The organism is Streptomyces sp. MGP-P1 (genome assembly GCF_057766565.1).
Genome location: NZ_JBYMEM010000005.1, coordinates 1184474 through 1386622, shown reverse-complemented (window position 1 = coordinate 1386622; position 202149 = coordinate 1184474). Strand labels below are relative to the sequence as shown.

Below are 202149 nucleotides of genomic sequence, written 5' to 3'. Positions count from 1 at the left end.
GTGTTATGTCCTCTACTCGTTGGGGTTTGAGCCGCCGATATAACCTTCTCGCAAAGGCAGAAAGTAGTCGTTTTCGCATTTATAGTGAAACGCTTTCGCATTTTCGTGCGCCGCTTCAGCGGCGCGTACGGGGCACGGGGCCGGCCCTGACTACGGTCGAAGGGCCGGGGAGAGACGGGACGGCGCGAACGCCCCGCTCAGGAGGTGCGACAGAGCATGGCGGCGACGCGGCACAGGTCTACTGCCCGCCGCTTCGTGAGATCCGCCTGTCGCTTCATGGGTCCGATCGTAGGGAGGTACGGACGGAGATGTCACCGTCGTGTCGCATGATGAGACACGATCATCCGTGATGTGAGACGCGCACGGGGTGAACGGGCCGGGGATCCAGCGCCGGGCTCCCCCGAGCCTGCCCCGCATCTGCGGACCGGACACGGGCGTCTCACTATCCGGATCCGGGGTGCTTTCCGGGACGGCCGGGGAGCCCGGGGCGGTCGGTCAGCCCGTCAGGGAGACGTCCGAGCCGGTCACCGAGATCTCCAGGCCCTTCTCGGTCACCTTGACCTCCCGGAGCTCCAGGCCCTTCGGCAGCCCGTCGATGTCGCCCTGGAAGTCGGTCTTCTCGCGGACCAGTCGCTCGACGCCGGGAAGGCCCTCGCCCGGCACCTTGTCCGCGCGCACCTTGATCATGTGGCCGTCGACGCGGGTCACGGTGGACAGCACGCTGCGCGAGATCGGCCGGCCGAGGAGCTCGACGGTGCCGGTGACCTTCGCCTTGCCGTTGCCGCCGTACTCCACGACGACGCCGTCGCTGGCCGCCGCCGTGAGGTCCGCGTAGCTGACGAGCGCGGTGCCGGTGGCGCGGGCGGCCGTGGCGCTCCGGTAGCCGGAGCCGAGCTTCACGTCGTGCAGTCGGGCCCGGACCTCGCTGACCCGTATCGCGCGGCCGGCGGCGCTGGTCTCCATGCCGGTGAGGTCGACGTCGACCCGGTCGAGCCGCGAGGCGGCGAGCTGGGTGAGGAAGGGGAAACCCTTGATCGAGATCTCCGTGGTGGCGGGCCCGCCCCCGCTGATCGTGACCCGGTCCTCGGCCTCGGACTCGGCGAAGTAGAGGGCCGCGCGGTCGACGGCGAGGAAGAGGCCGCCGAGCACCACCACCAGGACCAGCAGTATTCGCAGTGCGCGCATGTGTCGTTCCCCCACCTGAGCCGATCGGTCCCCCTGGCGCCCGTGAGCCTACTGCCGCAGGAGGGGGACGCCTTGGATGATCGACGACCGACGGCCCCCGATCGGTTCCCGGGGGCCGGTCGGCGACGGGGCGGTTCGGCGACGGGGGCAGGTCGGCGACAGTGGCCGTGCGGCGGTCAGAGGACGGCGCGGCCGACCAGGTAGACGGCCGGGGCCGCCACGGTCAGCGGCAGCGCCACTCCGGCGGTCATGTGCACGAACCGGGACGGGTAGTCGTAGCTCGCCACCCGCAGCCCGATGAGCGCGCACCCGCCGACCGCGAGACCGAGCAGCACGCCCTTCGCCCCGAAGTCGGTCGTGTTGCCGAGGACGAGGCCCGCACCCGCGCCCGCGAGCAGGGCCACCCCGAGGGAGGCGATGTTGGGCAGCGGAAGGGCGCGGACGAGCGTGGCCGCCGCGACCGCCGCCCCGCCGACCGTCACCGCGTCCGGGGCCGCCGCGAGAAATCCGCCCGCGAGCACCGCGAGCGACGCCGAGACGACCGTGGCCATCAGGCCGTACATCCGCTCGTCGGCCCCCGCGTGGCTCCGGAGCTGGAGGACCACGGTGAGCAGCACCCAGACGCCCAGGGTGCCCAGCAGCGCGGCGGGGCCGTGCTCCCGGCCCGCGGCGAGCAGCGCGACGTCGGCGACCAGACCTCCGGCGAAGGCGAGCGCGATGCCCTGGCGGGCGGGCCACATGCCGTTGAGCCGGAACCATCCGGCGGCCGTCACCGCCTGGAGGAGCACCACCGGGACGAGCAGCGCGTACGGCCCGATCGCCGCGCCCCCCGCGAGCAGCAGGCCGAGCACGGCAGTGAGCGCGGCGGGCTGCATCCCCGGCGCGATGATCGGCGAACGCCCTTCCGCGCGGGCCCGCTGGGCGTCGGTGATCCGGGCGTTGCCCAGGGTCGTGGGCGCGCTGTAGCCCGTGTCGCCGGCCTCCGGCCGCGCGGTCATGGGCGCGGGCCCGGGCCCGGGCCCGGGCCCGGGTGCCGCGGGGGCAACGGGCGCGGCCGGGACCTCGGGTGGCAGGGGGAAGGACCCCGAGGCCCCCTGCGGCGGAAGATAGGCGGTGTCGGCCGCCGAAGCCGCCGAGGGCCGGTACGGCTGCTGCGGCTGTCCCTGCGCCTGCCCCTGCTGCTGCGGTTCCGGAAATTGCTGCTGGTGCTGCTGGTGCTGCTGGTGCTGCTGGTGCTGCTGGTGCTGCTGGTGCTGCTGGTGCTGCTGCTGCGGATCCTGGTACTGCTGCTCGTACGAAAGGTGCGGCTCCGGCGTCGCGTACGGGCCGGGCTGCTGCTGCTGTCCGTACGGATCGGGCCCCGGCGTCCCGTACGAGCCCGGCTGCTGCCGTCCGTACGGATCGGGCCCCGGCGTCGCGTACGGATCAGGCTGCGGCGTCCCGTACGGACCCGGTTGCTGCGGCTGCCCGTACCCCTGCCCCGGATCCCCCGCCCGTTGCTGTTCCCCGCCCGGGCGGATCGTCGGCTGGTACTGCGTGTCCCAGGTTGGCGCCTGCCACGTCTGCGTCCCGCCCTGGTCGAAGGAGGTCGGGTCCTGGGGCGCGGCGGACTGCCCGGCCGTCCCATCGGGCCAGTGCGGCGACGCCGGCTGCTGCTGCCGCTCGGGGTCGTACGGATACGGGTACTGCTGATCGCTGCTGCTCATGGCCTGCGGTTCACCCTCCTGCGAACGGCGGGAGCACCTCGACCGTGCCGCCCTCGGCAAGGCGTACGGTCTCATGCCCACGGGTCCCGACGGGGTTCCCGTCGATGAGGAACGAGCACCGCCGCAGCACCTGGCTCAGCTCGCCGGGATGCCTTTCGCGCACCGCGTCGAGCGCCTCGGCGAGGGTCTCCGCCGCGTACGGTTCCTCCGCGGTGCCCGCCGCGGCCTTGGCCGCGGCCCAGTAGCGGATCGTCCCCGCTGCCATGGCGCCACTCCTTCGGGTCGGTTCGTCGGACGCCTCGTGCGTCAGCTCTCCATGATGGGTCACGCGCGCGGCGCGGCCGTCGCCCAGTCGGCGATACGGGCGAGCAGGGCGTCGTCCGCCGCGTTCTCGGCGTGGCCCATCCCCCGCTCCAGCCACAGCTCCGCGCCACCGGGCCCGGCCGCCTCGGCCAGCATCCTCGGATGGTCCAGCGGGAAGTAGGGGTCCCGGTCGCCGTGCACGAGCAGCAGGGGGGCCGGGGCGATGAGCGGGACCGCGGCGACCGGGGAGAGCGGGACGGGATCCCAGTCCGCGGTCGCGATGCGGGTACGGAATCCGTAGCGCCCGACGAGGCGGCCCGAGGGGCGGGTGACCACCCAGTGCAGCCGGCGCATCGGGGCCGTCCCCCGGTAGTACCAGCGAGCGGGAGCGCTGACGGAGACCACCGCGTCCGCATGCGCCTCCGCACTCCCCGTGCGCCCCGCGCGCGCCGGCACACGAATGGCGGTACGCCCCGTCGAGGATTCCGTGGGCCCCGCCCGGTACAGGGCGCCGTGCCGGAGCACCACCGAGCCGCCCATCGAGAACCCGACCGTCACCACCCGGGAGTGCCCAAGTTCCCGCGCCCAGGCCACCGCGGCGGCCAGGTCCAGCACCTCGCGGTCGCCCACCGTGGAGCGCCCGCCGGAGCGCCCGTGGCCCCGGAACGAGAACGTGACCACGGCCGCACGGCGGGCGAAGACCCGTGCGGCGCGCCGCACGGCGGGGCGGTCGGCCGAGCCGGTGAACCCGTGCGCGACGACGATCGCGGGGGTCGCCGCCGGCCCCGCGAACGCTTCGCCCCCCGGCGTCCCGGCACCCGCCGTACACGGTTCGTACACCGCCTCGACCGATACGCCGTCATCCGTCGGCAACGTGGCGAATCGTGGGGGTCGCGTGAGCAAGGGAACAGAGGAACTCAGGAATCGGCCCTCGGACACGGAACTCATGTGGGCTATTCTGCTGCGAAGAGGATCCGGGCAAAGCAGCCCCCGGGTCCTTTTGTGCTTTACCCGCGTTGTTACGACGACGTTTCCACAAGCTCAGCGGCCCCAGGGCGCGGGACCGCACCGTGAAACCCGCATGACGCGGACCGTATGACCGCATGACCGTATGACCGCATGACGTACGAAGCAGTGCCGCATACTCCCCCGGGCCCGACCCGGGAGTGCCCCTCTCGCAGGGAACGAGGAGGACCGACGTAATGGGCGAGCGAACCGTGCAACATGATCGACCGAACCAGGCAGGTGGCCGGCGATGAGTTCACTGCTGCTTCTGACGAACGCACTCCAGCCGTCGACGGAGGTGCTCCCCGCCCTCGGGCTCCTGCTCCACAGCGTGCGGGTCGGCGCCCGCCGAGGGCCCGGCCCTCGTGGACACCCCGGGCGCCGACGTGATCCTCGTCGACGGGCGACGCGACCTTCCGCAGGTCCGCTCGCTCTGTCAGCTGCTGCGGTCCACGGGACCCGGCTGTCCGCTGATACTCGTCGTCACCGAGGGCGGTCTCGCGGCCGTCACCGCCGACTGGGGCGTCGACGACGTCCTGCTGGACACGGCGGGACCGGCCGAGGTCGAGGCCCGGCTGCGCCTCGCCATGGGCCGCCGGCAGATCACTTCCGACGACTCCCCGATGGAGATCCGCAACGGTGACCTCTCCGTCGACGAGGCGACGTACAGCGCGAAACTCAAGGGCCGGGTCCTGGACCTGACGTTCAAGGAATTCGAACTGCTGAAATACCTCGCCCAGCACCCGGGCCGGGTCTTCACCCGCGCCCAGCTCCTCCAGGAGGTCTGGGGCTACGACTACTTCGGCGGTACGCGGACGGTCGACGTCCACGTACGGCGACTGCGCGCCAAGCTCGGCCCCGAGCACGAGTCGCTGATCGGCACCGTGCGCAACGTCGGCTACCGCTTCGTCACGCCGGAGAAGGTCGAGCGCGCGGCGGAGGAGGCGAAGGACCGGGCCGCCGCCCGGCAGAGGGCGGCCGACCCCGTCGCCCGATCGGAGCAGTCCTCTTCGGCCACCGTGCCGGAAGAAGCCCCGGTAGAGGCTGCCACCCCCTAGGTCCATCCGCGTAGACTGCGGCGCGTGGCCAAGGTGACGCGGGACGATGTGGCGAGACTGGCGGGGACGTCGACCGCGGTCGTCAGCTACGTCATCAACAACGGACCCCGGCCGGTCGCCCCGGCCACGCGCGAGCGGGTGCTCGCCGCGATCAAGCAGTTGGGCTACCGGCCCGACCGGGTCGCCCAGGCCATGGCCTCGCGCCGCACGGACCTCATAGGAATGATCGTGCCGGACGCCCGGCAGCCGTTCTTCGCGGAGATGGCGCACGCGGTCGAACAGGCCGCCGCCGAGCGCGGGAAGATGGTGCTCGTCGGCAACTCCGACTACCGCGACGAGCGCGAGGTCCACTATCTGCGGGCCTTCCTCGGTATGCGCGTCTCCGGGCTGATCCTGGTCAGCCAGGGCCCCAGCGAGCGCGCCGCCGCCGAGATCGAGGCCTGGGACGCCCGGGTCGTCCTGCTGCACGAGCGCCCCGAGGCGATCGACGACGTCGCCGTCGTCACCGACGACGTGGGCGGCGCGCAGCTCGCCACCCGGCATCTGCTGGAGCACGGCAACGCCTACGTGGCCTGCCTCGGCGGCACGGAGGAGACCCCGGCGGTCGGCGACCCGGTCGCCGACCACGTCGAGGGCTGGCGACGGGCGATGCACGAGTCGGGCCGCTCCACGGAGGGCCGGCTCTTCCAGGCCCCGTACAACCGCTACGACGCCTATCAGGTGGCCCTCGGGCTGCTGGCGGGCCCGGACCGGCCCCCGGCGATCTTCTGCGCCACGGACGACCAGGCCTTCGGCGTGCTGCGGGCCGCCCGTGAGCTGCGCATCGACGTGCCGGGTGAGCTGGCGGTGGCGGGCTTCGACGACGTCAAGGAAGCCGGCCTCACCGATCCGCCGCTGACCACGGTCCACTCCGACCGCCCGGCGATGGCGCGGGCGGCGGTGGACCTGGTGCTCGACGACTCGCTCCGGGTCTCGGGGTCGCGGCGGGAGCGGCTGAAGCAGTTCCCCTCCGCGCTGGTGGTCCGGCGCTCGTGCGGCTGCGGGGAGCCCCCCGCGTCCGCCTGACCGCCCGCGCCCTCGGATCTTCGGTCCTTCTTCGGTCCTTCTTCGGATCTTCGGCCCTTACAGCGGGCATACGCGGTTCTTCCGGGCTTCTCAGGACGTATTCAGGCCCTTCTCATCTTCGCTGACCAGCCTGGTGGACATGACGGAGAACCTTCGCCCCAGCGGCGCGTACACCACGGACCAGGACCCGACCCCGTACGGCTACGGCACGGTGGACGACGGCGCCCCGGGCGGCTATCCGCCGCCGCCCCCGTACGCCCCCACCACCCGGCGCCGGGCCAAGCGACCGGTGGCTCTGCTCGCGGCGGTGGCGCTCGCGGCGGGCGTGATCGGCGGCGGCACCGCGACCCTAGTCGGCCAGCTGAACGACGGGGGCTCCGCAGCCACCGGCTCGGGCGGCGCGGTCAACGGCACCACCGTCTCGCAGTCCAGCAAGGGCACCGTCGCGGGCGTCGCGGAGGCGGTCTCGCCCGCGATCGTGGAGATCGGCGCGGCCTCGTCGGCGGGCGACTCCACCGGTTCGGGCGTGGTGATCACCGAGGACGGCGAGATCGTCACCAACAACCACGTCATCTCGGGCGCGCAGGAGATCCAGGTCACGCTCTCCACCGGAAAGACCTACACGGCCGACGTCGTGGGCACCGACCCCGACAAGGACCTCGCGCTCATCAAGCTCCGGGGCGCGAGCGGCCTGAAGACGGCGACGCTCGGCGACTCCTCGCAGGTCAAGGTCGGCGACCAGGTCGTGGCGATCGGCTCGCCCGAGGGCCTGACCGGCACCGTCACCAGCGGCATCGTCTCCGCGCTCGACCGGGACGTCACCGTCGCCAAGGACGACTCCGGCAGCTCGGGACAGGGACAGGGGCAGGGCCAGGGCCAGGGGCGGCAGGGCGGCGGTCAGCAGTGGCCGTTCGAGTTCGGGGGACAGCAGTTCAACGGCGACACGGGCGAGGAGACGACCACGTACAAGGCGCTACAGACCGACGCGTCGCTCAACCCCGGCAACTCCGGCGGTGCGCTGATCAACATGGACGGTGAGATCATCGGCATCAACTCCGCGATGTACGCGCCGAGTTCCTCGGCGGCGGGCAGCGGTTCCGCGGCGGGCAGCGTCGGGCTCGGCTTCGCGATCCCGGTGGACACCCTCAAGGCCGACCTGGACACCCTGCGCGCGGGCGGCAGCTCCTGATCCCGCACACCGCCTTGGCCGTGCGAGGCTGAGCACCCCCCGCAGACGGGTCGACACGAGAAGAGGACGAGACAGCGATGAGCCCCGCCGAGGACGATCCCCAGCGCATCCTGATCGTCGACGACGAGCCGGCCGTGCGCGAGGCGCTCCAGCGCAGCCTCGCCTTCGAGGGATACGGGACACGGGTCGCGGTCGACGGGTACGACGCCCTGGCGATGGCCGAGGCCTACGCCCCCGACCTCGTCGTCCTGGACATCCAGATGCCCCGGATGGACGGCCTCACCGCCGCCCGCCGCATCCGGGCCACCGGCTCCACCACGCCCATCCTCATGCTCACCGCCCGCGACACCGTCGGCGACCGGGTCACCGGGCTCGACGCGGGCGCGGACGACTACCTGGTCAAACCGTTCGAGCTTGACGAGCTGTTCGCCCGCATCCGGGCCCTGCTGCGCCGCAGCTCCTACGCCTCGGCGGCGGGTGCGGACGCACCCGACGACGACGTCCTCTCCTTCGCCGACCTGCGGATGGACCTGGCGACCCGCGAGGTCACCCGCGGCGAGCGGCGGGTCGAGCTGACCCGTACCGAGTTCACGCTGCTGGAGATGTTCCTGTCCCACCCGCGCCAGGTGCTGACCCGGGAACAGATCCTCAAGGCCGTCTGGGGCTTCGACTTCGAGCCCAGCTCCAACTCCCTGGACGTGTACGTGATGTATCTGCGCCGCAAGACGGAGGCGGGCGGCGAGCCGCGTCTCGTCCACACCGTGCGCGGGGTGGGCTACGCGCTGCGCGCCGGCGGGAGCGGAGAGGCGTGAGCGGTCCGGCGCCCACCGCGCGCGGGCGGGAGCGGGCCGGTGTGAGCCCGGTGCGCCGGTTCCGGGCGCTGCCGCTGCGCTCCCGGCTCGCGATGCTGGTCGCGACGGCGGTCGCGGTGGCGGTCGCCGCGGTGGCGGCGGCCTGCTGGTTCGTGACCCGGGAGCAGTTGGAGGGCCAGCTCGACGACTCGCTGCGCAACGCGAAGATGGACAACGCGCCGATGCGCGATCTGCTGAGCTCGTGCCTGAGCGGCGGGCAGTTGCCCGCGCAGGAGTTCCCCGGCCAGTACACCGTGCAGATCGTCGCGGCGAACGGCGACTACTGCACGGCCCCGAACACCACGCCCGTCCCCGCCCAGCCCAGCGACATCACCGTGGCGGCGGGGCGGGAGACCGACGCCCTGCACACGACGGAGAACGACGCCGGACAGGACATGCGGGTCTACACCCGCAAGCTGCCGCCGGTGGTCGGCTCCGGCCAGGCCAACGACCAGCTCGCGGTCTCGGTGGCCCGACCCCTCAGCGAGATCGACGCACCGCTGTCCGCGCTCGCCTGGGTGCTGGCCCTCGTCGGCGGCATCGGCGCCCTCGGCGCGGGTGCGGCCGGGCTGTGGATCGCGCGCGCCGGGCTCCGGCCGGTCGACGAGCTGACCGAGGCCGTCGAGCACGTGGCCCGTACCGAGGACCTGACCGTACGCATCCCGGTGGACGGCGAGGACGAGATCGCCCGGCTCTCCAGCTCGTTCAACTCGATGACGGCGCAGCTCGCCTCCTCCCGCGACCGCCAGGCCCAGCTGATCGCGGACGCGGGCCACGAGCTGCGCACCCCGCTGACCTCGCTCCGGACGAACGTGGAGCTGCTGGCCCGCAGCGACGAGACGGGCCGGATGATCCCGCCGGAGGACCGCAAGGCGCTGATGGCCTCGGTGAAGGCCCAGATGACGGAGTTGGCCGCGCTGATCGGCGACCTCCAGGAACTGGCCCGCCCCGACGCGGCGGAGCCCGGCCCGCTCCAGGTGGTGGCCCTGCACGAGACCACCCGCACCGCCCTGCGCCGCGCCCGCCTGCGCGGCCCGGAGCTGACGATCACGGAGGACCTGGCCCCCTGGTACGTACGCGCGGAGCCGGCCACCCTGGAACGGGCGATCGTCAACGTCCTGGACAACGCGGTGAAGTTCAGCCCGCCGGGCGGCACGGTCGACGTGCGGCTGCACCGGGGCGAGCTGACCGTCCGGGACCGGGGCCCCGGCATCCCCGCCGAGGATCTCCCGCACGTCTTCGAACGCTTCTGGCGCTCCCCGACCGCCCGTCAGCTCCCCGGCTCGGGCCTGGGCCTGTCCATCGTGGCCCGTACGGTGCACCAGGCGGGCGGCTCGATCGCCCTGCGCCCGGCCCCGGACGCCGGCCCCGGCACGGTGGCGGCGCTCACGCTGCCGGGGGCGCCGACGCCGCCGCCGGGAATGTGAGGCCGGGGACGGCGGGTGCCGCTCACCTCGTCGGGTTGTGCCGGATCAGCGACTCGACCAGGCCGGACCGCTGGTTCGGGTAGTCCAGCGGGACGATGCCGAGCCCCGTCCATCCGGCGGTCTCCGCGCGCTCCAGGAAGGAGTGCACCTGCGGGTTGAGCCGGTCGGCGTTCCAGCGGGGCGGCATCAGGGCGGCGGTGGACACGTAGTTCATGAAGAGCTTGCCCGGCTGCTGGGCCGCCCTGCGGAACTGGGACTCGATCTTGGGGTACTTGGCGAACGGCTCCGCCATGTAGTCGTCCTGGATGTCGAAGAGGGCCTGGTCCCCGTACCGCACCCCGGGCAGCCCTCCGTTGTCCGCGAGGAGCACCACCTTGCCCCGGGCCCCGCCGAGGTCGGGGAGGGTGGCGTCCAGGCGGAACAGCGACCGCCAGCCGCGTACGTCCAGGTAGTCGTCGAAGACCGCCCGGAACGCGGCGTCGTTCGCGGACGAGTGCTCCTGCTTGACCCGCATCAGCACGGTCTCGGACGGCCGCGTGGCGAGGAAGTCCCGGCAGGCGACGAGGACGTCCCCGAACATCAGGTTCTGGAACGAGGCCCCGTGGTGGATCGCGAACGAGCCGTCGATGAGCCGGCACCGTACGTCGAGGAAGCGGATGCCGCTGGTCAACTGCTGGGCGATCGTCGTGTTCTGGCACTCCGACCAGGGACCGCCGAACCGGGCCCCCGAGTCGTGCGTGCCCGGGATCGTGAGCTGCCGGAGCGCGGTGCCGTCGGGCAGGGCGGCCATCCAGTCATGCGCCCCCCGGACCGCCCGGCCGGCCTCCCGCGTGGCGGCGACGGCGGGGGCCACGCCGACGATCGCGGTGGCGGAGACGGCGAGGGCGCCGGCCAGGAAGCCCCTGCGGGAGGGCCGGGACGGGGGACCGGGCAGAGGCCCGGACGTGCGCGCGGGGCTGGGGCTGGACATGGGCGGGTGCCTCCAAGGGCCGTGGTGGGGGGCAGGGGGCCGCTGGCTCCCCGAGCCCTTGGATTCTGACGGGCGCACGTCACCTCTGGAAGAGGGCGGGCCCTCCGGCCGTGGGCCCGGCGTCCTCCGGAGATGACGCGCGCCCGCTTCCGGAGGCGGGCCCGGCCTCTTCCGGAGGCGGGCCCCGGCCGCGCTCGCCGGTTCAGCCCGCGTGCTGGTACGAGGGGTAGGTGACGTACCCCGTGTCGCCCCCCTGGAAGTACGTCGCCTCGTCCTCCGGGGCGATCGGCAGCCCGGCGCGCATCCGCTCGACCAGGTCCGGGTTGGCGATGAAGGCGCGGCCGAAGCTGATGAGATCGGCGCCAAGACCGAGCCAGCGGTCCCCGTCCGAACGCCCGGCGCGCTCGGCCCCCATCGGCAGCACCGGGTTCATGATCAGCGTGCCGGGCCACGCACGCCGCAGGGCGACCAGCACCTCGTCGTCGACCGTCGCCTCCAGGTGCACGTAGGCGGGCTCCAGACGCGCCAACTCCGCCAGCAGTACGGCGTAGAGCTCGGGGACGTCCCGCTCCTCGACGCCCCAGAACGTCCCGCCCGGCGAGAGCCGGATGCCGGTCCGGGCCGCGCCCACGGCGTCGACGGTCGCCGCCGTCGCGTCGACGGCGAACCGCACCCGGTTGGCGAGGGACCCGCCGTAGCGGTCGGTGCGGAGGTTGGCGTTCGAGGAGAGGAACTGGGAGATCAAGTAGCCGTTGGCGCCGTGGAGTTCCACGCCGTCGAACCCTGCGTCGACGGCCCTGCGGGCAGCCGACGCGTAGGACTCGGCGTGCTCGGGCACCTCGGCCGTCCCCAGCGCTCGCGGCACCGGCACGGGCTGCGGGCCCGTCGGGGTGAACACCTCGCCGGTCGCCGCGACGGCGGAGGGCCCGACCGGCCGCAGTCCGGTGGTGTCCGGGTGCGAGACCCGGCCGCCGTGCATGATCTGGGCGAAGATCCGGCCGCCGTTGGCGTGCACCGCGGCGGTCACCGGACGCCACGAGGCGACCTGCTCGTCGGTGTGGAGTCCCGGCGTACCGGGGTTGGACTGCCCGACCAGGCTCGGCTGCACCCCCTCGCTCACGATGAGCCCGGCGGACGCCCGCTGCGCGTAGTACGTGGCCATCGACGGTGTCGCCAGCCCTCCGGCGGCCGCCCGGACGCGGCTCATCGGCGCCATCACCACCCGGTTGGGCAGCCGCAGGTCACCGAGGCGGTAGCTGTCGAAAAGGCTCTGGTTCATGGCGCGGATCTCCTGGTTTCCATCAGCTCCGAAGCACCCGTGAACCGGGTACGGCGCTACGCTAAAACCTGACATCAATGTGAGGGGCAAGCCCGTACGGCGACCCTCTCGACGGGCAGCGGAGGGGCCACACCATGCGCATCGGAGAACTTTCGGCCGTCACGGGGGCCAGCGTCCGGTCCCTGCGCTACTACGAGGAGCAGCGGCTCCTGGCGAGCAGCCGCAGCCCCAGCGGCCAGCGGCACTACACGCACGCCGAGGTCGAGCGGGTCCACTTCATCCAGCGGCTCTACGCCGCCGGCCTGTCCAGCCGCACCATCATGGAGCTGCTGCCCTGCGTCGACGCGCCCAGCGAGGAGACCTCCGACGCGGCGATGGAGCGGATGGAGCAGGAGCGGGAGCGGCTCTCCGCGCACATCGACGACCTCCGCTCCACCCGGGACGCCCTGGACGCCCTGATGGCCGTCAACCGGGCCCACCGCAGCACGCTGCGGCCGGGGGCGCGAAGTGTCCGTGACAGAGACGGAGCAGGTCTTCTTTCTTAACGGAAAACAGCGGAAGAATATATTCAGCGCGACCGCACCCGGAGTTTCCGAGTCGCTCTGAAAACCTTTACCGGAGATCCTGAACTGGCCTTATTCTGAGGTCACTTCGGGGTCTCCGGCGCGCGATCGAGCGACGCCCGGACCTCTTTCTCTCCACCCTCCGCGCATACCGGATTCCGGAATGCGCGGCAATGAAAAGCGAGGAAGACCTGTGCGACGCACGACCTCCGCTCTCCTTTCCCTGAGCGCCCTGCTGACCGCCTCCGTCCTGGCGGCCCCGGCGGCCGGGGCCGCCCCGCACGACGCCCGCCCGGCCGACACCACCGCGAGCAAGGTCTCCGCAGGTGGCGCCCCCGCAGGCTGGGAGAAGGTGAACGGCGACGACCTGGCACACATCGCCGAGTCGACCGACAGACGGACGCCCCTGTCCGCCTCCGGCAGAAGCGCCGCCGCCCCGGCCGACGAGTCCGGCCCCATGGCCATCAAGTCGATGCGCAACGGTAAGTTCGCGGTCACCGAAATCAATTACGCCGAGCCCAACACCGGTGCTGTTCGCGCCCGTTCCACCCATGTCTTCGGCGCCTGGGAGAGCTTCGCGCTCGAGTGGGACGAGGCCAGTCAGACCATCGCCCTCAAGTCCCTCGCGAACAACCGCTACGTGGCGGTCGAAAAGAACTTCACCGGCCAGGCGCAGAACGTGCTGCGGGCCCGTTCGACGACCGCGGGCGGCTGGGAGCGGTTCGTGCTCTATTACAACGAGGACCTGAACCTCTACGCGCTCCAATCCACCCTGAACAACCTCTTCGTCGCGATGGAGAACAGCTACACGGGTTCACTCCAGTACACGCTGCGCGCCCGCTCCGCCGATGTCACCGGCTCCTGGGAGCAGTTCGACCTGTACGACATCGTCGGCTGACACCCCCCGCCCGCGACCCCGGCCTCCCTCAGCACCCGGGCGGAGGCCGGGTCGCGGCGCGCGCGCCTGCACCACACCGTGAGGGGACGGACCCTCCCTCATCGCCCTCAGGCGGTAGTCGTGAGCGCGGTGACCCCCGGCCCGCTCAGCTCCCCGACCGCCTGCCGCCGGCCGGACACCGCCAGGAGCAGGGACAGCGCGGGACCCGTCACCTCCGGCCCCTCCCCGATCGACAGGTCGGCGTCGGTCGCCGTCAGCCGTACGGACGCCACCATCTCCTTCGCCCCGCCGAAGGCCGCCGGCGTACGCGCCTGAAGGCGCAGCGCGCGGACCACGGCCTCCTGGGGGTAGGAGCGGACCAGGCCCACCGCACGGCGGATGTCCTCGCCGTGGACGACCTCCTCGACCAGCCGGGTGTCGAGCGGGGCGGGAGGAGTCGTCGTCCGCGACACCACCCGCCGCAGCCGCTCCAGCGTCTCCTGCGACGAGGCCCCGCGCTCGCGCTCCACGGCTGCCTCCACTCGAACCGGTGACCACATCTGCCGTAGGAGACCGGAGGCGCCACCGGAACTCATCGCATCCCGGACCACCGGAAATGGATCAAGAAAGGTGATCTTGTCCAACTGTGTCATGACTTCGTAACAGCACGCGGACAGCACAACTCCACCGCGTCACGGTCTATCCAACAGGACGTGACCCACGCCACTTCGAGGAGTGGGGATCCAGGCGCCGGACCAGGCGTCCCGCCATGACCGTTCGAGAAACCGGGGAACGACATGACCAACATCCGACGCGCGTCAGCCATCGGCGCCGCCGTCACCGCCACCGCCTGCGCCGCGATCGCCCTCGCCCCGGCCGCCGCCGCGGCGGAGCCGACGGCCCAGCGGGCCACCGCCGCACCCAAGGCCGCCGCGGCCGCGAAGTACAACGGCGCCTGCGGCGGGGGCTACTCCGTGGTGAACTCGGCTCAGATCGGCACCAAGGGCACCGTTTTCCTCACCTACAGCTCCGCCACCGGCAAGAACTGTGTAGTGACCGTCCGCACCACGCCCGGGAAGGCCGTGCACATGACGGCCTCGCTCGGGTTCGCCTCGCCCACCACGACCGTCTCGGACACGGGGTACTACACGACGTACGCGGGACCGGTCTATCTCGACGCACGCGGCCTGTGCGTGACGTGGCGCGGCGAGATCTCCGGTGAGGTCGCCGGCAAGAACGGCACCAACTGCGGCTCCCTGGCCGCGAAACGGGGCTGATCCCACGCCGAACGGGATCGGCCCGGTGGGTGGTGTGCGCACACCACCCACCGGGCCGATCCTGTTCGGCATCCGGTCGGCCCTAGCGTGACGCCCCGCACAGGCAGCACCCCGAGGGCAGGACGGGCAGCAGGTGCCGGGCCGCCACGGAGAACGCGAGGTACGGGCGTACGGTCCACTCCGTCCACCGGTCCCCGTGCCCGAGCGAGAACCCGCAGGTCCGCCCCCGATGCAGGGCGGCGATCGCGCGCACGCGACCACCCTCGTCGATCCGCTCCCGGGCCTCGCGACGCGCGTCGGGAGCCAGATTCGCCACGAGAGCCCGCGCCTCCGCCTGGAACAGCCGGATCGCCTCCGTCGCGGTGGGCACGGAGTACCGGACGAAGGTGTCGGGGGCGCTGCCGCGTAACAGGGGATACGTGGAGCGCTCGCACCAGTAGGCGCGCAGGGCTGAGCCTTCGGGCCGCGTCGGGTCGGGGTCGGGGTCGCACATGGCAAGGGCCTCCTGACGTGACACCGGAGGCGCCCCCAGGCCACGGCCGGCGTGACGAGCTGCGGCGAGGGGCGACCCCGGTTCGACGCTCCCCCAACGGGCGCAGACGGCAGGGGAGTTGGCCGCCACTGAGTGGGGCGGCACAGCAGGAAGCTAGCGTGTGAAGCCGACCCGTTTCAAGTGTTTGACGTCTAACGGGTGAGGTGCAAATCTGTGCGGCGCGACAGAAAGCACGGGCGGCCCCCACCTGCGCCGGTGGAGGCCGCCCGCTGCCAGAGCATGGAAGCTCAGGCCAAGTCGTCGAACTCGCCTTCCTTCGCCCCGCCCAGGAACGCCCGGAGCTTGGCGCGCGTGGTACGGACGATCACGTCGGGATTGTCGCTCTCGCGAAGCAAGATCTCACCGCCGTGCTCAGCGAGTTCCAGACAGTCGGAGCCCTCCGCATTTGAGGACTTCGATGACTTGCGCCACTGGATTTCCACCATTCTCACGCCTTCATACTTGTTTTGCGATTCGGCGAATGAAGTCTCGCGAGCTCTCCGGGTCGAGAGATCTCTCCTCAGTTCGGTCCAGCGCGACTCGCCAGTTCTCCAGACTCGTCTCCGAATCCAGAAAACCCGACCCGGTCGAGGTATCCGTCTGGACGGTGTCGAGCTGCGGAACGACACCGTAGACGTAGTGTGCCGAACTGCTGGCGTACGGGAAACCGCCCGCCGCGAAGGGGATCGCGCGGATGACGACGTTCTCCCGGTCCGACTGACGCAGCAGGTGCTCAAGTTGACTGCGGGCAACCGACGTACCGCCATAGGTCATCCGGAGAGCCGCCTCGTGGATCAAGAACGTACAAGAGGTCAGTTCGACCCGGTCGAGCACGTCGCGACGTCTCAGCCGATGCGACAGCTGGCGCCTCTGGCGGGCGGGGGTGGGCGGCGGCACACTCTCCGCGAAAACTGCGCGTGCGTAATCCTCGGTCTGGAGCAGGCCGGGCATATACATGATCTGTACCGATCTGATGCCGACCGCGTGATACTCCAGCTCGGCCAGATCGAGGGCATCACTGGCGAGGTGCCCCCGATAGTCCTCCCACCAGCCGTTTATGCGCTCCGTGGCCATTTCGGCGAGCGCCTCGACATAGGCATGGTCGGGACATCCATAGTGGCCGGCCCAGGCGCGGACACGTTCGGCGCTCACACCGAACCTTCCGGATTCGATGTTGCTGATGGTGGTGCGGTCCGTACCGAGCATCGCCGCCGCTCCGGTGAGCGACAGCCCAGTGTGCTCACGAACCCGACGCAGCTCGGTACCCAGTCGACGCTGACGCGCCGTGGGTGCCTTCCTCGATGGCATCGGTCCTCCTCTTGTCGGGTCCCAGTGTGGACCCCCACTCTCCAGGTATCCAACTGGTCGAGCCTTTTATAGGAAGACGTCTAACACGTTAGACAATGCGCTACGGTTCATCGCAGCACCGCGCTACACCTCGTACTCCGAAGTGCAGCCGCTCCGCCGCGCGTTGACACGTGCCGCGATGCGGCCATCGCCACGGGCCGGGCGCAGCGCACCCGTTCACCGAACCGGATCGCATGGGGAGACCGACATGACCGCCGCAACACCAACTCCCGTACAGCCCAACCCGATCGGTGGTGAGGTCTACCGGCTCACCCTGCCGAACACCGCGAGCGCACCGCGCCTCGCGCGGGACTTCGTCACCTCGCTGCTGGAGGTCAGCCGGCACCTCGGGCTGGTCGACGACGCCCGGATCTGCGTGACTGAGCTGGTCACCAACGCCCACCGCCACACCGGTACGCCACTGATCCGGGTCCACGCGGCCGTCAACCGGAAGCGGGTCACCGTCACCGTCACGGATGAGGGCAGCCCGCTCACCGGCGCGCTCGGCGCGCCGGGGGCAGGCCCGGAGGCGGAGGGCGGGCGGGGGCTCGTCCTGGTGGAGAGCCTGGCGCTGGCCTGGGGGACGCACGGTGACGATCGCCGGCACCCCGGGCGCAAGGCCGTCTGGTTCACGCTCGGGCGACCGGAGCCGACCCCGTGAGCCTCGTTCCCTGGGGCTTCGCGGTGTCGGCCCTCGCTCTCGGCGCGCTCGCCGCCGGGATCACCCTCGCACCGGGACCCACCGCGAGGGAAGCGCCGCCGATGGGCTCCGCCCCGTCCAACCGGCGGTGCTACGGAGATGGCGGGGAACATCCGAGGGGGGCCGGCCGGGGCTGCTCGGTCCAGGTGCCGCCAGAGGCTGAGCGGCAGGATGCCGTGTTCGGTACGGGCTTGACCTTGACGCTGGGTCAACCCCCCACCCTCGGGGAAGAGCTTCCGAGCAGTCGCTTGGAACAGATCCGCGGATCGTCGAGGTCGCCGACATCATGGAGCGCTTGATGATCCGTGCTGTGGAGGCCGGCGAGGTGGGTGCCGACGACGGCATCGACGACCAGTTCGTCGACCTGCTGGACTCCACGACGGCCGAGTCCTCACCGCACGCCGCGCGGCTGCTGGCGATCCTGGAGGAGCGGGGCTGGAGGGGCTGGACACGCATCGAGCGAGTGCCTGCCGACAGACTCAACACGGAGCTGCCGCCACCGTGAAGGCAGGTCGGGTCCCAGGAGTGACGCTGTCCGGGGGTGCCCGCCCGCCCGCACTCACGCGGTCGGGACGTTGCGCGAGGCAGCACGCTCGCAGAAGGGCTGCTCCGACCGGGTCGTGCGCCGCCGCGACCCGGTGCGTGCCGGGCGACCGCCGACCGGATCGTTCTCGGCCGCGACCCGGTGAAGCGCGACATCAACTACCTAAAGCAACAAGGGAAAGAACCCCACCCGACCCACCCCGGCGACCACCTGACGCATCCCAGGGGCTCGTCACCCACACGGGTGAGGTTTGCCAACTCAGCTCGCTTTCGGGCGGGTTGTCCGGCATATGCTCACGCCAGCAACACCCCACCCGACCTACGTCGGCCCCCGACCGGGACTGCAATCCCAACCGAGGGCCTGACCACCAAGGAAGCGACACCTTCCCGATGGATACCCAGCAGAATACTGCGCTCACGCGCGCCCTGGCAGAGATTCCCGGGCCCCTCCCGGCCCGAGGCGTGATCCACATCGCGATCCCGCACACCGACCGCTTCACCGTCGTCGGCAACCACCTCGCCCAGCACCCCGATCTCAGCTGCACCGCAGTCGGCATCGCCGTACGCATCCAGTCGCTGCCCCAGGGGGTGGAGATCGGCATCAAGGCGCTCGCCGCCCGCTGCCGGGAGGGTGAGAAACGCATCGCGGCCGCCCTGCGCGAACTGGAAGCCTTCGGCTACCTGCAACGCGTCCGGGACCGCTTGCCCAGCGGCCGGACCATCACCCGCACGGTCTTCTGCAACCAGCCCACAGCGCTGTTACGCCCCGCCCGGCGGCGATCCCGCGACAACCCTCCGCAACAGCCACGCCCCAGGAAGCGGCGCCCGCACCGGCTCCCGCACCCGCACCGCCACCGCCACCGCCACCGCCACCGCCACCGCCACCGGCCGAACCGTCCACGGCCGCCCCGGCCCCGGCCCCAGCTCCGGCGCCCTCGCCCTCGCCGTCGCCCTCGCAAGACATGCCCGAGCCCCCGCCCGTACCGCCGTCGCCCTCGCTCGCAACGGCCCCGCCCCCGCCCCCACTCTTCGTACCGCTGGTCCCGAACCCGACCGCGCCCAAGCCGCCACCCCCGCCTCTCCCCCAGCCGGAAGAACTGACCCCGGAACTCGACCGCGCCGCCACCGCGCTCCTCAGCGACCTACGCCGTCACACACCGGAGTTGACCCTCTCCGAAGCCGACATCCGTCAACTGGCCCCCGGTGTCGCGGCCTGGCTCGAACGGGCCGCCCACCCGGACGCCATCCGCCGCACCCTGACCACCGACCTGCCCCACCCCCTCAGGCGTCCCGCCCTGCTCCTCAAACACCGTCTCACCGCCCTCCTTCCCCCACCGCTCCCCGGCGTCCGCGACCTGGCCGCCCCCACCCGCCCCCGCGTCACCGTCACCCCCTTCCAGACCTGCGACGACTGCGACCGCGCCTTCCGCTCCCCCACCCCCGGCCACTGCCGCGACTGCCGCGAACACCGCACGCACCGGAGCGACGACACACGAACTGCCGCCGCCTGACCGGGCGGAGCGCACCGGCACGGACGGCACTGCCGCATGGCTTTCGTCACAGCGAAAAAACGGAATCCGAGGGCAACTGCGCGCTTTGGTGGCGTCTGTCCTCTCCAGGTGACGCCCTCCCGCCCCGGGGCCCGGAATAATGCCCCGGCTCCCCTCACAGGATCCCCATACGATCGGCACAGGTCGCCCGCGTGATCCTTCCGCCGTGGCAGCCGCCCCACAACGTTTTCCGCCGTTCGGACCCGACCCAAGGGATCATGTGAAGATTCGCCGCGCTCTCGCCACCGCCGTCGCCGCCGCCGTGACCGCCCCCGTCGTCCTGCTCTCCGTCACCCCCGCGTTCGCCGACACCAAGCCGGTGACGCAGACGCAGAACAAGCAGAGCAAGCCGACCATCAAGGAACTGGAAGCGGCCGCCGCCGCGGCGCAGAAGGCGTACGAAGAGGCCGTCAAGGCTCGCGACGAGGCCCAGATCACGGTGCGGAAGGCCCTCGATGAACTGTCCAAGGACAGCCACCCCCTCGTAGCCGCCGCCAACGCCGCCAAGGAGGCCGCGAAGCTCGCCGCCGACGCGAAGGACGCCGCCGACAAGGCGGTGACCGAAGCGAAGACGGCCATCACCGAGCTGCCGACCGACGCCACCGAGGAGCAGAAGACCGCCGCGGCGACCGCTCTCTCCGAGGCCGAGGCGACCGCGGCGGCGGCTGCCATCGCCAAGACCGCCGCCGACACAAAGGCCGCCGAGGCCGGCGAGGCGGTCGACGACGCACGGGTCGCGGCTGTCCGCGCGGCCGGCGTGGCCGACAAGGCCAAGGACGACGCGCTCGCAGCGAAGATCGCCGCCGACGCGGCGCTGGCCCAGGCCAAGAAGGAGGCCGAGGAGGAGGGCGAGGACTGCGAGCCCGAGAACGACCTCACCGCCAAGGTGACCGGCCTGCCGACCAAGCTCGTCGCCGGGACGACCACCGCCTTCTCGCTCCGGGTGACCAACGGCTCCGACCGGCACATGGACGAGATCATCACGTACGTCGGAGTCCACGCGACCGACAAGACCGGTCTCAAGGACACGGGCAAGTTCTTCCGCCTCCAGTGGTCCTCCGAGTCGTCCCCGAAGTGGAAGAACGTCAAGGACGACTACATCGACGCCGTCGGCGCGCTGAAGCCCGGCGCCCGGACCGACCTGAAGATGCGCCTCACCCTCGACAAGGCCACCCCGGCCGGCAACGGCGTCGCCTTCATCGCGGCCGACTTCTACAACAAGGACGGCTCCTGCGGCGGGACGCCCGGCGCGGACATGTACGAGTTCGACGTCAAGGCCGCGGGCAGCAAGCCCGGCAAGACCGAGGACGCCAAGCCCAAGCCCGCCAACACCACGAAGCCCGGTGGCAACGGCTCCGGCCACCAGCCGCAGGGATCGACGTCGGGCACCCCGGCGAAGACCGGCACGGACGGCAGCCTCGCCGCCACCGGTTCGTCGTCCGCCACCACCTCGATCGCTCTCGCGGGCGGTGCGGCCGTGGTGCTCGGCGCGGCGGCGGTGTTCGTCGTCCGTCGCCGGAAGGCCGGTTCGGACGCCTGACGGCGAAGCGGAAGTCGCTGAACCACTGCACCACTGAAGCGGTGAAGCGGTGAGAGGGCGGAGACCTTTACGGGTCTCCGCCCTCTCCCGTCCTCTCAGGGCGTCGTCGCGCTCAACTCCGCTACAGCCGACCGCGCTTCGAGCCGTTCCACCGCGCCGCCCCCCGCCGGCGCAGCGACCGGACCGGACACGGTCTGGGTCTCGCCATCGCCGACGCGGTGGTCCGCGCCCACCACGGCACGATCACCGCGACGGCCGGACCCGGCGGGGGCCTGACCGTGCGGGCGGAGTTCCCCGGGGACGCCTGAGCCGGGCGTCGTCGTCCACCGGCCCCCGGCGGCCCCGGCGGCCCCGGCACCCGGCACCCGGCGCTACCGTCCCCGGCCATCAGCCGGTGCAGCAGGTGCACCAGGCCGCGCTGGCCACCATCGGCGACCTGTACGGGGTGGTCGTCCCGACGCAGGAGTCCCTGAAGTAGCCGGGGAGCGGGCGGCCCCGGGCCGGAAAATCCACGCGCGCCCCCTCCGTACCGCGTGATACACCTCCCTGTCATGACCGACCTGATGACGCCGCCATGACCGACCTGGTGACCGAGCGGCTCGTCCTGCACCCGATATCCGTGGCCGAGGCCGAAGGGACGGTGGCGGGACGGCCGGCCGCCGGCACGGCCTGGGAGCCCGGGTTCCCGACCGAGGACGACGTGTCCGTGGCCAAGCGCTTCCTGGAACGCTGCTCGGCCACGGGCGATCCCCGCCCCTTCGGCCCGTACGCGATCCGCCGCCGCTCCGACCACCGGGTGATCGGCGGCGTGGACTTCCACAGCCCCCCGGACGAACACGGCCACGTCACGATCGGCTACGGCGTCGTACCGTCGGCCCAGGGCCGGGGCTACGCCTCCGAAGCTCTCCGCGCCCTGCTGTCGTTCGCCCGGGCCGGCGGGGTCGTCTCGGTGAAGGGGGACGCCGACCATGACAACATCGCGTCCCAGCGCGTGATGACGGCGGCGGGAATGCTTCCGGTCGGGGAGGACGAGCGCGTCACGTACTTCGCCGTCACCTGGACCGGTACGGCGAGGTGAACCCGGCCCGCCCGAGGCACCGCCGTACCGCCGTACCGCGTCAGCCGGCGGCCCCGGGTGGTTGCCGCGTGGTGCCGTGTGGTGCCGCGTGGTGCCGCAGCACGGCCACGGACCGGTCGAAGGCCGAGTCGCTCGCGTGACGTCAGATCACCGGGCGTCCGTCATGTCCGGTCGCCAGCACCGAGCGCAGATGGGCCCGCAAAGTCCGGCGCACACGTGCGTCGCCGAGTGATCCGTGCGGTGTCACCGCGTCGAGGATCAGTCCGCCCAGCAGCGCGATGAGCCCCTCCGCCTCCTCGGCCGGCTCGGGCACTTCGAGAACGTCCAGGGCCTGCGTGATCACCTGCCGCATGTCCGCGGCCATCCGCTCGGTCACGGGGCGGAAGATCGGGTTCACCCGTGCCGCGACGATGAACTCCAGGAGCACGATCGACTCGACGCGCCGTTCGTCGTCGAGCGGCAGCAACTCCTCGACGAGGGCCTGCAACGCGTCCACGGCAGGCTCGCCGTCGAGTCCGACCAGGGTGTCGGTCGCACAGCGGGTAAGCCTCTTCCCCATACGGTCGCCGACTTCGGTCACGGCCGCGACGAGAAGATTGCGGTGATCGTCGAAATAATGCCGCACCGACCCGATGTTCAGCCCCGACTCGGCGGCGACCTTCCGCAGCGAAAGACCGGTGAAGCCTTCAGCGACCAAGAGGCGAAAAGCCGCCTCGATGACATCCTTGCGACGCTGTTCGAGATCGATCCGAGCTGGCATTTCGCAAAAATATCACAGCCGTGACAACACCGAACGGCTCTGCCGCGCCCGCCCGTTCCGGGTCGGGCGGAGGCAGCGCTCAGCCACGTCGCCGCACGACACGCTTCTCGTCCCACACCGGATCGGGCGACTCGTAGACGGCGCCGTCGGAGCCGAAGACCAGGAACCGGTCGAAGTCCCGGGCGAACCACCGGTCGTGCGTCACCGCGAGCACCGTGCCCTCGAAGCCGCGGAGCGCGTGCTGCAACGCCTCGGCGGAGACGAGGTCGAGGTTGTCGGTGGGCTCGTCCAGCAGGAGCAGCGTCGTACCGCCGAGTTCGAGCAGGAGGATCTGGAAGCGGGCCTGCTGGCCCCCGGACAGGGAGTCGAACTCCTGCTCCGCCGCACTCGCCAGCTCGTAGCGCGCCAGCACCCGCGAGGCCTCCTCGCGCGGCAGACCCTCCCGCCTCTCGTCACCGCGGTGCAGGATGGACACCAGCGTGCGGCCGACGAGATCGGGCCGCCCGTGGACCTGGGCGAACCAGCCGGGACGCACCCGTGCGCCCAGCCGCGCCCCGCCTTGGTGCGACACGGGCTCGACCGGCAGATCGCCCACCGGTTCGTGCTCGGTCTCGGGTGCACTGCCGCCGGCGGCGAGAAGGCGCAGGAAGTGCGACTTGCCCGAACCGTTGGAGCCGAGCACGGCGACCCGGTCACCGAACCGGACCTCCAGGTCGAACGGCTTCATCAGCCCGGTCAGTTCCAGGCCGGCACAGATCACGGCCCGCTTTCCCGTACGCCCGCCGCGCAGTCGCATCGCCAGATGCTGCTGGCGCGGCTGCGCGGGGGGCGGACCCGCGTTCTCGAATCGGGCCAGACGCGTCTGGGCGGAGCGGTAGCGGGAGGCCATGTCCGAGTTGTAGGAGGCCTTCTGCCGGTACATCTGCACGAGCGCCTTCAGCTTGGCGCGTTCCTCGTCCCAGCGGTTGCGCAGCTCGTCGAACCGCTCGAACCGGTCGGTCCGCGCCCGGTGGTAGCTGTCGAAACCGCCCGGGTGGACCCAGGCGCTGTTCCCCGCCGCGCCGAGCTCGACCGTGATGACGCTCTGCGCCGTGCGCGCCAGCAGCTCGCGGTCGTGACTGATGTACAGGACGGTCTTCGGGGTCTCCAGGAGACGGTCCTCCAGCCAGCGCTTGCCGGGCACGTCCAGGTAGTTGTCGGGTTCGTCGAGCATCAGCACCTGGTCGGGGCCGCGCAGCAGCGCCTCCAGGACGAGTCGCTTCTGCTCGCCGCCCGACAGCGAGTCCACCGCGCGCCGCCCGCACCGGTCGAAGGGGAGGCCGAGGGCCTCGGTGGTGCAGACGTCCCACAGCACTTCGGCCTCGTAGCCGCCGGCGTCGCCCCAGTCGGCCAGCGCGGCCGCGTAGGCCAGCTGTGCCTTGGTGCCCCCGCTCGACTCCAGGGCCGCTTCCGCCGCGTCCACGGCGGCGGCGGCCCGGCGGATCCGGGGGGCCGCCACCGACAGCAGCAGGTCGCGCACCCGGTCGCCGTCACGGGCGATGAACTGCCGCATGACGCCCAGGCTTCCGCCCCGGCTCACCGCACCACTGTGCGCCGCGAGGTCCCCGGCGATGATCCGCAGCAACGTGGTCTTGCCGGACCCGTTGGCCCCGATCAGGGCGACCTTGGCCCCCTCCCCGACCCGGAACGAGATCTCGTCCAACAACACCCTGCCGTCCGGCAGACCGTAAGAAACAGAGTTGACATCGATATATCCCACAGCCGTGACATTATCACGGGCGTGATAAATGAGACTCTGTCATTTCGTCCGTCGCCGCGACCGCGGTGTCGCACGAAATCCGTGAAACTTTCCCCTCCGCATGATCGGCAGGACGCGAAAAGGGGCGGTGGGCCCGCGGGCCCACCGCCCCTTCGTCCACGGACGCGTTACTGGATGACCGTGATCCGGCCCGTCGCCGGCGGGGCCAGCGGGGCGGTGGCCGTGGAGTGGGCCGCCAGGTAGGCGTTGAACAGGTCCAGGTCGGAGGCGCCGACCAGCTTGTTCGTGCCCTTGCCGAGGGCCGCGAAGCCGTCGCCGCCGCCCGCGAGGAACTCGTTCATCGCGACGCGGTAGGTCCTGGCCGGATCGAGCGCCGCACCGTTCAGCTTGATGGTGTCGGCGACCACGCGGTCCGCGCCGCTCTTCGTCAGGTCGAGGGTGTAGGTGAGCCCCTCGGAGACCTGGAGGATCTTCGGACTGGCCGCGTTGGAGCCGCTGACCTGCTGCTGGAGCGCGGCGACCAGCTGGGCGCCGGTCAGGTCGACGACGTTCATCATGTTGGTGAACGGCTGCACGGTGAACGCCTCGCCGTAGGTGACGACGCCGTCGCCCTCACCGCCGGACGCCTTGTGGACGAGGTCGGAGCGAATACCGCCCGGGTTCATGAGGGCGATCTGCGCCCCGCCCTTGTCGGCGGGGGCCAGGCCCTCCAGCTGTGCGTCGGCGATCAGGTTGCCGAGCGGCTTCTCCAGGGCCTTGGAACCGCGTCCGTCGATGTTGGCGGAGATGAAGCCCTGCGGCTTGCTCGCGATGGGCGCCGCGAGGGTGTTCCAACGGGTGATCAGGTCCGTCATGTCCTTGGCCCTGCGGTCCGGGTCACGGGTGACGATGTGGTTCGCGGACTTCACCGACGTACGCACGATGTCCTTGGTGCGGCGGTCGTAGGTGAGCGTGGTGTCCGTGTACAGCTTGCCGAACGAGGAGGCCGAGGTGACCATGCGCGGCTTGCCGGACGGGTCCGGGACGGTGCACACGTACGCCTGGTGGGTGTGGCCCGTGACCAGGGCGTCCACCTTCGGCGTGATGCCCTTCGCGATGTCGACGATCGGGCCGGAGATGCCGTCGCCCGCGCCGGGGCTGTCGCAGTCGTAGTTGTACGAGGTGGAGGCCGGGGCCCCGCCCTCGTGGATCAGCGCGACGATGGACTTGACGCCCTTGCGGTCCAGCTCGCGGGCGTACTTGTTGATCGTCTCGACCTCGTCGTGGAACTCGAGGCCCTTGACGCCGTTCGCGGTGACGATGTCCGGGGTGCCCTCCAGCGTCACGCCGATGAAGCCGATCTTGACGCCGTTCCTCTTCCAGACGGTGTACGGCTTCAGCAGCGGCTTGCCGGTCTTCTCCTTGGTCACGTTGGCCGCGAGGTAGGGGAAGTCCGCCCCCTCGAACTCCTTGCCCTTCTCGTAGCAGCCCTCGACCGGGTGGCAGCCGCCGTTCTGCAGGCGGGCCAGCTCGGCCGCGCCCTCGTCGAACTCGTGGTTGCCGACCGCCGTGACGTCCAGATCGAGGCCGTTCAGCGCCTCGATCGTCGGCTCGTCGTGGAAGAGGCCCGACAGCAGCGGGCTCGCACCGACCAGGTCGCCGCCGGCCGCCGTGACGGAGTACGGGTTGCCCTTGCGCGCGGTGCGCAGCGAGGTCGCCAGGTACTCGACGCCACCGGCCGGGATGTCCTCGACCCTGCCGTCGGGGTGCGTCTTGGTGACGTTGCCCGCCGAACCGGCCGGCGGCTCCAGGTTGCCGTGCAGGTCGTTGAACGACAGCAACTGCACGTCGACGGTACGGGGCTGGTGCCCGTGGCCGTGGCCCCGCTCCTGGGCGCCCGCCGGCATCGCGGCGACGAGCGCACCCAAGGTGGCCAGACCGGCCGCGGCGGCGAGCACCCGCCGTGTCGCACGGTACTTCTGCGGAGTCGCTGACATCGGTCCCCTTGTGTGTCAGTGGTGTCTGTTGCGTCAGTCGTGTCGCTGGTGTCACGTCTGGGATCCTGCGTGCCGCAGCCTAGAGTCAACGCGCGTAGCGCAACAGGTGTTCGGGGTTACGGACTGGTTGCCATCCGGCCACACCGCAATACGCCCTCCGTCCGAGGCCGCACTCCGCGCCCGCTCCCCCACGGCCCACGGCCCGCAGCACCGCCGCCCCGCCGCGTCCCACCGGACCCACCGCTCGCCGTACGCTCGGAGCCATGACGACTGACGCACCCCTCCCCGCTCCCGGACGCGAGGTCCACACCCTCGACGCACTCGACTCCGCGCAGGCCGACGCCGTCCTCGCCCTGCTCGCCGAGGCCGCCCGCTCGGACGGCCGGCAGGCGGTCTCCGAGCAGGGCAGGCTACGGATCCGGGGCGGACACCGCGACGGCGTACGGCACTTCCTCCTCACCGTCGACGGCACGCTCGCCGGGTACGCCCAGCTGGAGGACACCGACCCGGTCGAGGCCCCGGCCGCCGAACTGGTCGTCCACCCCGATCGGCGCGGCACCGGGCACGGCCGGGCACTGGGCGCGGCCCTCCTCGCCGCGACCGGCAAGCGGCTGCGGGTCTGGGCGCACGGCGGCAGCTCCGCCGCCCGCCACCTGGCCCAGGTCCTCGGCCTCTCCCTCTTCCGCGAGCTGCGCCAGCTCCGGCGGAGCCTGGTCCCGCTCGACCTGGCGGAGCCGGTCCTGCCCGAGGGCGTCACCGTACGGACCTTCGAGCCGGGCCGTGACGACGCCGCCTGGCTCGCCGTGAACCGGGCGGCGTTCGCCCACCACCCCGAGCAGGGGTCCCTGACCCAGCAGGACCTGGACGACCGCAAGGCGGAGCCCTGGTTCGACCCGAAGGGCTTCTTCCTGGCCGAGCGGGACGGGGAGATCGTCGGCTTCCACTGGACGAAGGTGCACGCGGCGGAGCAGCTCGGCGAGGTGTACGTGGTCGGCGTCCTGCCCGAGGCCCAGGGCGGTGGCCTCGGCAAGGCGCTGACCTCGATCGGGCTTCACCACCTGGCCGCCGAGGCGCTGCCCACCGCGATGCTCTACGTGGACGCGGACAACACAGCGGCGGTGACGGTGTACGAGCGCATCGGCTTCACCACGCACGAGGTGGACCTGATGTACCGCACGGAGTCCTGAACCCTCCGTCAGACATCCCCGGGGCGGCGTCACTTGACGCCGCCCCTTCTTTGCACCACCCTTTCACTACTCAATTAGTGAAAGGGTGGTGCAGCGCATGACAGCCGAATCCGCAGCGGTCGAGTTCCGCATCGACCGACGCAGCGGCGTCGCCACCTACCTCCAGATCGTCCAGCAGACGAAGCAGGCCCTGCGCCTGGGCGTGCTCGAACCGGGCGACCGGCTGCCGACCGCCCGTGAGGTCGTGGAAGCCACTGCGATCAACCCGAACACGGTCCTCAAGGCCTACCGCGAGCTGGAGCGCGAAGGCCTCGTCGAGGCCCGCCGCGGACTCGGCACCTTCGTCCGCAGGACGCTGGGCACGCTCGGCACGCTGGGCGGCGCGGCCGACGCGACCGCCGCCGACGCCCCGCTGCGCACCGAACTCGCCGACTGGGCCCGCCGGGCCCGGGCGGCCGGCCTGGAGAAGGACGACGTCGGCGCGCTCTTCACCGCCGTACTGGACAGCACGTACAAGGGGGACGAGGAACGATGACCGGCGTCGCGATCGAGGCACACGGCCTCGGAAGGACCTACGGGCGCGGTGGCGGCCGCCACCGCGCCCTGCACGACTGCTCGTTCCGGCTGCCCGCGGGCCGCGTCTGCGCCCTCGTCGGGCCCAACGGCGCCGGCAAGTCGACCCTGTTGAATCTGGCGGCCGGGCTGGACCGCCCCAGCGTCGGATCCCTGACCGTCCTCGGCTCCGCCACCCCCGGCGACGTACGCGACCGCATCGCCTACGTCTCCCAGGACAAGCCCCTGTACCCGCAGCTCACCGTCGCCGACACGCTGTGGGCCGGGGCGGAGCTGAACCCCGGGCGCTGGGACCGCGCCACCGCCGACCGGATCGCCGGACCGCTGGCGCGAAAGGCCCGCGTCCGTACCCTCTCCGGCGGGCAGCGGACCCGGCTCGCGCTGGCCCTCGCACTGGGCAAGCGGCCCGAACTGATGCTGCTGGACGAGCCGATGGCCGATCTCGACCCTCTCGCCCGGCACGAGCTGATGGGCGTCCTGATGGCGGAGACCGCCGAGCACGGCACCAGCATCGTGATGTCCTCGCACATCCTCACGGAGCTGGAGGGCGCCTGCGACTACCTCCTGTTCGTCGACGGCGGGCGCGTCCGGCTCGGTGGCGAGGCCGAGGACATCGTCTCCGCCCACGCCCTCCTCACCGGCCGGACGCGGGACCTTTCCCCGCACACCGTCGTCGAATCCCGCACGACGGGACGTCAGCTCATCGCGCTCGTCAGGAAGGAGGGCCCCGTGGACACCACCGCCTGGGCCGTCACGGAACCGTCCCTGGAGGAGCTGCTGCTCGCCCATCTCCGCTCCCCGGACGCCCCGCCGCTGCTGACGCCGAGCGCCAGCGTCGTCGCGGGCGCGGCCGGTGCGGAGGTGGCGGCCGCATGAGCACGCTGACGCCCCCGAAGCCCGGCACGGCCACCGCCCCCGCGCCCGCCCGCGCCGCCCTGCGGGGGCCCGTGCGGGTGGTGCTGCGGGTGCACCGGCGGCCGCTCCAGATCGTGGGAGCGGCGGCGGTTCTCGTCGTCCTCTGGATGGTCGGCCTCTCGCTGTGGTCCGACCGGTCCTCCGCCGACTTCGCCGCCTCGGGCTGTTCCGTCGAGCACACCGTGCCCAGTTGCGGCGCCACGGTCCGCGACTTCCTCGACGGCCAGATGCTGCTGAACGACACCCAGAACCAGGCGGGACTGCTGCTGATGGTTCTGCCCGCCCTCGTCGGCGCGTTCATGGCCGGCCCGGTCATCGCCCGCGAACTGGAGAGCGGCACCTTCCGGCTCAGCTGGTCGCAATCGGTTTCACCCGCCCGCTGGCTCGCCGCCAGGCTCCTCACCCCCGCCGTGCTCACCGTGGCCGTCACCTCCGCGCTGGCGGCGGTCTTCGCGTGGTTCTGGTCCCGGAACGACGACTCCTTCTACGCGCGCGCCTGGTACGAGGAGTTCGTGTACGGGTCGCTCGGCACCGTCCCCGTCGCCCACGCGCTGCTCGGCCTCGCCATCGGCACCCTGGCAGGGCTCCTGATCCGACGCACGGTCGCGGCGATGGCCGCGACCGTCGTCGCGAGCGGCCTGCTGCTCGTGGCCTTCGACACCGTGCGCTTCAGCCTCTGGCCGATCCGGACCGACGTCGTCGCGATACGGAGCGGATACGGCTTCCCCGCGGACTCCTGGTCGGGGGCGCAGGGCTACGTGACGAGCACGGGCGAGCGGCTTCCGGCGGAGGTCTGCCAGGAGACCGCGGGCGACGTCGTGGCATGCCTGGCCACCCACGGCTCCTCGGAGCGCTACTACGACTACCATCCCGCCTCCCACTTCTGGCCCCTCCAGCTCGTCGAGACCGGCATCCTGCTCGCCCTCGCCGCCCTCGCCGTGTTCGCCGCCTTCCGGGTCCTGCGCCGCCTGCACGGCTGAGCGGACCTGCCCGGTACGGGCCGCCGTCCGGGCCCACGAAGGGTGGGCCCGGACGGCGAACAGGTACGCCCGCTCCGCTCGGCGCTCCAGCGCGCCGAACACGTACGCCCGCCCCCCTCGGCGCTCCAGCGCGCCGAACACGTACGCCCACCCCCGAGAACAGCCCCGCACGCTGAACACGTACAGTGACGGCGAGGCCCACCCGCAGGCACACCGCTTCCTGTACGTCATGTCGCCGTTACCGGCCATTCAGACGTCCTTGCGACCCTCACGGGATGCAGCCAGCTGTGCCCGCCCCCCGCCGCGACGGGAGAGGCCGGGGAAACGCCACTCAGGGCTCCCCCGGCCGTGACCCGGGGTTTCCCGGGCCTTCCGCGATCTTTCCGGGCTCCGACGCGCCTGAGGAGCGCTCAGCGCGGAACAATAGGTCCATGAGCCAGCAGCCCAGCTCCGAGGTCCCGGTCCAGCCCGCCGCCCAGCCGTCCGTCGGTTCACTCGCCGCGCACCGGCCGCACGCCACCCCCGCGTCCCACGGGGTCGGCTTCTCCACCGCCGCCGATCTGGATCCCGATCTGGACGCCGACGCGGACGCCTACGAGCCCGACCGGGACGGCGACGAGCTGCCCCAGGGCCGCTTCCTAGACCGCGAACGCAGCTGGCTCGCGTTCAACGAACGGGTCCTGGAACTGGCCGAGGACCCGAACACGCCCATCCTGGAGCGGGCCAACTTCCTCGCCATCTTCGCGTCGAACCTGGACGAGTTCTTCATGGTCCGGGTGGCCGGCCTCAAGCGCCGCATCGCCACCGGCGTCGCCACCCGCTCCGCCTCCGGCCTCCAGCCCCGCGAGGTCCTGGACCTCATCTGGACCCGCTCGCGCGAGCTCATGGCCCGGCACGCCGCCTGCTACCAGCAGGACATCGCCCCCGACCTGTCCGACGAGGGCATCCAGCTGATCCGCTGGCCGGACCTGACCGAGAAGGAGCAGGCCCGCCTGTTCACCTTCTTCCGGCAGCGCGTCTTCCCGGTCCTGACCCCGCTGGCCGTCGACCCCGCGCACCCCTTCCCGTACATCTCCGGGCTCTCCCTCAACCTCGCCGTCGTCGTCCGCAACCCGGTCAGCGGCCACCGCCACTTCGCCCGGGTCAAGGTCCCGCCGCTGCTGACCCGCTTCCTGGAGGCCTCGCCCCAGCGGTACGTCCCCATCGAGGACATCATCGCGGCGCACCTGGAGGAGCTGTTCCCGGGCATGGAGGTGCTGGCGCACCACATGTTCCGGGTCACCAGGAACGAGGACCTGGAGGTCGAGGAGGACGACACGGAGAATCTGCTCCAGGCCCTGGAGAAGGAGCTCATGCGCCGCCGGTTCGGCCCGCCGGTGCGCCTGGAGGTCGAGGAGGCCATCGACCCGTACGTCCTGGACCTGCTGGTCCGCGAGCTGAAGGTGTCCGACGCGGAGGTCTACCCGCTGCCCGGGCCGCTCGACCTGACCGGGCTCTTCGCCATCGCCTCGCTGGACCGGCCGGAGCTGAAGTTCCCCAAGTTCATCGCGGGCACCCACCGGGACCTGGCCGAGGTGGAGTCCGCCTCCGCGCCCGACATATTCGCCGCCCTGCGCGAGCGCGACGTCCTGCTCCACCACCCGTACGACTCGTTCTCCACCTCCGTCCAGGCGTTCCTGGAACAGGCGGCGGGGGACCCGGACGTGTTGGCCATCAAGCAGACGCTGTACCGCACCTCCGGCGACTCCCCGATAGTGGACGCCCTCATCGACGCCGCCGAGTCCGGCAAGCAGGTCCTCGTCCTCGTCGAGATCAAGGCCCGCTTCGACGAGCAGGCCAACATCAAGTGGGCGCGCAAGCTGGAGGAGTCCGGCTGTCACGTCGTGTACGGACTCGTCGGGCTGAAGACCCACTGCAAGCTCTCCCTCGTCGTCCGCCAGGAGGGCGACACGCTGCGCCGCTACTCCCACGTCGGCACCGGCAACTACCACCCCAAGACGGCCCGGCTGTACGAGGACCTCGGCCTGCTCACGGCCGACCCGCAGGTCGGGGCGGACCTCTCCGACCTGTTCAACCGGCTCTCCGGCTACTCCCGCCGCGAGACCTACCGCCGCCTCCTGGTCGCCCCGAAGTCCCTGCGCGACGGGCTGATCGCCCGGATCAACAAGGAGATCGCCCACCACCGCGCGGGCCGCCCCGCCTACGTCCGGATCAAGGTCAACTCGATGGTCGACGAAGCGATCATCGACGCCTGCTACCGGGCGGCCCAGGCGGGCGTCCCCGTCGACATCTGGGTGCGCGGGATCTGCGCGATCCGCCCCGGCGTCGCCGGGCTCTCCGAGAACATCCGGGTCCGCTCCATACTCGGCCGCTTCCTCGAACACTCCCGGGTCTTCTCCTTCGGCAACGGCGGCGAGCCCGAGGTGTGGTTCGGCAGCGCCGACATGATGCACCGCAACCTCGACCGCAGGATCGAAGCGCTGGTCCGGGTCACCGACCCCGCCCACCGCGCCGCACTCAGCCGACTCCTGGAGACCGGTATGGCCGACACCACCGCCTCCTGGCACCTGGGCCCCGACGGGAACTGGACCCGGCACGCCACGGACGCGGACGGTCAGCCGCTGCGGCACGTCCAGGAAATGCTCATCGACGCCCGGAGGCGCAGGCGTGCGACGCCCTGACCAGCAGACGACGACCCGGCCGACGCCGGACACGGCCCCCGGCACCCCACCGGACGCGCCGCCCGCCGACCCCAGGGAACCGGGGGCGCGGGGCTTCGCCCACGCCACGGGACCAGGGGCACGGCGTCTCGCCGACACCACGGGGGCGGGGGCACGGCAGCGGGAGCTCGCCGACACCACGGAGGCGGCTCGCCCCCCGGACCTCGCCGGCTCCCGCCGCACCGGGGAGCTGACCACGGAGGCGGTCCTCGCGCCCTACCTCCGGGGGCAGGCCGCCGAGTTCCTGCGGAGCCTGCGCCTGCACCACGAGCACAGCGCCCCCGCGGAGTCCGGCGGCCACGACGCCGCGGCCGCCACCCGCGCACTGCGCCGCTCGGCCCGCCGGATCAGCGGCGCCCTGCACACCTTCCGGGCCGCGCTCGACCCGCTCTGGGCCGACCAGCTCCGCGGCGAACTGGTCTGGCTCTCCGGCATCCTCGCCCGCGAACACGCCTACGCGGGCCGCCTCGCCCGGCTCGTCGAGGCCCTGCACCAGCTCTCCGGCCCCGCTCTCCCCGCCGCCCGGGGCGTCCGGGCCGCCGGGGAGGGCGCCACCTCCGACGCCCAGGGCCGCGCCGCCCTCGGGGTCGGCGCCGCACGGGCGGGGGCGCTGCTGGAACGCCGCCTCACCCTCGCCCGGACCCGGTCCCACTCCGCGGCCCTCCAGGCGCTCGGCTCCTCCCGCTTCCACGCGGTCGCCGACGCCGTGGCGCTCCTGGCCTCCGACGTCCCCCTGGTCCCCGGCCCCGCGGGCCGGACCGCCGAGGCCCTCCTGGAGCCCGCCGAACACGCCGAGCAACGCCTCCTCACCGCCGTGGCCGCCCTGCCGCCCGACGACACGGAGCCGTACAACGAGGCGCAGGACGCGGCGTGGCACCAGACCCGCCTGCTGCTGCGGCTGCACCGGTACGCCCACGAGGTCGTCCTCGGCGCCACGGACCCGGCCCTGACCGGGGCGGGCCACGCCCTCGACCTGCACCGGGACGCCGTGGAGGCGGCCGGGGCGGCGGCAGCGGCGGCCCGCACCCCCCGGATCGCCCCGGCCACGGCGTACGCGCTGGGCGTGCTCCACGCGGACCAGCGCCACGAGGTGGAGGCGGCGCGGGCCGTCTTCCGGGAGACCTGGCCGTACGCCGCGGCCCTGAGCACCCCATGAGCGGGGAGCCGGGGGCCACCGGGCCCGTGAGGAACCGCACCGACACCGTCCGGGCCGCGGGCTGCGTGCTGTGGCGCCGCGCCCCGGACGGGGGCGGGGTCGAGGTCTGCCTGGTCCACCGGCCGCGCTACGACGACTGGTCCTTCCCCAAAGGCAAGCTGAAGCGCGGCGAGGACCCGCTGGCCGCCGCCGTACGGGAAGTGCTGGAGGAGACCGGCCACCACTGCGCCCCCGGGGACCGGCTGCCGACCTCCCGCTACCCGGTGGACGGCCGGCCCAAGGAGGTCGCCTACTGGGCGGCCGAGGCGACCGGCGGCTCCTTCACCGCCAACGACGAGGTGGACCGCGTCCTGTGGCTGCCCCCCGACGCCGCCCGGGTCCGGCTCACCCAGCCCCGCGACGTCCGGCAGCTGACCGCCCTGCTGGACACCCTCGGCGGGCCCTGATCCGCGTGCCGAACCGGCCCGATCCGCGTCCCGCGCCGCGCCCCGGACCGCCCCGCACCCGCCTGCCCGACACGGTTCACCTGCCGTTCACTCTCCCCCGTCGGCGGCTTCACCTGTTCTGCCTAATTTCGGACGTACACGGTGCGCGGCGACAAGCCACCGCACCGCTCCTCATCGCACGCCGTCGTAGAACGAACTGACCACGGCGGCTCCTGGAAGGAACACCCGAAAGTGAAGCTTCAGCGCAAGAACCGGCTTCGTGCCACCGCGCTCGGTGCCCTCGCCGTCTCCGGCGCCCTGGTCCTCACGGCGTGCGGTTCGGACGACAACACCGGCGGCGGTACGGCCGGGACGGGTGAGAAGACGACCGCCGCGTCGGATGTCGACTGCGGCAAGGCCAAGGGCCAGCTGCGCGCCTCCGGCTCCAGCGCCCAGAAGAACGCCATGGACCTCTGGGTCAAGAACTACATGGCCGCCTGTTCCGGCGTGGAGATCAACTACAACTCCTCCTCCTCAGGCGAGGGCATCGTCGCCTTCAACCAGGGCACCGTCGGTTTCGCCGGCTCCGACTCGGCGCTGAAGCCCGAGGAGGTCGCCGACTCCAAGAAGATGTGCAAGACCGGCCAGGGCATCAACCTGCCGATGGTCGGCGGCCCGGTCGCGATCGGCTTCAAGCTGGAGGGCGTCGACAGCCTCACGCTGGACGCCCCGACGCTCGCCAAGATCTTCGACAGCAAGATCAAGAAGTGGAACGACCCGGCGATCGCCAAGCTGAACGACGGCGTCGAGCTGCCGGACAAGGCGATCCAGGCCTTCCACCGCTCCGAGGACTCCGGCACCACGCAGAACCTCGGCAAGTACCTCGGCGCCGCCGCCCCGAACGACTGGAAGTACGAGGCCGAGAAGAAGTGGCCGGCCCCCGGTGGCCAGGCCGCCTCCGGCTCCTCCGGCGTCGCCGCCCAGGTCAAGCAGGTCGACGGCGCGATCGGCTACTTCGAGCTCTCCTACGCCAAGTCCCAGTCCATCCCGACCGTGGACATCAACACCGGTGGCGCCACGCCGGTGAAGGCCACCTCGGAGAACGCCTCCAAGGCCATCGCCGCCGCCAAGATCAAGGGCACCGGCAAGGACCTGGCGCTCGACCTCGACTACACCACCAAGGCCGAGGGCGCCTACCCGCTGGTCCTGGTGACGTACGAGGTCGTCTGCGACAGCGGCAACAAGCCCGAGACGCTCGACACCGTCAAGTCCTTCCTCTCCTACGCCGCCTCCGACGACGGCCAGAAGATCCTGACCGACGCCGGCTACGCCCCGATCCCGGCCGAGATCAACGCCAAGGTCCGCGAGACCATCGGCTCCCTCTCGTAACACCCGGGGCGGCCGGGCCCACCCGGCCCGGCCGCCCACCGGCGTAACCGTCAGCTGCGCCCCGCGCCACCGACGCGACACGCCACCGGCAGGCCGGCCCGGCGCACCCCTCCGGACCGGCCCGCCTCCCGCTCTCTCTCCATCCGGTGCACCGCCGCCAGGGGAGCACACAGCTCCCCCACACAGACCGGAAAGACCATGGCTTCCACCACACCGATAGACACGCCACCGGCTCCGCCGGTCCCGCGGCCCAGCCCCCGGACCACCGGGCGCATGGGCGACAAAATCTTCCTGGGCCTCTCCCGCGGCTCGGGCATCCTGCTGCTCGTGGTCATGGCGTCGATCGCCGTGTTCCTCACCTACCGCTCCGTCATCGCCCTGTCGAAGAACGAGGGAAACTTCCTCACCACCTTCGACTGGAACCCGGCCGGCGACCCGCCGGTCTTCGGCATCGCGGTCCTGCTCTTCGGCACCGTCGTCAGCTCGATCATCGCGATGGTCATCGCGGTTCCGATCGCTGTCGGCATCGCCCTGTTCATCTCGCACTACGCGCCGCGCAAGCTGGCCGCCCCCATCGCGTACGTGGTCGACCTGCTGGCGGCCGTGCCGAGCATCGTCTACGGCATCTGGGGCGCACTCGTCCTGGTGCCGTACCTGGAGGGCCTGAACCTCTGGCTCGACCAGTTCTTCGGCTGGACATACATCTTCGAGAAGACCGAGGTCGGCGTCGCCCGCTCGCTCTTCACCGTGGGCATCCTGCTCGCGATCATGATCCTGCCGATCGTGACCAGCGTCAGCCGCGAGGTCTTCCTCCAGGTCCCGAAGATGAACGAGGAGGCCGCGCTCGCGCTCGGCGCCACCCGCTGGGAGGTCATCCGCCTCTCGGTGCTGCCCTTCGGCCGCTCCGGCATCATCTCCGCCTCGATGCTCGGCCTCGGCCGCGCGCTCGGCGAGACGATGGCCGTCGCCACGGTCCTCTCCCCGAGCTTCCTCATCTCGCTGCACGTGCTCAACCCGGGCGGCGGGACGTTCGCCCAGAACATCGCGGCGAAGTTCGGCGAGGCCGACGCGTTCGGGCGGGACGCCCTGATCGCCTCCGGCCTCGTCCTCTTCGTCCTCACCCTGCTGGTCAACGGCGCGGCCCGGCTCATCATCGCCCGCCGCAAGGAGTACTCGGGGGCCAACGCATGAGCCACGCACCCACCGGCGTCATCGAGCGCCCGAAGCCCGCTTCACCCGGTCCCCAGAGCAGCCTCGGCAGCCGCTCCCTGCCCCGCCTCGCCCCGCTCGGCTTCGCCGTCGTCGCGGTCGCGCTCGGCGTCGGCGTCTCGCTGGCCGCCGGCTGGGAGAGCCGCATACAGTGGGGCCTGATCTCGGCCCTGCTCTTCCTGGCCATCTCCTACGTCGCCACGACGATCGTCGAGAACCAGCGCCAGGCCAAGGACCGCCTCGCCACCAGCGTGATGTGGGTCTGCTTCCTGGTCGCCGTCGTCCCGCTGGCCTCCCTGCTGTGGACGACGATCGTCCGCGGCGCGGAGCGCCTGGACGGCTACTTCCTCACCCACTCGATGGCCGGTGTGCTCGGCTCCGAGGCCAGCGGCGGCGTCTACCACGCGCTGGTCGGCACCCTCCAGCAGGTCGGCATCGCCACGGTGATCTCCGCCCCGCTCGGCCTGCTGACCGCCGTGTACCTCGTCGAGTACGGCAAGGGCTCGCTGGCCAAGGCCGTCACGTTCTTCGTCGACGTGATGACGGGCATCCCGTCCATCGTGGCCGGTCTCTTCATCCTGTCGATCATGCTGATCGCCAACCTGGAGCCCTCCGGCCTGATGGGCGCGCTGGCCCTGACGATCCTGATGATCCCCGTCGTGGTCCGCTCCACCGAGGAGATGCTCAAGCTCGTCCCCAACGAGTTGCGCGAGGCCTCCCTCGCCCTCGGCATCCCGAAGTGGCGCACCATCCTGAAGGTGGTCCTGCCCACCGCGATCGGCGGCATCACCACGGGCGTCATGCTCGCCATCGCCCGTATCGCTGGTGAGACCGCGCCGATCATCCTGCTGGTCTTCGGCAGCCAGCTGATCAACACGAACCCCTTCGAAGGCGCTCAGTCCTCGCTGCCCTTCTACATCTACGAGCAGTACAAGGTCGGCGAGGCCGCGTCCTACGACCGCGCCTGGGCCGCGGCCCTGGTCCTGATCGCCTTCGTCATGATCCTCAATCTGGTGGCTCGCGGCATCGCCCGCTGGAAGGCCCCGAAGACCGGTCGCTGACGCGGCCAACAGCGACCCCCGAAAGAAGCAGTGATTTCCATGGCCAAGCGCATCGACATCGGCGGTCTGAACGCCTACTACGGCAGCCACAAGGCCATCGAGGACATCTCGATGACCGTGGAGCCCCGCTCCGTGACCGCCTTCATCGGCCCCTCCGGCTGCGGCAAGTCCACGTTCCTGCGCACCCTGAACCGGATGCACGAGGTCACCCCCGGCGGCCGCGTCGAGGGCAAGGTGCTGCTGGACGACGAGGACCTGTACGGACCCGGCGTCGACCCGGTCACCGTCCGCCGCACGATCGGCATGGTCTTCCAGCGCCCCAACCCCTTCCCCACCATGTCGATCTTCGACAACGTGGCGGCGGGGCTGCGGCTGAACGGCAGCTACCGCAAGAGCGAGCTCAACGACGTCGTGGAGAGGTCCCTGCGCGGCGCGAACCTCTGGAACGAGGTCAAGGACCGCCTCAACAAGCCCGGCTCCGGACTCTCCGGCGGCCAGCAGCAGCGCCTGTGCATCGCCCGCGCCATCGCGGTCGAGCCGCAGGTCCTGCTGATGGACGAGCCGTGCTCGGCGCTGGACCCCATCTCGACGCTCGCCATCGAGGACCTGATCGGCGAGCTGAAGGAGCGCTTCACGATCGTCATCGTGACGCACAACATGCAGCAGGCGGCCCGCGTCTCGGACCGCACCGCGTTCTTCAACCTCTCGGCGGTCGGCAAGCCCGGCCGGCTCATCGAGATCGACGAGACGGAGCGGATCTTCTCCAACCCGTCGGTCCAGGCCACGGAGGACTACATCTCCGGCCGCTTCGGCTGAGCCGTCCCGGGACGGCGTCCAGGCCACCCCGGGACGGCCCTCCGGCCACCACCCCGGGGACGGGCCACGCCCCTCCGTCCCACCCCACAGACGGCCTTGCGGTGCTGCATGGCGGTGCCACCGCAAGGCGAAAGGGTCCGCCCCCGTTCTCGTACGAGAACGGGGGCGGACCCACACGTGTAACCAACCAGGTCGGATCACCGCGCACCGGCGGCTCAGCCGAAGAGCAGGAGAACCGCTCCGTAGCTCAGCGCCGCGACCAGCGCCGCCGCGGGCATGGTGATGAACCAGCCCAGGATGATGTTCTTCGCGACGCCCCAGCGCACCGCGTTCACCCGCTTGGTGGCCCCGACGCCCATGATCGCGGAGGTGATGACGTGCGTCGTCGAGATCGGCGCGTGGAACAGGTAGGCCGAGCCGAACATGATCGCGGCGCCGGTCGTCTCCGCCGCGAAGCCCTGCGGCGGGTCCAGCTCGATGATCTTGCGGCCGAGGGTCCGCATGATGCGCCAGCCACCCGCGTACGTACCCAGCGAGAGCATCAGCGCACAGGCGATCTTGACCCAGACGGGGATCTCGTCGTTGGGGCCCTCGACGTCCGCGATGACCAGGGCCATCACGACGATGCCCATCGTCTTCTGCGCGTCCTGGAGGCCGTGGCCGAGCGCCATGCCCGCCGCCGAGACCGTCTGCGCGATCCGGAAGCCGCGCTTGGCCTTGTGCGGGTTGGCGTGGCGGAAGATCCACATGATGCCGACCATCACCAGATAGCCGACGATCAGGCCGACGAACGGCGAGATGAACATCGGGATGACGATCTTCTCCAGCACGCCGGACCAGATGACGTCCGTGCCGCCGGCCAGCGCCGCCCCGACCATGCCGCCGAACAGGGCGTGCGAGGACGAGGAGGGGAGGCCGTAGTACCAGGTGATGAGGTTCCAGATGATCGCGCCGACCAGCGCCGCGAACAGGATCCCCATCCCCTTCTGCCCCACGGGCGTCGCGATCAGGCCCTCGCTGACGGTCTTGGCGACCCCCTGGCCCAGGAAGGCGCCGGCGAGGTTCATCACCGCCGCCATCGCCAGCGCGGCACGCGGGGTCAGCGCCCGGGTGGAGACCGAGGTGGCGATGGCGTTCGCCGAGTCGTGGAAGCCGTTCGTATACGTGAAGCCGAGCGCGACACCGATGGTCACGATCAGCGCAAAGGTGTCCACGAGGTTCAGGACTCCTTGACCGCGATGGTCTCCACGGTGTTCGCGACGTGCTCGAACGCGTCAGCCGCCTCTTCCAGCACATCCACGATCTGCTTGAGCTTCAGCACCTCCATGGCGTCGTACTTGCCGTTGAAGAGCTGGGCCAGCAGCTTGCGGTGGACCTGATCGGCCTGGTTCTCCAGGCGGTTGATCTCGATCCAGTACTCGGTGAGGTTGTCCATGGTCCGCAGCCCCGGCATGGCCTCGGCGGTCAGTTCCGCAGCCCGGGCCAGCACCTCGATCTGCTTCTCGACGCCCTTGGGGAGCTCCTGGACCTGGTAGAGGACGACCAGGTCGACGGCCTCCTCCATGAAGTCCATGATGTCGTCGAGCGAGGACGCCAGCTTGTAGATGTCCTCGCGGTCGAACGGCGTGATGAAGGAGGAGTTCAGCTGGTGGAAGATCGCGTGGGTGGCGTCGTCCCCCGCGTGCTCCGCTGCCCGCATACGCTCCGCGATCTCGACTCGGGAGGCAGCATCCGCCCCGAGCAGTTCCATCAGGAGTTTCGAGCCCGTGACAATGTTGTCCGCGGACGCGGAGAACATGTCGTAGAAGCTCGTCTCCCTGGGGGTCAGACGAAAGCGCACGTGGGGTCCTCGGGGTGCTTTGGATTCGGTCAGGCTGATGCTAGGCGCATCATCCGGCCACGGCTAACCGGCGTTCTTCAGTGTCGCCCATCGGACACGGCGAACAGCACGGACCCCCGGTCACGGTTCGGCGGGATTCGTTACGATATACCCGGCAGGGGTATCAATACGGCACGGTGCTCGCGGGCGGGGCCGGGCGGCGGAATCGTTCGGCACGGCCCCCTCGCACGACGGTGGGCCCGAGGGTTCCGCATTTACACGTTCCGGCAGGGACACTTACCGGCAGGGACACTCAGAGGACAGCAACGGGAGGACGCAGATGACCACGACCGGGACCACAGGGACGGAATCTACGGGCGTGGCGGCCCCGGACACGGGGGCGGCCGCCCCTGTGGACATCGTCACCGACCACGACCGCGGCATTCACGGCTACCACCACCAGAAGGACGAGCACCTCAAACGGCTCCGCCGCATCGAGGGCCAGATCCGCGGCCTCCAGCGCATGGTCGACGAGGACGTCTACTGCATCGACATACTCACCCAGGTGTCGGCGTCCACCAAGGCGCTCCAGTCCTTCGCCCTCCAACTGCTGGAGGAGCACCTGCGCCACTGCGTCGCCGACGCGGCCGTCAAGGGCGGCGAGGAGATCGACGCGAAGGTCGAGGAGGCCACGAAGGCCATCGCCCGCCTGCTCCGCACCTGAGGCGCGACCCCGTGCGCGGTGGCGGTGCGGAGGAAAGCGGGCGTCACCCCCGGCGAGCGGCCTGCCGGGGGACCGCCGCCCAGCACTCCGCACCGCGTACGTCGAGCACCTCGTCGATCCGGTCGGGGCTGAGGCGTTCCTCGCCCGCCGCCGACGCGGCGATCATCAGCTCGCCGCACAGCTCGATCTCGGCGAGGGCCACACAGTCCTGAGCGTTCGGAGCGCTGAGCGTCACCACCTGCGTCACCTCTCTCTGCCGTCTCCCGGCCGTCACTGGCCCCTGGCATACCGGCTTCCCAGCCTAGAGAGCGCGATACGCGCCGCGCATGGCACGGACGGACCATTTTGCGCCCCCTCCCAACCGGCCCCACCACCCGGCCCGTCCCGGCCGCCCCGGCCCGGTCCGGTCCGGGGCGCCGACACCGACGCCACCCCGGTCAGGCCGTCAACACCGACGCCGCCCCACCCCGTCGCCCGGCCGTCCCGGCGTCCCGCCACCCTCACTCCTGCCGGATCTCACCGGTGTAGAGGGCGTCCTCGTCCGGCAGGTTCACCGTGACCGGCAGCCCGAACCCGTACAGCAGCAGCGTCGAGACCACCGACACCTCCGGGCCCTCGGCGGAGAACGTGAACCGGTGCCGCACCTTCCGCAGCCGGCCGTCCTCGTCCAGGTAGGCGTCGAACGGGACGGCGTCCTTGCTGAACCCTTTCGCCGCCGCGCTCAGTGCCCCGCGCGACTGCGGCGACGCGGCCCGGGCCGCCCGGCCCAGATCCGCGACCCCCCGGTAGTGATGCACCGTCACCCCGGCCAGCTCGGACTTCCCCGCATAGGTCACATCGGCCGCGCCGCGCAGTAGTTCGGCCGCCGCCATCGGGTCGGTGACCCCGCCGGTGAGGAGGTTGCCGTCCTTCAGCGTGGTCGTGTCGATCCTGACCCACTTGTCGTCGGGCACCCCGGCGCCGCGGTTCTTCATGTACAGCGTCCCCGGGGCCAGCAGCTCGGTGATCGGCCGGTGTCCGTCCGCGCCCGCGGCTTCCTCGGGCAGCACCACCCTGAGCCGCCCCAGCTGCCGGCGGAAATCGTACGCGCCCTGCCCCCGGATCGTCACCCGCGTCCCGCCGGCCGCGGTCTCCATCGACGTACGGGTCTCCGCGCCGCCCGCCTCGACGAGGACGTCCGCCGCCTGCCCGAGCAGATCGAGCGGACGATCCGCGGCCACGGAGCGCCGCCCGGAACCGTCGCTCGCGCCGCTCCCCGCGTCCCCGCCGAAACACCCGGCGCTGACCGCGATCACCCCGGCCGCGGCGAGGGCGCGAACAGCACGGGCCCTGCCTCCGTCCCTGTACTGCTGCACCACCATCGCCTGCCAACCCCCAACGACTACCGCCCGGCCGAGCCCTCACCCGCCCCGCATAACGACCGCCGACGCCCCCCGTCACGCGCCCCCGGCGCGTTGCGGCCCGGCGGAGGGAGCCCGGGCTCCGTCGCCGGGTGCGGTGCTCTGTGGGCAGAAGCCGGATGCGCCCCCCGGCCGCAGACTGTGGCCAGTACCGTGGTCGGGTGCATGAGGATCTCCCCGCCCCGGCCCGCACCACCGTCCCCCGCACCCGCCCCCGGAGAGCCCCGGCTCCCTCGGCGGCCCCCGTCGTGGTCCTGGCCCCCACCGCCCCGGGACACCCGTCCGCCTCCGCCTCCGCGCCCCCGGCCGGCCCGCCCGCCGGGCACAGCGCCACGACCATCGAACGCGGCTCGTTCTGCCTGGCCCGCTGCTCCTGCGGCTGGTCGGGACCGGCACGCAGGTCCCGGGACCTGGCCCGTACCGACGCCGCGAAACACCTCGCCACCCCCTGACCCACCCGCCCGCCCGCCCACGGGGCCTGGACGCAGCACGATCCCCCGGACGCTCGGAGGCGTCCGGGGGATCGGGAGAACCGTTCGATCAGCTGAAGAGAAGGGCGGGGAGAGGAGACTGACGGGATGGACGGGCCGGCGGGCTGACGGAGACCGTCAGGCGGCCAGGTCCTTCTCCCCCCGTCAGGCGGCCAGGTCCTTCTCCCCCGGGTCGCCCCGCCCGGAACCGGGTCGCGGCTCGGGGATGCCCATCGCCTCACCGTGCTCGTCCGCGTCCGCGACGGCCGCGCTCTTCGACCGGACGAACCAGCCCACCCTCGGCGACCGGGCGATCGCCGCCATCAGCGGGGTCAGCAGCGCCATGGCGAGCGGGGCCAGCAGCAGGGCGACCGCCGTACCGAGGGCGAACCCGCCGATCACGTCGGTCGGGTAGTGGACGCCCATGTAGACCCGGCTGAAACCGGCGAAGAGCGCGAGGCCGATCGCGACGAAGCCGAACTTCCGGTTCGCCACGAAGATGCCGACGGCGATGCCCATCGCCAGGGTGGAGTGATCGCTGACGAACGAGAAGTCCGTCTTGCCGTGGATCAGGACCTCAAGGCCTTCGTGGTCGTTGAACGGGCGCGGCCGTTCGACGAAACCGCGGATCGGGACGTTGACGAGGATCGCGATGGCGGCGGCGAGCGGCGCCCAGACGATGGCGGCGGCAGCCGTCACCGAGTCCTCGGCCGTCCCGCGCTTGCGCATGCTCCACCAGCACCACAGGCCCACCAGCACCAGGCCGAACATGATCCCGTACTCGCCGACGAACTCCATGACCCGGTCGAACCAGGTCGGAGCGGCCTTCGCGAGGCCGTTGATGTCGTAGAGCAGACTGACGTCCGGGTTCGACCCGTCGAGTTCGAGTCCAGCCATCTGCTGCGGCCCCTTGCCTTGTCTGCTTCTTCTGCTGCGACGCGCGTCCTTGCACGCCGCCGTGGTCGAACCCCCGTGTCCGGTGCTGTCCGCTACCGCACTGCACAGCATCGCCGTACTGCGTCACTGCGACGCATGGTCAGTGCGCGTGCCGTTCCCGTCCCCTGTCCAGGGAACGGCCCGGCCGCCGTGTGCGTTCCGCTCTCCACCGAATGATCACCATGACGTTATCGAAGAGTGACTCGTCATCGCAGCTCAGGGCCCAGGCTTCACAGAGAGTTCCGACCACGGCCGACTGCCCGTCAGCACCCTTGGCCGCTCCGGAAGCCCCGTACGGCACGCCCGTACAGGAGACGCCCGGAACCACCGGTAGCCAGCGGTAACCACCGGGAGCCGCCGGGAGGTGTGCGGGAGACATCCGGGAGACATCCATCACCCTGTGGGGAGATCGGTCGGAAGAGCGGCGGCGCCGTCCTTGGTGACCCGTGTCGCACCGAAGTAGTCCGGCGTGTCGATCTTGTCGAACCGGATGACCGACCCGGTGAACGGCGCGTTGATCATATAGCCGCCCCCGACGTACATCCCGACGTGCCGGATCGCACGCGAGTTGGTGAGGTCGTCGGAGAAGAACACCAGATCCCCCGGGAGCAGCTCGTCCCGCGAGGGATGCGGGCCCGCGTTGTACTGGTCATTGGCGACGCGCGGCAGCTCGATGCCGACGGTCCGGTACGCCGCCTGGGTCAGCCCCGAACAGTCGAACCGGCCCTGCTGCTCCGGCGTACCGTTGCCGCCCCACAGATACGGCGTGCCGAGCCGCTTCTGTGCGAAGTAGATGGCCCCGGCGGCCTGCCGGGAGGGTGCCACGCGGCCGACGGGCCGGGCGAAGCTCTTCTCCAGCGAGCGGATGATCCTGACGTAGTTCTGCGTCTCCTTGTACGGCGGGACGCCGCCGTACTTGATCACCGCATAGGCGCCGGCGTTGTACGCGGCGAGCATGTTGCTCGTCGGGTCGCCCGGCACCTTCTTCACGTACCCGGCGAGCTCGCAGTCGTACGAGGCGGCCGAGGGGATCGCGTCGGCGGGGTCCCACACGTCCCGCCTGCCGTCGCCGTTGCCGTCGATCCCGTGCGTGGCCCACGTACCGGGGATGAACTGGGCGATGCCCTGCGCGGCGGCGTGGCTCTGCGCCTGCGGGTTCCAGCCGCTCTCCTGGTACAACTGCGCGGCCAGCAGCGCCGGGTTGATGGCGGGGCAGAGGTTGCCCCACTTCTGCACCAGCGGCTGGAACCTAGCCGGGACCGCCCCCTTGGCCAGCGCGACGGCACCGCCGCCCCCCGACCCGGCGAGCCCGGCGGCGGCGGAGTACGTACCGACGACGAGCAGCGCCAGGAGGCACATGACCATGCCGACGCCGATGCCACCGAACACCCAGAATTTCCGCACCCCTCAACCATCCCCCATCGGGGCGCGCTTCAGAGCCTTTTTCGACGGTGTGTACGAGTCATCCGCGGCACACCACCGGCGCACCCGAAGCACACGGGGGCGTCGACGGCTCACCGGCACCAAGGGTGACGCGGCCTCAGCCGCCCTCCCCCGACCAGAAGTCGGAGCGCACATTGGGACGGGGCAGCGGATAGACGTCCTCGTACGCCGGACCGTTCGGCTCGGCGGTGGGAGCGGCGACCTCGGACTCCTTCACGCACGGGCTGTCGGCCTCCAGGAAGGCCTGCCCCTTCCCCCGGAAGGAGACGCTGACACCGAATCCGCTCTTCGTGACCGCGTAGACCGCCGGGAACTTCTCGTCCTTGTTGACCGCCTTGATCCGGTAGTCGTTCTTCCGCCAGAACGTCTCCGCACGGTCCAGGAACGTCTGACGGCGTTCGGGGGAGACGACGGTCATGACGGCCCGCCGGCGGGTCACACCGCAGGCGCGGGTGGTGGTCGGCCCGTGCGCCCACCGCACATCGGGGTCGATGCCCTTCAGGACGGCGTCCAGCATCGCGTCGGACTGCTCGGCAGCCTCCTGCATGTCCATCCCGCGCTCCTTTCCGGTGCTCACGCCGCCGTCGCGCGCGCTCGTGCCCTCACTGCCGCACCCGGACAGCACCATCCCCAGGGCGAGGACGACCGCGCCGAGGGGCAGAGCCCGCTTCGCTCGACTCACTTCGGTTCCTCCATCTTGAGCCGGTCGGCGTTGCCCGACACGATCAGGGCGATGCTGTCCGCGGACACGGCGTCGCGTTCCGGGCTGAAGTAGTTCGAGTGCGAGTCCAGACTGATACCGCTCCCGCTGACGAGCGGCGGACCGTCGGCCACCGGGAAGCGCCGCGCCCCGAACGCCTTGCTCGCCGGATCCTTCCCGAACCACAGGTCGTCGTCACCCGGATCGGCCAGATCGCCGCCCAGATAGGCCCCACCGGGGCCGCCCAGGGCCAGCCCTATGCCGCCCACCACCACCTGGGTCTTCGAGGGCAGCTTGGTCACCGGGTCGTTGGCGGCGGCGCCCACGAAGACGTGCTCGCTGCCGACGCCGAGGTCCACGGCGTGGTCGACGCCGACCCCCGGACTGCCGACCAGGATGATGTCGTCGACCCCGGGAATCCCGCCGGGCCCGGCCGCCGCCGCGCCCACGGTCCGGGAACCGTAGGAGTGCCCGATGGCCGTCATGTGGGGGTCCTTGTTCTGGTTGGTCACGGAGATCCCGCCCATGAAGTCGCGGTAGGCCGCCCCGCCCTTCTCCGCGCGCCCCGTGCCCATGACGGCGAAGTAGCCCGCCGCCCCGTCCTTGTCCGGCAACTGCGGCGCGTCGTACCCGAGCCAGACGATGGACGCGGTGGAGTCGTCGTACCCCTGCGCCCCGATGGCGGTGTCCCGGGCCCGCCCGAGGTCGTTCTTGGCGAACTCCTCGTCGAGCGAGGTGTTGAGGCCCGGTACGTACGCCGACACGTTCTGGGAGGCGTCCGGATTGCCGAACGAGACGATGGCCCGGCCGTTGCCCTGGTCACCGATCCCGATGAGGTACATGGGCGGCTTGCCGTCCTCCTTGAGCTGCCGCTCGATCTCCCGGAGCCCGGCCAGCTGGTCACGGGCCCTGTCGGTGTCGACGCCCCCCAGCTTGTCGATCAGCGCGGGAAGGTTCCTGCGGTTGGCGGCGTCGCGCGCGAGGACCGGGATGCCGTCGAGATTGCCGATGCGCTCCGGGACCAGCTCGATGTACCGATCGCGCTCCTCCGGCGAGAGCCCGTCCCACCAGGCCTTGTTCCCGGCGGGCGTGGCGTTCTGCGGAATCCGCCCGCTCAGGTGCGCGCGCTCGGCGTCCCGCACCTCGGCGTCGACCCGCGCCCCCGAGCCGGGTATCGCCAGCGCGGCGCCTGCACCGCCGACCGCCTTGTTCCAGTCCCAGGCGGCGCCGACGTAGTCGCCCCGGTCCCACTTCTCGCCCGCGCCCCGGGTGTCGCGCCCCCACTGGTCGACGATGCGCCGACCGCTCTCGCCCGGCCGCAGGACCGCGTCGACGACCCCTTGGACATCGCCGCCCAGCCCGTCCCCGAGGAACCCGTCGAGGAACCCGTCCCCCTTGGGGCCCGGGGGTCTACCCGCGTCGACCGGCACGATGGCTTCGCCCGGGGGAAGGCGCCGCCGCCTTGGTCGCCCCCTCGGGTACCTGAAGTGTCCCCGGAGGCGACGGTGTCACCGGAGCCGCTGCCGCCGCTCCCGGCGGTGCCGCCGCTGTCTCCGCCAGTACCACCAGTGCCACGAGCGCCGTCAGTGCCGCCAGGGCCGCCCGTGCTTCCGGTGGTCGCGGCCCCTCCGGTGTCACGGGTGCCACCGCTGGTACCGGTACCGCCGGTAAGACTGGACTCGTCACCACCAGCACCGTCCGTACCGGCACCCGGAGCACCAGCGGGACCGCCGCTGTCACCGCTCCCGCTGCCACTGCCGTCGGCGCCTCCTCCGCCGGCCACGACGTCCTGCCCGGGGGCGGGGCACGAGCCACCGGTGAGCTCGCAGATCGCGCTACGGATCTCCGCGGTGAGCTGCCTGCCGGCTCCGGTGGCCGTCAGCCCGCCGACGAGCGCGACGACCACGAGGACGAGGCCCAGATACTCCAGCGCGGTCTGCCCGGCGTCACGGCGGAGCTTCATCATCCGGGCGAAGCTGAACAGCCGTTGCTCGGCCCGCTGCTCCAGACCGCTCCGGAACCATCGACGGCTCTCCGGCCGGCACAGCAGCACGATGGCGGCCGTCGGTATCACCAGCCGGGCGACACCCCCCGCCCCGGCCCCGCCGCTCAGCTCCGCGAGGGCGCCGAGGACGATCCACGCCTGAACGGCGAGAAGCCCGTACCAGACCCGAACGCCGCCCTTACGGACGTACAGCGACAGCACGAAGGCGCCGATGCCGGGTAACGACGCGTAGAGCAACAGCCCGAGGAGGTACCCGTCCACCGCGTCCACCGAGGACGCCGTCGACAGGGCCCTGATCGCGCCCACCAGGGTGGCCACGAAGAGAACGTGAAGAAGGATCAGCACCGCCTGCAACGGCCGGGGCATCAACCGCCCCGAATCCGCTACGGCAGCGCTTACATCGACGCCGACAGGGACCGCGCTTCTTCGTATGCCGGACAAGAGCAGTCCCCTACCTCGTGAGTGGGCGGAACGGGCGACAGATCGGTCACTGCGCGTATGCGACCACACGGGCAGGGGACACGACATGGGCCCCAGGACCCAATACAGGGCTCAAAGCCCGCACTCACCGGCCCAGTTGAGCCGCCTTGCCCCGATCACGACCCTGCTGCCGCCACCTCGGGGGCGCCTGCCCTCCCGCCGCCGTTCGGTTGCCCGAACACCGTCGCTCCGCCCACACCGCTCACCCCGTCCCTCTTGATCCTGGAGCGGCACTGTGCCAATTCGGCGGTAAGCGACATGCCGTACGCCAACCCGTCGGATCCCGGCACCGTGCGCCCCCAGCCCCGTGGGTCCCGGCCGGGCGGAACGGGGCACCGCTTCCTGCGGAACCGCCCGGTTCACCCGAACGAAGGGGAGCCGAGCACCGGGCCCCGCAGCGGCACCCGACCGCGCGGCCACACATGTCCCGCCGACCGACCCCAAGGCCGTACACGTCGCACCGACCGGCCGCACAAGTCCCGGCACCCGACCGCAGGGCTGCACGAGTCCCGCCGACCGGCCCCAAGGCCGCACACGTCCCGCCGACCGACAGCCCGCGCCCCGTCGACCGCGCCACCACCGCCCCACCCCACCCACGCCCCGAGGGCACCCCTCACGCCCAGCGCACGCTTCCCCGACCACACCTGACGAAGCATCGAACAGGCAGCCGACCGGCGCACCGACGGCTCTCGAACGGCGCATACGAACACGCCGTGCCCCGCGAACGCTGCAACCGCGTCAGGAACCCATGGCCACCGTCGTTGCTCCTGGTCACACCCCGTGATACACAGAGTAACCACGCGTGTGCGTGATGAGCCGGACGAGCCGCAGGTCAGGGCGACCGCCCCGGTCAAACGTGCGAGATCCGGGTAAAGAGACCCGGGAAGGCGTCGTGCGAGCGCGGTTTCATCAGCGAAGATAGAAGGCGACCCGTGCCGGACGGCACGGGCAGCGAACTACCCAACAGGGGCGGTGACTTACATGATCCTGGCAGCAGAGAAGGGCGACATCACCACCATCATCGGCGGAATCGCTCCGGACTGGGGGCCGTTCGGGACGCTGGGCAACGAGGCGCGCATCATGATCGAGGTGGTGATGGCCATTGCCATTCTGCTCTGCCTCGGCATCGCGATCTGGGGCGCGGCGAAGCAGCGCATCGGAGCGACGGCACTCCGCGACACGTTCAGCGCGGAGCAGGGCAAGGGCCTGATCGTGGCAGGACTGACAGGGGTCTTCATCATCGGTTCCCTGGGCACCCTGTTCACCATCGTCTACGGAATGGCCGTCTGACCCTTACGTCGGCCAGCTCCTCCGGGCCGCCCCAGCCCTCTCCCCACCATCCGCCCGTCGTGCCCACCGGCTGAGGTTGCGTTTCCCTGATGTCGAGTCACCACACCGCGCTCAAGCGGCAACCAGCACAGCTACCGTCGTCCTGCGCGGACCCGCACACGACCGAGGGAGCGAACGCGGCATGAGTCCCGGTGACGAGCACGACTACCGCGGCAAGGACCAGGGGGGGCGCCCGGACGACCCGTACAGCACCCTCGGCGGCACCCGTCAGACCCGCACCCGTCTCCCCGACGGCGACGCGGGGCTTCCTCACGCGCGCCGCCCGGTCCGCAACTCCCGCTCCCTCGTGACGATCACCGGTGTCGTGGTCCTCCTCGTCGCCGCCATCGCCTTCGCCAACCGCGGCGGTGGCAGCGACGAGGACGCCGCCCCGGGCGCCAAGAAGCCCGGGACCGCGGGAAGCACCCCCACCTCGGCCACCGGCACCAAGCCCGTCGAGGGCAAGAACGGCACGATCGCCTCCGGCTTCGCCCACGACGAACAGGGGGCGCAGAGCGCTGCGGCGAACTACGCGGTGGCGCTGGGGTCCGCGGAGATGTTCACGAAGGAGAGCCGCCACCAGATCCTCGACACGGTCTACTCCCCCGAGGCGGCGGACAGACTCCGAGCACCTCAGGACCGGGCCTACTCGGCCGAGTTTCTCGCGCGCCTCGGTCTCGACCCCGACGGCCGTGCCCCGCAGGGCAGCACCTTCATCTCGAGAACGGTTCCCGTGGGCACGAAGGTGCTCGCGTTCGACGACGACACCGCAGAGGTGGCCGTCTGGTACACGGGGCTCATCGGCATGTCGGGTCAGGACTCCACCAAGCCCGTGAGCACCACCTGGAAGACGTGGACGGCTCAGTTGTCGTGGCTGGACGGTGACTGGAAGGTGACGGGAGCGTCCGAGAGCGACGGCCCAGCGCCGGTTCCCGGTGATGTCGCGGCTTCCCGGTCGGACGCGATCAGCAAGGCCGTCGAGGAGTACGGAGGCTTCACTTATGCCAGGTAGCCCCAAGCACCGCTTCCGTTCGGTGGCCACCGCCCTGATCGGACTGCAAGCCGTCGCGCTGACGTTCGCCGGACGCGCGGCCGCAGAGCCGACCCCCACCCCGACGCCTTCACCAAGCGCCACCAATGACTGCAGTCTGCTGTTCGGCGAGGTGAAGAAGTTCTGCGAGGAAGGCGACAGCGGCAGCGCTCCCAGCAGCGTGCCGGGGTCTCCCGACCCGACGGAGTCCCTCGACCCCCTCTCCTCCCTGGCCCGAGGCTGCGCCGACGCCGCCTCCTGGATCGTCGGCAAGCTCAGCGAGGCCGTCGAGTCCACGGCCGACGTCGACTTCACCAACCCCAAGTTCCTCCAGCAGTACGCCGTCATCTTCGCGGCCTCCACCATCCTCACCCTCGTCCTCTGGCTCCTCGCCGTAGCCAAGCGGGCCATCCGCGGCGTCCCCCTCACCACCGCGATCTCCGAGGCCGTCGGCTTCCTCTGGCTCACCGTCCTCGCCTCGGCCTTCACCCCGCTGATCCTCTACACGATCGTCTCCGCCACCGACGGCGTCACCGAGGTCATCTCCTCCGCCACCGGCGGCCAGACCGACGTCTTCTTCGGCTCGTTCGCCGAAGCCCTCAAGAAGGGCGAGGACATCGGCGGCGGGCCGATCATGCTGATCGTCGTCTCGCTCGTCTCGATCCTCGCCGCCGGCATCCTGTGGCTGGAACTCGTCATCCGCGCCGCCCTGCTCTACGTCGGCGCACTCCTCGGGATCGTCGTCTACGCCGGTCTCGTCGACAAGAACATGTGGGGCCACGTCCGCCGCTGGGCCGGCATCATGATCGCGGTGATCATGGTCAAGCCGGTCATCGTCATCGTCCTCGGCCTCGCCGGAGCACTCTCCACGGGCGACGGCCCCGACGCCTTCTCCGCCGTCGTCTCCGGCCTCTCCATCATCCTGCTGGCCATCTTCGCCTCCGCCATGATCTACCGCTTCGTCCCCGGCTTCGGCGACGAGATCCAGGGCGCCCGCACCAACCGCAAGCAGGCCACCGACGGCTCCCAGGCCGCCGCCATGATCAGCTCCCCGGCCGCCCTCGTCTCCCAGGGCATCAAGACCCACAGCGGCCGCAACGACCAGAACAGCGGCGGAGGCGGAGGCGCCCGCCCCGCCAACCCGGCCAGCGGCGGCGTCGCCGCCCACAGCTCCCGCACCACCGGCGGCGGAGGCGGCGCCGCCCCCTCGCCCCGCAGCGGGTCCGCCCCCACCTCCGGAACCCCCCACAGCAGCCGCTCCCCCCGAGGCGGAGGCGGCTTCGGCACCACAGGTAACTCGAACACAGGAGGTGGAGGGCGTTGACCACCCAGTCCCACACGATGACGCCCCGCCGCACGTATCTCATCGGCCGCGCCCGGCCGAACGCGATCGTCGGCAAGAACCGCGAGACCGGCGAGATCGCCCTCATCATCGTCGGCGCGTTCCTCGGCATGATGAGCGGACTCCTCGTCCCCGTCCTCTCCCTCCGCATCGTCTGCCTCGTGGGCTTCCCGATGCTGGCCCTCGCCGTCGTGTACGTCCCGTACAAGGGCCGCACCTTCTACAAGTGGTTCGAGATCAACCGCAGCTTCAAACGCTCCCTGCGCCGCGGCACCGCCTACCGCTCCACCGCCATGGAAGCGGGCGTCAGCTCCGACGGCCGTGAGGTCGAGATCGGCCCGCCCCCCGGCATCGGCCGGATCAGCTGGCTCGCCGCCCCCTTCGGCCCCGACGAGATCGCCGTGCTCCTCCACGCCGACCGCCGCACCGTCACCGCGGCCATCGAGATCGAGGGCCCCGGCGTCGGCCTCCGCGACAGCGAGGACCAGGAAGCCCTCGTCGACCGCTTCGGCACCCTCCTCAAGCACGTGGCCAACGGCGACGGCTTCGTCACCCGCCTCCAGATGCTCGCCCGCACCCTCCCCGCCGACCCCGACGCCCACGCCAAGGACGTCGCCCAGCGCGGCGACAAGGCGTCCCCGGGCTGGCTCCAGGAGTCCTACGACCAGCTCCAGTCCATGGTCTCCACCTCCAGCGAGCAGCACCGCGCCTACCTCGTCGCCTGTATGCACTACAGCCGCGAACTGGCCGCCGAGGCCAACGCCATGGCCCGCGCCGCCCGCCCCCACGGCGGCCGCAAGCTCGACCGCGACGCCGGCCTCGCCGTCGTCATGGCCCGCGAGCTCACCGACATCTGCGCCCGCCTCGCCGAGGCCGACATCCGGGTACGCCAGCCGCTCGGCCAGAGCCGCCTGGCCTCCCTCGTACACTCCATGTACGACCCCGACCACCCCATCGACCACATCCAGGCCATGACCAAGCGCAACGCCTGGCCCGCCGAACTGGACGCCGTCGAGCCGACGTTCCTCCAGGCCAAGACCCGCGAGTCCACCACCCGCGCCCCCTGGTGCCACGCCACGGCCTGGGTGAAGGAATGGCCGATGACCCCCGTCGGCGTCAACTTCCTCGCCCCGCTCCTCGTCCACACCCCCGACGTCATCCGTACGGTCGCCGTCTGCATGGACCTCGAACCCACCGAGGTGGCCATCGAACGCATGCTGACCGAGAAGACCAACGACGACGCCGAGGCCAGCCGCCAGGCCAAGATGAACCGCACCGTCGACCCCCGCGACATCGCCGCCCACGGCCGGCTCGACCAGCGGGGTGAAGATCTCGCCAGCGGTGCCGCCGGAGTCAACCTGGTGGGGTACATCACGGTGTCGTCCCGCTCACCCGAGGCCCTCGCCCGCGACAAGCGCACCATCCGCGCCTCGGCGGGCAAGTCGTACCTCAAGCTGGAGTGGTGCGACCGCGAGCACCACCGGGCCTTCGTGAACACCCTCCCGTTCGCCACCGGCATCCGCCGCTGACGTACGGGGCCGCCACGGCGGGCCGCTGACGCGCCGTCCCGCCGCGAGGACCGAGAACGACCGACCTCCCCGAACCGCATATCCCGACCCGCACACCCCGCAACAAGAGAGGGCACCCCCACCATGCGAGACCCCCTGTCCGCATTGTCGGATGCCTTCACCTCCTTCCTCTTCGGCAAGGTGGAGACGACCCGCCTCCCCGTCCGTACGTCGACGGGCCAGGCCCAGGCTGTCTACCTCCCCACCGCAGCCCCCGGCCTCGGCGACTCCGGCGTGATCATCGGCCGCGAGGTCTACAGCGGCAAGGGCTACATCTACGACCCCTTCCAGCTGTACGGGCAACAGCTCCCCGCCCCCCACTGGCTCGTCCTCGGCGAGTCCGGCAACGGCAAGTCGGCGCTGGAGAAGACCTACGTCCTGCGCCAGCTCCGCTTCCGTGACCGCCAGGTCGTCGTCCTCGACGCCCAGGGCGAGGACGGCGTCGGCGAATGGAACCTCATCGCCCAGGAGCTGGGCATAACCCCCATCCGCCTGGACCCGACCGCAGCCCTCAACGGCGGCATCCGGCTCAACCCCCTCGACCCCTCCATCACCACCACCGGCCAGCTCGCCCTGCTCCGTACGATCATCGAAGTAGCGATGGGCCACGGCCTCGACGAGCGTTCCGGCTTCGCCCTGAAGGTCGCCCACGCCTACGTCACCGCGACCAACACCGACCGCCAGCCCGTCCTGATGGACATCGTGGAGCAGCTGCGCCACCCGAAGCCCGAGTCCGCCGAGGCGATGAACGTCGACATAGACGACGTACGGGCCTGGGGCCTGGACGTCGCCCTCGTCCTGGACCGCCTGGTCGACGGCGACCTGCGCGGCATGTTCGACGGCCCCACGACCGTCGGCATCGACCTCGACGCGCCCCTCATCGTCTTCGACCTCTCGCACATCGACCGCAACTCGATCGCGATGCCGATCCTGATGGCGATCGTCGGCGTCTGGCTGGAGCACACCTGGATCAGGCCCGACCGCAAGAAGCGCATCTTCCTGGTCGAGGAGGCGTGGCACATCATCAACTCCCCCTTCGTCGCCCAGCTCTTCCAGCGCCTCCTGAAGTTCGGACGCCGGCTCGGCCTCTCCTTCGTCGCCGTCGTCCACCACCTCAGCGACGTGGTGGACGGAGCCGCGGCGAAGGAAGCGGCGGCCATCCTCAAAATGGCCTCCACCCGCACGATCTACGCCCAGAAATCGGATGAGGCCCGAGCGACCGGCCGGGTCATCGGCCTGCCCCGCTGGGCCGTCGAGATCATCCCGACCCTCACCCCCGGCATCGCCGTCTGGGACGTCAACGGCAACGTCCAGGTCGTCAAACACCTGATCACCGAAGCCGAACGTCCCCTGGTCTTCACCGACCGCGCCATGACCGAGGGATCGACGGACGACCTGCTCCCCGAGGACATCCGCGCCGCCGAGCTGGAGGCCGAACAACGGGCGGCCCGCATCGAGCACCAAGCACGGATGAACGAGTCGTCAGAGTCAACGGTGGCTTGACATGGCACGTCAGCCGGCACGCGGCCGGGGCCCGGCCCATCACGAGGGACACGACCGGCCCCAGGGCGGCGGCATCCCGGACGGCCTGCTGATCGGCCTCCTGGGCCTCCTCTTCGCCGCCACCCTGGTCGGCTGGACGGCCACCGGCCTCGCCGGGCTCTTCGCCCACGGGGCCTGGCCGGACGGCGTGACGTTCACCCGGTCCCCGCTCGCCCTGCGCGAACTGGCCACCGCCCCCCAGGACCTCGCCGCGGCCTGGCCGGGGACACCCCCGGCACAGCTCTCCGGGTACGGCCTGTTCTGGGGCCTGTTCATCGGCGAACTGATGGTGCTGCTGGTCCTCGTGGTGTTCACGCTCGGAGCCGTGGCCCGCGGTCGTGCCGTACGGGAACGGCGCCGCGAGGAACGAGCCTTCGCCACGCAGGAGAAACAGCCCCCCGCACAGAGCCCACCCCCGGCCCAGCACCAAGAACCGGCACCAGCGGTGACACACACTCACCCCACCGCCGCCACGAACACACCCGCGGCCACGGAGACGCCCACTCGCCCCGAGGCCCCTCGCGGACCCCTGAACACCCCCGGGTGCCCCGAAGCCCCCGGGACCTCCGAGGAGCCCCCCGGAATCGCCCCCTCCGACGCCCCTCTCACCCACCCCCTCTCCCTCCCCTCCCCCCGCACCCCCCTCCTCGTCTACGCTCCCGCCCCGGACCGGCGCCCCACCGTCGTCCGGGCCGTACACGACGCCGAGGGCCCCGCCCTCGTCGTCACCTCGGACCCCACCGTCTGGGCCGAGACGAAGGACGCCCGCGCCAAGCTCGGCCCGGTCCTCGTCTACGACCCGGGCCACCTCTGCGACACCCCCGCCCGACTCCACTGGTCGCCCACCGCGGGCTGCGAGCTCCCCGACATCGCCGCCGCCCGCGCCGCCGCCCTGCTCGCCCCGGTACGCCCGCAGGCCCGGATCGACGCGGCGGTGGCCGACACCGCGCAGACGCTCCTCCAGTGCTGGCTGCACGCCGCCGCGGTGGACGGCCGCCCCTTCCGCCAGGTCCTCCGCTGGGCCTCCGGCTCCGGCGCCCACGAACCGGTACGCCTCCTCCGTACGCACCCCAAGGCCGCGTCCGGACTCGCCGGGCTGCTGGAGTCCGCCCTCACCGCCTATCCCGAACGCCGCGACGTGGCCCAGGAACTGACGGTACGGGCGTTCGCCGCACTGTCCACCGTCCACATCCGCGAGGCCTGCACGGCGAACCGAGCGGATTCCCTCGCGCTGGAATCTTTTGCCGACGAAGGGGGAACGCTCTACCTGGTGGGCGAATCCATCGAGGACCCCCGCTCCCGCCCCGGCGCGATGCCCCTCCTCACCGCGCTGGCCGCAGACGTGGTCGAGCACGGCCGCCGCATGGCCGCACGGTCATCCGACGGTCGGCTCGACCCACCAATGACGCTCGTCCTCGACGACATCGCGGCCGTGGCACCCCTCCCCCAGCTCCCGGAGCTGCTCGCGACCGGCCAGAACCGGGGCATGCCCGCCCTCGTGCTGCTCCGCTCCCGGGAACAGGGACGGGCCCGCTGGCAGGACCGCCTGCACGCCCCCGCCCCGGGCGCCGGCTAGACGAAACCCGCCGGGCCGGCCGGGGCCGGACGAAAGACCCTGAAGCGCCGCTACCCCTCGCGCCCGAGGACGTACTCCACCTCCAGCTCCCCCCGGTCGCCCGGGGCCGGAATCCGCTGCCCGGAGGGGACGAATCCGAACCGCCGGTAGAACGCGGCGGCCCGCGGATTCCTCTCGTGCACATAGAGGCGCACCCGCTCCAGCCGGGGCGAGGACAGCGACCACGCCCACGCGACGGCCTCCCGGAACAGCGCGTCCGTCACCCCGGCCCCCCGCACCTCGGGACGGACGAACACACCGACCAGGTGCGCCTGTTCCACCGCGGCCGCTTCCCCGAAGCGCACGTCGTCCTCCGGGCTCTCGACGAGCACGGTGACCGAACCCACCCACGCCCCCTCGGCCGACTCCGCGACGAACTGCCGGACACGATCGCCCCCGCCCTCGGCGGCAGCCGCCGCGCGCTCCTGCCAGAAAGCGTCCGGTTTCACCACGGACTCCTCGTACGACTCCAGAAACGCCACCGGAGCCGCCGGGTCCTTCAGAGCATCCAGCCGCAACTGCCTGACCTGCGGCCATTCCTCGGCCCGCACCGCACGCATCACATAATCCATCCCCCGATCCTCACCCCCGCCCGCCCGACGTTCAACCGACTAACCCACCGCCACCCCAGGGAACACGACCGCCCCCGCCTCGACCCCCACAACCCGTCGTACCCCGGTACTACGCCGCACGCCCACGTCCAGCCCCCGGTCGGACGACCGTGCCGCGCCGTCTCCGTAGCGTCGACCGCATGATCAAGGCACACGGACTCACCAAGCGGTACGGCGACAGAACCGTCGTCCAGGACCTCGACCTCACCGTCCACCCCGGCACCGTCACCGGCTTCCTCGGCCCCAACGGCGCCGGGAAATCCACGACGATGCGCATGCTCCTCGGCCTCGACGCCCCGACGCACGGCCGCTCCACCGTCAACGGGCGCTCCTACGCCACCCACCCCGCGCCCCTCACCCAGGTCGGCGCCCTGCTGGAGGCCCGGTCCGTCCACCCGGGCCGGTCCGCCCTCAACCACCTGATGGCGCTCGCCCACACCCATGGCATCCCGCGCCGACGCGTCGAGGAGGTCATCGACCTCGCCGGGCTGACCGACGCCGCCCACCGGAGGGTCAAGAGCTTCTCCCTCGGCATGGGCCAGCGGCTCGGCATCGCCGCCGCACTCCTCGGCGACCCCGCCACCGTCATCCTGGACGAACCGGTCAACGGACTGGACCCCGAAGGCGTCCTGTGGATCCGCACCCTCCTCACCTCCCTCGCCGCCGAAGGCCGTACGGTCCTCGTCTCCTCCCACCTGATGAGCGAGATGGCCCTCACCGCGGACCACCTGATCGTCATCGGCCGCGGCAGGCTCCTCGCCGACACCACGGTGGCCGAGCTGATCCGCTCGGCGGGCGGGGCGTCCGTCAAGGTCCTCACCCCGCAGCCGGACGACCTGAGCGCCCACCTGGCGGGCCCGGGCGTGACCATCACCGCCACCCCCCGCGCCCTCACCACCGATGCCCCGGGCCACGAACTCCGGATCCGAGGAGTGGACGCCGCGCGCATCGGAGGCGTGGCCGCCGCACACGCGATCACGCTGTACGAACTCACGCCGCAGACCGTGTCGCTGGAGCAGGCGTTCATGGACCTCACCCAGGAATCGGTGGACCACCGCCCGCAGCAGCGGACACCGGCGACTCCCGCCTCCTCCCCTCTCAACGGAGCAGCAGCATGACCACGACCCCGACCCAGCCCACCCTGCGATCCGCGAGCCCGACCCCACCGCCATCACCACCGTCACCGCAGTACCGGATCACCGCGCCACGGATCCTGCGCTCGGAATGGCACAAACTGCACTCGCTGCGCTCCACCTGGATCACCGTCCTCTCGGCGGTCGTGATGGTCCTGGGCGTCGGCCTGATCATGGGCGGGACCTACTCCTCGGGCGGCGGGGACTCCGACGTCGACACGATCGTCCTGACCCTGTACGGCAGCATGCTCGGCCAGTTGTGCCTGATCGTCCTGGGCATCCTGATGACCGCCGGCGAGTACGCGACCGGGATGATCCGCTCCTCGCTCACCGCCGTACCCGCCCGGCTCCCCGTCCTGTGGGCCAAGGCCGCGGTGTTCGCCGTCACCGTCTTCACGGTCATGTTCGCGACGGCCCTGGTCACGTTCGCGGCGGCCCAGGCCTTCCTCCACGACACCGACCAGGCCGCATCGCTCACCGACCCGGGCATCGCGCGCGCCCTGGCGGGGAACGCGGCGGCGCTCACCCTGCTGGGCCTGCTCGCCCTCGGCCTCGGCGCCCTGCTGCGCTCGGTACCGGGCGCGATCGGCGCGTTCATCGGCGGGGTCATGATCCTGCCGGAGATCCTCGGGATGCTCCCGTACGACGCCGTGGAGCGCGCCATCATGTACTTTCCCACCCAGGCCGCCGGTGCCCTGGGCTCCGCCACTCCCATCCCGGGCACCATCTCCCCCGGCCCCGCCCTGCTCGCCCTGTCCCTGTGGGCGGGCACGACACTGGCCGCGGCAGCGCTGGCGCTCGACCGCCGTGACGTCTGACCCCGCGAGGAGCGAGCAGGTGACGGACCACCCCCGGACCACCGGCACACCCCCGGCGCCCGAGGTCGCCCCAGCACCACGCCCGCACGCCGGATCCGCCACCGGCACCGACAGCGGCGGCACGGCCCCCCTCACCCGCATCATCCGCAACGCCCTGGACCGTCTCCGCGCCTTCGACCGACGCCGCCCACGGGTCTGGGACGCGACGGTGACCGCCTTCTGGGTCGTGGCGGCCGTGCTCGACTACACCTCCGGCGGCTGGCGGACCGTCGCACGCGACGACGTGACGGCGTCCGAGCCGCTGGTGCTCCTGATGAGCCTCTGCTTCTCCCTGCCACTGCTGTGGCGCCGCCCGCACCCCATGGCGGTACTGCTGCTCATGGCGCCGGCGTCCCTGGTGAACATCTGGACGGGCGCCGTGGTCCAGGCCGCGCTCCTCCAGCTGATCCCGGTCTTCCAGATCGTCCTGCGCTCCTCGTTCCGTACGGTCGGGGCAGCGGCCACGCTGTTCGTCGCCCCGGTCCTGGCCATCGGCGTCCGCATCCCCTCCGCCTGGGGCCAGGAAGTCGTCTCGTACGTCTGGGGCCTGGTCTTCGTCGTCCTGCTGGGGATCGCGGTACGCACCCGGCGCGAGTACACGGAGGCCCTGGTCGAGCGCGCCCACCGGCTGGAGCACGAACGCGACCAGCAGGCCCGGCTCGCCGCCGCCGCCGAACGCACCCGCATCGCACGGGAGATGCACGACATCATCGGCCACAACCTGTCCGTCATCACGGGCCTGGCGGACGGCGGCGCGTACGCGGCCCGGAAGAGCCCGGAACGCGCGGGCCAGGCGCTGGAAGCCATCGGCGCCACCAGCAGGCAGGCCCTGTCCGAACTGCGCCGGCTCCTGGGCGTCCTGCGCGACGACCACCCCGAGGCCGAGCGCGCCCCGCAGCCGACGCTCGACGAACTGGCCCCCCTCATCGAGCGCGTACGCCGGGCGGGCCTTCCCGTCCGTCTGGAGCTCCACGGCGAACCCCGCACGCGTTCGCTCACCCCGGGCCGTCAACTCACCGTGTACCGGGTGGTCCAGGAAGCACTGACCAACACCCTCAAGCACGCCACCCGACCCACGTCCGCGACGGTCACGCTCACCTACTCACGCACCCACCTCGACGCCCGCATCACCGATACGGGCACCGGAGCCGGCACGACCGCGGACGCGGAGGACGCCGCGCTGCCGGCCCAGGGCATCATGGGCATGCGGGAACGCGCCGCGCTGTACGACGGCACCGTCGAGGCCGGCCCGCTGCCGAACCACGGCGGCTGGCGGATACGGCTCCGCCTTCCCCTGGAGGACACGCACCCGTGACGACCGTACTCATCGCGGACGACCAGCCGATGCAGCGCTTCGGGTTCCGCATGCTGCTGGAGAGCCAGGACGACATGACGGTCGTCGGCGAGGCGGGCAACGGCACCGAGGCCGTCGGCCTGGTCACCCGCCACCACCCGGACGTCGTGCTGATGGACATCCGTATGCCGGGCCTGGACGGCATCGAGGCGACCCGGCGCATCATCACGTCGGGAGCCAGGACCCGCGTCCTCATCGTCACGACGTTCGACCTGGACGAGTACGCCTACGACGGTCTGCGCGCCGGAGCCAGTGGCTTCCTGGTCAAGGACGCCCTGCCCGAGGAGCTCCTCGCCGGCGTCCGCGCGGTGGCCGCGGGCGACGCCGTGGTCGCCCCGACCCTGACTCGCCGCCTCCTCGACGCCTACGTCCACCACCTCCCGGCCACGCCCGGCGCACCGGCCGCAGCGGACCCGCGCATCACCGCGCTGACGGAACGGGAACGGGAGATCCTCACCGTGATCGGCCAGGGCTGGTCCAACACGGAGATCGCCGCCCGCCTCCACCTCGCCGAGTCCACGGTGAAGACGCACGTGACCCGCATACTCGCCAAAACCGGCGCGAGGGACCGCGTCCAGGCGGTCATCCTGGCCTACGACACCCGCCTCGTCACCCCGATGTAGGCGGTGCTTGGGCGGTGCAGCAACACACCTCAAAGGTCCTGGAACGCAGAAAAGCCCCGTGCCACAAGGCACGGGGCTTTCCCGGAAAAATTGTTCGGCGGCGTCCTACTCTCCCACAGGGTCCCCCCTGCAGTACCATCGGCGCTGAAAGGCTTAGCTTCCGGGTTCGGAATGTAACCGGGCGTTTCCCTAACGCAATGACCACCGAAACACTATGAAATTAACCAACACCGGATGAAAACACGGCCGTTCGTTATTTCAGAACTAACACAGTGGACGCGAGCAACTGAGGACAAGCCCTCGGCCTATTAGTACCAGTCAGCTCCACCCGTTGCCGGGCTTCCACATCTGGCCTATCAACCCAGTCGTCTACTGGGAGCCTTAACCCTTCAAGAGGGTGGGAATACTCATCTCGAAGCAGGCTTCCCGCTTAGATGCTTTCAGCGGTTATCCTTTCCGAACGTAGCCAACCAGCCATGCCCTTGGCAGGACAACTGGCACACCAGAGGTTCGTCCGTCCCGGTCCTCTCGTACTAGGGACAGCCCTTCTCAATATTCCTGCGCGCGCAGCGGATAGGGACCGAACTGTCTCACGACGTTCTAAACCCAGCTCGCGTACCGCTTTAATGGGCGAACAGCCCAACCCTTGGGACCGACTCCAGCCCCAGGATGCGACGAGCCGACATCGAGGTGCCAAACCATCCCGTCGATATGGACTCTTGGGGAAGATCAGCCTGTTATCCCCGGGGTACCTTTTATCCGTTGAGCGACAGCGCTTCCACAAGCCACTGCCGGATCACTAGTCCCGACTTTCGTCCCTGCTCGACCCGTCGGTCTCACAGTCAAGCTCCCTTGTGCACTTACACTCAACACCTGATTGCCAACCAGGCTGAGGGAACCTTTGGGCGCCTCCGTTACTCTTTAGGAGGCAACCGCCCCAGTTAAACTACCCATCAGACACTGTCCCTGATCCGGATCACGGACCCAGGTTAGACATCCAGCACGACCAGAGTGGTATTTCAACGACGACTCCACAACCACTGGCGTGGCCGCTTCAAAGTCTCCCACCTATCCTACACAAGCCGAACCGAACACCAATATCAAACTATAGTAAAGGTCCCGGGGTCTTTCCGTCCTGCTGCGCGAAACGAGCATCTTTACTCGTAGTGCAATTTCACCGGGCCTATGGTTGAGACAGTCGAGAAGTCGTTACGCCATTCGTGCAGGTCGGAACTTACCCGACAAGGAATTTCGCTACCTTAGGATGGTTATAGTTACCACCGCCGTTTACTGGCGCTTAAGTTCTCAGCTTCGCCACCCCGAAAGGCAGCTAACCGGTCCCCTTAACGTTCCAGCACCGGGCAGGCGTCAGTCCGTATACATCGCCTTACGGCTTCGCACGGACCTGTGTTTTTAGTAAACAGTCGCTTCTCGCTGGTCTCTGCGGCCACCCCCAGCTCAAGCAGCAAGTGCTATCACCAGTGATGGCCCCCCTTCTCCCGAAGTTACGGGGGCATTTTGCCGAGTTCCTTAACCATAGTTCACCCGAACGCCTCGGTATTCTCTACCTGACCACCTGAGTCGGTTTAGGGTACGGGCCGCCATGAAACTCGCTAGAGGCTTTTCTCGACAGCATAGGATCATCCACTTCACCACAATCGGCTCGGCATCAGGTCTCACCCTTATATGTGTGACGGATTTACCTACCACACGGGCTACACCCTTACCCCGGGACAACCACCGCCCGGGCTGGACTACCTTCCTGCGTCACCCCATCGCTTACCTACTACAAGTCTGGTTCATCGGCTCCACCACTACCCTCAACTCCGAAGAGATCGGGCCGGCTTCACGGACTTAGCATCGCCTGATTCAGTACTGGGCGTTTCAAAGCGGGTACCGGAATATCAACCGGTTGTCCATCGACTACGCCTGTCGGCCTCGCCTTAGGTCCCGACTTACCCTGGGCAGATCAGCTTGACCCAGGAACCCTTAGTCAATCGGCGCACACGTTTCTCACGTGTGTATCGCTACTCATGCCTGCATTCTCACTCGTGAACCGTCCACAACTCGCTTCCGCGGCTGCTTCACCCGGCACACGACGCTCCCCTACCCATCCATACGGGCGTTGGCCCTATGTGTATGAATGACACGACTTCGGCGGTACGCTTGAGCCCCGCTACATTGTCGGCGCGGAATCACTTGACCAGTGAGCTATTACGCACTCTTTCAAGGGTGGCTGCTTCTAAGCCAACCTCCTGGTTGTCTCTGCGACTCCACATCCTTTCCCACTTAGCGTACGCTTAGGGGCCTTAGTCGATGCTCTGGGCTGTTTCCCTCTCGACCATGGAGCTTATCCCCCACAGTCTCACTGCCGCGCTCTCACTTACCGGCATTCGGAGTTTGGCTAAGGTCAGTAACCCGGTAGGGCCCATCGCCTATCCAGTGCTCTACCTCCGGCAAGAAACACACGACGCTGCACCTAAATGCATTTCGGGGAGAACCAGCTATCACGGAGTTTGATTGGCCTTTCACCCCTAACCACAGGTCATCCCCCAGGTTTTCAACCCTGGTGGGTTCGGTCCTCCACGAAGTCTTACCTCCGCTTCAACCTGCCCATGGCTAGATCACTCCGCTTCGGGTCTAGAGCGTGCAACTCAATCGCCCTATTCGGACTCGCTTTCGCTACGGCTTCCCCACACGGGTTAACCTCGCTACACACCGCTAACTCGCAGGCTCATTCTTCAAAAGGCACGCAGTCACGACTGCATGTGCAAGCACATACAGCGACGCTCCCACGGCTTGTAGGCACACGGTTTCAGGTACTATTTCACTCCGCTCCCGCGGTACTTTTCACCATTCCCTCACGGTACTATCCGCTATCGGTCACCAGGGAATATTTAGGCTTAGCGGGTGGTCCCGCCAGATTCACACGGGATTTCTCGGGCCCCGTGCTACTTGGGTGTCTCTCAAACGAGCCGTTGATGTTTCAGCTACGGGGGTCTTACCCTCTACGCCGGACCTTTCGCATGTCCTTCGCCTACATCAACGGTTTCTGACTCGTCTCACAGCCGGCAGACTATGAAAGAGAGATCCCACAACCCCGCATGCGCAACCCCTGCCGGGTATCACACGCATACGGTTTGGCCTCATCCAGTTTCGCTCGCCACTACTCCCGGAATCACGGTTGTTTTCTCTTCCTGAGGGTACTGAGATGTTTCACTTCCCCTCGTTCCCTCCACACTGCCTATGTGTTCAGCAGCGGGTGACAGCCCATGACGACTGCCGGGTTTCCCCATTCGGAAACCCCCGGATCAAAGCTTGGTTGACAGCTCCCCGGGGACTATCGTGGCCTCCCACGTCCTTCATCGGTTCCTGGTGCCAAGGCATCCACCGTGCGCCCTTAAAAACTTGGCCACAGATGCTCGCGTCCACTGTGCAGTTCTCAAACAACGACCAGCCACCCATCACCCCACCCATACAGGCGAGTTCACTGGGGCCGGCAACCGAAGGACAGACTCAAACGAGCCCGTACCCTCAGACACCCAACAACGTGCCCGACACAACCGATCCACCACCACGTTCCACGCTCCGAAGAGCAGTACTAGCCGTGATCAACCTGCCGTGCCGAATAGTCAACGTTCCACCCATGAGCAACCAGCACCGAACATTCGCCGGTGTACTGGCCTCTGACCAGACCGAAGCCTGGTAAGAAGTGCTCCTTAGAAAGGAGGTGATCCAGCCGCACCTTCCGGTACGGCTACCTTGTTACGACTTCGTCCCAATCGCCAGTCCCACCTTCGACAGCTCCCTCCCACAAGGGGTTGGGCCACCGGCTTCGGGTGTTACCGACTTTCGTGACGTGACGGGCGGTGTGTACAAGGCCCGGGAACGTATTCACCGCAGCAATGCTGATCTGCGATTACTAGCAACTCCGACTTCATGGGGTCGAGTTGCAGACCCCAATCCGAACTGAGACCGGCTTTTTGAGATTCGCTCCGCCTCGCGGCATCGCAGCTCATTGTACCGGCCATTGTAGCACGTGTGCAGCCCAAGACATAAGGGGCATGATGACTTGACGTCGTCCCCACCTTCCTCCGAGTTGACCCCGGCAGTCTCCTGTGAGTCCCCATCACCCCGAAGGGCATGCTGGCAACACAGAACAAGGGTTGCGCTCGTTGCGGGACTTAACCCAACATCTCACGACACGAGCTGACGACAGCCATGCACCACCTGTATACCGACCACAAGGGGGGCACCATCTCTGATGCTTTCCGGTATATGTCAAGCCTTGGTAAGGTTCTTCGCGTTGCGTCGAATTAAGCCACATGCTCCGCTGCTTGTGCGGGCCCCCGTCAATTCCTTTGAGTTTTAGCCTTGCGGCCGTACTCCCCAGGCGGGGAACTTAATGCGTTAGCTGCGGCACCGACGACGTGGAATGTCGCCAACACCTAGTTCCCAACGTTTACGGCGTGGACTACCAGGGTATCTAATCCTGTTCGCTCCCCACGCTTTCGCTCCTCAGCGTCAGTAATGGCCCAGAGATCCGCCTTCGCCACCGGTGTTCCTCCTGATATCTGCGCATTTCACCGCTACACCAGGAATTCCGATCTCCCCTACCACACTCTAGCTAGCCCGTATCGAATGCAGACCCGGGGTTAAGCCCCGGGCTTTCACATCCGACGTGACAAGCCGCCTACGAGCTCTTTACGCCCAATAATTCCGGACAACGCTTGCGCCCTACGTATTACCGCGGCTGCTGGCACGTAGTTAGCCGGCGCTTCTTCTGCAGGTACCGTCACTTTCGCTTCTTCCCTGCTGAAAGAGGTTTACAACCCGAAGGCCGTCATCCCTCACGCGGCGTCGCTGCATCAGGCTTTCGCCCATTGTGCAATATTCCCCACTGCTGCCTCCCGTAGGAGTCTGGGCCGTGTCTCAGTCCCAGTGTGGCCGGTCGCCCTCTCAGGCCGGCTACCCGTCGTCGCCTTGGTAGGCCATTACCCCACCAACAAGCTGATAGGCCGCGGGCTCATCCTTCACCGCCGGAGCTTTTAACCCCGTCCCATGCGGGACAGAGTGTTATCCGGTATTAGACCCCGTTTCCAGGGCTTGTCCCAGAGTGAAGGGCAGATTGCCCACGTGTTACTCACCCGTTCGCCACTAATCCACCCCGAAAGGCTTCATCGTTCGACTTGCATGTGTTAAGCACGCCGCCAGCGTTCGTCCTGAGCCAGGATCAAACTCTCCGTGAATGTTTACCCGTAATCGGGTGCACACATCACGAGAGCGGAACAACCGGTCGGAATAAGACCCGTTGTTCACTGCGTCCTCGCTGTGTAATTGCCTACCGGCCACCGAAGTGGACCCGTAGGACTTTCAAAGGAACCACCAACCTGCCGAAGCAGGCCGGGGTATCAACATATCTGGCGTTGACTTTTGGCACGCTGTTGAGTTCTCAAGGAACGGACGCTTCCTTCGGTCCCGTTTCACCGGGGCCCTCCGGGCGCTTCCCTTCGTTTACTTCTTTAGTCTTGCTGTCCTGCTGTCTTGCGTTTCCGACTCTATCAGACTCTTTCGTGTCCGATTCCCGGTCGAAGCGGGTCTCGCATCTCGCTTTCCAGTTTCTCCGCTTTCGCGTTCTCCCTTTCCGGCGAGTCCGACTCTATCAGATCCTTTCGGGCCTGATTCCCAGTCAGCGGGACTTGTCCTCCCGGCTGTTGGGCCGTTCCGACGCTCAAACTCTAGCGGATTCTCCCGGCGGCTCATAATCGGGCCTTCGTTCTGAATTCCGGCATGCCGAAATCATCCCGAGTGGGAGATCGTGCTGAAGTTTGGTTGCCGCGTCTGCGGCGGGATCGGCTGCCCCGGAACCATCCGGCTCCGTGACAACTCGGAGAACTTTACGGATCCACCAGGGGTGTGTCAACCCTCCCCCGATGGCCTCCGCAGGGCGTCTCCGGGCCGTCGTCCTGGCCGTTCAGTCCAGGTCGGTGAGCCGGCCGCCGGCGTCCGGCTGGGCGTGTTCCACCCGGCGCAGCAGGCGGACCAGCAGCTCGCCGAGGACACCGCGCTCATCGCCGGAGAGGTCCTGGAGGAGGTCCTCCTCGAAGTCGCTCGCCATGCGCATCGCCTCGAGCCACTTCGTTCGGCCCACGTCGGTCAGCTCGACGATGACGCGGACCCGGTTGTTCTCGTCGCGGTCGCGGGTGACCAGGCCCTCGCCGGCCATCCGGTCGATGCGATGCGTCATGGCGGCCGGGGTGAGGCCGAGGCGCTTCGCCAGTTCGCCGGGGCCCAGCCGGTAAGGAGCGCCGGCCAGGACCAAGGTCTTGAGGACCTCCCACTCGGCGTTGCTGATGCCGAGCGCGGCGACTTGCCTCCCGTACGCGACATTCATCCGGCGGTTCAGTCGGCCCAGTGCGGAGACGACCTGTTCGACCTGCGGGTCGAGGTCGCGGAACTCGCGCTGGTAGGCGGCGATCTGTTCGTCGAGGCTCGGCTCGCTGGGGCCGGGCTCCTCGGTGCTCTCAGACATGGCGGGCAGTATGGCACGCCCCCATCCCCTGAAGTCCTTCACTCTGTAGTTTTCAGCTTCTAAATTTAATGCTAAAGTCTTCGAGTCTGATTTCTTCGTGCCAGGTCTCGACGCTCCGCGATCGAGGCCTTCGAGTTCTTGAGGTAGGTGAGTGTGACCAGGGAGATGGGCGCAGCGCTGCGGCGGATCCAGCTGGGCAGCGCGCTGAGCGCGTTCGGGCTCGGGTTCACCGTCCCGTATCTGTACGTCTACGTGGCGCAGGTGCGGGATCTGGGCGCCGGGACGGCGGGGGTCGTCCTGGCAGCCTTCGCGATGGCAGCGCTGGCCGTCCTGCCGTTCACCGGGCGGGCCATCGACCGGCGGGGCCCGTTGCCCGTGCTGGCGGTGGCCTCCGTTCTGGCGTCCGTGGGCGCGGCGGCCCTGGGGTTCGCGAGCAGTGTTCCGGCCGCCGTGCTGTCCGCCGCTGTCCTGGGCGCGGGCACCGCCGTCATGCAGCCGGCCCTCGCCACGATGCTCGTGTGGTGCTCCAGCGCCGCCACCCGTACGCGCGCCTTCGCCACGCAGTTCTTCCTGCAGAACCTGGGGCTCGGCCTCGGCGGGCTCGTCGGCGGGCAGCTGGTGGACGTGGACCGTCCGGCGAGCTTCACGATGCTGTTCCTGATCGAGGCCGTGATGTTCGTGGTGCTCGGCGTCGTGGTGACGACCGTGCGGATGCCCCGTCCGGCCTCGCTCGGCGGGGCCCGCCCGGCGGACGGGTTCGCGGCGAAGGGCGGGCTGCGGACGCTGCTCTCGCACCGGGCCATGGTGCAGCTGTGCGTGCTGGGGTTCGTCCTGTTCTTCGCCTGCTACGGGCAGTTCGAGTCCGGCCTGGCCGCGTACGGCACGGAGGCCGCCGGGATCGAGCCCTCCACTCTCGGTTTCGCGCTGGCCGCCAACACCGCGGTCATCGTCGTGGCGCAGTTCGTCGTGCTGCGGCTGGTGGAGCGGCGGCGGCGCAGCCGGGTCATCGCCGCGGTCGGCCTGATCTGGGCGTTCGCCTGGATCGTGGCGGGGTACGCGGGGCTGGGCCACGGCAGCCAGACCATGGCGACGGCCGCGTTCATCTCGACGTACGCGCTGTTCGGGCTGGGTGAGGCGATGCTCTCGCCGACCGTCGCCCCGCTGGTCGCCGATCTGGCGCCGGAGTCGATGGTCGGGCAGTACAACTCGGCGTTCGCCCTGTGCAAGCAGCTCGCGCTCGCGGTCGGTCCGGCCGTCGGCGGGCCGATGGGGGCGTCGCTGCACGGCCCGTACATCGTGACGTTCGTGCTGTTCTCGCTGGGCATCACCTGGCTCGCCCTGCGGCTGGGCCGTCGGCTCACCCCCGTACAGGACCAGCCGTCGCTCGCAGGCGTCCCGTCGCGGGTGGTGGCGGTGTCACTGCCCGAGGGCGGAGCCGCTGCGGAGACCGCTGCCACCGGAGCCGCTCCCTCCGGATCCGCTCCTACCGGGCCCGGGTCCGCCAGCTCCGGATCCGGGTCGCTGTCGGTTTCCGCGGCGGTGTCCGCGCCCGCCGGTCACTGAAGGGGCGATCCGCTCACCGCGGCAGGGCGAACTCGCACCAGACCGCCTTGCCGCCACCCGGTGTACGCCGACTGCCCCACGAGGTGGCGATCGAGGCGATGATCGAGATGCCGCGCCCCGCCTCGTCCGCAGGTTCGGCCTGGCGGCGGCGCGGCAGGTGGTCGTCGCCGTCGGTGACCTCGATGATCAGTCGGCGGTCCGTACGGCGCAGTCCCAGGCGCATCGGCGGGGTGCCGTGCTGGAGGGAGTTCGCGACCAGTTCGCTGGTGGCGAGGACGCCCAGGTCGCGGAGCTCGACGGGGAAGCGCCAGGAGGTCAGGACCCCGGTGGCGAAGGCGCGGGCGCGCGGGGCGGCCTCGATGCCGCCGAGGAGATCGAGCGCGGCGTTGTGGAACAGCTCCGCGTTCGATCCCGTGCGGGCGGGGTGCTGGACCACCAGGACCGCCACGTCGTCGTCGTGCTCGGCGGTCACGCCGAGGGAGCGGATCAGCCGGTCGCAGACCACTTGCGGTGATCCCTTGGCGCCGGAGAGGGCGCGGGCCAGTGAGGCGACGCCCTCGTCGATGTCCTCGCTGCGCCGCTCGACCAGGCCGTCCGTGTAGAGGACCGCGGTGGAGCCGGGCGGCAGCGCGATGGTGCCGGAGGTGTGGATCCAGCCACCGGTGCCGAGCGGGGGGCCGGTGGGGTCGGCGGCGCGGTGGACGGTGCCGTCCTCGTCGCGGACGAGGATCGGGAGGTGTCCGGCGGAGGCGTAGACGAGCTGCCCCTCGTTCGGATCGTGGACGGCGTAGACGCAGGTCGCGATCTGGCTGGCGTCGATCTCGGCGGCGAGGCCGTCCAGCAGCTGGATCACCTCGTGAGGCGGGAGATCGAGCCGGGCGTAGGCACGGACGGCGGTGCGGAGCTGGCCCATCACGGCTGCGGCCCTCACCCCTCGGCCCATCACGTCGCCGATGACCAGGGCGGTGCGGCCCGCGCCGAGGGTGATGACGTCGTACCAGTCGCCGCCCACCGCGGCGTCGGTTCCGCCGGGCTGGTAGGTGGCGGCGATGCGGAGGTCGTCGGGCTGTTCCAGCTCCTGCGGAAGCAGGGAGCGCTGGAGGGTGACGGCCGTTTCGCGGTGGCGGCGCTCGCTGGTGCGCAGACGTTCGGCGGCTTCGGCGTGGTCGGTGACGTCGGCGGCGTACACGAGGACGCCGCCCTCTCCCCTGCCGTCGGCCCGGCCGTCGCGCTTGTCGCCTTCCTTCGCCGCCTTCTCCGCCTTGTCTTCCTTGTCTTCCTTGCTTCCCGTGTCTCCTTCGTCCTCCGCGTTGCCCCAGGCGGCGACGGGGGTGCAGGTCACGGTGTACGAACCGCCCTCGGCGGTCCTGCGGGACTTGACCGTACGGGCGGTGCCGCTGCGCAGGACCTGGTCGAGCAGCGGGACCACGCTGAGCTGGGCGAGCTCGGGCATGGCCTCGGCCGCGGGAACGCCGCACGGGCGGGGGCCGAACGCGGCCTCGTAGGCGTCGTTGACGTAGGCGATGCGGTGGTCCGGTCCGTGCAGCAGGGCGACGGGGGCGGGCAGCCGGCCGAGGATCTCGCGGGCGGAGAGGTCGTCGAGGGCGGGCCCGGGGAGGGCCTCCGTCGAGGCGGGGCCGGAAGGCGCCGGGGAGGCGTCGTCCGGCGGGGCGGGCGAGCCGTCCGCCCGGGCGTACTCGGCTCGGGCCGCCGGCACGGAACTACGGTCGTCCCGTGCGGCGGCTCGGCGCTGCGTTCCGGGAAGGCGGGCGCTCCAACGCGTGAAGTTCACGGTATTTCTGGCCTCGTGTGTCGGTCTGGTCCGCTCGGGCGGGCTGCTTCTTCTGCCGTGTTCGGGAGCACCGGGGGCCATACCCCCGGGCAGGCGCAGCCGGGCCTCGTCGTTCTGGTGGTGCGTCGCTGCTGGTCACTGTTGGTCACTGCCGACCGGGTCACTCTGTGCAGGTGTGGGCCCACCTATGGTCACACGTCCAGTGTGACCGACCGTACTGACAGTCGTCGCCCTGTCGCCGTTCCGACCCTCGATCGGTCCGGTGCCGGCATCGGCCCGAGGTGCGGCCCGAGCCTTCGTCGGCTGTTCCGGCGGGGCCGCGCGGGGGCCGTCCTGTCGGCTGTCCGTCAGCTGCCCGTCCGGGGGTCGTCCGCCCGGCGGTCGTCCGGCGGTTCTCCGGGCCCCTTCGGGCGGCCGGGGCCCGGGAGACCGCCCGGGGCGCCGGAGCCGCCGCCCGCCGCGAGTTCGAACTCGGCGCGGGGGTGCTCCAGCGAACCGAGGGAGACGATCTCGCGTTTGAAGAGTCCGGACAGGGTCCATTCGGCAAGGACGCGCGCCTTCCGGTTGAACGTCGGGACCCGGCTGAGGTGGTACGCACGGTGCATCAGCCAGGCGGGGTAGCCCTTGAGCTTGCGGCCGTAGACGTGGGCGACGCCCTTGTGCAGGCCGAGGGAGGCGACCGATCCGACGTACGCGTGCCGGTACTCCTCGAGCGGCCGGCCGTCGATCGACGCGAGGACGTTGTCGGCGAGGACCTTCGCCTGGCGCACCGCGTGCTGGGCGTTGGGGGCGGTCTCGCGCCCCGGTTCGGACGCGGTCAGGTCGGGTACGGCCGCGGCGTCGCCGGCCGCCCAGGCGTGCGGCATGTCCTCGACGGCGAGGGTGGCGGTGCAGCGGAGCCGGCCGCGTTCGGTGAGGGGCAGGTCGGTGGCGGCCAGCAGCGGGGCCGGTTTGACCCCCGCGGTCCACACGAGGGTGCGGGTGGGGAAGCGGGATCCGTCGCTGAGGACGGCGACGCGGTCCTCGCAGGTGTCGAGGCGGGTTTCGAGGCGTACGTCGATGTTCCGGCCGCGCAGCTCCCCGAGGGCGTACGTGCCCATGGTCTCGCCGACCTCGGGGAGGATCCGCCCCGAGGCCTCGACCAGGATCCATCTCAGGTCGGCCGGCTTGATGTTGTGGTAGTACCGCGCCGTGTAGCGGGCCATGTCCTCCAGTTCGGCCAGCGCCTCCACGCCCGCGTAGCCACCGCCGACGAAGACGAAGGTGAGAGCGGCGTCGCGGATCGCGGGGTCGCGGGTCGCGGAGGCGATGTCCATCTGCTCGATGACGTGGTTGCGCAGCCCGATGGCCTCCTCGACGGTCTTGAAACCGATGCCGAATTCGGCCAGGCCGGGGACGGGCAGGGTGCGCGAGACGGATCCGGGGGCGATGACGATCTCGTCGTACCCGATCTCCAGCGCTCCGGTGCCGTCCTCACCGGTGGCGAGGGTGGTGACGGTCGCGGTCCGCTTGGCGTGATCGACGCGCTGGGCCTCGCCGATGACGATCGTGCAGTCCTTCAGGACGCGGCGCAGCGGCACGACCACATGGCGCGGCGAGATCGAGCCGGCCGCCGCTTCGGGGAGGAAGGGCTGGTAGGTCATGTACGGCTCGGGCGTGACGACCACGATCTCGGCCTCGCCGCTCCTCAGTCTCTGCTTCAACTTCCGTTGGAGACGCAGCGCTGTGTACATCCCGACGTAGCCACCGCCGACGACGAGAATGCGCACACCTGGCCGGGTGCCGGGGGTCGTCCCCCGGGAATCTGGAGCCATCACCACCCCATGACGCAACGGAGTCGGTGGTTTGTCCACAGGCCCGGCAAATTGTGTGACCGGAGGTTCCTCGACGGCACCGGGGGTGCGTGGTCGGTGAGGGAGGACAGCCGCGCAGGTCAGGCAGTGCGCACGGGGTAGGTGGAGGGGTGATGTCCCGGTGTGGATCGGATCTTGGTCCGATCGGGGGGCGCTCCATGCGGAACTACCCCCTTCTGAATTGACGCAGGCTCAACTATGTTCGTAACCCGTCGGGGTGTCGGGTGCGGATTTCGTTGTGCTCCGCTCCCCGACCAAAACGGCGGGAAGTCTCCGGGGGGAGACGTCATAACCGGGGGAAGTTATGCATATTCAGGATAAGCATGGCCAGACTGCGCTCTCTCGCGCGTCCGAGGACCAAGGACGCCTCGGCTCCGTGGGCGCGCTCGGCGTCATGAGCTCGGCGGACGCCGTTCGTTCCGCTGCGGCGGTGAGTGCCGCGGCGATGGGTTCGGCCGCTGCGGGGCACGCCCCGAGCGGGGCGACGACGTCGACAACGGCGACGATGGGAGCGGCGGGGGCCGCGGGGACGCCGCGCTCGGCTCCGCTGCGCGTCGACGCGCAGCGGAATCTGGAGCATGTGCTGCGGGCGGCTCGCGAGGTGTTCGGGGAGCTGGGTTACGGCGCTCCGATGGAGGACGTGGCGCGTCGCGCGCGCGTCGGCGTGGGCACCGTCTACCGGCGGTTCCCGAGCAAGGACGTGCTGGTGCGCCGGATAGCCGAGGAGGAGACCTCCCGGCTGACCGAGCAGGCGCGTACGGCGCTGGGGCAGGAGGAGAAGCCCTGGTCGGCGCTCTCCCGCTTTCTGCGTACGTCCGTGGCGTCGGGCGCCGGCAGGCTGCTGCCGCCGCACGTGCTGCGGGTCGGGGTCGACGGGGAGGAGCCGGGCGTGCCGGCGGCTTCCGGGGCGGCGTCGGCTGCGGGCGCGGTGGACGAGGCCCGTGTTCCGCAGCAGCGTCAGGGGGTGGGCCAGGACGACTTCCGCGTCGTCGGCCGGCGCTCCGGGGGCACGGACGGGTTCGACGGCCTCGGTGAGGACACCGGCGCGGTCGAGCTGCTGGAGGTCGTGGGGCGGCTGGTCGACCGGGCGAGGGAATCCGGTGAGCTGCGCCGGGACGTGACGGTGGCCGATGTGCTGCTGGTCATCGCCACGGCGGCTCCTTCGCTGCCGGACGCCGCTCAGCAGGCCGCGGCTTCGGCCCGGTTGCTGGACATCCTGCTGGAGGGTCTGAGGTCGCGCCCGGCGTGACGTCCGGCCGCCCGGCCCGCGGCCCCGCGCGTTCTGCATCGGTCGTCCCGAGCGACGGTCGTCCTGAGTATCGGTCGTCCCCGCTCGACTGTTCCGTCCGCTCCGCCCGCGTGCCGGGCGAGGCGGGCGGGCACGGGCGGGCGGGTACGCGGCCGGTCAGGGGTCGCTGAGCGGGTTCGGGGGACGAATCGGCGGAGAACCATTCCCCGAAAGCAGGGCCTCTAGTACTCGCATTCGAGAAAACGCCCCGGATGAGTGGTTGGCCTGGCTGAGACGCCAGCGCGATTGAGCCATGTGGCAGTCTTGGCCGGTATTCGAGTCCGAGGGTGTATACGGGGGCTTCCGCGATGAGCGGTAACGAGCAGCAGGAAGAGCCGCTCGGCGAGATCGCAGCGGCCGAAAAGGACACGAAAGCGGACGGGCTGTCCGTCGGCCAGGTGCCGGCCCAGGCCGTGCGCGGCTCGTCGGACGAGTCGGTCGAGGGCGGCACCGTACTGCCCGGGCCGTGGCCCGCCGCCGCCGAGGAGGACGCCTCCGGCACGGCCGGCGCCCACGCGGTTCCGCAGCAGCGCGCGGGTCGCGGTGGGGCCCCCGAAGTCGGCCTGTCCGACGCCCGGTTGATCGAGGACATGCGCGGCGGCGACGACCAGGCCTACGAGGAGCTGTTCCGGCGGCATGCGGCCGCCGTCCTGCGCTACGCCCGCAGCTGCTGCCGGGACGCGCACACCGCCGACGACCTGACGGCCGAGGTGTTCGCCCGCACGCTCCAGGCCGTACGGGGCGGAAAAGGGCCGACGGAGGCGGTCCGCGCCTATCTGATGACCGCCGTCCGCCATGTCGCCGCCGCCTGGACGAAGAGCGCGAAGCGTGAGCATCTGGTCGACGACTTCGCGGTGTTCGCCGCCCAGGCCTCCCGTTCCTCCGAGCTCTTTGACGACGACACCCTCGACCTCGGCGCCGACGTCCTCGCGATGCACGAGGCCGAGCAGACGATGGCCATGCAGGCGTTCCGGAGCCTCCCGGAGCGCTGGCAGGCGGTCCTGTGGCACACCACGGTGGAGGAGGAGTCGCCGAGCGAGATCGCCCCGCTGTTCGGCCTCACCGCCAACGCCACCGCCGTCCTGGCGAGCCGAGCCCGCGAAGGGCTCAAGCAGGCCTACCTCCAGGCCCACGTCAGCCGGGCGCTCACCACCGGTGGGGACTGCGCGCAGTACGCCGACCGGCTGGGCGCCCACGCCCGGGGCGGACTGCGGACCCGGGCCGAGCGCGGACTGCGCAAGCACCTCGACACCTGCTCCAAGTGCCGCGTCGTCGCAGGCGAGTTGGACCATGTGAACGCCGGGATTCCGGCGCTGCTGCCCGTCGCGGTCATCGGATGGTTCGCCGCCGGGTACGCGCTCAAGGCCGCGGGCGTCGTGGCCGGCGGCGCGGCCGGGACCGCCGGAGCGGGAGCCGCCGCGGCGGCCACCGGGTCCGGTTCCGCCGGTGGGGCCGCCGGGGGCGCCGCGGCCTCCGAGGGGCTCGGCGCACCCGCCAAGGCGGGGATCGCCGCCGCCGTGGCGGTGGCCGCCGCGGCCGGTCTGGTGTGGGCGCTCGTCGGCGACGAGCGGCCGAAGCCGGAGCCCAAGCCGGTCGCGAAACCGCCGGTCGTGGCACCCGCCGTGCCCACGCCGCCTCCCCCACCGTCCCCGAAGCCGAAGCCGAAGCCTCCGGTCGCCCCCGCGCCACCCGCGCCCGCGCCGCCCGCGCCCCTGCCCCCGGCCCCGACCCCGGGCCCGTCCGAGCCGGCACCGAAGCCGACGCCGCGCCCCACGCCGTCCCCCGAGCCGCCGCCGAAGCCCGCGCCCCCGCCGCCGTCCCGGAAGCCGGCGCCGAAGCCGCCGAAACCCACGCCGCCCCCGCCCGCCCCGGAGGTGTACCAGGTCAGCGAGCTGGCGTACTCCGTGTTCGGCGACCGGAGCGAGCCGGAGGTGGTGCTGGGGCAGAGCAGTTGGATCTGGCAGCGTTCGGACGTGTCCATCGCCTCCACCCGTTACGCGCACGGGGTGACCGTCCACGCCCGCTCCTCGGTGACCATCCGGCTGAACCGGCCCTGCACGCGCTACGAGGCCATGGTCGGCGTGGACGACCTGACCATGGGGCTCGGCGCGGTGCGCTTCTCCGTGTTCGACGGGGACGGGTCCCGGCTGTGGCGCTCCCCGGTGATGGAGGGCGGCGCTCGGGCCGTTCCGGTGAGCGTGAGCATCGCCGGCCAGTCCTCGATCCGCCTCGTGGTGGAGCCGGAGACGCCGTTCGGCGGGGTGGCTCTGGCCGACTGGGCGGAGTCCCGGATCAGCTGCGCCTGAACCGAACGCACGCCCCGGCCGGGCGCTGCGGCGTCGCTTTCCCTGCATCGCTTCCCGGCGTCGTCGCTTTCCCTGCGCCGCTTCCCAGCGTCGTCGCTTTCCCGGCGTCCCTCTCCCGCGTCGCTTTCCGGCCAGGGAAGGGGCCTGTTCCGGTCAGGGCTGGAGCGTGCGCCGGGCGGGGGCCACTCCGCCCGCGACCGCGCGCTGGCGCGGAGCGGCGGTGCCCGTCCAGCAGGTGCCGCGCCGGGTCACCAGACGGCGCAGCCACAGTTCGGTGGAGGCCAGGTCCGCCAGGCCGTCCAGGGGCAGCGGCTCGCCCTCGGAGGCGGCGCGCAGGGCCTTGCGGACCACCCTGGCCTCGACCAGGCCCGCGTCGGCCAGCAGCGGGGCGTCGAAGAGGGCCATCAGCTCCGGCAGCGCGATGCGCAGGCCGGTGCGGGTGACGGCGGTGGAGTTGGCCTGGGAGGGCGTGCCCCAGCCCGGCGGCAGATCGTGGATGCCCGCCCCGCCGAGCACCCGGCGCAGGATCGCGGCCCGTGCGCCGGGCTGGACGCGCAGCGACTCGGGCAGGGCGCGGGCCGCCCGCACGACCTGGTTGTCGAGGAACGGGGCGTGCAGCCGCTGGCTGCGGATCTCCGCGGCCTGTTCCAGGATCCGGTGGTCCGCGGCTCCCCGGGCGAGGGCGGCGCGGGCCCGGGCCTCCCCCGGGCGCTGCACGGAGGCGGGCCGGATCGCCGCCTCCTGGAGCCGAACCGATACTTCGGCCAGCGCCTCCCCGGTCAACCAGCGCGCCGCCGGCCCCGGGCGCGACCAGGCGAGGGCGGCGAGCGAGGCGTCGGCGGGCGTGGCGAGGTCGGGGGCGTGACGGTTGGCGTCGGGGAGAAGTCCGGCGGCGGACTCCAGGCCGGTGCGGTAGGACGTACGGGCCAGGCGGCGGGCGGCGCGGTAGACGGTCAGCGGGACGAACAGGGAGTGTGCCGTGGGGCCTTCGGCCTTGGTGAGGGCGGCGACGGGCCGCAGCAGATGGCGTCTGCGCCGGTCCATCAGGAGGTCGGCGAGACGGGCCGGGTGGGCGTCCAGGACCTGTCGGGCCCCGTGCCCGACGAGGTGGTCGGCGCTGCCCGCGGAGAGCCGGCGGCGGTGACGTTCGGCGAGGACGAGCGAGGGGGCCGGTTCGTCGGTGAGCGCGCCGACCTCCAACGAGGCGTACGGCAGGGCCTCTTCGCCCGCTGCGACGACGACGTGGTGCAGGCGCGGGTTGGCGGCGATGGCGCGGGCCCGCTCCAGCTCGTCCTCGTCGCCGCGGGTGGTGAGGTCGTTGAAGGTGACGGCGAGCAGCCGCTCCCCCGCGCCGGTGCCGTGGCCGAGGAGGGTGCCGGGGAGCCCGGGCAGTCCGGAGGCGAGCAGGGCGAGGGTGGCGGAGGCGCTGCCTCCGGAGAGGTCGGCGCCGATGCCCGCCACGGGTCCGCCCCGGGCCGCGCGCCGGTCGGCGGGGCCCATGCCGGGGACGGGCCCCGGGTCCGGCGGCTGGGATTCCGGCGCGTGGCGCGGGGCCGTGAGCCGGGCGCGTACCGCTTCGACGAGCGCGTCCCGTACGCCCTCCACGGCGTGCACCGGGTCGGCCTGGGGTGCGGCGACGGCGAGCGAGGCGACGGCCTCGTATCCGGTGATCTCCCGCGAGCCCTCCCGCAGGATGAGCGCGTGGCCCGGCGGGACCCGCTTCACGCCCACGTAGGGCGTGCCGTCGCCGAGGGCCTCGGGGGTCTCCGGGCAGGCGAGCAGGGCGGCGAGGTGCCCGATGTCGAGCTGGGCCTCGATGAGGTCGGCGAGCGGCAGGGCGGCGGTGGCGAAGGCGGTGCCGTTGGCCCAGGGGGTGTGGAAGACGGGCCGGGCTCCGGCCAGGTCGCCCGCGACGGTGACGCGGCGGCCGATCTGCACGACGGCGGTGTAACTGCCGGGCCAGGCGGTGAGATGGCGCATCGCGCCGCCGCGTGCGGCGAGCAGCCCGACGCGCAGCTGCTCGTCGGTGGCTCCGCAGCAGCCGAGGACCGCGAGGCGGGCGGTGGGCGCCCCTTCGGGGGTCGCGACGCCGATGACGCGGATCTCGTCGGGCCGCCAGTCGCCGACCGCCCAGAGCGGATCCGGGTCTCCCCACAGGAGTTGGGAGCCCACGGGGTGAACCGTGCGCCCCTCTCCGCCGCTTCCGACGGCGCCGACGGTGCCGAAGCTCGCGGCGATACTGCTCCATCCCACCAACCAACGCATCGCCGCCTCCACAGGCTGTGGACAAACGGCGCACTTGACGAGCGAAACGCCGCTGCGGGACATGCTGCCACGACAATGCCGCAGGAGAGGGTGTACGGGCGGCGCACACCGGAAGAGCATGCGCCCCTGGCAAAGGCCCGGCGCGGTCTTCACCGCGACGACAGCAACGGAATTGCGGGTTCCGGGAGTTGCGGAGGCGGGGCCGTCCGGTCTCCGCGCCGCCCCGGCCCGCCCCCGCGGAGGGGGAGGGGCCGGCGCCGCCCGGAAACAGCGCCGATATCCGGCCATAGTCGGACCGTTGGCCAGACCCTCACCGGACCGTCGCTATTCGGCCATTCTCTCGAAGCGCCACCCTGCGCGCATGTCGTGCCGCGCCCCCCGGCGGACCCTTCCACGCACAGTCCGGGAGGTGGGCCTCACCTCCCGGACCGGTCCACCGCCCGCGGGGAATGGAGCGGCGGTTTCCCCCAGCCCACTGAGTCCAGTGCAGCAGGCCGACCCACGCAGGTCCCAGACAAGCGTTCCGGCGATCGCCGGGCCAGAGCGCACGGCCGGGCGCACGGCCACACGCCGGGAGCACGCCGCACCCCGGCCCGCGCGCCGCCGCCCGGGCGGCCCGGACCGCCCGCACGGACAACAATCCCGCCATCCGGACGTCTGCCCCTTAACGGTAGGGATAGGGAGAACTACGCTGTGTTTACTGGTGTTCTCAGCAGGGGGGCATATTCCTCGGGGCTCGGCCACATGCGTGTGCAGGCGGAGTACGGAGGTTCGAACCTGGGGAGGCACCGGTACGAATGCCGCGCGCCGTCCTCGGTGACGCGGCGGCTGTCTGTGTGTCGAGGGGTGGCGCATGTCCAGGGAGCAACGCGGGCCGAACGAGAAGCTCGGCACGGTTCTCGCCCTCGCGGGAATCAGTAACGCCGGGCTCGCCCGGCGGGTCAACGACCTCGGAGCACAGCGCGGTCTGACACTTCGCTACGACAAGACCTCGGTGGCCCGGTGGGTCGCCAAGGGAATGGTGCCGCAGGGCGCTGCGCCGCATCTCATCGCCGCGGCGATCGGGGCCAAGCTCGGCCGGCCGGTCCCGCTGCACGAGATCGGTCTCGCCGACGCGGACCCGGCCCCGGAGGTCGGCCTGGCCTTCCCCCGGGACGTGGGCGAGGCGGTCCGGTCGGCGACCGAGCTGTACCGGTTGGATCTGGCCGGGCGGCGGGGCGGCGGCGGGATCTGGCAGTCCCTGGCGGGATCGTTCTCCGTGAGCGCCTACGCGACGCCCGCCTCGCGCTGGCTGATAACCCCCGCCGATCCGTCGGTGGCCCGGGACCCGACGGCGGCGCAGGCCGCCGTTCTCGGGGCGCGCGGCGGCGGATCGGGGAGCCCGGGCGGGGCCGGCGCCCGGGGGCCGGGAGCCGCGCCGGACGCCCGGGGCGCACAGATCCTCCACACCGGCGGCTCCGTACCCGGCGCGGCGGGCTCCGTCCCGCTCCAGCCCGGCCCGGAGGCCGTGGCGGACGCCTCACCGCTGCGGGTCGGGCACAGCGATGTGTCGAAGCTGCGCGAGGCGGCGCAGGACGCCCGGCGCTGGGACTCCAAGTACGGCGGGGGCGACTGGCGCTCCTCCATGGTTCCCGAGTGCTTGCGCGTCGACGCCGCACCACTGCTCCTCGGCTCGTACACCGACGAGGTCGGACGGGCCTTGTTCGGCGCGTCCGCCGAGCTGACCCGGCTGGCCGGCTGGATGGCCTTCGACACCGGCCAGCAGGAGGCCGCCCAGCGCTACTACATCCAGGCCCTGCGCCTGGCCCGGGCCGCCGCGGACGTCCCGCTCGGCGGCTATGTCCTCGCCTCGATGTCCCTCCAGGCGACCTACCGGGGCTTCGCCGACGAGGGAGTCGACCTCGCCCAGGCCGCCGTCGAGCGCAACCGCGGTCTCGCCACCGCCCGGACGATGAGCTTCTTCCGGCTGGTGGAGGCCCGTGCCCATGCGAAGGCCGGCGACGCGGCGGCCGCGGGGGCCGCGCTCAAGGGCGCGGAGAGCTGGCTGGAGCGGTCCCGGGCGGGCGACTCCGATCCGCCCTGGCTCGGCTTCTACGGCTACGACCGGTTCGCCGCCGACGCCGCCGAGTGCTACCGCGACCTGAAGGCGCCCCGGCAGGTGCGGCGCTTCACCGAGCAGGCGCTGTCCCGGCCGACCGAGGAGTTCGTCCGCAGCCACGGGCTGCGGCTCGTCGTCTCCGCCGTCGCCGAGCTGGAGTCGGGCAATCTGGACGCGGCCTGCGCGGCGGGCACCCGGGCGGTGGAGGTCGCCGGCCGGATCTCCTCGGCCCGCACCACGGAGTATGTGCGCGATCTGCTCCACCGCCTGGAGCCGTACGGGGACGAGCCCCGGGTCGCCGAGCTGCGGGAACGGGCCCGCCCGCTGCTGGTCACCCCGGGCTGAGCAGGGCCGAGCCGCCGGGCCGGGCGGAGCCGCCGGGCCGGGCCGAGCCGCCGGGCCGGGCCGAGCCGCCGGGCCGGGCCGAGCCGCCGGGCCGGGCCGGCCTGGGTTGAGCTGCGCTGAGCCGGGCGACGGAGGCCGCCCGGCGGGACCCGCTCCCGGGGCCCGCCGGGCGGAGTGTGCGCCACGCCCTGCCCGGCCGGGGTTTGAGCCGGTTGTCAGTGGGTCAGTGCACTATCGGGGTGGGAGGTGGCGTGATGATGACGCACGCGGCGTACGACTGCGATGTGCTGGTGATCGGCGGCGGGATCGTCGGTCTGTCGACCGCGTACGCGCTGCTGCGGTCCGCGCCGGGCACCAGAGTGACGGTCCTGGAGAAGGAGCGCGGCCCCGCCCGCCACCAGACCGGCCGCAACAGCGGTGTTATCCACAGCGGCATCTACTACCGCCCCGGTTCACTCAAGGCCCGGTACGCGCTGCGCGGCTCCGCCGAGCTGGCGGACTTCTGCGCCGAGCACTCCATCGCCCACGCCACCACCGGCAAGCTGATCGTCGCCACCGAGCGCTCCGAGCTGCCCCGGCTGCACGGCCTGGTGCAGCGCGGCCGCGAGCACGGACTGCCCGTGCGGGAGCTGGGCCCCGCCCAGATCGCGGAGTACGAGCCGGAGGTCCGGGGACTCGCGGCGATCCGGGTCGGCACGACGGGCGTCTGCGACTTCCCGGCCGTCGCCCGCCGCTTCGCCGCCGAGGTCACCGCCGCCGGCTCCATCGTGCGGTACGGCGCGGAGGTCACCGCGATAGACCGGCGCCCCTGGGGCGTCGCGGTGCGCACGGCGGACGGCACGGTCGTCCGGGCCAGGGTGCTGGTCAACTGCGCGGGCCTCCACAGCGACCGGGTGGCCGCTCTCGCCGGGGACGACCCTGGGGTGCGGATCGTGCCGTTCCGCGGCGAGTACTACGCGCTGGCCCGCCCCGAACTGGTGCGCGGCCTGGTCTACCCGGTGCCGGACCCGGCGTTCCCCTTCCTCGGCGTCCACCTCACCCGGGGCTTCGACGGCTCCGTCCACGTCGGGCCGAACGCGGTCCCCGCCCTGTCCCGTGAGGGATACACCTGGCCCCGGGTCCGCCCCGCCGAACTGCTGTCCACGCTGAGCTGGCCCGGCACCTGGCACATCGCCCGCAGACACTGGCGGTACGGGGCGGGCGAGGTGCACCGCTCGCTGTCCCGGTCCGCCTTCACCCGGGCCGTCCAGCGGCTGCTGCCCGCCGTCACCGAGGACGACCTGCGCCCGTCGCCCGCCGGGGTCCGCGCCCAGGCGGTGCTGAAGGACGGCACGCTGGTCGACGACTTCCTGATCCGCGAGGCCCCGCACACCGTGCATGTGCTCAACGCCCCGTCGCCCGCCGCGACGGCGTGCCTGCCCATCGGCCGGGAGGTGGCACGGCTCGCCCTGCGCCGGGCTCAGGGATCGGGGTGGAAGCCGCCCGCCGTAGAATCCGGTCATTGTGTCTGAGCAGCCCTTGAACCCCGCCCCCGCCGACGCGCCCGACGACGACGCGCCCGACACGGCGCCCGCCGGCACCGTGCCGACCGACCCCACGCGGGCCGGCTCCACCGCAGCCGGCTCCACCGCGGCCGACGCGCTCGCCGACGCCGCGACCGATGTCACGGCCGACGAAGCCGCCGCGCTGCGGGCCGCCTCCTTCGAGCGCGCGCGTCGGCTGCGCCAGGAGCCCCGCTTCCCCGGCGGTCCCGCCGCCGACCCCGCCGGTTCCCACCACGAGCGCCGGATCCGCAGCTTCCAGCCGCGCCGCAGCCGCGTCACGACCGGCCAGCAGGACGCCCTGGAGCGGCTGTGGCCGAAGTGGGGCCTGGACATCGACGGGCAGCGCGTCCTGGACCTGGCCGACATGTTCGACGGTCTGCCCGTCGTCCTGGAGATCGGCTTCGGCATGGGCGAGGCCACCGCGCAGATGGCGGCCGACGACCCGGGCACCGGCATCCTCGCGGTCGACGTCCACACCCCCGGCCAGGGCAATCTGCTGGGCCTCGCGGACAAGGCCGGCTCGTCCAACGTACGGGTGGCCAACGGCGACGCGGTCATCCTGCTGCGCGAGATGCTGGCCCCCGAGTCGCTCGACGGCCTGCGGGTCTACTTCCCCGACCCCTGGCCCAAGGCCCGGCACCACAAGCGGCGCCTGATCCAGCCCGAGTTCCTGGACCTGGTGGCCCCGGTGCTGAAGCCCGGCGCCATCGTCCACTGCGCCACCGACTGGGAGCCGTACGCCGAGCAGATGCTGGAGGTGCTCACCGCGCACCCCCGCTTCGCGAACACCGCGGCCGACGGCGGATACGCCCCGCGCCCCGCGTTCCGGCCGCTCACCCGCTTCGAGGGACAGGGTCTGGACAAGGGGCACGTCGTCCACGACCTGCTGTTCACCCGCGTCTGACACGACCTGCTGTTCGCCCGCGTCTGGACCTCCTGTTCGCCCGCGTCTGACAGACCGTGTGCGGCCACGTCCTGGCCGGATGCGCCGTCGCCGGGTGTCGGTGCTCCTCGTTAGGGTCGAGAGGTGTCCGACCCCTCCGTGCAGCATCAGCAGGCGCGCCCCGCCGTCCCGGTCCTCCATGAGCAGCGGCTCGACGAGGTCCTGGGCGCCGCGCCGGAGCGCGGCCGAGCGCGCTATCGGCCGCGCCGCGTCGGCATGGTGTGGCGCAGCAAGGTGTTCCGCGCCGGGGCCGTGATCGTGGCGCTCGTGCTGTGCGGTCTGGTGATCCTCGCCCTCGTCCGCGAACAGACCGGCCCGGAGGGGTTCCTGGTCGGTCTCGGTCTGGCGGTGCTGCCGGTCCCGCTGCTGATGGCGGCGTTCCGCTGGCTGGACCGGGTCGAGCCGGGCCCCTGGCGGAATCTGATCTTCTCCTTCGCCTGGGGCGCGTGCGCCGCCGCGCTCGTCGCGATCATCGCCAACTCGTTCGCGACGCGCTGGATAGCCACCGCGACGGCCGATCCGGCGAGCGCCGACACCCTGGGGGCGACGGTGATCGCCCCCGTGGTCGAGGAGAGCGCGAAGGCGGCGGCCGTGCTGCTGATCTTCCTGTTCCGCAGACGGGAGTTCAGCGGGGTGGTGGACGGCGTCGTCGTCGCCGGCTTCACCGCGACGGGTTTCGCGTTCACCGAGAACATCCTCTATCTGGGCAACGCCTTCGGTGAGGACCAGCAGCTGGGCAGCTCCGGGTTCGCCTCGGTGACGGCCGGGACGTTCTTCGTGCGGATCGTGATGTCGCCGTTCGCGCACCCCCTGTTCACGGTCCTCACCGGCCTCGGCTTCGGCTTCGCGGCCGTCAGCGCCCGCCGCCACCGGGTCCGCCGGCTCGCCCTGCCGGTGCTGGGACTGCTCCTGGCGATGGGCCTGCACGCCCTGTGGAACGGTTCGTCGGCCTTCGGCCCGTACGGCTTCTACGCGGTGTACGGGATCGTCATGGTCCCGGCGTTCGGCCTGGTGACCTGGCTGGCGGTCTGGTCGCGCCAGCGGGAGCTGCGGGCCCTCGCGGCCGAGCTGCCCGCCTATGCGGCGGCCGGCTGGCTCACCCCCGCCGAGCCGTCGGCGCTCTCCTCCATGCGGGCCCGGGGCATGGCCCGTGACCTGGCCCGTCACTGGCAGCCGGACCGGACGCGGGGCCGGGCGGCGGCCCGCGCGGTCGCGGAGTACGAGTCGTTCGCGACCTCCCTGGCGGGGCTGCGCCGCCGGGCCCGCCACGGCGCGGTGGGCCCGGACTTCGGCGCGCGGGAGCGGGAGTTGCTGCACCACCTCTGGCAGCGCCGGGAGTTCGCGGCCCCGGCCCTCACCCACGCGGCCCTCCTGACGGCCCGCCCGGGCGCCCACCGCGGCCACCTCACGCCGACGCCGTACGGAAGCGGAAACGGGTACGGGTACGGGTACAGCCCCGGGCAGACGCCTGGATACGGGCAGGCGCACGGGCACACACCGGGATACGGCCCCGCCGCCTACCCGCCGCCCCAGCCGTACGGCAGCGCACCACCCAGCCACCGCCGCCCGCCGACGTAGCCGGAGCCGCAGTCACCACCACGGCTTCGGCCTCCGCGAACGGCGGCCTCCGGGGCGTCCGGCGGTGGCCTCCGGCTCCGTCCGGCTCCGTCAGGCCGACGCCTCGGTGAGCAGGGCGAGTTCGCCGTCGGTCAGCCGCAGGTCGGCGACCGCGACGAGGGCGGGGAGCTGCTCGACCGTACGGGCGGAGGCGATCGGGGCGGCGACGGTCGGCTGTGCGGCGAGCCAGGCGAGGGCGACCGTGGCGATCTCGGCCTCCCGTTCCCCGGCGACCCGGTCGAGGGCGGCCAGCACCCTGCGGCCCTGCTCCGACTCCAGGTGGCCGCCCGCCGTCGCGGAGCGGGCGCTCTCCACGGCCGTGCCGGGGCGGTACTTGCCGGTGAGGAAGCCGGAGGCGAGCGCGTAGTACGGGACGGCGGCGAGGCCGGCGCGGGCCGCGGTGTCCTGGAGGTCGCCCTCGTAGGTGTCGCGGGAGACCAGGTTGTAGTGCGGCTGGAGCGCGACGTACCGGGCGAGGCCCTCGCGCTCGGAGAAGTCGAGGGAGGCCCGCAGGCGCTCGGGGCTGATGTTGGAAGCGGCGATGTGCCGCACCTTGCCGTCCTTCACCAGTTGGTCGAGGGCGGTGATGATCTCCTCGACCGGGACGGTCTCGTCGTCGAAGTGCGTGTAGTAGAGGTCGATGTGGTCGGTGCCGAGGCGGCGCAGCGATGCCTCGGCCGCGCCCTTGACGGTGCCGGCGGAGAGGCCCCGGTGGTCGGGGTGGGCGCCGACCTTGGTGGCGACGACGATGTCGGACCGGTTGGAGCGGGAGGCGAGCCACTTGCCGATGACGGTCTCCGACTCACCGCCCTCGTTGCCCTCGACCCAGGCGGAGTACGCGTCGGCGGTGTCGATGAAGTTGCCGCCGGCCGCGACGTACGCGTCCAGGACGGCGAAGGACTGGTCCTCGTCCGCCGTCCAGCCGAAGACGTTGCCGCCGAGGGCGAGGGGGAAGACCTGGAGGTCGGAGGTGCCGAGAGTGCGCTGGGAAGTCATGTGGAGGTTCAACGGGCCGGGGCGGGGACGGTATTCCGTCGCCCGCCGGACCGTACCGTCCCCGGACAGACCGGCAGCCCTGACGTCGGGGGGTGTGCGTCAGGGCTGCCGGGGTTGGGGGGCGGCGACGAAGGGCGTCAGCCGCGGGGCCGGGTGGTCAGACGTTCAGGCCCTTGCTGCTGAGCCAGGCCATCGGGTCCATCGCGGAACCGCCTGCGGTGCGGACCTCCAGGTGGAGGTGGACGCCGGTGACGTTGCCGCTGTCGCCCATGCGGCCGATGGTCTGGCCGGTGGTGACCTTCTGGCCGACGGAGACCTCGATCGAGGACTGGTGGGCGTACCAGACCTCCGTGCCGTCCTCGAGTTCGAGGACCGTGCGGTAGCCGTACGAGCCGGAGTAGCCGGCCGAGGTGATCGTGCCGCTGTGCACGGCCTTGAGCGGTGCGCCGGCCGACCCGGCGAAGTCGAGACCGGTGTGCTGGCCCGAGGACCAGAGCGCGCCGGACTGACCGTAGGTCGAGGTGATCGTGTACGAGAAGGTGGGGAGGGAGAAGCTGGCGGCGAGCTTCGCGAGCCGCTCGGCCTCCTTCTTCTTCTCCGCCGCTTCCTTCGCCGCCTTCTTCTTCGCGGCGGCCTCGGCCTCGGCCTCGTCCTGCTGCTTCTTGGCCTCGGCGGCGGCGCTCTCGGCCGCTGCCTTCTCGGCGGCTGCCCTGGCCTCGGCGTCGGCGCTGGCCTGCTGCTGTTCGGCCTGCTGGAGGATCCGGGCGCGCAGCGCCTCGCCCGCGTCGGTGCCCTGCTCGGCCTCGGCGGTGGTGAGGCCGGCGGTGGTGAGCGGCGCGGAGGCGGCGACCGGGGCGGGCGCCGCCTCGTCGGACATCAAAGACCCGACGCCGGGAAGGGACTTGGCGTCGGGGAGGTTGTCCACGATGGAATCGGGAAGAGAGATGGAGACCGGCGCCTTGTCCTGCGCGGTGGCCATGCCGCCGGCACCGACAGCCGCTATGACGCCGACCCCGAGGACGGTGGAGCTACGGGCGAGACCACGCTGCTTGGCCACGCGGTGCTTGCCGCGCACGGGACGGATGGACTCCGCGGTGGGGTTCCATTCCTCCCAGGTGCGCTCCTCGCCACCGAAGGTGTCGGCACTGAAGGGTGACGGGGCCTCAGGGGCAGGCTTGTTGGACGCCACGTGGGCGCACTCCTTTCCTTCCTTCTCGCCTACCGGGTTAGCTGACGGGTTCGGAGCAGGAAGGTCTCCTACGGGCCCCTCCGTCTCTCACGAGACGCAGGCGTCCGATTCACCCCATGTAGGTGGTTCCCCGGTTCCCTTGCGGAATTCGGCGCTCGCGCGCGGCGCCGTCTCTGACGACGGCTGTGACGACCGCGCTGCGTTATCGAACGTTAATAGACGGACGGGCCCTATTCCAAGCTGTTCCTGTTGATCATTAACGAACAGGGCAGGGATGTACGGGTGGCAACCGGGCGCAATCGGGCGACTTGACCACCGCTCAGCCACATCACTTTTTCTGACGGTGTGTCAAATGTTATGCGGAGCGGTGTCTTTCGATTACGCACCGTGTCAACGCCCGGCGGCTTCGTCCAGCTTCATCGCCCAGCGTCATCGCCCGGCGTCATCGCCCCGGCCCACGATCTTCACCGTCGTCCGGCGCACGGGCTGCCCCTCCGCCGGCCGGCCGACCGCGATGAGCGCCATGTCGTCCGTGGTCCGCCCGCCGGTGTGCAGCCGTACGTCGTCCGTCAGCGCCGACAACAGCTCCTCCGGGCCGGGGAAGATCCGGCCGCGCAGCCGGGCCGCCGGATCGTAGAAGACCCCGTTCGGGTCCCGCGCCTCGGACAGGCCGTCCGTGAAGGCGAGGAGCGTCGCCCCGGCGGGCATCGCCCACTCGTCGGACCGGTCCGGCCACACCCCCAGGTCCATCCCCAGCGGCATGGCGGGCACCGAGGGCGCCAGCACCTCCAGGGCGCCGTCGGCGTGCAGCAGGATCGGCTCGGGGTGACCGCGGTTGACGATGCGCAACGAGGCCGCACCGGGCGGGATCTCGGCGAGCACGGCGGTGATGAACCCCTCCATCGCGTCCAGCCCGTACCGCCGGGTCCCCTCCCGGGCCAGCGCCCGCTCCAGCCGCTGCGCGACACCCTCCAGCGAACGCTCCTGCTCGGCCGCCTCGCGGAACGCCCCGATGATCACCGCCACCGCCTCGACGGCGTCCAGCCCCTTGCCGCGTACGTCGCCGACGACCACACGCACGCCGTACGGGGTGTCCGCGACGGCGAACAGGTCGCCGCCCACGAACTCGTCCGCCTGCGCCGCCTCGTACCGCGCGGCCACCTGGAGTCCGCCGATCCGCTCGGCCGGGGTCGGCAGCACGGCCCGCATGGCGGTCTCCGCGATGACCCGGGCCGACGCCAGCTGCTCGTTGCCGCGCCGCACGACGCCGTTGATGACCAGGGCCAGCACCGAGGCCGTGAGCACGGTGAGCATCTCGATGACCGGGACCACCTGGGTGGTCGTCCCGTCGGAGAGCCGCATCGCGATGACGGAGAGGACCGCGGCGATCCCCGTACGGACGGTCCGCGACTTCGAGAAGAACGGCGCGGCGACCAGCGGGGCCGCGACGAACAGGGGGACCGCCGTGAAGTTGGGCGGAGCCAGCGAGTCGAACACCAGCCCGCCGAGGATCAACAGAGCGGGCAGCAGCCGGACGACCCGCCCGGTGCGCCGCCCGTCGGACGTCAGCTGGCCCTCCCGGGACCCGAACACCACCCGGCCCACGGCGTCGAAACTCCCCGCCGTGGCACTACGCCGTTCGTCGGCCATCCCCACCTGTGCACTCCTGCCCGGTCCACCCACGGCTGCGGACGGTACCGCGCCCCGCCCAGGCTTCCCGGAGCCGCGCCGAGCGGCTACTGCGCATCGGCCGAATAGGGGGAAGGCGGGCGGAGGTCCGGCCTTCCGTGGTCAGTCGGAGAGCCGGTGTTCCGCGTATACCGTCAGTGCGTCCCGTACGAAGGCGGCGGTGCCGTCCCCGTAGCGATCGTAGTTCTTTCCGAAGCGGGGGTCGGCGACATACATCTCGCCGAGCCCGATCACGTACGAACGGCTGGGCGCCCTGGCCGAGGACAGCCAGGCGCAGTGCCGCCGCGCGAGGTCCTGCGCCTCGGCCCCGTCGGCGGCGAGCCCCGCCTCCCCGGCCCGCCCCCAGGCGCGCGCGATGGCCTCGTGCTCGTCCTGGAACGCCTTCTTCCGCTCGTCCCCGAGCGAACGCCACCAGCGGTCGCCCTCCTCGTACGCGTCCCGGCCCCAGCGCTCGGTGACCTCCTGCTCGTGGGCGGTGTGGTCGAAGCCGTCGAACACTTCATCGGCCATGAGTTCCATCCCCTCCTGCGTCTTGTGGAGAGTGGTCCGCACCGAAGCGATCTGCCGCCCGATGCGCGCCTGCTCCTGTTCGAGCAGCCGCAGATGCGCCCGCAGCGCCACCGCCGTGTCCCGCTGCCCCACGAGCACGTCCTTGATGGCGGGCAGAGAAAGACCGAGCTCCCGGAGCAGCAGGACGCGCTGCAGCCGGACGAGGGCGTCCTGGTCGTAGTAGCGGTAGCCGTTGCTCCCGATCCGGCTCGGCGTGAGGAGACCGAGATCTCCGTAGTGCCGGAGCGTGCGGCTCGTGGTGCCGGCCTGTCGGGCGATTTCCTGAATGGACCACTCCATGCCGGAAACGCTAGATCTTTACGCTGCGTCAAGGTCAAGCCGCACCATCACGGCGCCAGGAAACGACTCGGGCCCGGCACGCTGTGCGTGCCGGGCCCGGGCCTTCAGTAGCGGGGACAGGATTTGAACCTGCGACCTCTGGGTTATGAGCCCAGCGAGCTACCGAGCTGCTCCACCCCGCGTCGGTAAACACAACTCTACGGCATTCCCGGCGCGCCCTCGACCAATTACGGCGGAGCTCCGCCGGGCCGGGGTCCGGGGCTCCACCCTCGGGGATCCTCCATGGCTTTTGCCCTGTTCCGCATGGGATCTTTGCGTAAGCCCGCACCCGATCGGGTGGCTGGGGCAGGCGGAGCGGCGGGAGTGCTCTCGCCATCGGAGAAAAGGGTGACGTGGTGCAGGACGGGACGGCCGGGACGGAACGGACGGGACGGACGGGGTACGGGACGGCCGGGACGAACGCGATACGGGACGGCCGGCCGGGGCGAAGGCTGGCATGGCCGTGGTTCCTGGTGATCGTCGCCGTGTACGCGGGCATCATCCAGGGCCTCGGATTCCTGACCGGCGTGGACACCAGCTCCTCCGACAGCGCCTTCCCCACCACGGAATCCCTCGTGCGCAACGCGCTGATCCCGATCGGGGCGTCGATCGTGTTCGCCGCCGCCGTCGTGACCTGGCTCGGCTGGTGGGGCGAGGTGCTGCGCTACCGCGCACCCGTTCGCCGCTGGGTGCGCTGGGTACCGGTCTCCATGCTGGCCGTCGCCCTGCTCGGCCTGAACTACGGTCACCTCGGCGACCAGAGCGCCTCCCTGGTGGTTTCCCTGCTCCTGCTGGGCCTGTTCGTCGGCGTGGGCGAGGAGCTCATGTTCCGGGGCATCGGCGTGCAGGTCTTCCGCCGGGCCGGGCTCACCGAGGGCAAGGTCGCCCTCTTCTCCTCGCTCGTCTTCGGCCTCGTCCACCTCAGCAACGCCTTCGGGGCGGGGGCGCAGGCCATCCTCCAGGCCCTCATCGTCTCCACGTCGGGCTACTTCTTCTACCTGTGCCTCAGGGCCGGCGGCGTCATCCTGCTGCCGATGCTCGTCCACGGGCTGTGGGACACCAGTCTCTTCTCCAACCTCGTCGGCGAGGAGCCCCAAGCCTCCCTGGGCATGGCCCTGATCATTGTCCTCCAGGTGGTCCTGATCGTCGTGCTGCTCGTCAGGCGTCGCTCCATCGAGCCCGAGGCGGCGGCCCCCGCCTGACCGCCCCCGCGGCGGGCGGAGACGGCAGATGTTTGTCGTGCTCGGGCCAATCCGACCCGGGTCACGGCTCCGAATAGACGACATCAGCGACCGAACGTCGTTCCGGCCCGCGCCGGAACTTCCGGAAGGGGATGCGTCTTCGTGATAGCCCGCCGTACAACTCGCCTCGCCGCACTGCTCGTCCTGCCCGCAGCACTCACCCTCGGGGTGGCCGGGCCCGCCCTGGCTCACGAGGGGCACCCCGACGGCACCACGAAGGCGGCCGAGGGTGACACGTACCAGATCGACCTGGAGCAGCTGAACGACTCCGGCGCCAGTGGCGCCGCCCTGGTCAGCCTGGAGGGCGACCAGCTGACCGTGAAGATCGACGCACAGGGGCTGGTCCCCGGTCAGCCGCACGCCCAGCACATCCACGGCTCCACCGACGGCCACGACTTCCGCTGCCCGGACAAGAGCGCGGACAAGGACGGCGACGGCATCGTCACCACCGCCGAGGGCCTGCCGATGTACGGGGACATCAACATCTCGCTGACGACGAAGGGCGATACGTCCAAGAAGAGCGGCCTCGCGGTCGACCGGATGCCCGTCGCGGACAAGGACGGCAAGCTGACCTACTTTCGCACGATCACCGTCCCGCAGGACGTGGCGGACCACCTCAAGGACCTGCACGTCGTGCAGCACGGCATCGACCGCAACGACGACGGGACGTACGACTTCGGAGCGGGCAAGAGCGAGCTCGACCCGAAGCTCCCCCAGGAGGCCACCGCTCCTGCCAACTGCGGCATGGTCAAGGGCGCGGCCGTCGGCTCCATGCCGGCCGGCGGCGTCGAGACCGGTGGCGGCGGCACGGAGGGCGTCCAGTCGCCGGGGCTCCTGGCTGCGGGCGGCGCCGCCGTGCTCGCGGCCGGCGGACTGTTCGCCGTACGCCGCCGGACCCGTACGGCCGACGTCCGGCACGACGCCTGACCCGTCCGGCCCGGCCGACGCCCGGCACGACACCTGACCGGTCAGGCCCGGACGACACCCGGCACGACACCTGACCGGTCCGGCCCGGACGACACGCGGCGCCGCGTCCGCCCGCCGCCCCACCCCGCCCCGACCGGGCTCCGCAGCGCCAGCGACCAGGAAGAGGTGACCCCGATGAACGCGACGGACCTGGGCGACGGGCCCGCACCACCCCCAGGACAGCGGCGGACCTTCGTGCTCACCGCCGCCGTCGCGGCCCTGCTCCTGATCGGCGGGCTGCTGCTGGCCCTGGGAACCGGCCGCCAGCAGTCCGCCCCTCCCCCGGCGGCGGACAAGGGAAGCTCCGGGACCCCGGCCGGCCGGACGTCCCCGCCCCACGCGGGGACGTCCGCGCCACCGGAGAAGGGCATCGGGAGCGCAAACCGGAACGGACGGCCCGTAGCCGCCCTGCCCTCCTCGCGGCCCGTCGGGATCACGATCCCCTCCCTGAAGGTCGACTCCACGCTGGAGGACCTGGGACTCGGTGAGCACCGGGCGATGGACACCCCGCGCGACCCGGACAAGGCCGGCTGGTACACGCCCGGCCCGACGCCCGGGGCCATGGGTCCGGCGGTGATCGCGGGCCATGTGACCTGGGACGGCGCACCGGCGGTCTTCTTCGAGCTCGCCACGCTCGACCCCGGCGACCGCATCGCCGTCCGTCGCGCGGACGGCCGCACGGCCGAGTTCACCGTCGACCGGACCGCCGTGTATCCCAAGGACGCGTTCCCGACGGTGGAGGTCTACCGCAACCTCGACCACGCCGGGCTCCGTCTGATCACCTGCGGCGGCGACTACTCCGAGGCGGACAGCCGCTACGCCGACAACGTCGTCGTCTACGCCACCCTCACCGGCAGCCGCGCTTGAGACACTCGGGCCGGGAGGTACGCGAGAGCCCGTGCACAGCGAAGCGCCCCCGGCCTGCTGCGGCAGGCCGGGGGCGTTCGCGTCGGGCGGAGGGTCTCCTCGCCCTGTGACCGGTAGGCCGTGTGGGACTCGAACCCACAACCAACGGATTAAAAGTCCGCTGCTCTGACCAATTGAGCTAACGGCCCCTGGGAGATCACTCCACGAGCATAGCCGCCCCCGGCCCGGCGGCCGAGGCGGTATCCCATTCGCGTCCTGGCACGGCGTCGCCGGACGCCGGGGCCCGGCACGCCCTAGAACAGCGAGAGGTAGCCCTGCCAGCCGGGACTGAGCTTCTCGCGGGGGGCGAACAGGCCGTCGCCCCTGCCCTCGTACCGCCACAGCACCCCGGAGGAGTCGCGCGTCAGGACGTCCTCGAGGCCGTCGCCCGTCAGGTCCCCGGCGCCGACGACCGTGAGGCCCTTCCAGCCCGTTCCGATCAGGACACCCGCCTTGAGCTTGCCCGCCCGGGCCTCAGGACAGCAACAGGGCCCGTACGTCACCGAGTCGGTTCGGTGGCGTACGGGCCCTGCCGGTCTGTCAGGCGGACCTGCTCGGCCGGTTGTCGGCCGGGCGGGGGTCAGCCGTTGCGCTTCCAGCGCGGCTTGTCGTCGCGGCGGCCGAAGGAACCGGTGTTGGTGCCGGTGTTGGCGCCGCGGTGGTCGTCACGACGGCCGGTGGGGCGGTCGCTGCCGCCGCCGGAGCGGAAGCCGCCCGAGGGGCGGTCGTCACGACGGTCACGGTTGAACGGGCGGTCGCTGCCGCCGGGGCGGAAGCCACCGGAGGGGCGCTCGTCACGACGGTCACGGTTGAACGCCGGACGGTCGTTGTCCCGACGCTCGAACGAACGGCCACCACGGTCGTCCCGACGGTCGCTGCTGCCACCGGAACGGAAACCACCCGACGGGCGCTCGTCACGACGGTCACGGTTGAACGCCGGACGGTCGTTGTCCCGACGCTCGAACGAACGGCCACCACGGTCATCGCGACGGTCGCTGCTGCCACCGGAACGGAAACCACCCGACGGGCGCTCGTCACGACGGTCACGGTTGAACGCCGGACGGTCGTTGTCCCGACGCTCGAACGAACGGCCACCACGGTCATCGCGACGGTCGCTGCTGCCACCGGAACGGAAACCACCCGACGGGCGCTCGTCACGACGGTCGTTGCCGCCGCGGTAGCCGCCACGGTCGCCACCGCGGTTGTCGCGGCGCTCGTAGTTGCCCCGCTCGTCGCGGGCGGCTGGCTGCTCCGGCACGGAGACGGCTGCCTCGAGGGCGGCCTCGGCCTCGGCGGCGGCCTCGGCCACCGCGGCCTCGGGGTCGTCGCCCCGCTCGCGCGCGGCGCGGGCGACCAGGCGGTCGGCCTCCTCGCGCAGCTCGACGGCGCGGCGCTGGACGCGCTCCAGCTGCTTCGTCAGGTCGGCGGCCTCGCGCTCGGCCTGCTTGGCGGCGTTGTTCGCGGAGTCGGCCTGGACCTCGGTGAGCGAGCGGGCGCCGGTGATCTCGGCGACCTCGGGCTCGAAGACGCCCGCGCCCTGGACGATGTGGCGCGAGGCGTCGACGCCCGCGTCCTCCATCAGGCGGAAGATCTGGCGGCGCTGGTGCGGAAGCGCCAGCGAGACGACGACACCGGACTTGCCGGCGCGGGCGGTGCGGCCCGAGCGGTGCAGGTAGTCCTTGTGGTCACCGGCCGGGTCCACGTTCAGGACCAGGTCGATGCCGTCGACGTGGATACCGCGGGCGGCGACGTCGGTCGCGACGAGCGCGTTGACGTAACCCTTCTTGAAGTCCTCCAGGACCCGCGTACGGGCGCCCTGGGTCATGCCGCCGTGCAGCGCGTCGGCCTTCACGCCGGACTCGATGAGCTGCTCGGCGATGCGGTCGGCGCCCAGCTGGGTGCGGACGAAGATGATCGTGCGGCCCTTGCGGGCGGCGATGGCGGCCGTGACCGGCGCCTTGTCCTTCGGCTTCACGACGAGGACGTGGTGCGACATGGTCGTGACGTTGCCCTGGGCGCTGTCGACCTCGTGCGTCACCGGGTTGGAGAGGTAGCGCTTGACCAGCGTGCCGATCTCGTTCTCCATGGTGGCGGAGAAGAGCATCCGCTGACCCCCACCGGGGATCTGGTCGAGCAGCTCGGTGACCTCGGGCAGGAAGCCCAGGTCGGACATCTGGTCGGCCTCGTCGAGGACGGCGACCTGGACGTTCGCCAGGGAGCAGGCGCCGCGGTTGATGATGTCGCGCAGCCGGCCCGGGGTGGCGACGAGGACATCGACACCGCGCTCCAGCGCGTAGATCTGGTTGCCCATCGACGTACCGCCGCAGACGACCTTCATCTTGAGGCCGAGCACGTCGCCGTACGGCTGCAGCGCGTCCGCGACCTGCATCGCGAGCTCACGGGTCGGGGTGAGGATGATGCCGCGCGGCTTCTTCTTCTCGGTGGTGCCACCGGAGAGCGAGGCCAGCAGCGGCAGACCGAAGGAGAGCGTCTTGCCGGAGCCCGTACGGCCGCGGCCGAGGATGTCCTTGCCGGCCAGGGCGTCCGGGATGGTCGCCGCCTGGATCGGGAAGGGGGCGGTCACACCGTTCTGCGCGAGCTTGCGGACGATGCCCTCGGGCAGACCCAGGTCGCCGAAGGTGATGGTCGGCTCGGCGTCGGCCTCGTCGGCGATCTCCTCGGCGGAGTCCGCGATCTCGGCCGCGGGAGCGGCGATCTCCTCGGCGGGGGCGTCGGCCTGCGTGTCGGCGGTCACGTCGGTGATGAAGTCCGCGACGGACTTCTCGGCGACGACGGTCTTCTCGGCGGCCGGGGCGGTCGCGCCGGCGGGGGCCTCGGTCACAGCGGCCTCGACGAGCTCGATGAGCTCGGCGTTGTCGACGTTCTCGGGCATGACGGTGCGGTCAGAACTGGAAATTGACATGCGAAATGCGAAACCTTCCGGAGTCTCGGCACGCGCCCATAACTCCGTGATTCGCAATTTCGACCGCCTCAATGCGGTCCAGCCACGGCAAGGGAGAGTACGCGCCACACGGCGCTCTTCTGTGTCGGCGCCGGGCAATGGGATCAAACGATCTATAACCATACGCACTCTCACCCACATTGCGCAAACCAGCCCCCGAAAACCCCCGGCTAGACCGGTCCCACCTGCGGCGATGCCTCCGGGGTCCGCAGCGGCCGGGCTGCCTCCGGTCCACTCATCGCATGGGCCCGCAGCTGCGCGGCGGGCGAGGCCGAGGGCGCCGGCTCCGTTGGATCGGTGGGCTCCGGCTCGGGCTCCGGGTCCGGGTCCGGCGTCGGCGAGGACGGCGGCTCCGGGGTGGTCGGCGGCGGCTCCCCCGGCCCCGGTGCCGAGGGCGTCGGCGAGGGCGGGGGGCCGCCCCGGGTGGGCCCGGGCGCGGCCGGTTCGGGTCGCGGATCCTCGGGGGTGACCGACGGCACGGCAGCGGAGGCGTCCGGGCTCGGGCTGCCCCCGGGAGCGGCCCGGTCCGAGTGGGGATGGGCGCCCCCGACCCGCCCTCCGGTCCGTCCGGAGCCGGGAACCGTGTCCCCGGCCGGATCGGGGGTGGAGCCCTTCGGGCCGGCGGACCGTGAGGGCCCGGGCGCCCCGGCACCGTCCTCGCCGACGCTCATACAGCCGGTGGACGCGGCGATCGTCAGCGCGGTGACGGCTGCCCAGCGGACGGGGGCGGACAACTGGCGCACGAGTGGCACCTCCGGGGCGAGGGGGGCGAAGAGCGGGGCGCAGGGCGGTAGCGGAGAGCCCGACGCCGGGGCGGAGCGGGAACAGGAGCGAGCGGTACGGCGTCGCACCGTGCCCAACTCCCCCGACCCCGCCGGAGACACGCCCGAAACGCCACCCGCCCGCGCGACGACCGGCGAAGCGGCCCCGGAGCACCGCGCCCGGCACCCGCCGGACGAGCCCGGGCGACGACCGCCCAACGGCCCCGGACACGACGCCCGGCACCGCGCCCGGCCCCCGCGCTACCGCCCGAACCCACCCATCAGCTCCGCCCCCAGGAACACCGCGCCCAGGCCCGCCAGCAGCGATGCCAGGACATGGGCCGCGGCCAGGAAGGCCCGGCCCGTCTCGGCCAGGCGGAGGGTCTCGTACGAGAACGTCGAGTACGTCGTCAGCGCCCCGCACAGACCCGTCGCCAGCAGGGCGTGCGCCGGGGAGGAGACCGCGGCGCCGGTCAGCAGCCCGAGCAGCAGACTGCCCGCCGTGTTCACGGTGAAGGTGCCCCACGGGAAGACGTACGGGACGCCCGGCCCCTGGTGCGCCTGCACCGCGCGGTCCGTCAGATAGCGCAGCGGCGCGCCCACCGCCCCGCCGACCGCCACCAGCAGCCAGTTCACGCGGCCCGCCCCTCGCGCCGGAAGCCGCGGGAACCCCGGGAACCCTGGGAACCCCGAGAGCCCCGGAAGCCAGTGGAGCCCCGCAGAGCCCGAGGGCCCCGCAGAGCCCGAGGGCCCCACAGACCCCGAGGGCCCCGCAGACCCCGAGGGCCCCGCAGACCCCGAGGCCCTCGGGGTCCCCGGGGACCCCAAGGACCCCGGTCCAGCCAGGTCCTCGTCCCCGCGGCCGCCGCCCACACCGCCCCGAGCGCGGCCACCGCCGTCGCCGCCGCGTACGCCAGGGCGGTCAGGGCCTCCTGACGCACGAGGAGGTCCGAGACGCCGGCCGCGTACGTCGAGAAGGTCGTGAAGCCGCCGAGCACGCCGACGCCGAGGAAGGGCCGCACCAGGGGGTGGGTCACCCGGCCCCGCTCGACGGTCAGCACCATCAGGACGCCGATCAGGGCGCAGCCGCTCACGTTGACGGCGAACACCGTCCACGGGAAGCCGCCCGCGCCGGGCCACAGCACCAGGGCCCCGTAGCGGGCGAGCGCGCCGAGCGCGCCGCCGGCCGCGACCGCCGCCGGCGCGCGGCCGTGCGGGGCGGCGGGCGGGCCGGGCTCGGGCAGCTCCCGCGGGGCCCGCTCGCTCACCCGTAGCCCAGGGCGTGCAGCCGCTCGTCGTCGATGCCGAAGTGGTGGGCGATCTCGTGGACCACGGTGATCTCGGTCTCCGCGACGACGTCCTCCCGCGACTCGCACATCCGCAGCGTCGGCCCCCGGTAGATGGTGATCCGGTCCGGCAGCACCCCGGCGTACCACTCGCCCCGGTCGGTGAGGGGGGTGCCCTCGTAGAGCCCGAGCAGATCGGGGTCGCCGGGCTCCGGTTCGTCCTCGACGAACACCGCCACGTTGTCCATCAGCCGTGTCAGCTCCGGCGGGATCCGGTCCAGAGCCTGGCTCACCAGCTCCTCGAACTGTTCGCGCGTCATCTCCAGCACCCGGCCATTGTCCCGTACGGGGGCGGGGTGCGGGCAGACGGCGGCCGAACCGGACTCATGACCGGGCGGGCCGCCCGGCATGGCGGAGGCCGTACCGGGGCATACGGGCCCAATGGTCCGCGTCCCGTTCCGTGCCGCAGCCGACCGCGTCCGGCACCGCCTCAGCCAGCTCGCCGGCCCGAAGTCCCGGGGCCGCGACACCGCCGACCCCCGGCCCCGTACCCCCGCCGGCACCGGCGCGGCGGCCTCCGGCGACCTGACGGGCCCCGCCCGCCACCCGTACCTCCGCGCCCTCGGCATGTTCGCCGTCGTCGTGCTGGGGGCGTGGCTGGGACTGCTCGCCGTGGGCTCCATCCGTACTCCGGTCGGCCCCATGGACACCAACATGACGCTGCGTCCCTCCCTGACCGGCGGCAGCAAGATCAACGTGTCCCCCCTCGGCGCCCTGGAGCTGGACTCGCACAGCGCGCCGCTCCGGCTCGACGTGGACGTGGACCGCCTCGACCCCGAACGCTCCCAGGCCTTCGTCGACCAGCCGGAACGGTTCGCCGGCCTCCAGGACGAGGTCACCCGGGACGTCGCCGCTGGCACCCGGGAGCTGGCCGTACGCTCCTGTGTCGCCGTCGTCTCCGGCGCGACCGCGCTCGGTCTCGTCGTCTACCGCCGCCCCCGCCGCGCCCTGGCCGCCGGCGGGCTCGCCCTCACCCTGCTGGCGGCGTCCGGTGTCAGCGCGTACGCCACCTGGAACCCGAAGTCCGTCCTGGAGCCGAAGTTCTCCGGGCTGCTCTCCAGCGCCCCGTCCCTGGTCGGCGACGCCCGCTCCATCGTCACCGAGTTCGACATCTACCAGCAGGAACTGGCCCGCCTGGTCACCAACGTCACCAAGCTGTACGACGCGACCTCCACGCTCCCCGTCTACCAGCCCGACCCGGGCACGATCCGGGTCCTGCACGTCTCCGACATCCACCTCAACCCGGCGGCCTGGCACATCATCGCCTCGCTCGTGGAGCAGTACGAGATCGACGTCATCGTCGACTCGGGCGACACGATGGACCACGGCTCCGCCCCCGAGAACGGCTTCCTCGACCCGATCCGCGACCTCGGCGCGCCCTACGTCTGGGTGCGCGGCAACCACGACTCGCCCATCACCCAGGCCTATCTGGAGAAGTTCAAGAACGTGAGCGTCCTGGACGACGGCGACGCGGTGAACGTCGGCGGCCTGCGGATCGCCGGCACCGGCGACGCCTCCTTCACCCCGGACCGGACCGCCCCGGTCGGCGGCAAGGAGGCCGCGCAGCTCGAAGGGGCGCGGCTGGCCTCCGCGCTGCGCGACCAGGAACGCGCGGGCACCCCGGTCGACATCGCCGTCGCCCACGACCCGAACACCGCCCGGGAGACCGACGGCACGGTCCCGCTGGTGCTGTCGGGCCACCTCCACCGTCGGATCAACGAGCAGCTGAAGTTCGGAACGCGGCTGAAGGTGGAGGGCTCCACGGGCGGCGGCGGGCTGCGCGCCGTGCAGAACGACAAGCCGGAGAAAGTGCACGCCTCGGTGCTCTACATGGACCGCTCGACCCGCCGGCTCCAGGCCTGGGACGAGATCACGCTGGGCGGTCTCGGACTGACGACCGCCGAGGTCAGCCGCCATCTTCCGGAGGAGAACCTGAAGAAGGACGCCCCCCTCTCCCCCACCCCGTCGCCGCCCTCCTCGCCCTCCGCCACCCGCTCCCCGGCGCGCCCCGCCCCCTCGCCGTAAACCGTTTTGGCGATAGCTCCACCCATCCCATATGCTTCTCACGTCCCCGACGCGCTGCGAAGCGAACAGGCGGGCCAATAGCCCTCATCGTCTAGTGGCCCAGGACGCCGCCCTTTCAAGGCGGTAGCACGGGTTCGAATCCCGTTGGGGGCACGTTTCACCGTGTGCGAGACTTGTCTCGCACATTGCTTGGTCCTGTGGAGCAGTTTGGAGTGCTCGCCACCCTGTCAAGGTGGAGGCCGCGGGTTCAAATCCCGTCAGGACCGCTGCAGCCCCAGCGGCTGCGTGGCTGGGTAGCTCAGTTGGTACGAGCGATCGCCTGAAAAGCGATAGGTCGCCGGTTCGATCCCGGCCCCAGCCACCACAGAAGCGCCTCGGACGGAAGTCTCGTCCGAGGCGCTTCTCATGTGCTGGGGAGAGTCGGGACGTCGCCGACGACGAGACCCCGGTCCAGGCCCTGTCGGCCTGGCGGCGCGCAGGCGGCGGAGCTGACACCCCTGCCCAGCCGCTTCATTCCGCCTCTCGTTCGAGGAGAGCGTGGAATGCGCGCGGGGGCCGCCCCGTGAGGCGCTGGACGGTGTCGGTGACGCGGTCCTCGGCCCCTTCGGCGATGGCACGGTCCATGCCCGCCAGCAGCGCGGCGAACTCCGGCGGCACGTGCGCCGCGAGGCGGTCGCGCATCTGCTCGTAGGACAGGCGGCGGTGGTCCACGGGCCGGCCGGTGACCCGGGTGATGGCGGCGGCGATGTCGTCGTGGCTGAGCGCCTCCGGCCCGGTGAGGACGAGATCGGTGTTGGGGGCGTGCTCGTCGGTCAGGGCATGGACGGCGACGGCCGCGATGTCCTCGACGTCGACGAAGCCGACCCGGCCGCTCCCGGCCGCGGTCCAGATGGCGCCTTCTTCGCGGATGCTCACGGCGTGCGCGTGCGTGCCGGTGAAGTTCTGCATGAACCACGAGGGCCTCAGCACCGCCCACTGTTCGAACAGACCGGGCAGGGCCCGGTGCACGGTTCCCACCGCCGGACCGCCCTCGGGGATGGCCGAGGAGCCGAGGAGCACCGCACGCCGCACGCCGGCGGCGCGGGCCCGCCGGAGGAAGGGCACCATGACCGCCGCCGGGTCGGCGTCGCCCACGGGCGGTATCAGGTAGACGCGGTCGGTTCCGTCGAGGGCGGCGGCATGGGTGGCGGGTTCGTACCAGTCGAAGGCGACGGACTCCGCGCCGGGGACGTCGGCGGCGCGACGGCCGGCAGCTCTGACGCGGTGTCCGGAGGCCGACAGTCTCGCCGTGACGCGGCTGCCGGTGGTGCCGGTGGCACCGATGACCAACGTGGTGCCGGTGTCCGAGGTGGTGCCGGTGTCCGAGGTCATGCTGATGGCTGTCATCGGCTGCTCCTGATGGAATCGGCGCCGGGTTCGAGGACGGCGAGGGGGGACGACGAGCTGTGGCGGTAGCGATCCGCCGGAGAGGTCGGGGCGGGCCACGATGCGGACGTGGGTATCCTCCGTCCCAAGAGAATGTGGACCGCAGGTCCGCTTTGACGATACGGACCCACGGTCCGCTTTGCAACGGGAGGTGCGGCATGCCCGAGCGCAAACCCCGCAAGGACGCCGCCCGCAACCGACACGCCGTCCTGGCGGCCGCCGACGCTCTCTTCGCCCGCTGCGAGAGCCCGGAAGGCGTCACCCTGGCCGCCATCGCAGCGGCGGCCGGCGTCGGCAAGGGCACGCTCTTCCGGGCCTTCGGCGACCGCCCCGGACTGCTGCGCGCGCTGTACGCAGCACGGCTGGAACCAGTCAGGGAGGCCGTCGAAGCCGGACCGCCGCCCTTGGGCCCCGCGACTCCGCCGCAGCAGCGCGTACCCGCCCTGCTCGACACCCTCCTGTGCTTCAAACTCGACAACCGCCCCCTCATGCTGGCCCTGGAGGAAGGCGGGAGCAGCAGCAGCCCGTACCAGGCCGATCATTACGAACGCTGGCACGGCCTGCTGGCCGCCATGCTGGGGCAGATCCCCGGCCTGACCGACGACGATTTCACCGCTCACGCCCTGCTCGCAGCCGTCCGAGCCGACCTTGTCGAGCATCTGGCCGGACGTGAGTGCGGGTCACGCGAGAGGATGCGGGCGCAGTTGGCCAACTTCACTGCCAGAGTCCTGGGCTCCTCGCCTTCCTGAAGTTCCCCGACGGGGGGCGGTGGGCGGGGCCTTCGCCGTGTCACACCTTCTCGGTCCTCTCGGTCTCCTCCGTCGTCTCCGTCGTCTCCGTCGGTACGTCCGCACCGCGCCGGCGCAGGGTCCGGGCGCCCAGGACCAGCAGCACCACCAGCACCACTGCGCCCAGCAGCACCCCGTCCGGCACCTGTTCGCCCAGGTTCCGCGCCCACTGCTCGACCTCGAACGACGCGTCGACCCCCAGCAGACCTGGCAGCGCGGTCGTCCCGTCGTACACGAGGAACAGCACGCCGAGTCCGATGAAGAACAGCCCCGACAGCAACGACGTGGTTTGCAGCTCGAACCGGCCGAGCCGGACGGCACGGCCGCGCAGCCAGGCCCGGCGGCCGAGGTCGAAGCGCTCCCAGAGCAGGGCGAGCAGGAAGAGCGGTACGGCCATCCCGAGCGCGTAGACCGCCAGCAGCAGCCCGCCGTAGACCGGGCTGCCGCTGACCGCCGCGACGGTCAGGACGCTGCCGAGGATCGGGCCCGCGCAGAATCCGGCCAGGCCGTAGACCGCGCCCAGGGCGTAGACGGAGAACGCCGTGGTGGGGCGGATCCGGCCGCTGAGGGCCGCGATCCGCCGGGACGCGAAGCCGAGCCCGACGATCTGCGCGACGCCGAGCACGATGATCAGCCAGCCCGCGCCCGTGACGAGCGCGTCCCGGTGACCGTAGAACAGCCGTCCCGCGTAGCTGCCCGCCGCGCCGAGCGGGACGAGGGTCGTGGCGAGCCCGGCGTAGAAGATGCCGGTGCGGGCCAGCAGCCGGGAGGTGGAGTCGATGGAGTACGCGAAGAAGGCCGGCAGGAGCAGCGCGCTGCACGGGCTGACCAGGGCGAGCAGCCCGCCGAGGAAGGCCGCGAAGTAGCCGATGTCGGCCGTCACTTGGCGGGGTCCTCGGCGTCGTTGCCCGCGTTGCCGGTGTCCTCGCCGGTGGCCTTCGCCTGCTCGGCGGCGGCCTCGATGGCCTGCGTGAACGTCTGGTCCGGCTGGGCTCCCGCGATCGGGCGGCCGTTGATCAGGAACGACGGGGTGGAGGTCGCGCCGATGCTGTACGCCTGCTCCTGGTCCTTCTTGACCGCCGCACGGGCCGCGTCACCGTCGAGGTCCTTCATGAACCGGTCCAGGTCCTTCACCCCGGCCTCTTCGGCGAGCGCCTCGACCCGGTCCTTGCCGAAGCCCTTCTCCTTCGCCCCTTCGGCGTAGGCGGCGCCGTGGAACTCCCAGAAGCGGTTCTGCTGCCCGGCGGCCCAGGCGCCGCGCGCGGCGTTCTCGGACTCCTCGCCGAAGATCGGGAAGTTGCGCCACTCGATGCGCAGCGTGCCGTCCTTCACGTACTTCTCGATCAGCTTCGGCTCGGTGTCCCGGGCGAACTTGCCGCAGTAGCCGCACTTGAAGTCGGCGTACTCGATCAGGACGACCGGGGCGTCGGCGCGGCCGACGGCCAGTTTGTCGTCGGCGTCCCGGCGGGCGAGCTTCGCCAGCTCCGGGTAGACGCCCTCGTTCGGGTCGGCGGAGACCTCGGCGGCCGGGGCGGACGCGGTGTCCGGGGCGGTGTCGTCGGGGGCGGTGGCCCGGTAGGAGGCGAAGCCGAGGAGACCGGCGGCCACGACGGTCACGGCGCCGTAGACCAAGGGCTTGCGGGAGGAGGACTTCTGGCCCGTGGAGACGGGCTTCTTGGGCGTGGGCATGCGGCACTCCGGGCTGGTGGGTGCGGGAGGGGGAGGGAAGGGCGCGGGTCGGGCGGGCGCCCGGCCTACACCCGCAGCACGGAGAGTTCTACGGGGGTCGGGGTGTACGGCGCCGGGGCGCGGGCCCGGGTGCCGGGCGGCGGCTCGGCCGGCAGCGCGCCCGTCGCGGCGGGCAGCCCCCACGGGGCGAGGCCGGGCGCCTGGTCGTGCGCGGAGCGGACGCGGGAGGGGACGGCGGGCTCGCCGTCGTGGTCGCGGAGCTGCCCACAGCCGGGGACCGGAGTGCCCGCGTCGGCGGCCTCGGCGGCCACCGGGGCGGACGGCGTGTCCCGCACTCCGGTGGCCCCCGGTGCGGAAGCGGAGGGCACGGGAGCCGGAGGCACGGGAGCAGAGGGAGCCGAAGCAGAGGCAGCAGCAGGGGCGGAGGGAGCCGGAGGCACGGGAGCGGAAGGAACGAAGGCAGAGGCAGCGGGAACGGAGGGGGCCGGAGCCCCGAGCGCGGCTGCCGGGAGCGCCGCCGGTCCGCACAGCAGCCCCACGACGACCGCGAGCAGCGCCGTCAGGCTCCACCACTGCGTACGGGACACGGGACCGGGCCTTTCCCCCTGGAAGCGGGGCTGAGCGTTCGACTGCCCGAAATGGTACGTGCCGCGTGACGCAGCCCGCGCGAAATGAGGTCGCCACTCCGTGCGCCCGGGTGAGATCCTGGGAGCCGTATGTCTACTTCCTTCGCCGATCTCCAGTCCCAGCTCGGACAGCTCTCGCTCCGTGACGCGAACCGGCTCGGCCGGCGCCTCGAAGGAGCGCGCCGCATCCGCAAGCCCGAGGCCCGCCAGTCCGTACTGGACGAGATCGCGGCCGACGCGGACAGGGCGGCGACACGGCTCGCTGCGCGCGCGGCCCGGCTGCCGGCCCTGTCGTATCCGGAAGAGCTGCCCGTCAGCCAGAAGAAGGACGAGATCCTGGAGGCGATACGCGACCACCAGGTCGTGATCGTCGCCGGGGAGACCGGGTCCGGCAAGACCACGCAGATTCCCAAGATCTGTATGGAGCTGGGGCGCGGCGTCCGCGGCATGATCGGGCACACCCAGCCGCGGCGGATCGCCGCCCGTACGGTCGCGGAGCGGGTCGCGGACGAGCTGAAGACGCCGCTGGGCGAGACGGTCGGCTGGAAGGTCCGCTTCACCGACCAGGTGAACCCGGAGTCGACGTATCTGAAGCTGATGACGGACGGCATCCTGCTCGCCGAGATCCAGACGGACCGCGAGCTGCTGGCGTACGACACGATCATCATCGACGAGGCCCACGAGCGGTCCCTGAACATCGACTTCCTGCTCGGCTATCTGGCCCGGCTGTTGCCGAAGCGCCCCGACCTGAAGGTCGTCATCACCTCGGCGACCATCGACCCGGAGCGGTTCGCGCGCCACTTCGGCGAGGCGCCGATCGTGGAGGTCAGCGGGCGGACGTATCCGGTGGAGGTGCGGTACCGACCGCTCCTCGAAGACGAGAGCGAGGACTCCGACCGCGACCAGATCACCGCGATCTGCGACGCCGTCGACGAGCTGGGCCACGAGGCCCCGGGCGATGTCCTGGTCTTCCTCTCCGGTGAGCGCGAGATCCGGGACACGGCGGACGCGCTGAACAAGCGGAACCTCAGACACACCGAGGTGCTCCCCCTCTACGCGCGCCTCTCCCACGCCGAGCAGCACCGCGTCTTCCAGCGCCATACGGGACGCCGCATCGTCCTGGCGACCAACGTCGCCGAGACCTCGCTGACGGTCCCCGGCATCAAGTACGTGATCGACCCGGGCAACGCCCGTATCTCCCGCTACAGCCACCGCACCAAGGTCCAGCGGCTGCCGATCGAGCGGATCTCCCAGGCCAGCGCCAACCAGCGCAAGGGCCGCTGCGGCCGTACGTCGGACGGCATCTGCGTCCGGCTGTACTCGGAGGACGACTTCGTCACCCGGCCGGAGTTCACCGACCCGGAGATCCTGCGGACCAACCTGGCCTCCGTCATCCTCCAGATGACCGCCGCCGGGCTCGGCGACATCGAGAAGTTCCCCTTCATCGACCCGCCGGACCACCGCAACATCCGCGACGGCGTGCAGCTCCTCCAGGAGCTGGGGGCGCTCGAGCAGGGCGAGAAGTCCCCCCAGGAGGGGAAGAAGGGGCAGCGTCTGACGCCGCTGGGGCGGAAGCTCTCCCAGCTCCCCGTCGACCCGCGCCTGGCCCGGATGGTCATCGAGGCCGACAAGAACGGCTGCGCCCGCGAGGTCATGGTCATCGCCGCCGCGCTCTCCATCCAGGACCCGCGCGAGCGGCCCGCGGAGAAGCAGACCCAGGCCGACCAGAACCACGCCCGGTTCAAGGACGAGACCTCCGACTTCCTGGCGTATCTCAACCTCTGGGCCTACGTCCGCGAGCAGCAGAAGGAGCGCGGCTCCTCCTCGTTCCGCCGGATGTGCAAGCAGGAGTATCTGAACTTCCTGCGCATCCGCGAATGGCAGGACATCTACGCGCAGCTGCGTACGGTCGCCAAGCAGATGGGCATCACCGTCGAGGAGCCCAAGGCGGAGGGGTCCATCCCCGAGCAGGCGGTGCACACCTCGCTGCTGGCCGGGCTGCTGTCGCACATCGGGCTGAAGGACACCGAGAAGAACGAGTACCTGGGCGCGCGCAGCGCCAAGTTCGCGATCTTCCCCGGGTCGGCGCTGTTCAAGAAGCAGCCCCGGTTCGTGATGTCGGCGGAGCTGGTGGAGACCTCCCGGCTGTGGGCGCGGGTCAACGCCAAGGTCGAGCCCGAGTGGATCGAGCCGCTGGCCGGGCATCTGCTGAAGCGCACCTACAGCGAGCCGCACTGGGAGAAGGACCAGGCCGCGGTGATGGCGTTCGAACGGGTCACCCTCTACGGGGTGCCGATCGTCGCCCAGCGCAAGGTCAATTTCGGTCGTATCGACCAGGAGGCCTCGCGGGATCTGTTCATCCGCAACGCCCTGGTCGAGGGCGACTGGCGCACCCACCACCAGTTCTTCCACGACAACCGCAAACTGCTCGGCGAGGTCGAGGAGTTGGAGCACCGCGCCCGCAGGCGCGACATCCTCGTGGACGACGAGACGCTGTTCGACTTCTACGACCAGCGGATTCCCGAGCACGTCGTGTCCGGGGCGCACTTCGACTCCTGGTGGAAGAACAAGAAGCGCGAGGAGCCGGACGCGCTCGACTTCGAGCGCTCCATGCTCATCAACGAGAAGGCCGGGGCCGTCACCAAGGACGACTACCCGGACTCCTGGCGGCAGGGGAAGCTCAAGTTCAAGGTGACGTACCAGTTCGAGCCCGGCGCGGACGCGGACGGCGTGACCGTCCACGTACCGCTCCAGGTGCTCAACCAGGTCACGTCCGAGGGCTTCGACTGGCAGATTCCGGGGCTGCGCGAGGAGGTCGTCACGGAGCTGATCCGCTCACTGCCGAAGCCGATCCGCCGGCACTACGTCCCCGCGCCGAACTACGCGGACAAGTTCCTGGACCGGGCGGTCCCGCTCCAGGAGCCGCTGCCGTTCACCCTGGCGCGGGAGCTCCAGCGGATGGTCGGCGTGCCCGTCACGGCGGACGACTTCGACCTCTCCCGGGTCCCGGACCATCTGAAGATCACGTTCCGGATCGTCGACGAGCGGCGGCGGAAGGTCGCCGAGGACAAGGACCTGGAGGCGCTCAAGCTCCAGTTGCGGCCGAAGGCCCGGCAGGCGCTCTCCCAGGCCGCGGCGGCGACCGCCGGGCCCTCCGGGGAGTCGATCGAACGGTCCGGGCTCACCGACTGGACGATCGGCACGCTGAACAAGGTCTTCGAGACGCGCCGTGCCGGGCAGCCGGTCAAGGCCTATCCGGCCCTCGTCGACCAGGGCGAAACCGTGGCCGTACGCCTCTTCGACACCGAGGCCGAGCAGCAGCAGGCGATGTGGCGCGGCACCCGGCGGCTGATCATGCTGAACATCCCGGTGCACCCGGCTAAGTTCGCCTCGGATCGGCTCTCCAACCAGCAGAAGCTGGCCCTGTCCCGTAATCCGCACGGCTCGGTCCAGGCCCTCTTCGAGGACTGCGCCACCGCCGCGGCCGACCGGCTGATCGCCGCGCACGGCGGACCGGCGTGGGACGAGAAGGCGTTCCGGACGCTGTACGACAAGGTGCGCGCCGATCTGGTGGACCTGACCGTCCGCACGATCGACCAGGTGCAGCAGATCCTGGCCGCGTGGCAGGCCTGCGAGCGCCGGCTGAAGTCGACGAACAGCCTGACGCTGGTGGCCAACGTCACGGACGTACGGGAGCAGCTGGCCCGTCTCGTACCGCCCGGTTTCGTTACGGCCACCGGACTGCGCCGGCTGCCGGACCTGATGCGCTACCTCGTGGCGGCCGACCGGCGGCTCCAGCAGATGCCGACGGCGGTGCAGCGGGACACGACGCGGATGGCGAAGGTCCACGAGATGCAGGACGAGTACGCCTGGCTGCTCGAACAGTTCCCGCGGGGCCGGCCGGTGCCGCAGGAGGCACTGGACGTCCGCTGGATGATCGAGGAGCTGCGGGTCAGCTACTTCGCCCACGCGCTGGGCACCGCGTTCCCCGTCTCGGACAAGCGGATCGTCAAGGCGATCGATGCCCTCGCGCCCTGACGCGGGGGGCGAACGGGGGCCCGCAGGACGGTGACGGTGTCACCACCAGGAGTGAAGTCGACCTGGGCCTCCCACCTCCTGTACAGTCTGGTTTCGCAGCAAGCCGCAAGGCAAGCGGCGAAAACCTGGTCCTGTGGAGCAGTTTGGAGTGCTCGCCACCCTGTCAAGGTGGAGGCCGCGGGTTCAAATCCCGTCAGGACCGCAGTAGAAGAAAGCCCGGATCGTTTCGATCCGGGCTTTCTCGCGTCCTGCCCCACGTCTTGACGACTCCATCTGCCGGGAGTACCCCGGAGGAGCAGAGGCTGGCCCTGCCCCTCGGCGTTCCTCGGCGCTTCACTGCTGGGGACGGCCGGGCTCACCGGGAGGTGGCTCGTATGTCCGCGTCCACGGCACGACATGAGACCCGCGCGCTGCTGCGCGCCCATCTGGCGGCCGCTTCCGCCTATCGCCACCTCACCCGGCACTGCGCGGTCTGCCATCGCCTCCTGCGGCTCGCCATGGAGCCCGGGGGCGACGGGGAGCCGCGAGCTTCCGAGGGCCCCTCGGGCGCCCCGCAGGAAGCCGCCGGGGGCCGGGCCTCCGCCGGACGGCCCGAGGGAAACGAGGACGAGGCCGGGGCGGGGACCGAAAGACCCTCCGCGACATGACCATCGGCCGGGTGCTTCCGCGTTCGGTCAGTGGCAGTCTGGAAGTTGGCAAGCTTCGGACGGTGTGACGGTAGTCACCGAAAGAGTTTTCCCACCGGGGGATTTTACGCCTCCCCTACAACTGGTGAATTTAATATGTGCAATTGCACGGGGTGGCGGACTCGCGGGGACCGTTCCGTCCGGGGCTGTCCCGACCCTTCCGGGACGCTCACCCACACTCCCGCACAGACCCGCTCACAGACCCACGAAGACCCCCGTCGGCCCCCTGAAGCCGACCGACCGGCCGGTTCTGATCCCGGCCGCCCCCGAGGGCCGGAAGAGGCCCGGGAGCGACCGGGGAGGCCCGTCCGGGGCACAAAAAAGATCGCGCTGGACCCGGCGGAGTCCAGCGCGATCGATACGACGACACCCGTAGGACACAGGTATGACGCCCGTTGGGGCAGGCGTCCGTCGAGTGGAGCTATGGGTGGGCGGCTGGGGTTGGGGGACCTTGCAGCTGCCCGGATGGTGATGCTGTGCTGCTGTGCTGCTGCGGGGCAGGGGTGTGTCAGGCCTCGCTGCGCTGCTGCGGAATACCCGCAAGCAGTGCGCGGACCTCGGCCTCGCGGTACCGGCGATGTCCACCGAGCGTGCGGATGGACGTGAGCTTGCCAGCCTTGGCCCAACGGGTGACCGTCTTCGGGTCCACGCGGAACATCGTGGCAACCTCAGCCGGGGTCAGCAGCGGCTCGGCATCAGGGGTGCGAGCGGTCATGAGCGGCCTCCTCGGGAGAACCGAACCATCTCGGTTCTTTCCTCTAAATTCTGCACCTTGACCCGCGTTGCCCGAAATGGCGGACGCGGGCCGAGTCGGTTATAGGACGAACGGCTTGTCCTCGGCACTACAACTACACCATCCGTCCAGCCACGTCGGCCAAACCGATGGAATTGCCCTCCCAGGTGTTCATCAGCGACGGAAGCCGATGGACCATGCCATAGCGGACAGTCACGCTCCAGTGACGATCAGTCACAGAGCGATCAGGAGTCGTCAGACCCCCCATAGAGTGCAATGTCGAGCATTCTGCCCTTACTTGGACAGAAGGAGCCCTCCCCGGACTCCTTGTCCTATTTTGGCATGAGGGGTAGGGATAGGCGCAAGGGCCCCGTTAGTGCTGTCCATCACGCTTGAGGCAAAGGCCCGGTTCAGGACGTAGGTCCCGAGCCCAGCGAAGTACGCTTCCGCCCCACACATCACACGCGCCTCGCAGGACGCAGGTTCACGGCCCGTCAACTGTTCGCCGAGCCCCACTTCGTCGCCCTCCGTCGAGGCGACCCGGCCTCCTTCTCCTTCCGTGCGCTCCGGCCTCGCGGCCCGCCGGCCGGCCCCTCGGCCGTCCTGGATGAAGGATGCCCCGGTTCCATCACCTTGATGCCACTGTGGGCCTTTTCACGTCAATTGATGAACTGGAGGTCCCGGACCGCCCGCCAGCGCTCCGCGAGCCGCGCGTACGCCTCCCCCGCGCCCTCGCCGTCGCCGTCCCGCAGCGCGGCGAGCCCCTCCGCCACATCCGCCGCCGACCGGTCCCCGGCGAGCCGCTCCGCCGACAACGCGTGCACCAGGCCCCCGTAGTCCAGCTCGACCAGGGAGCGCGGATGGAACTCCTCCAGCCAGCGCCCCACGTCCACCAGCCCCTCGGTCAGCGGGCCCTCGGGAACGTGTCCGCGCAACGTCCGCAGCGCCCGCGCCAGCCGGCGCCGGGCCTCGACCATCGGGGTGCGGTAGCGCAGCACGGGCCCAGCCCCCTCGGCCTCCGCCGCCACGTACTCCCGCTCCTCGTCGAGGAAGAGGACGAACCAGCGCACCGGGACCTGCCACACCGTCGTGCGGATCCAGGGCCTCGCGTCCGGGTGGAGCCGCTGCCAGCGCTCGTGATCCGCCGCCGCCTGAGCGCGCACCACCTCGGGCAGCACGACGTCGAGCACGTTGGCCGGAAACATGCCCCCCAGTTCCTCCAGGGCCAGCCAGCCCCGCAACCTGGTCCGCCACGGGCAGACGCACACCACGCCGTCCAGCTCCGCCACGAACGCGTCGCCGCTCTCGCGCACCGGCACCCCGACCGGCGGCGTCGACGCCAAGTCGGCCAGCGAGCGACGCAGTTCGTCCTGGGCCGTGGGAAGGTCCTCGCGCCGCGCGTAGCGCGCCCAGTGGCTCCGTTCGGGCTCGGCGAACGCGGCGAGCGGCTCGTAGATCCGGAGGTAGGACGTGTAAGGGACGAGCACCGAAGACACCACCGACATGCAGCGCATCGTGTCACGGCGGTACACCCCCAGAGGGTGATCCTCCGCACCGGGGCGGATCCGCGCCACCGGAGGACTTACGCTCTTGCCCATCGGACCGGCCGTGCCGGTCGGTCCGGGGCCCTCCCCACCCCCAGGAGGGTCTCCGCCGCTTCGTACTTGGGAGTCACCACAGTGACCGATGTGACCGACGGCGTCCTGCACACCCTGTTCCACTCGGATCAGGGAGGTCACGAGCAAGTCGTGATCTGCCAGGACCGTGCCACCGGCCTCAAGGCCGTCATCGCCCTCCACTCCACCGCCCTGGGCCCGGCCCTCGGCGGCACCCGCTTCTACCCGTACGCCACCGAGGCGGACGCCGTCGCCGACGCGCTGAACCTGTCGCGCGGGATGTCGTACAAGAACGCCCTGGCCGGTCTCGACCACGGTGGCGGCAAGGCCGTCATCATCGGCGACCCGGAGAAGATCAAGAGCGAGGAACTCCTCCTCGCCTACGGCCGGTTCGTCGCCTCGCTCGGTGGCCGCTACGTGACCGCCTGCGACGTCGGCACCTACGTCGCCGACATGGACGTCGTCGCCCGGGAGTGCCGCTGGACCACCGGCCGCTCCCCCGAGAGCGGCGGCGCGGGCGACTCCTCGGTGCTCACCGCGTTCGGCGTCTTCCAGGGCATGCGGGCCTCGGCCCAGCACCTGTGGGGCGACCCGACGCTGCGCGGCCGCAAGGTCGGCGTCGCCGGGGTCGGCAAGGTGGGCCGCCACCTCGTCGAGCACCTGCTCTCCGACGGGGCCGAGGTCGTGATCACCGACGTCCGCGAGGAGTCGCTGCGCCGGATCACCGATCCGCACCCCGAGGTGACCGTGGTGGCGGACACCGACGCGCTGATCCGCACCGAGGGCCTGGACGTCTACGCGCCGTGCGCGCTCGGCGGCGCGCTGAACGACGACACCGTCCCCGTGCTCACCGCGAAGGTGGTGTGCGGCGCGGCCAACAACCAGCTGGCGCACCCGGGCGTCGAGAAGGACCTGGCCGACCGGTCGGTTCTCTACGCACCCGACTACGTGGTCAACGCCGGCGGCGTCATCCAGGTGGCCGACGAGCTGAACGGGTTCGACTTCGACCGGTGCAAGGCGAAGGCGACGAGGATCTTCGACACCACGCTGGAAATATTCGCACGTGCGAAGGCGGATGGGATTCCGCCGGCCGCGGCGGCGGACCGGCTCGCCGAACATCGGATGGCGGAGGCGCACACCCGCTGACCGGGCGGCCCTCGGCCACCCCTACGGCCCGCCGGCCCGCGAGACAAGACTCACGCCGGTCGGCGGGTCGTACCTCCACAAGAGGTTAAAATCGCAGTTGACCAGGGAGGACGGGGCTCCTCGCTGGCCCTGTGTACGGGACCGGAATGCGGGCGGCGTACCGTATGGCCACGGAAGCAGGTACCGTTAAAGCTCTACGGGCGCGGTCTCTCTGTCGAGAGTCCGTCCCGAAACATGAACGCGTGTCAAGACTCTGGGGCCGTCGAGCCCCGTCACCGAGGGGGTCGAGCCATGGGGCGCGGCCGGGCAAAGGCCAAGCAGACCAAGGTCGCCCGCCAGCTGAAGTACAGCAGCGGCGGGACTGACCTGTCGCGTCTGGCCAATGAGCTGGGCGCATCGCCTTCGAGTCAGCCACCGAACGCAGAGCCGTTCGAGGACGACGACGAGGAAGATGACCCGTACGCACAGTACGCGGATCGCTACAACCAGGACGATGACGAGGATCAGGACGATCAGTCCGGTCCGTCGTCACAGCGCCGCGGCGCTTGACCTCGCGCTGACACATCAACCCGGTCCGGGCCTGCCCCGGGCCGGGTTCTGTGTGTCCGGGGCCAGGCTTTCCCGTGGTGCCGGGATGCCGTGGTGCGCCGGGCTGCCCGGCGCACCACGGCTGACGGCGCCTAGCGGGCGTAGTCGCCGGTCAGCTCGGCGCCCGTGGTGTGCTCACCGCGGTCGGTGATCTCGCCGGCGACCCAGGAGTCGACCCCGCGGTCGGCCAGGGTCGTCAGCGCGGCGTCTACCGAGTCGGCCGGGACGATCGCGATCATGCCGACGCCCATGTTGAGCGTCTTCTCCAGCTCCAGCCGCTCGACCTGACCGGCCTTGCCGACCAGGTCGAAGACCGCGCCGGGCGTCCACGTGGAGCGGTCCACGGTGGCGTGGAGGCCGTCCGGGATGACCCGGGCCAGGTTGTTCGCCAGGCCGCCGCCGGTGACGTGGCTGAAGCCGTGCACCTCGGTCGTCCGGGTGAGGGCCAGGCAGTCCAGGGAGTAGATCCGGGTGGGCTCCAGGAGTTCCTCGCCGAGCGTGCGGCCGAACTCCTCGACCTCGCGGTCCAGGGACCAGCCGGCCCGGTCGAAGACCACGTGGCGGACGAGCGAGTACCCGTTGGAGTGAAGACCGGAGGACGCCATGGCGATCACCGCGTCACCCTTGCGGATACGGTCCGGGCCGAGCAGGCGGTCGGCCTCGACCACGCCCGTACCGGCTCCGGCGACGTCGAAGTCGTCCGGGCCGAGGAGACCCGGGTGCTCGGCCGTCTCGCCGCCGACCAGGGAGCAGCCCGCCAGGACACAGCCTTCGGCGATGCCCTTCACGATGGCCGCGACACGCTCGGGGTGCACCTTGCCGACGCAGATGTAGTCGGTCATGAACAGCGGCTCGGCGCCGCAGACGACGAGGTCGTCCACGACCATGCCGACGAGGTCGTGGCCGATGGTGTCGTACACGCCCATCTGCCGCGCCAGGTCCACCTTGGTGCCCACACCGTCGGTGGCGGAGGCGAGCAGCGGGCGCTCGTAGCGCTTCAGCGCCGAGGCGTCGAAGAGGCCGGCGAAGCCGCCGAGCCCGCCGAGGCCCGCGACCTCCGGGCGCTGCGTCTTCTTCACCCACTCCTTCATCAGCTCGACGGCACGGTCACCGGCTTCGATGTCGACGCCGGCCGCCGCGTAGGAAGCACCTGTTGTCTCAGACATGGCCTGGGATCTTTCGTGTGGAGATACGGGGCTGGTGGGGGATGCGGCGGCGCGTCCGGGTCACGGACGGCGCAGCGCGTCGGCCGCGGCGGTCGCCGCCGGGCCCGCCGCCAGCTCGGTCTCCAGCAGCTGCTTGCCGAGCAGCTCCGGGTCCGGGAGGTCCATCGGGTACTCACCGTCGAAGCAGGCACGGCAGAGGTTCTGCTTGGGAATCGTCGTCGCCTCGATCATCGCGTCGATCGAGATGTACGAGAGGGAGTCGGCGCCCATGGAGGTGCAGATCTCGTCGACGGTCATGCCGTTGGCGATCAGCTCGGCGCGGGTCGCGAAGTCGATCCCGAAGAAGCAGGGCCACTTCACCGGCGGCGAGGAGATCCGGATGTGGATCTCGGCGGCGCCCGCCTCGCGGAGCATCCGGACCAGGGCGCGCTGGGTGTTGCCGCGGACGATCGAGTCGTCGACGACCACCAGGCGCTTCCCCTTGATGACTTCCTTGAGCGGGTTGAGCTTGAGCCGGATGCCCAGCTGCCGGATGGTCTGGGACGGCTGGATGAAGGTCCGGCCGACGTAGGCGTTCTTGACCAGGCCGACGCCGAACGGGATTCCGCTGGCTTCGGCGTAACCGACGGCCGCGGGGGTGCCGGATTCCGGGGTCGCTATGACGAGATCCGCCTCGGCGGGGGCCTCGGCGGCCAGCCTGCGGCCCATCTCCACTCGGGAGAGGTAGACGTTGCGCCCGGCGATGTCGGTGTCGGGGCGGGCCAGGTAGACGTACTCGAAGACACAGCCCTTGGGCTTCGCTTCTGCGAAGCGCGAGGTGCGCAGGCCGTTCTCGTCGATGGCGACGAGCTCGCCCGGCTCGATCTCGCGTACGTAGCTGGCGCCGCAGATGTCGAGCGCGGCGGACTCGGAGGCGACGACCCAGCCGCGCTCCAGCCGGCCGAGCACCAGCGGGCGGATGCCCTGCGGGTCGCGGGCGGCGTAGAGCGTGTGCTCGTCCATGAAGACGAGGGAGAACGCGCCCTTGACGTCGGGGAGCACCTTGGCGGCGGCTTCCTCGATGGTGAGCGGCTTGTCGTTCTCGTCGCGCTGCCCGGCGAGCAGCGCGGTCACCAGGTCGGTGTCGTTGGTCGCGGCGACCTGGGTGGCGCGGCCGTCCTTGCGCGGGAGGTCGGCGACCATCTCCGCGAGCTGGGCGGTGTTGACCAGGTTCCCGTTGTGGCCGAGGGCGATCGAGCCGTGCGCGGTGGCACGGAACGTCGGCTGCGCGTTCTCCCACACCGAGGCGCCGGTGGTGGAGTAGCGGGCATGACCGACCGCGATATGGCCCTGGAGGGAACCCAGAGACGTTTCGTCGAAGACCTGCGAGACCAGTCCCATGTCCTTGAAGACCAGGATCTGGGACCCGTTGCTCACTGCGATGCCCGCGGATTCCTGTCCGCGGTGCTGCAGGGCATACAGTCCGAAATAGGTGAGCTTGGCGACCTCTTCACCCGGAGCCCAGACACCGAAGACGCCACAAGCGTCCTGGGGGCCTTTCTCTCCGGGGAGCAGGTCGTGGTTGAGTCGTCCATCACCACGGGGCACGGCACCGAGTGTAGGCGAGATCGACCACTGGTCCGAATTGGGGACCTGTCGGCAAACCGACGGCGGCGCATGGGCAACGGGCCCGCCCGCCCCCCGGAGCGGGCGATTCGCGGGACTTCGACCGGTGACGTTGTGTGACCGTCGCGCGGGCGGGGTGGGTCCCGCGAGGCGAGTGCGGGGCTCACTTCCGGGCCGGGAGCCCGGTTACCGACAGGTAGGGGCCGACTGGGGCGGACATGCGGGCGTGGCGCTCGGTGAACCTGCCCGATCGCCGCCCCGACCGCTGGCCGAACGCTCGTTTCGTGGTGAGCCTCACACCCGGGGCGCCGGCCGGGGAGGAGCGAGCCACTCCTCCGGCGACGACGAACCGCGGGGACCAGGGCCCGTGCGGCACGGTGAGCGGCGAGGACGGGGACCGGGCAGGGACGGGCGAGGGCGGGGACCTGACGGGTGAGGGCGGGGATGGCTGGGGCGGGCGAGGGCGGTGACGGGCGAGGGCGGGGATTGCTGGGACGGCCGTCCCGTAGTGCGAGACCACCGTTGACAGGCCGTTGCCCCGTTGGCAGGCTCCCTCCCCATGCAGCCCCTCGGTGATCTCTCGATCACGCTCGTGGAGCGCCGGCACGTCGATCTGGGACGTGTAGCGAGCGCCATCTGTCGCCACGCCTGAGGCAGCCGCACCTCCAGAACTCCGCAGGGCCTCCGCCCCGGGCTTCGGCATGCGTGCACGCGTTCATCTCCCTCCCTCTTTCGCTCCCCGCGGGCGGGTGAGCCCGTCCGCGGGCCCCCGCCCGCCGGGAAGTCGCGCCCACCGCCTCGCGCCCCGCCCTTCGGCCCGCGCCCGAGGCCCTCCCAGGAGTACCCATGACTTCTCGCGATGCACACGCACGTTCGGACAGGCGATCCGGTACGCCGCTGAGCCGGCGCGCCTTCACGACCGCGGTCGGCGCGACCGCCGTCACCGCGGCCGGAATACCGTCGGCCGTTCCGGCGGCCGCAGCCGGAACGGCCGACGGCGACGCGACCCGGGAGCGCCCGTTCCGGGCCGCCCGCGGCAAGCACGCGCGCCGTCCCAACATCCTCTTCATCCTCGGCGACGACCTCGGCTGGGCGGACCTCTCCTCGTACGGGTCTCCGCACATCCGCACGCCCCACCTGGACCGGCTGGGGCGCCAGGGCGTGCGCTTCACCGACGCGTACTCGGGGTCGGCGACCTGCTCCCCCACCCGGTTCAGCCTCTACACGGGGCGCTATCCGGGACGTACGAAGGGCGGACTCGCCGAGCCCATCGCCGACCGGTCGGTGGGGCTTGAGCCGACCCACCCGACTCTGGCGTCCCTGCTGCGCGGCGTCGGCTACTCGACCGCGCTCATCGGCAAGTGGCACTGCGGATACCTGCCGGACTACAGCCCGACCAGGTCGGGCTACGACGAGTTTTTCGGCAACTTCGGCGGAGCCCTGGAGTACTACTCCAAACTCGGCCTGGCGGGCGAGTACGACCTGTACGAGGGCGACGCCGAGTACAAGGACCTGCGGTACTACACCCGGATCCTCACGGAGCGCGCGAGCGAGTACGTACAGCGTGACCACGACGACAGACCGTGGCTGCTCAACCTGAACTTCACCACCCCGCACTGGCCCTGGATCGCCGACGGCGACACGGAGGCGAGCGCCGAGATCGTCCGCCGGATCAAGGCCGGCGACCGGTCCGCCCTCCGGCACGGCGACGGCGGTTCGATCGAGAAGTACACGGAGATGGTCGAGGACCTGGACCGCTCGGTCGGCGAGGTCCTGAAAGCGCTGAAGAGGTCGGGGCAGGAGAAGGACACCCTGGTCTTCTTCGCCAGCGACAACGGCGGCGAGCGGTTCTCCTACAACTGGCCGCTCGCCGGCAGCAAGAGCTCGCTCCAGGAAGGCGGCATCCGCGTCCCCTCGGTGCTGCGCTGGCCCGCGCGCATCGAAGGCGGGCAGGTGAGCGACCTCCCGGTGTTCTCCCCCGACTGGACGGCCACCCTGCTGGAGCTGGGCGGGGCACGACCGGACCCCGCCCACCCGCTGGACGGCATCAGCCTCGCGGGATATCTGCTGCGGGGCGAGACACCGAAGGAACGCGACCTGTTCTGGCGGGTGCGCGGCGAGCGGGCGCTGCGGCGCGGCGACTGGAAGTACTACCGGGGAAGGAACGGGACCGACCAGCTGTTCAACCTGGCCGACGACCAGCGCGAGCAGGCCGACCGCTCGAAGGCCGACCCGGCGCGGCTGGCCGAGCTGCGGGCGTCGTGGGAGAGGACGGACTCCGGCCTGCTGCCCTATCCGACGGGTTCCTGACCCGGCCGGTGGTCCCGGGCGGTGGTCCCGGGCGGTCGAGCCCGGGCCGGTGGTACAGGCCGGTGGTCCCGGGTGGTGGTCCCAGGCGGTCGAGCCCGGGCCGGCCGGCCCCGGCGGGCAGGTCGGCCCCGGTGGCCGGGGCGGGGCCGGTGGTCGGGGCGGGGCCGGTGGTCGGGGCGGGGCCGGTGGTCGGGGCGGGGCCGGTGGTCGGGTCGGCCCCGCCAGGCGGGGCGGGGCCGGCAGTCGGCCCCGGCGGTCAGCCCCGGCGGTCGGGGCGGGCGTCCCGCCGGGGCGGGGCGGGGCCGGCGCGTCCGCCTGCTCGGCGTGGGCCGCGGGGTCCGGGCGCGTCAGTTTTCCGGGCTCAGCCGTGCTGGGAGGCGCTTTCGGACCCCGGGCGTGCGGCCGTGGCGCCGATGCCCTTGCCGTCGGCGGCGGTGAGCGTGAGGTTCTTGCCCTTGATCGTGTACGTGACCTTGCCGTCCAGGGCGGCAAGCACGGCGCGCTCCGTCTCCATCTCGGCCTCCGGGCACATCTTGCGGGTGCCGGCCACCGGTCCGAACGTGACCGTGGAGCCCTTGACCGTCGCCCGGCCGCTGAAGGAGTTGCAGCCGGAGCTGCCCCGTACGGTGCCGTCGTCGGCGAAGGTCAGATCGGGCGCCCGTTCCTTCGGCAGGTCCGCCGGGACGGTCGTGGCGGTCTCGCCGCTGAGCAGCGTGGTCACGGCCCACCGGGTGCCGACCAGGTCGGCCGCCTTCTCCTCGCTGAGCTCCATGGTGTGGCCGCCTTCCTTGGTGAGGGTCAGCTTCTCGCCCGAGAGCTTCGCGGTGAGCTCGCCGCCCATCGCGTCGATGGCCGCCTTCTCGAACCTCTCGATGTCCTCGTCGCACGCCATCTGCGTGGTCACGGGCTTGCCCAGGGTGATCCGGTCGCCCTCCACCCGGGCGTCCACGCCGATGTGGTTGCAGCCGAAGTCGGCCGTGGCCCGGCCCTTCGGGTCGATCTCCAGCCGGGCCCCCTCCGGGGCCTCGGTCTTCTTCCCGCCGACGGTCACGGAGTCGACGCGCCACGCGACCCCGGTGACGGGGACGTCGCTCCGCACGCTGTCGCCGCCCTCGCCCGATCCCTTGGCGGAGCCGGAACCCGACTCCGTACCGCAGGCGGCGAGGGTGAGGAGGGCCAGGACACTGACGCTGAGGGTCATCCGTTGTGTGCGCATGGCGATGTGACGGAACGGGGGGCCGATCCGGTTCCGTCCACTCCGCTTCCCCGGTGGCCGCCTCAGCCCAACAGCGGCAGCAGCGCGGCCAGGTCGGCGCGCTCCCCACTGGCGCTGACCTCGGCGTCCTCCAGGGCCCGCGCCCACTCCGTACGCCCGGTGGCGAGCCGGATCCAGGACAGCGGGCCGGTCTCCACGACGTTGGGCGGGGTGCCCCGGGTGTGCTTGGGCCCGCCGATGCACTGGACCACCGCGAACGGCGGGACCCGCACCTCCACCGAGCCGCCGGGCGCCCGGTCCGCGAGGGTGTCGGCCAGCAGCCGGGTGCAGGCGGCCAGGGCCTGGCGGTCGTAGGGGATCTCCGAGCCGAGCGCCTCGTTCAGGTCGTCCGTGTGGACGGTCAGCTCGACGGTCCGGGAGACCAGGTAGTCGGTCAGCCGCATGGAGCCGACCCGGACGGACAGCAGCCGCTCCCCCGTGCCGGTGATCGGGACGGCGCCGGTGAACCCCCCTTCCGCCTCCTCGAACAGCGCGGCGAGGTCGGGGCGGGCGGCGGCCACCTCCTCGACGCCCTCGGCGATTCCGGCGGCGTGCGCGGCGGTGGCCGACGGCCACTCCAGCAGGGCGACCTGGGGCTTGGGCCCGGCCGGCTCCGGCAGGGCCAGGGCCCGGGTCACGCTGCTCAGCCCTATCGCGATGTGCACGGCGAGCTCGCGCACCGTCCAGTCGCCGAGCCGGGTCGGCCGGGCGAGCTGGTCGGGCGTCAACGTGGCGACGGCGTCGCGGACATGGGCGAACTGGGCGAGGACCGCAGTCCGGGTCCTGAGGTGGTCGTAGGCGCGCGGGCGCTTCTTGGCCGGGGGCATGGGGCCGAGATTAGCGGGCCCCACTGACATCGCCCGGTCAGGTCCGTGTGGCCTGTTCCTCGGGCTGCTCGGTCCGCTCCTCGGTTTTCTCCGCCTGTTCCTCGGGCCGCTCGGTCCGCTCCTCGGTCTTCTCCGCCTGGTCCTCGGTCTGATCGGCCTCCTCGACGGTGAACATCTCGCCGTTCGCGGGGACGCCGACGCCCCGCCAGGTGAACGGGACACCGTGCGCGGAGTCCGGGTCGGGGCCGTCCATCAGGTGGAAGTGGAGGTGCGGTTCGGTGGTGTTGCCGGAGTTGCCCACGCGCCCGAGCCGCTGCCCGGCGCGGACCGTGTCCCCGGCCCTCACCTGGAGCGAGTCGCGCTGGACGTGGGCGTAGACGGCGTACGTGCTGTCGCCGAGGTCGAGGATCACGTGGTTGCCGATGATCCGGCTCGCACCGAGCACGTCCCGTACGCCGCCCTCGATCAGCATCAAATAGAGCAGCGCCGGCAGCGAGTTGCGGCTCAGGTGGTCGCGCTGGCCGTCGCGCGCCCGGACGACCGTGGCGTCGGCCACCGCGAGCAGCGGGGCGCCGAACGCCGGGAAGTCACGGTTGCGGCGGACGACAGGCCAGAAGAGGCGGAACGGCGGCCGGGCCGGGGACTCGCCCTCCCCCACCTCGGGCTCCGCCACGATGTCGATCGCGTACGTCTGCCCGTACACGTGTGTCCCATGGCTCGGCACCTTGTCCGCCGGGCTGTTCAGGGCGGACCAGCGGCCGGTCACCGGCGGGGCGACCTCGACGGCGGGGCGGCTCTTCGACGTCGCCCTCGGACCGGTACGGCTCATGACGAGGCCGATGAGCACAGCCGCACCCGCGGGCACGAAGGTCAGGCCGAAGGGCGACAGCGGTTCGGAGAAGACCCCGATGAGCACGAGCGCGAGAAAGACGAGCCAACTCACTCGGTAGAGCACCATCATGACTTTGCGGACAGGCATGATCACTTCCCCCTGGTCTCATGGTTCCGGTTTCAGGGCCGCGCCGCCGTCAGCACCACCAGCAGCGGTACGACCCGGGTGGGCGGCACCTCGTACCTGCCTCGCCCGGCCGCGTGCAGCCAGCCCGCGCCGGTCAGTTGGCGCAGGTGGTGGTAGATCTGGCCGGTGGTGCCCAACGCGTCGAGCGCGGCCAGTTCGGCGGTCGTCCTCAGACCGCCGAGGATCTCGCGGAGCAGGCGCAGCCGGACCGGGTGGCCCAGCGCGGCGAACGAATCGGCGGCGTCCGCCCAGTCCCCGTCGAACAGGGCCTCGGTGAGGGCGCCGTACTGCCACTCGTAACTCTCGCCGGTGGGCAGCCGTACCGAACCCGTGTAGAGCACTCCCCCGTCGGTCGCGGCCTCCCCGACCTCGGCGAGCTGCTGTTTCAGCCCGTCCAGCGCCCAGAAGTCGCCGTCGCCCAGGCGGGGGGACTCGGAGTCCCGCCGCTCCAGTGCCGTGAGCCGCCTCTCCAGCTCGGCGACCCGCTGCTCCAGCTCCATGACACCAACCTTACGTAATTACGTAATCTCTTACAAGAGTGTGAGGGAAACGGCTGAAGCCCCCACCCGGAGGACCCGGGCGGGGGCTTCAGCGGCGCCGGTCGGCGCGCGGCTCAGGCGAGCAGCGCGGGGATCGTCGCCTCGTGCGCCGTACGGAGCTCGCTCAGCGGGATGCTGAACTCGCCCTGGATCTCGATCTCCTCGCCGTCCACGACCCCGATGCGGGTGACGGGCAGACCGCGCGCGCCGCACATGTCGTTGAAGCGGAGCTCCTCGCTGCGCGGGATCGCGACGACCGCGCGTCCCGCCGACTCGGAGAACAGGAACGTGAACGCGTCCAGGCCGTCCGGCACGACCAGCCGGGCGCCCTTCCCGCCGCGCAGGCAGGACTCGGTGACGGCCTGGATCAGGCCGCCGTCGCTCAGGTCGTGCGCGGCGTCGATCATGCCGTCGCGGGAGGCCGAGATGAGGATCTCGGCGAGCAGCTTCTCGCGGCCGAGGTCCACCTTGGGCGGCAGGCCGCCGAGGTGCTGGTGGACGACCTCGGACCAGGCCGAGCCGCCGAACTCCTCGGTCGTGTCGCCCAGCAGGTAGAGGAGCTGGCCCTCTTCCGCGAAGGCGATCGGCGTACGCCGGTTGACGTCGTCGATCACGCCGAGCACGGCCACGACCGGCGTCGGGTGGATCGCCGTCTCACCGGTCTGGTTGTACAGCGACACGTTGCCGCCGGTGACCGGGGTGCCCAGCTCCAGGCAGCCGTCCGCGAGACCGCGGGTCGCCTCGGCGAACTGCCACATGACGTCCGGGTCCTCGGGGGAGCCGAAGTTGAGGCAGTTGGAGATGGCGAGCGGCTTGGCACCGGAGGCGGCCACGTTGCGGTACGACTCCGCCAGCGCGAGCTGCGCGCCGGCGTACGGGTCGAGCTTGGCGTACCGGCCGTTGCCGTCGGTCGCCATGGCCACGCCCAGGTTCGACTCGGCGTCGATGCGGACCATGCCCGCGTCCTCGGGCATCGCCAGCACGGTGTTGCCCTGCACGAAACGGTCGTACTGGTCGGTGATCCAGGACTTGGAGGCCTGGTTCGGTGAGGCGACCAGCTTCAGGACCTGCTCGCGCAGCTCGGCCGCGCTCGAAGGGCGGGGCAGCTCGCCGGCGTCGTCCGCCTGGAGCGCGTCCTGCCAGGACGGGCGGGCGAACGGGCGGTGGTAGACCGGGCCGTCATGGGCGACCGAGCGCGGCGGCACGTCCACGATCTGCTCGCCGTGCCAGAAGATCTCCAGCTGGGAGCCCTCGGTCACCTCACCGATGACGGTGGCGATGACGTCCCACTTCTCGCAGATCTCCAGGAAGCGGTCCACGTGCTGCGGCTCGACGATCGCGCACATGCGCTCCTGCGACTCGCTCATGAGGATCTCCTCCGGCGAGAGCGAGGAGTCACGCAGCGGCACGGTGTCCAGCTCGACGCGCATCCCGCCGGAACCGGCGGAGGCCAGCTCGCTGGTGGCGCAGGACAGGCCCGCGCCGCCGAGGTCCTGGATACCGTCGACGAGCTTCTCGCCGAAGATCTCCAGGGTGCACTCGATGAGGAGCTTCTCCTGGAACGGGTCGCCGACCTGGACGGCGGGGCGCTTGGCGGGGCCGGTGGACTCGAAGGTCTCACTCGCCAGCACGGAGACGCCGCCGATGCCGTCGCCCCCGGTGCGGGCGCCGTACAGGATGACCTTGTTGCCCGCGCCGGAGGCCTTGGCGAGGTGGATGTCCTCGTGCTTCATCACGCCGATGCAGCCGGCGTTGACCAGCGGGTTGCCCTGGTAGCAGGCGTCGAAGACGACCTCGCCGCCGATGTTGGGCAGGCCCAGGCAGTTGCCGTAGCCGCCGATGCCCGCGACGACGCCCGGCAGGACGCGCTTGGTGTCGGGGTGGTCGGCCGCGCCGAAGCGCAGCGGGTCCACGACCGCGATCGGGCGGGCGCCCATGGCGAGGATGTCGCGGACGATGCCGCCGATGCCGGTGGCCGCGCCCTGGTAGGGCTCGATGTACGAGGGGTGGTTGTGCGACTCGACCTTGAAGGTGACCGCGTACCCCTGGCCGACGTCGACGACGCCGGCGTTCTCGCCGATGCCGACGAGCATGGCGTCGTTGGCGGGGACCTTCTCGCCGAACTGCTTGAGGTGGACCTTGCTGCTCTTGTACGAGCAGTGCTCCGACCACATCACGGAGTACATGGCGAGCTCGGCGCCGGTGGGACGGCGGCCCAGGATCTCGCGGATCCGGGCGTACTCGTCCTCCTTGAGGCCGAGCTCCTTCCAGGGCTGCTCGGTGTCCGGGGTCTCGGCCGCGTGCTTGACCGTATCCAGGCTCATGCGTTGACCAGCTTCTTGATGATCGAGGTGAAGAAACCGAGGCCGTCGGTGCGGCCGGTGCCGATGAGCGGCTCCACGGCGTGCTCCGGGTGCGGCATCAGGCCGACGATGTTGCCCGCGGCGTTGGTGATGCCCGCGATGTCGCGGAGCGAGCCGTTGGGGTTGCCGTCCAGGTAGCGGAAGGCGACGCGGCCCTCGGCCTCCAGCTCGTCGAGCGTGTGCTCGTCGGCGGTGTACCGGCCGTCCACGTTCTTGAGCGGGACGCTGATCTCCTGGCCGGCGCTGTAGTCCGAGGTCCAGGCGGTCTCCGCGTTCTCCACCCGCAGCCTCTGGTCGCGGCAGATGAAGTGGAGGTGGTTGTTGCGCAGCATCGCGCCGGGCAGCAGGTGCGCCTCGGTCAGGATCTGGAAGCCGTTGCAGATGCCGAGGACCGGCATGCCGGCCTTCGCCTGCTCGATGAGGGTCTCCATGACCGGCGAGAAGCGGGAGATCGCACCGGCGCGGAGGTAGTCCCCGTAGGAGAAACCGCCCGCCAGGACGACCGCGTCGACCTGGTGCAGGTCCTTGTCGCGGTGCCACAGGGACACGGGCTCGGCGCCCGCGATCCGGACGGCGCGCAGGGCGTCCTGATCGTCGAGGGTGCCGGGAAAAGTGACGACGCCGATACGGGTGGTCACTTCTCCTCCTCCACCTTCACGACGAAGTCCTCGATGACGGTGTTGGCGAGGAACGTCTCGGCCAGCTCGTTAATACGGGCGAGGGCGGCGTCGTCGACCGGTCCCTCGACCTCCAGCTCGAAACGCTTTCCCTGACGAACGTCCGCGATTCCCTCGAAGCCGAGACGGGGCAGTGCGCGCTGCACCGCCTGTCCCTGCGGGTCGAGGATCTCGGGCTTGAGCATGACGTCGACTACGACGCGTGCCACTGGCACTCCCGGTGTGGTGGTGTGGTGCGGCTGTCTCTCCGGGGGGTTCCCCAGACCCCCGCGGGTCCACTCAGCGTACCTGGCCAAAATTTCTACGCGGGTAGATATCGGGCGGGACGGACATCGCGGGGCCCTGCGCGGATCACACCGAGATATCGGGCGCGACACCGCACGGGAAAAGGTCTGGAAAAATCACGTCCGGATTGCACACGGATTGCACACGGACACGCGGATGCAATTGCCTGGGCTTCACAATGCGGTACCCACCGCTGTACAAATGATTACCGGGGAAAGCAACATTGCCCCCGGGACAACGGAACAGTCGACATCTCGTCGATCCACATCCGCCCGCCTGGCAGCCGGAAGGCAGGCGCCCGCGAACGATGGACGCGCGGGCGCCGTAGGAAAGGACCGATATCCGTGGCTCAGCGCGTAGTGGTGACGCTCTCCGACGACATCGACGGGGGAGCAGCGGCGGAAACGGTGACCTTCGCCCTGGACGGGAAGACGTACGAGATCGATCTCAATCCCGTCAATGCGAAGAAACTGCGGAAGACCCTGGCTCCGTACGTGGCCGCCGGTCGAAAGCAGACAAATGCCAGCAAGCACGGCAGGACGCCGACGGCCTACCACCACACCTCCCTCGCACCGGACCCGGCGGCCGTCCGCGCCTGGGCCCGCTCGCACCGGATGGAGGTGCCGGCCCGGGGCCGCATCCCGAAGAAGGTCTACGAGGCGTTCGACGCGGCGAGTTGAGCCGCCGCCGTGGCGACCGGCCGGGCCCCGGCTGCGTCGGCCGGACGAGCCGCGGTGGTTCCGGGTCGGGGATGGCGGGCCCCGGTGATTCAGGGCCGGGGATGGCGAGCCCCGGTGATTCCGGGCCGGACAGAAACGGGCTGCGGTGGTTTCCGGCCGGACAGGGCGAGCCGCAGTGGTTCCGGGGCCCCGCGGACGGGCCACGGTGGTTCCGGGCCGGGCGGCCAGTCGGGCGCGGTGGGTCCCAGGGGCCGGACGCTCCGTCAGGCGTCCCCGGGCGCCCCGCCGCCGGGTCCCGGGGGCCGTTCCGCAGGCTCCCGGGGGAGCCGACTTGCGCGACACCCCCGCAGGTCGGCTAGAGTCTGGAGCACGCCGAGGGGCGAGGCCGCAAAGCCGAATCCCACGCAGCGTGCGGGTGTAGTTCAGTAGTAGAACATCCCCCTTCCAGGGGGAAGGCGCAGTGTGCAATTCCTGTCACCCGCTCTGCACGACTCTTCGAACCACTTCGTTGGATCGGGTAGAGTAGTGCTCGCTCCACCGGTGAAAGCCGAGTGGCTGCACTGCGGACGTAGCTCAGTTGGTAGAGCGCAACCTTGCCAAGGTTGAGGTCGCCAGTTCGAACCTGGTCGTCCGCTCAGCATCAAAGGCCCTGACCTTCACGGTCAGGGCCTTTGTCGTGCTCCCGCCTCTCTCCTCCCCGCCGCCCTCATGACGTTTGTCATGAGCAGTGGTGACAGCGCGCACTGCTCGCGGGCCGGTTCCGGCGGAAGCCTTGAAGCATGACCAGCGACGACATTCTCAGCGACCGCGCGGACGGTCCCGTGATCGAGGCGAACGAGGTCCGGCGGCGTTACGCCGGCGGCTTCGAGGCCGTGTCCGGGATCTCCTTCTCCGTGGCCCGCGGCGAACTGTTCGCCCTGCTCGGGACGAACGGCGCGGGCAAGACCTCCACCGTGGAACTCCTCGAAGGCCTGGCGCCACCGACCGACGGGACGGTACGGGTCCTGGGCCACGACCCGTACCGCGAACGCGCCGCCGTCCGCCCCCGTACCGGGGTGATGCTCCAGGAAGGCGGCTTCCCCTCCGACCTCACGGTCATGGAGACCGTACGCATGTGGTCGGCCTGCACCACCGGCGCACGCCCGGCCGGCGAGGCGCTGGAGATGGTCGGCCTGACCGGCCGGGGAACCGTACGGGTCAAGCAGTTGTCCGGCGGTGAGAAGCGCCGCCTCGACCTGGCGCTCGCCCTGACCTCCCGGCCCGAGGTGCTCTTCCTCGACGAGCCGACGACCGGGCTGGACGCCGAGGGCCGGCAGGAGACCTGGGAGCTCGTCCGGGCACTGCGGGACAACGGCACGACCGTGCTCCTGACCACGCACTACCTGGAGGAGGCCGAGGCGCTCGCGGACCGGCTGGCGATCATGCATCAGGGGAGGATCGTGACGACCGGGACCATCGCCGAGGTGACCGCGCAGCAGCCCGCCAGGATCCGGTTCGTGCTGCCCGAGGCCGTGCCGGCGGCGCGCCTCCCGCTCTCCCTGCGGGCGGCGGCGGAAGGGTCCCGGGTCGAGATCCGCACCCCCGCCCTCCAGGAGTCGCTGCACGAACTCCTGGAGTGGGCCCGCGAGTCCGGCGTACGGCTGCACGGCCTCGACGCCCGATCCGCCTCCCTGGAGGAGGCGTTCCTCGACATCGCCAGGACCCAGCACACGCCCCGGGACCAGGACCCGCGCCAGGTCCACGACCGCTCCACCCGCTCCGGCGGCACGAAGAACACGAAGAAGGTGACGGCATGACGACCACCACGACCCCCGTCCGTGACCGGACGTCCGCCGGCTCCCCCACGGGCGCGGCGGCCGTGGCCCGGCGGCTGACCGCCCTCGGCCGCGCCGAGCTGATCCTCCTGCTGCGCAACCGGACCGCGATCGTCGTGGCCCTGCTGCTGCCCATCACGATGATCTTCGCGATGCGGTCCTCGCTCGAACAGATCGACCTCGGCGGCACCGGGCTCACCGTCGCGGGCGCCACCCTGACCGGCGGCATCGGCATGGTGCTCGTCCAGGTCGTCTACATGAACCTCGTCTCCGCGTACGTCGCCCGGCGCGAGGAACTCGTCCTTAAGCGGCTGCGCACCGGCGAGATCTCCGACCGCGAGATCCTCATCGGCACCGCGCTGCCGTCCGTCGCGCTGGCGCTCGCCCAGTGCGTGCTGCTGGTGGTGGCCGGCGCCATCGCCTTCGATCTGAACGCCCCGCACCGCCCCGACCTCCTGCTGGGCGGACTGCTGCTGGCCTTCGTCCTGATGTCCGCCCTGGCGGCGGCGACCACCGCGCTCACCCGGACGGTGCAGACCTCGCAGCTCACCACGCTGCCGCTGTTCTTCGTCTCGATGTTCGGCTCCGGGCTGTTCATCCCGCTCGCGGTGTTCCCGGACAGGCTGGCCTCCGCCCTGGAGCTGCTGCCGATGACGGGCGTGATGACCCTGATCCGGCACGGCTGGCTGGGTGGTGTGGAGAGCGGCGACCTGTTCACGGCCGGGGTGACCGCGCTGGCCTGGACCGCTTTCGGCGTGTTTGCTGTGCGACGGTGGTTCCGCTGGGACCCGCGCGGCTGACATGAAGGGGCTGAGGAGTGTGATCGGTCGGGTACGGGGCTGGCGGCGCGGCTGGCACGACCGCAGCAAGCTCGAGCGCATCGACCTCTACACGCGGATGACGCTCTGCTCGATCACCTGGTTCTTCGCGGTGTCCTGGGGGCTGCTGCCGCTCGGCGAGACCCTGGCCCAGGGACCGGTGGCCATGGCCCTGGGCGGAGCGTTCCTCGCCGCCAACCTCGCCCAGTCCGTGCTGAGCAACCGCAATCTGACCCCCGCCTTCGACGACTACCGGGGGACGGCGCCGTTCCCTCCGGGGCGGTTGCGCCTGCCCGTCGCGCTCCAGGTGCTGATGACCGGCCTTCTGGTGGCGCTCGCGGCGGTGGGAGGAGTGAAGGACGAGGGGCTCGTGCTGCTGGTGCTGGACCTGCCCGTGGCGTTCGCCATCCCGTACGTCCTGATCGTCCCGGTGCGGAGGTTCCTGCTCCACGCCGGCGCCTTCTCGGTGACCGTCCTGGCGCTCCTGGCGGCCGTGGGCGTGCCGGCCGGGCTGCTGTTCGGGGCGGTCGTCTCGCTGGTCGTCGTCACCCTGCTGGTGCTCGTCTCGGCCCGGCCGAGCGTCTGGAGCCTCTCCGTGATGTGGCAGGCGGAGGAGGCGCGGGACATGCAGGCCCGGCTGGCGGTGGCGGAGGAGCGGCTGCGGTTCGGCCGGGACATGCACGACGTGCTCGGCCGGAACCTGTCGGTGATCGCCCTGAAGAGCGAGCTGGCCGTGGAACTGGCCCAGCGCGGGAACCCCGCGGCGATGGACCAGATGGTCGAGGTGCAGCGGATCGCGCGCGCCTCCCAACAGGAGGTCCGCGATGTCGTGCGCGGCTACCGTGAGGCCGACCTGCCCACCGAACTCATGGGCGCGCGAGGCGTGTTGCAGGCCGCCGGGATCACCTGCACCGTCGAGGGCGCGGACGGCCCGGCCGGCATCGGGGCTCCCGCCGCCGTCCAGGCCGCGCTCGGCTGGGTGGTCCGCGAGACCGCGACGAACGTCCTGCGCCACGGCGACCCGCGCCACTGCTGGATCCGGCTCGCGCGGACGCGGGACGCGGTGGTCCTGGAGGTCGAGAACGACGGGGCCGGCGCCACCCGCCCGCTCAGCGGCGCGGACGAGGACGGCGGCGGCGGTTCGGGCCTGGCCGGGCTGCGGGTACGGCTCGGCGCGCTCGGCGGATCGCTCACCGCCGGATCCGCCGGGGACGACCTCTTCCGGGTGACGGCGACGGTGCCGCTCACGGCTCCCCGCCCGGACGCGAACGGCCGCCTCGCACCGCCCCACGAACTTTCCGCCGCCCCTCCCCCCGCCCCTTCCGCCCTCCCGGAGGAACGATGACCACCGCGCGGCCCCTGCGGGTCCTGCTGGCCGACGACGAGCACCTGATCCGGGGCGCGCTGGCCGCACTGCTCGCCCTGGAGGAGGACCTCGTCGTGGTCGCGGAGGCGGCGAGCGGCCCCGAGGCCCTGGCGATGGCCCTGGCGCACCGGCCCGACGTCGCCGTCCTGGACCTCCAGATGCCGGGGGCGGACGGTGTGAAGGTCGCCACATCGCTGCGGACCGAGCTGCCCCACTGCCGCACCATGATCGTGACCAGCCACGGCCGCCCCGGGCACCTCAAGCGGGCCCTGGCCGCCGGCGTACGGGGTTTCGTGCCGAAGACGGTCAGCGCCCGGCGGCTGGCGGAGATCATCCGTACCGTCCACGCCGGAAACCGTTACGTGGATCCCGAGTTGGCGGCCGACGCCATCTCCGCCGGGGACTCCCCGCTGACCGCCAGGGAGGCCGAGGTGCTCGAACTGGCGGCGGACGGGGCCCCGGTCGCGGAGATCGCGGAGCGGGCCTCGCTCTCGCAGGGGACGGTCCGCAACTATCTCTCCTCGGCCGCCACCAAGATCGGTGCGGAGAACCGGCACACGGCAGTGCGTCTCGCCCGCGAGCGGGGTTGGGTATAGTGGGCATCGCGCTTCGGCGCACTGCGGACGTAGCTCAGTTGGTAGAGCGCAACCTTGCCAAGGTTGAGGTCGCCAGTTCGAACCTGGTCGTCCGCTCCGGATGAAGAAGCCCCGGTCCTCTCGGACCGGGGCTTCTCGCGTATCCGGCTGCCGTTACGACCAGTTGGCGCCGGTCAGCACCTCGTACGCCTCGATGTACTTGGCGCGGGTCGCCGCCACGATCTCCTGCGGCAGCGCCGGGGGCGGCTGCTCGCTCGCGCGGTCCCAGCCGGAGGCCGGCGAGGTGAGCCAGTCGCGCACGAACTGCTTGTCGTAGCTGGGCTGCGCCCGGCCGGGCTCCCAGGTGGCGGCGGGCCAGAAGCGGGAGGAGTCCGGGGTCAGCACCTCGTCGGCGATGATCAGCCGCTCGGTCCCGTCCTCGGTGGTCTCGAAGCCGAACTCGAACTTGGTGTCGGCCAGGATGATTCCGCGCCCGTGCGCGATGTCCCGGGCCCGGCGGTAGACGTCGAGCGTCGTGCGCCGCAGTTCGGCGGCGGTCTCCGCACCGACCTCGCGGGCGACGTTCTCGTAGCTGACGTTCTCGTCGTGGTCGCCGACGGCCGCCTTGGTGGCCGGGGTGAAGATCGGGCCGGGCAGCTCGGACCCGTTGACCAGGCCCTCGGGGAGACCGATGCCGCAGACCGTACGGGTGGCCTCGTACTCGACGAGTCCGGATCCGGTCAGATAGCCGCGGGCCACGCACTCGACCTGGACCATCCGCAGCGACTTGCAGATGAGGGTGCGGCCCGCCCAGTCGGCCGGGGCGCCCGGGGGCAGCTCGGTGGAGATGACGTGGTTGGGCACCAGGTCGGCGAGCTGGTCGAACCACCAGAGCGAGAGCCGGGTGAGGACACGGCCCTTGTCGGGGATCTCGGTGGGCAGGACCCAGTCGTACGCGGAGATACGGTCGCTGGCGACCATGACGAGGTCGCCCGCCTCGTTCCGGTACAGGTCACGCACCTTGCCGGTGTGCAGGTGGGTGAGGCCCGGTACCTGTACGGGCTCGGGCTTTTCTACAAAACCGGACACGGTGCCTCCGCGTAGATTGATCCAGGAGCGGTTCCGATTGTCCCGTATCCGCGACCGGGTCCGCGCCCGGGGCCCGGTGACCGGTCGCGTGTTTCGAGGACTCGGGTCGGTCGTGCGTTTCGAAGACCCGGATCGGTCGTGCGTTTCGAAGGCCCGGATCGGTCGCGTGCCTCATACCTCCGGGCCGGCCGCGTTCCTCTGCCCCGGTCAGTCCCGCTTGCAGATCCGGTCGAGGAGGTTGGCCGTGGCCCGCTGGATCCGGGGGTCCGTGTGCCCGGGGCGGTCCAGGGCCGGGGACCAGGCGAAGGTGCCGGACGCGAAGACGTGCGCGCCGGAGGGGGACTGGTAGAGCGAGGTCTCCTGGTGCCGGGTGGCGCCCTCGGAGTCCTCGTACGGGGAGTGGGCGAGCAGGATCCGGTTGTCGTGCTCGGGCAGGCTGGTGCGCGGGAAGTAGCGGTCGGCCTCACCGGCGACCAGGCCCGGGATCTCGTCGCCCTCGACCGCGCCCGTGGAGTCCCAGAGCCAGTGCTCGGCGTTGCGCACGACGAGCGGGCGGGGATCGGGCACCCGGCCCGCGTACTGGATGCCCAGGAGCTGCTGCTCGGCCCGGTCCACCTCGCGCCACAGGGCGGACTTGCCGGGCCCCCGGCGCTTGCGGCAGGTCAGCAGCCGGTCCGCCTCGCCGGAGGCCGACGGGGCGAGGCCCACCTGCCAGTACATGGTGTTGGCGGAGAGGAAGACGAGCGAGGTGCCGGAGTCCCGGGCGCGCTCGGCGGCCCGGCGCATCGGCAGCGTCCAGTACTCGTCGTGGCCGGGGAAGACCAGGCCCCGGTAGCGGCTGGGGTCGACGCGGCCCGCGTGCAGGTCGCGGGCGTCGGCGTAGGCGAGGTCGTAGCCGTACCGCTCGGCCCAGCGGATGAAGTCGTACGCGTGCCCCACGTGCAGCGGCAGCCCGGCCCCGGCGTACGGGCGGTCGAAGGAGATCGTGACGGCGGCGTCCTCCTCGCCGAGCAGCCGCCCCCGCTCGTCCCAGGCGTGGTAGAGGCTGGCGCCGGTGCGGCCGTCCTCCGGATAGAGGTTGTACGCCTGCCAGGTGATGTCGGGCAGCAGGAGCAGCAGGTCGGCGGGGTGGTCGTGGCGCACGGTGAAGGGAACGTGCGAGCGGTAGCCGTCGACGGTGGTCAGGACCGCCACGTACGCGCCGACGGACCAGTAGCTCGGGATCTGGAGCCGCCAGGACATCCACCAGTGGTGGCAGGAGACGGTCCGGTCGGCGGCGAGCGGCGGGGGCTGGACGATGCCGGAGAGCCGCGGACTCGTGGTGATCTTGGCCGCGCCGTCGCCGCCGTAATGACCGATCCGGTAGACGTCGACGGAGAACTGCTGGGGCGGGTCCACGGTGATGTGGAAGTCGATGGCCTCGCCGGGGGCCGCCGCGCCGGGCGAGACGAAGCCCTTGATCTGGCGGTGCACGTCGTCCGCGGTACGGGTGCCGCCGCCGGTGGAGCGGGCGAGGTCGGCGTACCAGGGGACCACCTGGCCGGTGTCGTCGAAGTAGTTCTCACTGCCGCGCAGCCAGGGCAGCGGGCCCTGCCCGAAGGGATCGCTCACCGCGTGCGCGAGGGCACCCGACTCCCACCGGCGAATCTGCTCCGCCCCCATGCCGCGCCCCTCCCTCGGATCCCCCGGACAGCGCTGGGATCCCCCGGACAACTCTGGTGCGCCGAATGTCAGCGCCGACCCCCAGCACATCACATAACGCACGCGGTTCGTCACCCTTCGTCGCTAATCGACGGGGTCGGGAAGCCTCCGGGTCCTGTCAGTGGGTCTGTGTGCACTTGGTCGTCCTGGTCGTCTCACCAGGGCGGAGCTCGCGTCGGACCAGGGCGGAGTTCGCCGTCGGACCAGGCCGGAGCTCGCCGTCGGACCGGGCGACCCTGCGGTCGGACCAGCCGGACGGGCTAGCGGCCGGATCAGCCTGGCCGGCCCTGGCCCGCTTGTGCTCAGACCGGCCCGGGCGGGCTCGTGCTCGGACGCGAGTCGGACCGGCTTGTGCTCGGACCAGCCCGGTCGACTCGTGCTCAGACGAGTCGGACCGGCTTGTGCTCGGACCAGCCCGGCCGGCTCGTGCTCAGACGAGTCGGACCGGCTTGTGCTCGGACCAGCCCGGCCGGCTCGTGCTCAGACGAGTCGGACCGGCTTGTCGGAACGCACTCCCACCTCGGCGAGCCAGGACAGCAACGGGTCCGGATCGCCGTCCTCGACGAGGCTGAGGACCGGGGCCGCGAGATCCGCCCGGCGCTCGCCGCCGACGAGCAGGGCGGGGCCGTCCAGCCAGTCGAGGCCGGGGGCCGCGCCCGCCGTGTCCACGGCCGCGCAGCAGACCATGGCAGCGACGTGGTCGGCGAGCAGCTCGGTGCCCGTACGCGGCGGCTGGAGCGGGAAGAGGGGCAGCGGTCCCGGCCCCCAGAGGTCGAGGGGGTCGTCGGCCGCGCCGGGCCCCGGGCCTCCGTGACCGGGACCGCCGTGCTCCGGACCGCCGTGCCCCGGGCCGCCGCGCTCCGGGGCCTCGGCGGCCTCACGGGCGACCGCCGCGCCGATACCCGCCGCGAGCTCCTCACCCGGGCCGCCGGGTCCGCCGGAACCGGACAGATGCTCCATGACCCTGGCCAGCGTGGGGACGGCCGGGTCTGCGGCGGAGGCCCGGGGGACACCCAAGGTGTCCAGGGCCCGGTGCAGCCGGGCCGCTTCCGTACGCCATTTCCGGTCGACGACCTCGTCGGGATACTGCTGCCAGTCCACCGGCGCCCAGCCCGGACCGCTCTCGGCCGGGCCGCCGTGGAAGAGCCGGGCAGCGAGCAGGGACGCCGCCTCGTCGGCCGCCCCGGGCTCCTCCAGCAGGTCGCAGGCGGGGCGCTCGCCGAGCCGCAGGGCGAAGCCCTCGGCCAGGCGGTCCCTGCGGGACAGCTCGGTGAGCGCGGAGACGACCCCGGCGTCCAGCCGGGAGGGCCAGCGGCCCATCCGCCAGGCGGGCAGCGCCACCCGGGTCAACAGCCGGTCCCAGCCGGCATAGGCGAGGCCGACCTGTTCCTGGGCGGCGATCCGCAGCCCGTGGTCGACCGTCTGGGCCCGCATGGACGCGGCGGCCGCCACACAGCGCTCCATCTCGGCGGCATGGTCCCGGCAGGCCCGCAGCAGCAGCCGGGAGACCCAGCCGGCGAAGGCGAGCGGCGCCCCGCGCACCGCGCCCCGGCCGGGGGCGGCGGCATCGGCGATCGAGGCGTCCAGGCCGCGTACGAAGCGGCGGGCGGCGGCTATGTCGGGGTGCGCGGACGGGCCGGTGCCCGCCACCACGGGGGCGAGGACCGCCCGGAGCTCGGCGACCCGCATCCACCACAGGAACGGCGATCCGATGACCAGGACGGGTGCGGCGTCCCCGGCCTCCGCCGCGACCCCCGCGCCCCTCCGGAGCGCCCGGTGCGTCCGGTCCTCCAGCCAGCTGTCGCAGTCCGGGGTCAGCGCTATGGCCGAGGGCGCGGGCACGTCGAGCCGGTCGGCCAGGTCCCGGACCAGGCGGTAGAGGTCCGGGGCCCCTTCCTCCGGCACGGACACGGTCGGACTCATGGCGGGCCGCGCGCGCGCCACCGAGACGGCGACCAGCACGGTCACCAGCAGCACGACGACCGCGACGCCGAGGACCGCCCAGCGCGCGGCGTCCCAGGGCGGACCGGCCAGGTGCCCCTGCGCCCCCGCCGCGAACAGCACGACGGCGACGGCCGCGGGCAGGATCGCCACGGCCAGTGCCCTGCCGCGGATCCGCAGCAGGGAGAGCGCTCGGGCCTGTGCGGCCCGCGCCCCCAGCTCCTCACCCACATCGATACCGGACACGCCGGACGTCACCCCCTCTGCCACGCGACGGTGTTGCTCACTCCCCCACTGTGGCACCCGGCACCGACATCGCAATGCCGGTGGGCCAAGTGCCCGAACGCTTGCGCCGCACCCTAGTTGGGGCCCCGGCAGCCGTCATCCGGATGGCCCAGCCGTCACTCGATGGAATGGCTTTGGGTAAAGCTGCTGACGTGTCCGCGTCCATGGGCAAGCCCCCCGGCCGACCGCTCGCCGCCGCGCCCGGACATGAGGCAGCCCCTCGCGCCTTCCGCGTACGCCGGTGGCGTACGGGGGCGGGCGGAGGGGCCACGGTGCGCGGGGGGGCCGGTGACCGGGGCGGGTCAGCCTCGGGAGGCCTTCAGGGCGATGTCCGTACGGTGCTGGGAGCCGTCCAGGCGGATCCGGCCGAGCGCGGCGTAGGCACGCTCCCGGGCCGCCGTGAGGTCCTTGCCGGTCGCGGTCACCGAGAGGACCCGGCCGCCCGCGCTGAGCACCGCGCCGCCCTCGGCGCGGGTCCCGGCGTGCAGGACGTACGCGTCGGGGGCATCCTGCGCCGCGACGTCCGCGAGCCCGTCGATCGGGTCGCCGGTGCGCGGGGTGTCCGGGTAGTTGTGCGAAGCGATGACCACGGTGACCGCGGCGTCGTCGCGCCAGTTCAGCGGCGGCAGGACGTCGAGCGTGCCGTTGGCGGAGGCGAGAAGGACACCGGCGAGCGGGGTCTTCAGCCGGGCCAGCACGACCTGGGTCTCCGGGTCGCCGAACCGGGCGTTGAACTCGATGACCCGCACGCCGCGCGAGGTGATCGCGAGGCCCGCGTAGAGCAGCCCGGAAAAGGGCGTGCCGCGTCGGCGCAGCTCGTCGACGGTCGGCTGGAGCACGGACTGGAGGACCTCGTCGACCAGCTTGGGGTCCGCCCACGGGAGCGGGGAGTAGGCGCCCATGCCGCCGGTGTTCGGGCCCTCGTCGCCGTCGAGGGCGCGCTTGAAGTCCTGGGCGGGCTGGAGCGGCAGCACGGTGGTGCCGTCGGTGATCGCGAAGAGGCTGACCTCGGGGCCGTCGAGGAACTCCTCGATGACCACGCGGTCGCAGGACAGCGCGTGGGCGCGGGCGGCGGCCAGGTCGTCGGTGACGACGACGCCCTTGCCGGCCGCGAGGCCGTCGTCCTTGACGACGTACGGGGCGCCGAAGGCGTCGAGGGCCTCGTCGATCTCCGCGGGGGTCGTGCAGACGTAGCTGCGGGCGGTGGGAACGCCGGCGCCGGCCATGACGTCCTTGGCGAACGCCTTGGAGCCTTCCAGCTGCGCGGCTTCGCCGGAGGGGCCGAAGCAGGGGATGCCGGCCGCGCGCACGGCGTCGGCGACCCCGGCGACGAGCGGCGCCTCCGGGCCGACGACCACCAGCCCGGCGCCCAGCTCGGTCGCGAGGCGCGCGACGGCGTCACCGTCGAGCGCGTCCACCGGGTGCAGTTCGGCCACCTCTGCGATGCCGGCGTTGCCGGGGGCGCAGTACAAAGCGGTGACATCGGGGTCGAGGGACAGAGAGCGGCACAGGGCGTGTTCGCGGGCGCCGCCGCCGATGACGAGGACCTTCACGGGTGCAGCCTAGCCGCCGGGCGCAGGGAGCCCGGACGGCCACCGGTCCGTGGACGGGCTGCCTCCCGTTCTCGCCGCCACCGCGCGGACGCGTCCCGCGCGGCAATGCGTCCCGCGCGGCAGTGCGTCACTGCTCGTCACCCCTCGCACCTTGCCGTCACTGCCCGGCACTGCTCGGCACTGCCCGGCACTGCTCGTCACTGCTCGTTGGTGAACTCCTCGACGACCGTGGCGCCCAGCTCGCGGACGATCAGCTCGTGGCCGGAGAGGGCGGAGTCGACAAGATCCGGATCGTCGGCCTCCGGGGTGTCGTCCTCGGGGGCGACGTTACGCGGCGGCTCCGCCCCGTAGGAGCTGTGGGAGGACTCGGGAGCGGGCGCGGCCTCCCGGCCCTGCGGCGGCGCGGAGGACGGCGGCTGCTGCTGGGGCGACGGCGCGTGCTGGCCCTGCGGCGGGGGCGGGGGCTGCTGCGGGGCGGAGTGCTGGGGCCGGGGCTCGTACGCGACGGGGGCGGCGGGGGCTGCCGGGGCGGGCTGGTACTGCGGGGCGGGGCGTCCGGCGCCCGGACCGGGGCCCGGGGGCGCCCCGCCGCCGCCGGAGGTGTCGATGACCGCTTCGATGCGCCACTGGGCGTTGAACCGCTCGACGAGGGCCTGCTTGAGGATCTCCTCGCTGCCGCTGCTCGCGAAGTTGTCCCGGGCTCCCGCGTTGAGGAAGCCGATCCGGAGCGTGGTCCCGTCGAACCCGGCGACCTGGGCGTTCTGACTGAGCAGGATCCAGGTGAAACGGCGGCGGCTCTTGACCGCCTCCAGGATGTCCGGCCACATGTTCCGCACCTGGGCGGCGCCCTGGGCCATGCTCTGACCGCCCTCGGGCGCCACCGGAACGGCGGGGGCGGCCGGGGCGGCAGCAGGCGGCGGGGAGGCGGGCGGCGGGAAGGCGGGCGGCGGGGAGGCGGCGGGGGCCGGACCGCTACCGGGGGCGGACGCGGTGGGCCAGCCGCCGGGGCGACGGGCCTGGTCCCCGCCGGCCGCTGCGGGCCAGGAACCGGGCCGCTGGGCGGGCTCGGCGGCCTGCGGGGCGGCCGGGTGGGCCTCTGCGGGAGCCTGCGGGGCGGGCTGGGCGGCGGGCGGTGCGTAGGCGGGAGCGGCGGGCGGTGCCTCGCCCCGTACGGCTGCACGGGCCGAGTCCGGGTCCGCCGCCTGCGGGGCGTGGGCATCGGGGGTGTGGGCGTGGGCCTGCGGGGCGTGGGCGTCGGGGCCCGGTGCGTATCCCATCGGCACCGCGGCGGCGGGCGGCGCGGCGAACCCGGCGGCAGCGGCGGCCGAGGCCCCGCGCTCCAGCCGGTCGAGGCGGGCCTGCAGCGACCGCTCGTCGTCGTAGGCGGCGGGCAGCAGGACCCGGGCGCAGATCAGCTCCACCTGGAGCCGCGGCGAGGTGGCCCCGCGCATCTCCGTGAGCCCGTCGTTGACCAGATCGGCGGCGCGGCTCAGCTCGGCGGCGCCGAAGACGGAGGCCTGGGCCTGCATGCGCTCGACGACATCGACAGGCGCGTCGATGAGCCCCTTCTCGCCGGCGTCGGGCACGGCGGCGAGGATCACCAGGTCGCGCAGCCGCTCCAGGAGGTCCGCCACGAACCGACGAGGATCGTTGCCGCCCTCGATGACCCGGTCGACGACCTCGAAGGCGGCGGCGCCGTCACCGGCGGCGAAGGCGTCGACGACCGAGTCGAGCAGGGAGCCGTCGGTGTACCCGAGGAGCGAGGTGGCCATGGCATACGTCACACCGTCGTCGCCCGCACCGGCCAGCAGCTGGTCCATGACGGACATCGAGTCACGCACGGACCCGGCCCCGGCGCGCACGACGAGCGGGAGGACGCCGTCCTCGACGGGGCTGTTCTCCCGCCCGCAGACATCGGCGAGATAGCTGCGGAGGGTCCCCGGGGGTACCAGCCGGAACGGATAGTGGTGCGTACGCGACCGGATCGTCCCGATGACCTTCTCGGGCTCGGTCGTCGCGAAGATGAACTTGAGGTGCTCCGGCGGCTCCTCGACCACCTTCAGCAGGGCGTTGAAGCCCGCCGGGGTGACCATGTGCGCCTCGTCGATGATGTAGATCTTGTAACGACTGGAGGCGGGCCCGAAGAACGCCTTCTCGCGCAGATCACGGGCGTCGTCCACACCACCGTGCGAGGCGGCGTCGATCTCGATCACATCGATGGAACCCGGCCCGTTGCGCGCGAGGTCCTGACAGGACTGGCACTCTCCGCACGGGGTCGGCGTGGGCCCCTGCTCGCAGTTCAGACAGCGGGCGAGGATGCGCGCGCTGGTCGTCTTTCCACAGCCACGCGGCCCGCTGAACAGGTACGCGTGATTGACCCGGTTGTTCCGCAGGGCCTGCTGGAGCGGGTCAGTGACATGCTCCTGACCGATGACCTCGGCGAACGACTCGGGGCGGTAGCGGCGGTACAGCGCAAGGGACGACACACCTACGAGGTTATCGGGGCCGACTGACAACCGGTCCCACGCCGCCCGATCCCCTCACCACCGCCAGGCCACGGCACAGCACCCGCCCGGCCCCCGGGGCTCCCCGCGACAACGCCCCCGGAACACAAAGGGCCCCCCACGCACCCGCCAGAGCCGACCTACCCTTGCTGCCTTCCGGCCCTGGGGGAGTTCAGTCAGATAGCGCCACGTGAGGGGCTGACGCCCACCTTAGCGGATCCCCACCCCCTCCGGTCCACCCGCCCGCCCTACCGGACGACAGCCGAACCGCCCCCGACCCCCTCTCCGGACGATCTTCGGCGAACGTGTTCGCGAGCACCCTCCAACGTCTTGTATTGTTTGCGGCGGAGGATTCGCCTAGTGGCCTAGGGCGCACGCTTGGAAAGCGTGTTGGGGGCAACCCCTCACGAGTTCGAATCTCGTATCCTCCGCCATTGCTCTCACCGGGCAATACGTCGAAGGGCCCCACCGCTTGCGGTGGGGCCCTTCGACGTTGTCTCAGCCCTCGTTGTTCTGGTCTTTGTCCATAGGGGCGTTCGGTGATGGTCCCCAGATGGCGTCCGCGATCTTCTGCGCCACCTCCTTCAGCATGGCGTCGGGCACGTGCAGGTACCGGGCGCGCATCCGTGAGGACGTGCCTGCTTCCCAGCCCATGATCTGGTCGATCACGCGGTCCGGGATGCCGAGGAGCATGAGGACGGTGGCAGCGGTGTGACGGGCGTCATGCAGCCGTGCGTCACGTACCCCAGCGTCCTCCAACAGCTTCTTCCAGTCGTGGTAGTCCGTGTTCGGACTGAGCGGTCCGCCGAGCGGCTTCGTGAACACGTAATCCGACTCGATCCACAGGTTGCCGGCGGTCTTGCGCTCCCGGGCCTGGACTTCCCGGTGCTTTCGCAGCATCACGACCAGGGGGCCCGGCAGGGGCACCGCTCGGCGGCCGGCGCGCGACTTGGTGTTCTTCGTCTCGCGCCGTACCTGCTTTCGGTCCGGGCAGTACCCGGCCTTACGGCCGCAGGGGGCTGCCTCCTTGCACCCGTGCTCGTACTTGGGGCGCAGCCGGTTGCGGCGCAGCTTCAGGTACTCGTGGTCCAGGTCCACGTCGACCCAGCGCAGACCCAGCGTCTCCCCCTGTCGCAGACCGAGGGCCAGCGCCAGCATCCAACGGGCGCTGTTGCGGCGCTTGTTCACCTCGATCAGCAGGCTCTGCACCTCCTCGACCGAGTAGGGCTCGATCTCCTCCTCCGGCTCCTCCACCCGTGGTGGCCTGGCCAGAGCGGCGGCGTTCTTCGCGGCGTGACCACGGCGGACCGCCTCACCGAGGGCAGTACGGGCAGTGCGGTGAGCCTGGTGGGCGGTGCCGGCCGCACTGCCGTTCTTCCTCATCCGGCGGTACAGACTCTCCAGGTGTTCCGGCTCCAGGCGATCGATGCGGTGCTTGCCGATTCCGGGGACGAGGTGCACGCGGACCGCGACCTCGTACCCGTCGTAGGTGTTCTCACTGACGACATCCTTAGCAATGTTCTCGACCCAATGCCGCAGCCACCGTTCAACCGTCCACAGCTTGCCGGGCTGCTGAGCTGTGCCCTGGTCGCGCTGCTTCTCCAGGCGTCGCACTTCGTCTTTCAGTGCGTCTTCGTCGGGGCGCGTGATGTGCCTGCGGTAGGGCTCGCCGTTGTCCTTGTAGCCCATTGGCACCCGAGCGTGCCAACGGCCGTCCTTACCGAAGTAGATGGCCGTTTCGCCGTTCGCCCGGCGCGTGCGCTTCTGGTTCTCCGCCACGGGCGGACTCCTTTGGAGTTGGTGTGAGCGCGGGCCGCCACCCGGGTGGGGGTGGCGGCCCGCGCGTGGGGGTGGTTCAGGCGGCGCGCTGTTCGGCCCGGAGGCGGGCGAGGTACGCGGCCGGGGCGTCGGCAGGGACGCGGCGGAGAGTCCCGATCGTCAGGGACTCCAGGGCCCCAGTGCGGATCAGGGTGAAGCAGGTGGTCCGGCCGACGCGGAGTCGTCGGGCTGCTTCTTCGACGGTGAGCAGCATCAGGGTCGGGTCGTGGGCCGCGTCGGGTGCGGCTGCGTGGAGGGGCGGCACTGGATCGCTCCTTAGCGGTGAGGTTGTCCGAGGTGTGGATTTCTGCGTCACCGCGTCACCCGCGTCACCTAGGGGGTTTGACCTGCGGTTTTGGGTGACGCAGCCGATTGGGTGTGCGTCACCCGTGCGTCACCTTCTGCGTCACCGGATGACGCGGGGGTGACGCGGGTGACGCAGGGGTGACGCAGGATTCGGCGTCTGCGTCACCCCTTCCGGTGCAGGTGGGGGGCCGTTTTCCGTCCCCGGTGACGCAGGTGACGCAGACCCTCCCTACTTAGGAAAAGAAGGGGGGTGTCTGTAGTAGTGGCGGTGGTTCTTCAGGCGAAGTGAGGGGCCCTTCGGGCACGCCTCTTGGGCGGCGTTCCGCCGAACAGCAAGAGGAGCACCCGGCGCGGCGTGCTCCTCTTGCTTGTCCCCCGGGGTGACCGGTGCGGTCAGAACGCCGCTGCCTGCTCCGGCTGCTCAGGGGGCGGGGATGCGGCCGGGCGGCTCATTTCGAGGTAGCGGCCCGCTTTGGTGCGCCCGCTGTCGATGAGGACGCCCCGGGCGGCGAGGGTGGGTTGCAGGCGCTTGAGACGGTCGGAGAGCACCTTGCCCGTGGTCGGCCACCCTTTAGGCAGAGGACGTAGCTCCTCGCCGCTGTAGAGGCGGCTCAGGGCGTTCAGCCATTCCGTGGACGTCATGCGCTGCTCGCGGCCGGGGTCGAGCGTCTCGGCGTGCTGGAGAACGGTCTGCGCGAGCAGGTCGCCTTCGATGACGTCGTCGTTCAGGTCGTCCAGGCTCGCCCGGTACGCGGTGAGCGCTCCGAGGCCGGTGGCGGTGTCGAGTTGAGCGCAGAGGTGGGCGAAGTCCGCCATGCGCAGATCGGTCGGGGTCTCCGCGTCGGTGGCCCGGACCTTGACGGTCAGGTCGAGGAGCGAGCCGAGGACCACGGGCAGTACCTCTTCGTACTCGGCCCACAGTTCCGCTTCGGTCCTGCGGACGGTGGGCCGCTCCAGCCGCAGGGGCAGCAGCCGTTCCGCCAGGTCGGGCCGGAGGATGCCGACGTCGATGCCCGTCAGGAGCAGGGGGCGGCGGTAGCGGGCCCGGTGCACGTCCCCGTCCGTGAACAGGGCACGCTTCACGCTCTCGGCTCCGGTGACGATGCAGCACATGGCGTCGGACAGGGCCGGCGTCATGTGGGAGAGGTTGTCGAGGGCGGTGACCCATCCTGCGGCCACGGCCGCGATCAGGTTCTCCTCATCGTTCGGAGCCCGGCGCAGGTCCCCGCTCATGCCCTCCACGATCCGCACCAGCATCCGTCCTCCGGTCGACTTCCCCGCGCCCTGGGGGCCGGTGAGGAAGGGAGCGGGGACGGGGACGCCGGGGCCGAGGCAGCCGATGAGCCAGGCGATGGCCAGGCACTCGGTTTCGGCGTTGGCGAAGTTGCACAGCCGCATCAGCAGGTCGATGCCCTTGCCGTCGGTGTCCTTGGCCGGCAGGGGCAGTTCCCCGGTGAGCTGGGTGCGCCGCCAGCACACCTCACGCGGGTCCGGCACCGCGATGTCCCACCCGGTGGGGTGGATGCGGACGGACTGCCCGTCGGCGCGGCCGAGGTCGAGCCAGGTGGCTCCGTCGAAGCCGGGGGCGACGCGAATGTGTACGGCCTGGGTGGTCTCGGTCATCGCCAGCGCCTCGATCAGGTCCAGCGCTTCCTTGAGCGCGGTGCCGTTGAAGACGCCGACCCCGTCCTTGAACATGCCGACCATGAGTTCCTGCCGGTGGCTTCCCGTGGTGCCCTGGGAGCGGATCGGGCGGGCGACGGGGTGGCCGTTCTTCTGGGCGTAGACGGTGCCGTCGGCGGTGCGGAAGTACCGGAAGTGGGACTGCGCGTAGTCGCTGATGACCTCGCGCGCCGGGTTCTTCTCGTCCTCGGACATGGCTCACATCCCCAGTGTGGTGCGGGCGTTGGTCCAGGCGTCCGTGCAGTGCCGGGGGCTCTCGCCCTTGGTCTGTGCGGCGGCGAACAGCCGGGCGGCGTGGGTATCGGTGAGGCAGCCGCACCGGCCGTGGGCGGACAGCACGGCGAGGAACGTGCGGTACACCGTCGCGTGCACACTGCTCGCCGCGGCGGTGATCCGCTGCTCCGCCATGGCGATGCCGCGCTCCAGGTAGGCGGGGGTCCGGTGTCGGCACCCCCCGCCCCCAGCCGGAACGAGCACGGTGACGGGCCGGACCGGTACCGGCTTCTTGACGATCAGGGCCCGCACCGTGTCGGGCAGGGTGGTCATGGTGCCGGTGCCGGGGCCGAGCCACCGGGCGTAGACCATGGTCGACTTGATGTCGACACCGTCCCGGACCGCGTTAGCGGAGGACATGGCCCCCTGGTAGATCCAGTGCTCGCCCCGCGTCGTCGGCACGGTCCGCGTGGCGGGCATCGTCCGACGGGCCCACGCGACCGCGTCGGCGTGGTCCAGGTCGACAACGGTCAGCCCGATACCGCCGGGGTGGTAGGCCACGGCCGCCGCCTGCTTCCACGCTGTCGCCCATGCGGGCCCGGTGATGACGTCGGGGTCGGTGGTGGCGGCGGCCCACGCGTGGCAGGGGCGGGGGCATTGGCAGGGGCCGGGGCTCTTCATGTTCGGCCGGCCACCGCACGAGGTGTACAGGCAGGCGGGGCAGTTGGCGAACGGGACCTTCCCCGCTCGCAGAGGCAGGACCGGAACATCGCGACCGGCAAGGTCCAGGGCGGTGCGCAGGTGGCTGTTCATGCGGCCACCCCCACCGGACGAACAGCGGCGAGCAGGGCGCGGCCGATGTGCTCGGAGAACGCCGGGGGGATGGCCTCGGTCAGTTCCTCGCGCACGTCGGTCCACGTGATGCCCATGGCCTCCTGCATCTCGGGGACAGTGGCCTTGCCGCCACCGGCCCCGTACGCGGCGACATAGGGCCCGTCCCGGTAGACGCCGTGACGGTACCCGCGCACGTACCCCCGGTGCTTCGGGTGCGCGGGCCGCTCGATGGTCCAGCGGCCGAGTTCGAAGTTGCGGTGGCGCAGGACACCGAGCCCGAACATCTCGCCGCACAGGGAGAGGTCCTTGCGGATCTCGGCCCGGCCGTTGGGCTGCTCGATGACGTACGGCAGCCCGGTCCGCTCCAGCAGTTCGCGGGTGGGGGCGACGAGGTCGTTGTGGTCGCCGCCCCAGCCCTGTGAGGCGTTGGTGCCGACGGTGAGCGCGCATCCGGCCTGGCACGGCGGCGAGCTGTGCGCCGCCCTGAACCGTCGGATCTCGCCGGACGCGATCAGCCCGGCGAGGTATTCGAGCGCGTCGGCCCGCACGAACGTGAAGGGGTAGCGGGGCCGGTCAACGATGTCGACGCCGACGACGTCGAACCCGGCCCGGTGGTAGCCGGTGGCCGCGCCGCCGGCGCAGCAGAACAGGTCGAGTAACAGCGGCCGGCGGGTGTGGTCTCGCCGGATGAGGGTGGGTTGGGTCATGCTGGTGTCTCCAGTTCTCGTGAGTGAGCTGCTGGACAGGGGCGGCCCCGGACTTGTGGTGAGACGGGGGCCGCCCTTGGCCGTGTCAGAAGGGCGGTTCGTTGCTCCACGGGTCGCGGTCGGCCCGGCGGCGGCGACGGATGCGCGGGAGTCGGAGCAGGGTCCGGCGGCGGGTTTCGTCCCAGCAGGTGCAGGGGTCCCACTCGGTGCCGGCGTACTCCCCGTTGTGGTCGCCGTAGTCGTAGGCGAGCCCGCCGTGCCCGTCGCAGAGCGGGCAGTCGGGGCGGGGGGTGTCGGTCAGGGTCAGGGTCCGGCGGTCCCAGCCGGTGAGCTGGATGCGCAGTCGCACGGGGTGCTCCCTCAGATGCTGGGGATGGCGTCGACGATGGCGGCGGCCATCTCGTTGATGGGTCCGGCGGCTCCGGTGGTGGCGAGGAAGAACCCGAACCCGGCGGCGGTGAACGCAGCCCCGGGCGTGAGGCTGCCGGACCGCAGCAGGAAGAACAGGACGAGTCCGAAGAGGGCGACGAGGGACAGGGTCACTGCCACGGGGTGGCCTTCCGGTCGGTGGGCTGGGGTCGGGTGCCGGCCGCGTGGATGCTGCGGCTGTTGTTGAGCAGCCGTCGCCCGATGCGAAGCCGGGCGCGGTGCCCGTGGCAGCGCCGGCAGACGGTCACGGCGCGGCGGCGGGTGCGGACGCCGGTGCCGGAGCACTTCCGGCACGGGGCGAACGGCTTCACCGCGCACAACACTGCGTAACCGGCGGCGGTGAGGAGGATGAGGAGGCTAGCGAGCGCCACGGAGGGCTCACATCCCTTCGATGGGCGGGTTTCCGGGTGTTTCCGCAGGTGGGCTGCTAGACGCTAGGTCGCAGCTCAGGGCGAGTGTGGGTTGCTAGCGGGGGTGCTAGACCTAGCAGCCGTGGGTGCTAGGTCTAGCAGCGCTGCTGGGGTCAGGCGGCCGCCTTGTTCTGGTTACGGCGGGTGACAGCAGCGGTGATGTCGGCGCGGTCGATGCCGCGCCGGTTCTTGCCTTCGCCGGTGTCGGTCTGGCCCCAGACCTGCCCGGCCTTGATGCCGTGGGGCTTGAGGGCGGCGGTGACGTTCTCGCCCTTCCACCCGCCGTAGACATCCGGCTGCGCGGTGGCCAGGCGGGCGGCGATCCGCTCGCACCACACGGCCTTCTCGTCGGGGGCGATGGCCGAGAGGACGTCGGCCAGCACATCGGACTGACCCGTCTTCTCGGGCCCGGTGCCGATGGCGTGGCCGGTGATGTTGCCGTACTCCTCGCGGACCTTGCGGGCGCGGGCGGCGATCTGCTCGGCGGCCACCGCGTCCACGAACGCACTGGCGACGATGCGCGGGTCGTCGCCTTCACCGGCCATCCAGCAGATGCCCCGGTCGGAGCGGGAGAACATCGTGGCCCGGTAGCCGGCCTTGTACATCGAGGTGCCGAGCACCATGTCGTTGGCGGGCTGTCCCATGACCTTGAGGCAGAACCGCAGCACGGCGTTGGCGCTGATCCCGGTGGGCAGCGACTTCGCGTCCGGGCGCTGGGTGCCGAACAGCGGGACCATGCCGAGCGCGGGGCCGCGCTTGGTGATGTCGGTGCAGATGGCTTCGATCTCCTTGCCGTGCTCCTCGTGCTCGAAGGGCACCTGGCACTCGTCGCTCCCGATCACGATCGGGTGCAGTCCCAGGCTCTTGTCACTGGCGAGTTCGGGCGTGACCTTGGATTCCGGGCAGCGGGAGCGCGGCAGGGACTTGATGACCTTCGCCCGCCGGCGCAGCTCCTCCTTCAGCTCCCGCAGGGAGTCCAGGACGTATTCGATGTCCTCGTCCTCGTCACCGGCCCGGTAGCGGTGGCAGACGGGCTCCAGGGCGCCGAAGTCGCCGGTGCCCTTGAAGTCGAACGCGTGCAGCTCGGCGCGGGGGTCGAGTGCGGCGATGAGGAGAAACAGCCGCATCAGGAACGTCTTGCCCATGCGGGGGATGGAGCCGACGACCACGGCGGCGAACATGAGCGTGACGGACACGTCGCGCATGCGCTGGTCGTTGCCGAACACCACCGGCTTGAAGAGGTCGACCGTGCCCGCCTTGAGGAGGGGCCAGGCGGGTTTGGTGGTCTCGTTCATCGGCTTGTCCCCGACCCAGAGCACCAGGCGTCCTTCGTGCTCGGCGGGGTCGGGTGAGGGCCAGACGCAGCCGACCTTGCGCCGGAGCCCGGACGCCAGGGGCTTGCGGGCCTCCATGATGTCCTCGGGCGTGACCCCGTACGGGAGGTCGAGGTCGGCGCGGTAGCCGGGGCCGTCGCGGACGATTTCGCTGGTGAAGCGCAGCCCGTTCATCTCGCCGCCCTTCTTGATGGCGGCGGAGATCTTCGCGTTCCCGATGGAGTCGAGACCGCGCAGCACGATCGACCCGGTGAGCTTCTGCACCTCGGTCTTCAGGACGGCGGGGCCGATGACCGGGGCGTCGGGCTGCTGGCCTGCCGTGCCGAGGAGCAGCACTCCGCCGGCGGCGAATGCGTACATGAGGGCGGGGGCCATGACGTAGAGCCAGAGGGCGAAGCCGATGCCGAACACGGCGGCGACCAGGGTGACCAGGCCGCGCAGCCGTACCCGTCCGGCCCGGAGCCGGGACAGGCGCATGTACTCCTCGATGTCCTCCGCGCGGACGGCGGCGGCCCGCAGGGGGGCGGCTTCGCGGTCCCAGATCCACCGGTTGGTGGTGGCGATGAACCGGCAGGCTCCCCGCGGCGACATCAGCGCGAGACGACCGGCGTAGACGGGGAGCCGCACGCCGTGGAAGAGGGCGCTGTATCCGGCGTTCGCGCCGGCGTGGCGGGCGGTGGCGGTGAAATCGCGCCGGTCGGTGAGCCACCCGGCCAGGACCGGCTTGCGCTTCTCCACCGTGACCTTCGGTTCCGGCAGGGCGGGGTTGTCGACCGCGACCGGCGCAGCAATCTCGGTGTCGTCGTCCAGGTCGGGGACCGGCCGCAGGTGCGCGGCCGGGGCCGTGGTGTCCGTCATGCTGGTACTTCCTCCTGCTCGATGGGTGGAGAGGAAAGAAGGGGCGGCCGGTTTCCTTGGCCGGGGCCGGCCGCCCCCGCTCAGTCGCGCTCGGCCTTGTGAACGGCCCGCTCAGCGAGCTTCACGCGCTGCTCGGCCTGCTTGCGGGCCTCACGGGCAGCGGCCCTGTCGGCACGGGGCGCGGTGCGCTCGGCGGCCTTCGCGGCGGCGAGGTTCTGCCGGGCGGTGGCCTGCACCTCGTGCAACGCCTTCAGCTCCCGCTGCCCGCGCTCGGCCGCAGCCTCGTCGATCGCGTGGATGCGGGCGGTGACCTTGGCGTCGACACAGTCGGCCAGGGCCTGCTTGAAGCCCTTGCGGAACAGGCGGGAACGCTCGCGGGACTCGGCCTTGGTGTAGCTGTACACGGTGAACCTCCCTGGTGGGGCCGGTCTGTCCGGCCCTCCGCCCGCCCGGTTGCGAGACCGGGCGGACAGAGGGCCGTCAGCGACGGCGGCCCTTGCGCAGCGAGGAAGCGGCGGCCTTGCCGTCCGCACCCCCTACCGACTTCACGACGCTCACGACCCCCCACGTCAGGGCGACGGCGAGGAACGCGAGGATCGCCAGGTTCGCGGCGATCGCGGTGAGCGCCCCGACGAGGAGGGGGCCGAAGTAGACGCCGGCGGCGACGGCCCCGGCGCCCACGCCGGAGCCGAGCGCGAGGCGCTGCACGGTGCGGTCCGGGGGTGCCTGGTGGACGTGGACGATCTGCGGCACGGCCGTGGTGGGCTGGTAGGTGGCGGGGAGGTGGTCGGCGTAGGCGGGGGTGCCGTCCGGGAGGTGCACGACGGACGGCCGGCGAGGTTCGGGCAGGTGGTCCATGCGGTGTCCCTTCGGGTCAGTTGGCCGACTCGGCGGCCTGGCGTGCGATGTCCCTGATGCCGTCCAGCAGCTCGTCGATGCGGTCGAGGGGGACGTACAGGGTGGGGCTCGGGCCCTTCCTGCCGGGGCTCGTATGGATGGCGACCACGGGCTGGGCGCGGTCGGTGTCGGGGCGGAGGGTGACGGCCTCGGCGGTCAGCGACGGCCCGTCAGGCTTGACGGTGAAGCGGAAGGTCATGAGGTGCCCTTTCAGGACGGGGGGTGTCGTGGCAGGCGACGCACATACCGAGCGAACGCGGGATGCAATAGCCCGTGTCGGTACGGCAGTTGGGGCAGGTGCGGCGGGCCCGCATCGCCGCAGCCAGAGCGGCGGCACGGGCAGGGGTCATGGGGCGGACGGGCTTGGCCCGGTCGATGCGGTAGAGGTAGGCGACCAGCGGGGGCTTGTGGCGGCGGATCCGCTGGATTTCGACGACGGGGTCCTGACCGCCCGGCCGCAGCCCCAGCGCTCGGAGCTGGCGGCGGGTGGCCAATCCGTCGGGGGCGAGACGCCACCGGTAGACGTCGGCCATCAGGCCACTACGCGCTTCCACGCGCGCCGGAGCCGGACTTCGGAGGCGGAGTGGCCGGCGGCCCGGAACCGGGTGGACATCTCCCGGTAGGACAGGGCCGGGGTCTCGCTGTGCCGGATCTCATCCACCAGCCGCTCCAGCTCCGCATCGGTGAGCGCGGGTGCGGCTTCCAGGGCGGGGACGGGGTTGGTGGGGCCCCAGACGGGCAGTTCCCACGTGGGTGTGACGCCGGGTGTGACGCGGGTCGTCACGCTGTTCAGCGCCCTGCCGGTGTCCTTCCCGGCCCGGGTGCTCTCCAGCGTCGACCAGGCCCGGGAGAGGGTGGTGGCGGTCTGTGCCTGGACGCGTGCGACGCGCGCCCCGGCCTGCGTCACGGCCGTCAGCCGTGTCTCCTCCGTGCCCGCCTCGGCCCGCAGCCGGGCACGGGCAACGGCGGCTTCGTCGCGGGCTTCCTGCTGGATTCCCTGGATCGCCTCAAGGGCCGACCCGGTCAGCGCGGTCCGCTCCCACAGCCCGTGGACCAGCCACAGGGCTTTCGCGGCCAGGGGCAGCCAGGCGACAGCGAGCCATGCGCCGGCGCTTGTGTCGGCGGTGACAGCGTGGGCGACCAGAACGCCGGTCGCGACCAGGCCGAAGCCCCAGCCCACCGCCGTGACCGGTGTGGAGTGGTCACCCTGCGCGGCGAGACGCCGTTCGTAGGCGAGCGTGGCGAGCCACCCTCCATCGATCCCCAGACCGACCACCAGGGCGATCAGCCACGGCATCGAGGTGCCGAGCCACATCACGACCACGGCCAGCGTGAGAACCATGGACACCGCCGTCATCGCGACGGCCGGCAGAACCGTCTTCGCAGCCTTGGCACTCATGCCGCACCGTCCTTCCGCCGGACGTTCGAGGACGCCAGCAGGTGGACGCGTTCCGTGACACCGGTGGGGCACTCCTGCCACTGCCACCCGGCGGAGTCCGCGAGGACGTAGCCGAGCTGGGCCAGAGCGTCCGCCCGTTCCTGCACCGTGGGGACCGGACCGGTCCGCCCGAACGAGTGCTCAGGCCAGTCCAGGCTCATCCCGTCGGTGACGACGTACAGCTCCCACACACCGGAGAAGCTGTTGGACAACCGCGCGCCATAGACCTTCATGCCGCACCCCCCGACACCGTGGCGTCCGTCGCGGCGGTGGTGAGGTTGGCCAGGTCGCGGCGGGCGGCCAGCACCCGCCGGCGGGCCCGGCGGATACGCCGCTTGTCCAGCTCCGTCGGCGTGCGGTCGATGGTCATGATCTGCGCGTCCAGCAGGAGGATGTCCGCCAGGATGGCGGGCATCTCCGTCTCGATCGCGTCCAGCTCGGCGTCCGACGGCTCACCGTCGAACGGGGCGGCGGTAACGGCCGCCTGAAGTGCTGCGATGGTCTTCATGAGTCGTTCTCTCCCTGTGAAGGTGGTGCGGCTCGACAGCGGCCCCGGTGTTCGAGCACCGGGGCCGCGCTGCGTCGTGAAGTGGTTGGGGGTGTCAGGTAGGCGGGGCTACTTCGGCGCGACCGTGATGGGTCCGGTCGGTTCGTAGCCCCGGATCGCACGCTGCGCTCGATCGTCTTCTTGGCCGCCTCCGGCGAGGACGCCTTCAACGAGCCGCTCGCGCTCGTGGCCTGCCCCGGGGTCAGGGTGTCGACGAGCCCCTCGGCGGTGAAGCGGTACTCCTGCATGAAGCTCTCCTTCGGATCACGGTTCCGGACGTACAGGGGGCTGCTGCTGGGGCGTCCAGGGCAGCGGAAGGGCGTCCCCGGCGGTGCGGGGGACGATGTGTAGGTGCAGGTGGGCGACCGTCTGTGTCGCGGCGCTGCCCTTGCTGGTGATGACGTTCGCGGCCGGCAGCACGGCGGCCAGTTCCGCCGCGCAGGACATCGTGCGGGCGGAGACGAACGCGTCCTCGCCGACGTCGACGACGTGGGCGTGCGGGATGACCAGGACGTGCCCCGGGGTGACCGGGTCGAGCGGGCGGATAGCGATCACGTCGCCCCACTCACGGACGACGTCCGCCGGGGCGAGTCCGGCGACGATCCGGCAGAACACGCAGGAAGCGACCATCAGCGCTGGACGACGTCCTTGGCGATGTCGCGGTCCTGGACGGTCACGCTGTGCCCGGCGGCCGTCAGCCGCTCGGCCAGAGCGCGGGCGAACGTCGGGGCGCGGTGGCGGCCACCGGCGCACCCGTCGGCCACCGTCACGACGCCCGCCGTGGGCCCGGAAGCGAACGCGTCGACCGCCGTGGCGGTGGCGTCGACCAGCGCCGTGATGCCCGGCGTGGCGAGCACGGCGGCGCGGACCGGCGCGTCATCGGCGGTCATGTACCGCAGCTCCGGCCGGACGTGCGGGTCGCGGAAGTGGTGCCGCAGGTCGATGGTCAGGTGCGCGGCCGGCGGCTCGCCGTGCAGGTAACCGAACGAGACGATCTCAACTTCACTCACGATGACTCCCAGAAGGCATGGAGGGCGGAGGATCCGGCTCCCCTCGGCCCCGCCCGTACGGCACCGCCACAAGGGCGAGCTGGACGGGCGGGGGAGGCAACCGGCCGCAGTGGTCATGGGCACTGCGGTTGGTGTGGACGTGCGGGTGTCTCCTTCGGGAACACGAGCTCCCGGGTAGGCGTACGGAGACGTGACCTCTCGGTCTAAGCCCTCCGGTTGACCAGGGATCCGGGACCCTCGGCCCGATCTCTCACGGGCCCCTTGGCGTCGCATCCGAAGACTCGACGCCCAGTCGTGCAGGTCGAGGCACCCCAAAGAGGGGACCCCGGCACTCACTGTCCTAGGACTGCGAGGCACTGGTAAGACCATGGCGCATAGTCCCAGGACTGTCAACAGTCCTGGGACTGTGTTTCACTGGGACGCATCGAAGGGAGTTCGGCTGTGGCAGCCAAGTGGCGCGACCTGGCGGATCGGATCGCGCAGGAGATCAGGAACGGCGAGCGCGTGCCTGGGGATCAGTTGCCCCAGATCAGAGAGCTTGTCGAGGCCGGTGAAGGCTCGAAGTCCACGGTCCATCAGGCATACAAGGCACTTGAGGCTGAGGGACTCGTGACGTCCTCACGTGGGCACGGCACGGTCGTGCGCCCGCGTGCTCGCCTCAAGCGGCTCGGCATCGCCCGGTACGACAAGGCGAAGTGGCGCGACGGTGATGAGGTCGCGTTCATTGCTGACCGCGTGGCATCAGGGCGCGCGTATAAACGCAATGAGCAGACTCAGACAGTGCGTCGCACAGAAGCGACTGCCCTCGTAGCCGAAGGTCTCGGCGTCCCGGTTGGGTCCGGGGTGTACGCGCGGGCCCGGCTGGTGAAGGAAGGGACACAACCAACCCACACCCTGACCAGCTACTACCGCCCCGAGCACGTTGAGGGGACACGCATTGTCGAGCCCACTCCGGGGCCCGCCGGCCGGGGCGGTGGGTACCGCGTCCTCTATGACGCCGGATACGAGATCGACCACATGAAAGAGGCACTGTTCGCGCGAGTGCCGACGGCTGACGAGGTGAAGCTCCTACAGCTCCCCGTTGGCGAACCCGTGGTCGAACTGCACCGAACCACGTACACGGCAGACGGCACTGTGGTCGAGTTCGCTGTCGGTGTCCATGCCGCTTCCCGCTTCGCGTGGGAGTACGAGTTCGACGTTCCCGATTCCGCCCGCCAACAGCACAAGGACAAGAAGGGTTCGGCGTGATCTCCGTACAGGACTGGAAGGACACCCAGCTCGTCTGGGACTACCAGCAGATGCACCACGAACCGCGCCCGTGCTCGGTCGGCATCGGTCTGGGCAGTCATGACCTGGGGGTAGCTGACACGACCGTGAGCCTGTTCCGGCGCGGCATGATGCCACTGATTGTCTTCACGGGAGCGACCAGTCGGACCACTCGGGAACGCATGCCGCGCGGTGAAGCTGAGCATTACCGGGACCGTGCGCTCGAACTGGGCGTTCCGGCGGACGCCATGCTTGTCGAGCCTCACGCACGCAATACCGGCCAGAACATCACCCTGTCTCGCTCGCTGCTCGAAGATCGCGGGATCAAGGTGTCGTCGGTGCTGCTGATCAGCAAGCCATACGAGGAGCGGCGGGCTTACGCCACCGCCCGGAAGCTGTGGCCCGAAGTGGAGTTCGTCAGCGCTTCCACCCCGATGACGCTCCCCGAATACGTCGACTCGATCAAGGACCCGCGCCTTGTCATTGACATGCTTGTTGGGTCGCTTCACCGGCTGTTGGTCTACCCGTCTCAGGGCTTCATGGTCTCGCAAGACGTGCCCGGCCACGTGACGCGGGCGTACGAGCGGCTGGTGTCGCGCGGCTTTACGAGCCGTCTCGTTCCCTAGGACGTTGGGAGCGCGTGACCCGCCCCACGCCGCCCCTGCGGTCCAGCGTCGACCACGCCTTGGCGAGGGTGGTGGCGGTCTCCCGTCCGGAGTCATTCTCAGGGGACCGGGTCGGGGCGGCGGTACGGCAACGAACGGCGGCAAACGCCCCCGGATCATGACCTGAACTGCATGAACAGACCTCGAAAGCGCTCTGATCTATTCCGTAACCCTAGGTTCCAACCCCACTACTACCGCCGGGAGACGCAGGGCCCGACTCATCGAGTCGGGCCCTGCGCTTTACCCTCCGTCTTAGTTGGCCGACGCTTCCCGCAACCTCTGTAGGCAGACCGACCACCGACGCCCCGCGCCCGGCATACGTCAGAAACAGGCGGAGCAAGCCATCTGAAAGCTTGCCGATAGATGCAGGCCCCGTGCTCTGCGGCCCGGTTTAGGGGCAGTCGGCAGCGTTACCTACCTCATCGAGACTGATCGAGAATTGAACGTGCGATCAATCCCAGACCTTTCGCCATTCGAACAGGAACGGCATTCCCAATCTGCCTCTCGATAGAGCCATACTGTCCGTAGAACCGATAGCCAATTGGGAACGATTGGAAAGTCGCAGCTTCTCGCAACGTAAGTCCACGATTTTCGGTGGGATGAACAAATGTGCCGCACGCCGGCGTCGTGCATCTCGTTGTCATTGTTGGTGCGGGTTCGTCGAGCTTGATACGGCCATACGAACTCGCAGCAGATCGATTCTTGAGCTTGCGATGACAGTCCAACTGATGTTCCTCGGGAAGATCGAATCGATTTCCACCGATCGGGATCGCCGAGATTCTGGCGAGGACCGCCTCACTACTCTTTCGGTGTACACCAAGCGGGTCGTCAGGCTTGGAATACCGGTCTAGGTGCTTGAGAACTTGGCGCGCCGTCCTGGGGGCAGTCAGGAAGTTATCAGGTAGGTAGTTCAGGGGGATAACAGAATCCTCGGGATGCTTAACATCAGCCCTGACTCCCATCAAAATAAATCGCTTTCGCCGTTGCGGTACACCAAATCTGCTCGAATCTAGAAGACTGCTCATAAATGAATAGCCGAGGTTTTCGAGTTCGCCGATTAGTTGCGCTAGTCGCCGATCTCGCCTCAAGCCGGGAACATTCTCCAGCAATAGCACTTTAGGCAGAAAAGCATCAACGAATCTAGCTACATCAAGCACCAGGTCATTCCTAACCTGGTCAACTGTCCCCTTAGCCAAGGTTGAGAAACCCTGGCAAGGTGGGCAGGCCTTAAGAAGGTCCAAATCTCCGCGCTTAAGGCATACTGCGTCCGCGATCTGCTCAGCGGACAGGCTTCGGATATCAGCCTCGTAAAGAAGAACACGGGCATGGTTTTGGCGGTAGGACTCCGCAGCTTCCGGGTCGTTCTCCACGGCGGCGAGCACGCGGAAGCCAGCGTCTCGGAGGCCCCGCGTAGCGCCCCCGGCCCCGGCGAAGAGGTCGATGGCACTCGGTCTAGACATGAAGGCGATCTTAACCAGTAGATGACCCCAAAGCACTAGCGACATCTGGCACTTGAGCGTCGTGGCCCCCAAACTGGCGGTACGCCGGCGCTCTTGGTGGCATCGGCGCGACTGGGTGGACGTCAGGGATGAGGGTCGTGATGACGCAGCAAGGCGACAGCCGTGGGGATCAGTCGGGGGACACCGGAGGGAACGACCTCGTTGGGGGGGACGTTCCACGGCAGGCCAGCGGAAAGCACGATCACCACGCCGCAGTTAATGGGCACACCTCGGACAAACCGTACGTGATGAGGATTAGTCGCCTCACAGTCGACAAACTCGGCATCAAGATGTACGACCGAGTGTCAGCAGTACTCGCGGAGGTTATCGCAAACGCGTACGACGCTGACGCCGAGCGAGTGACTGTCACGTTGCCGTGGGGCGTCTTCCTAGACGGCTCCGGGGCATACGAGATCACTGTCTCGGACGACGGCCACGGGATGACTGCGGACGAAGTCAACTCACACTACCTGGCGGTCGGTTCGGACCGCCGCAAGCGGTTCGGCAAGGACAAATCTCGGGACAAGAATCGACCGGTAATGGGTCGCAAGGGGATTGGCAAACTAGCCCCCTTCGGAATCTGTGAGACGGTCGAAGTAATTACAGCAGGAGGCGAGGAGACGGCTAATGGATACAAAGTCGCGCACCTCATGCTGTCTCTGAATGAAATCCTGGACGATACAGATGACGAGTACCGTCCTTCGCCTGGTCCGCTCGATGGAACCTGGTCAGCCGACCATGGCACCACCGTGAAGCTCCGCGACTTCAGGCGCAAGCGGGTACCCAGCGGGGCGGAATTGCATCGTCAACTGAGTGCGCGCTTCGGAATTCGCCGCGCGGACTGGTATGTCGAGATCATCAACGCAGAAAATACGCTGATCCCCGAGTCATTCCATCTCGGCGAGTTGGACATCGAGCTGATGCCTGACACTCGTATCGATCTTGCTGACCGTAACGTTGAGACGTCAACCGGCCTAAAACTTCCCATCTCCGGCTGGCTAGCATACAGCCGGAAGCCTTACCGTGATGAAGCGATGGCCGGAGTCCGAATCTACTCGCGCGGAAAAATTGTCTCCATGACGCGCGATTTCGGCATCACTCAAGGATTCTTTGGCGAATATAGCATTCGCTCATATCTTGTAGGTGAAATTCACGCCGAGTGGCTGGACGAAGGAGAGGATCTGATCCGATCCGACCGACAGGACATCATCTGGAGCTCAGATTACGGTGATGCACTGAGGCAGTGGGGCCATGCCATCATGCGCGAGCTGGGTGCGCGGGGCAGGAACTCGCTGAAGAAGGAGACCTGGAACGATTTCGAGAAGGCCACCAACCTGCAAACCCGGCTTGAGGAGGATGCTCCAGGAGACAAGGCTTTTCAGGAGTCCGTCAGGCAGGCTGCCAAGCTTCTCGTGAGCGACAAGGACAGGGAGGCCATCCTTGATCCAGAACACAGGGAGAAGGTCTATCAACTCGCGAAAACTATTGGCCCGCACCGGACACTACTCGACGCATTGCACGAGGTCGCGGAGGATGCCAGCAGTCCGTTAGAAATTGTGCTCGGCCTGTTCCAGAAGGCGCGTATTGCCGAGATGTACTCACTCGGCCAAGTCGCCTCGGAGCGCATCGAAGTAGTTAACAAGCTATCGGCTCTCATTGACGATGGTTCCACATTGGAGCAACCTCTTCAGGAACTACTGGAGCAAGCCCCATGGTTGCTGGCTCCTGAGTGGACTCCACTGGGCATGAATGAATCTCTTGAAAGGGTGCGCAAATCATTCGAGTCTTGGTACTTCAAGAAGCATAATATTGCGCTGGTAACAACGGCGATCAATCGGCAATCGAAGCGCCCTGACTTCGTTCTGTTGCACGATTCTGGGACGCTATGGATCGTTGAGATCAAGCGTATGAACTACCATCTAACCGACGCCGAGTATCTGAGGGCCGTGAATTATCTAGCGGATTTGGATGAATTCCTGAACCAGGTGGACGCATTGGGTAAGCAGTTCCCTGTACGCAAGCTCACGTTCATCGCCGACCACAAGGACAAGCTGAGCAGCGTTTCGATCTCCTCAGTAGCCAACGACAACCGGATTCAGATCCGAGGTTGGCACGACCTTCTCGATGACACGCTGCGGGCTCACCGTGACTTCTTGGCTCGTGTCGACAACATCAGGAACGAGGGGGGTGCTCCGTAGGGCGAGCCTACGCGCCGAGGATCAATGGACGATCGAATGAGGCCCTACCCTCAGGCTGCCTGTCCGCATCGGGTAGTTCGTCCACGGCAACATCCGCGTCACCGAAACCTGCCACGTAGCTGCCAGCGACAAGGTTGGGGAGCACCCCACATTCAAGGAAGCCGCCGACCAACTCGCGGGCAACTCGGTCGGTGGGTACAGCGAACACCGGGCCCGTACTTCGCCTGACACCGAGCCAACACCATCCATTGGAGGCAGAGGTTGCAGGTGGTTGTTGTTCTGTTCTGTGTCCAGTTCGCTTGTGTCCGCAGTGATTCATCGTCGTACACCGAACCTCGCTGAGCCGCCGAACGACCGCTTACGGACACTCGCGAACAGCCACGCGCACAGTTGGAAAGCGTGTTGGGGGCAACCCCTCACGAGTTCGAATCTCGTATCCTCCGCCATTGCTCTCACCGGGCAATACGTCGAAGGCCCCCGCAGCTCGCTGCGGGGGCCTTCGACGTTGGTGGTCTCAGTTCTGGTCTCATTTATTTCCGACATAAGAGATATTTCATTCGAACACCACAGCGATCCGGAGCGGGTGGCCGCGGTGATCGCTTCGGCACCTTCGTCCACCCAGAATCTGCTTGAGCGGCGAGCCTCTCACCGGGGTGAACAGCTCCAATCACAGGCGTATTTCCTCATGTTCAGGACCCCGCCGGCCGACTCCGAGCCGCGTGTGCGCTGGGCACTGGAGCGGGGACTGCGGGTCCAGGACCGGCACTCCGGGTACGGATCAACACGCATGCCCGCCGAGGTGGCGCTCGTACTGTGCGGAGCCGGCTGGCGCGCCCCCTTCGAGCCCGTCCCGCCCGTCGTGCGGACGGTGTCCGTCACCTCGGCGGAAGTGGACCGGGAGGCGGCGGCCGCCGCCGCGGCGTTCGCCGCACCTGCGTCGGTTCTGGCGACGTGCTCCGCGGCTCCGCCGGTCCTGCTGAAGTCCGGCGGGGTCGGAGCACGTGAGTTGTCCCGGATCAGCAAGGCGGCACAGTGCGACGACATCGTCGTACGCCTTGTTCTGGAGACGGCGTACGACGCCGGGCTGCTGGCCCGGGACGGCGACCAGGTCGCGGCAACGGACGGATACGACACCTGGGCGGAAAAAGAACCGGCGGAGCAGCTCACCGCGCTTCTCCACGCCTGGCGGACGCTTCCGCTGACTCCGACCCAGGCGCACGGCGAGGACGGCAAGGCGCTGCCCGCGCTCGCCGGAACACCGCCCTGCGGCAGCTGTCCACAGGCCCGGGAGGGGCTCCTCGCCGCCGCGGCGCAGCTCCCGGCGGACCGGGGAGTGCACAGCCCCGCGGAACTGGGGCCGCTGGTCGCCTGGCATCGCCCGCTCGCCGAGCAGCTCCCCCAGGACACCACGCCTTTCGCCACCGCGACCCGGGAAGCGGAACTGCTCGGGGTCGTCGCCCGCGGCGCCCTGTCCCCCATCGGTGCCGCTCTGTGGACCGACCACGCCGAAGCGCTGGCCGCCGCGTGTGAGCGGCTGCTGCCGACGGCCACCAGGGCAGCCCGTTTCGGCGCGGACCTCACCGCCGTCGTCACCGGCACACCGTCCGCCCGCCTCGCCGCGCTGCTGGACACCGTCGCTGACAAGGAAGTCGGTGGCACGGCATCGGTGTGGCGGTTCAGCCCCACAACCGTTCGCCGTGCCCTGGACACGGGCCGCACGGCGGATGCCCTCGCGGCAGACCTGAGCGCCGTCGCGGTCGGCGCCCTCCCCCAGTCGCTGTCGTACCTGATCAACGACTGCGCACGCACTCACGGCCGTGTGCGCCTCACCCCAGCTGCCTGTGTGATCCACGGCGAAGAACCCGCTCTCCTCGCCGAACTCGTCACGCACAGAAAGCTCGCCGCCCTCGGCCTGCGCTTGCTGGCACCGACCGTGTTGGTCAGCCGGACCCCACTCGACAAGACCCTCGCCACGCTCCGGGCCGCCGGCTACGCCCCCGTTGCCGAGAGGGCCGACGGAACCGTACGCGTCGAAAAGACCCGGCGCCGACGTGCCGCCGCACCGGTCCCGCCCCCGCCCACACTCCCAGGCCAGCGGCGGCGGTACCGTGCCGACGCTGACTCCGGTGACAGTCGGCCTGAGCACGCTGGCCGCCAGGCTGCGGGCCGCCCCGCCGATACTTCCGGCTCCCGACCCGTTCGGCACCGGGGTCCCCTACGGCACGGACACCGAGGAGATCGTCGCCGGATGCGCGAAGAACCTGGCGTTCAGCGATGTCCGCCAGCTCGCCCATGCCATCGACACCGGCACAGCCATCACGGTCGAGTACGTCGCCGCCTCGGGCAACCGGACCGTACGTACCCTCGGCGAGCTCGTGCTCGACCCGCCCTACTTGTATGCGTGGTGCCACCTGCGCGACGACGAACAGGTCTTCACCCTCTCCCGCATCCACGGCGTCATGCCCGGGTAGCCGGGATCCGCGTCGTGGCTCGGTGTTCGGCCGGCCACTGCGGCGATGCCCCACGGCCAAGCGCTGCGACGAGCCGCCACTACGATCGCCGACCATGGACTGGGTCGAGCGCACCACGCAGTTGAGGCAGTGGACGAGGAGCGGGACGCGGGCTCCGCACAAGCCGTTGCTGTTCCTGTACGCGCTCAGCCGGTTCCAGCAGGACGCCGATGGCGAGCTGCGGTACAGCGCCGTGGAGGAGGACCTGCGAGGACTGCTCGCCGAGTACGGTCCCGGTAACCGGACGACGCCCGCCTATCCCTTCCATCATCTGGTGAGTGACGGAGTGTGGGAGGTGCGCACCGAGCGCGGGCCGGGCAGCCCAGGGACCGGGGTCAGGGAACTGCGCGCGGCCGGCGCCGCTGGGCGGCTGACGCCGGAGCTCAGGGCGGCGCTGCGGCGGGAGCCGTCTCTTCTCGGCCGGATGACACGGGTGCTGCTCGATCTGAACTTCCCGCCCTCCCTCCACGGCGAGCTGTGCGAAGCCGTCGGCCTGGAGCTGGAGGAGGCCGAGACCGGACTGCTCTCGGCCACGCGCAGGCAGCGGGACCGGCGGATGCGGGAGCTGGTCCTGACGGCGTACGAGTACCAGTGCGCCTTCTGCGGGTATGACGGCAGGATCGGCGCGGTGCCGGTCGGGCTCGAGGCCGCCCATGTGCGCTGGTGGGCGTTCGACGGACCGGACGACGTCGAGAACGGGCTGTGTCTGTGCTCGCTGCACCACAAGCTGTTCGACAAAGGCGTCCTCGGTCTCGGCGAAGGCCATGGCAAGGGCCACCGCATCCTGGTCTCGCAGAGCTTCGTCGGCCACAGCACCGCCGCCCGCGAGCACGTCATCAAGCTCGCCGGCCGTCCGCTCATCGGCCCCCAGCCGGGCGTCCGCCCCATCGCCGCCGCCCACCGTTCCTGGCACACCGGCCAGGTCTTCCACGGCAGCCCGCGTCCCGCCACGACCGCCTGACCGCCGACCTGGCGGTCACGAGAATTGCACTGGTAAGGAGCGTGATACCCAGAGTATGGTCACTTGTATGGCGACGAAGAAGGTAACGGTGACGATTCCCGAGGACCTCCTGGACGAAATCCGAGCGGAGGCGGCAGAACGGGGGATGTCGGCGTACGTCGCCGAGGCGCTGTGCTTCAAGCGCGACCGGGACCGACTGCGGGAGCTGTCGGACTGGCTGCAGGAGGAACACGGTCCCCTCACCGACGAAGAGCGCACCACAGCGTTCGACGAGTTGGAGGGCCTTGACGCCGAGCACGAGCGCCGGCGCGCCACCGGAACGCACGGTGCCGGAGAAGCCGCGTGAGGAAGCGATCCGGTGAACCCGGGCAACGGCCGCTGCGCGTCTTCGTACTCGACTGCGAAGCCCTGTCCCTGGCCGTACGCGGCGACCGGAAGATGATTGCCTGGCTCGACCTCGCAGCCCGGGGTGAAGCAGAGGTCGTCACGTCACCGATGACGCTGGTCGAGGCGCACGACGGCAGAACCACCGAGCAGCGCTGGGACTGGGTGCTCTCCCGGCTCGAAGTCGCTGACATCGGGAAGGACGAGGCCCGCCAGGCCCGCCGCCTGTTGGCGGATGCCAAGCTGCACGGCCACAAGTACGCGATCGACGCGATACTCGCCGTCATCGCGCGCCGGCAGAAGGGGCAGGTCACCGTCTTCACCTCGGATGTGGACGACCTGGAGAGGCTGGTTCCGGAGTCGATCGTCGTCAAGAAGGTATGACCCGGCGCTCCGGTCTCAGTCCTGGTCTCATTCGCCCCCGTCCAGTGCCGTTCACCATCCCTCCGACGCGCGGCTCCGTCCCAGGTCAGAACAACCCCGTCCCTCTCCGAACCCCCGTACGAACATTTGGAAAGCGTGTTGGGGGCAACCCCTCACGAGTTCGAATCTCGTATCCTCCGCCATTGCTCTCACCGGGCAATACGTCGAAGGCCCCCGCAGCTCGCTGCGGGGGCCTTCGACGTTGACCAACTGCTGACCGGCGCTCAGATCTGCACCACGTGCACGTCCTGGGCATCCAGTGCCTTGAGATAGGCCTCGAGGTCCGCCGGATCACTGGTGAAGACCACAGCACTGCCGTGTCGGGCGGCTGTGAGAGCCACCAGGGCATCCACAGCGTCCGGACGCTTCTTCGGGGGCAACTCTGCCGAACCGAGTGCGCTTCCGATGCGTTGCCATTCGGTGATGTCCGGACCGGTGGCGCACATAATGCATGCCGTCTGCCCCACGCTGGTAGGGCGCATCGCCGGGACCGAACTACGAGCCCGAGGCACCGTGCATTCCTTCATCACCCCGGCCAGAGCATGCACCGTGGCGGGGCTGGGCCGCCAGACTTGCGCGAGTACCGGTCCGAGCACGAGCGCCCGATGCGGTGTCTCCCGGAGACCGGCATGCAGACGCACCGCCTTCGCCTTGCGGTCCGCGAGCGCGATCAGCATGCCGCTGCCGTAGACCGGCACCCGGACAGTCACGCCGCGTTACCGGATCGGGTAGCAGGACCCTCGGCACCATAGATGAGCCTCATAGCCTCCTGCACCTCCTGCCGCTCCTGCTCCGTGAGGTCTTCGTCGGCGACTTCAGGCAGCGGGGCCAGTGCGGCAGCCTCCGCCTCAGCTGCCGCGATCACCGCGTCAAGTCGGGCGAACTGAGCCTCCGCCGCTTCCACCTCGGCCATCTGCCGGGTCGCAGCGTTGACGAGGTAGGCGGACACATCCATTCCGGCCCGTTCCGCGTGGGTCCGGATGCGCTCGGCATGCTCACTGTCCAGGCTGATGCTGATTCTCGTCTTCGGCATACCAGCAGTGTATGACGCGTATTACGACTCCGCCAAGGATGCCGCCCGCGCAGGGCCGACAGGCCGAGCCGCCCTGACTCGACCACGACCGTCCGAACTCTGTCCGACAAGGCTCGTGGTCTCAGTTCCTGTCTCATTCACCTCTGTACGACGCCATCCGAATGTGCGGCGGTCTCCTGAACCGTCGCAGGCCCTTACGCACCTGACCGTCTCCGGAGCCCCGGACGAAGGCGTGGAAAGCGTGTTGGGGGCAACCCCTCACGAGTTCGCATCTCGTATCCTCCGCCATTGCTCTCACCGGGCAATACGTTGATGGCCCCCACAGCTTGCTGTGGGGGCCATCAACGTTGCGGGGGCGGGCGGGTGTCGCTCGTCGGGGGTCCTTCAACCCATTGCGACCCCGGCCGCCCCGGGGCGGGCCGTCCTGGGGTTTCCGGCGCTCGCCGTCCTGCTTCAGCGCCGGTGTATCCGCCGCTGGGCGCGCACGTCGCGGAGCGACACCACTCTCGGCCGGGCAGAGCGGGGTAGTGCCGTGCCGCAGCGTGAGCGGCCTTCACGCCTATGTGACGGACGAGTTGGCCGCACTGCACGGCATCACCCGCGTCGAGAGCGCCGTGACCCAGCGCCGTACGAAACGAGCCGGTCCGCTGTCGGTGCCCGTGGCCGAAAAGCGTCCAGGGGCGCCGTCCGGCAGAGCCGCTGCGCAGTAGCCGTGCCGAGGTCTCCAGCCCGGCTCCGCCGCGGAGACCCGGGCGGTACTTTTCGGACAACTGTGGGCCGTCCGGGTGAGTACAGACAACCTGCGGGGGCCACTCCGCTTCTCACAGGCCGGACACAGCGTCGCCACAGGGGAGTCGGAGTTGGGGCCGTGCTGCTCGTCCACGTTCCGTCCCGCACCCGGAAGCCGGAAGTACGAGGAATGATGACCAGATCCCCGCAGGGCCGCACGAACCGCCTGACCCGCCCCTCGATCGCCGTCGCCGCGGCCGTCGCCGTGACCGCGGGCGTCGTCGCCGCCGCGCCCGACGCCGAGACGGCGGAGCCGACGCCGAAGCTCAGCCTGATCGCCGCCTCCACCTCGGTGACGCTCGATTCCTGGAAGGAGGACCCGGGCGTCTATCTGGATCTCGGGACGTATCTCACCTCCGAGAACGGCGCCTTCGAGCTCAAGGTGACCCGGAAGTCCTACAAGGACCCGGTCGTCGCCTCGCAGGTCTTCCGGAACGGGAAGAAGACCACGACCAAGGCGCTCCCCGCCGGGCTCGTGAAGGACTTCTCCGGGCTGCCGGACTTCGCGCAGATCAAGCTCACCGACGCGGCGGGCAAGACGGTGCTCAGCCAGACCGAGGCGTTCTGCCCCAACAACGCCTCCGGGCGGGTCCGGCCCGACGCGCCCGCCAAGTCGAAGTATCCGCAGAGCTGTCCGGTGAACCCCTTCACCCTCGGCTCGGTGTGGGGCGTCGAGAACGGCTGGGCGTCCAACACCTACGCCGGCTACTACTCCAAGCCGGTCCAGCTGGCCGCCGGTACGTACACCGCCAAGATCAACGTGACCAAGAAGTACCGCGACCTCTTCGGCATCGCCAACCAGACGCGCACCGTCAAGGTCACCGTGCGCGAGCGCAGTTGGGAGGAGCCGCCGCCGGTACCCGCCGGCAGCCGCAGCGCCGCGTCCGCGCACCAGGGACATGGGGAGAACGCAGGGCACGGGGAGAACGCAGGGCACGAAGGGCACCAAGGGCACGGGAAGGCCGCCGCACCCTCCGCACACGCGCACGGCGCCCCGGCCCGCACCGAGGCCCCCGCCGCCCGGACGACCGGTGCCGGTTCCACGTTCAACGTCGGCCACGGGCCCTACCCGCCGGCCCCGGCCGCCCTGCCCTGGGCGCTGAAGAAGGAGTCGCTCCAGCGGGAGGCCTTCTCCACGGCCAAGGCCGGCGACCGTGCCGGGCAGACCGACGGGTCGCGCCAGGCGCCCGGCGCCCGCCCCAACGCGAAGCGGCCCACCGGCAAGGCGGTCGTGCCCGACGTGCCCAAGCCCGACCTGCGCTCGCTGCCCGCGTACGGCATCACCGTCAGCGACGGCTACCAGGAGGTGCCCGGCAAGGACTACCTCGCCTTCAGCGCCAACGTGTGGAACGCGGGCCCGGCCAAGCTCGTCGTGGACGGCTTCCGCTCCCCGGGCAAGGAGCTGATGGACGCCTACCAGTACTTCTACGACGCCGCCGGAAAGCAGGTCGGCTACACCCCGACCGGCACCATGGAGTGGGACCCGCGCCCCGGCCACGAGCACTGGCACTTCACGGACTTCGCCAGCTACCGGCTGCTGAAGGCCGACCAGAAGGAGTCGGTGCGCAGCGGCAAGGAGGCGTTCTGCCTGGCCAACACCGACGCCGTCGACTACACGGTGAAGAACGCCAACTGGCACCCGGACAACACCGACCTGTCCACCGCGTGCGGCCAGGAGAACTCGATCTCCGTCCGCGAGGTGCTCGACGTCGGCTCCGGTGACACCTACACCCAGGACCTGCCCGGCCAGTCCTTCGACATCACGGGCCTGCCGAACGGCACGTACTACATCCAGGTCCTCGCCAACCCGGAGAACCGGCTCAAGGAGACCAACCACAAGAACAACAGCGCGCTGCGCAAGGTCGTCCTCGGAGGGAAGAAGGGCGCCCGCACCGTGAAGGTCCCCGCCCATCACCTCGTAAACGCCAACTAGCGCGGCCCAGCGCCGCGTTGCGGCGCTCCGTACCGTACGTTCCGCCGGCCCCGGGAGCTGTTCCCGGGGCCGTCGGCATGCCGGGACGAAACCCGAGTTCTCGCCAACTCGCCCGTGCACCCGTAACCCCGGCCCCGCCCCACCGCGGCTCCGCGACCGCTTCCTCGCCGCGCCACGACTCCGCCGGTCAGGGACATGACCAGGCGCGCCCACGGGGTCCCGGGACCCACGGGCGTCCCCCCTCCACAACGCGGCTGCGGAGAAGGCACTTCCGGCGGACATCGCCGCCGACCAGGCAACGCATCAGTTACTCATGCGTAGTGCAGGTGTGGCGCAATTCACTCCCCACAGGGGGTGGTTCTGGAAACATCTACGCCAACGAGATCGGGCCATACATACCGCCGCGGGGGGAGTGGCCATGGGGCTGCTCGGCGATGAGCTGGCGTTCGGGCGGGCTCTGACCGCCTCGGAGTACGAGAGCGTCATGGCCCTGGGACACCGCAAGCAGTACGCGGCCGACGCCCCGCTCCTGACCGAGGGCGACCGGACCGGTCATGTGGTCATCGTGCTGCGCGGCTGGGTGACCGTCTCCCACGTCACCGACCGCGGTGCCACCCGGCTCATCCTCGGGTTACGGGGGCCCGGGGAACTCCTGGGAGAGATGGCCGCGTTGGACCAGCACCCCCGCAGCGCCACCGTACGGGCCCTCGGGACCGTCGAGGCGGCCGTCATCGGCGGCGACGCGTTCCGCCGGTTCCTCGCCACCCACCCCCGGGTCAGCGGACTGGTGATCCGGCAACTGACCTTCCGGCTGCGCAGCGCCGACCAGGAGCGCTCCGCCCTCGCCTCCCTGACCGTCCTCCAGCGCCTGGCGAGCCGGCTCACCGAGCTCTCCCGGACCGCTCCCACCGGCCCCTACGCGCCGTCCGCGCCCGGCGCCGGGGCCACCGGCGCCGTCGTCCACCTCGCCCAGGACGAACTCGCCGCCACCGTCGGGGCGACCCGTGAGGCGGTCGCCAAGGCGCTGCGGCTGCTGCGCACCCAGAAGATCGTGCGCACCGGTACGCGCATGGTGGAGATCCTCGACCCCGCGCTGCTCGCTCTCCTCGCGGAGGGACATCGGGAGTAGGAGCGCCGCCGTGTGTAAACGGCTACAGACGGCCTTCGTCCCGGGCCGGAAGCTGTACGGGACGGCAAGCGCAGAGAGAGCGGGGACACGCGGTGGAGCACGACGCGTTGGATGCCGGAGAGGCACGTTACGAGCTGGTCATCAGCGTGGACGCCAGACGTTCCGGGCAGTACAGCGACGCGGACAAGCCGCGGATGAGGGAGCGGATCTACCGGGTCCTGGAGACCGCGTTCGCCCAGGCCGGGGTGGGCCGGGACGCCGTCCACATGGAGGACCGCGGGGACGGCGTGCTGGTGTCGGTCCCCGGCCGGATCGCCGTGACGCGGCTGCTCGGCCTGTGGATGGTGGAGGTCCACGAGAACCTGCGTGAGGAGAACCGCTCCCTGCTCGTGCCGCTCGGGCTGCGGGTGGCCATGCACGTCGGTCCCGTACGCCATGACCGCCGGGGCATCAGCGGGCGTGCGGTCGATCTGACCTGCCGGCTCGCCGACTCGTCCGTCGCCCGGCAGCTGCTGGACCGCGAACAGGCCGATCTGGTGCTCGCCGTCTCCGACTCCCTCTACGTCGACGTGGTCTCCGCCGGGGGCAAGTTCATCGAGCCCGCGCGTTTCTCCCGGGCGCGGCTCGCCCTGAAGGAGGGGGAGGTCTCCGCCTGGTTCCACCTGCCGGGACGGCCCGCGCCGGGCATCGTGCCGACCGCCCCGGAGGAGCCGGGCCCGACGGCATCCGGCACGACGGCCTCCGGCACGGCCGGCGCTCCGTCCGCTGCTGCTCCGGCGGCGGGGACGGACACCGCTTCGGCCTCGGGGCCGGTCGCTGCTCCGCCTGCCGGGACGGGCACCGCATCGACCGCCGCAGCTCCGGAACGCGTACGGGACCACCGGGACGACGAGGAGGGCGAGGACGGGGACGGGGACGCGTCCGCCCGGTACAGCGCGCAGGGCGATCTGTCCGTGCACCAGCACAACGTCTACCAGCAGCCCGTGCACATCGGCCGCGTCACCGGCGCCGGCCCCGGAAGGACTGAGCATGGCCGACGAAGCAGTGGCCGAGCGCCCCGCCGAGCCCGCCGCCCCGAAGGCGCAGGACGCCCGCTCCCCCGAGGCCCCGCCGCGCGGTGGGGCGCGGAAGGACGACCGGGCCGGGGAGGCCCCGGGCGGCGCGGACGCGCCCGGTTCCTCCGACACCGCCGGCTCGTCCGAATCCGCCGACGACGAGGCCGCCGAGCGGGAGAAGGAACGCGAACGCGCCGCGGACCGCTTCAAGGACCGGACCCGCGACCCGCTCGCCGAGGAGCAGGGTGAGGAGGAGCCGACCGACGCGGCCGCCGCCACGCGCGCCCGGCGGTCCGGACAGAAGCTCCTCGCCAGCGGCCGGGACCTCATCGGCTTCGACCGCTCCGACGTCGGCCAGCTCCACATCGGCGACATCAACATCGGCCTCGACGCCCGGCGTTCGGGTCTCATGACGCGCGACGGACCGGTCCCTGAGGAGGAGTTGCTGCGCATTCGCCGGACCCACATCGAGCCGGAGGGGTACGTACGGCTGCGCCGGGCGCTGGAAGCCCGTCGGCTGCTGGTGCTCGGCGGGGCCCCCGGCACGGGCCGGGCCAGCACCGCGCTGGCGCTCCTGGAGGAGGTCACCCGCGACGGCGGGGGCGGGCAGAACAGCGAGCGGGTGCGCCGCGCCGACCCGGAGCGCGGGGTCCGCGGGCTGGCCGCGCAGGTGGCGGGCGGGGAGGGCGGCCACCTGCGCGGCACCGGGTATCTGCTGGAGGCGTCCCTGGACCGGCCGGGCACCCTGCCGCCCGACGGGATGGACCTGGACCAGCTGGCCTCGGCGCTGGCCGAGCGGGGCTCGTACGCGGTGGTCGTGGTGAGCGTCGGCTCGGCGGCCAACCCGCTGCTGGCCGGGCGGTACGGGGCGATCTGCCCGCCCGCCCCCACCCATGACCTGGTCGCCGTCCGGCTGCGCCAGCGGCTGGAGGAGGAACACGGCGACCCGGTACGGGACGGGGGCGGCGCCCGGAACGGGGGCCTGGACGGGGCCGGGCCCGCCGCCCGGGACGGGGACGGGCGCGGCATCCCGGACCGGGACCGGGACCGCCGCTCCGAAGGGGGCCGGGACCGGGACGGGGACGGGGACAGCGGCCCGAACGGGCACTCCGACCGGGACCGCAGCCCCGGCCGCGACCGCCACCCCGACGGGGACCCGGACCGGGACCGCCGCCCCGGCGGAGACCGGGACCGCCGCCCCGACCGGGACGGTTCGCTCTCGCGGCTGCTGGAGCGTGCGACAGAGCTCCGCGAGGACCCCGAGGTCACCGAGGCGGTGGGCCTCGACGACCTGCGGCCCGCCGAGGCCGAGCTGCTCGCCTCGCTGCTGGCCGGGCACCTCCTGGGTTCCGTCGGCCGTGCGGAGCTGCTGTCCGGCTGCCGCGGTCTCGCGGCCGTCCAGGCGTACGAGTGGTTCGCCGGGGTGGACCGGGCCCTGGCCGCCCCGCCGCCCGGCGACGGCCGGACGCCCGTGCGCTCCGGAACCGCCGCCCTGTTCCACCCGGTGGCGTTCCGGATCGCGCTCGCGGTCCTCGGCGGCGCGTCGCACAGCGCGGTGTCCGCCGCCGCTCACCTGCTGACCTGGGAACTGTCCGTACAGAGCGATCCGGACAGCACCCCGGCCCGCCCCCTGTTCTGCGACGACCCGGAATCCGACCTGGCGCTCTCGCGCGCCCGTCCCGCCGACGGGGTCGTCGACGTGGCGGGCAGCGAGGTGACGGGGCGGCTGATCTTCTACCGGGGGTCCGCGCTGCCCGCCGCCGTGCTGGCCGAGGTCTGGGACCGGCACTTCCCCGTCCGCGCCCCGGTCGTCCGCTGGCTGCGGCTGCTCGCCGACGACCCCCGGCCCCAGGTGTCGATGCGCGCCGCGGTGGCCGCCGGGGAGCTGTCCGTACGGGACTTCGAGCACGGGTACGCGGAGCTGATCCGGCCGCTCGCCGAGGCGCCCACGCCCCGCCGCAGGGTCTTCGCCGCCACCGCGCTGGACCAGGCCGCCGGCCACGCCTCGCACCGCCGGGCGGTGCGCAAGGTGGTCGACAACTGGTCGCGGCACGGCACACCGGCCCTGCGCTGGACCGCGGCCATGGCGCTGGGCTACGGCCGGTCGGCCGACTCGATGGACGACACCCTGGACGCACTGGCCGGGATCGGGGTCCGCGACGACGGGGAGCAGCTGGCCGTGGCCTCGCTGAACGTGGTCCGGCTGCTGACGCGCCCGGAGTGCGCCACCGTGCTGCGGCGGCTGGCCGACTGGACCGGGCACCGCGGCGAGGAGTACCAGGACCTCGCGCTGGTGAGCATCGTCCGGCTGGCGCTGACCGATGTGGACGAGGTCCTCGACGACGAGCCCGGCACCCCGATGGGCGACCGGGGCGACTGGCCGCTGCTGCTCGCGCTGGCCGCGACCCGGCCCGAACTGACCGGGAAGCTGGCCGACCTGTTCTGGACGGCGCTCAACACCGCGCGGTCCCGGGACGTCGCGCTCGACGCCATGGAGACCCTGTTGCGCTCCGCCTCGCGCAAGGACGGCCGCGCGTGGACGCGGGAGGGGCTGGCCGCGCTGCTGCCCGCCCTGACCGCCGAGGAGCAGGACCGGCGGCGGCTGGACTGGCTGCTGCGCCGAATGATGAGGGATCAGGACCGTCCGCTCGCCGAGGAACGGGCGCGCGCCCTGTGGAGGCTCGCCGTGCCCGCGCGGCAGCGGCGGTCCGAAGAGGAGGAGAGTCATGTCTGAGGAGAACGGCGCGGCGCAGAAAGGGGCGGTGGACCCCTCGCGGCCCCTGGGCCCGTTCCTGCGGGAGTACACGCCGACGGGTGCGTTCCGGCAGGGCGGCGCCCGCACCACGTCGGTGCTGTTCTACCGGCGGGGCTACAGCGTGGCCGGCGTCTCCGGCGTCGAGCACTACGACAAGCCGCCGCTGGCGAGGCCGCACACCATCTGCGAGATCGCCACCGGCACCTTCATCACCACCCTGCGGATGGAGCTTCCCGCGTCCGGAGGCGCGACCTTCTTCAAGGCGGAGGTGGACATCCAGTGGACCGTCGAGGACCCGCACCTGGTGGCGGTGCGAGTGGTCACCGACATCGCCGAGCGGCTCACCGCGCCGACCCTGGAGCGGCTGTGGGAGATCTCCGCGCAGCACCCGGTGCACCAGGCGGAGCAGGCCCGCACCGCCATCACCGAGGCCTGCGTCTCCGGGCGGTGGAACGACCTGGGCACCGACCTCGGGCTGCGGGTGCGGCTGTTCGTACGGCTGCGGGTGGACGACCGGACGATCAGCCACGAGGACAGGGTCCGCAGCCAGCGGAGCGACGACGAGCTGGCGCGGATCCGGCAGCAGAACTACCTCAAGATGCTGCGCGGCGGCGAGCTGGAGCAGCTCAGCCACATGCTGGCCGCGGACCCCAAGGAGGCCAACAACTTCCTGGAGAAGATCCGCCAGGAGGGCCGGCAGGACGAGAGGGACCGGGTCGACCGGCTCTTCGCCATGATCGCCGACGGCCAGATCCACTCCGACGCGATCGAGACCCGCGTACTCGACGACCTCAGCAGGCGGCATCTCGGCATCCAGGGGCCCCTCGGCACCCGGCCCGCCCGCCGCACCCCTCGGGAGCTGACGCCCGCCCCCGAGGAGCCGTTCACCCCCGGCTGGGCGGCGGACGAGCCTCCCGTGCGGCAGCCCCGCCCGCCCGTCCGGGACGCCGAACCGGAACCGCCCGCGCCGCGCGACCGCAACCGCGACGACGGCTGGGGCTGGGTGGAGGGCGACTGATGGGCGCCGACGGAAACACAAGGACTTCCCCCGCCTCGACCGCGCCGGTGCCGGACGGGGGTCAGCACGGGCCGGACAGGGCGGGGGAACGCATCGCGGAACGGCTTCTGGTCACCGTCCGGGAGGACCTCGGCAGGGCCGACTCGAAGGCGGCCGTGCTGCTCTCGGGGGCGCTCGCCCTGCCCGCCTTCCTCATCGGGCGGCACGGCTCCCCCGACTGGCGGGGCCCCGGCGACCTGGCGCTGGTGGTCGCGGGCGTGCTGTGGGTGGTCGCGGTGGCCGCCCTGGTCCGCGCGCTCCTGCCGCGTACGGGCACGGTCCGCGACCAGGACGGGGTGACCTACTTCGGGGACCTGCTGGCCCCGTTCGACTACGACGTGCTGACCGCCCGCGTCAACGAGGCCGGCCGCGACCCGGTGGGCTGGCTGATCGTCCAGGCCGTGGACGTCAGCGCCATCCTGTCCGCCAAGTACCGGGCGATCCGCTGGGCGGTCGCCACGCTCGCCCCGGCGGCCGCGCTGGCTCTCGCTTGGAGCCTGGCCGGACGCTGACCGCCCCGCACGGGTGTGCCGCGTCCAGGGGCACACCACCGACGGCTGCGCGAAGCAGCCGGACAAGCGCTTCGCGACACCGACACCGACACCACGCACACATGGCAACGACAGTAAAAGGGGACGGTCGTGCGAAATGACCGAAGAAGAGGCCTGGCCGGCAGCGGCCGGGCGGCGCTGGCCGTCCTGGCCGGTGCGGCCCTGCTCACCTCCCTGACGGCACCGGCCGCCGCCGATCCGGAGCCCGCCGCGCCCGCCTCGCCCACCTCCGCCTCCGTCAACTACGCGGTGGCCGTCGACCAGTCCGCGAGCCTCGCGCCCGCGGACATCAAGGCGGAGAAGGCCGCCGCCTCCCGGATCGCGCTCGGTGACGTCTCGGCGACCTCCCACATCAGCGTGTTCGGCTTCGCCGCCGCCGAATCCGCCGACCAGCGGGCGGTGGACCCCGTGTGCCCCCGGACCCGACTGGACGCGGCGGGACGGGAGTCGGTCGCGGGCTGCGTGGAGAAGCTGCGCAGCCGCAAGAAGAGTGAGGGCACCGGGACGGACTTCCCGAGCGCGATCCGCCAGGGCGTGCACGAACTGAGCTCGGGCACCGACCCGTCGGCCCCCCGGGTGCTGTTCCTGCTCACCGACGGGCAGATGGACGTCAGCGGCAGCCCCCAGTACGGCGACCCGGCGCACCGCGAGGCCGAGGGGAAGCGGCAGTTGGAGCTGGAGCTGAAGAACGCCGCCGCCAAGAACGTACAGATCTGGCCGCTCGGCTTCGGTCCCGATCCGGACAAGGAGCAGCTCGACGAGATCGCCGCCGGCGGCTTCCAGAAGGGCTGCGTCGACCTGCCGTCCGCCCGCCCCACCGCCCGCAAGGTCTCCGGGGCCAAGGACGTCGGGCCGGTGCTGGAGAAGATCTTCGCCGCCGCGCACTGCCTGCGCTACCAGGCGGGGCCGAGCAAGCGCCCGCCCGCCACCCTGCCCATCACCATCTCGCCGCTGGCGACCGTGGGCAGCATCGTCGTCGACAAGGGCTCCCCCGAGGTGACCGTCACCTACACCGACCCGCTCGGCAACAAGGTGCCCACCACCGGGAAGTTCAAGGACTCCACCTTCGAACTCGCGGGCGGCGGCGGCACCGTGGAGGCGCTGAAGATCGTCGACCCGGTGCCCGGCCGGTGGAAGGTCGACGTGAAGGCCCCCGAGGGCCACCGCTCGCTCCCCGTCGGCGTCAGCGTCCTGTGGCAGGGGGAAGTGCGCGGCTCCATCACGATGGACCCGCCCTCCCCGCAGGCCGGGCAGAAGGCGACCGTCACCATGCGGCTCCAGACCCGCGAGGGCTACGAGATCAAGGACCCGGCCGACTACGCCGGTCTGAAGGTCAGCAGCCGGCTCACCGGCGACGGCTTCGCCCCGCTGCCGCTGCGGCTCGCCGACGACGGCAAGGGGCCCGACCCCACCAGGAGCGACGGCTCCTTCAGCGGTACGGTCACCGTCCCGAAGAGCGCCGACGGCGCCTTGAAGGTCAGCGGCACCCTCACCGCCTCCGGGCTCAGCGCCGACACCCGCAGCGAGGGCGGCCAGGTCGCCCCCGGGGCCCTGCCCGTCACCACGGCGCTCGGCCCGGTCCGCGGCGACGGCCACCCCGGGGACACGGTCACCGCGAACCTCTCCGTCACCAACACCACGGATGCTCCGCACACCCTGAAGCTGTCCCTCGCGGACGTCCGGGCCGGGCTCCTCACCGTGAGCCCCGCGGAGATCGTGGTGAAGCCCGGCGCGTCCTCCACCCATGGGATCAGGCTCCGGATCGGTCCGGAGACGTCCTTCGACGGGCGGCTCGACGACGGCCCCCTCGGCATCGGCGGCACCGTCACCGTCCAGGACGCCACCGACGGCGACCGCACCCTGGTGCGCACCCCGCTGTCCGTCCAGGTCACCCCCGAACCCAGCCTGCTGGACCGGTACTGGTGGGTGCTGGTCGGCGCCGTCGCGCTGGTCGTCGTCGGCGTCCTGGTGGCGCTGGCCTGGCTCCGGCAGCGGCGGGGCCGCCGCGATCCGCACGGGCTGACGCTCCACCTGCTCTCCGAGAACGGCGACGTGCTCGGCGTCCACACCGCCGGACACGGCCAGAAGCAGTGGTACGCGTTCGACATCGCCGAGGCGCACAGCAACCCGCGCATCGAACGGCGCACCAACGGCCGGTACGCCGTGCAGCGCAGCCCCGAGGGCGGCGCGGTGCTGCGCAAGAACGGCCGCACCCGGGAGCGGCTCACGGCGACCGGGCGGGTCGACCTCACCGACCGGCTGAGCCTCGCCCTCGGCGAGGACTCCGTACGCGCCACCGCCCCCGGGCGGCCCGACCCGGTGCCCACGACCGGTGGGAGCGACGACTACCTGTGAGGCGCGCGCCGCCCGCCACCCGGCGGGCGGCGCCGCAGGACCCGGCGTTCACCGCACGGCCGCGAGACTCGCGGCCGTGCGGTGACGCCCATGGACGAACCGGCCCCACCCCGGCCGGAAGCGGGAGGAACCCATGAAGATCTTCCAGCCGATGCTCTTCGTCGGCCTGGGCGGCACCGGCGGCCTCGTCGGCGCCGAGCTGGAGCGCAAGCTGCGCGTGGACCTGTGCGGACCCGACGGCACCGCCCTCCAGCACATCGGCGGCCTCGCCCCCTACCAACTGCCCGACTGCCTGCAGTTCGTGTACGCGGACTTCAGCGAGTCCGACCTCCAGCGGCTGCCCCAGTTCAACGTGGACTCCTCGCTGCGCGCGGCGTACGCCCGCACCTCGCGGGCCACCCACAACCTCCTGCCGAACTTCGACAGTTCGCCGGAGGTGACGCAGATGCTGCGGGCCAGCCTGCGCGAGGAGGTCGCGGGCTGGCTGCCCCCGCGTGACGGCGAACCGCGCGTCACCCCGCTGCACAACGGCGCGGGCCAGCTCCCCACGGTGGGCCGCGCCGCGCTCTTCGCCACGCTGCGGCACTCCCTCCAGCCGGTCCTGGAACCCCTCCTCCAGGCCATCGACGCCATCGCCAAGTCGGCGGGCGAGCTGAGCGAACTGGGCGGCGGCCGGGTCACCGGCTGCGACGTGTTCGTCGCGTTCTCCGTCGCCGGCGGCACCGGGGCCGGGATCTTCCTGGACTATCTGCACCTGATCAACCAGGCGTTCAAGATGCGCCGCTTCAACGGGGTGAAGATCTACCCGCTGGTCGTCATGCCGTCCTCGTTCCCCGCCTCCACCGGCGGCGGGCGCGAGGCGGAGCTGAACGCCGCCCGCTCACTCGTCGACCTGTTCCGGCTGGTCGACGGGCAGAACGCGCCGACCGCCGGGGCGGAGATCGGCGACCTCGACCAGGAGACCGGCCTCGGCATCCGCTACCCGGGCATCACCCCGGTCCGGCTGCGCACCGGGATCCTGCCGACCGCGTTCCTCTTCAGCCCGACCGCGGGCATCCGCCAGGACGACCTGCGCCGCTCCATCGTCTCGCTGGTCATGTCGTTGATCGGCACCGAACTGGGCGACAGCCGGGCCCAGGGCCGGTCCATGGCCGGCGACGACGACTTCCAGACCTTCGCCGCGAGCTTCATCAACCGGGGTGTGCAGCGCAGCGCCCCGTCCCCCACCGGCATCGGCCGCCAGGGCGTCTCCACCAGCCTGGTCGCCTCGATGACCGCCCCCATGGACCAGCTGGCCGACCTGGTGGCCGGGCGGCTGCTGCGGGTCGCGGTCACCGAACTGGTGGAACGGCCGCGCAACCCGGTGAAGGACGACACCGTGCCGCTGGTCCGGCAGCTGTTCGCGGACTCCCAGCTCGAAGAGCTATGGGAGCGCAAGCAGTTGCCCGTCGAGGACCCGCAGCCGCTGCCGCGCGGCGGCAAGGCGATCGAGGAGGCGCTCAACAACCGGATCGGGGACATGCAGCGCCTGCTGTCCGAGCTCCAGTCCATCGCCGACCGGCAGGCCGCCGCGATGGCCGCCCGGTTCAGCCCGCGCCCGGCGATCGAGAAACTCCTCCAGAGCGTCGACCCGTTCCTCGCCGAACGACTCGTCCGGGGGGTCCCGGACAGCGAGGACGAGATCACCCGGCTCGGGTTCCTCGGCATGCTCACCGCCCGCTCCCGCTCCCCGAAGCGGCCCCCGGGCGTCACCGACCAGCCGCCGAAGACCCCCCGGATCAAGGGCCGCATCGCCGGGATGTCCCCGGCCCGGTGGGGCGACGACGACGTACGGGTCGTCCTCCAGGCCCAGGACAGCTGGTACCGCTGGCGCAGCCGGGCCGTGTGGCACGAGGCCTGGCGGGAGCAGCAGCAACGCTGGCAGTCGCAGGCGGACACGGCGGGCACCGACCTGGCGCGGCTGGTGAACGCCTTCCGCAAACACGCCGACCAGGAGCCCAAGTCCGCACAGCAGAAGGGTCTGGAGCTGTACGCGGAGCGCACCGGCATCTCCTACCTCCTGCCGCCGCAGCGCAGCCTCAACCACTTCTACGAGGACGTCGTGGCCCGGCTCGTCCGCGGCGAGGGCCTCCGCGAGAGCGACGACGAGGCGTCGCTGCTGCTGCGGCTCGTCGACGGGGACACCTGGCGGGAGGTGCACGCCCGGAGCCACCGCAACCCCGACGGGGCGGTCGGAGCGGTCAAGGCGCGGCTGGAGGGGCGGATCACCCGGCTCTTCGCCGAGAGCGGCGCGCAGTTGGAGGAGCGGCCCCTGCTGCCCTCGATGAGCACCCTGCTGGCGGCGGCCGCCGGGGACGCCGAGGCGACGGACCAGGTCAGCAAGGAAGCGCTCGACCTGTTCAGCCGCAAGCTCGCCGGTCTGCTGCCGGTCGGTTTCACCCCGGAGGGCACCGGGCCGCTGCGGGTCCTGGTCACCCACCCGCGGGTCCAGGCGGCGGAGGAGGTGCAGGAGTACCTCTCCAAGGCGCTGCGGCTGCCGTCCGACGCGAAGAACTCCGTGGAGTACCGGGGCGTGGAGAGCGACTCGATCACCGTGGTCCTCTTCCGCAGCGAGATGAGCCTCACCCAGGTGCCCGAGGCCCGCAAGGTGCTGCGCCAGTGGGCCAGGGCCAAGGACGACGAGCAGGCCCACGACGTGCTGCGCTGGCGGCAGCGCCTCGGGTTCGAGGACGACTGGATGGTCAGCAGCGAGGAGGACCGGCGCACGATCCTGCACCGCCTGCTGTGCTGCATGTGGAACGGCCAGGTCGACGTCCTGGACGGCGACACCGCCTCGCCCACCCGGGTGCGGCTGCGGCTGTTCCCGGAGAAGGGGGCGAGCGTCCCGGGCGTACGGCTGCGGCTCGGGGACTTCCCCGGCTCCATCTCCAGCTGGTCGGAGCTGCTGCGCTCCTACGAACGCTGGACGGTGCTGGACGACGAGCGGACCGTGGAGGACTACTGCAGCAAGCTGATGAGCGCTCAGCCCCTCGGGGTCGGGCGGGCGGGCACCGAACCGCACCCGATGTTCGTCGAGCTCGTCGAGCGCATCGCCCCGCGCCAGCTGGAGCTCCTGGGGGAGCGCCGGGAACTCGGCGGCCAGCGCGTGGACGGCTGGATCCGGCCGCTGTGGGAGTTCTGGGCGGAGACCCTGCCCGCGGCCCTGGACATGGAGTTCGGCGACAAGAAGGCGATCCAGCCCACGTTGCGCTCGCTGCTGGAGTACGCACGCGGCGGCGTCCCGAAGGCGCCCCCGCCCGGCCCGCGCCGGAGCGACGGCGCGTCGTGGAGGACGACGAGGACTGGGGCACCTCGACCCCGAGCACCGACGAACGGCTGGTCGACGACACCCTGCCCGGTCCGCGCTCGGCTCACCTCTCGGCTCCGTACGACGCGGAGGAGCGGTACGCCGGCGCGGGCCGGCACTCGGACGCCCGGCACTCGGACGCCCGGCCCACAGGCGCCCGGTACGGGGAGGAGCGGTACAGGCCGGACTCCTCGCGCGAGGAGGACCGGCCGGCCCGGGGCGAAGGACGCCGGGACGAGCGGTTCGCGGACGAGCGGCCCCGCGACGAGCGGTTCACCGACTCGTACCCGGAGTCGCGGGCGGGTGACGCCCGGTTCACCGACTCCTCCGGCGACGCCCGGTTCGACGACGACGACCGGTACACCGGCTCCCGGTCGGGAGACGAGAGGTACACCGATTCCCGGCCCGACGAGGACCGGTACACCGCCTCCCGGTCCGACGGCGACCGGTTCGGCGGGGGCGAGCCCGCCGGCGCACGGGACGCCGGTGGCAGGAACGCCGGTGCCAGGGACGTCGGTGGCAGGGGCATCGATGGAAGGGACGCCGAGGGCAGGGGCGCCGGCGCACGGAGCATCGATGGCAGGGGTGACAGCGCCGCCGACGGGTTCGGCGAGCAGGACAGGCCGCCGGTCCGCCGGCCGGCCGCGGGCGGCTGGGACGGCGACGGCTGGGGCACGGACGACGAGGGCGACGCCGGGCGCCGGAACGGGGGCCCGCAGTGACCTCTCCCGAGGACACCACCGCCGTGGTCCGTCTCGACCTGCGCGCCGGGGCCGCGGCCCTGGCGACCCCGCAGGCCGTGCGCGACCGGGTGGCCGAGCAGCTGGGCCGGGCCGGACTGCCGGAACCGGACTACCCGTTGTTCCTGGTCATCGACACCCCGGCCGGTCTGACCGACCACCAGCTCCAGTACGAACTGCTCTCCGGCTACCGGGCGGTGGGCGAGACCCGCATCCTGGTGCTGCTGGTGGGCAGCTCCCCCGGTTCGTACGCCGGCGGGGTGGAGGCGTACCTCCCCGACCGCCGGCTGGTGCGGCCCACGACCCTGCGGGCGGCCACGACCGGCCTGGTGTGGGCCGGTGATCTGCGTTCCGCCCGTACCGCCCTGGACCGGCCGGAGCCGGACGACCCCGCGGCGCTGGCCGTGCTGGTGGACCTCCTGTCGGTCCCGGACGTCTTCGTCCGGGTCCTGGAGGGGCTGCGGAAGCTGCCCGACTCCGTCGCCGCCCCCGGGGTACGGCTGCTGGAGCAGGACCTCCCGACGGAGGTCAGGGACCGGGCCTGGCGGGACGCGCTGACCCGGTTCGCGGGTGAGGACAGCGGCGCGGGCGACCCGGTCGACACCGTCCCGGACTCCCAGCTGCCCGAACCGCTGCGCGCACTCGTGACGGGGCGGGACGGCCGGGGCCACGGGCACCGGCGGCCGGACGGCCCGGCGAACCTCGCGCACCGCACGTGCGCGGAGTCCCTGGACCGCGCGGACGAGGACCTCGTCGCACTGCGGTCCTTCCCCGGCCTGCTGCACCCGGCCCGGCGCGATGCCCTGGAGGCGGATCTCCACCAGGCCCGCGAGGATCTGGGCGGGTTCCGCGCCCTGGTGGAACGGGCCCTCCAGGGCGGCGGCGGAGCGGCGGCGCCCACCGCGGAGGCCGCCGCCCGGCTCGGCGCGCTCGGGCTGCGGGTGCCGACGGCCGACAGTGCGGGGGAACGCGTCGGCGAGGGGCTTCGCGAGCTGGCGGGCAGGCTGCTGGGCGACGGGCTCGCGCTGCGTTCGGTGGCCCAGCACTTCACCGCGCTGGCCGGCCGGGTCGAGCCGGTGCCAGGCACCGCGCTGCTGCACCGGCTCGCCGACCACTCCGAGGAGTCGGTGACCCGCGGCTCCGCCACCGAGTACGCCGCGCCGCCCCGCACCCCGGGCGCGGTGCTGCTCATGGCGGGCGCCGCGGGGCTGCTGGGCGGCCTGTGGCAGTGGCCCGCCGCCCTGGCGGCGCTGCTGGTGCCGGTGCTGTTCGTGGTCGTCGCGCTGCTGGGCGCGAACCGGCTGCGCACGGGCCGGCGCGCCGCCCGGTGGCCGATGGGCCCCCGGATCGCCGCCGTCGCCGGCGCGGTGGCCGGGGCGGCGGTCGCGTACGCCGCCGACCCGCCGCTCTGGCTCGGCGGGACCGGACTGCTGGTCGGTCTCGGTCTCACCGCCGAGGCGGTCCGCAGGCTCTGGCGGGACGCCGCCGACTCCTGGGCCGCCGGGCGCGGCACGACGGCGCTGCGCACCGCGCTGGACGGGCTCGACACCCTGCTGGCGGAGCTGGTCCGCGAGCACTGGGCGGCGGAGGAGCGGCTGTACTGCGCGGACGCCGCGCGTTCGGTCGCCGGGATGCTGCGGGCGACCGCCGCCGCCGCCGACGCCCAGGCCGCACCGGAGCCCCTCGCCCCGGCCGGGGCGGGCGGCGCCGGTCCCTACGAGGACGACGACTGGCTCTCCGCGCCCTCCGCGCTGGAGACCCCGGAGTCCGACGCCGGCGACGAGGGCGCGGACGACGGCGACTGGGCCGCCGCCTACGCCTGGGACAACACCCCGGACCGGCACGGCGATCACGAGGCCGACCGGGCCGGCGACCGGGGCGGCGGGGGCCCCGGACCGTACGGCACGCCTTCCCCGGCCGCGTATCCGGCCGGTCCTGACGACGCCCCGTGGGCGAGCGGCGAGGGCGACCGCGCACCGCGCTGGCTGGACCGGGAGATCGGTGAGGGCGGACCGGACCTGGTCGCCACCCTCGCCGGGGACCTCCGCAACACCGCGATGGCCGCCATGGCCCCCTACTGGGGCGCCGTCGAACGCGGCCAGGCCGGGGCGCTCGCGCTCGCGCGGACCGAGGAGCGGGTCCGTGAACTGCTGTCCGCCGCCCGCCACCACCTGTGGCGCTACGGGGTGCTGGCGCCGCCGCCGTATCCGGCCGACCACCGGGCCCGCACCACGGCCGCGGGGCTGCTGGGCACCGATTCGCTGCGGGTCGCCGAGCTGGTGGGCCGGGAGACGGACCGGGGGGCCGTCGTCCAGTTGTCCTCGCCCGAACAGGGGGCCCTCCTCAGCCGCGACCCGGAGGCCGCCCTCTGGATCCGGTTCGCCCCGGGCACCCTCCAGGGCGAGATCGAGGCCGCCTGGCGGAAGAGCGGCTCGCCGCCGCCCGAGGAGGCGCTGTGGACCTCCTCCGGGCGGTACGCGGGGCTGATCCGGCTCACCCCGCTGCGGATGGGCGTCGTCGACACGGTCCTGCCCCGGCAGAGCACCGGCGGCAGCGCCCGTACCGACGCCGGCCTCTCCGAGCCCTCCGTCCACGCCGAGTTCAGGGAGGACGACCGGTGGTGACCACCACCCCGCCGGGCCGGTCCGGGCCACCGGGGGCCCCGCGCCCCCACCTCGTCCTCACCGACCCCACCGGGCGGCGACGCACCGCCCCGGCCCGCTTCGGCCCGGCCTCGCGGCGGGACCCGGCGCTGCCCCAGCGCATCCGCAACGGGCTGCTCGACGACCGGGGGCAGCAGTGCGTCCAGGTGTTCCTGTCGACGGCCGACGCCGCCAACCCGGCGGCCCGCACCCTGCTGGACACCGAGGCGGGCACCGCCCTGCGCCTCGACCGGACCCTGGAGAACACCCCGTACGCCTCTCTGTTCCCCACCGTCATCGGCTACGAGCTGGACACCGCCGAGCCGTTCCTGCTGTACGCCGCCCCGCGCGGCGCCCCCGTCGGACGCACCCATGTGATGTCCGCGTCCGACCAGCGGGTGTTCGCCCGGGATCTGACGCTGGCCCTGTGTCTGCTGGACAGCCAGGGTCTCGTGGCGCGCGGGATCTCCCCCGCGACGGTGTTCTGGGACGGTACGTCGGTGCAGCTCTGGGGCCTCGAGGGCGTCGCCCGGGCCGGACGGCCCCGGACTCCGTGGGGCCGGGCCCCGTTCGCCTCGCCCGAGCAGCACCGGGGCGAGGGCCACGTCGACCCCCGGGACGCGGTGTGGAGCGCCGCCCAGGTGCTCTACCAGCTCGTGACCGGCCGGCCCGGCCCCGCCGACCGCGCCCCCGCCGACCTCGACCAGCACCGGGTGCTCGCCGGGACGCTGCCCCGCGCTTTCGCCCCCACGGCGGCCGGACGCCCCGCTCCCGGGGCCCTGTTGGAGCTGCTGGCCCCCGAGGAGGTGCGGCGGCTGGGGCCCTCGACCCCGGCGGACGGTTCCCGCCCGCACCAGGAGGCGTTCGACCGGGCGTTGGACGCCAAGCGGCGGACACCCGCTCCCCCGGAGGACCCGGCGGACGGCACACCCGAGGACCGGGCCCCCGGGGAGGTGCTCTGCCCCTACTGCCTGGAAGGCATCCAACTCGACCTCGGCAACCTGTTCGTGACGGACGACCAGATGCAGTACCGGCCCCTGGACCTCTCCCGTATCGGCAACCCGGTGCGGCGCGAGGACGTGATGCGGGGCGCGGTCCAGCAGTGCACGGCCGACCCGGACTTCCCGGAGCACCACATCCCGGTGCCCTACCTCACCCACGGCCGCCCGCTGACGGTCGCCATGATCGGCCAGTCCAGCACGGGGAAGAGCCATCTGCTGACCCAGATGATCGCCGAGATCACCGACGGCGGCCTGGAGCGGTACGGGGTGGGCTGGCAGTCCGTCAACCCGGAACAGCACGCCCGCTTCGTCCGTGAGCGGGTGCAGCCGTTGCGCAGCGGCAAGGTGCTCGACCACACGAGCGGGGTCGGCCTGGACGGCTTCGCCCGGTTCGTCGAGTCGCTGCTGCTCACCGACGCGCGCGGGCGGGTGCGCCCGGTCGCCTTCTTCGACCTCGGCGGCGAGGACCTCGTCCGTACCGACGGGGCGCTGCGCTTCCTGCTCGGCATCGACGCCCTGGTCTTCGTCGTCGACCCGGCGCTCGCGCTGCCCCTGCCGCAGCTCGACGGGGTGCGCGAGCGCTGGGGCACCGAGGTGGACCGGGACGGCGACGCGGCATTCGGCACGGTCCTGGACCGGCTGCCGCGCCGGGGCCCCTATCTGGAGACCCCGGCGGCGATGGTGCTCGGCAAGTCCGACCTGCTCCGGTTCCAGCCGCCGGTCGACCGGTGGCTGGGCGAGCCGCCGCCCGCCGCGCTCGGCCCGGACCAGTTCCGGGAGGAGAGCGGGGACGTCTACGCGCTGCTGCGGCAGCACGCCGGACAGGCCTGGCTGCGGCCCTTCGACGCGTTCCGCCGCTGCACCCTGCACATCGCGTCCGCGACCGGGGGCCAGGAGAGCCAGGGCCGCTACCCGGCGGGCGCGGGGCCGCGCCGGGTGCTGGAACCCCTGGTGTCGCTGCTGGCGATGCACGGGATCATCGAGGCGCCCGGGGGCGCCGCATCATTCGGCGTGGGAAGGGAAGCGCAGTGAACGACGCCCTCGATCGGCGCGAGAAGAGCGGCCCGGGCGGCCGACTCGACCAGGTGGTCTTCCGCTGGGACGGGAACCAGGGCCGCTCCAGTACGGGGATGGCGGCGGTGGCCCACTCCTGCTCCGCCGAGCGCGCGGAGTCCCTCCGCCGCGAGCTGGGCCCCCTGCTCTGGGTGCCGGGCCCCGGCCCCGCGCCCCGCCCGAGCAGCGTCCGGGTCTCCTCCCGGGCCGTCGGGACCGTGCTCCTCCAGCGGTGGCCCACCCTGGACCGGGGCGGCCGGCCCAGCACGGCCTGCCACGCGGTGTTCGGCGACGCGGACGCCCTGACACCGCTGCGCTGCCTGGCTCTGGGCGGCACCGCCTGGAGCGACAGCGCCGTCGCGGAGAACGCCGCCGGGGGCCTGCCGACGCTGGACGGGGCCCGGCTGCGGGCGACGGCGGCCGAGCGGCTGCCCGACATGCTCGACAAACTCCCCACGGTGAAGAAGCCGTTGATGGTGGTGACCGCCGAGTGGCTGCGCGACCCCTCCCGCCGGCTCTCACTCCTCGCCGCGGAACACGAGCTGCCCGGCTGGCCGCGCCAGAACAGGGCCCCCCTGCTGTACCTGGGGCTGCTGTCGGTGTTCGGCGACTGGTTCGGCACGGAGTGGAGCTACGCCACGTACGACACGGTGGACACCCACGCGTTGCGCCTGACCTGTGTGCCCGAGTGGTCGTCCCAGGCGACGGGGGCCCGGTCGCTGGCCCGCGTCCGGCTGCGGCTGCCCGCCGAGGGGGACGTCGAGATGGCCGCGGCGAAGGAGCTGGTCGAGTACGTGCTCGACCGCCCCGGCGCGGCTCCGGGCGTGCCCCATCTGACCGGCGAGCTCCTCTCCGGGGCCCGCCTGCCCCGGCAGGAACGGCGCGAGGCCCTGCGCCGCATGCTGAACGCCCGGCACGCCCCCGCCCTCGCACCGGCACCGGAGGAGGGGGACCGCCACCGCCGGGTGCGCGAGGAGGACCGGTACGGGCGCGAAGACCGGGAGGAGGACCGGTACGCGATCGAACCCCGGCAGGAGGACCCGTACGCGACCGAACCCCGGCGCGAAGACCCGTACGCGCGCCGGGAACCGCAGGAGGACCGGTACGCGAGCCGGGAACCGCAGGAAGACCCGTATGCGCGCCGGGAACCACGGGAGGACCCCTACGCGCGCCGGGAACCACAGGGGGACCGGTACCCGCGCCCGGAACCGCGGGAAGACCCGTACGCCCGCCAGGAACCACAGGAGAACCCGTACGCGCGCCAGGAACCGCAGGAAGGCCGGCACGCGCGCCAGGAACCACCGGAGGATCCGTACGCGCGCCAGGACCGGGAGGCGCGTCGCGAGCAGGAACTGCAGCGCCTGCACCAGGAGTTGCTGGTCCACCAACGCGTCGACGCCGCCCAGTCCGCTCGGCTGGCCGCCCGGCTCCGGGACCTCCTGGACACCGCGCTGCTGACCCTCCTGACCGCCGACGGGCTGCCGTGGGCCTCGCGCGATCTCGTCCTGGCCGAACTGGCCGACGCGGGGCGACAGCGGTCCCGCGACGAAGCGACCGCACACGCGCTCTGCACCGAAGTGCTGCGGCACAACCTGTACTTCCGGCCCGGCCGGTCCGGGGCGGACGGCCCGTCCGCCCCGGAGATGCGGAAGCGGGCGGCCGATCTCTTCTCCTGGGCCGTCGCCCCGCTGGTACGGGACCCCCTCCGGGCCCCCGATCTCCGGCCGCTGTTCAACATCGTCCTGAAGGACGGTCGCGACACGGGTATGGAGTGGCTGCGCCGCATCCTGGTCACGCCCCCGGGCGGCCGGGCCCCCGACCTGCCCCCGCAGCTGTGGCAGCAGGTCGTGACGGACCTCCTCGCGCGCCCCGCGTCCGTACCCGTACCCGTACCCGCGTCCGCACCGGCACGGACCCAGCACCCCGTGCCGCCCGCCGGTGTGCCGGCCCCCGCCGAGCCGCCGGTGCCTCTCCCGTCCCCGTACGCATCGGCGTCGTCCAGCACACCGCCGCCGAAGGTGGCGCCGATGCCGACGGTGCGGCCGGCGACACCCGCGCCGAAGGCGGTGCAGCCACCCCTCCCGGAAAGGGACAAAAGCTCCCAGCGGCCGGATTTCCCCTGGGAGAACTGGTTCGTGGGCACCCTCGTCGTGATCGCGGCGGTCGTCATCGGCTTTCTCCTGGTGATCGCTCTCACCTGACCGCCGTCCGGTGGCGCGGGCCCCCGTCAGCCGCCGAGCACGTCGACCGCTGCCCGCACGGGCCCCTGCCGCCCGAGGAAGTCCGTGCTGTCGGCCCACTGGTCCACGCTCCCGGTCAGCGGCAGGGCCCGCAGTTCCGGGTCGGTGATGGTCCGGGCCAGGGCGTGGGCGAAGCGCTCGGCGTGCAGCACCTGGAACGGGCGGCCGTGGTACGGCCGCCGCCCGGGGTCCACCGCCTCCGCCAGGCCCGAGCGGTTCTGGAGCGCGGCCACGGCCTCGTACGCGTCGCAGAGGTGCCCTTCGCGTGCCGGGTGGTCCGTGGCCGTGACGGCCCCCCGCAGGGCGGGCAGCAGCTCGTCGGCCCCGGGCAGCCGGGCGAAGGCGCTCCCCAGCCACTTGCCGTACGGCGCGTACTCCCGGGCGAGGAGCAGGCACAGGCGCATCAGGTCCCGCACGAGCCGCCCCGCGACCACGGCGGACCCCAGCTCGTCCCCCACCTCGGCGCAGCGTCCGACGAACGCCTCCTCCTGGGAGATCCGCTGCCACTGGCAGGCCAGCAGATAGCGCCACACCTCGTCCGGATACCAGGCCAGCTCCCGCCGCACCCGGGTCAGCGTGCCGACGCCGTCGTGGAACAACGCGCCGCCCGTGGTCTCCGCCAGCCTCTGCTGCGGCATGGCCAGCCAGTCGCGGACCGCCGGCGCGGAGGGCTCCCCGCCGGGGCCGGGGCGGAGGCCGAGCCGATCGTGCAGCCACCCGCCGACGTCGGCGACGAGGACGCGGTGGTGGACCGGGCCGTCCGTCAGCTCCATGTGCCCGACCGGGTCGTCCGGGTCGGCGTGCCGGAAGTGCGTCGGCCAGCCGCGCACCTGCTTGGGCAGCCTCTCGGCGAGCAGGCGGCGCAGCCGCTCCCCGTGCGCGGCGGCATCGGCCGGTTCCAGGAACAGGTCCAGGCGCGGGCCCCATTCATGGTCCGCCGATCGGGCGGTGTCGAAGCCGAGCACCTCGGAGCCGGAGCCGATCCGGGCGGCGGCGTACCGCAGTCCGGGGTACTCCGCGTCGAGGAACGGCCGCACGGCCTCCTCGTAGAGGATCCGGGACAGGTCGAGTCCGGGCAGGAACGCGCGGGCGGGGGTCGTCATCCGCCCACTCTGCCCGGCCGGGGGCGTCTCTTTCCAGGCGATTTTCGGGTCGCGGAGCAACGGCTCACGTCGGCCCGGGGAGCCGGTCGGGAGCGAAACGAGCGAGCACTACAGCACGTGGTGGACCTTCCCTGCCCTGATGCCCCGGAGGAGGGTGCTCAGCGCCTCCCGGGTGTCCGTCCGGTAGGCCCTCTCCTGCCCGACGACCGCTGTGCAGGCGTTGCCGTCGGCGTCGGTACCCAGGCGGAAGCAGTTGGAGCTCTCCGCGCAGAAGGGCTCCTCCTTCCGGCGGCCCGTCGCGCGCTTCACCCGCTGCCCCCACTCCGGGGCCCCCGGCGGGCACCCGCGCTTCCACTGTCCGGCCCGCCGGGAACTGAGAGGATGCGCACTGTGAGCAACGATGATCTGGCCGAAGTTCTGGGCACCCGCGAGAGCACGACGCTGGAGTTCAAGCGCACGGCGAAGCGGGAAGGCAAGCGCGGTGACGCCATCGCCACGGCCGTGTGCGCCATGGCCAACGACCTCTGTGGCCATGGGGGCGGTGACATCCTTGTGGGCGTGAACGACGCCGGAGATCCGGTGGACGATGTCGACACGAGCGATCGCGCGCTGCTGGCCCTGACCGACCTCCGGGACGACGGCCGCATTCTCGACCGGCCGTCGCTCACCGTCCGCGTAGCCTGCTACAAGGGCAAGCCGGTCGTGCACCTGCGCGTGGAAGCCTCGGCCGCGCCGCCCGTACGGTGCGACGGCGTGGTCTGGGTCCGGCCGGGACCCACCACCCGACGGGCCGGGCGAGAGGACGAACGCGTGCTGTCCGAGCGCCGCCGGTCGGGGGACGGGCCGTTCGACGTCCGGCCCGTGGCCCGCGCGACGCGCGACGATCTGGACCTCGATCTGTTCCAGCGTTCTTATCTGCCTTCCATGGTCGATCCCGAGGTGATCGAGGAGAACGGCCGCCCGCTCGATGTCCAGCTGGCCTCTTGCCATCTCGCCACGCCGGACGGCACCCCCACCGCACTCGGCCTGCTGGCCCTCGGGCTCGACCCGTCCAGCAGCATCCCGGGTGCGTACGTCCAGTTCGTGCGGTACGAAGGGGTCGACCTCGACGCGCCCGTCGCCGACGAGCAGGAGTTGCGGCAGAATCTGATCGGCACGGCTGCCCGGCTCGAACCTCTCCTGCGCAGCAATCTGAGGACCCGGATCGTCGGAGACGGCTTTCGGGAGACCCCGCAACCGGACTACCCGCTGGAAGCACTGCGGGAGATCTGCATGAACGCCCTGATGCACCGGAACTACGAGACCTCCTACGCCCCGACCCGCATCGTCTGGTTCGACGACCGCATCGAGGTGACCAATCCGGGCGGGCCGTTCGGCCAGGTACGGGACGACAACTTCGATCTGGTGACGGACTACCGCAACCCGTCGCTCGCAGCCGCCTTGAAGGGGCTCGGTTACGTCAACCGCTTCGGCCGGGGCATCGGCAGGGTGCGGGCGGCCCTGGAGCGCAACGGAAATCCGCCCGCCGAGTTCCAGGTGGACGACTCGTCCTGGGCCGTGACCCTCAGGAGGGTCGTATGACCGCGACATCGATCGCGCTTTTCAACAACAAGGGGGGCGTCGGCAAGACCACCCTCGCCTATCACCTGGCGCACATGATGGGCCGCCTCGGCCGGAACGTCCTGGCCGTGGACCTCGATCCGCAGGCCAACCTGACGTCCGTGTGCCTGGACGAGAGCGAGATCGAGGACCTGTGGTCGAACCCCTCGGAACTGATCGCCCAAGGCCTCGTACCGGCGAAACTGAACGGCACGGGACGTATCCGTGAGGGCCGGACCGTCGCCGACGCGGTACGGCCCATCCTGGAGGGCACGGGCGATGTCGCCCTGGTGGAGCCGGTCCTGCTGAAGCCCGGGCTGTGGCTGCTTCCCGGGAGCCTGGACCTGAGCCGATTCGAGGACAAGCTCTCGAACGAGTGGTTCAAGTCGTTCGCCGGGGACATCGCCGCGATCCGGACCACCACCGCGTTCCACCGCATGATCGAGCACGCCGCCGCGTCCGTGGAGGCCGATATCGTGCTCATCGACGTCGGCCCCAACCTCGGCGCCATCAACCGCGCGGCGTTGATCGCCGCCGACAGCGTGCTGATGCCGCTCGCCGCCGATCTGTTCTCCCTCAAGGGACTCAGCAACCTGGGGCCGACGCTCCGGGAGTGGCGGCACAACTGGCGTCAGGTCGTCCTGCCCCAGGTGCCGGCGGGGATCTCGGCGCCCCCGGCGGAGATGACACCGCTGGGATACGTGATCATGCAGCCGGAGATGCGTCTGGACCGCCCCGTGAAAGCCTACGAGCGCTGGCTCGGGCGCATTCCGCACGTCTACTCCTCCGCCGTGCTGAACGCGAAGGACCCTTCGTCCCAAGACGCTCTCCATCACATCGCGACACTGCGCAACTACCGCAGCCTGATGCCTCTCGCACACGACGCGAGGAAGCCGATGTTCGAACTCAAAGCCGCGGACGGCGCGCTCGGCAGCACCCAGAAGTACGTACAGACCTGCTACAGGGAGTTCAAAGGGCTGGCCGAGAACGTCCTGGACCGCGTGGCCGACCGGTAGCGAGGTCAGGGCCACGGCCTGGTGCGGGAGAAGGTCAGCGGCAGGGCCCGCAGTCCGGGTCCGTGCCGCTCCGGCCGGGTGGTGGCGGGCCCTGACCGAGTCGGAGGGTCGGGTCAGGTCGGGTCGGGTCGCCCGGCGGCCCCGCTCAACCGCCCTTCTTCGCCTCTCCCACCGGCCGCCGGTCCACGACCCGGCCCGTCCCGTCCGCGTCCAGGTGGGCGGTGCCCTCCTCGCCGGTCACCGTGACCCGGACCCGAGGTCCCTCTCCCGTCCCGGCCCCGGGCGTCACGTCGATGCGCCAGCTCTTCGGTTCGCGTACGCCCAGGGTCGTGCGGGCCTCGTGGACCAGCGTGGGGAACAGCTCGTACGGGAGCAGCTGGACGTGGATCGTCTCGGCGGCCGGGCGGGCGGCGTCGCCGCGGATCCTCATGCGGCGTTCCTCGATGGTGATCGCGGTGACCTCCGAGGTCCCCACGCGGGCCTCCAGCTCCGTGGCCGTCTCCCGCATCCGCCCGAGGACCAACAGCGAGGAGGAGGGGCCGGAGACGGTGGTGGACGAGGAGAACGTCCGGGAGGAGGAGGCGGACGACGTGGCGGAGGGCTGCTTCGAGGAAGGTCCCGTGTCGTCGTCGGAGGTGAACAGCTCGCCCCGGAAGAGGAGCACCACCAGCGCCGCACCCGCCAGGAACATGATGAGCATCAGCCCGCACCAGGAGCTCTCGCCGGGCCCCGGCTTCTCCACCAGCGTGGACTCGGGCGCGGAGTCGATCTCCGCCTCCTCGGCCCGGCGGCTCCACTCCCGGGTCGGGCGGGTGACGATCCGCACCTCCCAGGGCTCGTCCGGGCGGTACTCCACGACGGCGATGGAGCGCGGCCGGTAGACGGGGAGGTCGACCAGGTTGATGCGCTCGTCGATGTTCACCCGGTACGCCGGCCGGCCGTCCTCCGGTTCCGGCGCCACGGTCAGCCGGAAGTCCACCGGTACGTTCGCCGATTCGCCGCTCGTGGCCCGCAGGTCCTCGATCCGGGCGAGGGCGGTCCGGGTGACCGGCGGCGTGCCGGGGCCCGGCGCCCACCGCCCGGCGACGGCGGCGATCAGCACGACGAGGACCAGGCCCCCGACCCCGGTGAGGACGACGGGCAGCTCCTCCAGGATCGCGCCGACCACGACGGCCGCGATCGCCGCGCCGATCACCCCCGACACGACCGTCAGGCGCAGGGCTTCGAGAATCCTGCGCACAGCCGAACTCCCGGGCGCCGCACGCTCGTTGACCTCAAGCGCGTCCTGCCCGGCCGGCCCCTGCCCCATGGTCCCCATGACCGTGATTGTGCCGGTCGGGGGCGATCCGGGGCAGGGGGCGGCGGAAGAAATACGCCGGGGTCAGTCCTCGCCCTCCAGGTTCCCTTCCGTCTCCAGGTACACCTGGCGCAGCGCGTCCAGCACCGCCGGGTCGGGCTTGGCCCACATGCCGCGCGACTCGGCCTCCAGGAGGCGTTCCGCGATGCCGTGCAGGGCCCAGGGGTTGGCCTCCTGGAGGAACCGCCGGTTCTCCGGGTCCAGGACGTACGTCTCGGTGAGCTTGTCGTACATCCAGTCGGCGACGACGCCGGTCGTGGCGTCGTACCCGAAGAGGTAGTCGACGGTGGCCGCCAGCTCGAACGCGCCCTTGTAGCCGTGGCGGCGCATCGCCTCGATCCACTTGGGGTTGACGACCCGGGCGCGGAAGACGCGGGACGTCTCCTCGACGAGCGTCCGCGTGCGGACGGTCTCGGGACGGGTGGAGTCCCCGATGTACGCCTCCGGGGCCTTGCCCTTGAGCGCGCGCACGGTGGCCACCATGCCGCCGTGGTACTGGAAGTAGTCGTCGGAGTCCGCGATGTCGTGCTCGCGGGTGTCGGTGTTCTTGGCGGCGACCTCGATGCGCTTGTAGGCGCTCTCCATCTCCTCGCGGGCCGGGCGGCCGTCCAGTTCGCGGCCGTAGGCGTAGCCGCCCCAGACCGTGTAGACCTCGGCGAGGTCGGCGTCGGTGCGCCAGTCGCGGGAGTCGATGAGCTGGAGGAGGCCCGCGCCGTAGGTGCCGGGGCGGGAGCCGAAGATCCGGGTGGTGGCCCGGCGTTCGTCGCCGTGCTCGGCCAGGTCGGCCTGGGTGTGCGCCCGTACGTAGTTCTGCTCGGCGGGCTCGTCCAGCGAGGCGGCCAGCCGTACGGCGTCGTCGAGCAGCCCGACCGTGTGCGGGAACGCGTCGCGGAAGAAGCCCGAGATGCGCAGCGTCACGTCGATACGGGGACGGCCCAACTCCTCGTACGGGATGGGTTCCAGGCCCGTCACGCGGCGGGAGGCGTCGTCCCAGACGGGGCGGATGCCGAGCAGCGCGAACGCCTCGGCGATGTCGTCGCCCGCCGTGCGCATGGCACTGGTTCCCCAGAGGGAGAGGCCGACCGAGGTGGGCCAGTCGCCGTTGTCGGTGCGGTAGCGGGTGAGGAGCGAGTCGGCGAGCGCCTGGCCGGTCTCCCAGGCGAGCTTGGAGGGGACGGCCTTCGGGTCGACCGAGTAGAAGTTCCGGCCGGTGGGGAGGACGTTGACCAGGCCGCGCAGGGGGGAGCCGGACGGGCCGGCGGGGACGAAGCCGCCGTTCAACGCGTGCACTGCGTGCGTGAGTTCGTCGGTCGTGGCCGCCATGCGCGGGACGACCTCGGTGGCCGCGAAGGTGAGGATGTCGGCGACCGCGTCCGGCAGCCCGGCGGCGACGGACGCCACGGCGGCCGGGTCCCAGTCGGCGTCGTCCATCGCCTGGACGAGCGCGCGGGCCTGCTCCTCGATGGTGTCGGCGGCGGTGCGGGTGGCGGCCGACTCGTCGAGGCCGAGCGCCTCGCGCAGCCCCGGCAGCGAGGCCGTGCCGCCCCAGATCTGCCGGGCGCGGAGCACGGCGAGCACCAGGTTGACCCGGTCGTTCCCGGCGGGCGGGTTGCCCAGCACGTGGAGCCCGTCGCGGATCTGGACGTCCTTGATCTCGCAGAGCCAGCCGTCGAGATGCATGATGAAGTCGTCGAAGCCCTCGTCCTCCGGCCGGTCCTCCAGGCCGAGGTCGTGGTCGAGCTTCGCGGCCTGGATCAGCGTCCAGATCTGCGCGCGGATCGCGGGCAGCTTCGCCGGGTCCATCGCGGCGATCTGGGCGTGCTCGTCGAGGAGTTGCTCAAGCCTGGCGATGTCGCCGTAGCTGTCGGCGCGGGCCATCGGCGGCACGAGGTGGTCGATCAGCGTGGCGTGGACGCGGCGCTTGGCCTGCGTGCCCTCGCCCGGGTCGTTGACCAGGAACGGGTAGATCAGCGGCAGGTCGCCGAGGGCGGCGTCGGGACCGCAGGCGGCCGACAGACCCGCGTTCTTGCCGGGCAGCCACTCCAGGTTCCCGTGCTTGCCGAGATGGATCATGGCGTCCGCGCCGAAGCCGTTGTCGTCGGCGGAGGCGGCGATCCAGCGGTAGGCGGCCAGGTAGTGGTGCGAGGGCGGCAGATCGGGGTCGTGGTAGATCGCGATCGGGTTCTCGCCGAAGCCGCGCGGCGGCTGGATGAGGATGAGGAGGTTGCCGCGCCGCAGGGCCGCGAGGACGATGTCGCCCTCCGGGTTGGCGGACCGGTCGACGAACATCTCGCCGGGGGCCGGGCCCCAGTGCCGCTCCACGGCGAGGCGCAGCTCCTCGGGGAGGGTGGCAAACCAGCGGCGGTAGTCGGCGGCCGGGATACGGACCGGGTTCTTGGCCAACTGCTCGTCGGTCAGCCACTCCTGGTCGTGGCCGCCCGCCTCGATCAGCGCGTAGATCAGCTCGTCGCCGTCACCGGAGACCAGCCCCGGAATGTCGGCCTCCGGGCCGAAGTCGTACCCCTCGGCACGCAGCCGTCGCAGCAGGGCGACGGCACTGGCGGGCGTGTCGAGCCCGACCGCGTTACCGATCCGGGAGTGCTTGGTCGGGTAGGCGGAGAGCACGAGCGCGATGCGCTTCTCCGCGTTCGGGATGTTCCGCAGCTTCGCGTGCCGTACGGCGATCCCGGCGACCCGGGCCGCCCGCTCGGCGTCGGCGACGTACGCCGGAAGCCCGTCCTCGTCGATCTCCTTGAAGGAGAAGGGGACGGTGATCAGCCGGCCGTCGAACTCCGGCACCGCGATCTGGGTGGCCGCGTCCAGGGGGGAGACGCCCTCGTCGTTCTCCTCCCAGGCGCTGCGCGGGCTGGTGAGGCAGAGCGCCTGGAGGATCGGCACGTCGAGCCCGGTGAGGGCGCCCGCATCCCACGACTCGTCGTCGCCGCCGGCCGACGCCTCGGCGGGCTTGGTGCCGCCCGCCGCGAGGACGGTGGTCACGATGGCGTCGGCGGCGCGGAGCGCGTCGATCAGCTCGGCCTCCGGCGTACGGAGGGAGGCGACGTACAGCGGGAGCGGCCGGGCCCCGGCGTCCTCCACGGCGGTGCACAGCGCGTCGATGAACGCGGTGTTCCCGCTCATGTGGTGGGCGCGGTAGTAGAGGACGGCGACCGTCGGCGCACCCTCGGCCACCTCACGGGCCTCCCGCTCCAGCGGCCCCCACGCGGGGGCCGGGGCGGGCGGCTCGAAGCCGTGGCCGGTCAGCAGCACGGTGTCGGAGAGGAACCGGGCCAGCTGTTCCAGGTTGGCGGGCCCGCCGTGCGCGAGGTAGGCGTGCGCCTCGGCGGCAATGCCGATCGGCACGGTGGAGGCGGCCATCAACTGGGCGTCGGGGGCCTGCTCACCGGTCAGCACGACGACGGGGCGGCCGGTGGCCAGCACCGCGTCGAGCCCTTCCTGCCAGGCCCGGACGCCGCCGAGGAGGCGTACGACGACGAGGTCGACGCCGTCCAGGAGGTCCGGCAGTCCGTCGAGGGAGACGCGGGAGGGGTTGGCGTACCGGTAGCTGACGGGTCCCTCGGAAGCGCGGGCGCTCAGGAGGTCGGTGTCGGACGTCGACAGGAGCAGGATCATGCTGCGTCAGGCCTTCCTCGGGGTGTCCACGCCCCGGGCGGTGTCGGAGGGTCTCCCCACGTCCGGCTCGGAGGCCGGGCGCTGCGCCCGGCTCAAGAACCGGGCGCTCGGGAAAGGGAGTTCCTGACTCGCCCGGCCGGTGGTGGCGGCCGTGCTCACAGTGGCGGGACCGCGCCGGAATCTCACCGGGCTTCCTCCCCTGTCGCCGTCTGGCGATGGCGGCCTGAACGGACCACCGCCTGCATCCTAAGCGGCGGGGCGGTTCAAGGGCAGGGGGCGGGGGTGCGGCGGTGATCACCGCAGGGCGGTTCAAGGGCAGGGGGCGGGGGTGCGGTGGTGATCACCGCGCACGGGCACGGCGGCTGTCCGTACCCCGCTGAGCATCGGGTCGAGCCTGTTGGTGTCCGCCGTGCAGGTCTGGCGTGGAGGCGTGTCCCGGAGGTCGGTCCCGGAGGCCGGTCCCGCAGACCGGTCCCGCAGGTCTGGACTGGAGGCCGGTCCCGCAGGCCGGTCCCGCAGGCCGGTCCCGCAGACCGGTCCCGCAGACCGGTCCCGGAGGTCTGCCCCGCAGGCCGGTCCCGCAGGCCGACCCCGCAAGCCGACCCCGCAGACCGGCCCCGCAGTTCTGTCCCGCCCCCCCGTTCCCACGGATCGGCCTCACCCGCTGTCCCGCAGGTCACAGGAGCGATCCCCTCGACGGGACCGGCCCGGTCGGTATGCTCGCCGCCATGCCCGATCCCGCCCCCTCGCCCCTTTCCACGGGCGGCGCATCCCCCCGCGACGGCGGCGACGCCTGCCCGGGGACGCTGCGGCTGCACCGGGCCGACGACGGTGCGCTGGCCCGGGTACGCGTCCCCGGCGGGGTGCTGAGCGCGGACCGGGCGGACGCGCTGCTCGCGGTGGCCCGCCGGTTCGGGGACGGTGAGCTGCATCTCACCTCGCGGGGCAACGTCCAGCTGCGCGGCCTCGACGCGGAGTGCGGCGGCGGGCCGGCCGAACTGCTCGGCGCCGCCGGGCTGCTGCCGTCCGCCGCGCACGAGCGGGCCCGCAACATCGTGGCCTCGCCGCTCGCCGGACTCGACGGATCACCCTCGCTCGGCGGCTGGTTGTCCGAGCTGGACGGCCTGGTGTGCGGGTCGGCCGCCGCCGCCGCGCTCTCCGGCCGCTTCCTCTTCGCCCTCGACGCGGGCCGCGGCGACGTGGACGCGCTGGGCGCGGACGTGACGCTGATCGCGGAGGGCGGCCACTGCCTCCTGCGGGTCGGAGCCGCCGACGAGGTGTTCCGGCTGCCGGCGGCGGACGGCCCGCGCGCCGCGCTCCTGGTTGCCGAGGCGTTCCTCCGCGCCGCCCGGGACTCCGGCGCGTGGCGGGTGAAGGACCTGCCCGAGGACGTACGCGCCGCGCTGGTCCGCACCATCGGGGCGGCGGCGGGCCCGGCTGTTCACCGCCCACGCCCGGGGCGCCGAAGGTTCCGGCCCCGGGCCCGGTCACCGCACCGGACACCAGCACGCCCACGACAGCGCCCCCGGCAGAGGCAGCGGCAGCGAGAGCGACCGTGACCGCGATCAGCGTCGGCGTGCCGCTGGGCCGCCTCGCCCCCGCCCAGTGGCGGCTGCTCACCGAAACGGCCCGGCGGTACGGGAACGAGCTGCGGCTCACCCCGTGGCGCGGGATCATCATCCCCGGCACCTTCGGGCAGCCCGGACCCTCCGGGCAGTCCAGGCCCTCCGGGCAGTCCGGGCCCGCGGCGGAGGCGCTGGACACGCTGGCGGCGGCCGGGCTGATCACCGGCCCGGACTCCCCGTGGACCGGCGTCGGCGCCTGCATCGGCCACCCCGGCTGCGCGAAGTCGCTGTCCGACGTGCGGGCCGAAGCGGGGGCCGCTGTCGGACCGGTCGGGCGGCTCCCTGTGTACTGGTCCGGGTGCGAACGCCGCTGCGGCCACCCCCACGGGGAGTGGATCGACGTGGTCGTCACGCCCGACGGGCACCGGATCTCGCACGTTCGGGGCGAACACCGTGCCCCCCGGGCGGCGGTCCGGAACGACCCGGCGGCACTCGCCGCGGCGGTGGCCGCGGCCCGCGCCTGAGCCCTCTCCCCTCCCCCATACCGGCTACACCGGCAGAAGAAAGCGACAGCACTGTGCACCAGTACGAGAAGGACGGACCGGCGATCTACCGCCAGTCCTTCGCCACCATCCGCGCGGAGGCGGATCTGGCCGGGCTGCCCGCCGACGTGAGCCAGGTCGCCGTCCGGATGATCCACGCCTGCGGCATGGTCGACCTCGTAACGGACCTCGCCTTCTCGCCGAACGCCGTGGCCGACGCCCGTGCGGCCCTGCGGTCCGGCGCGCCGATCCTCTGCGACGTGGCGATGGTGGCCAGCGGGGTCACCCGCAAGCGGCTGCCCGCGGACAACGACGTGGTGTGCACGCTGTCGGACCCGTCCGTGCCGGAGCTGGCCGCGAGGATGGGGACCACGCGCAGCGCGGCGGCCCTGGAGTTGTGGCGGGACCGGATGGAGGGGGCGGTGGTCGCGGTCGGCAACGCCCCGACCGCCCTGTTCCGGCTCCTGGAGATGATCGAGGAGGGCGCCCCGCGCCCGGCCGCCGTCATCGGCGTCCCGGTCGGCTTCGTCGGCGCGATGGAGTCCAAGGAGGCGCTGGCCGAGCACCCGTCGGGCCTGGAGCACCTGATCGTGCGCGGCCGGCGCGGCGGCAGCGCGATAGCGGCGGCGGCGATCAACGCCATCGCGAGCGAGGAAGAATAGTGACTTCTCCGGTGAAAGACACCAGTACCGGCAGGCTCTACGGTGTCGGGCTCGGCCCCGGCGACCCGAACCTGATGACGCTGCGGGCCGTCCAGGCCATCGGCGAGGCCGACGTCGTCGCGTACCACAGCGCCCGGCACGGCCGCTCGATCGCCCGGTCCATCGCGGCGGCGCACCTGCGGCCCGACCACATCGAGGAGGCCCTGGTCTACCCCGTCACGACGGAGACCACGGACCACCCGGGCGGCTACCGGGGCGCGCTGGAGGAGTTCTACGAGAAGGCAGCGGCCCGTCTCGCGGCGCACCTGGACGCGGGCCTGACGGTCGCGGTGCTCGCCGAGGGCGACCCGATGTTCTACGGCTCGTACATGCACATGCACAAGCGCCTGGCCGACCGCTACACCACCGAGGTCATCCCCGGCGTCACCTCCGTCAGCGCGGCGGCGGCCCGCCTCGGCACCCCCCTGGTCGAGGGCGAGGAGATCCTCACGATCCTCCCCGGCACCCTCCCGGAGGAGGAGTTGACGGCCCGTCTCGCCGCCACGGACACGGCCGTGGTGATGAAGCTGGGGCGTACGTTCCCGGCGGTGCGCGGGGCGTTCGAGGCGTCGGGGAGGCTGGCGGAGGCCCGGTACGTGGAGCGGGCGACGATGGCCGGGGAGCGCACGGGCGACCTGGCGGACATCGACCCGGCGTCCGTCCCGTACTTCTCGGTGGCGGTGCTGCCGAGCCGCGTCGACGCGCCGCGTCCGTCCGGTAAGGCCGACGGCGAGGTCGTGGTCGTGGGCACAGGACCGGCGGGCCCGCTGTGGCTGACGCCCCAGACCCGGGGAGCGCTCGCCGCCGCCGACGCCGTGGTCGGCTACACGACCTATCTGGACCGGGTGCCGGTCCGTCCCGGTCAGGCGCGGCACGGCTCGGACAACAAGGTTGAGTCGGAGCGCGCCGAGTTCGCCCTGGACCTGGCGCGGCGGGGCCACCGGGTCGCGGTGGTCTCGGGCGGCGACCCCGGGGTCTTCGCGATGGCGACGGCGGTGCTGGAGGTGGCCTCGCAGGACGCGTACGCGGACATCCCCGTGCGCGTCCTCCCCGGGGTCACCGCGGCCAACGCGGCGGCGGCCCGCGCGGGTGCGCCCCTGGGCCACGACTACGCCACGATCTCCCTCTCGGACCGGCTCAAGCCGTGGGAGGTCATCGCGGAGCGCCTGCGCGCGGCGGCCTCGGCGGACCTGGTGCTGGCCCTGTACAACCCAGGCTCCAAGTCCCGTACGTGGCAGGTCGGCAAGGCCCGCGACCTGCTCCTGGAGCACCGCTCGCCGGACACCCCGGTGGTGCTGGCGCGCGATGTGGGCGGCCCGGCGGAGAGCGTACGGACGGTGCGGCTGGCCGACGTCGACCCGGCGGAGGTGGACATGCGGACGCTGCTGATCGTGGGCTCGTCGCAGACCCGGTGGGTCGAGCGGGGCGGTTCCGGCGCCGGCCGGTCCATCGTGTGGACGCCGCGCCGCTATCCGGAGGCGTAGAGCTTCCGTACCCACTGGAGGGCCTCGTCGGGCGTCGCGGCCACCGGCACCCCGTCCGGTACTGGTGGCCGCCGGACGACGACGACGGGAATCCCGGCTTCACGGGCGGCGGTGAGCTTGGGGGCGGTGGCGTCCCCGCCGCTGTCCTTGGTGACGAGCACGTCGATCCGATGGCGGCGGAGCAGCTCCCGCTCCCCGCGGAGATCGAACGGCCCCCGGTCGAGCAGCACCTCCATCCGGGCCGGGCAGGGCGGCTCCGGCGCGTCGACGGACCGTACGAGGAACCACAGGTCGTCCAGGCCGGCGAAGGCGGCGAGTCCCATCCGCCCGGTGGTGAGGAAGACCCGCTCGCCGAGTGCGGGCAGCAGCTCGGCGGCCTCGGCGAGCGTTCCGGCGGTGTGCCGGCGGTCGCCGTCCTGGGCGACCCAGCCGGGCCGGCGGAGGGCGAGGAGAGGAACATGGGCCCGAGCGGCGGCCTCGGCCGCGTTCCGGCTCATGGTCGCGGCGAAGGGGTGGGTGGCATCGACGACGGCGTCCACACCGTGCTCACGCACCCAGGCGGCGAGCCCCTCGGGCCCTCCGAACCCGCCGACGCGCACGTCGCCCGGCGGCAGCCGGGGAGCGGAGACCCGCCCGGCGAGCGAGGTGGTGACCCGAACCCCCGGGTCATGGGCGACCAGGTGCTCGGCCAGCCGGCGCGCCTCGGTCGTACCCCCCAGAACAAGAACATGCACAGGCAGCACAGGCATCGGAACGGACTCTCTCGTGAACGCTGAGGCGCAGGGCGGTCGCAGTGCCCAACTCAAACACACCGGCCTGCGCCCCGGCTGGACGACCGGGGCCTGTGCGACGGCGGCGACGACGGCCGCGTACACGGCACTGCTGACCGGCGACTTCCCGGACCCGGTGACCATCACCCTGCCGAAGGGCCAGACACCGGCGTTCGCGCTGGCGGTGGAGGAGCTGACGACCGGGCCGGGGGAGGCGGTGGCGACGGCCGGAGTGGTGAAGGACGCGGGCGACGACCCGGACGTGACGCACGGGGCGCTGGTCCGCTCGACGGTACGGAGACTGCCGCCCGGTTCCGGCGTGGTGTTCCGGGCGGGCCCGGGCGTGGGCACGGTCACCCTCCCCGGGCTGCCCCTCGATGTCGGTGAGCCCGCGGTGAACCCGGTCCCGCGCCGACTGATGCGCGAGCACGTGGAGCGGGTGGCGGCGGAGCACGGCGGGACGGGGGACGTGGAGATCACGGTCTCGGTCGACCACGGCGAGGAGATCGCCCGCTCGACGTGGAACGGCCGGCTCGGCATCCTGGGCGGCCTGTCGATCCTTGGCACGACGGGGGTGGTGGTCCCGTACTCCTGCTCGGCGTGGATCGACTCGATCCGCCGGGGAGTGGACGTGGCGCGGGCGGCGGGCCTGACCCATGTGGCGGGCTGCACGGGCTCGACGTCGGAGAAGACGGTGGTGTCGGAGTACGACCTGCCGGACATCGCGCTGCTGGACATGGGCGACTTCGCGGGCGCGGTGCTCAAGTACGTACGCCGCCATCCCGTCGCCCGCCTCACCATCTGCGGCGGCTTCGCGAAGCTCTCCAAACTGGCGGCGGGCCACCTGGACCTGCACTCGGCCCGCTCCCAGGTCGACAAGCCCTTCCTGGCCGACCTGGCCCGGACGGGCGGGGCGAACGAGGAACTGGCTTCCCGGATCACCACCGCCAACACGGGCCTGGAGGCCCTGCGCCTCTGCGAAGCGGCGGGCGTCCCCCTCGGCGACCTGGTCGCCGCCCGGGCCCGCGACGAAGCGCTGTCCGTCCTACGGGGCGCGCCGGTGGAGGTGGACGTGATCTGCATCGACCGGGCGGGGGTGGTGGTGGGACGGGGGTAGGGCCGGTACACAACGCTGGACTCCCGGTTCCCCGAGCCCCCCGCCACGGCGGGGGCGGCTACCCCTTCTCGATGGCGTCAAAAACGTCGGCATCGGTTTCCTGCTGCCAGGCCGGGAGGTCGGGCCGGTCCGCACCCCGCCAGGCCGCACCCCGCCGAATACGTGATCAGCCCACCCGTTCCTGCCGGTTGCGGCTGAACCCGCTACGGAGCCGCTGGCCCCCCGGGCGCCCCGGAGCAGCCGCCGCGGCGGCGAGCCGTCCCCGCCACCCGTCCGGGTCCCGCCCGGCCTCCACGGCGGCCGCCGCGTCGTCGGCGAGGTCGACGCCGAGGTCCGCGGCCCGGCGCTCGGCCCAGCGGGCCCAGGCGGCGGCCTGCTGGCAGTCGGGGCACTCGGTCTCCTCGGCCATGGCCCGGAAGACGT

Annotated in this window: 161 protein-coding genes, 10 tRNA genes, 3 rRNA genes, 1 other RNA gene, 10 pseudogenes and 2 riboswitches (1 of these 187 running past the window's edge); of the genes and pseudogenes, 95 read left to right on the top strand and 90 right to left on the bottom strand. The window is 71.5% G+C overall.

The features are described from left to right. Nucleotides 1–197: 197 nt before the first annotated feature. From AC3CH1_RS15735 to AC3CH1_RS15715, 5 genes are all read right to left on the bottom strand, one after another. Complete coding sequence (locus AC3CH1_RS15735) at nucleotides 198–278, bottom strand: putative leader peptide (protein ID WP_350240574.1); 81 nt, start codon at nucleotides 276–278, stop codon at nucleotides 198–200. A 217-nt stretch (nucleotides 279–495) separates the two neighbouring features. Next, nucleotides 496–1185, bottom strand: a complete 690-nt coding sequence (locus AC3CH1_RS15730) for an LmeA family phospholipid-binding protein (protein WP_488463452.1) — start codon at nucleotides 1183–1185, stop codon at nucleotides 496–498. A gap of 176 nt (nucleotides 1186–1361) precedes the next feature. Beyond that, complete coding sequence (locus AC3CH1_RS15725; protein ID WP_488463451.1) at nucleotides 1362–2891, bottom strand: hypothetical protein; 1530 nt, start codon at nucleotides 2889–2891, stop codon at nucleotides 1362–1364. A 10-nt stretch (nucleotides 2892–2901) separates the two neighbouring features. Continuing rightward, nucleotides 2902–3156, bottom strand: coding sequence for a MoaD/ThiS family protein (locus AC3CH1_RS15720; RefSeq protein ID WP_265600806.1), 255 nt, complete (start codon nucleotides 3154–3156; stop codon nucleotides 2902–2904). A 59-nt stretch (nucleotides 3157–3215) separates the two neighbouring features. Further along, nucleotides 3216–4142 (bottom strand): alpha/beta hydrolase, encoded by a 927-nt coding sequence (locus AC3CH1_RS15715; RefSeq protein ID WP_488463450.1) that lies wholly within the window; start codon nucleotides 4140–4142, stop codon nucleotides 3216–3218. 307 nt (nucleotides 4143–4449) lie between these two features. Between AC3CH1_RS15715 and AC3CH1_RS15710 the strand changes: the two are divergent. The 5 genes and pseudogenes from AC3CH1_RS15710 to AC3CH1_RS15690 all read left to right on the top strand — a co-directional run bounded on the left by AC3CH1_RS15710 (nucleotide 4450) and on the right by AC3CH1_RS15690 (nucleotide 9789). Continuing rightward, nucleotides 4450–5257, top strand: a pseudogene (locus AC3CH1_RS15710) (response regulator transcription factor). Nucleotides 5258–5281: 24 nt separating this feature from the next. After that, nucleotides 5282–6322 (top strand): LacI family DNA-binding transcriptional regulator, encoded by a 1041-nt coding sequence (locus AC3CH1_RS15705; protein WP_215110868.1) that lies wholly within the window; start codon nucleotides 5282–5284, stop codon nucleotides 6320–6322. A gap of 139 nt (nucleotides 6323–6461) precedes the next feature. Beyond that, a complete protein-coding gene (locus AC3CH1_RS15700) occupies nucleotides 6462–7511 on the top strand; it encodes a S1C family serine protease (protein ID WP_488463449.1) in 1050 nt (349 codons plus the stop codon). Between the two features lie 77 nt (nucleotides 7512–7588). Continuing rightward, entirely contained in the window at nucleotides 7589–8323 is a 735-nt protein-coding gene (locus tag AC3CH1_RS15695) for a response regulator transcription factor (RefSeq protein ID WP_488463448.1), read from the top strand. 92 nt (nucleotides 8324–8415) lie between these two features. Next, on the top strand, nucleotides 8416–9789 hold the full coding sequence (locus AC3CH1_RS15690; RefSeq protein ID WP_488463518.1) for a sensor histidine kinase: 1374 nt from the start codon (nucleotides 8416–8418) through the stop codon (nucleotides 9787–9789). A gap of 22 nt (nucleotides 9790–9811) precedes the next feature. Here the strand turns inward: AC3CH1_RS15690 and AC3CH1_RS15685 are convergent, their stop codons facing one another. Together AC3CH1_RS15685 and AC3CH1_RS15680 are read right to left on the bottom strand one after the other, a co-directional pair. Beyond that, the gene (locus AC3CH1_RS15685; RefSeq protein WP_488463447.1) at nucleotides 9812–10759 is read right to left on the bottom strand and encodes a phosphatidylinositol-specific phospholipase C; all 948 of its coding nucleotides are present in this window, start codon (nucleotides 10757–10759) and stop codon (nucleotides 9812–9814) included. A gap of 202 nt (nucleotides 10760–10961) precedes the next feature. Beyond that, complete coding sequence (locus tag AC3CH1_RS15680; protein ID WP_488463446.1) at nucleotides 10962–12038, bottom strand: alkene reductase; 1077 nt, start codon at nucleotides 12036–12038, stop codon at nucleotides 10962–10964. Between the two features lie 134 nt (nucleotides 12039–12172). On the opposite strand from AC3CH1_RS15680, the gene AC3CH1_RS15675 reads away from it, so the two are divergent. Together AC3CH1_RS15675 and AC3CH1_RS15670 are read left to right on the top strand one after the other, a co-directional pair. Then, entirely contained in the window at nucleotides 12173–12583 is a 411-nt protein-coding gene (locus tag AC3CH1_RS15675; RefSeq protein ID WP_488463445.1) for a MerR family transcriptional regulator, read from the top strand. 211 nt (nucleotides 12584–12794) lie between these two features. Next, complete coding sequence (locus AC3CH1_RS15670) at nucleotides 12795–13499, top strand: fascin domain-containing protein (RefSeq protein ID WP_488463444.1); 705 nt, start codon at nucleotides 12795–12797, stop codon at nucleotides 13497–13499. Between the two features lie 107 nt (nucleotides 13500–13606). Here AC3CH1_RS15670 and AC3CH1_RS15665 read toward each other — a convergent pair. Continuing rightward, nucleotides 13607–14065: pseudogene (locus tag AC3CH1_RS15665) on the bottom strand (maleylpyruvate isomerase family mycothiol-dependent enzyme); the annotation flags it as partial. Nucleotides 14066–14275: 210 nt separating this feature from the next. Between AC3CH1_RS15665 and AC3CH1_RS15660 the strand changes: the two are divergent. Then, a complete protein-coding gene (locus tag AC3CH1_RS15660; protein WP_488463443.1) occupies nucleotides 14276–14755 on the top strand; it encodes a spore-associated protein A in 480 nt (159 codons plus the stop codon). 82 nt (nucleotides 14756–14837) lie between these two features. On the opposite strand, the gene AC3CH1_RS15655 is transcribed toward AC3CH1_RS15660, so the two are convergent. The 3 genes from AC3CH1_RS15655 to AC3CH1_RS15645 all read right to left on the bottom strand — a co-directional run bounded on the left by AC3CH1_RS15655 (nucleotide 14838) and on the right by AC3CH1_RS15645 (nucleotide 16595). Further along, a complete protein-coding gene (locus AC3CH1_RS15655; protein WP_488463442.1) occupies nucleotides 14838–15248 on the bottom strand; it encodes a hypothetical protein in 411 nt (136 codons plus the stop codon). Nucleotides 15249–15535: 287 nt separating this feature from the next. Next, on the bottom strand, nucleotides 15536–15733 hold the full coding sequence (locus tag AC3CH1_RS15650; protein ID WP_397746932.1) for a DUF397 domain-containing protein: 198 nt from the start codon (nucleotides 15731–15733) through the stop codon (nucleotides 15536–15538). Nucleotides 15734–15743: 10 nt separating this feature from the next. Beyond that, the gene (locus AC3CH1_RS15645) at nucleotides 15744–16595 is read right to left on the bottom strand and encodes a helix-turn-helix domain-containing protein (RefSeq protein ID WP_488463441.1); all 852 of its coding nucleotides are present in this window, start codon (nucleotides 16593–16595) and stop codon (nucleotides 15744–15746) included. A gap of 247 nt (nucleotides 16596–16842) precedes the next feature. Here AC3CH1_RS15645 and AC3CH1_RS15640 point away from each other — a divergent pair, with 247 nt between their 5' ends. The 7 genes and pseudogenes from AC3CH1_RS15640 (at nucleotide 16843) to AC3CH1_RS15610 (ending at nucleotide 22045) form a co-directional block, all read left to right on the top strand. Further along, complete coding sequence (locus AC3CH1_RS15640) at nucleotides 16843–17295, top strand: ATP-binding protein (RefSeq protein ID WP_488463440.1); 453 nt, start codon at nucleotides 16843–16845, stop codon at nucleotides 17293–17295. Nucleotides 17296–17632: 337 nt separating this feature from the next. After that, on the top strand, nucleotides 17633–17839 hold the full coding sequence (locus AC3CH1_RS15635; RefSeq protein WP_488463439.1) for a hypothetical protein: 207 nt from the start codon (nucleotides 17633–17635) through the stop codon (nucleotides 17837–17839). Between the two features lie 428 nt (nucleotides 17840–18267). Beyond that, nucleotides 18268–19388, top strand: a pseudogene (locus AC3CH1_RS15630) (hypothetical protein). Nucleotides 19389–19647: 259 nt separating this feature from the next. Further along, entirely contained in the window at nucleotides 19648–20967 is a 1320-nt protein-coding gene (locus AC3CH1_RS15625; RefSeq protein WP_488463438.1) for an LPXTG cell wall anchor domain-containing protein, read from the top strand. Between the two features lie 146 nt (nucleotides 20968–21113). Continuing rightward, nucleotides 21114–21275, top strand: a pseudogene (locus AC3CH1_RS15620) (ATP-binding protein); the annotation flags it as partial. 89 nt (nucleotides 21276–21364) lie between these two features. After that, nucleotides 21365–21445: pseudogene (locus AC3CH1_RS15615) on the top strand (cysteine hydrolase); the annotation flags it as partial. Nucleotides 21446–21541: 96 nt separating this feature from the next. Then, a complete protein-coding gene (locus AC3CH1_RS15610) occupies nucleotides 21542–22045 on the top strand; it encodes a GNAT family N-acetyltransferase (RefSeq protein ID WP_488463437.1) in 504 nt (167 codons plus the stop codon). Between the two features lie 142 nt (nucleotides 22046–22187). Here the strand turns inward: AC3CH1_RS15610 and AC3CH1_RS15605 are convergent, their stop codons facing one another. The 3 genes from AC3CH1_RS15605 to AC3CH1_RS15595 form a co-directional block, all read right to left on the bottom strand. Continuing rightward, entirely contained in the window at nucleotides 22188–22805 is a 618-nt protein-coding gene (locus AC3CH1_RS15605; RefSeq protein WP_488463436.1) for a TetR/AcrR family transcriptional regulator, read from the bottom strand. 79 nt (nucleotides 22806–22884) lie between these two features. Then, complete coding sequence (locus AC3CH1_RS15600) at nucleotides 22885–24564, bottom strand: ATP-binding cassette domain-containing protein (protein ID WP_488463435.1); 1680 nt, start codon at nucleotides 24562–24564, stop codon at nucleotides 22885–22887. 167 nt (nucleotides 24565–24731) lie between these two features. Further along, nucleotides 24732–26540 carry a bifunctional metallophosphatase/5'-nucleotidase gene (locus AC3CH1_RS15595; protein WP_488463434.1) on the bottom strand — a complete coding sequence of 603 codons (1809 nt, stop codon included), beginning with the start codon at nucleotides 26538–26540 and terminating at the stop codon, nucleotides 24732–24734. A 263-nt stretch (nucleotides 26541–26803) separates the two neighbouring features. On the opposite strand from AC3CH1_RS15595, the gene mshD reads away from it, so the two are divergent. The 11 genes from mshD (at nucleotide 26804) to pstB (ending at nucleotide 38971) form a co-directional block, all read left to right on the top strand. Further along, a complete protein-coding gene (gene mshD / locus AC3CH1_RS15590) occupies nucleotides 26804–27727 on the top strand; it encodes a mycothiol synthase (RefSeq protein ID WP_488463433.1) in 924 nt (307 codons plus the stop codon). A gap of 97 nt (nucleotides 27728–27824) precedes the next feature. Continuing rightward, entirely contained in the window at nucleotides 27825–28262 is a 438-nt protein-coding gene (locus tag AC3CH1_RS15585) for a GntR family transcriptional regulator (protein ID WP_228924345.1), read from the top strand. Next, entirely contained in the window at nucleotides 28259–29176 is a 918-nt protein-coding gene (locus tag AC3CH1_RS15580) for an ABC transporter ATP-binding protein (RefSeq protein WP_488463432.1), read from the top strand. The genes AC3CH1_RS15585 and AC3CH1_RS15580 overlap by 4 nt, the downstream gene beginning before the upstream one ends. Continuing rightward, nucleotides 29173–30195 (top strand): ABC transporter permease, encoded by a 1023-nt coding sequence (locus AC3CH1_RS15575; protein ID WP_488463431.1) that lies wholly within the window; start codon nucleotides 29173–29175, stop codon nucleotides 30193–30195. Before AC3CH1_RS15580 ends, AC3CH1_RS15575 begins: the two co-directional genes overlap by 4 nt. Nucleotides 30196–30626: 431 nt before the next feature. Beyond that, nucleotides 30627–32876 carry an RNA degradosome polyphosphate kinase gene (locus AC3CH1_RS15570; protein ID WP_488463430.1) on the top strand — a complete coding sequence of 750 codons (2250 nt, stop codon included), beginning with the start codon at nucleotides 30627–30629 and terminating at the stop codon, nucleotides 32874–32876. Then, nucleotides 32863–34071 carry a CHAD domain-containing protein gene (locus tag AC3CH1_RS15565; protein WP_488463429.1) on the top strand — a complete coding sequence of 403 codons (1209 nt, stop codon included), beginning with the start codon at nucleotides 32863–32865 and terminating at the stop codon, nucleotides 34069–34071. Before AC3CH1_RS15570 ends, AC3CH1_RS15565 begins: the two co-directional genes overlap by 14 nt. Then, complete coding sequence (locus AC3CH1_RS15560) at nucleotides 34068–34517, top strand: NUDIX hydrolase (protein ID WP_488463428.1); 450 nt, start codon at nucleotides 34068–34070, stop codon at nucleotides 34515–34517. Before AC3CH1_RS15565 ends, AC3CH1_RS15560 begins: the two co-directional genes overlap by 4 nt. 231 nt (nucleotides 34518–34748) lie before the next feature. Then, on the top strand, nucleotides 34749–35885 hold the full coding sequence (gene pstS, locus AC3CH1_RS15555; protein ID WP_488463427.1) for a phosphate ABC transporter substrate-binding protein PstS: 1137 nt from the start codon (nucleotides 34749–34751) through the stop codon (nucleotides 35883–35885). Between the two features lie 198 nt (nucleotides 35886–36083). Next, nucleotides 36084–37076, top strand: a complete 993-nt coding sequence (pstC, locus tag AC3CH1_RS15550) for a phosphate ABC transporter permease subunit PstC (RefSeq protein ID WP_488463426.1) — start codon at nucleotides 36084–36086, stop codon at nucleotides 37074–37076. Then, nucleotides 37073–38155: a phosphate ABC transporter permease PstA gene (pstA, locus tag AC3CH1_RS15545; RefSeq protein ID WP_488463425.1), complete on the top strand. Its 1083-nt coding sequence runs from the start codon at nucleotides 37073–37075 to the stop codon at nucleotides 38153–38155. Before pstC ends, pstA begins: the two co-directional genes overlap by 4 nt. A gap of 39 nt (nucleotides 38156–38194) precedes the next feature. Next, nucleotides 38195–38971, top strand: a complete 777-nt coding sequence (gene pstB, locus AC3CH1_RS15540) for a phosphate ABC transporter ATP-binding protein PstB (RefSeq protein ID WP_361882336.1) — start codon at nucleotides 38195–38197, stop codon at nucleotides 38969–38971. A 215-nt stretch (nucleotides 38972–39186) separates the two neighbouring features. Here pstB and AC3CH1_RS15535 read toward each other — a convergent pair whose 3' ends face one another. Continuing rightward, a complete protein-coding gene (locus AC3CH1_RS15535) occupies nucleotides 39187–40185 on the bottom strand; it encodes an inorganic phosphate transporter (RefSeq protein ID WP_488463424.1) in 999 nt (332 codons plus the stop codon). 5 nt (nucleotides 40186–40190) lie between these two features. Beyond that, nucleotides 40191–40811 carry a DUF47 domain-containing protein gene (locus tag AC3CH1_RS15530; RefSeq protein ID WP_488463423.1) on the bottom strand — a complete coding sequence of 207 codons (621 nt, stop codon included), beginning with the start codon at nucleotides 40809–40811 and terminating at the stop codon, nucleotides 40191–40193. 319 nt (nucleotides 40812–41130) lie between these two features. On the opposite strand from AC3CH1_RS15530, the gene AC3CH1_RS15525 reads away from it, so the two are divergent. Further along, nucleotides 41131–41514, top strand: coding sequence for a metal-sensitive transcriptional regulator (locus tag AC3CH1_RS15525; RefSeq protein WP_488463422.1), 384 nt, complete (start codon nucleotides 41131–41133; stop codon nucleotides 41512–41514). A 43-nt stretch (nucleotides 41515–41557) separates the two neighbouring features. On the opposite strand, the gene AC3CH1_RS15520 is transcribed toward AC3CH1_RS15525, so the two are convergent. Both AC3CH1_RS15520 and AC3CH1_RS15515 read right to left on the bottom strand, forming a co-directional pair. Continuing rightward, the gene (locus AC3CH1_RS15520; protein ID WP_488463421.1) at nucleotides 41558–41761 is read right to left on the bottom strand and encodes a hypothetical protein; all 204 of its coding nucleotides are present in this window, start codon (nucleotides 41759–41761) and stop codon (nucleotides 41558–41560) included. Between the two features lie 253 nt (nucleotides 41762–42014). Then, nucleotides 42015–42875, bottom strand: coding sequence for an SCO4651 family lipoprotein (locus AC3CH1_RS15515; RefSeq protein ID WP_488463420.1), 861 nt, complete (start codon nucleotides 42873–42875; stop codon nucleotides 42015–42017). 293 nt (nucleotides 42876–43168) lie between these two features. Between AC3CH1_RS15515 and AC3CH1_RS15510 the strand changes: the two genes are divergently transcribed. Then, nucleotides 43169–43366, top strand: a complete 198-nt coding sequence (locus AC3CH1_RS15510; protein WP_488463517.1) for a hypothetical protein — start codon at nucleotides 43169–43171, stop codon at nucleotides 43364–43366. A 183-nt stretch (nucleotides 43367–43549) separates the two neighbouring features. On the opposite strand, the gene AC3CH1_RS15505 is transcribed toward AC3CH1_RS15510, so the two are convergent. From AC3CH1_RS15505 to AC3CH1_RS15490, 4 genes and pseudogenes are all read right to left on the bottom strand, one after another. After that, nucleotides 43550–44281 carry a phosphatase PAP2 family protein gene (locus AC3CH1_RS15505; RefSeq protein ID WP_488463419.1) on the bottom strand — a complete coding sequence of 244 codons (732 nt, stop codon included), beginning with the start codon at nucleotides 44279–44281 and terminating at the stop codon, nucleotides 43550–43552. 432 nt (nucleotides 44282–44713) lie between these two features. Continuing rightward, a complete protein-coding gene (locus tag AC3CH1_RS15500) occupies nucleotides 44714–45709 on the bottom strand; it encodes a C40 family peptidase (RefSeq protein WP_488463516.1) in 996 nt (331 codons plus the stop codon). A 151-nt stretch (nucleotides 45710–45860) separates the two neighbouring features. Then, complete coding sequence (locus tag AC3CH1_RS15495; RefSeq protein WP_488463418.1) at nucleotides 45861–46445, bottom strand: hypothetical protein; 585 nt, start codon at nucleotides 46443–46445, stop codon at nucleotides 45861–45863. Next, a pseudogene (locus AC3CH1_RS15490) lies at nucleotides 46442–48834 on the bottom strand (alpha/beta hydrolase). Before AC3CH1_RS15490 ends, AC3CH1_RS15495 begins: the two are co-directional and overlap by 4 nt. Nucleotides 48835–49929: 1095 nt before the next feature. Here AC3CH1_RS15490 and AC3CH1_RS15485 point away from each other — a divergent pair. From AC3CH1_RS15485 to AC3CH1_RS15460, 6 genes are all read left to right on the top strand, one after another. After that, entirely contained in the window at nucleotides 49930–50238 is a 309-nt protein-coding gene (locus AC3CH1_RS15485; RefSeq protein ID WP_003968086.1) for a hypothetical protein, read from the top strand. Between the two features lie 181 nt (nucleotides 50239–50419). Then, nucleotides 50420–51289, top strand: coding sequence for a DUF8175 domain-containg protein (locus tag AC3CH1_RS15480; protein ID WP_488463417.1), 870 nt, complete (start codon nucleotides 50420–50422; stop codon nucleotides 51287–51289). Beyond that, on the top strand, nucleotides 51279–52631 hold the full coding sequence (locus tag AC3CH1_RS15475; protein ID WP_488463416.1) for a hypothetical protein: 1353 nt from the start codon (nucleotides 51279–51281) through the stop codon (nucleotides 52629–52631). The genes AC3CH1_RS15480 and AC3CH1_RS15475 overlap by 11 nt, the downstream gene beginning before the upstream one ends. Beyond that, nucleotides 52628–54178 carry an SCO6880 family protein gene (locus AC3CH1_RS15470; protein WP_488463415.1) on the top strand — a complete coding sequence of 517 codons (1551 nt, stop codon included), beginning with the start codon at nucleotides 52628–52630 and terminating at the stop codon, nucleotides 54176–54178. The genes AC3CH1_RS15475 and AC3CH1_RS15470 overlap by 4 nt, the downstream gene beginning before the upstream one ends. A 123-nt stretch (nucleotides 54179–54301) precedes the next feature. After that, complete coding sequence (locus tag AC3CH1_RS15465) at nucleotides 54302–55720, top strand: ATP-binding protein (protein WP_488463414.1); 1419 nt, start codon at nucleotides 54302–54304, stop codon at nucleotides 55718–55720. Nucleotide 55721: 1 nt separating this feature from the next. Beyond that, complete coding sequence (locus AC3CH1_RS15460) at nucleotides 55722–57335, top strand: type IV secretory system conjugative DNA transfer family protein (protein WP_488463413.1); 1614 nt, start codon at nucleotides 55722–55724, stop codon at nucleotides 57333–57335. Nucleotides 57336–57385: 50 nt separating this feature from the next. Here the strand turns inward: AC3CH1_RS15460 and AC3CH1_RS15455 are convergent, their stop codons facing one another. Then, nucleotides 57386–57946, bottom strand: a complete 561-nt coding sequence (locus AC3CH1_RS15455) for a GNAT family N-acetyltransferase (RefSeq protein ID WP_488463412.1) — start codon at nucleotides 57944–57946, stop codon at nucleotides 57386–57388. Between the two features lie 179 nt (nucleotides 57947–58125). Here AC3CH1_RS15455 and AC3CH1_RS15450 point away from each other — a divergent pair, with 179 nt between their 5' ends. The 4 genes from AC3CH1_RS15450 to AC3CH1_RS15435 are packed head-to-tail and all read left to right on the top strand — an operon-like array spanning nucleotide 58126 to nucleotide 61952. Beyond that, nucleotides 58126–59103, top strand: coding sequence for an ABC transporter ATP-binding protein (locus AC3CH1_RS15450; RefSeq protein WP_488463411.1), 978 nt, complete (start codon nucleotides 58126–58128; stop codon nucleotides 59101–59103). Continuing rightward, the gene (locus AC3CH1_RS15445; RefSeq protein WP_488463410.1) at nucleotides 59100–59936 is read left to right on the top strand and encodes an ABC transporter permease; all 837 of its coding nucleotides are present in this window, start codon (nucleotides 59100–59102) and stop codon (nucleotides 59934–59936) included. The genes AC3CH1_RS15450 and AC3CH1_RS15445 overlap by 4 nt, the downstream gene beginning before the upstream one ends. Nucleotides 59937–59955: 19 nt before the next feature. Then, on the top strand, nucleotides 59956–61290 hold the full coding sequence (locus tag AC3CH1_RS15440; protein ID WP_488463409.1) for a sensor histidine kinase: 1335 nt from the start codon (nucleotides 59956–59958) through the stop codon (nucleotides 61288–61290). Next, a complete protein-coding gene (locus tag AC3CH1_RS15435; protein WP_488463408.1) occupies nucleotides 61287–61952 on the top strand; it encodes a response regulator in 666 nt (221 codons plus the stop codon). Before AC3CH1_RS15440 ends, AC3CH1_RS15435 begins: the two co-directional genes overlap by 4 nt. A 92-nt stretch (nucleotides 61953–62044) precedes the next feature. On the opposite strand, the gene rrf is transcribed toward AC3CH1_RS15435, so the two are convergent. The 4 genes from rrf to AC3CH1_RS15415 form a co-directional block, all read right to left on the bottom strand. Next, nucleotides 62045–62161 (bottom strand): 5S ribosomal RNA (gene rrf / locus AC3CH1_RS15430). A 79-nt stretch (nucleotides 62162–62240) separates the two neighbouring features. Next, a 23S ribosomal RNA gene (locus tag AC3CH1_RS15425) occupies nucleotides 62241–65366 on the bottom strand. A gap of 309 nt (nucleotides 65367–65675) precedes the next feature. After that, nucleotides 65676–67201 (bottom strand): 16S ribosomal RNA (locus AC3CH1_RS15420). Together the 16S, 23S and 5S rRNA genes form the textbook arrangement of a ribosomal RNA operon. A 725-nt stretch (nucleotides 67202–67926) precedes the next feature. Next, nucleotides 67927–68484, bottom strand: coding sequence for a MarR family winged helix-turn-helix transcriptional regulator (locus tag AC3CH1_RS15415; RefSeq protein ID WP_488463407.1), 558 nt, complete (start codon nucleotides 68482–68484; stop codon nucleotides 67927–67929). A gap of 165 nt (nucleotides 68485–68649) precedes the next feature. Between AC3CH1_RS15415 and AC3CH1_RS15410 the strand changes: the two genes are divergently transcribed. After that, nucleotides 68650–70047: an MFS transporter gene (locus AC3CH1_RS15410; protein ID WP_488463515.1), complete on the top strand. Its 1398-nt coding sequence runs from the start codon at nucleotides 68650–68652 to the stop codon at nucleotides 70045–70047. A 13-nt stretch (nucleotides 70048–70060) separates the two neighbouring features. Here the strand turns inward: AC3CH1_RS15410 and AC3CH1_RS15405 are convergent, their stop codons facing one another. Next, nucleotides 70061–71839 (bottom strand): ATP-binding SpoIIE family protein phosphatase, encoded by a 1779-nt coding sequence (locus AC3CH1_RS15405; RefSeq protein WP_488463406.1) that lies wholly within the window; start codon nucleotides 71837–71839, stop codon nucleotides 70061–70063. 347 nt (nucleotides 71840–72186) lie between these two features. Then, a complete protein-coding gene (locus AC3CH1_RS15400) occupies nucleotides 72187–73572 on the bottom strand; it encodes an NAD(P)/FAD-dependent oxidoreductase (RefSeq protein WP_488463514.1) in 1386 nt (461 codons plus the stop codon). A gap of 424 nt (nucleotides 73573–73996) precedes the next feature. On the opposite strand from AC3CH1_RS15400, the gene AC3CH1_RS15395 reads away from it, so the two are divergent. Together AC3CH1_RS15395 and AC3CH1_RS15390 are read left to right on the top strand one after the other, a co-directional pair. Beyond that, on the top strand, nucleotides 73997–74941 hold the full coding sequence (locus AC3CH1_RS15395; RefSeq protein ID WP_488463405.1) for a TetR/AcrR family transcriptional regulator: 945 nt from the start codon (nucleotides 73997–73999) through the stop codon (nucleotides 74939–74941). A gap of 347 nt (nucleotides 74942–75288) precedes the next feature. Further along, nucleotides 75289–77286, top strand: coding sequence for a sigma-70 family RNA polymerase sigma factor (locus tag AC3CH1_RS15390; RefSeq protein WP_488463404.1), 1998 nt, complete (start codon nucleotides 75289–75291; stop codon nucleotides 77284–77286). 153 nt (nucleotides 77287–77439) lie between these two features. Here AC3CH1_RS15390 and AC3CH1_RS15385 read toward each other — a convergent pair whose 3' ends face one another. Then, complete coding sequence (locus AC3CH1_RS15385; RefSeq protein WP_488463403.1) at nucleotides 77440–79551, bottom strand: asparagine synthase-related protein; 2112 nt, start codon at nucleotides 79549–79551, stop codon at nucleotides 77440–77442. 853 nt (nucleotides 79552–80404) lie between these two features. Here AC3CH1_RS15385 and AC3CH1_RS15380 point away from each other — a divergent pair. The 4 genes from AC3CH1_RS15380 (at nucleotide 80405) to AC3CH1_RS15365 (ending at nucleotide 86059) form a co-directional block, all read left to right on the top strand. Then, complete coding sequence (locus tag AC3CH1_RS15380; protein ID WP_488463402.1) at nucleotides 80405–81994, top strand: NsdA family TPR-like regulatory protein; 1590 nt, start codon at nucleotides 80405–80407, stop codon at nucleotides 81992–81994. A 254-nt stretch (nucleotides 81995–82248) separates the two neighbouring features. Beyond that, on the top strand, nucleotides 82249–83505 hold the full coding sequence (lhgO, locus tag AC3CH1_RS15375; protein ID WP_488463401.1) for an L-2-hydroxyglutarate oxidase: 1257 nt from the start codon (nucleotides 82249–82251) through the stop codon (nucleotides 83503–83505). After that, entirely contained in the window at nucleotides 83498–84442 is a 945-nt protein-coding gene (gene trmB / locus AC3CH1_RS15370) for a tRNA (guanosine(46)-N7)-methyltransferase TrmB (RefSeq protein ID WP_488463400.1), read from the top strand. Before lhgO ends, trmB begins: the two co-directional genes overlap by 8 nt. Nucleotides 84443–84565: 123 nt before the next feature. Further along, complete coding sequence (locus AC3CH1_RS15365) at nucleotides 84566–86059, top strand: PrsW family intramembrane metalloprotease (RefSeq protein WP_488463399.1); 1494 nt, start codon at nucleotides 84566–84568, stop codon at nucleotides 86057–86059. Between the two features lie 90 nt (nucleotides 86060–86149). Here AC3CH1_RS15365 and AC3CH1_RS15360 read toward each other — a convergent pair whose 3' ends face one another. The 5 genes from AC3CH1_RS15360 to AC3CH1_RS15340 form a co-directional block, all read right to left on the bottom strand. Next, on the bottom strand, nucleotides 86150–87094 hold the full coding sequence (locus tag AC3CH1_RS15360; RefSeq protein ID WP_488463398.1) for an aldo/keto reductase: 945 nt from the start codon (nucleotides 87092–87094) through the stop codon (nucleotides 86150–86152). Between the two features lie 157 nt (nucleotides 87095–87251). After that, nucleotides 87252–88283: a M23 family metallopeptidase gene (locus tag AC3CH1_RS15355; protein ID WP_488463397.1), complete on the bottom strand. Its 1032-nt coding sequence runs from the start codon at nucleotides 88281–88283 to the stop codon at nucleotides 87252–87254. An 11-nt stretch (nucleotides 88284–88294) separates the two neighbouring features. Next, nucleotides 88295–88447, bottom strand: a riboswitch (cyclic di-AMP (ydaO/yuaA leader). Nucleotides 88448–88712: 265 nt separating this feature from the next. Next, nucleotides 88713–89933 carry a PP2C family protein-serine/threonine phosphatase gene (locus AC3CH1_RS15350; RefSeq protein WP_488463513.1) on the bottom strand — a complete coding sequence of 407 codons (1221 nt, stop codon included), beginning with the start codon at nucleotides 89931–89933 and terminating at the stop codon, nucleotides 88713–88715. Nucleotides 89934–90074: 141 nt separating this feature from the next. Next, nucleotides 90075–90821, bottom strand: a complete 747-nt coding sequence (locus AC3CH1_RS15345) for a MerR family transcriptional regulator (protein WP_488463396.1) — start codon at nucleotides 90819–90821, stop codon at nucleotides 90075–90077. Nucleotides 90822–90929: 108 nt separating this feature from the next. Beyond that, nucleotides 90930–91003 (bottom strand) — tRNA-Met (locus AC3CH1_RS15340). Between the two features lie 213 nt (nucleotides 91004–91216). Between AC3CH1_RS15340 and AC3CH1_RS15335 the strand changes: the two genes are divergently transcribed. The 3 genes from AC3CH1_RS15335 to AC3CH1_RS15325 all read left to right on the top strand — a co-directional run bounded on the left by AC3CH1_RS15335 (nucleotide 91217) and on the right by AC3CH1_RS15325 (nucleotide 93934). Continuing rightward, nucleotides 91217–92062 carry a CPBP family intramembrane glutamic endopeptidase gene (locus tag AC3CH1_RS15335; RefSeq protein ID WP_488463395.1) on the top strand — a complete coding sequence of 282 codons (846 nt, stop codon included), beginning with the start codon at nucleotides 91217–91219 and terminating at the stop codon, nucleotides 92060–92062. A gap of 141 nt (nucleotides 92063–92203) precedes the next feature. Then, a complete protein-coding gene (locus tag AC3CH1_RS15330) occupies nucleotides 92204–93028 on the top strand; it encodes a GVDTG sorting domain-containing protein (protein WP_488463394.1) in 825 nt (274 codons plus the stop codon). 174 nt (nucleotides 93029–93202) lie between these two features. Beyond that, entirely contained in the window at nucleotides 93203–93934 is a 732-nt protein-coding gene (locus tag AC3CH1_RS15325; protein ID WP_488463393.1) for a class F sortase, read from the top strand. 114 nt (nucleotides 93935–94048) lie between these two features. On the opposite strand, the gene AC3CH1_RS15320 is transcribed toward AC3CH1_RS15325, so the two are convergent. The 7 genes and pseudogenes from AC3CH1_RS15320 to AC3CH1_RS15290 form a co-directional block, all read right to left on the bottom strand. Further along, nucleotides 94049–94122 (bottom strand) — tRNA-Lys (locus AC3CH1_RS15320). Between the two features lie 105 nt (nucleotides 94123–94227). Beyond that, nucleotides 94228–94476, bottom strand: a complete 249-nt coding sequence (locus AC3CH1_RS15315; protein ID WP_488463392.1) for an FG-GAP repeat domain-containing protein — start codon at nucleotides 94474–94476, stop codon at nucleotides 94228–94230. A 77-nt stretch (nucleotides 94477–94553) separates the two neighbouring features. Then, nucleotides 94554–96866 carry a DEAD/DEAH box helicase gene (locus AC3CH1_RS15310; RefSeq protein ID WP_488463391.1) on the bottom strand — a complete coding sequence of 771 codons (2313 nt, stop codon included), beginning with the start codon at nucleotides 96864–96866 and terminating at the stop codon, nucleotides 94554–94556. A gap of 239 nt (nucleotides 96867–97105) precedes the next feature. After that, the gene (locus tag AC3CH1_RS15305; protein WP_488463390.1) at nucleotides 97106–97678 is read right to left on the bottom strand and encodes a hypothetical protein; all 573 of its coding nucleotides are present in this window, start codon (nucleotides 97676–97678) and stop codon (nucleotides 97106–97108) included. A 279-nt stretch (nucleotides 97679–97957) separates the two neighbouring features. Next, nucleotides 97958–98332: a fluoride efflux transporter FluC gene (locus AC3CH1_RS15300; protein WP_488463389.1), complete on the bottom strand. Its 375-nt coding sequence runs from the start codon at nucleotides 98330–98332 to the stop codon at nucleotides 97958–97960. 194 nt (nucleotides 98333–98526) lie between these two features. Continuing rightward, nucleotides 98527–98964, bottom strand: a pseudogene (locus tag AC3CH1_RS15295) (fluoride efflux transporter FluC); the annotation flags it as partial. Further along, nucleotides 98961–99311 (bottom strand): metallopeptidase family protein, encoded by a 351-nt coding sequence (locus AC3CH1_RS15290; RefSeq protein ID WP_488463512.1) that lies wholly within the window; start codon nucleotides 99309–99311, stop codon nucleotides 98961–98963. The gene AC3CH1_RS15290 and the pseudogene AC3CH1_RS15295, both read right to left, overlap by 4 nt. 112 nt (nucleotides 99312–99423) lie before the next feature. On the opposite strand from AC3CH1_RS15290, the gene AC3CH1_RS15285 reads away from it, so the two are divergent. The 4 genes from AC3CH1_RS15285 to AC3CH1_RS15270 all read left to right on the top strand — a co-directional run bounded on the left by AC3CH1_RS15285 (nucleotide 99424) and on the right by AC3CH1_RS15270 (nucleotide 101431). Further along, a complete protein-coding gene (locus AC3CH1_RS15285; protein ID WP_488463388.1) occupies nucleotides 99424–101067 on the top strand; it encodes a metallophosphoesterase family protein in 1644 nt (547 codons plus the stop codon). Nucleotides 101068–101147: 80 nt separating this feature from the next. Then, nucleotides 101148–101220 (top strand) — tRNA-Glu (locus AC3CH1_RS15280). Nucleotides 101221–101258: 38 nt separating this feature from the next. After that, nucleotides 101259–101333 (top strand) — tRNA-Asp (locus tag AC3CH1_RS15275). Between the two features lie 21 nt (nucleotides 101334–101354). Next, nucleotides 101355–101431: transfer RNA gene (locus AC3CH1_RS15270), tRNA-Phe, on the top strand. Nucleotides 101432–101577: 146 nt separating this feature from the next. Here the strand turns inward: AC3CH1_RS15270 and AC3CH1_RS15265 are convergent. Then, the gene (locus tag AC3CH1_RS15265) at nucleotides 101578–102453 is read right to left on the bottom strand and encodes an NmrA family NAD(P)-binding protein (RefSeq protein WP_488463387.1); all 876 of its coding nucleotides are present in this window, start codon (nucleotides 102451–102453) and stop codon (nucleotides 101578–101580) included. A 197-nt stretch (nucleotides 102454–102650) separates the two neighbouring features. Between AC3CH1_RS15265 and AC3CH1_RS15260 the strand changes: the two genes are divergently transcribed. Further along, nucleotides 102651–103241, top strand: coding sequence for a TetR/AcrR family transcriptional regulator (locus tag AC3CH1_RS15260; RefSeq protein WP_488463386.1), 591 nt, complete (start codon nucleotides 102651–102653; stop codon nucleotides 103239–103241). A gap of 40 nt (nucleotides 103242–103281) precedes the next feature. On the opposite strand, the gene AC3CH1_RS15255 is transcribed toward AC3CH1_RS15260, so the two are convergent. The 3 genes from AC3CH1_RS15255 to AC3CH1_RS15245 form a co-directional block, all read right to left on the bottom strand. Beyond that, entirely contained in the window at nucleotides 103282–104163 is an 882-nt protein-coding gene (locus tag AC3CH1_RS15255; RefSeq protein WP_488463385.1) for a cytochrome c biogenesis CcdA family protein, read from the bottom strand. Continuing rightward, nucleotides 104160–104969, bottom strand: a complete 810-nt coding sequence (locus AC3CH1_RS15250) for a DsbA family protein (protein ID WP_488463384.1) — start codon at nucleotides 104967–104969, stop codon at nucleotides 104160–104162. The genes AC3CH1_RS15255 and AC3CH1_RS15250 overlap by 4 nt, the downstream gene beginning before the upstream one ends. Nucleotides 104970–105034: 65 nt before the next feature. Then, complete coding sequence (locus AC3CH1_RS15245; protein ID WP_488463383.1) at nucleotides 105035–105337, bottom strand: hypothetical protein; 303 nt, start codon at nucleotides 105335–105337, stop codon at nucleotides 105035–105037. A gap of 348 nt (nucleotides 105338–105685) precedes the next feature. Here AC3CH1_RS15245 and hrpA point away from each other — a divergent pair, with 348 nt between their 5' ends. The 3 genes from hrpA to AC3CH1_RS15230 all read left to right on the top strand — a co-directional run bounded on the left by hrpA (nucleotide 105686) and on the right by AC3CH1_RS15230 (nucleotide 110280). Next, entirely contained in the window at nucleotides 105686–109633 is a 3948-nt protein-coding gene (gene hrpA / locus AC3CH1_RS15240; protein WP_488463382.1) for an ATP-dependent RNA helicase HrpA, read from the top strand. A 127-nt stretch (nucleotides 109634–109760) separates the two neighbouring features. Then, a tRNA-Asp gene (locus AC3CH1_RS15235) sits at nucleotides 109761–109835 on the top strand. A 172-nt stretch (nucleotides 109836–110007) separates the two neighbouring features. Further along, nucleotides 110008–110280 (top strand): DUF6274 family protein, encoded by a 273-nt coding sequence (locus AC3CH1_RS15230; RefSeq protein ID WP_488463381.1) that lies wholly within the window; start codon nucleotides 110008–110010, stop codon nucleotides 110278–110280. Nucleotides 110281–110827: 547 nt separating this feature from the next. On the opposite strand, the gene bldC is transcribed toward AC3CH1_RS15230, so the two are convergent. After that, nucleotides 110828–111034, bottom strand: a complete 207-nt coding sequence (gene bldC / locus AC3CH1_RS15225) for a developmental transcriptional regulator BldC (RefSeq protein WP_003949541.1) — start codon at nucleotides 111032–111034, stop codon at nucleotides 110828–110830. Between the two features lie 677 nt (nucleotides 111035–111711). Further along, a complete protein-coding gene (locus AC3CH1_RS15220; protein ID WP_488463380.1) occupies nucleotides 111712–112557 on the bottom strand; it encodes a DUF8083 family protein in 846 nt (281 codons plus the stop codon). Between the two features lie 174 nt (nucleotides 112558–112731). On the opposite strand from AC3CH1_RS15220, the gene AC3CH1_RS15215 reads away from it, so the two are divergent. Continuing rightward, nucleotides 112732–113814: a Leu/Phe/Val dehydrogenase gene (locus AC3CH1_RS15215; protein WP_488463379.1), complete on the top strand. Its 1083-nt coding sequence runs from the start codon at nucleotides 112732–112734 to the stop codon at nucleotides 113812–113814. 291 nt (nucleotides 113815–114105) lie between these two features. After that, complete coding sequence (locus AC3CH1_RS15210) at nucleotides 114106–114363, top strand: DUF3073 domain-containing protein (RefSeq protein ID WP_007447468.1); 258 nt, start codon at nucleotides 114106–114108, stop codon at nucleotides 114361–114363. 131 nt (nucleotides 114364–114494) lie between these two features. On the opposite strand, the gene purM is transcribed toward AC3CH1_RS15210, so the two are convergent. Next, nucleotides 114495–115568 carry a phosphoribosylformylglycinamidine cyclo-ligase gene (gene purM, locus AC3CH1_RS15205; protein WP_073799725.1) on the bottom strand — a complete coding sequence of 358 codons (1074 nt, stop codon included), beginning with the start codon at nucleotides 115566–115568 and terminating at the stop codon, nucleotides 114495–114497. Nucleotides 115569–115628: 60 nt separating this feature from the next. Next, a complete protein-coding gene (gene purF / locus AC3CH1_RS15200) occupies nucleotides 115629–117155 on the bottom strand; it encodes an amidophosphoribosyltransferase (protein ID WP_488463378.1) in 1527 nt (508 codons plus the stop codon). 577 nt (nucleotides 117156–117732) lie between these two features. Between purF and AC3CH1_RS15195 the strand changes: the two genes are divergently transcribed. Further along, on the top strand, nucleotides 117733–117825 hold the full coding sequence (locus AC3CH1_RS15195) for a putative leader peptide (RefSeq protein ID WP_350797605.1): 93 nt from the start codon (nucleotides 117733–117735) through the stop codon (nucleotides 117823–117825). 194 nt (nucleotides 117826–118019) lie between these two features. Then, a complete protein-coding gene (locus AC3CH1_RS15190; protein ID WP_488463377.1) occupies nucleotides 118020–119483 on the top strand; it encodes a sulfatase family protein in 1464 nt (487 codons plus the stop codon). Between the two features lie 361 nt (nucleotides 119484–119844). Here the strand turns inward: AC3CH1_RS15190 and AC3CH1_RS15185 are convergent, their stop codons facing one another. The 7 genes from AC3CH1_RS15185 to purS form a co-directional block, all read right to left on the bottom strand. Then, nucleotides 119845–120699 carry an META domain-containing protein gene (locus tag AC3CH1_RS15185; RefSeq protein ID WP_488463376.1) on the bottom strand — a complete coding sequence of 285 codons (855 nt, stop codon included), beginning with the start codon at nucleotides 120697–120699 and terminating at the stop codon, nucleotides 119845–119847. A 62-nt stretch (nucleotides 120700–120761) separates the two neighbouring features. Further along, nucleotides 120762–121565 (bottom strand): maleylpyruvate isomerase family mycothiol-dependent enzyme, encoded by an 804-nt coding sequence (locus AC3CH1_RS15180; RefSeq protein WP_488463375.1) that lies wholly within the window; start codon nucleotides 121563–121565, stop codon nucleotides 120762–120764. A gap of 37 nt (nucleotides 121566–121602) precedes the next feature. Then, nucleotides 121603–122544, bottom strand: coding sequence for a M23 family metallopeptidase (locus AC3CH1_RS15175; RefSeq protein ID WP_488463374.1), 942 nt, complete (start codon nucleotides 122542–122544; stop codon nucleotides 121603–121605). A gap of 32 nt (nucleotides 122545–122576) precedes the next feature. Beyond that, entirely contained in the window at nucleotides 122577–123083 is a 507-nt protein-coding gene (locus AC3CH1_RS15170) for an ArsR/SmtB family transcription factor (protein ID WP_488463373.1), read from the bottom strand. Nucleotides 123084–123196: 113 nt separating this feature from the next. Beyond that, the gene (gene purL, locus AC3CH1_RS15165) at nucleotides 123197–125446 is read right to left on the bottom strand and encodes a phosphoribosylformylglycinamidine synthase subunit PurL (protein WP_488463372.1); all 2250 of its coding nucleotides are present in this window, start codon (nucleotides 125444–125446) and stop codon (nucleotides 123197–123199) included. After that, nucleotides 125443–126123: a phosphoribosylformylglycinamidine synthase subunit PurQ gene (gene purQ, locus AC3CH1_RS15160; protein WP_403768223.1), complete on the bottom strand. Its 681-nt coding sequence runs from the start codon at nucleotides 126121–126123 to the stop codon at nucleotides 125443–125445. Before purQ ends, purL begins: the two co-directional genes overlap by 4 nt. Then, the gene (gene purS, locus AC3CH1_RS15155; RefSeq protein WP_003968034.1) at nucleotides 126120–126371 is read right to left on the bottom strand and encodes a phosphoribosylformylglycinamidine synthase subunit PurS; all 252 of its coding nucleotides are present in this window, start codon (nucleotides 126369–126371) and stop codon (nucleotides 126120–126122) included. The genes purQ and purS overlap by 4 nt, the downstream gene beginning before the upstream one ends. Before the next feature lie 420 nt (nucleotides 126372–126791). On the opposite strand from purS, the gene AC3CH1_RS15150 reads away from it, so the two are divergent. The 8 genes from AC3CH1_RS15150 to AC3CH1_RS15115 all read left to right on the top strand — a co-directional run bounded on the left by AC3CH1_RS15150 (nucleotide 126792) and on the right by AC3CH1_RS15115 (nucleotide 131817). Continuing rightward, entirely contained in the window at nucleotides 126792–127127 is a 336-nt protein-coding gene (locus AC3CH1_RS15150) for a histone-like nucleoid-structuring protein Lsr2 (RefSeq protein ID WP_488463371.1), read from the top strand. Nucleotides 127128–127538: 411 nt separating this feature from the next. After that, nucleotides 127539–127610 (top strand) — tRNA-Gly (locus AC3CH1_RS15145). 79 nt (nucleotides 127611–127689) lie between these two features. Next, nucleotides 127690–127762 (top strand) — tRNA-Gly (locus tag AC3CH1_RS15140). Between the two features lie 144 nt (nucleotides 127763–127906). Then, a complete protein-coding gene (locus AC3CH1_RS15135) occupies nucleotides 127907–128923 on the top strand; it encodes an ABC transporter ATP-binding protein (protein WP_488463370.1) in 1017 nt (338 codons plus the stop codon). Next, nucleotides 128920–129741: an ABC transporter permease gene (locus AC3CH1_RS15130; protein ID WP_488463369.1), complete on the top strand. Its 822-nt coding sequence runs from the start codon at nucleotides 128920–128922 to the stop codon at nucleotides 129739–129741. The genes AC3CH1_RS15135 and AC3CH1_RS15130 overlap by 4 nt, the downstream gene beginning before the upstream one ends. A 1-nt stretch (nucleotide 129742) precedes the next feature. Next, nucleotides 129743–131104 (top strand): sensor histidine kinase, encoded by a 1362-nt coding sequence (locus AC3CH1_RS15125; RefSeq protein WP_488463368.1) that lies wholly within the window; start codon nucleotides 129743–129745, stop codon nucleotides 131102–131104. Then, nucleotides 131101–131721, top strand: coding sequence for a response regulator (locus tag AC3CH1_RS15120; protein WP_398066583.1), 621 nt, complete (start codon nucleotides 131101–131103; stop codon nucleotides 131719–131721). The genes AC3CH1_RS15125 and AC3CH1_RS15120 overlap by 4 nt, the downstream gene beginning before the upstream one ends. A 23-nt stretch (nucleotides 131722–131744) precedes the next feature. Further along, nucleotides 131745–131817: transfer RNA gene (locus AC3CH1_RS15115), tRNA-Gly, on the top strand. Between the two features lie 57 nt (nucleotides 131818–131874). Here AC3CH1_RS15115 and AC3CH1_RS15110 read toward each other — a convergent pair. The 6 genes from AC3CH1_RS15110 to ffs all read right to left on the bottom strand — a co-directional run bounded on the left by AC3CH1_RS15110 (nucleotide 131875) and on the right by ffs (nucleotide 140976). Then, on the bottom strand, nucleotides 131875–132789 hold the full coding sequence (locus AC3CH1_RS15110; protein ID WP_488463367.1) for a phosphoribosylaminoimidazolesuccinocarboxamide synthase: 915 nt from the start codon (nucleotides 132787–132789) through the stop codon (nucleotides 131875–131877). 207 nt (nucleotides 132790–132996) lie between these two features. Then, nucleotides 132997–134451 (bottom strand): N,N-dimethylformamidase beta subunit family domain-containing protein, encoded by a 1455-nt coding sequence (locus tag AC3CH1_RS15105; RefSeq protein ID WP_488463366.1) that lies wholly within the window; start codon nucleotides 134449–134451, stop codon nucleotides 132997–132999. Nucleotides 134452–134970: 519 nt separating this feature from the next. Then, a complete protein-coding gene (locus AC3CH1_RS15100; RefSeq protein ID WP_488463365.1) occupies nucleotides 134971–136677 on the bottom strand; it encodes a M48 family metalloprotease in 1707 nt (568 codons plus the stop codon). Between the two features lie 341 nt (nucleotides 136678–137018). Continuing rightward, a complete protein-coding gene (gene purD / locus AC3CH1_RS15095) occupies nucleotides 137019–138269 on the bottom strand; it encodes a phosphoribosylamine--glycine ligase (RefSeq protein ID WP_488463364.1) in 1251 nt (416 codons plus the stop codon). Between the two features lie 197 nt (nucleotides 138270–138466). Continuing rightward, nucleotides 138467–140755 (bottom strand): DNA polymerase III subunit gamma and tau, encoded by a 2289-nt coding sequence (locus AC3CH1_RS15090; RefSeq protein WP_488463363.1) that lies wholly within the window; start codon nucleotides 140753–140755, stop codon nucleotides 138467–138469. A gap of 124 nt (nucleotides 140756–140879) precedes the next feature. Next, nucleotides 140880–140976, bottom strand: an RNA gene (gene ffs, locus AC3CH1_RS15085) — signal recognition particle sRNA small type. Nucleotides 140977–141119: 143 nt separating this feature from the next. Between ffs and AC3CH1_RS15080 the strand changes: the two genes are divergently transcribed. Then, a tRNA-Ser gene (locus tag AC3CH1_RS15080) sits at nucleotides 141120–141207 on the top strand. Between the two features lie 64 nt (nucleotides 141208–141271). On the opposite strand, the gene AC3CH1_RS15075 is transcribed toward AC3CH1_RS15080, so the two are convergent. The 18 genes from AC3CH1_RS15075 to AC3CH1_RS14990 form a co-directional block, all read right to left on the bottom strand. Beyond that, nucleotides 141272–142552 (bottom strand): tyrosine-type recombinase/integrase, encoded by a 1281-nt coding sequence (locus AC3CH1_RS15075; RefSeq protein ID WP_488463362.1) that lies wholly within the window; start codon nucleotides 142550–142552, stop codon nucleotides 141272–141274. Between the two features lie 76 nt (nucleotides 142553–142628). After that, a complete protein-coding gene (locus AC3CH1_RS15070; protein ID WP_488463511.1) occupies nucleotides 142629–142805 on the bottom strand; it encodes an excisionase family DNA-binding protein in 177 nt (58 codons plus the stop codon). Nucleotides 142806–143290: 485 nt separating this feature from the next. Further along, on the bottom strand, nucleotides 143291–144775 hold the full coding sequence (locus tag AC3CH1_RS15065; RefSeq protein WP_488463361.1) for an ATP-binding protein: 1485 nt from the start codon (nucleotides 144773–144775) through the stop codon (nucleotides 143291–143293). Nucleotides 144776–144778: 3 nt separating this feature from the next. Continuing rightward, on the bottom strand, nucleotides 144779–145606 hold the full coding sequence (locus tag AC3CH1_RS15060; RefSeq protein WP_488463360.1) for a bifunctional DNA primase/polymerase: 828 nt from the start codon (nucleotides 145604–145606) through the stop codon (nucleotides 144779–144781). Further along, nucleotides 145603–146334, bottom strand: a complete 732-nt coding sequence (locus AC3CH1_RS15055; protein WP_488463359.1) for a DNA methylase — start codon at nucleotides 146332–146334, stop codon at nucleotides 145603–145605. The genes AC3CH1_RS15060 and AC3CH1_RS15055 overlap by 4 nt, the downstream gene beginning before the upstream one ends. An 85-nt stretch (nucleotides 146335–146419) precedes the next feature. Continuing rightward, nucleotides 146420–146683, bottom strand: a complete 264-nt coding sequence (locus AC3CH1_RS15050) for a hypothetical protein (protein ID WP_488463358.1) — start codon at nucleotides 146681–146683, stop codon at nucleotides 146420–146422. 11 nt (nucleotides 146684–146694) lie between these two features. After that, a complete protein-coding gene (locus tag AC3CH1_RS15045) occupies nucleotides 146695–146883 on the bottom strand; it encodes a hypothetical protein (RefSeq protein ID WP_488463357.1) in 189 nt (62 codons plus the stop codon). Beyond that, a complete protein-coding gene (locus tag AC3CH1_RS15040; RefSeq protein ID WP_488463356.1) occupies nucleotides 146874–147134 on the bottom strand; it encodes a hypothetical protein in 261 nt (86 codons plus the stop codon). Before AC3CH1_RS15040 ends, AC3CH1_RS15045 begins: the two co-directional genes overlap by 10 nt. A gap of 152 nt (nucleotides 147135–147286) precedes the next feature. Continuing rightward, complete coding sequence (locus tag AC3CH1_RS15035; RefSeq protein ID WP_488463355.1) at nucleotides 147287–149365, bottom strand: cell division protein FtsK; 2079 nt, start codon at nucleotides 149363–149365, stop codon at nucleotides 147287–147289. 80 nt (nucleotides 149366–149445) lie between these two features. Next, complete coding sequence (locus AC3CH1_RS15030) at nucleotides 149446–149769, bottom strand: hypothetical protein (protein WP_381949010.1); 324 nt, start codon at nucleotides 149767–149769, stop codon at nucleotides 149446–149448. Between the two features lie 76 nt (nucleotides 149770–149845). Next, nucleotides 149846–150223 (bottom strand): DUF6251 family protein, encoded by a 378-nt coding sequence (locus tag AC3CH1_RS15025; protein WP_488463354.1) that lies wholly within the window; start codon nucleotides 150221–150223, stop codon nucleotides 149846–149848. Between the two features lie 16 nt (nucleotides 150224–150239). Next, nucleotides 150240–150461: a hypothetical protein gene (locus AC3CH1_RS15020; RefSeq protein ID WP_364935506.1), complete on the bottom strand. Its 222-nt coding sequence runs from the start codon at nucleotides 150459–150461 to the stop codon at nucleotides 150240–150242. Continuing rightward, on the bottom strand, nucleotides 150433–150795 hold the full coding sequence (locus tag AC3CH1_RS15015; RefSeq protein WP_488463353.1) for an RRQRL motif-containing zinc-binding protein: 363 nt from the start codon (nucleotides 150793–150795) through the stop codon (nucleotides 150433–150435). Before AC3CH1_RS15015 ends, AC3CH1_RS15020 begins: the two co-directional genes overlap by 29 nt. Then, nucleotides 150795–151661 (bottom strand): protein spdB, encoded by an 867-nt coding sequence (locus AC3CH1_RS15010; RefSeq protein WP_488463352.1) that lies wholly within the window; start codon nucleotides 151659–151661, stop codon nucleotides 150795–150797. Before AC3CH1_RS15010 ends, AC3CH1_RS15015 begins: the two co-directional genes overlap by 1 nt. Further along, on the bottom strand, nucleotides 151658–151933 hold the full coding sequence (locus AC3CH1_RS15005) for a DUF6303 family protein (protein WP_381633751.1): 276 nt from the start codon (nucleotides 151931–151933) through the stop codon (nucleotides 151658–151660). Before AC3CH1_RS15005 ends, AC3CH1_RS15010 begins: the two co-directional genes overlap by 4 nt. Beyond that, nucleotides 151930–152208 carry a DUF6284 family protein gene (locus tag AC3CH1_RS15000; protein ID WP_488463351.1) on the bottom strand — a complete coding sequence of 93 codons (279 nt, stop codon included), beginning with the start codon at nucleotides 152206–152208 and terminating at the stop codon, nucleotides 151930–151932. Before AC3CH1_RS15000 ends, AC3CH1_RS15005 begins: the two co-directional genes overlap by 4 nt. Nucleotides 152209–152511: 303 nt before the next feature. Next, a complete protein-coding gene (locus AC3CH1_RS14995) occupies nucleotides 152512–152877 on the bottom strand; it encodes an HIT family protein (RefSeq protein WP_488463350.1) in 366 nt (121 codons plus the stop codon). Continuing rightward, complete coding sequence (locus AC3CH1_RS14990) at nucleotides 152877–153260, bottom strand: RapZ C-terminal domain-containing protein (protein WP_361335965.1); 384 nt, start codon at nucleotides 153258–153260, stop codon at nucleotides 152877–152879. Before AC3CH1_RS14990 ends, AC3CH1_RS14995 begins: the two co-directional genes overlap by 1 nt. A gap of 438 nt (nucleotides 153261–153698) precedes the next feature. On the opposite strand from AC3CH1_RS14990, the gene AC3CH1_RS14985 reads away from it, so the two are divergent. Together AC3CH1_RS14985 and AC3CH1_RS14980 are read left to right on the top strand one after the other, a co-directional pair. Next, on the top strand, nucleotides 153699–154505 hold the full coding sequence (locus AC3CH1_RS14985; RefSeq protein WP_488463349.1) for a GntR family transcriptional regulator: 807 nt from the start codon (nucleotides 153699–153701) through the stop codon (nucleotides 154503–154505). After that, nucleotides 154502–155149 (top strand): YdcF family protein, encoded by a 648-nt coding sequence (locus AC3CH1_RS14980; protein ID WP_488463348.1) that lies wholly within the window; start codon nucleotides 154502–154504, stop codon nucleotides 155147–155149. Before AC3CH1_RS14985 ends, AC3CH1_RS14980 begins: the two co-directional genes overlap by 4 nt. 458 nt (nucleotides 155150–155607) lie before the next feature. On the opposite strand, the gene AC3CH1_RS14975 is transcribed toward AC3CH1_RS14980, so the two are convergent. Continuing rightward, nucleotides 155608–156648, bottom strand: coding sequence for a DNA cytosine methyltransferase (locus tag AC3CH1_RS14975; protein ID WP_488463347.1), 1041 nt, complete (start codon nucleotides 156646–156648; stop codon nucleotides 155608–155610). Between the two features lie 140 nt (nucleotides 156649–156788). Here AC3CH1_RS14975 and AC3CH1_RS14970 point away from each other — a divergent pair, with 140 nt between their 5' ends. The 6 genes and pseudogenes from AC3CH1_RS14970 to AC3CH1_RS14945 all read left to right on the top strand — a co-directional run bounded on the left by AC3CH1_RS14970 (nucleotide 156789) and on the right by AC3CH1_RS14945 (nucleotide 163124). Further along, entirely contained in the window at nucleotides 156789–158885 is a 2097-nt protein-coding gene (locus AC3CH1_RS14970) for an ATP-binding protein (protein ID WP_488463346.1), read from the top strand. A gap of 685 nt (nucleotides 158886–159570) precedes the next feature. Continuing rightward, a pseudogene (locus AC3CH1_RS14965) lies at nucleotides 159571–160749 on the top strand (helicase-associated domain-containing protein); the annotation flags it as partial. Nucleotides 160750–161011: 262 nt separating this feature from the next. Next, nucleotides 161012–161356: a WYL domain-containing protein gene (locus AC3CH1_RS14960; RefSeq protein ID WP_488463345.1), complete on the top strand. Its 345-nt coding sequence runs from the start codon at nucleotides 161012–161014 to the stop codon at nucleotides 161354–161356. A gap of 94 nt (nucleotides 161357–161450) precedes the next feature. Next, the gene (locus AC3CH1_RS14955) at nucleotides 161451–162356 is read left to right on the top strand and encodes a phosphorothioated DNA-binding restriction endonuclease (protein ID WP_488463344.1); all 906 of its coding nucleotides are present in this window, start codon (nucleotides 161451–161453) and stop codon (nucleotides 162354–162356) included. A gap of 67 nt (nucleotides 162357–162423) precedes the next feature. Then, nucleotides 162424–162702, top strand: a complete 279-nt coding sequence (locus AC3CH1_RS14950; RefSeq protein WP_488463343.1) for a CopG family transcriptional regulator — start codon at nucleotides 162424–162426, stop codon at nucleotides 162700–162702. Next, a complete protein-coding gene (locus AC3CH1_RS14945) occupies nucleotides 162699–163124 on the top strand; it encodes a PIN domain-containing protein (protein WP_488463342.1) in 426 nt (141 codons plus the stop codon). Before AC3CH1_RS14950 ends, AC3CH1_RS14945 begins: the two co-directional genes overlap by 4 nt. A 263-nt stretch (nucleotides 163125–163387) precedes the next feature. Here AC3CH1_RS14945 and AC3CH1_RS14940 read toward each other — a convergent pair whose 3' ends face one another. Together AC3CH1_RS14940 and AC3CH1_RS14935 are read right to left on the bottom strand one after the other, a co-directional pair. Then, the gene (locus tag AC3CH1_RS14940) at nucleotides 163388–163840 is read right to left on the bottom strand and encodes a hypothetical protein (protein ID WP_488463341.1); all 453 of its coding nucleotides are present in this window, start codon (nucleotides 163838–163840) and stop codon (nucleotides 163388–163390) included. Nucleotides 163841–163869: 29 nt separating this feature from the next. Next, nucleotides 163870–164196 (bottom strand): hypothetical protein, encoded by a 327-nt coding sequence (locus AC3CH1_RS14935; RefSeq protein WP_488463340.1) that lies wholly within the window; start codon nucleotides 164194–164196, stop codon nucleotides 163870–163872. Nucleotides 164197–165115: 919 nt separating this feature from the next. On the opposite strand from AC3CH1_RS14935, the gene AC3CH1_RS14930 reads away from it, so the two are divergent. The 11 genes and pseudogenes from AC3CH1_RS14930 (at nucleotide 165116) to AC3CH1_RS14880 (ending at nucleotide 186803) form a co-directional block, all read left to right on the top strand. After that, nucleotides 165116–166918 carry a lysyl oxidase family protein gene (locus tag AC3CH1_RS14930; protein WP_488463339.1) on the top strand — a complete coding sequence of 601 codons (1803 nt, stop codon included), beginning with the start codon at nucleotides 165116–165118 and terminating at the stop codon, nucleotides 166916–166918. A gap of 418 nt (nucleotides 166919–167336) precedes the next feature. After that, nucleotides 167337–168047 carry a Crp/Fnr family transcriptional regulator gene (locus tag AC3CH1_RS14925; RefSeq protein WP_488463338.1) on the top strand — a complete coding sequence of 237 codons (711 nt, stop codon included), beginning with the start codon at nucleotides 167337–167339 and terminating at the stop codon, nucleotides 168045–168047. Nucleotides 168048–168139: 92 nt separating this feature from the next. Next, on the top strand, nucleotides 168140–169351 hold the full coding sequence (locus AC3CH1_RS14920) for a hypothetical protein (protein ID WP_488463337.1): 1212 nt from the start codon (nucleotides 168140–168142) through the stop codon (nucleotides 169349–169351). Nucleotides 169352–169430: 79 nt separating this feature from the next. Further along, nucleotides 169431–171836 carry a hypothetical protein gene (locus AC3CH1_RS14915; RefSeq protein WP_488463510.1) on the top strand — a complete coding sequence of 802 codons (2406 nt, stop codon included), beginning with the start codon at nucleotides 169431–169433 and terminating at the stop codon, nucleotides 171834–171836. Next, nucleotides 171829–172875 (top strand): hypothetical protein, encoded by a 1047-nt coding sequence (locus AC3CH1_RS14910; RefSeq protein WP_488463336.1) that lies wholly within the window; start codon nucleotides 171829–171831, stop codon nucleotides 172873–172875. The genes AC3CH1_RS14915 and AC3CH1_RS14910 overlap by 8 nt, the downstream gene beginning before the upstream one ends. Continuing rightward, nucleotides 172875–173426 (top strand): Pycsar system effector family protein, encoded by a 552-nt coding sequence (locus tag AC3CH1_RS14905; protein WP_488463335.1) that lies wholly within the window; start codon nucleotides 172875–172877, stop codon nucleotides 173424–173426. The genes AC3CH1_RS14910 and AC3CH1_RS14905 overlap by 1 nt, the downstream gene beginning before the upstream one ends. Before the next feature lie 129 nt (nucleotides 173427–173555). Next, nucleotides 173556–175820, top strand: coding sequence for a VWA domain-containing protein (locus AC3CH1_RS14900; RefSeq protein ID WP_488463334.1), 2265 nt, complete (start codon nucleotides 173556–173558; stop codon nucleotides 175818–175820). A 133-nt stretch (nucleotides 175821–175953) separates the two neighbouring features. Beyond that, nucleotides 175954–177093 (top strand): annotated as a pseudogene (locus AC3CH1_RS14895) (tubulin-like doman-containing protein); the annotation flags it as partial. Nucleotides 177094–179911: 2818 nt separating this feature from the next. Beyond that, nucleotides 179912–182530 carry a hypothetical protein gene (locus tag AC3CH1_RS14890; protein ID WP_488463333.1) on the top strand — a complete coding sequence of 873 codons (2619 nt, stop codon included), beginning with the start codon at nucleotides 179912–179914 and terminating at the stop codon, nucleotides 182528–182530. Then, nucleotides 182524–184581 carry a hypothetical protein gene (locus tag AC3CH1_RS14885; RefSeq protein ID WP_488463332.1) on the top strand — a complete coding sequence of 686 codons (2058 nt, stop codon included), beginning with the start codon at nucleotides 182524–182526 and terminating at the stop codon, nucleotides 184579–184581. The genes AC3CH1_RS14890 and AC3CH1_RS14885 overlap by 7 nt, the downstream gene beginning before the upstream one ends. Continuing rightward, complete coding sequence (locus tag AC3CH1_RS14880) at nucleotides 184578–186803, top strand: hypothetical protein (RefSeq protein ID WP_488463331.1); 2226 nt, start codon at nucleotides 184578–184580, stop codon at nucleotides 186801–186803. Before AC3CH1_RS14885 ends, AC3CH1_RS14880 begins: the two co-directional genes overlap by 4 nt. A 26-nt stretch (nucleotides 186804–186829) precedes the next feature. On the opposite strand, the gene AC3CH1_RS14875 is transcribed toward AC3CH1_RS14880, so the two are convergent. Then, nucleotides 186830–187945, bottom strand: a complete 1116-nt coding sequence (locus tag AC3CH1_RS14875) for a DUF4037 domain-containing protein (RefSeq protein ID WP_488463330.1) — start codon at nucleotides 187943–187945, stop codon at nucleotides 186830–186832. 108 nt (nucleotides 187946–188053) lie between these two features. Continuing rightward, entirely contained in the window at nucleotides 188054–188254 is a 201-nt protein-coding gene (locus tag AC3CH1_RS14870) for a hypothetical protein (protein WP_488463329.1), read from the bottom strand. A 72-nt stretch (nucleotides 188255–188326) separates the two neighbouring features. Here AC3CH1_RS14870 and AC3CH1_RS14865 point away from each other — a divergent pair, with 72 nt between their 5' ends. Continuing rightward, complete coding sequence (locus tag AC3CH1_RS14865; protein ID WP_488463328.1) at nucleotides 188327–189526, top strand: ATP-binding protein; 1200 nt, start codon at nucleotides 188327–188329, stop codon at nucleotides 189524–189526. Beyond that, nucleotides 189523–190560 (top strand): ParA family protein, encoded by a 1038-nt coding sequence (locus AC3CH1_RS14860; RefSeq protein ID WP_488463327.1) that lies wholly within the window; start codon nucleotides 189523–189525, stop codon nucleotides 190558–190560. The genes AC3CH1_RS14865 and AC3CH1_RS14860 overlap by 4 nt, the downstream gene beginning before the upstream one ends. Before the next feature lie 145 nt (nucleotides 190561–190705). On the opposite strand, the gene AC3CH1_RS14855 is transcribed toward AC3CH1_RS14860, so the two are convergent. Together AC3CH1_RS14855 and cobN are read right to left on the bottom strand one after the other, a co-directional pair. Further along, nucleotides 190706–191878 carry a hypothetical protein gene (locus AC3CH1_RS14855; protein WP_488463326.1) on the bottom strand — a complete coding sequence of 391 codons (1173 nt, stop codon included), beginning with the start codon at nucleotides 191876–191878 and terminating at the stop codon, nucleotides 190706–190708. A gap of 63 nt (nucleotides 191879–191941) precedes the next feature. Next, nucleotides 191942–195547, bottom strand: coding sequence for a cobaltochelatase subunit CobN (gene cobN / locus AC3CH1_RS14850; RefSeq protein WP_488463325.1), 3606 nt, complete (start codon nucleotides 195545–195547; stop codon nucleotides 191942–191944). Between cobN and AC3CH1_RS14845 the strand changes: the two genes are divergently transcribed. The 4 genes and pseudogenes from AC3CH1_RS14845 to AC3CH1_RS14830 all read left to right on the top strand — a co-directional run bounded on the left by AC3CH1_RS14845 (nucleotide 195546) and on the right by AC3CH1_RS14830 (nucleotide 199839). Next, nucleotides 195546–195674, top strand: a complete 129-nt coding sequence (locus tag AC3CH1_RS14845; protein ID WP_488463324.1) for a hypothetical protein — start codon at nucleotides 195546–195548, stop codon at nucleotides 195672–195674. The genes cobN and AC3CH1_RS14845 overlap by 2 nt on opposite strands. Beyond that, nucleotides 195665–195744, bottom strand: a riboswitch (cobalamin riboswitch). Its footprint overlaps the gene before it by 10 nt. A 519-nt stretch (nucleotides 195745–196263) precedes the next feature. Further along, a pseudogene (locus tag AC3CH1_RS14840) lies at nucleotides 196264–197636 on the top strand (cobalamin biosynthesis protein CobG). A gap of 53 nt (nucleotides 197637–197689) precedes the next feature. Then, nucleotides 197690–198316, top strand: coding sequence for a precorrin-8X methylmutase (locus AC3CH1_RS14835; protein WP_488463323.1), 627 nt, complete (start codon nucleotides 197690–197692; stop codon nucleotides 198314–198316). 11 nt (nucleotides 198317–198327) lie between these two features. Then, a complete protein-coding gene (locus AC3CH1_RS14830; protein WP_488463322.1) occupies nucleotides 198328–199839 on the top strand; it encodes a precorrin-2 C(20)-methyltransferase in 1512 nt (503 codons plus the stop codon). On the opposite strand, the gene AC3CH1_RS14825 is transcribed toward AC3CH1_RS14830, so the two are convergent. Beyond that, nucleotides 199824–200588 carry a cobalt-precorrin-6A reductase gene (locus AC3CH1_RS14825; protein ID WP_488463321.1) on the bottom strand — a complete coding sequence of 255 codons (765 nt, stop codon included), beginning with the start codon at nucleotides 200586–200588 and terminating at the stop codon, nucleotides 199824–199826. The two genes, AC3CH1_RS14830 and AC3CH1_RS14825, sit on opposite strands and share 16 nt — an antisense overlap. Nucleotides 200589–200604: 16 nt before the next feature. Between AC3CH1_RS14825 and AC3CH1_RS14820 the strand changes: the two genes are divergently transcribed. Continuing rightward, nucleotides 200605–201726, top strand: a complete 1122-nt coding sequence (locus AC3CH1_RS14820) for a cobalt-precorrin-5B (C(1))-methyltransferase (RefSeq protein ID WP_488463320.1) — start codon at nucleotides 200605–200607, stop codon at nucleotides 201724–201726. A 166-nt stretch (nucleotides 201727–201892) separates the two neighbouring features. Here the strand turns inward: AC3CH1_RS14820 and AC3CH1_RS14815 are convergent, their stop codons facing one another. Next, a protein-coding gene (locus tag AC3CH1_RS14815) for a hypothetical protein (RefSeq protein ID WP_488463319.1) crosses the window boundary here: on the bottom strand, nucleotides 201893–202149 show its 3' portion. Its footprint extends 856 nt past the window's final position; only the last 257 of its 1113 coding nucleotides appear in the window; its start codon lies off the right edge, out of view; its stop codon occupies nucleotides 201893–201895.

Bases quoted from the DNA above. Each gene is read 5' to 3' on its own strand.
- AC3CH1_RS15735 (WP_350240574.1), bottom strand. From the start codon at position 278: ATGAAGCGACAGGCGGATCTCACGAAGCGGCGGGCAGTAGACCTGTGC.
- AC3CH1_RS15730 (WP_488463452.1), bottom strand. From the start codon at position 1,185: ATGCGCGCACTGCGAATACTGCTGGTCCTGGTGGTGGTGCTCGGCGGC.
- AC3CH1_RS15725 (WP_488463451.1), bottom strand. From the start codon at position 2,891: ATGAGCAGCAGCGATCAGCAGTACCCGTATCCGTACGACCCCGAGCGG.
- AC3CH1_RS15720 (WP_265600806.1), bottom strand. From the start codon at position 3,156: ATGGCAGCGGGGACGATCCGCTACTGGGCCGCGGCCAAGGCCGCGGCG.
- AC3CH1_RS15715 (WP_488463450.1), bottom strand. From the start codon at position 4,142: ATGAGTTCCGTGTCCGAGGGCCGATTCCTGAGTTCCTCTGTTCCCTTG.
- AC3CH1_RS15700 (WP_488463449.1), top strand. From the start codon at position 6,462: ATGACGGAGAACCTTCGCCCCAGCGGCGCGTACACCACGGACCAGGAC.
- AC3CH1_RS15695 (WP_488463448.1), top strand. From the start codon at position 7,589: ATGAGCCCCGCCGAGGACGATCCCCAGCGCATCCTGATCGTCGACGAC.
- AC3CH1_RS15690 (WP_488463518.1), top strand. From the start codon at position 8,416: ATGCTGGTCGCGACGGCGGTCGCGGTGGCGGTCGCCGCGGTGGCGGCG.
- AC3CH1_RS15685 (WP_488463447.1), bottom strand. From the start codon at position 10,759: ATGTCCAGCCCCAGCCCCGCGCGCACGTCCGGGCCTCTGCCCGGTCCC.
- AC3CH1_RS15680 (WP_488463446.1), bottom strand. From the start codon at position 12,038: ATGAACCAGAGCCTTTTCGACAGCTACCGCCTCGGTGACCTGCGGCTG.
- AC3CH1_RS15675 (WP_488463445.1), top strand. From the start codon at position 12,173: ATGCGCATCGGAGAACTTTCGGCCGTCACGGGGGCCAGCGTCCGGTCC.
- AC3CH1_RS15660 (WP_488463443.1), top strand. From the start codon at position 14,276: ATGACCAACATCCGACGCGCGTCAGCCATCGGCGCCGCCGTCACCGCC.
- AC3CH1_RS15655 (WP_488463442.1), bottom strand. From the start codon at position 15,248: ATGTGCGACCCCGACCCCGACCCGACGCGGCCCGAAGGCTCAGCCCTG.
- AC3CH1_RS15650 (WP_397746932.1), bottom strand. From the start codon at position 15,733: ATGGTGGAAATCCAGTGGCGCAAGTCATCGAAGTCCTCAAATGCGGAG.
- AC3CH1_RS15645 (WP_488463441.1), bottom strand. From the start codon at position 16,595: ATGCCATCGAGGAAGGCACCCACGGCGCGTCAGCGTCGACTGGGTACC.
- AC3CH1_RS15640 (WP_488463440.1), top strand. From the start codon at position 16,843: ATGACCGCCGCAACACCAACTCCCGTACAGCCCAACCCGATCGGTGGT.
- AC3CH1_RS15635 (WP_488463439.1), top strand. From the start codon at position 17,633: ATGATCCGTGCTGTGGAGGCCGGCGAGGTGGGTGCCGACGACGGCATC.
- AC3CH1_RS15610 (WP_488463437.1), top strand. From the start codon at position 21,542: ATGACCGACCTGGTGACCGAGCGGCTCGTCCTGCACCCGATATCCGTG.
- AC3CH1_RS15605 (WP_488463436.1), bottom strand. From the start codon at position 22,805: ATGCCAGCTCGGATCGATCTCGAACAGCGTCGCAAGGATGTCATCGAG.
- AC3CH1_RS15595 (WP_488463434.1), bottom strand. From the start codon at position 26,540: ATGTCAGCGACTCCGCAGAAGTACCGTGCGACACGGCGGGTGCTCGCC.
- mshD (WP_488463433.1), top strand. From the start codon at position 26,804: ATGACGACTGACGCACCCCTCCCCGCTCCCGGACGCGAGGTCCACACC.
- AC3CH1_RS15585 (WP_228924345.1), top strand. From the start codon at position 27,825: ATGACAGCCGAATCCGCAGCGGTCGAGTTCCGCATCGACCGACGCAGC.
- AC3CH1_RS15580 (WP_488463432.1), top strand. From the start codon at position 28,259: ATGACCGGCGTCGCGATCGAGGCACACGGCCTCGGAAGGACCTACGGG.
- AC3CH1_RS15575 (WP_488463431.1), top strand. From the start codon at position 29,173: ATGAGCACGCTGACGCCCCCGAAGCCCGGCACGGCCACCGCCCCCGCG.
- AC3CH1_RS15570 (WP_488463430.1), top strand. From the start codon at position 30,627: ATGAGCCAGCAGCCCAGCTCCGAGGTCCCGGTCCAGCCCGCCGCCCAG.
- AC3CH1_RS15560 (WP_488463428.1), top strand. From the start codon at position 34,068: ATGAGCGGGGAGCCGGGGGCCACCGGGCCCGTGAGGAACCGCACCGAC.
- pstC (WP_488463426.1), top strand. From the start codon at position 36,084: ATGGCTTCCACCACACCGATAGACACGCCACCGGCTCCGCCGGTCCCG.
- pstA (WP_488463425.1), top strand. From the start codon at position 37,073: ATGAGCCACGCACCCACCGGCGTCATCGAGCGCCCGAAGCCCGCTTCA.
- pstB (WP_361882336.1), top strand. From the start codon at position 38,195: ATGGCCAAGCGCATCGACATCGGCGGTCTGAACGCCTACTACGGCAGC.
- AC3CH1_RS15525 (WP_488463422.1), top strand. From the start codon at position 41,131: ATGACCACGACCGGGACCACAGGGACGGAATCTACGGGCGTGGCGGCC.
- AC3CH1_RS15515 (WP_488463420.1), bottom strand. From the start codon at position 42,875: ATGGTGGTGCAGCAGTACAGGGACGGAGGCAGGGCCCGTGCTGTTCGC.
- AC3CH1_RS15505 (WP_488463419.1), bottom strand. From the start codon at position 44,281: ATGGCTGGACTCGAACTCGACGGGTCGAACCCGGACGTCAGTCTGCTC.
- AC3CH1_RS15485 (WP_003968086.1), top strand. From the start codon at position 49,930: ATGATCCTGGCAGCAGAGAAGGGCGACATCACCACCATCATCGGCGGA.
- AC3CH1_RS15480 (WP_488463417.1), top strand. From the start codon at position 50,420: ATGAGTCCCGGTGACGAGCACGACTACCGCGGCAAGGACCAGGGGGGG.
- AC3CH1_RS15475 (WP_488463416.1), top strand. From the start codon at position 51,279: ATGCCAGGTAGCCCCAAGCACCGCTTCCGTTCGGTGGCCACCGCCCTG.
- AC3CH1_RS15465 (WP_488463414.1), top strand. From the start codon at position 54,302: ATGCGAGACCCCCTGTCCGCATTGTCGGATGCCTTCACCTCCTTCCTC.
- AC3CH1_RS15460 (WP_488463413.1), top strand. From the start codon at position 55,722: ATGGCACGTCAGCCGGCACGCGGCCGGGGCCCGGCCCATCACGAGGGA.
- AC3CH1_RS15455 (WP_488463412.1), bottom strand. From the start codon at position 57,946: ATGGATTATGTGATGCGTGCGGTGCGGGCCGAGGAATGGCCGCAGGTC.
- AC3CH1_RS15450 (WP_488463411.1), top strand. From the start codon at position 58,126: ATGATCAAGGCACACGGACTCACCAAGCGGTACGGCGACAGAACCGTC.
- AC3CH1_RS15445 (WP_488463410.1), top strand. From the start codon at position 59,100: ATGACCACGACCCCGACCCAGCCCACCCTGCGATCCGCGAGCCCGACC.
- AC3CH1_RS15415 (WP_488463407.1), bottom strand. From the start codon at position 68,484: ATGTCTGAGAGCACCGAGGAGCCCGGCCCCAGCGAGCCGAGCCTCGAC.
- AC3CH1_RS15410 (WP_488463515.1), top strand. From the start codon at position 68,650: ATGGGCGCAGCGCTGCGGCGGATCCAGCTGGGCAGCGCGCTGAGCGCG.
- AC3CH1_RS15400 (WP_488463514.1), bottom strand. From the start codon at position 73,572: ATGTACACAGCGCTGCGTCTCCAACGGAAGTTGAAGCAGAGACTGAGG.
- AC3CH1_RS15395 (WP_488463405.1), top strand. From the start codon at position 73,997: ATGCATATTCAGGATAAGCATGGCCAGACTGCGCTCTCTCGCGCGTCC.
- AC3CH1_RS15390 (WP_488463404.1), top strand. From the start codon at position 75,289: ATGAGCGGTAACGAGCAGCAGGAAGAGCCGCTCGGCGAGATCGCAGCG.
- AC3CH1_RS15385 (WP_488463403.1), bottom strand. From the start codon at position 79,551: ATGCGTTGGTTGGTGGGATGGAGCAGTATCGCCGCGAGCTTCGGCACC.
- AC3CH1_RS15380 (WP_488463402.1), top strand. From the start codon at position 80,405: ATGTCCAGGGAGCAACGCGGGCCGAACGAGAAGCTCGGCACGGTTCTC.
- lhgO (WP_488463401.1), top strand. From the start codon at position 82,249: ATGATGACGCACGCGGCGTACGACTGCGATGTGCTGGTGATCGGCGGC.
- AC3CH1_RS15360 (WP_488463398.1), bottom strand. From the start codon at position 87,094: ATGACTTCCCAGCGCACTCTCGGCACCTCCGACCTCCAGGTCTTCCCC.
- AC3CH1_RS15350 (WP_488463513.1), bottom strand. From the start codon at position 89,933: ATGGCCGACGAACGGCGTAGTGCCACGGCGGGGAGTTTCGACGCCGTG.
- AC3CH1_RS15345 (WP_488463396.1), bottom strand. From the start codon at position 90,821: ATGGAGTGGTCCATTCAGGAAATCGCCCGACAGGCCGGCACCACGAGC.
- AC3CH1_RS15325 (WP_488463393.1), top strand. From the start codon at position 93,203: ATGAACGCGACGGACCTGGGCGACGGGCCCGCACCACCCCCAGGACAG.
- AC3CH1_RS15310 (WP_488463391.1), bottom strand. From the start codon at position 96,866: ATGCCCGAGAACGTCGACAACGCCGAGCTCATCGAGCTCGTCGAGGCC.
- AC3CH1_RS15285 (WP_488463388.1), top strand. From the start codon at position 99,424: ATGGTCCGCGTCCCGTTCCGTGCCGCAGCCGACCGCGTCCGGCACCGC.
- AC3CH1_RS15265 (WP_488463387.1), bottom strand. From the start codon at position 102,453: ATGACAGCCATCAGCATGACCTCGGACACCGGCACCACCTCGGACACC.
- AC3CH1_RS15260 (WP_488463386.1), top strand. From the start codon at position 102,651: ATGCCCGAGCGCAAACCCCGCAAGGACGCCGCCCGCAACCGACACGCC.
- AC3CH1_RS15250 (WP_488463384.1), bottom strand. From the start codon at position 104,969: ATGCCCACGCCCAAGAAGCCCGTCTCCACGGGCCAGAAGTCCTCCTCC.
- hrpA (WP_488463382.1), top strand. From the start codon at position 105,686: ATGTCTACTTCCTTCGCCGATCTCCAGTCCCAGCTCGGACAGCTCTCG.
- AC3CH1_RS15230 (WP_488463381.1), top strand. From the start codon at position 110,008: ATGTCCGCGTCCACGGCACGACATGAGACCCGCGCGCTGCTGCGCGCC.
- bldC (WP_003949541.1), bottom strand. From the start codon at position 111,034: ATGACCGCTCGCACCCCTGATGCCGAGCCGCTGCTGACCCCGGCTGAG.
- AC3CH1_RS15220 (WP_488463380.1), bottom strand. From the start codon at position 112,557: ATGTCGGTGGTGTCTTCGGTGCTCGTCCCTTACACGTCCTACCTCCGG.
- AC3CH1_RS15210 (WP_007447468.1), top strand. From the start codon at position 114,106: ATGGGGCGCGGCCGGGCAAAGGCCAAGCAGACCAAGGTCGCCCGCCAG.
- purM (WP_073799725.1), bottom strand. From the start codon at position 115,568: ATGTCTGAGACAACAGGTGCTTCCTACGCGGCGGCCGGCGTCGACATC.
- AC3CH1_RS15195 (WP_350797605.1), top strand. From the start codon at position 117,733: ATGCAGCCCCTCGGTGATCTCTCGATCACGCTCGTGGAGCGCCGGCAC.
- AC3CH1_RS15190 (WP_488463377.1), top strand. From the start codon at position 118,020: ATGACTTCTCGCGATGCACACGCACGTTCGGACAGGCGATCCGGTACG.
- AC3CH1_RS15185 (WP_488463376.1), bottom strand. From the start codon at position 120,699: ATGCGCACACAACGGATGACCCTCAGCGTCAGTGTCCTGGCCCTCCTC.
- AC3CH1_RS15180 (WP_488463375.1), bottom strand. From the start codon at position 121,565: ATGCCCCCGGCCAAGAAGCGCCCGCGCGCCTACGACCACCTCAGGACC.
- AC3CH1_RS15175 (WP_488463374.1), bottom strand. From the start codon at position 122,544: ATGCCTGTCCGCAAAGTCATGATGGTGCTCTACCGAGTGAGTTGGCTC.
- AC3CH1_RS15170 (WP_488463373.1), bottom strand. From the start codon at position 123,083: ATGGAGCTGGAGCAGCGGGTCGCCGAGCTGGAGAGGCGGCTCACGGCA.
- purL (WP_488463372.1), bottom strand. From the start codon at position 125,446: ATGAGCCTGGATACGGTCAAGCACGCGGCCGAGACCCCGGACACCGAG.
- AC3CH1_RS15135 (WP_488463370.1), top strand. From the start codon at position 127,907: ATGACCAGCGACGACATTCTCAGCGACCGCGCGGACGGTCCCGTGATC.
- AC3CH1_RS15130 (WP_488463369.1), top strand. From the start codon at position 128,920: ATGACGACCACCACGACCCCCGTCCGTGACCGGACGTCCGCCGGCTCC.
- AC3CH1_RS15125 (WP_488463368.1), top strand. From the start codon at position 129,743: ATGAAGGGGCTGAGGAGTGTGATCGGTCGGGTACGGGGCTGGCGGCGC.
- AC3CH1_RS15120 (WP_398066583.1), top strand. From the start codon at position 131,101: ATGACCACCGCGCGGCCCCTGCGGGTCCTGCTGGCCGACGACGAGCAC.
- AC3CH1_RS15105 (WP_488463366.1), bottom strand. From the start codon at position 134,451: ATGGGGGCGGAGCAGATTCGCCGGTGGGAGTCGGGTGCCCTCGCGCAC.
- AC3CH1_RS15070 (WP_488463511.1), bottom strand. From the start codon at position 142,805: ATGCTGCTCACCGTCGAAGAAGCAGCCCGACGACTCCGCGTCGGCCGG.
- AC3CH1_RS15065 (WP_488463361.1), bottom strand. From the start codon at position 144,775: ATGTCCGAGGACGAGAAGAACCCGGCGCGCGAGGTCATCAGCGACTAC.
- AC3CH1_RS15060 (WP_488463360.1), bottom strand. From the start codon at position 145,606: ATGAACAGCCACCTGCGCACCGCCCTGGACCTTGCCGGTCGCGATGTT.
- AC3CH1_RS15055 (WP_488463359.1), bottom strand. From the start codon at position 146,334: ATGACCCAACCCACCCTCATCCGGCGAGACCACACCCGCCGGCCGCTG.
- AC3CH1_RS15035 (WP_488463355.1), bottom strand. From the start codon at position 149,365: ATGACGGACACCACGGCCCCGGCCGCGCACCTGCGGCCGGTCCCCGAC.
- AC3CH1_RS15025 (WP_488463354.1), bottom strand. From the start codon at position 150,223: ATGGACCACCTGCCCGAACCTCGCCGGCCGTCCGTCGTGCACCTCCCG.
- AC3CH1_RS15020 (WP_364935506.1), bottom strand. From the start codon at position 150,461: ATGACCTTCCGCTTCACCGTCAAGCCTGACGGGCCGTCGCTGACCGCC.
- AC3CH1_RS15015 (WP_488463353.1), bottom strand. From the start codon at position 150,795: ATGGCCGACGTCTACCGGTGGCGTCTCGCCCCCGACGGATTGGCCACC.
- AC3CH1_RS15010 (WP_488463352.1), bottom strand. From the start codon at position 151,661: ATGAGTGCCAAGGCTGCGAAGACGGTTCTGCCGGCCGTCGCGATGACG.
- AC3CH1_RS15005 (WP_381633751.1), bottom strand. From the start codon at position 151,933: ATGAAGGTCTATGGCGCGCGGTTGTCCAACAGCTTCTCCGGTGTGTGG.
- AC3CH1_RS15000 (WP_488463351.1), bottom strand. From the start codon at position 152,208: ATGAAGACCATCGCAGCACTTCAGGCGGCCGTTACCGCCGCCCCGTTC.
- AC3CH1_RS14995 (WP_488463350.1), bottom strand. From the start codon at position 152,877: ATGGTCGCTTCCTGCGTGTTCTGCCGGATCGTCGCCGGACTCGCCCCG.
- AC3CH1_RS14975 (WP_488463347.1), bottom strand. From the start codon at position 156,648: ATGTCTAGACCGAGTGCCATCGACCTCTTCGCCGGGGCCGGGGGCGCT.
- AC3CH1_RS14970 (WP_488463346.1), top strand. From the start codon at position 156,789: ATGACGCAGCAAGGCGACAGCCGTGGGGATCAGTCGGGGGACACCGGA.
- AC3CH1_RS14955 (WP_488463344.1), top strand. From the start codon at position 161,451: ATGGACTGGGTCGAGCGCACCACGCAGTTGAGGCAGTGGACGAGGAGC.
- AC3CH1_RS14950 (WP_488463343.1), top strand. From the start codon at position 162,424: ATGGCGACGAAGAAGGTAACGGTGACGATTCCCGAGGACCTCCTGGAC.
- AC3CH1_RS14940 (WP_488463341.1), bottom strand. From the start codon at position 163,840: ATGCTGATCGCGCTCGCGGACCGCAAGGCGAAGGCGGTGCGTCTGCAT.
- AC3CH1_RS14935 (WP_488463340.1), bottom strand. From the start codon at position 164,196: ATGCCGAAGACGAGAATCAGCATCAGCCTGGACAGTGAGCATGCCGAG.
- AC3CH1_RS14930 (WP_488463339.1), top strand. From the start codon at position 165,116: ATGATGACCAGATCCCCGCAGGGCCGCACGAACCGCCTGACCCGCCCC.
- AC3CH1_RS14925 (WP_488463338.1), top strand. From the start codon at position 167,337: ATGGGGCTGCTCGGCGATGAGCTGGCGTTCGGGCGGGCTCTGACCGCC.
- AC3CH1_RS14910 (WP_488463336.1), top strand. From the start codon at position 171,829: ATGTCTGAGGAGAACGGCGCGGCGCAGAAAGGGGCGGTGGACCCCTCG.
- AC3CH1_RS14905 (WP_488463335.1), top strand. From the start codon at position 172,875: ATGGGCGCCGACGGAAACACAAGGACTTCCCCCGCCTCGACCGCGCCG.
- AC3CH1_RS14875 (WP_488463330.1), bottom strand. From the start codon at position 187,945: ATGACGACCCCCGCCCGCGCGTTCCTGCCCGGACTCGACCTGTCCCGG.
- AC3CH1_RS14865 (WP_488463328.1), top strand. From the start codon at position 188,327: ATGCGCACTGTGAGCAACGATGATCTGGCCGAAGTTCTGGGCACCCGC.
- AC3CH1_RS14860 (WP_488463327.1), top strand. From the start codon at position 189,523: ATGACCGCGACATCGATCGCGCTTTTCAACAACAAGGGGGGCGTCGGC.
- AC3CH1_RS14855 (WP_488463326.1), bottom strand. From the start codon at position 191,878: ATGGGGACCATGGGGCAGGGGCCGGCCGGGCAGGACGCGCTTGAGGTC.
- AC3CH1_RS14845 (WP_488463324.1), top strand. From the start codon at position 195,546: ATGCTGCGTCAGGCCTTCCTCGGGGTGTCCACGCCCCGGGCGGTGTCG.
- cobN (WP_488463325.1), bottom strand. From the start codon at position 195,547: ATGATCCTGCTCCTGTCGACGTCCGACACCGACCTCCTGAGCGCCCGC.
- AC3CH1_RS14825 (WP_488463321.1), bottom strand. From the start codon at position 200,588: ATGCCTGTGCTGCCTGTGCATGTTCTTGTTCTGGGGGGTACGACCGAG.